Genomic DNA, 188858 nt, shown 5'->3' with positions numbered 1-188858 from the left:
CAAGCAGGAAGAGCGTGCCGAGCGTCGCGAGCTGGTCCGGTACATGCAGGCGCGTGATCAGCAACCCGTTGAAGAGCCCTGCCGCCACGCCCAGCGCGAGGCACGCGAGCACGGCTTCCCAGCCGCTGCCGTGCCAGACCACGAGCACATAGCTCGCGGCCATCTGCGCCGAGGCGGCGACGCTGCCCACGGAAAGATCGAAGCCGCCCGCGGCGAGCGTGATCGTCACGCCGATGCCGAGCAGCGCCACGATCGAGACGGCCTGCAAGATGCTGAACAGGTTCGCGACGTTCAGAAACGCAGGCTCGCGTACCGTGAAGATGACGCCGAGCGCGACGAGCACGAGCAGCAGGCCGCCGCGTTCGAGCGCGACGAAAAGGCTGTGCCGGCGCCGCCGGGTCGTGTCGCGCGCTAAAGACTCGTCCGATGCTGCCGTGGGTGTGATGGATCTCATGAGTGGGCTGATAAGAGGGGTTCCGCTACGGCTGCGCGTTCGACTGTGCCGCGGTCGAACATGACGATGCGGTCGGCGACTTCATACGCCTCTTCGAGGTCGCTGACGAAAACGAGCGTCGCGCGCGAAGCGGCGCGCTCGCGCAAAGCGGCGGCGATATCGGCCCGTGCGCCCGCATCGACGCCCTGGAACGGCTCGTCGAGCAGCAGCAGCCGGGCCGGCTCGGCGTGCCAGCGCGCCAGCAGCACCTTTTGCTGGTTGCCGCCCGAAAGTCGCGCGACGCGATCGCCGGGACCCGAGCAGCGAATGCCGAATGTCTGGATGGCGTCTTGCGCCTGCGCGGCTTCGCGATTGCGAGGCAGGCCGACGCCGCGCTGCCAGCGGGACAGAAACGGAAAACTGATCGTGCCGGCGATCGATGCGAACGCAACGGTGTCGGGAAAGAGTGACGTGCGCCACCGGTCTTCGCCGGCGAGGAATACGCCCGCGCGGATCGCGTCGGTTGGCGAGCGCGGGGCCCAGGCGCTGCCGTAAAGGCGCATCTCGCCCGTAGCCGCGCGCAACGCGCCAAATATCACCTGGGCAAGCCTCGACTTCCCCGCACCGACCGGGCCGACGATCGCGACGATCTCGCCTTGCTGCACGGCGAGATCGAACGCATCGCCATGCGCCGTGAGGCGCAGGCCGTGCAGCCGCAATGCAGGGTCCGCGCCCGCCTGGCCGGTGCGCGGCACTGCTCGCGCCTGCGGCAGGGCGCGGCCGATCATCGCTTCCAGCGCCGCGTCAAAATCGATGGGCGCGTTCTGTTCGTCCACAATGCGGCCGTCACGGAGCACCGCCACGCGCGAAGCCAGTCTTCGCAGGTCGCCGAGCCGATGCGAGACGAGCAGCACCGCCACGCCCTCCGCGCGCAAGTCATCCACTAGCGCATGGAGCCGTGCGGCCTCGCTTGTGGAAAGGCTGGCCGTGGGCTCGTCGAGAATCAGCAGCCGCGGGCGCGAAGCCAGCGCACGCGCGATCACCACGCGCTGCTGGCCGGCGAGAGAAAGCGAACCGAGCGGTGCCGTGAGATCGGCTTCGAGCCCCACGCGCGCGGCCAGCGCGGCTGCACGGGTGTAGCGGGAGGCACGCGGCGTCCACCAGCGCGCTCCGCCGCCGCAAAGTTCGTCGAGCAGAAGATTGTCGGCAATGGACAGCGCAGGCACCACCGCGTCGGCAATGCTCTGATGCACGGTCGCCACGCCCAGACGCTTCGCCGCCTGGGGCGAACCCGGCGCATAGGCGTCTTCGCCGAGCGTGAGCGTGCCTTCGTCCTGCGCATTCACGCCGCTCAGGATCTTGACGAAGGTCGATTTCCCGGCGCCGTTCGCGCCCATCAGCGCAACGACCTCGCCGGCGCGGATGGAAAAGTTCAGCCGCGACAACGCGAGCGTCGCGCCAAAACGCTTCGTGATCGAGTGGGCAATCAGAATCGGAGCGGACATCGATGGGTTAGCCGGTTGGAGATCGCTAGCGGACACTGCTGCCCATCGTAGCGAGGCGGGGGAGAGAGCCCAACGAAGCGATGCTCATATTCATGCGTCCGCATTTGATAAAGCGCCGTACAGAAAGCGCCCTGACAGCAACAGGGCGTATCCGCTGCCGCAACAGCCGATTCGACGACATTGCGAATAACGCGCCGGAGCAAATCGGGCAAGCCTATATCGATTCATCAATCCGTTATTGGAGCCGCTGCGCGCGGGTTTCTATACTTTTCTTCTTCGCTGCGCGGTGCGCATTCTCTCCACCCCCAACCGAGAAAGAACGCATGAATGTCCCCCGATCCCATGACGCGCTCTCGCAAGGCGCCGACTACGAAACCCTTGCCGCCCGCTTCCGCCCGATCTTCACGGAGATCGCCCGCGGAGCCGCCGAACGCGAGCGCTCGCGCACGCTGCCGCATGACGCGATTGCCGCGCTCAAGCAAGCGGGCTTCGGCGCCGTGCGCATTCCGGTGCGTAACGGTGGCGCGGGCGCTTCGATCGCGCAGTTGGCGCAACTGCTCATCGAGCTTGCCGCTGCGGACTCGAACCTGCCGCAGGCGCTGCGCGGCCACTTCGCCTTCGTCGAGGACTGGCTGAACGTGCCTGCCGGCGCGGACCAGCGCGCATGGTTCGATCGCTTCGTGAGCGGCCAGCTTGTCGGCAATGCGTGGACCGAGGCTGGCGACGTCGCGCTCGGCCAGATCGACACAAAGGTCGCGCGCCGCGACGGCGGCTTCGTGCTCAACGGTTCGAAGTACTACAGCACCGGCAGCCTCTACGCGGACTGGATCGATGTGTTCGCGCAGCGCGAAGAAGACGGCAGCGACGTGATCGTGGCCGTGGCGACCGACCAGCCCGGCGTGCTTCGCGAAGACGACTGGGACGGCTTCGGCCAGACGACCACGGGTAGCGGCACCACGCTGTTCCGCGACGCCGCGGTCGAGGGACGCAACATCATCGACTTCAACCGCCGCTTCAAATATCAGACCGCGTTCTATCAGCTCTTTCACGTCGCCACGCTCGCAGGAATTGCCGAGGCGGCGAGGCGCGACGCCGCCACCCTCGTGCGCAACCGCAAGCGTATCTACAGCCACGGCAACGCGCCGCGTGTGAGTGACGACGCGCAGATCCAGCAGGTGATCGGCGAGATCGCCTCGTGGGCCTATGGTGCAAAAGCCGTTGCGCTGCAGACTGGAGAAGCCGCGCAGCGCGCCTACGAGGCGCGCTTCGAAGGTGACGACGAGGCCGAGCGCGCGGCAAACGTGGAAGCCGAAATCGCTTCGGCGCAGGCCCAGATCGTCGCCTCCGAATTCGCGCTGCGCGCGGCGACGCATCTGTTCGATGCACTCGGCGCGTCTGCCATCCGCGCCGGCCACGCGCTCGACCGCCATTGGCGCAATGCACGCGCGGTGTCGTCGCACAATCCACTCGTCTACAAGGCGAAGACCGTGGGCGACTGGACCATCAACGGCACCGAGCCACCCTTTCTCTGGCAAATCGGCAACGGACCGGAACGCGGGAGCAAGTGAACATCATGAGCAAAACCATCCACCTGAACGCCTTTGAGATGAACTGCGTGGGCCACCAGTCGCCAGGCCTCTGGACTCACCCGCGCGATCGCTCGTGGCAGTACAAGGATCTCGTTTACTGGACCGACCTCGCGAAGATACTCGAGCGCGGTGTGTTCGACGCGATCTTCATCGCAGATGTAATCGGCTACTACGACGTCTACAAAGGAAGTAACTATCACGCGCTTCATCAGGCGGCGCAGATTCCGGTCAACGACCCCCTGCAACTCGCCGCGCCCATCGCGATGGTGACGTCGCATTTAGGCATTGGCATCACGGCGTCCACGAGCTTCGAGCACCCCTACACGTTCGCGCGCCGTCTCTCCACGGCCGACCATCACACGCAGGGGCGCCTCGCGTGGAACATCGTGACGTCGTATCTCGAGAGCGGCGCGAAGAACATCGGGCAAGGCGGCCTGCGCGACCATAACAACCGCTACGAAGTCGCGACGGAATACGTCGAGGTGCTCTACAAGCTGTTCGAAGGAAGCTGGGAAGACGGCGCCGTGGTGCGCGACCGGGACCGGCGCGTGTTCACGCACCCCGAGAAAGTGCACGAAATCGGCCACAATGGAAAGTACTTCGAAGTGCCAGGTTATCACCTTTGCGAGCCTTCTCCGCAGCGCACGCCTGTGTTGTTTCAGGCGGGCGCATCGGGCCCCGGCAAGACGTTCGCCGCGCAGCACGCCGAATGTGTGTTCGTCGCGGCGCTCACAAAAAACCTGCTGCGCGACTACGTGGCGGACGTGCGCCGTCAGGCGGCGCTCGCCGGGCGTGATGCGAACAAGCTGCTGATCTACAACCTCGTCACCGTGATCGTCGACGAGACCGATGCCAAGGCGCAGGCGCGCTTCGAGGAGTATCAGCGCCACGTCTCCTACGACGGTTCGCTCGTCTTCATGTCCGGCTGGACCGGCATCGACTTCGGGCAGTACCTGCCCACCGACACGGTCAAGCGCGTGCAAACGAATGCGATCCACTCGGCTGTCGAACATCTCTCGGGTGGTGACACGACCTGGACCATCGAAGCGCTGGCGAAGTGGGGCGGCGTCGGCGGAATGGGGCCGGTATTCGTCGGCTCCCCCACGACGATTGCCGACATCCTCCAGGAGTGGGTGGAAGAGACCGGCGTGGACGGATTCAATCTGGCATACGCGCTCGCGCATGAGACCTTCGAGCATGTCGTCGAATATCTCGTGCCCGAACTGCAGCGGCGCGGCGTGTACCCGCGCGACTATGCGCCGGGCACCTTGCGCGAAAAGCTCTTCGGCGGCGGTGCACGATTGCCCGACGAGCATCCGGCGGCGCGCTATCGCGACATCGAGCGAGTGAAGCGCGAATCGGCCCTGGGGAGGGGCGAAGTGGTTCCCGCCCCGGCTGCGTAAATAAACATAAGCAACCCAAAACAAATGCGTTAGCCGGAAAGAGGCGCGATTCTATACTCGTCGCAACGAGGGCCCGCGCACGCGCACGGGCTGCTCTTTCCTTGCGCCCATCCACAGGACATACCCATGACGACCTCGAATCAACGCACCGCCGACCACGCGATCGATCGACAGTTCCTCGACCGCTGGTCGCCGAGGGCCTTCACGGACGACACGCTGCCACAAGCCACGCTGCTCACGTTTCTCGAAGCGGCGCGCTGGGCGCCCTCTTCGTACAATTCCCAGCCCTGGCGTTTCGTCTATGCCCGCAGAGGTACGGCGCACTGGTCGAACTTCCTCGGCTTTCTGAACGAATTCAACCGTGGTTGGGCCCAACATGCCGCCGCCATCGTGATCGTCCTGTCAAAGAAAACTTTCGTGCGGCCGGGCGCAAAGGATCCCGTTGCTTCGCTCACGCATTCGTTCGACAGCGGTGCCGCGTGGGCACAACTTGGACTTCAGGCCAGCCTGTCCGGCTGGAAGGCGCACGGACTGGCAGGAATCGAGCGCGAGCGGATTCGCTCTGAACTCGCGATACCGGACGACTATGCCATCGAAGCGGCCCTCGCGATCGGCCGCGCGGGCGACCCCGCACAGTTGAATGAGGCGCTGCGCGCCCGCGAACTACCGAACGGACGCCTGCCGTTGGCCGCGATTTCCGCGGAAGGCGCGTTCGCGTTCACCGAATGACCCCCGATCGGCGCGCTCTGGCGCGCTGATCTCAGCTTTCCCGCGCGGCGCATCCGTCGCTGCGACATATCCGTCGTTATATTCCACCAGAGCATATGCATAGCGAATGTGTCTGGTTTGCAGGCAGACACGCCGACAGTAGAATCCGTCGACTCACTGATGCCGCCAACGAAACTCTCATTACGAATATTTCAATCATGAAAGCCATCCGCTCCGCTCTTTTCGCCACTCTGCTGTCGGTCGTCGCCGCGGCGCCGGCCCTCGCTGGCGACGAACTTGCGCAGGTCAAGTCGTCCGGTGTGTTGCGTGTCGGCACCGAAGGCACTTACGCGCCGTTCACCTACCATGACGAAACCGGCAAGCTGACCGGCTTCGACGTCGATATCGCCACGGCCATCGCACAACGGCTTGGTGTGAAGCCGCAGTTCGTCGAAGGCAAATGGGACGGCCTGATCGCGGGCCTCGACGTCAACCGCTACGACGCCGTGATCAACGAAGTTTCGATCACCGACGCACGCAAGGCCAAGTACGATTTTTCGAAGCCGTATATCTCGACGCACGCCGTGCTGATCGTGCGCTCGGACAACACGACCATCCATTCCTTCGACGACCTGAAGGGCAAGAAGTCGGCCAACACGCTGACCAGCAACTTCGGCAAGCTCGCCGCGTCGCACGGTGCTGACGTCGTGCCGGTTCAAGGCTTCAACGAATCGATCGATCTGCTGACGTCGGGCCGCGTGGACGCCACCGTCAACGACGCGCTTTCGTTCCTCGACTTCCAGAAGCACAAGCCGGACGCGAAGCTCAAGATTGCCGCCATCGACGCGTCTTCCGCTGACGACCAGTCGGGCGTGCTGCTGCGCAAGGGCAACCCGGACCTGGTCGCGGCCGTCGACAAGGCGCTCGCCGATATCAAGGCCGACGGCACCTACGCGAAGATCTCGCAGAAGTATTTCGGCAAAGACGTTTCGCAATAAGGCGGACTGAACGATGCCGGCATGGCTGCATTTGATGGCGCAATCGTTGTGGCCATTGCTCTACGCGGGACTGGTCTTTTCCGTCCCGCTCACACTGGCTTCGTTTGCGATCGGCATGGCGCTCGCGTTCTGCGCGGCGCTCATTCGCCTCTTCGGGCAACGCTGGGCCGTCGCGGCCGTGCGTTTCTATATCTGGCTCTTTCGCGGCTCGCCACTGCTCGTGCAGCTATTCGTCATCTTCTACGGGCTGCCCAACGTGGGCATCGTGCTCGATCCGTTGACGGCAGCCATCATCGGCTTTTCACTCAATGTGGGCGCTTATAACGCGGAAGTCATTCGTGGCGTGATCGAATCGATTCCGCGCGGTCAGTGGGAAGCCGCCTATTCGATGAACATGACGCGCGCGCAGGCGCTGCGCCGCGCCATCCTGCCGCAAGCGATTCGCGTGGCGTTGCCCGCGCTCTCGAACTCGTTCATCTCGCTCGTGAAGGACACGTCCCTCGCGGCCGTGCTGACCGTGCCGGAAATCTTCCAGGCTGCACAACGCATCGCGGCCGTGACCTACGAACCCCTCATTCTCTATACCGAGGCCGCACTGATCTATCTCGTGTTCAGCTCCGTGCTCTCGCAGGCTCAAGGGCGTCTCGAAGCGCGCTATGGCCGCCATGCCCTGTTCCAGGCGGGGCGCTGATGATCCACATCGAGAAACTCCACAAGTCATTCGGGGACCACGAGGTGCTCGCGGCCATCGACCTCACGCTCAAGGCCGGCAGCGTCACGGCGCTGATCGGACCGTCCGGCAGCGGCAAGAGCACGCTGCTACGCTGCATCAATCTACTCGAAGTGCCTGACTCCGGCACGCTGAGCGTGGGCGATGCCCGCCTCGAATTCAGCCGCGGCCGGCTGCTCTCCCACGCCGAAATCGCCTCGGTGCGCCGGCATACCGGCATGGTGTTCCAGAACTTCCAGTTGTTCCCGCACCTGAGCGTGATCGAGAACGTGATGGAAGGCCTCGTCACGGTCCTCAAATGGGAGAGCGAGCGAGCCCGTGAGCGCGCCGCCGCGCTGCTTGCGAAAGTGGGAATTGCCCAGAAGGCGGACGCATGGCCCTCCACGCTTTCGGGTGGCCAGCAGCAACGCGTGGCGATAGCGCGCGCACTCGCGCCCTCGCCCCAGGTGCTGCTCTGCGACGAGCCGACTTCGGCGCTCGATCCCGAGCTTTCCGCCGAAGTGGTCGACGTGCTGAGGCAGCTTGCGCTGGAAGGCACGACCATGCTGATGGCGACGCATGATTTACGGCTCGCGGCTTCTGTCGCGCACGACGCCGTTTTCCTCAAGGATGGCGCGATCGTCGAGGCCGGTCCGTCGCATGCACTCTTCGCACACCCGCGCGATGCGCGCACGGTGCGCTTCGTCTCCACGCTCACGCAGGCGCTGCCCTCGTTCTAGGCAAATGCAGGCGGCGTCGCCCGACGCCGCCTGTTCGTACCGCCTCAGTGCACCTTGGGAAAACCGTGCCGCTCGGCGAGCAGCGCGAGAATGCGCTTCGTGTCGGTCACGAAGTGACGGCCGTTCAGCGTTTCCACGCCCTCAGGAACGGGATGCTCGTCGCCCAGCACGAGTACGGGCAACCCCTGATGCGCCTCGTCGAGCACGTCGATCACGGCTGCCCGCGGGCGCGCGAACGGCAGGCGTTGCACATCGAGCCGCGCGACGCGTTCGGGCTCGGACGCGAGCAGTCCTTCTATCGGCGCGCCGTCCGGACAGATGAAACGCTCGCCAGGACGCGCGGGATCGGTGAAGCCAGGTTCCAGCAACAGCAGCAGGTCTCGAGTCATGGCGGAAGACGCTCCGTGATTGAATTAAGGACACACGGGGATTGTCGTGCGCGACCGCTGCCGCCGCCACGAATGAATCGATCCAACAATATTCGCGCCGATGCTAAGCCACGTTTTCCATGACCTCAAAAGAACCGGTTCTCCGGCCTCGGCAGGCCAAGGTGCTCGCGCAGCGTATTGCCCTCGTACTCGCGACGGAAAATACCGCGCCGCTGCAACTCGGGCACGACCTTCTCCACGAAGTCGTCGAGGCCTGCGGGAAGATACGGGAACATCACGTTAAAGCCGTCGCTGCCCGCTTCCACCAGCCATTGCTCCATCTCGTCCGCGATCGAATGGGGCGTGCCCACCATTTGCAGGCCGGAGTATCCGCCCACACGCTGCGCGAGCTGGCGAATCGTCAAGCCCTCGTCGCGCGCCCAGTCCACTACGCGCTGCCGCGCCGAACGGCTTGCGTTGCTCTCCGGAATCTCGGGCAACGGGCCGTCGGGATCGAAACCGGAGACGTCGTGACCGAGCGCGATCGATAGCGAGGCAATGCCGCTGTCGTAGTGCACGAAGCTGTCCAGGCGCTCGCGCTTCTCGCGCGCCTCTTCCAGCGAATCGCCAACCACGACGAACGCGCCGGGCAGGATCTTCAGATGATCGGGATCGCGGCCAACCTTTTCCATCCGCGCTTTCACATCGGCATAAAAGCGTTTGCCGGCTTCGAGATTCGGCTGCGCGGTGAAGACCGCCTCGGCCGTTTCGGCCGCGAGCTGCCGCCCGGCCTCCGACGATCCGGCCTGCACCACCACCGGCCAGCCCTGCGGCGGCCGCGCGATATTGAGCGGCCCACGTACGGAATAGTAGTCACCCTTGTGCGCGAGCACATGGAGCTTCGACGGATCGAAATATTCGCCGCTCTCCAGGTCGCGCACGAAAGCGTCGTCGGCCCAACTGTCCCAGAGGCCCGTCACGACGTCGTAGAACTCGCGTGCGCGGCGATAACGTTCGTCGTGCTCCACGTGTTCCTCGAGGCCGAAATTGAGCGCCGCGTCCGGATTCGAGGTCGTCACGAGGTTCCAGCCCGCGCGGCCGCCGCTCAAATGGTCCAGCGAGGCGAAGCGGCGCGCGACATGGTACGGCGTGTCGAACGTCGTCGAAGCCGTCGCGACGAGGCCGATCTTCTCCGTCACGGCGGCAAGCGCCGAGAGCAAGGTGAACGGTTCGAACGAGGTGGCGGTGTGGCTGCGCTTGAGCGCGTTGACCGGCATGTTCAAGACGGCCAGGTGATCGGCCATGAAGAACGCGTCGAAACGCGCACGCTCGAGCGTCTGCGCAAAGCGCTTCAGATGAGCGAAGTTGAAATTCGCGTCGGGGTATGCACCGGGGTAACGCCACGCCCCCGTGTGCAGGCTGACGGGGCGCATGAATGCGCCGAGATGCAACTGTCGATTTCGGTTCATCGCTTCGGCCACCGGAAAACGAAATTCACAACATACTCCGGATCGGCAAAATCCGCTGAGGGCGCCAGCGCAGATAAGCATCTGACAATATCTTGGTTGTGCCGATGTTGAAACAGATTAAGGTGAGAGGCGGATCGCCGCGCAAGCGCGGCAGTTTCAACGTGGACATTTAAATGGGCAACGGCACGATGTCGAACGACAACTACGAGAATCACAATGAACACACGGCAAAAAGCGCGCGCCGCAAGCTATTGAAGCTCGCTGCGGGGACCGCGACGGCCGCCGCGCTGCGTGGCGCAACGGGGCTCGCGAGCGCCGCCGCGTTGGCGCTTCAAAGTGGCGCGGCACGCGCGGGCGACGGCAAGGTCCTGCGCATCGGTTTCCAGAAGTACGGCAACTTCGTGGTGCTGAAGGCCCAGCGCACGCTGGAGAAGCGGCTCGCGCCGCTGGGCTTCACCGTGCAATGGCTCGAGTTTCCCGGCGGCCCGCAGTTGCTGGAAGGGCTTGCCGCCGGCGCGGTGGATGTCGGCACCGTGGGTGAAACGCCGCCCATCTTTGCGCAGGCCGGCGGTGTGGATTTCGTCTACATTGCAAGCGAGCCGCCCGCGCCGCAGGGTGAGGCCATCGTCGTGCACGAAGATTCGCCGATCCGCACGCCCGCCGACCTGCGCGGCAGGCGCGTTGCGTTCAACAAAGGCTCGAACGTGCACTATCTGCTCGTCAAGGCGCTGCAGAAAGCCAACCTCAAGTACGAAGACATCCAACCCGTCTATCTCGCTCCCGCCGATGCGCGCGCCGCATTCACAAGCGGCAGCGTAGACGCGTGGGTGATCTGGGACCCCTATCTCGCGGCGATCGAACGCCAGGCGAAAGTGCGTTCGATCGCGAACGGTGAAAACCTCGTTCGCAATACGCAGTACTACATAGCAAGTCGCAACTTCGCGACCGCGCATGCGGCTGTCCTGCATGCGGTCGTGGAGGAAATCGGCGCCGTGGACACCTGGGCGCGCGACAACGTTCCGACCGTTGCGGCTCAACTGTCACCGCTTGTCGGCCTCGACGCGCCGACGCTCGAACTCGCCCTCAAGCGCGCGAGCTACGGCGTGCAGCCCATCGACGCGGCCACGCTCGCCTACCAGCAGCAAATCGCCGATACGTTCTCCGAACTCAAGCTGATCCCGAAGAAGCTCGTGGTCGTCGATGCGCGCTGGCAATCCGCCTGAGCGCGCTAACGCCCGGTTGCCGAAACATGCCAGCCGCGCCTGGCGTCACGCCAGGGCGGCCTTCCCGCTCAGCCCAGCAAGCCCGGCCTAGAAGCCGAGATCGGCGCCGCCAGGGCCACCCACTGGCGACTGCGCCGCCGGGGCTTTAGGCGCCTCATGCACCGTGGCATCGGTCGTGAGCAGCAGCCCCGCCACCGAAGCCGCGTTTTGCAGCGCCGTGCGCGTGACCTTGGTCGGATCGAGCACGCCCTTTTCGACGAGATCGCCATATTCGCCGGTCGCCGCGTCGTAACCGAAGTTGCCCGTGCCTTCCGCGACCTTCGCCGCCACCACGCTCGCTTCTTCGCCCGCGTTGCTCACGATCTGGCGCAGCGGCTCTTCTAGCGCGCGCAGCACGATCTTCACGCCCGCCGTCTGGTCGGCGTTCTTACCCTTCAGGTCGAGGATCGCCTGACGCACGCGGATCAGCGCCACGCCGCCACCCGGCACGATGCCCTCTTCCACGGCCGCGCGCGTGGCATGCAGCGCATCGTCCACCCGGTCCTTCTTTTCCTTCACCTCGATCTCGGTGGCGCCGCCCACCTTGATGACGGCCACGCCACCCGCGAGCTTCGCCACGCGCTCCTGCAGCTTTTCGCGGTCGTAGTCGGAGGTCGCTTCCTCGATCTGCACGCGAATCTGCTTCACGCGCGCCTCGATGGCGCCCGCTTCGCCCGCGCCGTCAATCACCGTGGTGTTTTCCTTGCCCACCTCGATGCGCTTGGCCTGGCCCAGCTCCTGGAGCGTGGCCTTCTCGAGCGTGAGGCCCGTTTCCTCGGCGACCACCTGGCCGCCCGTGAGGATCGCGATGTCTTCGAGCAGCGCCTTGCGGCGGTCGCCGAAACCCGGCGCCTTCACGGCCACCGTCTTCAGCACGCCGCGAATGTTGTTGACGACGAGCGTGGCGAGCGCCTCGCCCTCGATATCCTCGGCGATCAGCAGCAGGGGGCGCCCTGCCTTCGCCACCTGTTCGAGCAGCGGCAGCAGGTCGCGAATGTTCGAGATCTTCTTGTCGTGCAGGAGGATGAACGGATTGTCGAGTTCGGCGACCTGCTTGTCCGGGTTATTGATGAAGTACGGCGAGAGATAGCCGCGATCGAACTGCAGGCCCTCCACGACGTCGAGTTCGTCGGCGAGCGACTTGCCGTCTTCCACGGTGATCACGCCTTCCTTGCCCACGCGATCGATCGCCTCGGCAATGCGCTGGCCGATCGACTCCTCGCCGTTGGCCGAAATCGTCGCGACCTGCGCAATCTCCTTGCTCGTCGTGGTGGGCTTGCTGATCTTCTTCAGTTCTTCAACGGCGGCCACCACGGCCTTGTCGATGCCGCGCTTCAGGTCGAGGGGGTTGAGCCCCGCCGCCACGTACTTCTGCCCCTCGCGCACGATCGCCTGCGCAAGCACGGTGGCGGTCGTGGTGCCGTCGCCCGCTGCGTCGCTCGTTTTCGAGGCGACTTCCTTCACGACCTGCGCGCCGATGTTCTGGAGCTTGTCGGCCAGTTCGATCTCCCTGGCGACCGAAACGCCGTCCTTGGTCACGACGGGCGCGCCGAAGCTGCGTTCGAGCACGACGTTTCGGCCCTTCGGGCCGAGCGTGACCTTGACGGCGTCGGCGAGCAGGTTCACGCCTTCGATGAGTTTGGTGCGGGCGATATCGCCGAATACGATGTCTTTGGCTGCCATGATGACGTGCTCTCTCAGGTTCTCGCTTATTGATTGACGACTGCGACGATGTCTTCTTCGCGCAGCACGAGGAGTTCGTTGCCGTCGACCTTCACGGTCTGGCCCGCGTATTTGCCGAACAGCACGCGGTCGCCCACGTTCAGGTCCGGCGCAATGCGGCGGCCGTCGTTGTCGCGGCGGCCCGGCCCCACGGCCAGCACTTCGCCCTGGTCGGGCTTTTCGGCAGCGCTATCGGGAATGACGATGCCCGACGCGGTGCGGGTTTCCTGGTCGAGTCGTTTGACGATCACGCGATCGTGCAGTGGGCGCAGGCTCATAGGTGGCTTCCTTGCGGTTATCTCTCGGTTATTCGCGGTGAAACTGGCACTCGCCTCGTGCGAGTGCTGATGGAAAACCGAGTATAAAAAGCCGACGCGCGCCGCTCCAATAACGGATTGGCAGATCGATATCTCACGAACGGGCTTATCGATATCGCGCGGAAGTGGAAAACGGAACGGGAGAGAGGAAAAGAGGAAGCGGAGCGGCGTCAGGCAACGCCGCTCCGGGGTCGTGTTACTGCCGCGGCGCCAGACCGCGAACGACCGACACGAGCGCATCGACTTCCTCGCACGTGTTGTAGAACGCGAGCGAGGGCCGCACAGTGGCTTCCAGACCGAAACGGCGCAGTATGGGCTGGGCGCAATGATGCCCCGCGCGCACCGCAATGCCTTCGCGGCCCAGCGCCTGCCCCACCTCTTCGGTGCTGTAGCCCTTCAGCACGAACGACAGCACGCTCGCCTTGTCGCGGGCCGTGCCCACGAGGCGCACGCCCGGCACCGGGGCGAGCACGCTCGTTGCGTAGGCAAGCAGATCATGCTCGTAACGCGCAATGGTCTCGATGCCAACGCGGCTCACATAGTCCAGCGCGGCGCCCAGCCCCACCGCATCGGCGATATTGCCGGTGCCCGCCTCGAAGCGCGACGGCGGCGGCTGGAACACCGTCCGCTCGAACGTCACGTCCTGGATCATGTTGCCGCCGCCCTGCCATGGCGGCATGTTTTCCAGCACCTCGCGCTTGCCGTACATCACGCCGATACCGGTCGGCCCATAGATCTTGTGGCCCGAGAACACGAAGAAGTCCGCATCGAGCGCCTGCACGTCCACGCGCATGTGCGAAATCGACTGCGCGCCGTCGACCAGCGCCTTCGCGCCCGCACGATGCGCAAGCTCCACGATCTCGTCCACCGGCACGACCGTGCCCAGCGCGTTCGACACCTGCGTGACCGAGACGATCTTCGTGCGGTCGTTGAGCAGCTTGCGGTACTCGTCCAGCAGCACCTGGCCTGAATCGTCGACCGGAATGACGCGCAGCCTGGCGCCCTTGAGCGCGGCGAGCTGCTGCCACGGCACGATGTTCGCGTGGTGCTCGAGATGCGAGACGATGATCTCGTCGCCCTCGCCCACGTTCTGCACGCCCCAGGTCTTCGCGATCAGGTTGATCGCCTCGGTCGTGCCGCGCACGAACACGATCTCTTCGGGCGACGATGCATTGATGAAGCGCTGCACCGTCTTGCGCGCATGCTCGTACGCGTCGGTCGCTCTTGCCGCGAGCGTGTGCGCCGCGCGGTGAATGTTCGAGTTCTCGTGCGCGTAGAAGTACGCGAGGCGATCGATCACGGCCTGCGGCTTGTGCGTCGTCGCGGCGTTGTCGAACCACACCAACGGCTTGCCGTTCACGCGCTCCTGGAGGATCGGGAAGTCGCGGCGCACCGCATTGACATCGAAAGGCGGATGCGCGCCGCGCAACGGCACGCCCGGGCTCCCGCCTGGCGCTGCCGCACGTTCGTCGAGAAAGTATCGCGCGGGGCCGCCGTTTGCATCGTAGTCCGGATCATTGAGCGTCAGCAAGCCGCGCAGCGCATCGTCGCCCGGCAAGCCGAACGCTTCGGGAGAGGCGAGCCCGCGCACCGGCACCTCGATATCGCGCGCCGTATCGCGCCAGCCGTTGCCCGCCGTTTCCGTGAAGTAGAACGGCGAACGCTCGCTCGTCGTGGCTCGCACGGGCTCGGGCGGCTCGGACACGGCGTACGCTTGCGGCACGCCAAGCAGCGCACCGCCCGCGCGCGGCTCCAGCGCCGGCGCGACCGTCACCGCGTTGTCGGGCAGCCCGTTCGCCGCCGCCGCATGCGGCGCGAGCGCGGGTACGCGATTGCCGAGCGAAAGCACGTGCGTGGGCGCGGAAGGCGCGAGATTCAAGCCCGGCGCCTTGCCTTGCGGCGGCGCGAAGCCCGGCACGCCTGTGCCGATGCCGCCCGGACCCGCGAGCGGCGAGCCCGCCGGCGCCGGATTGCTGACCGAGGCGAGTATCGGCGCGGCCGCGGGCAAGGCGGACGGCACGCCGCCTACCGCACCGCTGCCGGCCGCGATGCCAGGCGCGCCTGCGCCGCCCGGCAACGTGCTGAAGAACTCGTTGGCGAGCCGCGCGAGCGTGGCGGGATCCGGCAGTCCGCCCGGCAACGGCGGATGCGCGATCTCCGTTGGCTTAGCGGTAGGTGTCAGGGTAGTCATGGTACTTGCCGATTTCCACGTCATCGAGCACAGCCAGCGCATCCGGCGAATGAACCGCCAGCGAGCAGTAAAGCGAGATCAGATACGACGCGATCGCCTGGTTGTTGATGCCCATGAAGCGCACCGACAGCCCCGGCCCCTGCTCTCCCGCCACGCCCGGTTGATACAGGCCCACCACGCCCTGACGCTTGTCGCCCACGCGCAGCAGCAGGATCTTGGTCTTGCCGTCGGCAACTGGCACCTTGTCCGAAGGAATCAGCGGAATGCCGCGCCACGTAAGGAACTGCGAACCGAACAGGCTGACCGTAGGCGGCGGCACGCCGCGCCGCGTGCATTCGCGGCCGAATGCGGCAATCGCGAGCGGATGGGTAAGGAAGAACGCGGGCTCTTTCCAGACCTTCGTGAGCAGTTCGTCGAGGTCGTCGGGCGTGGGCGCGCCGGTCAGCGGAAAAATGCGCTGGTCTTCCTCGACGTTCGCCAGAAGGCCGTAGTCGGGATTGTTGATGAGCTGGCTTTCCTGCAACTCCTTGATCGTTTCGATCGTGAGGCGCAGTTGCTCCTTGATCTGGTCGTGCGGGCTGCTGTACAGGTCGGAAATCCGCGTGTGTACGTCGAGCACCGTGCTCACCGCGTTGAGGAAGTATTCGCGCGGCTGCTCTTCGTAAGGCACGAATGTCGTGGGCAGCGTGCCTTCGTCCTCACGCGCCGTGCAGGCGGCACGCACTGCTTCGGGATCCTTAACGCGGTTCAGACGATAAATACCGGCTTCGACCGGCACCCATTGCAGCAGGTGCGTAAGCCAGCGCGGCGTGATCGTGGAAAGCTGCGGGACGGTTTTGGTGGCATTCGCCAGTTGCCGCGCGGCGTTATCGCCAAGCGCGGTCTGGCCGCTCTGAATCGAGGACATGAACGAGGGCTCCGGTTACTTATAACGAAAACTGCTTTGCTTATGACGACGGCCGATTATCAGGAGCCAAGGCAGCCGGATCAACCGGCTATAGGCGGCAGCGTGCGGGGAAGACTCAGGGAGACAAGGTGCTGCCGGGAAGCGAGATGGCGCTCGGTGCGCCCGCGGTCTCACCCGCAAGCAGCTCCGCGATACCCACGCCGAAAGCCAGTGCAAGCTTTTCGACGGTGACGATCGAGGCGATGGCCGTGCCCCGCTCGATTTCGCCGACGTAGGTGCGGTTAAGTCCCGCATGCTCGGCGAGCCGCTCCTGCGACCAGGCCTGCGCCTCGCGCAGGCGGCGCACCGTGGCGCCGAAGTCATGGACGATGGCGCTCATCATGCCGCGCCCGTTGCGATTGCATCCGGGGCGGCGGTGCCGGGGCGTTCATGCGCCGGCGCGCGCACTTCGTGCCGGGAAATCGCCTGGGTGATATGCGCCCCCGCCGGCACGCTTTCGGTCAGCCAGACATTGCCGCCAATCACCGCGCCGCGCCCGAGCGTGACACGCCCGAGTATCGTCGCGCCCGCGTAAATGACGACCTCGTCCTCGACAATGGGATGACGCGGCAGCCCTTTCTCGAGATTGCCAGCCGCGTCGCGGGGAAAGCGTTTTGCGCCGAGCGTCACGGCCTGGTACACGCGCACGCGCTCGCCAATGATCGCGGTTTCGCCGATCACGACGCCCGTGCCGTGATCGATGAAGAACGCACTGCCGATCTGCGCGCCCGGATGAATGTCGATGCCGGTGGCCGCATGCGCCAGCTCCGAGATGATGCGCGCGAGCAGGGGCAAACCGAGCCGGTAGAGTTCGTGCGCGAGCCGGTGGTGAATCATCGCCAGCACGCCCGGATAGCAGAGCAGCACCTCGTCGACGCTGCCCGCGGCCGGATCGCCGTTGAACGCCGCGAGCACGTCGCTGTCGAGCAATCCACGGATGACTGGCAGGCGCTGCGAGAACGCACGCACGGCGGCCAATGCGCGTGCATCGATTTCGCCGTGATCGGCCTCCGCGTGGCGCGCCTTGTAGCGCAGTTCGAGCCTCGCCTGCGCCAGCAGTGCGTGCAGCGCGGCGTCGAGCGCATGGCCGACGTAGAAGTTCTCGCTTTCCTGGCGCAGGTCGGGCGGCCCGAGCCGCATCGGGAACAGCACGCCCTTGAGCGTTTCGACGACCTCGGCCAGCGCTTCGCGCGCGGGCAGGTCGCGCCCGCCCGGCTCCAGGGCGCGGCGCTGCAATTCCCGCCATTGCTGACGCACGCCCTGCAGCGCGTCGACGATTTCCGACACATGAAATACGGTCACGCCAGTTCTCTCTTCGTTATTCGTGGTGGGCGTGAGAAACAGGCTTTAATCCTGCACCCACGGTAAATCGTGAAAACGCCAGCCATTACGGCGCCCGCGCCGCCCGGCGTCGTCCAGGTCGCCTTCAAAGCCTTCGGTGACGTTGAACACATGGGTGAAGCCCGCCTTGGCCGCCGCCTCGGCGGCCTGTGCCGACCGGTTGCCGCTGCGGCACAGCAGGACGATCGCCGCGCTCTTGCCCGTCCTGGCCTCGAGTTCGCGCACGAAGCGCGGATTGCGCGTGAAGCTCGTGCCGGTGGCCCACGCCACATGCAACGTATCGGGCACGTGGCCAACGAACTTGCGCTCTTCGGCCGTGCGCACGTCCACGAGCACCGCTTCGCCCGCCTGATGGAGCGCCCAGGCTTGCTGCGGCGTCACGCTGCCCGCGTATGGCAGGCCGGCCGCCCGCGCGGCGCCGCGCGCCGCTTCCAGATCCGCGTGCAGCGGCTTTTCATGCAGTTCCACTGTCATCAGTGCCTCCTTAATGTGGACGGCAGCGCCCCGACCCTCGGAGCGCTGCCGCCTATAGCCATCAGGATTCCACTATGCGAGTGTGCCGCCGCAGTTCCAACCAATAAAAACTGATATGCAAATGGGCACCGGTGTCAGATGCAATCGTGCGAATTCGATCGCATGCGCCCTCGTCAACGTGACGCCGGCCTGCCGCGCTGGTCGATCCACAGTCGCGCCCAGCGCGAGGCGTACGCAATGGCGTGATCGGCCTCGAAGAAGTAATCGAGTGCGTCGAAAGTAAACGACGAACCGGGCGGCGACGACCAGTTTTCGATGGTCAGGTTCGCCGCGTAGAGTCCGCTCGGCAATGCGTGTGCGGACGCTTCGACTTCGTAGCCCTTATATCGCATGAAGGCTCCCGTAATGACAAACGCGGACACAAGCGCCCGCGGCACTTCATCGTGGTGCAAGAAGCGCGCGACGGCAAAGAAGCCTTTGGCGTTAGCAAATCAGCACGGGCATCACTTCGTCATCACGATGCACTTTGCCTGCATGGGCGGGAATATTCACGCTGAAACGTCCGATGACAAACGACAGCATATGGTTTGCGCAATTCATTATTTCGCGGCTAGCCAGATTCGGCATTACGCTGACATTCGATGTCGTTTTCCCATACTTACGTTATTTAATTAGGTTTACATACGATTCGATTAACGGCGACGCGTGCGCACGTATGCAGACCGCTCTCAACTCAAGTGCCCCTCCACTTCGATCCATACGGAGACCGATTCATGGCCGCATTGCACGGTTCCAGCCTCACCCCGCCCGCCCCGAACGGGCAACGCCGCAAATGGCTGCGCGCCGCCGGCGCGACCGCGCTGAGCGCGCCGGTTCTGACGCTCGGCCGCAAGGCATGGTCGGCGCCGGCGCTCAAGCCGTTCACCTTCGCGTGGGCGCCGAACGGCTTTTGCCTCACGCCCGTCGCCGTCGCGCAGGAACAGGGGTTCTTCGAAAAGAACGGACTGAAGGTCAATCTCGTGAGCTACGCCGGCTCGAACGACCAGTTGCTGCAAACGCTTTCCACCGGCAAGGCCGACGCTGCCGTCGGCATGATCCACCGCTGGCTCAAACCGCTGGAGGCGGGATTCGACGTCAAGATCATCAGCAGCGTGCATGGAGGATGCGTGCGCCTGATCGGCTCGAGCGCGGCGGGCGTCACGTCGCTCGCGGCGCTCAAAGGCAAGACCGTGGGGGTGAGCGACCTCGCCTCTCCGGGCAAGAACTTCTTCGCCATCCTCCTGCTCAAGCACGGCATCGACCCGGACCGCGACGTGAGCTGGCGCCAGTATCCCGCGGACCTGCTCGATGTCGCCGTGCAAAAGGGCGAGATCCAGGCCATCGCCGACGGCGACCCGAATCTCTATCTGCTGGAACGGCAACGTCCGGGCGCATACACGCATCTCGCCAGCAATCTTTCCGACGAATACGCGCACAAGGTCTGCTGCGTGATCGCCGCACGGGGCTCGCTCCTGCGCAGCGATCGCCCGACCGCTGCAGCGCTTGCGCGTGCGCTGATCCAGGCCACCGACTTCTCGCGCGAGAACCCGCGGGAAGCGGCGAAATCGTTCGCGAAGTACACGCCGAAGTTCGCCGAGGATGACCTTGTCAAGCTCTATTCGTCGCTCACCTACGATCACCATCCGACCAACGTCGATCTCCAGCAGGAGATCGCTTACTTCGCCGAGGACTTCAAGCGCGCCGGCGTGCTCAAGCCCACCACCGACCCGCAGCGCTTCGCCGCGGCCGTCTACACCAACGTACTGGGGTGACGCGATGACGACGCTCGAACAGGCTGCGCTGGCCCGCGCCGGCGCCAGCGACGCACTGGAGACCAGTGACGGGGCAGGCCAACCTTTCGCGAATGTCGACCTGCGGGGCCGCCGTTCTTCGGGGCAGCCAACCGTGTGGTACACCGGCCTCGCGGTGGCGGCGGCATGGGCCGTGTTCGGCGGCGTCACGCGCCTGTGGCCGAACCGCATCACCGGTTTTTCCGACTGGGCCTATACCGCCGAACTGGGCGCGGCCGCCTGGGCGATTGCGGCATGGCTCGCGCTGCTCGCGCTCGTGCTGCCCGCTCTGGAACGCAGCAGCGAGCGGCTGCGGCCCGCGCTGCGCGGCTTGAGAAAAGCGGGACCGTGGCTGATCGCGTTGCCCGTTGCGTTCACGCTCTGGGAGATCCTCACGGCGAAGACCGCGATCCTGCCTACGCCGTTCTTCGCACCGCCGCAGGCGCTCGTCGAGGTCTATCGCGACGACTGGGCGCGCCTCACCGATTGCGTGGTCCATTCGATCGGCCTGCTCGCCATAGGCTTTCTCTACGGCGGCGTGGTCGGATTCCTCATCGGCGTATCGATCGGCTGGTCGCGCGCCGTGGGCTACTGGGTGCACCCCGTCATGCGCGTGCTCGGCCCCGTGCCCGCCACGGCGCTGCTGCCGCTCGCATTCTATATCTTCCCGTCGAGCCGTTCCGCCGCCATCTTCCTGATCGCGCTCGCCACCGCGTTCCCCGTGACCGTGCTCACGTGGTCGGGAGTTGCGAGCGTGAACAAGGCGTATTACGACGTGGCCCGCACGCTCGGGGCAAGCCAGCGGTTCCTCGTGCTGCGCGTCGCCATTCCGGCTGCGCTGCCGCAGGTCTTCGTCGGCCTCTTCATGGGCCTGAGCGCCTCGTTCACGGTGCTCGTGACCGCAGAGATGATGGGCGTGAAATCCGGCCTCGGCTGGTACCTCACATGGGCGCAGGGGTGGGCGTCGTACTCGAACATGTACGCTGCGCTGCTCGTGATGGCTGTCCTGTTCTCGAGCCTCATCACCCTGCTCTTCCTCGTGCGCGATCGCACGCTCGTCTGGCAGAAAGGAACCGTCAAATGGTAAATGCCGCCGTGTCCCACGCCACGCCCTCGATTGCGCCCGAGTCGGCCATCCGGGGCGCGCAGATCACTGTCGAGCAGGTGAGCCACCGCTTCGACACGCCCAAGGGCCCGCTCGCGGTGCTCGACGACGTGACGCTCTCGGTCGCGCCGGGCGAATTCGTCGCGCTGCTGGGCCCAAGCGGGTGTGGAAAGTCCACGCTGCTGCGTCTCGTCGCGGGGCTCGAACCGGCGACGCAGGGCAGGCTTCTGCAAGACGGCGCGCCGATCGAGCGGCCCGATCCCTCGCGCGTCGTGGTGTTCCAGGACCCGACGCTCTACCCATGGCGGCGCGTGCGCGCGAACGTCGCGCTCGGGCTGCAGGCGCGCGGCGTGATCAAGCAGGAGCGCAAGCGTGTCGATGTCGAACTCGAACGCGTTGGCCTCACCGAATTCGCGGATGCCTTTCCGCACCAGCTTTCGGGCGGCATGTCGCAGCGTGTGGCGCTGGCCCGCGCGCTCGTCAACGATCCACGCCTGCTCGTGCTCGACGAGCCGCTCGGCAAGCTCGACTCGCTCACGCGTCTGGCAATGCAGAGCGAACTCGTGGAGCTCTGGCAGCGCGACCGTTTCTCAGCGCTGCTCGTCACCCATGATGTGGAAGAGGCGCTCTTTCTCGCCCAGCGTGTAATTGTGTTCAGCCCGCGGCCCGCGCGCGTCGCGGCCGAGCTGCATGTCAATCTGCCCTATCCGCGCCATCGCGGCGACCCGGCCTTCGCCGCGCTGCGCCGCGACGCCTTGCGCCACCTCGGCCTCGACGCGAGCTGGTAAGCGGTGCGGCACGCTTCACCCGAGGCGCAGCGATGAGCGAGCTGCTCTCCGGCAACGCCTGGCTCAACCCGTTTCTCGGCGCGCTGCAGGCTGCGCAGGTCGCACTCGGCAGTGTTGCGCACGCGCTCGGCGTCGCAGGCGACAGCCACGGCCAGCCCGCGTGGCCGTGGCCGAAACGGCTCGCCGTCGAGGTTCTGCTGATCGACGCGGGCGTCGCGCGCCGGCTCGCACTCGCGCTCGCCGCCACCGGCGGCGCACTGCTGCTCGCGGTCGCCGGCCTGTTCTGGCGCGGGCGGCGCATCGCGCTGTTCGCCGTGGCCGCACTCGCCGCCTGGTTCGCGCCGTGGCCCGACACCTCGCTGTGGCTCGCCGACGCCGTGCCCACCAGCTTCCAGACCACACCCTTCTCGGTCGAGGCGATCGCGCGTGGCGCTGCACACTATGCGCACGAGTGCGCGGCCTGCCACGGCGACACGGGCCGCGGCGACGGCCCGCGCGCCGCCACGCTCGTGCGCTGGCCGCCGACCGTCGTGGGCCCGCTGCTCGGTCATCGTCTGGACGGGGAATTGTTCTGGCGCGTGCTGCATGGCATGCACGCACGCGACGGCGCGCAATCGATGCCCGGATTCGAAGCACGCCTGTCCGATGCGCAAACGTGGGCCATTCTCGATTACCTGAAGGTGCTGGCCGCGGGCGGCGGCGCGCAGGACGGCGAAGGCTGGCCGGTGCCTGTGGCGCTGCCTGCACTAGACGTGCGCTGCGGCGACGCGCCGGCCGTGCCGCTGGCCAGTTGGCGCGCAGGACAGCGCGTGAGGGCCGTGGCCGTCGATGGGCCCGCGCCGCCTCTCGAAGATCCGCGCTGGCAAACGCTGCTGCTGTTCCGCGACGGCGCGTTGCCCGCGCCATCCGAAGCCGCGCGTTGGGCAGCGAATGGCGACGCCTCGTGTGTGGCCGTCTCCCCGGATGCGTGGAATGTGTTCGCGGGCATAGCGGGCGTGAATGCGCAAGCCTTCGCGGGCGCGCAGCTGATCGCCGATCGCGACGGCTGGCTGCGCGCCGAGGCGAAACCGGGCGACCCCGCATGGGCCAACGCGGCGCTGCTCTGCACAGCCGCCGGCGCGGGCGCAGAACGCGCTGAACGCGGCGGGCGCGTGAGCCGCGGGCGGTCCGATCCGCTCACTTCGCTACTGTTACGCATTGACGCGGAGCCGGTGCGTTACGTGAAGGGTGGCTACGTGCATTGATCGCGGCGCGGACAAACATCCCTTTCGTCGCGCACCTTCCGCTGCATCGAACAAATCGGAAAGGTAACGCGTATGATTCGGCATCCATATTATCTGACTTCGATATGCAAATCTCGATTTGATATTGGCCACGGCTCGCATCCCAAACCATAATGGCAACGAGCGGATGACACCGCCCGCGCGCTCCCGCAGTCCTGAAGCGCGACCTCTCAACCGTATCTGGATCGCTGCGGCTGCGGCCACTTCCGCCACACGGTGACGTGACCCGCGCTCGCGCCCCATGCAGGAGGTAACGTCTTGGGTACCGTACTGGAACAGCAAGCGCCGCAATCTTCGCTCACCCCGCAAGCGGGGTCGCCACTGCTCACCGAATCACTGCTGGAGCGCATCGGTGCCCGCGCGGCGCAGTACGACCGCGAGAACGCGTTCTTCGCAGAGGATCTGGCTGACCTCCACGCATCAGGCTTCCTGCGTGCAAGCGTACCGCGCCAGTTCGGCGGCCTTGGTTTCACGCTGCCGGCGCTATTGCGCGAACAGATCAGGCTCGCCTCCCGGGCGCCCGCCACGGCGCTCGCTCTCAACATGCATCTCTACTGGGCAGGCGCCGCCTTGCATCTGTGGCGGCGCGGCGATCATTCGGCCGACTGGATTCTGCGCGAGATCGGCGCGGGCAAGGTATTCGCCGCAGGCCATGGCGAGCCGGGCAACGATGCAGGCCTCGCGGACTCGACAGTACGCGCGACGCCGCTACCCGGCGGCGCCTGGCGCTTCGACGGCCACAAGATCTTCACGTCGCTCGCGCCCGCATGGGACTGGCTCGGCGTGCATGGACGCGACGATAGCGATCCGGCCAATCCGCGCATCGTGCACGCCTTCATTCGCCGGGACGCGGCGGGCCATCGCACCGAGCCCACGTGGGATGCGCTCGGATTGCGTGCGACGAGTAGTCACGACACGTGGCTCGAAGGCGTCGTTGCGCAGCCCGAGCACGTCACCCGCGTGCTGCCCGCGGGGCCGCCCGACGATCCATTCGTCGACGGCATTCTCGGCGCGGTACTACCGGGCCTTGGCGCGGTGTATTACGGCATTGCGAAGCGCGCTTTCGACCTTGCGCTCGATGCCGCACGATCGCGGCGTTCTCTCGCGCTGGGCGGCCAGACGTATGCGTTCAAGCCGCTCACGCAGGCCCACGTCGCGCAAGCCGCGATCGAACTGGAGAGCATCGAGGCGCTGCTCGAGCGCACCGCACAGCGCTGGTGGGACGGCTACGCACCTGGCGAACTGTGGCTCGCGCAACTCCTTGCGGCCAAGCAGCACGCCGTCGATGGCGCGCTGCGTGTGGTCAATCTCGCGTTGCAGGTGAGCGGCGCGGGTTCGCTCTCGCGCCGGCAAGAACTCGAACGGCTTTTCCGCGACGTGCGCGCCGGCGCGTTCCATCCGCCCAACGCCGACGCAACGCACGAGTTGATCGGCCAGCTATGGCTGGGCGTCCTCGGTCAGACCGCATAGCGCACGCATCTCAGCGATTCTTCGAAGATTACCGGCTCGCACGCAAAACATAAGGAGTCCTTTTATGTCTACTGCCGCATCTACTATCGATATCTCATCGCGTCGGGCGGATTTCGTTGCCGGTCACGACATCGCAAACGAGCCCGTCTCCCGGCTTGGCCTGCCCGAAGAATCGGCGCTGCCGCCGCATGCTGCCGGGCTCTTCGAGCGATTTCGGCGCCAATACGGCTTCGTGCCAAACTGGCTGGCCGCGCTGGCCGTCAACCCCGACACGGCGTGGCGGCTCGTGGCGTTCTACGAACATCTGTTCGACCCGCATCGCAGCCGCCTGACGGCCGCCGAGCGAGAACTGATCGCGGTCGTCACTTCCGCAGCCAACACGTGCAGCTATTGTGTGTTCAACCACACCCAGTCGCTCGCGACTGCGCTCGGCGACACCGTGCGCGCACAGCGCATCGCGCAAGGATGGCATCACGTGCGGCTGGATCCGAAGGAGGCGGCGCTCGCCGGGATTGCGGAGCAGCTCACGCGCGAACCCGGCCTCGTCGACGACAGCGCTTTGCAGCGGCTCCACGACCTCGGCTTCACGCGTGAGGCCGTCGTCGAGATCCTCGAAATATCCGCTTTCTTCAATTACGCGAATCGTCTGACGATCGCGCTCAATGTCGTGCCTGACGATCAGTTTTTCTCGGGACGAGACCGCGAGACCTCATAAGATTCGCGCCGTCGACCCGACCGCATAGCCGCTGCCGCCCGCCGCAGGCGCTACCGCCGCTCACGCCGCGCGTGCAAGCTTTGCCGACTTGAAGCTTTGCGCAATGCTTTGCGCCAGCACCGCGATAGCGGATTCCATCTTGCCAATGGCGCGTGAGCGAACGATCCGCACCGTGATTTCGGGCTTGAAGTCGCTCACCTGCACGACGTCCAGCAAATCGGCGTGCGCGCTCGCCACGACGAGCGGATACGGCACGACGCCGAGGCCCACGCCGTCCGCGACGAGCCCGAGCTGCAACTCGGTGCCGAGCGTTTCGAAATTCAGTTTGAGTGCGTGGCCTTGCGCGGCGAGCGCATGCTGCAGGCCGGCGCGAAAGCCGCAACCGTCCGGATTGAGCACCCAGCCGTACGACTGACATTCGGCGAGCGCCCAGGCGCGGCGCTTCAGCAGCCCCTTTTGCGCGACCACGGCGAGCTTGAGCGAGCTGAGCGATTCCGCCACCAGCGTTTCGGACAACGCGCGGTTCGCGGGCAACAGCACGACGGCCGCGTCGAGTTCACCGTCCTCCACTTTTTGCAGCAGCGGTGCGCCCCATCCCGTGGACACGCGCGCCTGCAACCCGGGATGCGCGTGACGCAGCGATTGCAGCGCGTCGAGCATCGCGATGTCCGCAACGGTTTGCGCCACGCCCACACGCAGCACGCCCGCAAGCGGCGCCCCGTCGTTCACGAGCTGCCGCAGAGCGTCGATCTCTCGCACGATGGCGCGACACTGGTCGTACACGGCGCGGCCCATCGGCGTCGTGCGCATGGGCTTGGTGTTGCGATCGAGCAGCGCCACGCCCAATGCTTCCTCGAAATTCTGGATGCGGCGAGTCACGGCGGGCTGCGTCAGTTCGAGCCGTTCGGCCGCGTGGCTCAGCGACTCGCTGCGTACCACGGCGACGAAGGCTTCGATCTCGTCGAGTGTCATGATGGTCCCGGTGTATTGATCGCGTAGCTTAGCGTCGTTGCAGCGCTTCGTTCAAGCGGCGTCGCATTTGCGATCTGCATATTTCCTTAGAAGAACAATGCGTTTGCCTTATACGGGAGCGCTCCGTATCGTGCTCTCTTCGTCACACGCATTACCCAGGGAATCTTTCATGCGCCGCGCTTATGTCCGCTTTCTTGTCGCTATTGCTGCAACGTTGCCGCTGGCCGCATCCGCCGCCACGCTCAAGGTCGGCGACCAGCAGTTCCAGACGCGCGGCATACTCGAAGCGTCGGGCCAGCTAAAGGATGTGCCCTACGAGATCGAATGGTTCAATTTCCCCGCCGCGCAGCCGCTTGGCGAAGCGCTCAATGCGGGCGCGATCGACGTTGGCGGTCTGGGCGACGCCCCGCTCATCTTCGCGTACTCGGCAGGCGCGAAAATCCGCGCCGTATCGGCCGCACGCTCGACGCCTGTCGATCTTGCGATCGTCGTGCCCGACACCTCGCCCATCCGCGACGCCGCCGACCTCAAGGGCAAGCGGATCGCCACCACGCGCGGCTCGATCGGCCACTATCTCGCCGTCGCCACGCTCGAGCATGCGAACCTCAAGCTCACCGACGTGATCTTGTCGTACATGCAGCCCGTCGACGCCCAGGCCGCGCTCGCCACCGGCAGCGTGGACGCCTGGTCCACATGGGACCCTTACGTGGCGCTCACCGAAGCGCGCCAGCATACGCGCAGCATCGCGAACGGCGTGGGCGTTTCGTCGGGCTTGAGCTTCGAGGCCGCCACCGATACGGCGATCCGCGACAAGCACGCCGAACTCGCCGACTTCCTGCGTCGCGTGGCGGCCGGCCAGCGCTGGGCGCTCTCGCATCCTGACGAAGTCGCGGCGATCCAGTCGCGCGTGACGGGCCTGCCCGCCGACGTGCTCAAGACCGTCTATCAGCGCGCGCAACTGCATCCCGTGCCGATTGACAACAGCGTGATCGCCGAGCAGCAGCGCACCGCCGATCTCTACCTGCGCGCGGACGTCATCAAAACACGCCTCGACGTTGCGCCGAGCTTCGACAAACAGTTCTCGTCGACCGCTCCCTGAACGGGCGTCCATCGCCCGGACACTCACCGCAATTACGGAACCGACATGGCTGACGTCACCTCCTCTTCAAACCGCTATGGACTGCCTTCGCGCGCCGGCGGCTCGCGGCTTTCGACGGGCCGCTTTTACTACTGGCTCTCGTGGGCGATCCCCGCGCTGATCGTCGTAGTCTGGGAACTCGCGGCGCGCGTGGGCTGGATCGCGCCGCAAGTGCTACCGGCGCCGAGCAGCGTCGCCGCGACAGCGTGGGACCTTGCCCGCAGCGGCGACCTGTTCGTGCACCTCGGCGTCTCGCTGCTGCGTGCCGTCACCGGCTTCCTGATCGGCGGCACGATCGGCCTCGTGCTTGGCGTACTGGTGGGTTTTTCCCGGCTCGCGCAGGCGCTCATCGACCGGTCGATCCAGATGGTGCGCGCGATTCCCTTTCTCGCGATGCTGCCGCTCGTCATCGTGTGGTTCGGCGTGGGCGAAGTCGCGAAGATCTTTCTGGTCGCGCTCGCCGTGCTGTTTCCCGTCTACATCAACACGATGCTCGGCATTCGACAGATCGATCCCAAGCTGATGGAACTGGCCAAGGTGATCGGCTTGAACTGGCCTGCCGTGGTGCGCCGGATCATCCTGCCTGGCGCCATGCCTTCGATCCTCACCGGCGTGCGTTACGCGCTGGCGCACGCGTGGCTCGCCCTCGTGATCGCCGAAACGCTCGCGACGACCAAGGGCATCGGCTTTCTCGCCATGGACGCTCGCGAGTTCCTGCAAACCAACGTCATCCTGTTGACCATGATTATTTACGCGATCATCGGCGTTGCCGCGGACGCGCTGGTTCGCTCGCTCGAAGCGCGCTTCCTCTCCTGGCACGCTAACTACGTGAAGGAGGCGAAATAATGGGCTCCACCGTCGCGTTGTCCCTTCCTGCGAATGGCGCGCATCGCGCCGCAAACGAAGCCGCCGCGGCGCCGTCCGCAGTATCGGTGCGCGGCCTGCAACGACGCTATGGCGAGCGCGTCGTCATCGAGGCACTCGACCTCGATATCCGCAAAGGCGAATTCGTCGCGCTGCTTGGCGAAAGCGGCTGCGGCAAGACCACGCTGCTGCGTGCGCTCGCGGGCCTCGACAAACCGGATGCCGGGCAGATTCGCGCGCCAGAGCGGCCCTCCGTGGTGTTTCAGGAGCATCGTCTGCTGCCCTGGGCCACCTTGTGGGAGAACGTCGCGCTCGGCCACGAGTCGAGCGTCGGGCGCACCGGTGCCACCCGGGCACTGGCCGAAGTCGGCTTGTCAGGCCGCGAGGACGACTGGCCGCGCAATCTGTCCGGCGGTCAGGCGCAGCGCGTGGCGCTCGCGCGGGCGCTCGTGCGCGACCCCGCGCTGCTGTTGCTCGATGAACCGTTCGCCGCGCTCGACGCGCTCACGCGCATCAAGATGCACGGGCTCGTGAAGGAGCTGGTCGCGCGCCACGCGCCGGGCGTGCTGCTCGTGACCCACGACGTCGACGAGGCACTCGCGCTCGCGGACCGGATACTCGTCATGCGCGCCGGGCGCATCGCGGCTTCGTTTCACACCAAAGACCGCACGCCGCAGGCATTGCGGCTCACGCTGCTCGAGGGACTGGGCGTTCGGTCGCACTGATCCGCTCCGCTCTCTACAGAAGGAACCACCACGAATGAACGATGTTTCACTGACTCGCCGCCAGCTTCTGCTCGCGGCGGGAGGTTTGCTTGCCGGCGCCGCAGCTGCGCCTCTTCTTTCCGCGCAGGCGGCCGAGCTGCCCCGCAAGCTCACGCGCAACACCGACACGGTCCGCATTGGCTGGGGTTATGGCGCCCTGCCCGACATCGCCAGGCAGCGCGGCGTATTCGAGAAGACGCTCGCCGCGAAGAACATCAAGGTCGAATGGGTCGGTCCGTTCCCGAACCATGCGCCCTCGATTCAGGCCGTGGTCGGCGGTAGCGCGGACTTCGGCTTCTGGGGCTCCACCACGCCCGCGCTCGCCGCCATGCTGGCCGGCTCGCCCATCGTCTTCACCGGCTTCGACGTGTATTCGCCGCGGTCCACAGCCATCATCGTGAAGAAGTCGAGCGGCATCAACTCGGTTGCCGACCTCGCCGGGCGCAAGGTCGCGGTGAACCGCTCGGGGCTCGGCGAGTTCCTGCTCATCGCGGCGCTGGAGAAGCACCATATCGACCGCGACAAGGTCGAGTTCGTCTATCTGAATCCGCCCGATGCGGCGCCTGCATTTGCCCAAGGCAGAGTCGACGCATGGTCGATGTGGTCGCCCGCCGTGGATATCGCACGCTATTCGAATGACGCGAAGGACATTTTCAACGAGGGGCGCGATCTCGACTTCCTCATCGACTACAGCTCGCTCGTGACACGTCGCAAGTTCTCCGAAGAAAATTCGGAGCTGGTGCGCGCCGTGCTCGACGCGTATTACGTGGAAGGCGCCTGGCAGTCGGCGCATGCCGCCGAATCGGAACTGCTCGTACAGAGGGAAGCGAAGTATCCGGACCAGGTGCGCGACCATTTGACGAGCCTGAAGCGCGTGAACCAGTTTCACGAGCCCGACGACGCGGCCTTCATGGCGCAGTTCCAACGCGCCGCGGACTGGCTCGCGCAACGCAAGATCATCAACGCGCCCATCAAGGTCGCCGATTACAGCGTCAAGGTGTGACGCGCCATGAACGGGAATGCGCATGTCTGAAACCTCCACCCTCCAGCCCGGCGGGATTGCGTTCGTCTCGCCCTTGTCCGCCGCGCTCGGGTTCTCCGAAGCGATAAGCGGGATCGCCGCGACGGCGGCACAGCGCGAGCGGGAGCAGCGCCTGCCGCACGAAGAGATCGCCACGCTGAAGGCGCTCGGCTTCGGCGCGTTGCGCCTGCCCGTCGATGATGGCGGCCGCGGCCTGTCATTGAGCGAACTCTTCGCCGTGGCGCGTGACGTCGCCGCGGCCGATTCGAACATCGCCCACGCCTTGCGCAATCACTTCTGGCAAGTGGAAGCCGCGCTCAAGCAACGTACCCTGCCGTTCCATGCGCACGTGCTCGACCTCGTGCGCCAGCGCAAGACGATCGGGCTCAGTTTCGTCGAAAGCGACGCGACGGCGGCCGGCGCGCGACCGAGTCGCGTATTGAGCCGCCTGGAATGGGACGAGCGCAAACGGGTGTATCTGGGTTCGGGCGACAAGGTCTACGCGACAGGTAATCTGTACAACGATGCATTCATCGGTGTCGCTGTGGAAAGCCGCGCGAACACAACTGTGCAATATGTGCTCGAACGCGGCGAAGGCGTGAGCGACGAGGACGACTGGCAGGGTTTCGGGCAGCGCCTGACCGGCTCCGGCACCGCGCGATTCCGCAACGTCGTGGTAAAGGTCGAGCATGTCTATGCGCCCGACCCGCCGAAAGCGCCCGAAGCCGCGCCGTGGGGCTTCACCTTCCACCAGGTCTACCTGACCAACTGCATTGCCGGCATCGTTCGGCGCGTGGTGCTCGATGCGCTCGAGGTGCTGCGAGGGCGCAAGCGCAACTTCTACCACGGCGGGGCGGCGCATCCCGCTGACGAACCGGCACTACAGGCCCTGCTGGGCCGCATTCGCGCCTACGCAGCGAGCATCGAGGCGAGCGCCGACCGCGCCGTGCAGGCGCTGCAACGCGCGTTGGATAGCGAAGGCACGAACGAGGAATACGCCGCCACCCTCGCTGCGACGCTCGCGGCTTCGGAGGCCAAGGTCGTGATCGACGATCTCGCGCCGCAAGTCGCGAGCTGGCTCATCGACCTCGGCTCCGGCTCCGTGGTGTCGAGCGTGGGCGCGCTGGACAGGCACTGGCGCAACATCAAGGTCATCGCCTCGCACAATCCGCGCCTCTACAAGGAGCGCCTGCTCGGCCAGAACCTGCTGACTGGCCAGCTTCCGCCAACGGGCGCGTTCTTCTGATCGCGCCCGCCGCTACCCGCTTCACACTGCGAGTTCGCGGCGCACGCGCGGGACGATCTCCTGCGCGAAGCGCCGCATATCGTCTTCGAACGGCTGGAACTGGAGCATGAATAGCTCGACGCCCGCCCGGTGAAAGGCCGCGACGCGACGCGCGACCGTATCGTAGTCGCCGACGAGGCCGGCGGCCGTACCGCCATTGGAACCCACGCGCGCCGAGCGGGCGAAGGTCTTGAACATTTCGGCGTTCGGGTCGATGTTGGCCTTCTGGCGCTCGCGAAGCGGCTTGTCGAGTTCGGCCAGAGCGAAGAGATGCTCGAGATGGGCCTCGGCTTCCGCCTGCGTTTCACGTGCGATCACGAACGCGGAGAGGCCAAAACGCAACGCTTCGTGGCCGGCGGGCCGCGCGCGTGCCGACACGTCGGCGATCAGGGCCGCCACGTCGTCGAACGGCTGGCCGTTGATGAACCACGTATCGCCGTGCGCGGCAACAAGCGAGCGCGCCGGTTCAGACTCGCCACCCACATAGATGCGCGGACGCGCACGAAACGGATCGGCCGGAAGCAGCCGGTAATCGTCGATGTGGAAATGGCCGCCGTGATGGGTCACGCGCTCGCCGCGCAGCAACGCGTCAACCACCGAGATCCATTCGCGGCCATAGTGGTAGCGATCGTCGTGTTCCGGAAACGGGATGCCGGCGCGTTCGAGTTCAGGCCGGTTCCATGCGTTCACGAGGTTGATCGCAAAGCGGCCGCCGCTGATGTGCTCGATCTGCTGCGCCATTTTCGCGAGCACGACCGGATGGTGGAGAAACGGCTTGATCGCGGCGATGATCTCGATGCGCGAGGTAAGCGCCGCGAGCGCCGCCGAAGCGGTCCACGCCTCGAGCTGGTCGAGTGCGGGATCGTGCGGATTGACCGTATGCTGCGCCACGAGCACCGAGTCGTAGCCAAGCCGCTCGGCTTCGAGCACGAGCGCCTTGTTGCGGGCCCACGAGGCATCGTAGGGTTCAGCGGGGTCTTGCAGCGCCGCGCGGCTTCCGTGCACGAGCGCCCAGATGCCAAAACGTGGGAAAGAACGGGACATCGCGCGAGAACGTCAAAGGACGGAAATGATCGGGCATCCATACTAACGCCACGTGCGTCACGGCCAATCCAATATCTGCTGATATCAAAGCCGTGAAAACGCATTAAGGCGAATCACGCCGCTGATATTGCGCGTTCACCCGGCTAAAGCGCTCCCGCGCGAATCCTTAGCAGAATCGCTTCGTTGCCTTGTGCGCGAAGGTCATCCAGCATTTTCGATTCGTCAACTGAATCCGCTGGGTCCGCCATGTTCTCTCCCTCCCGCCGCCGCCTGCTCATTCATGGATCGATTCTCGGCGTCGCGGCGACCACGGGCCTCGCTGTTGCTGCACCGGCTTCCACGCTGCGTATCGGCTATCAGAAGTCGTCTACGCTGATCACCGTGCTCAAGGCGCAAGGCAAGCTCGAAGCCGCGCTCGCGCCGCTCGGTGTGAGCGTGAGCTGGAGCGAGTTCGCGAGCGGCCTGCCGCTCACCGAAGCGCTCAATGCGCAAGCCGTGGATTTCAGCGCCGATGTTGCCGACACCGTGCCGATCTTCGCGCAGGCCGCACATGCGCGCTTCGTCTACGTCGCCCAGGAAGCGCCCTCGCCCGGCGCGCAGGCCATCATCGTCAAGCGCGCGGGTGCGCTGCGCACGCTCGCCGACCTGCGCGACAAGGACATCGCCGTGACGAAGGCGGCCGGCAGCCACTATCTGCTACTGGCTGCACTCGCGCAGGCGAACGTGGCCGCCGAAGCAGTGCGCATCCACTACCTCACGCCTGCAGACGGGCGCGCCGCTTTCGAGAACGGCAGCGTCGACGCGTGGGTGACGTGGGACCCCTATGTGGCCTCGGTCGACCAGCAGCCCGACGTGCGCGTGCTCGCCGACGGCAAGGGGCTCGCCACCTACCAGCGCTACTACCTCGCCTCCACGCGTTTTGCGCAGGCGCGGCCGGACGTGATCGCCGTGGTCTATGCGCAGTTGCGCGACGCCGGTCAATGGGTGCGCAGCGCGCCGCAGGACGCCGCGCGGCTGCTCGCGCCGGTCTGGGGGCTCGATGCGCCCACCATCGAGCGCGCCAACGCACGCCGAAGCTATCTCGTGCGCGAGGTCAGCGCCCCGGTTTTCGGCGAGCAGCAGAAAATCGCCGACACGTTCTTCAACGCGCATCTTCTGCCTGCCCCGGTGGAAACGGCGCACGCCGAGCGCTGGGACTTCGCACAAAAGCGGGCGGTTGCGATCGGCGCGTAAGCCTCGCCGTCACCGCGATTGCGCCGGCTCGACGCGCTCTTCACGGTACACACTGTCCACATACAGCGACGGCTCGAAATCGGCGGCCACCACGGCGCTCATCCGCGCCTCATGCGCCTCGATATCGTCGAGAAACAGATCCTCGCTGATGCGCCGGATCACGGCGGGGATATCGCGCTTCATGCTCGGCACGTCGCCAACAGGCAGCCCGCGGCTCACGAACGCGGCCGGATTGAAGACGTGAACATTGCGCAGGAACGGCGCCGTGCCCGGCGCCTTCTCCAGGTATTCGAGCGCCGCGCCGAGGTAAGGATGCGCGCCGAGCGCCTCGTCCTGCTCGTGCGGCGCCGGCGTGTAATGATCGCGCCAGAGCAGCACGTGATCGGCCAGGTCGGCAAGCTCGGGCCGCGCGTGCAGATCGACGGCGTAACCTGTTCCGGCAATCACGAAATCGAATGCGAACGTTGCGTCGTTCACCCGCGCCGCTACACGCGTGCCCTCCACCGTCGCGCGTTGCCACACGGCGTCCAGATGCAGATGGAAGTTCGGGAAGCGCGTGGCGCGTGAGACGGCGTCGGCGGGCGGCGTCGATCCCGCGCGGCGAAAGCGCAGCGCCTGACGCCAGCGCAGCGCGTCGGGAAGCGCGGGATAGTTGTCGTAGGCGCCGGGATACGCACGGGCGCGCGTCACAGGAAGGCTTGGCAACAGCGCGCGACGCACGAAGAGATGCACATCGGCAGCGCCCGCTTCGAGCGCCGTCGCCGCCGCGTCGAACGCCGAAGCCGCGCCCCCCACCACTGCGACGGACTTGCCGCGTAATGCGGCGAAATCGATCGCATCGGACGTATGTGCGAGGTGCGTGCGCGGCAGCACGGCCAGCGGCGCGGCGACGTTGGGCTTGCCATTGCCCGCCACGCCGTTTGCGAGTATCACCTTACGCGCCGTTTCCACACGCCGCACGACGTCGTCGCCGTGACGAACGTCCAGATGTAGCCTGAAGTGCGCACCAATGGGTTCGATGCGTGTGAGCGTCGTGCCGTAACGAACCGCGATGCCGAGGAATTCCCGATACCACGCGAGATACTCGGCCCAATCTTCCCGGCCAATGCGCTCGAACGCCGCGTAAGCGGCCTCGCCGTGGCGCGCTTCGTACCACGCCTGGAAGCTCAGCGCGGGCAACCCTGCTTCCGGCCCCGCCAGTGTCTTGGGCGTGCGCAAGCGCTGCATGCGAGCGCGTGTGGTCCAGACACCCGCCTGCGGCGCGCCAGCCGCGCCGTCGATCACGCTGACCTTGCCGATCCCTGCGCGCCGCAAGCCGAACGCGAAGGCCGTGCCGCTCTGGCCACCGCCCACGATGACCACGTTGTGATCGATGCCGTCACGGTTGACGACCCAATCTTCCGGGTCGGGGCCGATGAGGCGCAGTGTGGTGTGCGCATGACGGTCGCGCAGTGTGGGATCGCTCATGGGAATGTCCTGCGAAGGGGCACGTGGGGCGCAACCGCGCGCCGGAAATCCGAGTATCGGTGAGCACTCGCGCGCCGGCAAAGAACGATTCGGACTTTCCTTTTTCGGCGCGCGGCATGTCGCTGCTTGTCATGTGCAAATGGAATGTTTATCAGCATTCAATATTTAAACCTCGCATGCTCGGGTGGTAGCCTCTTTTGATCGTTCGTCCATCCAGGGAGCCCGCATGAGCATCGAATTCATCGGCATGATCCAGCAGCGCAAGGTGTCGGAGACGCATCTCGCCGAAGGTCCGGCCATCGACGTCGACTACGTTCGCGACTTTGCGCAGGCGCACGAACACGCAGGCTTCGACCGCATTCTCGTGCCGCACAGCTCGGTCAGCCCCGACGCCACGCTGACGATCGCCTATGCGGCGAGCGTGACGTCGCGCGTGCATTTCATGCTGGCGCACCGTCCAGGCTTCGTTTCGCCAACGCTCGCCGCGCGCCAGCTCGCGACGCTCGATCACTTTTCCGGCGGCCGGCTCGCCGTGCACTTCATCTCGGGTGGCAGCGACGTCGATCAACGGCGCGACGGCGACTACCTGAGCCACGACGAGCGCTACGCGCGCACCGACGAGTACCTGCAGGTGCTCAAACGCGTCTGGACCGAAAGCAAGCCGTTTGACCACGAAGGCCGGTTCTATCGCTTCGAACAGGCGTGGTCGGAGGTCAAGCCGCGTCAGCAGCCGCACGTGCCGATCTACTTCGGCGGCGCTTCCGAAGCCGCGCTCGCGGTCGCCGGCAAGCACGCGGATGTGTACGCGCTGTGGGGCGAATCGAAGCAAGGCGTGGCCGACCTGATTGCTCGCGTGCGTGCCGAAGCCGCGAAACACGGACGCCAGGTGCGCTTCTCCGTTTCGTTCCGGCCGATCCTCGCCGACACCGAGAAGGCGGCGTGGGAGCGCGCCGAACACATCCTCGACGAGACGCGCCGCCTGCGCGCCGAACAGGGTCTCGACAAGGGTGGCCCGCTTCAGAGCGAAGGCGCGCGCCGCCTGCTCGGGGCAGCGGGCGAAGGCGTGCGCGCCGACGACCGGCTGTGGACCGCCGTCGCGAAGGAAATTGGCGGGCGCTCGAACTCGACGGCGCTCGTGGGCACGCCTGGCCAGGTGGCGCAGACGCTCGCTGAATATCACGCGCTGGGTGTGACGACGTTCCTGATTCGCGGCTTCGACCCGCTCGAGGACGCCATCGATTACGGCCGGGTGCTGATTCCGGCCACGCGCGAACTGGCCTCGCGCGTGCGCGCCGCCGCCTGAAACGGCTGGAGAGACCGCCATGAGCCACACCGACACCGCAGATATCGGCACCGCCGCGCCGCGCGTCGACTTCCGGCATGCGCCCATCCGCAAGTTCTGGTTCGACGACGAAGCAACGCCCGCGCGCACACTCGACGAAGAGCGCCGCCATCGGCAGGAACGGCTGGCCGGTGCGTTCCGCCTCTTTGCGCGCTACGGCTTCGACCAGGGGCTCGCGGGGCATATCACGGCGCGCGACCCCGAATGGCCCGATCACTTCTGGGTCAATCCGCTCGGGTTGCATTTCGCCCGCATCAAGGTGTCCGACCTGCTGCTCGTGAACCGGCATGGCGAGATCGTCGTGGGCGCGGGCCCCGTGAACCAGGCGGCATTTGCCATTCACGCGGCCATTCACGAAGCGCGACCGGATGTCGTGGCCGCGGCCCATACTCACTCGCTTTACGGTAAGGCCTGGTCGACGCTTGGCCGCACGCTCGATCCGCTCACCCAGGATGCTTGCGCCTTCTACGAAGACCATACGCTTTTCGACGACTTTCGCGGCGTGGTGCTCGACACAGATGAAGGCGCGCGCATTGCCAACGCGCTGGGCCAACGCAAGGCTGTGATTCTCAAGAATCACGGTATTCTCACAGCCGGCCCGACCGTCGAAGCCGCGGCATGGTGGTATATCGCGCTCGACAACGCCTGCCATACGCAATTGCTGGCGCAGGCCGCCGGCCAGCCACAACCCATTCCTCACGAGGTCGCCGCGCTCACGCACACGCAGGTGGGGCGCCCCGGCGGCGCAGCCTATGCGTTCGAGAGCCTCTATGCAGGGCTTGTCGAGCGCGAACCGGAGTTGCTCGACTGATGGGCATTCACAAGCTTCGCCGCTTCGTCGGCACGATTGCGGAACTCGTGGACCACGCGCCGCGCGAGTCCAAGTTGATCGATCACGGCCTCGATGCGTTGCGCGAACTCGTGCGCGACGACGACTGGTTGCCCGAAGCCTACGCCGCGCATTCGCCTGAGCGCTATCAGCAATACCTGCTCTATGCCGACGCGCGCCAGCGCTTTTCGGTGGTCAGCTTTGTCTGGGGACCGGGCCAGCAAACGCCCGTTCACGACCACACGGTGTGGGGCCTGATAGGCGTGCTGCGCGGAGCCGAATATGCGCAGACCTACGCGCACGACGCGGCGGGTGCGTTGCATCCGCTGGGCCGCGAGGTGTTGCTTCAGCGCGGCGAGGTGGAGGCCGTCTCGCCGACGCTCGGCGACATCCACCGCGTGCGCAATGCCTACGACGATCGCGTTTCGGTCAGCATTCACGTATACGGTGCAAACATCGGCGCGGTGCGCCGGTTTACCTATCCGGCCGACGCCCCGCCCAAGCCCTTCATCTCCGGCTACTCGAACGACGTCCTCCCGAACTTCTGGGATCTCAGCAAGGAACCCAACGCCTCATGAAGTCATTTCCCGTACGCACGTATCAGGACGTGCGCGACGCCCTGCTCGCCCGCCGCGAGATCGCTCTGCTCGACGTGCGCGAGGAAGATCCGCATGCGCAAAGTCATCCGCTTTTCGCCGCCAATCTGCCTCTCTCGAAGCTCGAACTCGACGCCTGGACGAAGCTGCCGCGCCGCAGCGTGCCGATCGTGTTGCTCGACAACGGCGAAGGCTTCGCACAGCGCGCGGCCACGAAGCTCGACGCGCTTGGCTACACCGATATCGCACTGCTGGATGGCGGACTCGCGGGGTGGATACGCACGGGCGGCGAAGTGTTCCGCGACGTGAACGTGCCAAGCAAGGCGTTCGGTGAATTCGTCGAAGCGGAGCGCCATACGCCTTCGCTGACGGCCGAGGCCGTGAATGCGCTGCTCTCGAGCGGCGAAGATGTCGTCGTGCTCGACGCCCGCCGCTTCGACGAATACCGCACGATGAACATTCCCGGCAGCATCAGCGTGCCGGGCGCGGAACTCGCGCTGCGCGCCCGCGCGCTGGCGCCCAATCCCGCTACGCGCGTCATCGTGAACTGCGCGGGGCGCACGCGCAGTATCATCGGCACGCAATCACTCGTGAATGCGGGGCTGCCGAACCCCGTGGCGGCACTGCGCAACGGCACGATCGGCTGGACGCTGGCTGGGCAGACGCTCGAGCACGGCAGCACACGCCAGTTCGAACCGCAGGCGGGACGCGACGCGGCCACGCTCGCGCAATCGCGCGCGGCGGCCGCCGCGCTCGCCAGCCGCGCGGGCGTGCAGCGCACGACGCTCGCGAAAGCCGAACAGTGGGCCGCCGACACGTCGCGCACGACGTATCGCTTCGACGTGCGCACGCCTGCCGAGTATGAACACGCGCATGCGCCAGGGTTTCAGGGTGCGCCGGGCGGGCAGCTCGTCCAGGAAACCGAAATGTTCGCGCCGGTGCGTGGCGCACGCGTGGTCCTGTTCGACGACGACGGCGTGCGCGCCAACATGACCGCCTCCTGGCTCGCACAGATGAACGTCGACGTGTATGTAATCGACGCAGCCCGCACCGAGGATCTCACCGAAGCGGGCGTATGGCGCGCGCCGAAGCCCGCTGCCGCCAGCGTCCCGACGATCACGCCCGAAGCGCTCGCCACGCGTCTTGCCGCGAGCGATCATGGCACCGTCGTGCTCGATTTCACGTCGAGCGCCAATCACGTGAAGGCACATATTCCCGGTGCGTGGTGGGCGCTGCGGTCGCATCTCGCACCAGGCTTCGATGATTTGCGCGCGCTGCCCGATGCGCGCCGTTACGTCGCCGTGTGCATGACCAACGCCCTCGCACCGTTCGCCGCGTCCGAGATAGCCTCGCTCACGGGCAAGCCCGTCGAAGTGCTGGAAGGCGGCACGGCGGCATGGATACACGCCGGTCTGCCAGTGCAAAGCGGCGACGCGCATCTGGCCTCGCCGCGTATCGACCGCTACCGGCGCCCTTACGAAGGCACCGATAACGCCCGCGAAGCGATGAATGCGTACCTCGAATGGGAATACGGGCTCGTGGCGCAGCTAGGGCGCGACGGCACGCATGGATTCTTCGTGATCTGAAGGCGGCGGCGCGACAGGGGGCGCGCCGCGCTTGTCAATCCACATTCGAGCCCAGCGAAAGGCATACGCTCGCGACAGGCCTTCGAGAACATCGCAAGCAAACGCGTCCGTGCCGGACAACAGATCGTGTTCGCCGTCACCATTGCCGGACGCAGTGTCCCGTGCGAGACGGACGCCTGAGAACATCCAACGCTGGACATCCTTCATCTGTTCTCTCAGTCGCCGGTCCATCCCGCGTACAGGTCTGACTGGCCGCGAGGCGAAGCAGATTCGGCGTTTCAGTTGGGAATCGGCGGCGCTCGTCCTTCGCCATGCGACGCAGGCCGAGCGCGAGTGCGAGCGTGGCGGAGCTCAAGGCGGCGATTACGCTGGCGCCCAAATACACGGCGAAGCCCAGTCCGTGAACCGTCGCGACGCGTCCCAGAATCGGCGCGAGTACGCCGACGGCCAGATAACCAAGGAGATACAGCGCCGACAGGGTGCCACCTCGTCGTTCGACGGGTGTTGCGCCGTTGATGACTTCCAGTGCGCTCAAGAACAGCAGGCTATAGCCGGCACCGGTTATGGCGGTCGCAGACAGGAAAAATGTCATTGTGTGAAGGGCGGTTGCCACCGCCAGCAACCCCATGCCTGCGCCGGACGCCGCGGCACCAGCAATCATTGCCGCCCGGGTCGACAGAGATTTGCCCAGCAAACTCACGATGCCAGACGTGATGGCAAAGACCGCGAGGATCGAACCGTCGACGAGCGTGTTCGGGGATCGGACCAGGTCGTGTGCAATCTGTCCGCCGAGCGACAGGATCATGACACCGTGGGTATAGGCGGTGATCATGGCAACCGCAGCGACCATGAAGGCCTTGCGGGCGCTCTGAGGCACGGACGGCAAACTGGGCGTCCAGCCGCGTGCGGCGCCGCGCTCTGCCGGCAGGGGCAGGAACCACGTGACCGAGAACAAGGCTGCGATCAGCAAAGCCAGCAGCCAGAAAACCAGGTGCAAGGGCCACGGCGCGTATTGCGTCAGAGCGCCGCCGATGATGAGCGCCGCTGCGAAGCCTGCGGCCTGGGCGGCCGTGGCAACCACGGAGGCACGGCGTGGCGCACCGCTCTCGTTGGATTCGACCATCGCCGCTGTCGACGGTCCGGCGGTCAGGCCGACGCCGACGCCCATGAATGCCCGGGCCAGGAAAAGCCATGAGATATCGTGCGCGAGCGCGAGGATCAGTGCGCCGAGGAAAGAGGCACTCAGGCCGAGTAGCATCGTCGCCCGCCGGCCGATCTGGTCGGACAGGCCGCCGAACAGGATGAGCACGCTGACGACCACGATCGGGTAGATCGCGAAGATTTCGGCCGTGGTCGTCGGGGTGAGATGCCATTCGCTTGCATAGAGCCGGTACGTCATGGCGGGTGCCGCGCTGGTCCAGAGGGTATGAGCGACCACGCCAGCCGAGACCCAGAAACTGGCCCGGTGGCCAAGTGCGGCATGCGTGTATCGACGGGTGCTTCCGCTGTGAATCGCGGGGGCAGTCGGGCAGGCTGTATGGGTCATGGCCGTCTCCCCCGGTATCAGAGCTTGGAGCCGCCGTCGACACGCAGCGTGTCACCCGTCACCCAGCGTGCCGCATCGGATGCGAGGAACAGGGCTGTGCCTGCGATGTCGTCGGGTTGCGCCACGCGCTTGAGGGCCTGCATGCCGAGGGTGAATTCCCGCCCGGCATCGGTTCTGGCGAAGTTCGACATGTCAGTTTCAACAACGCCCGGCGCGATGGCGTTCACGCGAATGCCGCGCTCGCCGAGCGCTGCGGCGAAATGCTTGACCAGAGTGTCGATTGCTCCCTTACTCGCGGCGTAGGCTGACAGATTGCCAACCGAAGCGCGGGCTGCAAGTGAGGACAGCAGGACTACGCTACTGCCCTCGCCCAGCACGGGCAGCAGTTGCTGGACGAGGAAGTATGGGGCGCGCACATTGACGGCGAATAACCGGTCGAAATCCTCTACCGTCGTCTCCGCGATGGATGACGCCTTCGAGATGCCGGCATTCGCAACGAGAATGTCGAGACGCTCGCCAATCAGCCCGCGTACCTGACGGGCCAGTTCGTGAGGGCCGTTCGCCGCGCTCAGGTCTGCCGCGACCTTTTCGGCAGAACCACCCGACGCACGGATCGCCTCGACGACGGAATTTGCAGCCTTCTCGTCGCTGCCGAAGTGCACGATCACGCGCGCGCCTGCTGCTGCCAGAGCCAGAGCGGTTGCGCGGCCGATGCCGCGCGAAGCGCCCGTGACGAGGGCGGTCTTGCCATGAAGATTAGTACTCACGATTAACTCCTGTTGAATTCGGGATCAAATGTGGGTGTAACTGGCGACTCAGGAAAGGAATCTGGAAACGTCTTCCACGAAACGCTCGGGGTATTGATAGAGCGAGCCGTGATTGGCGTCCGGATAGATGACCAGTTGGGCATTCGGGATGTGCTGGCGCAGAATCAGCGAATTGACCGTGTAGATGATGACGTCGTCGTCACCATTGACGACCAGGGTCGGCTGGCTGAGTGCCGACAGGTAGGCATACGGGTTGTCCTGCGCCGCGCCCCATTTCGCGAGTGCCGCGAGCTGGGCCGGTGCCACGGCTTCGTTGGCCGCCGGATCACGGTTCTCCGTGCGAAGGCGGAAGCGTTCGAGGAACGCACGCCCGGCCGCCTGGCTGGTTCCGGTCTGCGAGAAATGGACGCGCAGCCAGAGATGGTCCGGTTCGGCATAGCTCGCGCCGAAGATTTCCTGCGCTTCGGGCGTCAGCGAGGCCATGCCTTCTCCGCTGCGCGGGCCCGTGCCGACGAGGATCAGGCGGCGAACCAGCGTGGGCTCCGCAATGGCGAGCGTCTGCGCAATCAGGCCACCCATCGAGAATCCCAGTACATCGACCTGTTCGAGACCGAGCGCACGGATGAATGCGGCAGCGTGGGCCGCCATTTCCTCGATCGATTCGGGAACGCTGCCCGAACTGCTCGAAATACCGGCGTTGTTGAACAGGATGACCTCACGTCCGGCGGCGAGGCCGTCGGTCACGGCGGGGTCCCAGTGATCCATGGTGCCGGTGAAGTGGATATTCATCACTAGCGGCACGCCGATGGGATTCCCAAAGCGACGATAGGCGAACCGGATGCCGTCTGCTTCGACGTACTGCGTCGGTGCGGTCTGATGTGTATGGTGGGTCATGATTGCGATCCTTTCAGGTGTAAGTTCAGCAGTTGTTTTTCCGGTATGTCTGAAATGCATGGGGTGCTGCGTTTGCAATCCAGTCACCCGCCTGGAAATCTCGTAGGGCGGTGCCTGTTGATAGGTAATGTATGCTCGGGCCGGTAAGAGGAAAAAGACTTTGTAGGCAAGCGGTCATGCCATACGGGCATGGGGTACGCATGCCGGCGCTCGCCTGCGCGGATCAGGTCGGAAAACGTTCGCCGAACATCGGCAGGCCGCTGACCGACTGCGTCGCACTAGCCTCGTCCTGGAGCACGTCCCAGTGTTCGGCCAGCCTGCCATTCTCGAAACGCACGATATCGGCGGCAATCCACGCGGTCGGCCTGCCATTCCCGGAAAAACGGCCATGCGCAATCACGTAATCCCCTTCCGCCACCACGAGTTGGTTCTCGTAACGCAAGGTGTCGGGCAGGCTACGGATCAGGTCGAACAGTCCTTTACGTCCCGGTGCGATGTGCGCGCTGTGCTGGATATAGGAATCCGACCAGAAACGCTCGGCGGCAGCGTAGTCGCGCTGGTTAAAGAGCGTATCGAAGGCTTCGAGGAGCAGTGCCTTGTTCTGTGCGGCGGTGGTTGTGGTCATGTTGTTCTCCAGTCAGAAATCAGAGCACTTCAAATACGCTGTACACGGGGCCGTAGGCCAGTCGTTACTGCCGTCGAGCACGGTACCGGTGAGCCGGTCGCCCTGGAATGTGCCGGACTCAACGATGCCGACGCGGCGCAAGGCGGCCGGTGTCTGACCGACCGCTACGATTGGCTTGACGCCAAGACGGACCACGAACAGTGGCCGCGTCCGGACTTCCTTCATGACCGGGGGTAGATCGTCAAATTGGGGCGTATGGTTTGCGGACATGGTGTTGTCATCTCATCCGACGGATTCAGGCGGTCCTGCCGCCGTTGACGCGCAGGACTTCGCCGGTCATATAGCTGGCCTTGCCCGAACCGACGAAAACGATGGCCTCGGCGATTTCCTCGGGCGTTCCGGCGCGTTTGAGCGGGACGCTCGACAGCATGGCGGCCTTGCGCTCGGCGGATCCGGTCAGCCGGGTGAGCATCTCCGTCTCGATGGGGCCGGGCGCGACAGCATTCACGCGCACGCCCGACGTGGCCGCTTCCAGTGCCGCAGACTTCGTGAGACCTTCGACGGCATGCTTGCTGGCCGTGTAAATGGACATGCCAGCAGCGCCGCGCAAGCCCATCGTCGACGACACGTTGACGATGCTGCCGCGCTGTTGGGCCGTCATCACACGCAGCTCGTGCTTCATCGCGAGCAGTGTGCCGAGCACATTGGCGTCGAAGACGGCGGCGTAGCGCTCGGGCGTCTGCTCGATGACAGGGCCCGACTCCCCTTCGACGCCGGCAGCGTTGACGGCGATGTCGAGTTGACCAAAGCGTGCGACGGTGCGTTTGACTAGCGCTTCGACCTGCTCTTCATGGCGAACGTCTGCCTGAATGAATTCGGCTTCGATACCGGTTGCGCGCAGTTCTTCGGCGAGCTTCTCTCCGACTTCAGCCCTTCGTCCGGCAAGCACGACGCGGGCTTTGTCGCGTGCGAAGGCGAAGGCCGTGGCGCGGCCAATACCGGACAGTGCGCCAGTGATCAGTACAACGGGTGCGTTATTCATGCTGCTTCTCCGGCCGGGTAGCGTTCTGCGCAGGAAACGGAATCAATCGGAAATCGCGTCGGCGGGCAGAGCCTCGTTCGCGTCGACACGGTCGGGGTAGAAAGCCAGATGCTCGCGGATTGATGCAACGGCTGCGTGCGGTTGCTCGTAGGTCCAGACAGCATTGTGATCGGATGGTCGGGGCCCGGGATCTTGACGGGTTTGTCGTTCGGATGTGCGGTAGACATGATCAACTCCTTGTCGGAACAGCGGAGGGCCGCGGGCCGCATAGACGCAGCCCGCCGGATTGTGATCAGGAGGTCGCGGGCTCGTCGATCCTGCGAGGATGGCCGCCGCTCAGCGCGAGCGTCAGCATCGAGACCACGGCGAGTCCCACGCCGAAGTACATTGCATTGAAGAGACCGAACCCGTCGACGATCCGGCCACCTATGAATGAGCCCAGTGCAATCGAGATCTGGAAGTTGGCGACGAAGAGCGCCATGCCGCCCTCACGTACTTCGCGAGTCGCCTGGGCCATCCACATTTGTAACGCGACCGGCAGGGCGCCATACGCGATTCCCCATACGGCGAGCGCGACCAGCACCCCAGGCCGACTGGTGCCGAGTGCGGGAAGCATGGCGAGCGGCAATGCGATAAACAGGATGCTCGCGATGAGCGTGGCCCTGACGCTCCGTTGCGCGGATGAACCACCGATGAAATTACCGAGCAGCCCGAAGAACGTGTAGCCGAGCAGCAGCAACGAGATGACCTTGCCGCCAAATCCCGACACCGTTGCGAGGAACGGAGTGATATACGTATAGGTCGCAAACTGTCCGCATAGGGCGAGCGTCATCGCGATCAGCCCGATGCGTGCCGGTCGCGTACCGAAGATGCCGAGCAGATCGCGCGTGCTAACCCGATGCTCTACGTGTAGCGACGGCAACGAAACCCACTGGGCCAGCAGCGCGGCAACGGACAGCGCGAGCGCTGCGCCAAATGCGGTACGCCAACCAGCCTGGTCCCCGATCAGTGCCCCGGCCGGGCCGCCGATCAGCATGCCGAGCGAGACGCCCGCGAAAATCAGCGATGTGGCCCGACCGACATGCTTCTCCGGCACGAGTCGGGCGCCGAGCCCTACGCTGATCGCCCAGAATCCGCCGATTCCGAATCCGAACAGCGCGCGGGCCATGACGAGAATCGTAAAGTTCGGCGCCAGCATGGCCGTCAGATTCGAGATTACGAGCAGCAGGCCCAGGCCGAGTAGCACGCGCCGACGGTCGAAACGTCCGACCGCTACCGTAAGAAATGGCGCGGCAATGGCGGCCAGCAGCCCGGGCGCCGTGGCCATGATGCCGGCGGTTCCTTCTGTGACGCCCAGTCCCTGGCTGATATAGCGCAGTAGCCCGACGGGAAGGAATTCCGTGGTGCAGAACACGGTCGCGCTGAGTGCGACCGAAAGAACCGCGAGCCAGTTTCGCGTGCGCGGGGGCTGTATTGAGGTAGTTTGCGACATTGATATATCCCGGTGCGTGAATCGAATTGGATTGCCGAAATGGCGGCGTCGCGGTCGACTCGCTCAGAGCTTCGAGCCGCCGTCGACATTGAGCGTCGCGCCGGTTGTCCATCTGGCCTGGTCGGAGGCGAGAAAGGTGATCGCAGCGGCGATATCATCGGGTTCGGCGAGCCGTTTGATGGCCTGAAGGCTGAGTGTCATGTCGCGGCCTTCGTCGGAGCGGGTGAAGTTCGACATATCGGTTTGCACCACGCCGGGTGCGACTGCGTTCACACGGATGCCGCGCGGTCCGAGGACATCCGCGAATTGGCGCACAAGAGTGTCCACGGCGCCTTTCGTGGCCGAGTAGGCCAATAGTTCGCCGACGGCCGCATGGGCCGCGAGCGACGAAAGCAGCGTGACGCTGCTGCCCTTGCACATGATCGGCAGCAATTGCTGAACGAGAAAATACGGAGCGCGGACGTTGACTGCGAACAGTTCGTCGAAATCTTCGACGCCTGTTTCCTCGAGCTTGGCTGCCTTCGCGATGCCAGCGTTGGAAACGAGGATGTCGAGCCGTTCACCGACGATTGCCCGGACATGGCGCGCGAGCCTGTGCGGCCCGTCGGAGTCGGCCAGATCGGCCTGGATGGCATGGGCACGAGTGCCCGTCGCAGTGATTTCGGCGACGACGGCCTCGGCCTCACGCGCACCGCGGCCATAGTGAACGATGATCTGAGCGCCTGCCTGCGCGAGCGCAAGCGCAGCGGCGCGCCCGATGCCGCGGGAAGCGCCGGTGACGAGCGCGGTCTTTCCTGTCAGGGTGTTCATGATCGTCCTTCCAGCAGATAACTGACATTGAGTCGAGGGAGGGTTTCGTCCGGCTGATGTGATCGAACGATAGCCGCCACTTGTCCGCGCGAAAAAGACTTTGTAAGCTGATCCCCATACCTGTCAGGCATGACTAAAAGGAACGCGTGTATGGAACTGCGTCATCTTCGTTATTTCGTCGCTGTGGCCGAAGAGGGCAGCCTGACCGTCGCGGCGGAACGTCGGCTGTACACGTCCCAGCCGTCTCTGAGCCGGCAGATCAGAGACCTTGAATACGAAGTAGGTGCGCAACTGTTCGTGCGTAGCGCGCGTGGCATTGAACTGACCGACGCCGGCAAGGCATTTCTGGACCACACTCGCCTCGCCCTTGCACAAGTCGATGCGGCATGCGAGGCAGCGCGGCGGGCGGCGCGACCGTCCAAGCCGACGTTTGCTGTTGGCTTCCTGAGCGGACAGGAAGTGACCTGGCTCGCGCAAGCGACTCGCGTGCTCGCGAGCGATCTGCAGAGCATCGAAATGACGGTATCGAGCGAGCACTCCCCTGAACTCGCAGAGGGATTGTCGACGGGACGGCTGGACGTCGCCTTCATGCGTGCCGAAGCCAACCGACCCGACCTCGATTACGTGACAGTCGCACGCGAGCCTTTCGTCGTGCTGATGCCAAGCGACCATCGCCTTGCGGCCTTCGATGAGATCGACGTGCACGAACTGGCGGGTGAATTGTTCATAGGTGGTTCAGACGTAGCCGGTCCCATGCGCGGCGCGATCGAAAACTATCTGGCGACAAACGACGTCGCCATCGAGCCCGCGCATCGCGTGCATAACCTGACGATGGCGATGTCGCTAATCGCCTCGACGAGAGGCGTCGCACTACTGCCCTCCTATGCCGAGAAACTGCTGCCCTGGTCGGTAACAAGCCGACCACTCAAGGGCGAACCGCCGAGAATCGATCTTGTGGTGGGCTATAACCGGAATAACCGCTCAGCGATTCTGTCGACGTTTCTGTCGCGCATCGACCAGATAAAGCAATAAGTTGCACGACGCGGTGTGGCCTGTGCGGGGTGCAGTCCCGCACGCGTTGAAAGTGCTGAAACGCACTGAAAGAAGCTGATCCTTACCGGTGTTCGCCGCCCCGGGCGGCAGACAAAATTCTGACGACACTCGTGAGGCCGGGTTCCAGCCTCACGCTTACGAGCACGGTGGCAACAAGTAGATCAAGGTTCATGTCAGACGAAACTGAGTCCAATATGCCCCATCGTTCCATCTCCGCCCGAATGGACGTGTGCATGCTGCATCACGGTGAATTCGCTTTCGGAGCAACGGTCGTCGCGCCACGCCGCCGCGAGGTCGTGCATCGTGGAACCAGGGTCGACATCGGCGAGCGGGCGTTCGACCTGCTCCTTCTTCTGGCGGAATCGTGTGGCTCCGTTCTGAGCAAGGCGGAGATCATCGCGAGCGTGTGGCAAGACCGCGTCGTCGAAAGCAATACCGTTGAAGCTCAGATTTCCGCACTTCGCCGCGCTCTCGGAGACGATCGGGCCGCAATACGTACGGTGACGGGGCGCGGATACCAGTTCATCGCAGAAGTGCTCCCGCAAGTCACGAATTCGGCCAGCCCCCCTGCTGCACCAACGGACAAGCCGGCTTTTTCGGGCCAGCCGCTACCTGCAGAGGTCAGCCCTCTCATCGGCCAGGAAATTGCCGTACGCGAGATTTGCCATGGCCTGCAAACGCATCGTCTGGTCACGCTCGTGGGTACCGGCGGTGTGGGAAAGACGCGGTTGGCGCTCGAAGCCGCGCGCCAGTCGGCATCACATTTTGCGGATGGCGTGTCCGTGGCCGAGCTCGCGGCCACCACATCGACGGACCATATTCCGACAACCATCGCCGTCGTGCTCGGATTTCCTGGAGAGCGAAGGCGGAGGTACTGGTCGCAATCCGGGGCGACGAAGCGATACCGGCGGCCGAATCGATATTGACCGATGCTCTTCAGATGGCCCAAAAACACGGATTCCTCGCGTGGCAGTCGCGTTGCTCATTGAGCCTTGCCCGGCTCCGACACATGAAAGGCGACGCGAAAGCCGCGCTCAATGCCATCTTTCCCGTGACGCAGGAGTCCGCGGGTGCGGGGGACATTGGCGCGGCAGGTCCGACGCTTACCGGCCGTGAGGCGAATCGCAGCCGGCCGCGCAGATACTGAGCACACGGCATCGGTCACGGCAGGCTATTTTGCGGGACGTCATGCCTTCGACGACGGACGTGCGTTGACTTTGTCGTACCACGCTTGCAATGCGTCGAAGCCCGCGGGAATGCTCAGCTTCATGCCGCCCGCCGCGAAGTCGATCGCTACCAGCGTAGTAATGTCAGCCGCGGAGAATGCGTCGCCCGCGACGAACGGCACTGTCTTGAGACGGTCATTGAAATCAGCAAAGAAGTGCGCGACGCGCAGCTTGCTGCGCTCGACAATTTCGGGGATCTGCTCGTACGCATGCGGGCCCGACAGCGCTCGACCTTTCAGCCCGGCTACGGCGTTCCTGACGCCCTCCATCACGGCCGAGAATCCGTCCAGCTCGGCACGTCGTTCCCACATCGTGACGAGCGCCTTCGTAGTTGGCGTCGTGCCCAGCAATGCGGGCCTGTCGGGGTGGGCCTCCTCGATGTAGCGCCAGATTGCAGGGACTTCGCCGATCGCTGTGCCGTCTCGCAGCACGAGCGTGGGGACCTGGCGGCGAGGGTTGATCGCAACGTAGGCATCGGAGAATTGCTCTTTGGCGCCGAGGTCCACCGCCTTGGCAGGAAATTCGATGCCCTTCTCGGCAAGGAAGATGCGAACACGGCGAGAGTTCGGGGAGGCCTTCGATTCGAAAAAGGTGAGATCGGTGTTCATTGTTGGTTCCATCCAGAAGTGTCGCTTATATTCGGCTTCGCCGATTCAGCAGGAAGACGAATCCGCGTTGAAAGCTCAACCCGCTGTCTTGCCGCCGTCGACGGTGAGGATCTGCCCTGTGACAAACGCAGCACCGTCATTGGCCAGGTAGAGCACCGCCGCCGCGATATCGTCAGGCCTACCGATTCGTGCGAGCGGAACCGTTGCCGCGAGCGAGGCCTTGTTCTCCGGCGTGCCGGTGAAACGGTCCAACATGCCTGTGTCAGTGGGGCCGGGCGCTACGGCGTTGACGCGAACTCGCGCCGAAGCGGCTTCGAGCGCAGCCGATTTCGTGATCCCTTCCACAGCATGCTTGCTGCCCGCATACACCGAAGCGAAGGCCGCACCCTCATGACCATAAGTCGAGGATATGTTGATGATGCTGCCAGCTTGCTGTGCGGTCATCACGCGCAGTTCGTGCTTGAGACTCAGCAACGTGCCGAGCACGTTGGTGTCGAAGGTATCAGCGTAGCTCTCGGCAGTCTGATCGACCACAGGTCCCGGTTTGCCTTCCGTGCCAGCATTGTTGACTGCAACGTCGAGCCGGCCGAAGCGAGCAACGGTTTCGTCGACGAGGTGACGGACGTCTTCGTCGCGGCGTACGTCAGCCTGCACGAAGAAAGCTTGTGCGCCTGCTTCGCGCAATTCGGCCTCGAGCGCCGAGCCTTCCGCGGCGCGGCGGCCCGACACGACGAGGCGTGCGCCCACGCGGGCGAATGCAAAAGCGGTTGCGCGGCCGATGCCCGTGAGGGCGCCGGTGATCAGGACGACGGGTTGGTTCATTTTGCGGCTCCAGTTAGGTAAGTTCATGTCAAACGCAACGCAGAGAGAGCTTCGATTCCAGGGGAGGGCGCAATATCTATTGCTTGATATGCAGCTCCCGTCACTGGACGCGAGTTACGCGACGGCGACGATGACGATGACGTCGTCCGGCGCGTGTGAAATGCTCTAACTCGTGCATGCAGAGTAGCGTTTCAGATCGCAACGGAAAAAGACTTTCCAGGCTCACCCGCATGCCTGCGAAGCATGGCTCCGCAGCCGGGGATAGGGGGAAAGCATGACTACCGATCTACGCTGGCGCGTTGCGGTCCCGAAGCAGCGAACCTCATTGCTGGTGGAGCAGCAAATAGCCGCGGCGCATCCGTCACTGGAAATGGCACACCGTTTGCCGCCAACCGCACGCGCTCGATGGCGGTTGGGCACTCCAAAGCGACCGTGTGACTTTGAGTACGAAGTTATGTGCATTGGCGTCGCGCCACTGTCAGCAATTGTCAGAACCACCACGCCAAGGCGTCATTCTCGCGCCGAAGGTTGCACGGTTGCGCACACAACAAATACCGCGGCCATCCAGATAGCTTTCCGGATCAAACGCCGAGCATCGCGCGATGTAGCGGCTCTTTTAGGATCTTCTCGGATGCCATTGAAACCGGTTGCGCACAGGCTGTAGTCGGCCCACAAGCGGCCGTTGCAGTTCCGCAAAGGTGATTCTGTGTGAGACCGTACATTTTCAATGCCCGGTTACCGACAGGATGTACCTCCATCGATGCGACCGTACTTAGTTGGTTGGGCGAGATTCGCCAGCCGACCCTCATCGGGGAACCGCAGAGGACTCTGCGCACAATGAAAATTCATCGGGTTTGCTGGAGCGTGCTTACCCTGATGTTTAACCTGGCTATGGTGGCATTTGAGTTGTCAAACACCTCCAGCGACACTTGTCGCTCACGAAACGGACGGGAAAAAACCTTGCTGGTAGACAGTCTTCGCCGCTTCAATAGAGACGCGCGGCGAACACCATCACGCCTCGCCCCTGCGACTGCGGGCTGGCGGCAACCTCCACGGCGATAGCGAACTGCGAGTTGCGGCTGCTCCCCGAACACAAGATGAAGGCGATCGTTCACGCGTGCCAGCAGATTCGTGAGGGGGTCGCGCACGACCAGTTCGTCGTCGACGTAATCCAGTGCGGGGCCGGCACGTCGACCAACATGAACGCGAACGAGGTGATCGCCAATCTCGCGCTCGAACATCTGGGCCACGCACGCGGGGACTACAAGGTACTGCACCCAAACGAAGATGTGAACCTGGGACAAAGCACCAACGACGTTTATCCGACTGCGCTGAAAGTCGCCACGTATATGGGTATCGCGCAACTGGTCGATGCGATGGCTGTCCTGCGCGCGTCGTTCGAACGAAAGGCAGTGGAGTTTCACGACGATCTGAAGATGGGGCGAACCCAGTTGCAGGACGCGGTCCCCATGACCCTTGGACAGGAGTTCAGCACCTTTGCAGTCATGCTCGAGGAAGACCAGGAACGTCTGCGCGAAGCGTCGAAACTGATCTGCGAAATCAACCTGGGCGCCACGGCGATCGGCACGGGCATCAACACGTCGCCCGACTACGCGCCGCTCGTCTGCCGCCATTTGGCCAGCGTCACCGGCATCCCTGTGACGACGTCGCCCAATCTCGTGGAGGCGACCCAGGACGTCGGCTCGTTCGTGCAGCTGTCGGGCGTGCTCAAGCGCGTGGCGGTCAAGCTCTCGAAGACCTGCAATGACCTTCGCCTGCTTTCGAGCGGCCCGCGCGCGGGCCTTGGTGAAATCAATCTGCCGCCGGTGCAGGCGGGCTCCAGCATCATGCCGGGCAAGGTCAACCCGGTCATTCCGGAGGTCGTGAACCAGATCGCTTTCGAAGTCATCGGCAACGACGTGACGGTGAGCTTTGCTGCGGAGGCCGGTCAATTGCAGTTGAATGCGTTCGAGCCGGTCATTGCGCACAGCCTGTTCAAGAGCGTGGCGCACCTGCGTGCGGGATGCCTCACCCTGGCGTCGAGGTGTGTCGACGGAATCACGGCCAATCGCGAGCGGCTTCGTTCGCTCGTTGAAAATTCCATCGGCATCGTGACTGCCCTGAATCCGTACATCGGCTATACGAATGCGACGCAGGTAGCCCAGGAAGCGCTCGTATCGGGAAGGAGCGTCGCCGAGATTGTCATCGAGAGAGGGTTGCTCACGCGGACCCAACTCGAAGACATTCTCAAGCCCACGATGCTGACGCAGCCGAGGCACCACCTGCCGCTCGAGTAGCGACCCGCCAGCCACCGTATTGCTAATTGCGGCCTTGCGTACGGTAGAGTTCGTTGGCGCGCGTCAGATGGGCGCGCATCGCCGCCTCGGCGGCGTCGCCGTCACGGGCGGCGATCGCATCGACGATGCGTTGATGCTCGGTGAGCGTCAGTTCCTCGACGCCTGGCGCACGCACGAGCGGCTGGTAGTATTCACCCGCCCAGCGGAACAGCGACTCCACGATCGACGGAAAAATCGGGTTGCCGCTGATCTTCGCAATTTCGCGGTGGAACGCCATGTCCCTCTCGATGAATTCCGCGAGATTGACCATGGACGCGCGATGCTGCGCCACGCTCAACTGAAGCCGTGCGACGTCCTCTTCCGTGGCGCGCTCGGCTGCCATGCGGGCCGTGCCGGTTTCAAGAAAGAGCCGCGCATGCTTGAGGTGCTCGAGCATGTCGGGCTGGGTGCGCAACAGATGCAGCGCCCCACCGGCAATCTGGGCAATCAGGCGATCAGCGGTCGGCACGACCACGCGGGCGCGCTCGCCATGCACGATCTCGACGATGCCGGAACGCTCCAGCGCCTGCAGCGCTTCGCGCACCGCCGGCCGCCCGACGCCGTATATCTCCATCAGTTCGCGCTCGGACGGCAACTGCGCGCCGGGCGCGATCTCGCCCGCACGAATGCGTTCCATGAGCCGGTCGACGACTTCCTGGTATAGCTTGCGACGTGGAATGATCTCGCCCATTGCAGTGGTACTGTAAACGTCTGGTGTAATGACAATACCATACCGCGCCGCCGGCCACCACGTCACCGCCGGATCACTTCGCCTGCCCTTCGCGCACGGCGGCAAAGAAGTCGGCCTGGCCGATCTGTCCGCCCTTGAGCACGATTTCGAGGCCATCGCGCGCGGCAGTGCTCGACCACGCCCGGCACAGCGGCGCACCGGGCGCCACGCCCGCCGCCACGCTGAGCGCGTCAATGCCCAGCGCGCTGGCGACCTCGCCCGAACTGTCACCGCCCGCAACGACCACACGTGAGACACCCGTGCAATCGAGCATGCGCCGCATCACCTCCGCGAGCGCGCGGCCTACCTCGCGGGCGGCGTCCTGGCGCGTGCGTCCGCAGCGCCGCGCAATCTCGTCGAAGCCGCGCACGGCCGGGTCGTCCGGGCCTTCCGCACTGTGGACCACGGCACTGCTTCCATTGATGATGGCTTGCGTCGCGGCACCTGCGGCCCGCTCGATCTCAGCGGGTCCTGCCTGCGGATCGAGGGCACGCGCGAGGTCGAGCCGATCCACGTGAAAACCGTGCTGGCGTGCCCAACCAATCTGCGCCGCGGTAACAGGCGAACAACTGCCGCTCACCACGCCAATCGCCTCGACCCGACTCGCCGCGGGCAACGACGGCGCAGCAGGCAGCCAGCCTCGCGAGCGCCAGTACGCGGCCAGCGCGTACTGGAGGCCCGACGAAGAGGCCGTGAACACCCCTTCGCCGCGCGCTTCCCAAACGAGGCGGCCCGCCTCTGCCAACGTTTCGTCGTCGAGCACATCGATCAGCACGACGGGGGGATCGTCCGCGCATAGCATGCCCACGCGCGCGGCGCCCTCCCCGGCGCGCAACTGAAGCATGTCGACGAGTTCGATGCGGCGCGCCGTCTGCCGCGCGAGATGGCGGCGCAGATCGGCTTCGTCCATCGGCGTCACGGGGTGGCGCGACATCGTCGGATGACGGTCGAGGCGATAGCCGACGCCGTCGACGGCTGCGAAGAGATTGCCGAACACCTGATAGCGTTTCAGGCGCGGCGCGCCGATCACCATCGGCGACCAGTTTCCCGGCATGGACTGCGTGCCGATGTCGATCGCGGCGCCGAGCGACCCCACCTCCGGCGACGAATCGAACGTGGAGCACACCTTGTATTGCAGCACCGGTGCGCCGAGCGCGGCGAGGCTCGCGAAGGCTTGCGGCAGCGTTTCGCGCATCCACGCGGCGCTGCGCCCGCGCGACGATCCCGCGATCCCCACGCAGCGCGCGTCGGGAAAGCGCGCGAGCGCCTCGGGCGTTGGCGTGTCGAGAAAAAGGATGGTGGGGATGCCCGCGGCCGTCATGGCCTCCATCGCATCGGTCGACCCCGTGAAGTCGTCGCCGTAATAGGCGAGCAGCAGGCCCTCGGGCAGGGACGCTTTGTTTGTTTCAGCCATCCCGCTGCTCACTTCCAGAAGCCGAGCGCCGCACGCAATGACGGATGCCTTTGCGCATGCTGCTCCAGCGGTACGCCTTCGATGGCGGCGCACCAGGCTTCGCGCAACGCATCGACGCCGGCCGCCACGCCCTGCGGGTGTCCGAAGATGCCGCCGCCCGCCGTGTGGATGAGATCCGCGCAGCCGAGTGCGGCGTAGGTATCGGCGGCCTGCAGGCCGGTCTGCCCCGAGCTGAAAACAGGCATGGCCGGCATGGGGGCGCTCGCCATCGCCGGCGCAAGTACGGCGCGCGCCGCGGCGATCACGCTGTCGTCGGGTTCGCTGAACTTGTTGCGCAGGCCGTTCACATGCATGTGGTCCGCGCCGGCGAGACGCCAGATCACCTGCCACGGCGCGTAGTCCCAACCGAGCGCCGGACTGCGCGAGAGGTAGCCCCACCCCGCCCGATGCGCGTGGATGGGCAACTGCGAATGCCGCCGCAATTCATGCAACCCGACGATACCCACCGAATTGAGCACGGCCATCACGCACGTTCCGCCATGCGCGAGCACGAGATCGTGGCGCCGGCGCATCTGGTCGAGATCGCCCGTGAGATTGAACGCCACCATCGCCTTCTTGCCGGTGCGCTCGGCGTGGTCGTTGACGACGCGCATCACCGCCTTCACGCGCTCGTCGAAGGGACAATGGGAGCCGTCGGCCTGTAGTTCGTCGTCCTTGATAAAGTCGATGCCGCCCTGCACGAGATCGCGCACCTGCTGCGCGGTTTGCGCGGGTGAGAGCCCCACGCTCGGCTTGATGATCGTGCCGATCAGCGGACCGTGCGCCACGCCCGTGAGGCGGCGCGTGCCCTCGATGCCAAATGCCGGCCCTGGATAGGCCGCCGCGAACGACTCCGGCAGTCGCAGCCCGGTGAGCCTCAGGCCCGACACCTGGCGCAGCTCGAACAGGTTGCCCGCAACGGTCGACATCAGATTCGGCAGCGACGCACCGAAATTCCCGATCGGCCAGGAGAGTTCGAGCGTGCAACGTGTGTACGTGTCCGAGCGCATGCCGCCGGGCAGGCTCGGCGCGTCCACGGTTTCGAGCACGTCGAGGCGCTCGACCCGCGCGCCCGAGCGCGCCTTCAGCTCGGGGGTTTCGTTTGGCAGTGCGACGAAAGTGCCGCTCGACTGCTCTCCGGCGATGACGTCGGCGGCACGCCGCGGATCATCGCCGGTTTCCAGCCAGTAAGTCGCGTGAATACGTTCGGTCACGGTGCGATTCCTGTTTCGGTTCAGGTGATGCGGCGAATGCTCTCGGCAATCTCGGCGCGATCGAACACGCCTTTCCAGTCGTCGCGCATGAGGCGCGGCTTGCCGAATTCGATCGCCTTGTTGCAGGCGTCGGAGAACGCGCCGGGGATCTCGTTGAAGATCACCGCGCTCAGGATGTTCATGTGGCCGAGCAGGAAGTCGCGCGCGGCTTCCTTGGGCACACCGCGCTGGATAGTCTCGTCCATCGCTTCGCGCATCACGTACAGCAGCGTCGCGCAGACCGTTTCGGAGAGACCCGGCTCGAGCATGGCCATCTGGTCCACGCTCAGGCGATACGAGCGCAGAATCGGCGCGTAGATCGTTTTCGCCACATCCTCGCCGAGATCGAACGCCGAGTCCGGGCCCTGCATCAGCGCGCTCGTGATCGACTGCTTTGCGTGTGCGCCACCGAAATGATCGTGCAGTGACTTTTCATCGACATCGTAGTTAAAGATGATCGGATGGCACGGATGCGCAACGAAGTACGTGAGATCGGGCCGCTCCGGCAGATGGCCCGCAAACGGCGCGGCGGCGTCGAGCGTCATCACCATCGTGCCGGCCTTCAGCATGGGCGAGATCTCGTGGCTCAGCTTGCCGATCAGCGTATCGGGTACGGCAAGGATGACGACCTGCGCGCCATCGAGCGCCGCTTCGACCGACACGCAGTCGATGCTCAGCTCGTCCTTGAGGCGCTTGCGACCCGCCTCGCCGACTTCCACGTGCGCGACGCGGTAGTCCGACTTCTGCAGGTTGCCCGAGAGGCGAAAGCCCATCTTTCCGCCCGCGCCAAAGAGCGCAATTTTCTCTTTCATGCTCATCCTCCTTGCCAGGTCTGTGAGTCCAGGTTCGATCAATTCGCGGCGAGCGCGCGCTCGCGCTCACGCGATGTGCGCGGTTCGCGGGCAAAGGCCAGCGCGAGCACAGCGCTCAGCAGCATCCATGCACCGACGACGAACATCGGCGCGTGCCAGGAGCCGGTTGCATCGTGCATGGCGCCCGTCACGTAAGGTGCGACGAAGCCCGCCACATTGCCGACCGTGTTGATGAGCGCGATGCCAGCCGCGGCGCCCGCGCCCGAGAGCGAGCGGGCCGGCAGCGTCCAGAAGCACGGCAGCGCGGCGAACACGGCGCAAGCCGTCACCGTGATGACGGCAATACTGGCGGCCGGCGACTTCATGTAGAGCGCAAGCGGAATGCTCAGCGCGCCGAGCAGTGCGGGAATCCCGACATGCCAGCCGCGCACGCCGCGGCGTGTAGCGTCGCGGCTCCAGACGAAGAGCGCAATGGCGGCGGGCAGATACGGAATGGCCGTAATGAGTCCCTTCTGGAACACGTTGAAGTGCGTGCCGAACTGCCCTTCGAATCCGCCGATGATGGTCGGCAGGAAAAACGCGAGCGCGTAAAGGCCATAGACGAGGCCAAAGTACATCAGCGAAAACATCCACACGCGTGGGCTCAGCAGGGCCGCTCCCGCATGCGCGCCGTGACGCACGGCACCCGCTTCTTTCGTGCGCGTCTCCGCTTCGAGTTCCGCGGTGAGCCACGCCTGTTCGTCGCGTGTGAGCCAGCGCGCCTGTGAGGGGCGGTCGCTCAGATAGAACCACGCGATCACACCCACCACGATGGCCGGCAAGGCCACGCCGATGAACATCACGCGCCACCCCGCCAGGCCAAACAGGCCATGGGCCCCGATGAGCAGCGCGGCGAACGGCGCGCCGATCACGATGGTGAGCGGCTGGGCGAGATAGAACAGCGCGAGGATATGGCTGCGATGACGCTGCGGCACCCAGTTGCCGAGGAAAAGGATCGCGCCGGGGAAAAAGCCCGCCTCCGCCACGCCTAGCAGGAAACGCAGCACATAGAGCGAAGTCGCGCTGTCGACCCACGCCAGCAGGAGCGCGACCACGCCCCACGTCACCATGATGCGCGCGAGCCAGCGGCGCGCTCCGTAGCGATGCAGCGCCAGGTTGCTCGGCACTTCGAGAAAGATGTAGCCGATGAAGAACACGCCCGCGGCGAATCCGAACTGCGCCGCGTCGAGACCGAGGTCGTGCGCCATGCCGTTCGGGCCGGCAAACGAGATCGCGGTGCGGTCGAGAAAGTTGATGAAGAACATCAAGGCGACGAACGGCACGAGGCGCAGCGAGACCCTGCGGATCGTCGGACGTTCGAAAGCGGATTCGGCTTTTCCTGAAACGGCTTGCATGCGTTTGCTCCCGCGAGATGATCCGCAACAGATCATATGTGCTGGTATGATGAGTAGACCATCATGACGGAACGACAACACCTGGTATTTCCACCGACATGCCTGCACGCCGCAGCGCTCATGCGCCGCGGACGCTACGTCAACACCGCGCGCGAAGAGGCAAACACGCAGGCAAACGGAAGCAGCGCTACCGGAACACCGGGCGACAGCGTCCACGGCGAGGTCGCGCCGGGTCGTCCGATCAAGGTGCGCTCGTCGAGGCTCGTCGCGTGCAGCGACGTGCGGATTGCCTCGTCGAATTCGAGCTGAACCTCGCGTGGCTCGCTCGTCAGATTGGCGAGCACGAGTTCGATCGCGCCGTCGGCGTGACGTACCGCAACGCACGCGATACGGACAGCATCGCCGCTTCGCGTGACCCGCAAACGCGCCGCTCCCGCCACGCGAGCCAATGCCTTCGCGACATCGAAAACCGGATAGCGTGCGGGCGTGTTGCCTTCCACAGCGGCAAGCCCGCGCGGCCCTGTCAAGGCGCCCAGCGTGATCGTTTCGATCCCCGCGCCTTCGAGCGCCGCCGCGTACCCTGCGAGCCAGGCCGCGCCGAATAACGCGCGCTGGCGTGGATCGTTGGCGGCCATCGCGACGCGTTCGCCTGCGGGATTCGGCATCACGCGCGAACCGTATGGGTTCTGTCGCATGCCGATCGAGACCGGCCCGATCGCGTAGGGCTGCCCGCCGATCAGCGCGCGGCACGAGCGCGTAATGTGGGGAATGGCTTCGAGCGTCTGCATGACGCTGCGGTCGTCGGCGGCGTGCACGATGGGGCACGTCGCGTGGATAACCCAGTCGACCATGTCGAGCGGCGGCCGCTTGCGGTTCAACTCCGTGAAGTAGCTCAGCATGCCGCCGCCAAGGCGCAGCCTGGGGAACGCACGGCGCGCCGCGCGATAGACCTCGTCGAGCGCGGGACACGGTGGGCTCACGCTGCCCGGCGGGTTCGACTGCCGATGCACTGCCGGGCTCACGACGATGCCCGTCAACGCGAGGCCCGCCTGGTCGATCTGGGCGGCCAGGCACGAGAGCTCCACAGGCGGCGCCTCGACACCGGGCAAGGCAAACTCCAGCACGGCGGGCGCGCCGCTTTCGCGCTGCAACCGCGCAAAGCGCTCGAGTTCGCGCACGCCATCGCCCGCAAGCGGGTCGAAGCTCAGCGTCAATTGCTGCGGTCCAAGCTCCGCAAGCAACGCGAGATTCGCGAGCGCCGCTGCGGCATCGCTTGAGGCGATCGCCACGCCGATCGCGGGCATGGTTTCGTACTGCCCGGGATTGCCAGACGCGATTTCGATCTTGTCGGCACGCGCCTCTCGTGTAGCTTCTGCTTTCCCCTCCGCCTGACGCGTACCACCCACGCTCAGCGTCACCGTTTGCGTGAGCGGCGCGCCCTTTTCCAGCGTATAAGGCCAGGGCAGTTCAAGCGGGCGTGAGTAGGTCTTGAACGAAGCATCGGACCAGTTGCGCTGGTCTTCCATCTCGAACACGTCGCCCGTGAAGGTGCAACGCACCGTCAAGCCGTTCGGCAGATCGTGCTCGATTGCCGCGATGTCCTTGAAGGGCTGCCACGGATCGATCAGCGCCGGGAAGGCCGCGCTTTCACGACGGCCATCGCCGTGCTCCACGCGCGCGGGTGCGCCGGCTACGCCGTCGATGGGATGGAGCACGCAAAACCCGCAACGCGCCGCGAGAAAGTCAGAATACACAGTGATGTCGCTGCGAAACGAGAGCGCGCCATCGCCAGATCCATCGATGGCAAGTGCAAAGCTGAGCGCGTCTCCGTCCGGATTCGCGCAGCGCGCGTCATACGCGACGTGAAAACCGCCCGCCGTCTCTTCGACGGCGATGCGTTCGACGTCGGGGCGGCATGTGCCCCAGTCCTTGTCCCGCACGAGAAACGACACGGCGCGTATGACTTCGGTGCCTTGATAGCGAATGTCGTGCAATGCGCCATCGATCAGCCACGCCGACCACGGTCCCGCTTCGAGGCGGCGCGCCGGTGTCACCGGCTGCTGCGTGCCGTAGTAGACCGCGTTGTTCTTACCCGCGCTCATGATGCAGCCTCTCCCGGCACGATGCTGCGCCCCGCGCGCGCCGAAAGATACGTGGCCTCCACAAGTTCCAGCGTGCGCAGATTGTCGCGACCGCTCGTGGCCGGCTCGGCGCCGCGCTGCAGGCAATCCACCCAGTGCGACTGGATGCTGAACACGCTGCCCTGGATCGCCACCCAGGGCTCGCTCGTCCACGAGAGCGCACGCGGTGCGACGCTGCGCAGTTCCGTCCCTGTACGCGTATGGATCTGCAACTGGTAGTCGGCGAAGAGCCGCAGTGTGCCCTCCGCGCCGTCGACTTCGATGAGCGTCTGCGGAAAGAGTTCGCGCGGCAACTGCGTCGCGTAGCTGCAATCCACCACGCTGCTCACGCCGTTTTCATGCGCGAGCAGGATCGTCGCGACGTCTTCGCCGCGAATCGACGGGTTCACGCGCGCGGTCGTGGCGCTCACACGCGCCACGTCGCCGAACAGGAAGCGCGCGACATCGAGAGTGTGGATGCCGAGATCTTCGACGATGAAGCGCTCGCCCTGCGCCAGATAGGGCTGACCGCTAAACACATCGTATGCAGAACGAAACGACACTCGACCCCAGAACGACGGTCCGATCGCTCCCTCGCGCAGCGCCCTTCCCACGGCCTGGATCGCACTCTGCCAGCGAAAGTTTTCGTGCACCATCAGCGGCACGCCGGCCTCGTGGCACGTTTGAACCATCGCGCGCGCATCGGTGAGCGTGGAGGCGAACGGCTTCTGGCAGATCGTGGCCACGCCGGCCGCCGCCGCCAGCTCCACGAGTGCGCGGTGACTCGGCACGGTGGTCGCGATATCGACGAAGTCGAGCCGCTCTTCGCGCAGCATCGTGGCCGCATCCGTGTAACGCCGTTCGATGCCAAAGCTGTCGCCGACCTCGTCGAGGCGCGCACGGTTCGCGTCGCACAGCACCACGATCCGCGCGCCGTCGATGTCCTGCCACGCATGCAAATGATTGAGCGAGAAGAACCCGCAGCCGATCAACGCGCCCTTCAATTGCGCCGCTGTTGCACTCATCGGTCACGCCCCCGTTGCAGCCTGCTTTTGCAGCGCAAAGCGCTGCTGCGCGCGCCGCTGGATCTGGTCGACGACCACCGCCGCCACGATGACGACACCCTTGATCACCGTTTGCCAGAAGGAACTCACGCCCATCATCACGAGCCCGTCCGAAAGCATGCCGATCACGAACGCACCGACGATGGTGCCGCCGATCTTGCCGCGTCCGCCCGACATCGACGTGCCACCCAGCACGGCCGCTGCGATCGCGTTGAGTTCGAATGTCTCGCCGCTCATGGGGTGCGAAGCGACGAGTTCCGATGAAATGATCAACCCGACGATCGCCGCGCAGAAACCCGAAAACATATACACGAACATCTTCACGCGATTCACGCGCACACCCGAGAGCTGGGCGGCGCGCTCGTTGGCGCCGACCGCATAGATCTGCCGGCCGAGCGGCGTGCGCGCGGCGATGTACGCGGCGATCACGCCCACCACGACCAGCAGCCATACTGTAAGCGGGATGCCGAGTATCGTCGCGCTGCCGAGCACAGGAAAGCCGCTGGTACCATAGGCGGGATTGCCCGTCAGGTTCGGGAAGGTCTCGCCGCCCGAGGACAGCAACGCGGCCCCTCGCGCGATATAGAGCGTGCCGAGCGTCGCGATGAACGGCGCGACGTTCAGCCGGGTGATGAGCAGGCCGTTGATCGCGCCTACCAGTACGCCCACGAGCAACGCCACGACGATCACGGCGGGCACGCTCAGAAAAAGCGTGTACTCGCTGCCGACGGGAATGCCCTTGAGGATGAGCCCGCCTGCCACCATGCCCGTCAGGCCCACGACTGAGCCCACCGAAAGGTCGATGCCGCCCGCCACGATCACGAACGTCATGCCGATCGCGAGGAAGGCATTGAGCGCGACGTGCCGCGACATGATGAGCAGGTTCCCGATGCTCAGAAAGTTGTGGGCGGCGAACGAAAAGAAGACCACGACCGCGAACAATGCGATGAACGTACGCAGCTTCAGCAGCAGGAGCAGCGGCGCCTCGCTGAAGCTCGCTCCGGGTGCCGTGCTCTTGATGGCCAGCGACATGAATACTCTCCAGATGAATGCAGGCTAAACGTTCGAACCGTGACAACCATTGAACGCGCGTACTCAGGCCGCCTGCTCGTGCGCTGCCGCATGGGCGGCGTGCGCCGTCCTGTGCCCGACTGCGGAAGCGGCGACGAGCGCGTCCTGCGTAGCGTCGGCGGCATCGAATTCAGCGGTGACACGGCCGTTCGACATCACGAGAATGCGATCGGACAAGGCCATCACCTCTTCCAGATCGGACGTGACGAACAGCACGCCCAGTCCCCGGCCGGCCAGGTCGCGCATGACCCTGAAAATGTCCGCTTTCGCGCCGACGTCGATGCCGCGGCTGGGCTCGTCCATCAACAGGACTTTTGGCGTGGTCATCAGTGCACGCGCGATCACCACCTTCTGCTGATTGCCGCCGGAGAGCGAGCTGACCGGCAGCCGCCAGTCGGCGACCTTGATCGCGAGATCGCGAATGTAATCGAGCACCGCGCGCTGCTCGCGCCGCGGATCGATGTGGAAACCTCGCGCATGTGCCGCGAGACTCGAGAGCGTCATGTTCTCGCCAATCGACATGATGGGCAGCAGCGCGTCGGCCTTGCGATCCTCGGGAATGAGCGCAAGGCCCTGTGCGACGCGCCCCGCGATCGGCTTGCCGTCGAGCGCCTTGCCGTCCAGCACGACGCAGCCGGTTGCGTGAGGGTGCACGCCCAGAATGCATTCGAACAGCTCGGAGCGCCCCGCCCCCATCAGTCCGTAGATGCCGACGATCTCGCCCGCGTGCAGCGACAGCGAGACGTGATCCACTAGCAGGCCACTGCCCTTGCGCGGCAGCGTGACGTCCCGCAGCGTCAGCACCTCGGCGCCGCGCGCGTGGCCGACGGGACGCGAAAAGTCCCTGGTTTCGCGGCCCACCATCTGCCGCACGATCCATGGCACGTCGATCTGCGCCATCGGTTGATGGCCCGTGATGAGGCCGTCGCGCAGCACCGTGATGTAGTCGCCGATCCGGACCAGTTCTTCGAGCCGGTGCGAGATGTAGACGATCGACACGCCTTGCGCCTTGAGCTCCGCAATCACGCGAAACAGCACGGCCACTTCCGCCGCGCTGAGCGCCGAGGTGGGTTCGTCGAGGATCAGCACGCGCGCGTCGTGGGCGAGCGCCTTCGCGATCTCCACGAGCTGCTGCTGCCCGATGCGCAGATCCTCGACCAGCGTGTCGGGGCTGAGGTCGAGTTCGAGCCGCGCGAGCAACTCGCGTACTTTCGCGCGCTGCGCGTCGGCGTCGATATCGATACCGCCGCGCGTGATTTCGTGCGCGATGAAGATGTTTTCGGCGATCGTGAGATTCGGAAAGAGGTTGAGTTCCTGAAAGACGATGCCGATGCCGTGGCGCAGTGCCTCTGCGCTGCTAGCCGGTGCGACAGGCTTGCCGTCCAGTATGAGCTTCCCGCTGGTCGGCTGCTCCGCGCCCGCGATGATCTTCATGAGCGTGGATTTTCCCGCGCCGTTCTCGCCCACGAGCACGTTGACTGCGCCGCGGCGCACCGAGAAGTTCACGCCCTTCAGGGCAACCGTGCCGGGATAGACCTTGGTGACGTCCTCGACCTGGAGGATCACGTCCGCATTGTTCGCATCGGTCATGACTTGCCCCCGACCGTGACCGCGAGCGGCACGATCTCCGGCTGGTCGCTCGACGAATCGTACGAGAACGCACCCGTCACCGTAATCGGCTTGCCTTTGAGGTCGCTGCGCGGCAGCGGCTTCATGACGTGATTCGCCGCGTACGCGTTGAGCGCCGTGCCAAACTGCGCATACTCGATCTGGTTGCGGAAATTGCTGAACGAAATGAAATCGAGCGAATCGCGCAGCGTGGTGCCGAGCACCGTCGGGCCGATGTCGACGATCACGCTCGCCTGTCCGCTGCCGTCGACGTCAACGCCCACGGTGCCCTGGCTCGACTGCGTGTCCACGTCCACGATGGTGCCGTGCAGCGTGGTCGGAAAATTCCACGGCGCGCCATCGTCCTTGCCGCGATAGCCGTACTTGTGGCCGGCGGCGTCGGGGTCCGCCTTGATCGCATCGCGCAGCGTCCGATAGTCCACCGCGCGCTTTTCGATGTCGGGCACGATCTTCGTACTCCACATCGACGCCACCATGGCGTTCGGGTCGTAGCCCGCCGACGCGTAGTTGTCGTGCGATCCGCCCGAGCCCTGCAGGTCGCTGTTCTTCACCAGCTTGCAGCCGTGCAGCGCGCCGCCCAACACGGCGGCCACCACGGCAATGACCGCGTACCGAAGCACTCCCATGCATAACCCCATGTGGTTACGGATGTCCTTGCGGAGCGCGCCGCGCTCCGCTCGTACGATGCTCGTGCTGCCGATGCGCGCCTTAACGCAAGGCGAACATGTCGAGCTTGCTGGCGTTCGTCTTCGTGATGAGCGAGCAGTTGATGAGCTGCTTTTCGGGCTTGCCCGTCGCACCGGTCTTCAGATACTTGTCGGCCTGATCGACGGCGTCCGTGGCCGCCTCGGCCGCCGGCTGCAGCACCGTTGCGCGGATGTCGCCGCGCTTGATCGCGTCGCGCACGTCGTTGCTGCCGTCGAAGCCCACGACGATGATGTCGTTGCGCTTCGCAGCTTTCAGCGCGGCTGTCGCGCCCATCGCCATGGTGTCGTTGCCGGCTATCACGCCCTTGATGTCGGGGTGGCTCTGCAGGATCGATTCCATCACCGTATAGGCTTCAGTCTGACTCCAGTTCGCCGACTGGCGCTCGACCATCTTCATGTTCGAAAACTGGTCGATCACATCGTGATAGCCCTTCGAGCGGATGCCGGCATTGATATCCGCCTCGCGGCCGACGAGCTCCACGTAGTTGCCTTTCTCGCCCATCGCCTTGACGAAGGCGCGCGCGCCGAGTTGCGCACCCTGGTAGTTGTTCGAAACGATCTGCGAGACCGCGATGCCGGTCGCGTTGATTTCACGATCGATCAGGAACGCCGGAATTTTCGCGTCCTTCGCCTTCTGGACCGCGGCGATGGACGCCTCCGAGCCGGCGTTATCGAGAATGATCGCCTTGGCCCCGCGGGCGATGGCGGTGTCGATGAGCTGCGATTGCTTGTTGGCGTCGTCGTCGTGGACCAGCACGATGGTGTCGTAGCCGAGCGCCTTGGCGCGCGCGTTCGCCGTGTCGGCTTCCGCCTTGAAGAAGGGATTGTCGTGAGAGGGGGTGATGATGGCGATGAGATTGGCCGCTTGCGCGGCGCCCGCCGTGCCGAGAAGCGCAAATGACATCAACGTCGACGCAAGCCAACGCCTGGGTGCCTTCATGATGCTGTCTCCTGTCTGGTTAAACGCCTTTGTCTGACTACAACCAGCTGACGGTCGCGACTTCCTTTGCCATACTCATCACTTATGCCGTCATGATGTCATCATACCAGTAGGCACGGGTTCCGCTATGTTTTTAGATCCAGGGTTTTCTCTCATCCGCAGAGAGAGGGCGCGGGAGATGGCCGGCGCGTTTCGCCCGGTGGATGAGAAGACTCGGTGCCAGTTCGAAAACCTGGCGCGGTGTGGCAGAATCGGCCCAGATCTCCTGCCCGAGTTAAAAGTTTTATGGTTCCCGGACCGGCTCGGCGCGCAGCCCGCTTGCACGCTCACCGCGCGCCTTCTACGCTTTTTACTCCTCTTCCCGCTTCCGGCCTGCAATGAAGTCCCATCGGCATACCATCTTCACGGCGCTGCTCGCGGCCGCCCTGTTCGGCATCACCACACCGCTCGCCAAGGCGCTGCTCGGCAGCGTGTCGCCGTTCATGCTCGCGGGTCTCTTCTATCTCGGCAGCGGCTCGGGACTCGCGGTCGTGCTGCTGTTGCGCCGCGTTTCGGCGCGCCGCGGCGAGACAGCCGCCGCGCAAGCGCCCGCGCCCGACCCGCTGCGCCTGGCCGAATTGCCATGGCTTATCGGTGCGATCGCCGCGGGCGGCGTGGCGGCGCCCGCCCTGCTCATGCTCGGCCTGAACACCACGCCCGCCGCCACCAGCGCGCTGCTGCTGAACCTCGAGGGCGTGCTGACGGCGCTCATCGCCTGGGTCTGCTTTCGGGAAAACTTCGACGCGCAGATCGCGCTGGGCATGCTGGCGATCGTGGCGGGCGGCGTGCTGCTCTCGTGGCCCGGCGCGCATGCCGGCGCCGTGTCCGGCATCGCGCCCGGCGCGCTGCTCGTCGCGCTCGCGTGCCTGTGCTGGGCCATCGACAACAACCTCACGCGCAAGGTCTCGACCAACGACGCGATGGTCGTGGCCTGCACCAAGGGGCTCGTGGCCGGGCCGGTGAATATCGGCATTGCGCTCGCGGCGGGCGCGCACTGGCCCGCCTGGCAGGCGGTGAGCGGCGCCATGGCCGTGGGTTTCGCGGGCTATGGCGTGAGCCTGGTGCTGTTCGTCGTCTCGCTGCGCCATCTCGGCACGGCGCGCACCGGCGCCTATTTCTCCGTGGCGCCCCTCTTCGGCGTGGCGCTATCACTGCTGCTGTGGCCGGAGCGCCCGGCACTCGCCTTCTGGCTCGCGCTCGCGCTGATGGCGTTCGGCGTGTGGCTGCACGTGCGCGAACGTCACGACCACACACACACGCACGAGCCGCACGAACACCCCCACGCGCACCGGCACGACGAACACCATCAGCACGAGCACGATTTCGCGTGGGGCGGCTCGGAGCCGCACACGCATGCGCACCGTCACGCGCCGATCACGCATAGCCACGCGCACTACCCCGACGTGCACCATCGCCACGCGCATTGAGGCGTCACGAGCCGCAGCCGCTGCCGTCGCAAACGAGGTCAGGATTTCCCAGGACCGCCGCGCGTGACGCGCGCACGATGCACGCGTCATTCATCACGAAGGAGACAAGTGCGATGGCTACCGTCTACCGGGACATTCCCGTTGAAGCCTCGGCGCAGGACGTCTGGGCCGCGCTGCGCGATCCCGCCGACGTCGGCCGTGTGTTCGCCGGCGTGCTGACCGATGCGCGCATGGAAAGCGACGTGCGATGGGTGACGTTCGCCGACGGCACTGTGATCGAGGAACGCGTGATCGCCGTCGACGACGCCCGCATGCGCCTCGCCTACACCGTGGCCGGCGGACGCTTCGAGCATCATCACGCGACGCTTCAGGTGATGCCGGATTCACCCGCTTCGCCCCAACGTTGCCGCGTAGTCTGGATCAGCGACTTCAAGCCCGACGAGCGAATCCAGTTGGTCGAGCCGCTCACGGATGCGGGCTGCGCAGCGCTCAAGCGTAATCTCGCCCGACGATAAGGGTGGCGGCCGGGCAGTAGCAGCCTGAACACCAGGCACACGCGCTCCGGCTTCTGCGCCGCGCGCCCTGGGAACCGGTGTCGTTCATGTCAATGGCCGGATTCTTTTGCAGTTGCGCGGGCCAAATTCGATTGCGGCGACCGGGCTTGACAGTTAGTTGCGCAATACTGCCACAGCCAGGCCGACAAAAGGCACGAGCCAGGCGTCGTGCTCCCGCGAGACACACTGTGCGACGGCGCCCATACCGGCACGCCAATTGCGATCACAATAGTGCCAGATGACTTGACACCGGGAGCCGCAATGCGGGTAGGTAAATTAACGTTGGCCGTGCGCTGCATCGCTGTCTGCGCGTGCCTTGCTGGAACACCCGCGGCGCACGCCGCCGGCACCTTCGACGGCGACTGGAACGTGACGCTCACGTGCCCCAAGGGCGCCGGCGATACGCCGGGCTATCGATATCAATTCCCCGTCGAAATCCAGCAAAACATCCTGCACGGAGAACACGGCGAACGGGACGCCAGTGGCTGGCTCACGCTGGACGGCAAGATCGAACCCGACGGTTCTGCCACGCTCGTCGCCCAGGGCCTGACCGCCACATCGCCGCACGCCAGCACTCGGGCGCCTTATTCGTATGAAGTCAGCGCGCAGTTCGACGCGACTTCAGGCAGCGGCTCGCGCACGACCGCACGCAAATGCGACTTTGTGTTCGTAAAGGAATGACGGGCGAGGATGGCTGGCGGCGCCGTGCAAACCGGCGCCAGAAAAGAAAAAGCCCGCTGAGAGAGCGGGCCGAATCCATATCAGGAGACATGGAGGAGACGGGTTAAGTATAGGGTTTTCCCCTAAACCGTGCAACTGTTTTTTTCACGACTTGCCGCCGCCTGCCTCGGCCTCAATCTGCGCGCTTTTCCCGCTGGACCGCGCCGAAATGGAACGCGAGAAAAAGCCCCATGACGAGCCCGCCCGCCAGCAGCACCACGACGTCCTCGCGCGTTGCAGGCTGCTGAAGACGTCCAGTGCCCAGCGCGATTGCGATCGCGATATTCACGAAGCCCCAAACCACATTCACGATGGGCGACGAGTCGCCCCGCCCTCGTGGACGGGCGAAGGGCGTGGGAAAAGGCAGCCCCTGCAGGCCGGAAGCCAGATGCGGGATCGCGTTGCAAAAGAACGCGCCAGCGAAAAAGAGCCATACGTACGGCATGTCGTAACCTCGAACGTTCAAACGGGAAAGGTAAGCGCGATGGCGGCGGCAGCGGCGCGCGCCGCGCCGCGCTGCGCCGAAATGCGAGGATTTCCTCGCAAATCATGGTAGAGAGTAACCTCGCGTAAGTCAATCGATCATCAAGCGATCGGCGCGCGCCTGTGCGTTGTTACGCCTGCAGCGAAAGGCGTCCCGCATGTTAATATGCGAGGAATCCCTCTCATATCCTCGCATTTGAAGATTACGTCATGACCTCCACCACGCCAGTTGCGGAAACCGCGCGCCCCACCGAGCCCAAACGCGAGCGGGGCCGCCAGCGCGTGGCCGCGATCATGGACGCCGCCGTCGCCGTGTTCACGGAGAAGGGTTACGACGCCGCCACCATGACCGAAATTGCGGCGCGCTCGTCGACGGCGATCGGCTCGCTGTATCGCTTCTTTCCGACCAAGGAGGCGCTGGCCGAAGCGCTGTTGCTGCGTTACGCCCAGCAGGCAAAGAACGGACTCGCCGAACTGGGGCAACAGGTCCCGGAGATGACGCTCGAGGCCGTCGCCGATGCGCTCGTCGATTTCGTGCTGCTGTTGCAATCGCAACGCAGCTTCGCCGTTGCACTCGTCGACGCCCGCAGCGGCAGCGACGACCACCGCAAGCGCTTTCGCGAAGCGACGCGCGGCGGCGTTGCCGACATCCTGAGGTGCGCGATCGCGCATCTGAAGCCGGCCAGGGCAAACGTCATGGCGATCGTGCTGATTCACATGCTCAAGGGCGTCGCCAGCATCGCCAACGAAGAGCCATCGGCGCGCGCCGTACTGATGGCCGAACTGCGCGATCTCGTGCGCCTGTATCTCGTTGCGGCTGCGGAGCGCGCCGAAGGCAAATAGCCCGCCGCCGGGGCACGCGGCTTCCGACGCGCATGATCTTTGTGCGCTACCATCGCTGCATGTCCGAACCACCGCTACCCGCACACGCGACTGCCGTGCCGCTCACCGACACGGCGCAGCCCCCGGGCCCCTACGCCACCGCATTGGCGGGTGTCATCGCGGTGCTCGCGTGGGGCGCGCTCGCCGCGCAAACCGACATGACGATCCAGCGCATGGTGCTGCGCGGCTTCGACACGTTCGAGGCCATCGGCAGGCTTTCGGCGTACCTCACCAATCTCACGGTATTGCTCGTCGCGCTCACCTTCACCTGCATCGCACTACGCGTGCGCACGTGGCCGGCACGCCTGCTCCGCGCTCCGGGCGCCGTGAGCGCGGTCACGGTGTATATCGTCTTCGTTGGCATTGCTTATAATCTTCTGCTGCGGCATCTCTGGACGCCGCACGGTTATCGCGCGCTGCTCAACGAGAGCCTGCATAGCCTGATCCCGCTGCTATGCGCGGCGTATTGGCTGCTGTTCGTGCCGCGCCTCACCCTCACCGCTCGCGACCGCCTCGCCTGGCTCGTTTATCCGCTGGGCTATCTTGCCGTCACCTTCTGGCGCGGCAGCGAGACCGACTTTTACCCCTATCCGTTCATCGACGTCGCTCAGCTCGGCTATGCTCACGTGCTCGTCAACAGCGCCTTGCTGCTCGCCGCCTTCATGGTGCTGATGGCGGTCTTCGTGACGATCAACGCGCGCAGGCGCCCTGCCATCGTGGCAAACGAAGGCCTCGCCGCAACCGACCTGCAGCGACCTGACTAACTCCCGGCTTCCCGATCGATCCCATGCCCGTCTATATCGCCCTGCTACGCGCCGTGAATGTCGGCGGAACCGGCAAGCTGCCCATGCCCGAGCTTCGCGGCATGTGCGAAGCGCTCGGGTTCACGCACGTGCGCACCTATATCGCGAGCGGCAACGTGGTGTTCGAGAGCCGGCTGGCCGAAGCGTCGGTGAAAAAGAAGCTCGAGCAGAGCCTCGAGGCTTATGCGGGCAAACCCGTTGGCGTGGTGGTGCGAACGGCTGCCGAATTGGCCGCCGTGTTGCAGGGCAACCCGTTTCCCACTGCTGCACCCGATCGCACCGTCGCGATCTTTCTCGACACGCCGCCGCCCGCCAACGCGTTCGACAACGTGAGCGGCCAGCAGGCGGAAGAATTCCGCATGGGCGAGCGCGAGATCTACGTGTTTTACAAGGACGGGATCGGGCGCTCGAAGCTCAGGATCGCTGCGGCGAAGGCCGGAACAGCGCGCAACATGAATACCGTGGCGAAGCTGCTGGAACTGGCGCAGGCGTGAGCTGCCCTTGACTTGCGCTGCGCATCGCAGCACCTGGCTGCCACCGATCGCCTCGGCGTACGTCACCCCCTGCCAGTCGCGGCCGCCAAAGCCCCCTGCCGAGCCTCCCCGCTCGCCTGCGCCGGAGCGCCTTCGCTCGTATCGTGCAAGCGGTCCGGAATGAACAGCGCCATCACGCCGCTCAGGAAAAACACCGCGCCAACCACAAGAAAACCCATGCCGATCGAAAACTGCGTCGCGATATAGCCGATCACCACCGGCGCCGCGCCCGAACAAAAGCGTCCCACGTTATACGAACCGCCCACCGCCGTGCCGCGAATGCGCGTCTCGAAACTCTCCGACATGAACGTGCCGATCGTGCCGAGCGGCACGCCGTAGAGAAAGCCGAATACGAGCATCAGCCACGCAATGTTTTCGCGGGTATGGAACAGCACGATCACGGGCAGAAAGACGGCCGCACCGATACAGCCCAGCACATACACGCCGCGCCGGCTCCAGCGGTCGCCCAGCCAGCCCGCCACGATCTTGCCGATGAACGCCACGATCCACGTCGCGGTCATGTACCCCGTCATCGAGCTGAATTTGATGTGCAATTCGCTTTCCAGATACGTCGGCAACCAGTTGTTCAAGCCGTAGAACCCGGAAAGCGCAAACACCGAAGCGAGCGACCAGCAGATGAACATCCGGCGCGCCTCGCGGTCCGCGAAAATCAATGCGTAGCGGTTGTCGTGCCAGCGGCGGCCGCTCGGGCGGGCCGCGGCCTCGCTCATGCGCCAGCTCGGCGGCTCGGCCACGAAGAAGTGAATCGCCACCGCGAGCAGCACGGGCGCCGCCGCCACATAGAACAACGTGCGCCAGCCGTAATGCGGCAGGATCCACGTGCTGAGCGCGATCACCGTGATATAGCCTGCGGAAATCGCCGTTTGGAGCACGCCGAGTATCAGCGAGCGCCGCGCCATGGGCACGTATTCGGCCACGAGCGTGCTCACCAGCACCATGCAGCCAATGCCCATCGAGCTGAAGAAGCGCACGACCGCGAATTCCAGGAAGCTGTGCGTGAAACCGAGCAGCCCCGCGCCCACAGAGAACAGCACCATCGCCCAGACCACCACGCGCACGCGCCCGAGCGAGTCGCTCGCCCAGCCGCCCAGAATCCCGCCGATCGCCATGCCGAGCAGCGTCAGGCTGCCGAGCGCGCCCGCCTCGACATTGGTCAAGCCGAATTCGCTCTTGATGCGCGAGAGTGTGAGGCCGTACATCATGACGTCCGCGCCGTCGACCAGCAGCGCGAGATAGCCGAGCGCGAAGACGAGCAGCCAGCGATGGGCGGTTCCGGTGGATGTCGTTGTGTTCATCGACAAGGGTCCCGCGATCAGTCGCTCGAATGGGCTGCGCAAGACATGCCGTGCGCGACGAGCGCAGGCGCGAGAAACGCGCCGAGCAGCAGGCCCGTTTCCTCGTGTTGCGCGGTGTACCAGCCCTCCACGTGCGTCAGGTTCATCGTCCCGACACAACGGCCGTTATACGCAACCGGGATGTTCAGAATCGAGCCGAGGCCCATTGCCGTCATGACCGCGTGATCGTCGAAGGCTTCGCGCAGCCCCTCTGGCGTCGTGGCGCGAAACGGTTCGAGATCCGAAAGAATGCGCTGCGCCCAGGGCGTGCCGCTTTTCCGCTTGCGCCCGCCCGGCGGGTAGACGTCGGGCATGTTCGTAAACATGCGCTCCACCTCCTGGTTCCCGGCGTCGTAGGCCATGATCGTGAAGAGGCGAAAACCGATGGCTTCGGCGGCGACGGCGCACACTTCGCGGAAAATCGCGTCCGGTTGCCCGGGCTGGCGCATGACGTGCGAAAGGCGCGCGAGTGCGGCGAGTTCGCGTTGCAGCGCGTAGGGTTCGTTCGCGAGGGAAAGGGGCGTTTGCATGGGACGTACGAGAGTGAGAATGGCGCGTGCTCAGCCGCGCAGCCCGTCGCGCGCGAGCGGCTTGCGTGCATCGAAGTCCGCCTGCGCACCGCTCGCCTCGATGTCTTCGAGCGAGCGATTACGGGTTTCGATACCGAGGAAAAACACGACGCAAGCGCCCGCCAGCAGCACGGCGGTCGTCATGGCGAACACGCCGATAAAGCCGAATGCCGGATACACGAGACCGACCAGAATGGGCGCGCTCACCGAGCCGATACGACCGAACGAAGACGAAGATCCCGTACCGGTCGTGCGTACCGCCGTCGGGAAGACCTCCGGCGTATAGGCATAGACTCCCGCAAACGCGCCATTCATGAAGAACGAGAGGCACATGCCCGCCACCGTGATCTGCACGCCGGTGTGCGAGAAAGCCAGCGCAATCGCGGCGAGCCCGCCGAGCGTCATGTAAGAGGCAACGACGCCCTTGCGGCCGATCCGCTCATTGAGCCATGCCGCCGAGAAATAGCCTGGAATCTGCGCACCGTAGATGGCAATCGAATAGCCGAAGCTTTTGGTGAGCGTCAGACCTTCCTTGACGAGCAGGCTCGGAATCCACGAGAAAAACGAGTAGTACGCGAACGCCACGGAGAACCACATCAGCCAGCTCACCGCCGTCGTGCCCACGAGCCGGCGCGAAAACAGCGTCAGCACGTTCTGCAGCGCACTGCCGCTGCCCTGCGCGGCGGCGGGAATCGCGCCCACCGAGCCCAGCGGCGCCAGCGAAATGCCCTCCTGCTCGAAGCGCGACTCGATCGCCCGCACGATGCTGTCGGCTTCGGCGGAGCGTCCGCGGCTTTCGAGCCAGCGCGGCGACTCGGGCAACGTTCTGCGCCACCAGAGCAGCATCACGACCGGCAGCGAGGTCAGCACGGCGAGATAGCGCCAGCCGTCCGCGAAATTGCGCACGACGGTATAGCCAAGAATCGACGAACTCAGATAGCCGAACGACATGAAGCCGACGAGCGCGCCGCAGAACATGCCGCGATAGCGCCGCGGCACGAATTCCGCGAGGAACGGTGCGATGACGACCGTCTCCGCGCCCGAACCGAAGCCCGCGAGCATGCGCAGCGCGAAAAACGTGTGCCAGTCGTGCGCCGTGGCGCTCGCCATGGACGCCGCGCAATAGATTGCCAGCGCGCTCATCATGATGCGGCGACGGCCAATCACGTCGGCCAGCACGCCCGAGAGAAACGCGCCGAAAAAATAGCCGATATACGTGCTGCTGGCGACGAGTCCCGTTTCGGCGCTCGTCAAATGCCATAGCTTGCTCACCACCGGCAGCAAAAACGCGAGCGACGAAGAGTCCAACCCGTCGAACATGTAGCCGAGCCCGCCGATCAACAGCAGTTTGCGATGGAAGCCCGCGAGCGGCAGTCGTTCGAGTCGGGCGGCGACGGTGGACATGGTGGGTCGGTTCCGGTTGAGCGTGGCGCGTGGTCAGCGGCCGATCGCGTAGGCCTGCATCTGGCGCGGCGTGGCCGCGCCGCGCATGAGCCCGTTGCGCATGCCCACCGCGCACACGCGCCCGAGCCCCCATGGCTCGGCCACCGTGAGATCGTGGCCGCGCGCGCGCAATTCGGCGAGCGTGGCTTCGGGAAAGCGCGACTCCGCCGACATCTTGCCGAGCTGCATCGAGCGCGGATAAAACGAGCCGGGGAAATGCGCGGTCTGGAACGAGGGCGCGTCCACGGCGGCCTGCAGGTTCATGCCCGCATGCACGTGCCGCAGGAACAGCTGCATCGACCATTGATCCTGCTGGTCCCCGCCCGGTGTGCCGAACGCCGCATAGGGCTTGCCCTCGCGCGTGACGAGCGTGGGCGAGAGTGTCGTGCGTGGACGCCGGCCCGGCCCGAGCGACGAAGGCAGGCCCTCTTCCATCCAGAACATCTGCGCGCGCGTGGTGACGTTGAAGCCGAGGCCGGGCACCGCGGGCGACGCCTGCAGCCAGCCGCCCGATGGCGTGGCCGAGACCATGTTGCCCCAGCGATCGACCACGTCGAGATGAACGGTATCGCCGCGCAATTCGGGCAGCGGCGCGAACGTCGGCTCGCCCTGCCCGAAGCCGCCCGGCTGCTGGCGCCCAGCGTTGGCGAGGATGCGCGCCGCGCGCGCTTCGCTGTCGAGAAGCGCCCCGGGGCGGAATTCGAACGAGGCCTTGCGCGGATCGACGAGACGGCGGCGCGCGTCGTTGTACGCGTCGCTCAGCAGCGTTTGCATCGGCACGTCGGCAAAGCGCGGATCGCCATAGAACACGTCGCGATCGGCGAACGCGAGCTTCGACGTTTCGATGACCGTGTGCACGAAGTCCGGACCGAACGGATCCATCGCGTCCAGATCGAAGCCCTTGAGGAGCGCAAGCTGTTGCAGGAACATCGGCCCCTGGCCCCACGGTCCTGTCTTGTGCACGCGCAGGCCCGCGTAGTCGTACGAGAGCGCTTCCTCGTAGGTGGGCTCCCAGCGTGCGAGATCGTCCGCATCGAGCAGGCCGCGATTGCGGCGACCCGAGGTGTCGAGCACGTCGGTGGAGCGGAAATACTGGTCGATCGCGTCGGCCACGAAGCCGCGGTAGAACACCGAGCGCGCGAGTTCGCACTGCTCCGCGCGGTCGCTCTTCGCGCTCGCCTCCCGCAGGATGCGGCGGTACGTGGCGGCAATGGCGGGATTGGCGAACAGCGCGTTCGGCGCGGGGGCGTCGCCGTTGCGCAGCCATTGCTCGGCGGAGGTCGTCCATTCGCTGAGGAAGAAGTCCTTGATCGCGAGAATCGACGCGCACATGCGCGGCAGCACCGGATAGCCGTTCTCCGCGTAGCCGATCGCGTAGCTCAGCACGTCTTCGAGCGGCAGTTGCCCGTAGTCGCGCAGCATCGTCATCCACGCGCCGAACGCGCCGGGCACCACGGCAGGCAGCAGGCCGGTGCCCGGCACGACTTCGAGTCCAAGCGCACGCATGCGTTCGATCGTCATGGCCGCCGGCGTCACTCCCTGGCCGCACAGCACGCGCACGCGGTCTTCCCGCGCGCTGTAGAACACGACGGGCAACTCGCCGCCGGGGCCGTTGAGATGCGGCTCGACGATCTGCAGCACGAAGCCGGCCGCCGCCGCCGCATCGAAAGCGTTGCCGCCCTTCTCGAGCACCGCCATCGCCGACGCGCTGGCGAGCCAATGCGTGGACGCCACCATCCCGAAGGTCCCGATCAGCTCCGGACGCGTTGTAAACGACATCTTCCACTCCCTGTACGAAAGGTTCGGCTCGCAAGTCGAACCTTTCTCGATTGGTTCCAAAACCTTTCACGATCAGCATACGAAGGAAGATTTTTGGCCGCACCCGGTGTTAACCCTGTAGCATCCATGGAATACCGTGAAGTTCGGCGATTTTGGCGAGTGCACGGTTGCGCGCCGCAGCACGGCTGATAGAATCAAACCAAATTAAATTGGTTCACCCACATCATGGAAAGGTCCGCGCTCGACAGCCTGCTTGCCTACATCGCACAACACCGCCTGAAAGACGGCGACGCGTTGCCTCCCGAACGCAAGCTCGCCGAGGACCTCGGCGTGAGCCGCCGCGAACTGCGCGCGGCGCTCGCCTCGCTGGAGGCATCCGGCCGGATCTGGCGCGGCGTGGGGCGCGGCACGTATCTGGGCGCGCGGCCGCTGAAGTTCGCGCCCACGCTGCGCGGCCTGCGCTCGCGTACGAGCCCGGCCGATATCGCGGAGATGCGCCTCATGTTCGAGCCGGCGTTAGCCGGGCTTGCCGCCGCCAAGGCCACACCCGAGGATCTGGCCGAACTGGAGAAGTGCGCGAAACGGAACGCGACAGCGAAAAACGATGAGGAGTGGCAACTATGGGACCAGCGCTTTCACCTGCTGATCGCACAGGCGTCGCGCAATCCCGCGATCATTGCCCTCATGGAAGTGATCAACGGCATGCGGGTCAAGCCGACCCAGCGTGAAAGGACCACGGATCAGGCCACGCGCCATCATTTCGCACAGCAGCACCAGTCCATCGTCGACGCAATTCTCGCCCGGGACGGCGAAACCGCCGCGCGTTGCATGCGCGAGCATCTGCTGAAGGTCCAGGGGTACGGCTCGCCGCATTGACGGAAGAAGCTACAGCGTTCCGCGCGCTTACTTCACGGTGGAAGCCGCCGCCTTGCACGTGACGGCATCCTGTTCGCCCGTGCCGCCGCTGCAGCCGATCGCGCCAATCACCTTGCCATCCTCGACCAGCGGAAAGCCGCCGGGCGAAGCCACGAGGTCCGGCACGAGCGTGGCAACGTACGCGTGACCGCTCTCGAACTGGTCATAGAAGACGCGGGTCTCGCGGCGAAAGCGCGCGGACGTGCGCGCCTTGTTCTGTGAAACCTCGACAGAGGCGTATTGCGCGCCATCCATGCGCTCGAAGGCAATGAGATCGCCATGCGGATCGACCACGGCGATGTTCATTTTCCAGTCGTGCCTGCGCGCCTCGGCTTCCGCAAGCGCAAGCAGATGCTTCGCTGCATCAAGCCCGATAGGCGAACCGTAAGGAATGTCGTAAGGCATACGCTCAGGCACAGCAGCCGCTGGCGGCGCGGAAGCTGACGTTTGAGCCTGCACGGAGGTTACAAAGACGAGACAGGCCGCGCCTGCGATCTGAACAGAGTGATGCATTGCCCACTCTCCTTCATCGGCGGGCCCAAGGCGTTACGCGCGTGCAGCCCTTGCCAGTCAACATACTCGCGAGATACGCCATGTGCAAGGCCGATGAATCAGCCCACCTTACCATCGACACGCGGCGCCATGAGCCAGCCTGCGTAGCGATAACAATAGGCTGCGAGCGCAACGACCCAGCACGCGCCCGACGCTTCGATCCAGAACGTGAGCCATTGCGGCGCGAGCCAGGGTCCCACCACACGAATCAGCGCGGCGATCACGAGCAGCGCATAGCAGGCGATATCGAAGCCGCCCGCCACCAGCTTGCGGCCCGTGTGTCCGCGCGCCGTGCGTGTGATCATCGCCATGATCGCGCAGCCGATAGCGCCCACCGTGAACGCGTGAATGGCGAGCGTATGCGCGACCAAACCCATTGCTGCGAGCGCGAGCAGCACAAAGCCGACAGGTATCCACGCATAGGCGATGTGCAGGATGGTCAGGATCGGCCGGTTGCCGACACGCCACGAACGCCAGCCCCAGATTCGGGCACCTTGTGCGCACGCCGCCGCGAGTGCGGCGACCGCAACGAGCACGCCGGAGCCGAGCGCGGCGTCGAGCACGAACGCCAGCGCACTGAGCGGCATCACCGCGCGCTCGACCACATTCCAGCGCTGCGCCGCGTAACCGGGCACGGCGTTGGCCGTGAACGACGGGATGATGCGTCCGCCGATGATCGTGATGAACAGCGCCAGCATGCCCACGGCGAGATACGCGCTGTGCAGCGCCCAGTCCGCGCGGCCGGCCAGCATCGAAAGATGAAATGCTACGTTGAGCGCGGCGAGCATGCCGAGCGCGACCGGCAAGAAGATGTTGTGGCTGTTTTTTGCGCCGATGAGCACGCGCAGCAGCACCAGCGCGCAGGCGGGGAGAAAGAGGCTGTCGACCACGGCGGCGACGCCAGACGGTGCGTAGGCAACGGTGATGCGCCCCGCGAGCCACAGCAGCCACAGCGCCGCCAGCGACTTGCCCTGCGCCGGCGTGACCGACGTCCACGCGCGCACGGCAGTCAGCAGAAAACCCGCCACGATCGCCGCGCCGAAGCCGAAAATCATCTCGTGCGCGTGCCAGAACATGCCCGGCAGGTACGAACTGAGACCCGGCAACGGATGGCCGGCATACGCGGCCATCCAGGCCAGCAGCGCCGCGCCGCCAAAGAGCGCGCCGCCAAGGTAGAACGGCCGGAAGCCGAGTGCCCACAGCGCAAAACCGCCGCGGGCCGCGGGGGTGGGTTCTTCGATTCGAAAGACGGTCATGATCGCTCTCGCCAATACATTCATTTTCAATGCATCTTATATGGACTGGCTGAGAAATGCCGCTGGGAAGCTGCAAACGCGATGTAATGCCGCAGGTCTGGCTGGCCTCGCGAGGAACCGCGCCAAGCGCGTTCACGCGCGCTTGTACGTTAGCAAAGGTTGTAGCGTGCGATGACCGGCGCAAACCTGGCTACGTGTCTGCGGGGGATGCGGACAGCGATCGCCGCGGAGGTCGGTTGATCCTATGTCGAATCCATGCACAAACTGGCGAGGCCAGCGGTACTCCGGGCAACGCGCGAGCACACGACGGTTGCTCTCTCGTTCATGCTGCCAGGCGTCAGCAGACGCCCGCGGTCAATGCCTTGCGAGCGCAAAAACAACGAGCAGAATGGCGATGAGCGCGGCAAGCCATTTCATCAGAATGACCAGATTTCCCACTTTCTCATCAAGCGCGCGAATCATCGACGTTTCCTGAATGCCGTCGCGCCCGGCTCGCGCATCATCGTCACGTGGACGAACTCCGTCAGCATCGCGAAGCCTGATTCTGGCCTGCTCGAATGCCATATGCGTCACATATCCGGTCGCGACTTCGGGCAAACCAGTTGCATTGACACTGCCTGATCTGAGAAACACGCAAACATCACCATGTGCATCGGCGAGTTTCGGTGAACCCGTATAGAGATTCTTCAGGGACAGCGCGAGTTTGACGTTCGTGAGTCGCGCAGCGTCGATCCCCTCGATGAGGCCCTGCATGCTGCCCGCCGGTACGTGGAACGATGCCCACCACTGTCCAGGCTCCTGCATCTCGTGATCCACGGCGTTGTAGCCAAGTCTGGCTGTACCGAGGGGGGTATCCGAAAACGTGATGCCCAATGTGTCCTGCCACTCGCGAAGACCACGATGATCCCCGTCGTTGAGCTCTCGCACCGAGAACGTGACGTTGACGGCGTGTTGCCTGGTCCACGGTTCTCCGCTTACGCACAGACAACCGTCATCCGGATGCGCGGTTCCCTGTATGTATGTCGCGAGAGTCGATTGCCGCTCTTCCCCGGTGTGTTCCGCCTGTCGCACGATCCTGAGGTCCTGGAGTGTCAGCCAGATCGACCTGGCAGCTTCGTACCGCATACGCACACCGCCGTCCGTCGTACTTTCCACCGTCGGGTAAGCACACTCAGGAATACTGCCCCTGACGTCCGGCGCATTCTCGTCGCACATTGCTGGTCCTGCGTAGACATGGTCTTGCCGTTCGTCCTCTGGTGACCTTGATGAGCGCTGGCATGAGGTGGCCGAGAAGGTTGGCGTACGGGGACAGCAGCGGCAGGAACAGCACGGCCAGGACTACATTGAACAGCGTGTGAAAGTCTGCGACCACGCGCCCGTTGTCGGCGTCCATCGAGACCATGAACCGCCCTATCGGCCCGAGTGCACCGAGCACCAGCGTGGCCCCGATCAGCAGGATGAGCAGGTTGCCCACGGGGAGCCGCCTTGATGCAGCATCATCAGGAACAGCCGATTCGAGCACCGGTTTGATCGCAGCGCCCAGGTTCGCACCCAGCACCAGTGCGAATGCGGTGTCAGGCGGCACGACGTTTCTGGCACAGAGGGAAGCGACCAGCAACACCGCAGCAACGTTTGAATCCGCGGCCCAGCTCAGGCTTGCAGCGAGCAGCACATCCACCAGCGGTACGGTCGATGCGGCACCCAGCAGAACACGCAGGCTGGGCGCGTCTTCATAGTCCGTCATCAGATCGAGCAGCTCGTGCAGCGCGAACAGCATCAGGCCCAGTCCGATGAACGCCCGCCCCAGATCATGCGCCCGCGTGTTCGATGTCCTGCGAAACATCAGCACACCGACCAGTATCAATGCTGGTGATACGGCCGCCACGTCGAACGACAGCACCTGGACGATCAGCGTTGCGCCGACGTTCGTCCCCAGCATGACGGCCAGCGCTGGAACGAGATTGACGCGCCCCTCCGCGGCAAGCCCGGTTGTCATTGAGCCGGTTGCCGATCCGCTTTGCAATACGGCCGCCGAACCCATACCTGCAATGAATGCGCGCCCCCGGTCGTGGAGCGAACGCGCAAGAAGCGACTGGAGCCCTGCACCAAATGCCCGCTGCATGCCTGTCTGGGCCATCTGCGTGCCCAGCAGGAGAAGCGCGATGGAACCGGCCAGATCGATCAGCGTGAATGTCGTCGGCATGCCATTGCTCCTATTGTGCCGCCGTTTTGCCGGTTTTCCTGACACGCGCCGGCGTGGCGCCGCGCTCCATGTTCATGTGCGCCGTGGGCGCCCGCGATGGACACTCTGCATTGTCGTGAAGAATTCTGGTGGCATTGGTGCGCAAGCGCACATCAAGATGGACAGACACCCGGGGCCGTCAGCAAGCGGCCGCCGTCCGAAAGCGAGGATGCCCCCCTACGATCCCAAGTCAAGCGAATGCCCCGCATCACGCATGCGATTGCCGGGGCTTCGCGCTGCTGCTGTGCGCTTCTCAATCATCCAGGGCCTCGCGCTCAAGCCGGTCGCGCGAAATATGGCGGACATCCTTGCCCTTGACGACATAAATGACGAGCTCTGCCAGGTTCTTCGCATGGTCACCGATCCGTTCGATGGCCGACGCAATGGACACGTAGTCGAGCGCAGAAGAGATGATGCGGGGATTCTCCGCCATGTATCCTGGCAGCTTGCGAACAAATGCACGGTACTGCTCATCGATCGCCTCATCTTCATGCATGATGCGGGCTGCCTCAACCGCGTCGAGCCGCGCGAATGCAGCGAGCGCGTTATGGAAGATCGTTCCCGCCATCTGACCGGATGACCGGATTTCCGCAATATTCATGTTCCTGCCCGCAGTGTCATTCGCGATCCGGCTCGCCCGCTTTGCGATCTTGCGTGCCTCATCGCCTGCGCGCTCGAGATTGCTGATCCCTTTGGAGAAGGCCAACAGTCGACGCAGGTCGGACGCGATGGGCTGGCGCCGCGCGATGACGTTGCTGCACTCGGCATCGATCTCGACTTCCATCGCGTTGAGTCGATGCTCCTCATTGACCACCTTCTCGACCAGATCCATGTCGAAGCGGCTGAGCGCCTCCATCGCATCGGTCAATTGGGACTCAACCAGCCCACCCATCTCGAAAAATCTCGACGACAGGTGTTCCAGGTCAGCATCGAACTGGCTGGAAATGTGCTTGTCTGGCATAGAAAACTCCTCCCTTACCAATTTGACGATAAACTGTTTGTACGGTTTGTCAAACCTGAAAAAACCATGAAAACACAGGCTACCAGGGACAGAAGCGGCAAGCGGCCACATGCTTCGCCAGGCGAAGGCACCGGTGCAGCAACAGACAGCGGCAAGACTGCGAAGACTCCACAGACGGCGCCGAAGCCACAGAGCCGAAAGACCGTGCTTGCTGAGGACGCTCCCCAACGCGTTGCCCGACACCGCAAGGAGCATGTCAAACAGGAAAAGGTCGTGCGCGACACCTTCACGATGCCCAGGGAGGATTACGAACGGCTCACGATACTCAAGCAGCGGTGCCTCGATGCGGGCATGGCCGTGAAAAAGAGCGAGCTCGTTCGCGCAGGGCTGCTTCTGCTGGCATCTGGGCCGACGAAACGCCTCCTTACAGCCGTCAAGGCGGTGGAACCCGTCAAGACGGGCCGGCCACCGAAATCGAAGTAAACCGTGCGCGTGGCCTGTGAGTGAGCCCCCGGACAGGTTGCCGGAGAACAGCAGGAACGGTAACGATTTGCGCGTCAGATGTAACCGCGCGGCCACGCGCAACAGTGTTCATCCAAGTGCTCGCGTTTGATGCTGCAGCGCCTTCACCGACGCTGTTGCCGGTTATCCCATCCCTCTGCCATATGAGCTTTCTCAGACGATAATCGTCCGATTACCCCTTGGAGCCCGTACGGGCACCTTTGTGCTGACGCAGGATCCTCCAGAGTTTCTGGGTCCGGCTCTCGCACACCTCACGCAGCGCCTTGAGACTCCGGCATCCTGTGTATTGCCCTTTCACAAGGCCGCCCCTCTCTGCACGCTGCCAGTTACAGAGCCTCAACAAGCCGCTTATCACTCTTCGCACAATATTCATGGCAAGCAGCACGCGCCGCCGTTGCTGCCGCATGAACCTGACGCGACGCGTCGGTGCGCCGCGACATCGACACTACGATTGACGGCGGCGAGGGCCGCAGCGGCAGCTCCACCACCTCTCCGCTCTCGATCAGCGCGTCGACGAACAGCCGTGGAATCGCGGCCACGCCAAAGCCGTCGCGCACGAGCTGCACGATCACCGAAATCGAAGGCGATCCCGTGATGCGCGTCTGCGCGACCGGCACGCCGTTGGCGCGCGCGAGCGTCGTGACGATGTCTTCGAGTGCGCGATGCGGGGCGGTGCCGCGGCCAAACGTGAGGATGGGATGCTCGAGCACACGCTTGGCGAGCCCGCTGCGACCAGTCGGCACGAGGCCCGCGCGCGCGACCCAATGCACCGGGTAGTTCGCGAGCGCATCGCATACCACGCTTGCCTCGTCACTGCCCTCCACGCGAATGATCAGATCGAGTTCGCCCGCCATCAAGCGGCGCTGCAGCACCACGCTCACGTCCACGTTCAGGTCGATGTCGAGCAGCGGATAGTCGGCAGAGAGCCGCGTCATGTACTGCGGCAGCCAGCTATGCACCACCGTCTCGATCACGCCAAGGCGCAGTTTGCCGCGCACTGCGCTGTCGCTCGCCGCGGCGGCCTGCAGTTCGCGCGTCGCGTCGACCACCGCCTTCGCGTAGCCGAGGAGGTACTCACCGTTTGGCGTCAGACGGAAATCGCGGCTCTCGCGGTCGACGAGCACCGTGCCCAGCTCGTCTTCCAGCGCCTTCACGCGCTGGGAAATCGCGGCTGGCGTGGCGTGAAGCTCGGCCGCAGTCGTGCGGAAGCTGCGCAGCCTGGCGAGCGTGACGAAAGTGTCGAGAAAGCGCGTATTCATTGGCCGAGGAAGCAAAAGACGACGCGGCCGGGACAATACAAAACCTTCACAGAATCAGGGAAAACCCGGCGCACTGTTAAGAAATTCTATTCGTCGAACTCAAGAAAAACTAGTTGGCGTCAAAATTTTGTCTTTTCTATTCTTCGCCCTATCCACTGACGACGAGTTCGTTTCACCGCTTTCGAGACCCTGACATGACGCCCTACGAGTTTCGCCACGCCGTGCGCAACGGCACGTTTCGCGGGCCCACCGCCGGCCATTGCGGCGACTTCGCACAAGCCAATCTCGCGATCCTGCCTGAAGCGCATGCGCACGACTTCCTGCGCTTCTGCCATGCGAACCCGAGGGCGTGCCCGCTGCTGGGCGTCGGCGAGCCGGGCGACTACCGCATCGACGCGCTCGGACACGATCTCGACATCCGCACCGACGTGCCCGCCTACAACATCTACCGCGACGGGCGGCTTGCCGAGCGCGTCGAGTCGCTGAAGGACTTCTGGCGCCAGGACTTCGTCGTGTTCGCGATTGGCTGCTCGTTCTCGTTCGAAGCGATGCTCGCCCGCGAGGGCATTCCGCTGCGCCACGTCGAAGAGGGCCGCAACGTGTCCATGTACCGCACGAACATCCCGAACCGCCGCGCGGGCGTGTTCGGCGGAGAACTTGTCGTGTCGATGCGGCCCATGCGCGGCGCCGACGCGATCCGCGCCGTGCAGGTCACGAGCCGCTATCCCGGCGTGCACGGCGCGCCCGTGCATATCGGCACGCCCGCTGAGCTCGGCATCGAAGATCTCGCGAACCCCGATTTCGGCGATCCCGTGACGATCCGCGACGGCGAGCTACCTGTGTTCTGGGCCTGCGGCGTGACCCCGCAGACCGCGCTCATGGCCGCGCACCTGCCGCTCGCCATCGCGCATGCGCCTGGCCACATGCTGATGACGGACATCACGAACACGTCGCTCGCCGTGTGCTGACCGTCATCGTCAGTTAGCGGCGCCGCCGGCTGCGGCGGCACCGCTTCCCCCCTTTCGCGGCACCACGCCGTGAACCGAGGATCCGCGCCGCCCGGAGGGAAGCGTGCGTCCTCGATGCAACCCTGCCCGCCTCGTGCGGCGGTTTCCTCAAGCCCTTTTCGACAAGGAGCGATAGATGGACAGCAAGACCGTGGCGGCGCCGGCCGCCGACATCGAGCAGCCCGGCGGCACCGGCATGTTCGCGTGGTACACGGACACGGGTCCACGCGAGCGTCATGCATTCTGGAGCTGCAAGGTCGGCTACATGCTCGACGGAATGGACACGCAGATGCTGTCGTTCGTGATCCCGACGCTCGTAGCGACGTGGGGCATCAGTCTCGCGGACGCGGGCTTCATCGGCACGCTCACGCTCCTCACGTCGGCCGCGGGCGGCTGGCTCGCCGGCATTCTGTCCGACCGCATCGGCCGCGTGCGCACGCTGCAGATCACCGTGCTCTGGTTCGCGTTGTTCACGGGCCTGTGCGGACTCGCGCAAAGCTACGGGCAATTGCTCGCGGCGCGTGCGCTGATGGGCTTCGGCTTCGGTGGCGAATGGACGGCCGGCGCCGTGCTGATCGGCGAGGTGATCCGCGCACGCGACCGCGGCAAGGCCGTGGGCCTGGTGCAGGCCGGCTGGGCAATCGGCTGGGGTGCCGCTGCGCTTTTGTATGCGTGGATGTTCTCGGTGCTGCCGGCCACCCTCGCCTGGCGCGCGCTCTTCATCGTCGGGCTCGTGCCCGCGCTCCTCGTGCTAGCCATTCGCCGCTATGTCAAGGAACCCGAAGTTTATCGGCAAACCCAAGCCGCGCAGAAGGACAACGGCGACACGCCACGCCTCGTCGAAATCTTCTCGCCGAAGCTGCTGTCGACGACGCTGCGCGCCGCGCTACTGACGACGGGTGCACAGGGCGGCTACTACGCGATCACGACGTGGCTGCCGACATTCCTCAAGACCGAGCGTCATCTCACAGTGATGGGCACGGGCGGCTACCTCGCGACAATCATCATAGGCTCGTACGTCGGCTATCTCTCGAGCGCGTATCTGACCGATCGCCTTGGCCGCAAGCCGAACTTCATCCTGTTCGCGGTGGGCTCAATGGCGATTGCGTTCGCGTACACCTCGATGAATCTGACCAATAGCGCGATGCTGTGGCTCGGCTTTCCGCTCGGCTTCTTCGCGTCGGGCATCTTTGCGGGCATGGGCGCATTTCTCACGGAGCTGTTCCCCACCCGCGTGCGCGGCTCGGGCCAGGGCTTCTGCTACAACTTTGGCCGCGCGATCGGCGCGCTGTTTCCCTTCCTGATCGGCGCGCTCGCCAAACAATATGGGCTCGGCACGAGCATCGGCCTCTTTGCGGTCGCCGCCTACGGCGTGCTGATCGTCGCGGCGCTCACGCTGCCCGAGACCCGCGGCCGCGAGCTCGAGTCCACCTGAGGGCTTGACCTCGCAACCGCACGGATCGCGCCACCTGCTTCGACGCGCGATCCCGCTCTCGACCATCCCCGCTGTTGTCCTTCTTTGCCTTCTCATCTGATTCGACCATCATGTCCGAACCTCACTCGCATGCCGCCCCCGCAACGCCGCGCTGGCAATTCTGGATCGACCGTGGCGGCACCTTCACCGACATCGTCGCTCGCCGCCCCGACGGCACGCTCACCACGCACAAGCTGCTTTCCGAGAACCCGGAGCAGTACCGCGACGCCGCCGTCGCCGGCATCCGCCACCTGCTCGGCCTCGCACCTGGAGAGCCGGTCACGCCGGCCCTGGTCGAGATGGTGAAGATGGGCACCACGGTCGCCACGAATGCGCTACTCGAACGTAAGGGCGCGCCCACCGCGCTCATTACGACACGCGGCTTTCGCGACGTGCTGCGCATCGCTTACCAGAACCGTCCTCGCCTCTTCGATCTCGACATCGTGCTTCCGGAGGCGCTCTACGAGCAGGTCGTCGAAGTCGACGAGCGCGTGAGCGCCCATGGCGAAGTGGTCGAGGCCATCGATCTCGAACGCGCGCATGCCGCACTCGAAGCGGTCTACGCGAGTGGCATCCGCTCGCTCGCGATCGTGCTGATCCACGGCTACCGCTATACCGATCACGAGCGCGCACTCGCCGCACTCGCGCGACACATCGGTTTCAACCAGGTCTCCGCGTCGCATGAAGTGTCGCCGTTGATGAAGATGGTATCGCGCGGCGACACCACGGTCGTCGATGCCTACCTCTCGCCGATCCTGCGCCGCTACGTCGAGCAGGTCGCGGCCGAGATGCCCGGCGTGAACCTGCAGTTCATGCAGAGCAGCGGCGGCATGACGCGCGCCGATTCGTTCCAGGGCAAGGACGCCATTCTCTCCGGTCCTGCGGGCGGCATCGTCGGCATGGTGCGCGCCGCGCAGGCGGCGGGCTTCGATCACGTGATCGGCTTCGACATGGGCGGCACGTCGACCGACGTATCGCACTACAACGGCGAGTTCGAGCGCGTGTTCGAGACGCAGGTGGCCGGCGTGCGCATGCGCGCGCCGATGATGAGCATCCATACGGTCGCGGCCGGCGGCGGCTCGGTGCTGAGCTTCGACGGCAGCCGGCTGCGCGTCGGCCCCGAATCGGCCGGTGCCAACCCGGGCCCGGCGTCGTACCGTCGCGGTGGCCCGCTTGCCGTCACCGACTGCAACGTGATGCTCGGCAAGATCCAGCCCGACTACTTCCCGCGCGTGTTCGGCCCGCATGCGGACGCGCCCCTCGATCGCGACACCGTGGCCGCGCGCTTCGCGGCGCTGGCCGACGAGATCCATACGAAGACGGGCCGTCGGCAAACGCCCGAGGATCTCGCCGAAGGCTTTCTCGAGATCGCGATCGGCAGTATGGCGAACGCCATCAAGAAGATCTCCGTGCAGCGTGGCCACGACGTCTCGCGTTACGTGCTCACGACCTTCGGCGGCGCAGGCGGCCAGCATGCTTGCGGCGTCGCCGACGCGCTCGGCATGACGCGCGTATTCGCGCATCCTCTCGCTGGCGTGCTCTCCGCCTACGGCATGGGCCTCGCCGACCAGACCGCGATGCGGGAGCGCGCCATCGAAGAGGAACTCGATCCGGCCTCGCTCGCCAGCCTGAACGACGCGCTCGACGCGCTCGCCGACCAGGCAGTCGGCGTACTGCGCGAACACGGCGTGCCGGCTGCGCGCATCGACACCGTGCGCCGCGTGCACTTGCGCTATCGCGGCACCGACTCGGCGATCGCAGTCCCGGCCAGTAGCCTCGACGCCATGCGGCAGGCGTTCGAGCAGGCCTATCGCCAGCGCTACGCCTTCCTGATGGAAAGCACGCCGCTTGTCATCGAGCTTGCGTCGGTCGAGGCGATCGGCCGCTCGGATGCGCCTGTCGATGTCGCGCCGCTCGCGAGCCGTACGAACGGCGGCCCGCGCATCGATGCGCAGGTGCGCTTCTACTCGGGCGGCCAGTGGCACGATGCGCCGCTCTATGCGCGCGATGCGCTGCTCGCTGGCGACACGCTGGACGGCCCTGCGATCGTCGCGGAGAAGAACGGCACGACCGTGATCGAGCCCGGCTGGCGCGGTGAGCTGACCGACGCGGGCAACCTCGTGCTGACGCGCGTGGTTCCGCTGCCCACGCGCCGCTCGCTGGGCACCGAGGCCGACCCGGTACGGCTCGAGATTTTCAACAACCTCTTTATGTCGATCGCCGAACAGATGGGGATGCGGTTGCAGAACACGGCGTACTCCGTAAACATCAAGGAGCGGCTCGACTTCTCGTGCGCAATCTTCGACGCAGGCGGCAACCTGATCGCGAACGCACCGCACATGCCTGTCCACCTCGGGTCGATGGGCGAGAGCATTCGCACCGTGATCGAGCGCAATCGCGGCCGGATGCGCGACGGCGACGTGTTCATGCTCAACGATCCGTATCACGGCGGCACGCATCTTCCGGACGTGACGGTCATCACACCCGTGTTCGCCAACGCATCTGCCGAGCCGCTCTTTTACGTGGGCTCGCGCGGCCACCATGCGGACATTGGCGGCATCACGCCGGGATCGATGCCGCCCGACTCGTCGCATATCGACGAAGAAGGCGTGCTGATCGACAACTGGCAGCTCGTTTCGGGCGGCGTGCTGCGCGAGCGCGAGACGCGCGCGCTGCTCGGGTCGGGGCGCTATCCCGCGCGCAACGTCGAGCAGAACATGGCGGACCTGCGCGCCCAGGTGGCCGCGAACCAGAAGGGCGTGGACGAATTGCGCCGCATGGTCGCGCAGTTCGGTGAGAGCGTCGTGCTCTCCTACATGGGTCACGTGCAGGACAACGCCGAGGAAGCCGTGCGGCGCGTGATAGGCGCGCTCGCGGACGGGCACTATCGCTACGCGCTCGACAACGGCGCAGCGATCGAAGTGGCAATCCGCGTTGATGCCGCTGCGCGGCGTGCCGAGATCGACTTCAGCGGCACGTCGGCGCAGCTGCCGAACAACTTCAATGCACCGAAGGCCGTGTGCATGGCGGCGGTGCTGTATGTGTTCCGCACGCTCGTTGGCGACGACATTCCCCTCAATGCCGGATGCCTGAAGCCGCTCACGGTGATCGTGCCGGAAGGATCGATGCTCAATCCGGTGTATCCGGCTGCAGTGGTATCGGGGAACGTGGAGACGTCGTCGGCAATCACGAACGCGCTCTACGGCGCGCTGGGCCGCGTCGCGTCGAGCCAGGGGACGATGAACAACTTCACCTTCGGCAATACACTTTACCAGTACTACGAGACAATTGCGGGAGGCAGCGGCGCCGGACCGGGATACGCGGGCGTGGACGCGGTACAGACGCACATGACGAACTCCCGGCTCACCGACCCCGAAGTGCTCGAATGGCGCTATCCGGTGCGGCTCGAATCGCATCGCATCCGCGGCGAGTCGGGCGGCGACGGGCGCTGGCGCGGCGGCAACGGCGCGATCCGGCGAATCCGCTTCCTTGAGCCGATGACCGCGTCGATTCTCTCGAACAACCGTGTGTATGCGCCGTTCGGCGCAGCAGGAGGACGCGCGGGCGCGCTGGGGCGCAACTATGTCGAGCGGGCCGACGGGTCGATCGTGCCGATCGCGCACGTGGGCGGCGCGCAAATGGCGGCGGGTGATGTGTTCGTCATCGAAACGCCCGGCGGAGGCGGGTATGGGTCCGTTTAGAGCTTTCCTCACGCACAACCGAAATCGCGTCCCGCTCTAGTACCTATGCCACCGCTGGCCGGCCGAGCGCGATACCGTGCTGGACTGATAACCCGCATTTTCAGTCCAGTGTCTAAAACCGCAGGAAACCTGTCACCGCGGAAACGCGCCCGCCTTCGATGGCGTTGTGTAGTGCTCCGTGACCGTGACGTCGTGAAGTCTTCGAAGCGCAATGGCGATGAGCCGCACGCAATCGAGTCTCCCTTGTGGAGCGCATTCGCGCCGACCGCATCCGGCAGTAGTCGGCCATGAACGGACACTGGGCGTCGGTTCCGCGCGGACATTCGAACGGCGGCACCGGCCCAAGTAACGGACACTTGCTACCGCTTCCCAAAAAATTACCTGATGATCAGCACAACCATCCCATGCGGTTATTGCGCCAGGCGCGCGGCGTCATGCCGAAACGCCCGACGAACCAGTTCGTGAACGTCCCCTGATTCGCATATCCCACAAGGCCCGACACTCGTCCGATCGGAAAGCACGAGTTGCTCATGAAGCGCACGGTGAGTTCGTACAGGACGGCTAACTCTCACTAGTCTTCCGTGGTGAGCGGGCGAAGCGGCAGCGAACATACGCACGCGAAGAGTCGTCGGCCAAGATCTGAGGTAGACACTCGCTCGGCAACACAATGCCGGGTTCGCAAATCGGCGCCACGAAATATCCGTAGAGCGTTACGACGTTCATTGTTGCATCGCCGCGCATTCGGACTGGTCGGGAACGATACGCCTGACGAGGCAAAAGCCGATTATGCGAAATTCAATGGGTCTGCCTCCGTAGCATGACTCGAGCAAAACAGTCCCCGGAACTCCCGAGGCGATTCAATCGCAAATTTGCACGTCGCCAAGCATGCGTTTTATGAATGCTCGCCAACGAAAAATGTCGTGCAGGCTCCCTGCACCGTACCGAATCCTGCTCGGCTATCCTCATTCCCGGTTCGTATCTCAAACTTAAGAAGGAGACAACAATGTTCGACCTTTCAGGAAAGGTGGCGGTCATTACGGGTGGAGCGAGCGGCATTGGGCTCGGCATCGCTCGCGGCATGGTTGCGGCTGGTGCGCGTGTTGTGCTGATTGGTCGCGATCGATGGAAGGGCCGTGCTGCAATTGAATCGCTGTCAGGCGGTAGTGCAAACGGCCATTTCATTCAAGCCGACATCACGAATCAGGGTGAGTGCACTAAGGCAATCGAGCAGGCCGAGCAGCATTTCGGTTGTCTAAATATCCTTGTAAACAACGCTGGCATGAATATCCGCAAGCAAGGGCACGAGCTAGGCTCCGAGGAATGGCACCAGATTGTCGATACGAACCTGAGCGGCGCGCATTTCTGCGCTCAGGCTATTCATGGTGCGTTCACGCGCGCAGGTGGCGGCAAGATTATCAATATCGGCTCGATGCTCTCCCTGTTCGGCACGACCTACGGTTCGGCCTATGCGGCCAGCAAGGGCGGAATCGTGCAGCTCGGCAAAGCATGGGCTGTTGAATGGGCACCTCATAACATTCAAGTCAACACGTTGCTGCCTGGCTGGATCGAAAGCGATCTGACCGCCGAGGCGAAACGGCTTTTCCCTGACCTCGAAGCGGGCATCTTGAGCCGCACGCCTCAGGGGCGCTGGGGCAAGCCCGAGGACCTTGCTGGCATTGCAGTGGCGCTCTGTTCAAGCGAATGCGACTTCGTGACTGGCGCGGTCATTCCGGTAGACGGCGGATATTCGGTTCAAGGTTAGCCGATTCTTTTTGACGCTGCCATATCAAATACAAAGGAGACACCCAGCATGTCCAGCGCTTATGCCGGGCCCGGAAAATATATCCAGCGCGCGGGTGAGATCTCGCGCCTTTCACAGCACGTTGCACCATTGAGCCGCAACGTGCTCGTTCTGATCGATCCGTTTCTGTTCGAACGCTTCAGCAGTTCACTACAGCGCGATCTCGAAGGTCAAGCTGTCGGTACATCTGGAGAAGCTCGGCGGCGAGAAATCGCGCGCGTGGCCGCAATCGCCAGAGGCAAGGAAAGCCAGATTCTCGTAGGCGTCGGCGGGGGAAAGACAGCAGACACCGTCAAGATTGTGGCATTCGAAGCCAACGCGCGGACCGTCATCGTTCCGACGATTGCGTCAACGGACGCACCGTGTAGCGCTGTCGCCGTCCGCTATACGTCTGAGGGCGTATACGAGGGGTCCACGCGGCTGCCTCGTAATCCCGATCCGGTCGTAGTGGACACCAGCATTGTGGCGAGTGCGCCAGTACGCTTTCTCGTCGCAGGAATCGGCGATGCGCTATCGACGTGGTTCGAGGCACGTATGAACCTGGAGTCGCGAACGAACAACTACGTCGCGGGAGGGTTCCCTCCGACAGCTGCTGGTATTGCCATTGCGCGAGCCTGCCACGATGTGCTGATGCGAGACGGTCTGAAGGCAAAGCAGGCGGTCGAAGCCGTCTCTGTACCACGGCAGTCGAAAACGTCATCGAAGCTAATACGCTGCTCAGCAGTATCGGCTTCGAGAACTGCGGATGCTCCGCAGCACACGGCATGCATGGTGGACTGACTGCCCTAAGCGAAACCCACGGCATGCTGCACGGCGAGAACGTCGCGTTCTGGACGCTATGCCTGCTCATGCTAGAAAATCGCCCGATCCAGGAAATCGAGGAGATGATCCGGTTCTGCGAACAGGTCGGGCTTCCTACGACACTCGCCGAACTAGGGCTGACCGGCGACCTGCGGTACTACGCGAACCGGATCGCCGAGGCATCGCTCGCTGAAGGAGAATCTACCCACGCGTGTCCCGTCGATGTTTCCGTGGCCCTCGTGAGTGATTCGATACTCGCGGTCGACGCGACGACGACGCGGATGCGGGCGGCGAGACACTAGCGCCTGTTCACATTCTCACCTGCTGGCCAAAGGCGCACACCAGCTGCGCCTCCTCCGGCCTGCGCTTGCCGCAGTGGCTCAGCGCCTTATTTTCGTGCGCCCCCCGCGCCGCTGGCGGCAAATAGCGCTCGCATGGTACGGAGTCGCTGTGGAAAACATCAGAGTGCGGACACCCCGTTCCACAGCGCCGCTACATCCGAGTCTTTGCAACTCAATCCGGCTATCAAAGCCTAAGGCGCCCCACCACTTACCCACGAGCACTGATTTTTAGCGTATTGGCAGCTGCCGAACTCATCTCTTCGTTGGCCACGAATACGATAAGTGCATCTCCATCATTGAGCTTTCCAATCTGTGCGCGCAGTCGCTCGTCGACGCGCTCAATGGAATCAAGAACCACGATTCTGATTTCACCACGCGTCTGGATGTCGTCAAGGTCACTCAGTCTGGTGACACCATCCCCATAGCGAATATCGACGAGAACCTCTCCGCATGGGAAGCTGCATATGCGAGTTTGGCTGTTGGCTCCGGGGTTGGAAACAAGCTTCTGGGGCATGGTAGGTATCTCAAGTTCTGGCGTATCGCCTTTCATAATCGACGACGGGAGAAAACGCTCGCGACGGTTTGGCCCAACTCAGCCGGAGCCCAGATTTACGTGCACCTTGGTGATTTTTACGCAGGTATCCGCGTGAGCTTTGCGTGCCGGTCACCGACGGATGATCCACAGAAATTTATATGAGGTGCGGAGCGAAAGCGCAAACAGGCGGTGCGCAACAATGCAGCCACCGCCCATGTGATACCGAGCTACAACCCGCGAAAAGGTGTAAGCGTGGGGCGTTTCATCCTCATGAGTTCTGTCACCTCAACTCGGTCATCCACCGACAGGATTGGGATTGTCATCCATTTCCCGTCATGATAAGTCCGGGATTCGTCGTACTGTTTGACCAGCGGCGGACTCCAGAAGTAACGCCTTTCTTCAAACTTCTCTCTTTCGGCCCGGCCTAAGACGACCAATACGGACAACAGCCTGTATGCCGGAAACAGACTGCAAAACGCCCTGTTCTCCTTGTAGCGCAGTGCCCAACCACGCTTCTTGCCGCCATATATCCAATCCGGCGTGAAAACATTGGGGTAAAACTCGTCGATCCAGCTTCGCAGCTCGCCCCAATGTTCGAACGCCTCCGGACCCAACCAGTCGCGGAGAGTACGCTCATCCGGATGCGAGGATTTGTCAGAAATTCTGTCGCCTAACTCAGCGCTTCGTGCGGTTCTGCTTTCCATTCTTCATCTCCTCAGCTTGTCCGGATATTTAACTTTCCATCAACTCACCGCCGTGCGTCGCCGTGCGAAGTCCGGAGCGACCCCAGCAAGAGCGTCAACGATGCAGCCAGCAGGACGAGGTCTTTAAGCAGGAACTGGCCGGGCAACGCCGAAATCGCAGGAAAGCCACCTGCAGTCGCTTCGGCGACGCCAAGGGTGCTCAACATGAAGGTAAGCGTAATCAGATAGGTAGCGGCCGACATCGCAGCGCCCAACGCAGAGAAAAAGGGCTGAATCGATCCAATAATTAGAGCGACCGCCGTCGACAGCTCTAGCAAACCAATCACATCACTTGCCCCTTGAACACCGAACGCGGAATTCAACCAGCCCATGATAGGGCTATTCACGATAAACGGCGATATTCCGGTCGCTTCATAGTGGGTGAACTTCATTGCACCGAACCACAGAAAGATTACGACAAGCGCCCACCTGAGCAACGAGAGGCCCGCTCGAGATCCAGCGCTCCGTTCTGCGATTTGAAAGCGAAACTGATTTGTACGAATGCTCATTTAGATTTCCCGATTCAGTATGTTGAAGGGTTTTTTACCGATTCACAGCTCTACTTTTCCGATAGCGACTACGGGACTAACTTCGACCGAAATAGTCCCGGAAACGTTAGACACACTGGAGATCCGACCCGACGCCACCCCTTATTTCCATCCAGCTCGCAACGCCTCGCTGGTCTCCAGGTAAAGGCTGGACAAGTGAGCTTCACTTGAACACCTTCCGGTACTGTATAAAGCCAGAGCGCTCTCCCACGGCGTCGTAGAGGAGCCTGCCTGGATAGTTCGTTTCGTGAGTCAACCAGTGCACCCGAGGAGCTTTTCGAAGTTTCGCAGCCGCGTACACATGTTCGATCAGTGCGCGACCAATGCCACGCCCACGTGCGTCAGGTGAAACAAACAGGTCCTGCAGATAGCAGTAGTCGGCAGATGTCCAGGTCGACCTTTGATAGACCGTGTGCGCGAAGCCGCAAGGTTGACCGCATGTCATGGCGAGCACCGCGTGCATCGGTTCGTTGGGGTCGACGAAGCGCTCCCAGGTGTTGCGCGTCACAGCATGCGGGATATCAACCTTGTAAAACCGCTGATAGCCTTCCCAAAGTGGCAGCCACATATCGAAATCGCTATTTTCGATGGCTTTGATCTCAACTGATTGCATAGAGTTCTCCCGAAGTCCTATGGCAGTAAAGCGATGAAGCGCAACCGTGACCAAACCACAGCATCAAGCAATACGATCATTCACAATTAACTTCAGTCTCATGGGCAATTTCTTTCCTCCGGTCGCGAAGGCGTGATTCGATCGAACCGCAGGTTGACATTTAAAGTCTATTCCCCGGTTAAGCGCATACCGTACTTCCGACGGTACGTACTCTGTATCTCATCTTGACTTCGAGGAGGCTCGGCAAAGATGTGCGCAGGGGAGAGCAATGAAGACATCGAAGTAACATCAATCCTGACGACGTGTTCGACTGGATATTCAGGCCCGTTGCTTATACGAACCCAGTCCGCGATCGTTGAGTATTCGTCACCGTCAGGCGGCAAAATGAACGCCTTTCCTCTGAACCGGTAACCACGCCTCAGGAACACGTCGACTACGTTGATCTCGACGGCGGCGTTGGCATTCAAATTCCTCAACGTCCCGGGCGACGCGATATCGGCGAAGTAGAGCTTGCCATTCCTGACCGTTAAGGAGGCCTTTGGCGAAAGATTCGGCGTCCCATCCTCATTGACCGTCGCGACGAACGACAGTATTGCCCCTTTTATGATCGCTTCGGCGTCTGCGGTGATGTCAATCATGGATTCACTCGTCTGAAAGGACTTCCTGCGCATTAAGAAAAACTCTCCAGTGGCTCGCAGGATTCGTGTTTGTCGGAAAAATTCCCGCTATCTGAGCGGCGTGGTCAGCGCTTTGTCGTCCGTGTCGACGACAAACACGGCAAGCAATTTCGCGGGCTGCGTTTTGCTCGCGTTTCGGCTGATTGAATGTATAGCGCCGGGCGGTTCTGACCAGCTCTCACCCGCTCGATAGATGCGGGTTGGGCCGTCATTCACCTTGGACTCGACAGCGCCCTCGATCACGTACGCGTAAATGAATGCCGATTTCGCGTGGGTGTGAGGAACAGATGCCGCGCCGGGCGCGTACGTAACTTCCAGTACAATCAGCGATTTGCCGGGGACGTTGGGAATCGCTGCGTCGAAATTCTTCGTGACGGTTTGTCCGTCACCGTCGTGAGCTTCCGCGGAGTCGGCGGCCATCGCAGCTAGTGCAACGAAGCTGGCAATGATGATGTTCCGTATCTTCATGGTCTTTTCCTTCTGCGTGTCAGCGAGGCTATGCGGCTAACTGCCCGGCCTGATTCAGGCTGATGGCATCTCGAGGCCGCGCTGCACAGCAGGGCGTGCGAGACCGCGATCGAACCAACGCTGGACATGAGTGAAGCGATCGAAGCCGACAAGGTCGCGCGCCTCGTAAAAGCCAATCAAGTTACGAACCCACCCGAGCAGAGAAATGTCGGCAATACTGAAGTCATCGCCCATCACCCAGTTGCGTCCGGCAAGCCGAGTGTCGAGCACGCCGAGCAAACGCGCGGCTTCCGACGCATAGCGGTCGCGCGGGCGCTTGTCTTCGTAGGCTTTCCCGGCGAATTTGTTGAAAAAGCCGACCTGTCCAAACATGGGACCGACACCACCCATCTGCCACATCAGCCACTGGATCGTCTCAAAGCGAAGCGCTGGGTCCGTGGACAAGAGCTGCCCCGTCTTGTCGGCAAGATAGAGCAGGATCGCACCTGATTCGAACAATGCGATCGGGCGGTTCCCGGGACCGTCTGGATCGAAGATCGCCGGAATCTTGCCGTTCGGGTTGAGAGAAACGAAAGCAGGTTCCTGGTTTTCGTTCGCCAGGATGTCGATACGATGGGCCTCGTACGCCAGGCCCGTCTCCTCCAGCATGATGCTGACCTTCACGCCGTTGGGAGTCGGCAGTGAAAAGAGCTGGAGCCGGTCGGGGTGTTGCGCTGGCCAGCGCGTGAAGACTGGATGCTGAAGGGTCATCTTTTTCCTTGATCGGGGACGGCCAGCCATTTAACGAAACTGGCTGACCGTCCCCGCGAATGGTGCCCCCAAGAACGTCGCTCTCGGGGTTACCAACGTCATGGGCGTCGCAGTCTCGAGCTCAGATCGAACCGGCCGGCGTGACAGCGGGGAAATCCATGTCCGGATCGAACACGTTATTGAAGAAATTCGTCAGGGAATACATGGCCACCAGTGCGACGATTTCCATCACGTTTGCATCCGTGTAGCCCGCTTCGCGAACTGCGTTCAGGTCGGCGTCGCCCACCTTCCCACGGGTTTCGATGACCTTGCGCGCGAACTGGACAGCCGCATCGCGCTTCGGATCGGCGGCGTGGCCTTTGCGCGCGAGGATGATTTCTTCCGCCGGCAGTTTCGCCAGATGCTCAGCGGTGAAACTGTGGACCGTCAGGCAGTAGTTGCAACCGTTCACTTCGGAGACTGCCAGGCCGATGCTGTCGCGCGTCTTCACATCGAGCGCCTTGCTCAGGGAGCCGAGCAGGTAGGCCCAGGCGTTGAACGCGATCGGGCTTTGCGCGAACGCAGCCATCATGTTCGGCGTGAAGCCGATGTTCTTGGCGAAGCCATCGAGCGTTGCCTTCGATTCGGCGGGTACTTGTTCCGGCGTAAGAATGGTGGTACGGGTCATGATAGGATCTCTGATTAATTCGTACTACTTATTAAGAACGGTTCATTTTTGAACCCTTCTCTCGGATTGCTTCGTGCCCGGGCGCGGGTCGAAGCCGTTCAGGACTTCAGTTGAGCGTCATCTTGCCTACGACTACCCTTTTCGCGGCTGGCTGGTCCTTGTACGTAGTGAACACTCCAGCAACCCGCTTAGACGAGGTCGAGAACTTCGTCCACGGGACGGCGCGGCTTTTGCGCCCAGTTGCCTTGACGCTCGGCTCCGACAGCGAGCAGAAGCGCGGGCACTTCGTCATCGGCCAAGCCGAATTCGCGATGAACCGCCTCAGCGTCGAAGCCGATCATCGGCGTGGACCCCATACCCAGCGAGCGGGCAGCGTAGATCATTGCCGACGCGCCGAACGTTGCCGTGCGTACGGCTTCGTCGCGACGACGCTGCGGATATGCCATATATAGTTCGCGTGCCGGGGTCTCCCATTCCGACACCATCGTCGCCGGCATCACGCCTGCTTCGACCAGCGGAGCCAGGCGATCCGGAATCACGCTGGTGTCGACCAGCTGTCCGCAGATGATGAAGGTGACTGCCGCGTCAGCGACAGCCGGCTGGCTCCAGGCAAGCGGAAAGAGCTTGGCCTTCGCTGCGGGCGTGCGCACCGCAATGAAGCGCCAGTTCTGCAGATGAAAGGACGTCGGTGCGCTGGTGGAGATCCGCACCAGCTCGCGGATCTGGTCGTCGCTCAACTTCGCCGACGGGTCGTAATACTTCGTGGCGCTACGGCTGACGATACAGTCGATGACTGCGTTGGTCATGGTCGTCCCGCTGTTCAGGGTGGTTTCGCTGTTCATGATGATTCCTTTGGGTGGAGGGACCTGCTGGGTACAGAAGCGCCTCTTACGAGATCGCGCGGCAAAAAATCACTTTCGTGTGCAGATTGCGGATCACCGTCGCCGCTTTCACCGTGACGTCGCAGTCTCTACTGCGTGTTTGCCGTCAAGTGGTGAGGTGTCTCAACTGTAAGGCCCCACGAGGGCTATTTCGAGAGCGAAAATGCTCAATAAAGTGTCCAAAAGGATCAAACTCCACAAGGGCTCATCGGTTCGCTCGATCTTGCGACGCCGTAGCCTTCATCGCGCCGGCGCGATTGAAGTCCCTTGTCCAGATTGCATCGAAGGACGCACGGACGAAGAGCGGCCGCTCCGCGTCAACCTCGCCGGATCGTGTCCGATGCTGGTTAGAACCGGGAGCGACAAATTACGGGGTCTATCGCCCCTGACGTGCGAGACGACGCCATTCACCTGGTGTCATGCCCATCCTCTCTGTGAACAAACGCCGGAATGAAGATACAGATTGGTAGCCAACTGATTCGGCTACGGCCTCTGTGGTCATCGTCGGCTTCTTCAACTCGTTCGCAGCGTGGCTCATGCGGATGTCGGTTAGCAAATCAACCGCTGAGCATCCGAGCGTTTCCTGGAAATGCCGCATGAACGTGGCGCGGGACATATTGCACAAGGCGGCCAGCTCGGGCAGGTTCCAGCCGCGAGCGGGATCGGAGAACATCGCCGAAATCGCGGGGGCCAACCGTGGGTGGCCAGCCAGCGCCAACAAGCCTGTTGGGGCCTGCTCGGATTTACTTGCCTCGCGCAGCACGATGGTGAACAGCGCCGAACTGAGCGAATTAAGGACGGCGTAGCCGCCCACTTTTTCTCCCGTAGACTCATCACGCATGAGCCTCACAAAATTGGCGAGAGGATTCGAGAGGGACTCGACACCCGACTCATCGTCGGTACTAGTAGTCCGCACCACCAGATTTGTCGGAAGGTAATTGCGAATCAGTCGGTCATGCGGCGGTTCAATAAAAAAACGACCGCATAACATATCGAGATGCTCGCCAACGCCGTCATTCTCGCTAAAGGTCCACCCAGCGAGACCCTGACGCTCGCGAGTAGGTCCGGGCTGAATTCCACTCCCGTCGTGCAGGATGTGCGCCGAGCCGTGGGGTAACAAGACAATATCTCCAGCGACCAGTTCCTTTGCCATCCCCGTCTCGGGATCCTCGATGACTGCCTTGCCCCTGAGCACGACGTGGTACGGGATTTCTTGGGTTGCCGCTTGATCCCACTCGACCCGCCACGGTGCTCCATAGGCGCAGCGGACTTCAGGCCGGCCAGTGACGGTGATCAATTGCAGCAGGTGACTTAACCAGTCGACGTGAGACATAGAATTCCGTAAGGCCTCGGCATGGGGAAATCAGGTGACGGCAAAACTCACAATTTCAGCGCCCGAAAATCTCGACGAGAAGGGATGCTCATTCCTCGCCAACTGCAGGACCGAATCTATCGGCCAGCGCTCATCCCGCCGTCGACATGCAGTACCTCGCCCGTGACGAACGACGCTGAATCAAGAAAGACAATCGCGTCCGCGATATCGCCCACCTCGCCCATGAATCCGAGTGGAACCAACGCGGCGAGATCGTCATGGGCTTCTGGCTTGTGCTTAGTCGACCTGATCAAACCCGGAGCTACCGCGTTCACCCGAATTCCCTTGCTTGCATACTCAATGGCGAGCGACTTCGTTGCGGCGTTGAGACCGCCCTTTGTCAATGCCGCTAGTGACGAAGAAACTCCGCTGTACGCGATGTCGGCGACGCTCGCAGTGACGCTCACTACGTGGCCGCGAGAATGCTTCTGCATCTCCGCAATCGCCAGTTGCGTGATGTGAAAGAATCCCGCCATGTTCACATTCATCACCGCTGCGTAATCCGCCGCGCTATGTTCTGTGAAAGGCTTGCCGATATATATGCCGGCGTTGTTCACAAGCGTGTCGATCCGTCCAAATCGCGCGACCCCTTCGGCGATGACTTGCTGCGCCACAGCAGGATCACCAATGTCGCCAGCTATCGTCAGAACGTCTTTGTCGACAGAGGGTTGTATCGAGCGGGACGTCGCGACGACCGCGTAATCGAGCTTGCGGAACGCCTGAACGATGGCGGCGCCAATTCCCTGCGATGCTCCGGTTACCACCACGACCTTTCGCAATGCGCTCATGATCCAGTGCCCCCTAACATGATGGTTCTTCAGAAAAACAACCTACTGCGGAAGCCAGAATCACCGTATGGCGGTTGACTGGTTTATGCGTTCGACTCACACGAGGGCGAAATATCGGGTCGCCACGGTGTATGGCCTTACCGGACAGCGCACAGACCGCTTCCGCTGGTGCCGATCCAATAGTCCAGATCTGGCTCTCGTAACGTCCCATGCAGGGATCACTCCAGCGGACACTAATCGTCGTCGACGACAGTTTCTCCACAACGGAGACTTGCGAAGGCGTCGGCAGATTTGGCATGAGATATCCGCACGCTCAAACGTGGCTGCACGCGAGAGTGGTCAAAAGCGGCTCAATCGTGGCTATCAGAGAAGCCCGAAGTTGCGCGGATTGATCCTCATCGAGAAATGCAGTTGCCTGCAGCGGCAAATAGTGGATGGTGGTGAAGCCAATGCAAGCCAGTACGGCAGAAAGATAAGGTGTGAGGAAATCCGGCTGGTTGGCGCGTTCGCCAGTAAACACGCCGCCGGAGGCAATGCCGACGAATACCGGACGGTCCCGAAGCATTCCAACCTTGCCAGCGGGCGTCGACTGCATCGTGCGTCCGACTCGGATAAGCTGATCGATCCACGCTTTCAGGACGGACGGAACCGTCAGGTTATTCATCGGAGTACCGATGACGATCACATCGGAATCCTCGACCTCCTGAATGAGTTCCTCCGCGAAAAGTACAGCGCCAGCGGTCCTTCCTGCAGCAGCCAACGTCGCAGGCGTCGAGAGTATGTCGGCGTAGGCGGCTCCGAGATGAGGTATCGGCTCCAGCCCAAGGTCCCGGCGGCGAACCTCCACGCCCGGCAAGAGCGTTTGAATCTTTTCGACGATTCCCGCCGAGAGTTTTCGGCTATGCGATCCCAGTCTAGGGCTGCAGTCGATGTGCAGAATATTCATACAATTTTCTCCAGCAGATTTTGCAGCAGCTTTGGTCGCGCGGTTGCTTGACCAGCAGACGAAATCGGGCGCGTGAAACATCGGGCACCGAGATCGAAGTGCGTCTTAAATGCCTGGTTAACGAAGGCTTTGTGCAGGCTGTTTCCATTTGTGCAACACTCTGCGCCCTTGCGGCTCCAGCACGGCATGAAAATGCCCCGCATTTGCAGCTCGCTCGCAGCTTCGACCGAATACGGAGAGAAAATCGGGTGCATGCTGCAAGAGCCACATTCCGTATTGACTTCGCGTTTGTAGCACTGTTGGTAGGGCAGATTCTGTACTATTCACGGTGCATAAAACAGTACCAAGATTGTGATTTTCGTGTGTACCAAGACTATGGCTTCAGACTTGCAGATACAGCTCGACCGGACAGCAAAACGGCCCCTCACAGAGCAGATTTTTGAGAGCATCAGCAGAGCAATAGAGTCTGGGCTGCTCGAATCCGGTACACGGCTGCCATCATGGAAAGACCTTGCGTCGCAGCTCGGGGTCGCGCGCGGGACCGTTAAGGCTGCCTATGAGCTTTTGAATGATTCACAGATGATAGAAACGTTTGGAGCTGGGGGAACGCGGGTCGCTCCGCGGCTTCGCGTCGCCACTGCTCAACGAAAGGCGGCGCGGCTCAGTTCGTTTATGAAATCATATGAGGAGATGAAGGCCGGGCCAGCGATTTTCCAACTCGGTATTCCCGCGTTTGAAGGACTGCCGGAAAAGCTTTTTTCGCGGGCTCGCTCCTCCAATCTGCTAAAAACAGCGGGCCTGTCGTCGCTGCTCTATCCTGATCCGAGAGGCGAATTCGACCTTCGCAGAGAGATCGCAGGCAATCTCTCCATCGCGCGAAACTTCCACTGTCATCCGGAGCAGGTTTTCGTGACGTCCGGATACAGCGCTGGCTTAGGCTTGACACTTCGGGTGCCAGGTTTGGAAGGCCAGAAGGTCTGGATGGAGGAGCCCGGGTTCATGCTCACCCGTAAGGGGCTGGAACTGGCTCGCTTGAATATCGTGCCGATCCCGGTGGACGCAGACGGTATCAACGTCGACTACGGCATCAAGACAGCGCCGGACGCCGCGTTAGCGGTCTTAACTCCTGGTCAGCAAGCGCCTCTAGGCTCGACCTTGTCGTTGAGACGGCGCCTTCAACTGCTTGACTGGGCGGCTTCAAACGATGCGTGGGTCATTGAAGATGACTACCTTGGAGAACTACAGTTGGAAGGCAGGCCGGCGCCCGCCATGGCATCTCTTGGCGAAGGCAAGCACGTCATCCACATCGGCTCCTTCAGCAAGACTGTTAGCCCTGCTCTGCGGCTTGGCTTCATTGTTGTCCCGTCCGACCTCGTCAATGCATTCGCGGAGGTGGCCGCGACACTCGCTCCCGCGCCGTCACCGGTCATTCAAGTCGCCACTGCGGAGTTTATGCGGGAGGGCCACTACATCCGACGTGTGCGCCGGCTCAAGCGTCTTTATTCCTCGCAGCGCGATGCTCTGACAGCGGAGTTGTGTAGCCGAGACGCGCAATGGGTAAATGCGGGCCTCGCCGTGCTTCTTCGCCTCCCAGAGGGCGCCCCCGATGTGCGAATCGTCCGCGAGGCAATGACTGCGGGCATCGCGCCATCACCCTTGTCCGCGTGGTTCGCAAATCCATCGTGGACGGTGCCAGGCCTTTTGCTCGGGGTTGCGACCGCGCCCGAACAACACCTTGCCAAATCGTGCCAACGATTGTTCGAGATCATTGAAGGGTACTGCTGACCAAATGGGTCACCCGGCGTTGCCTGATTAGCATAAGTGCAGTTTCGTCGAAAAGCGCAGCTATACGGCTGCTAACTGTTAGCAACGGGGAGGCGCTTTTCCGGCAAGATCGCCGTAGCCATGCCACCGTGGGTGGCCATTCTCGAACGTACTTCAGGCGCTAACTGATCTTACCCACGAACCGCGGACACCTTGAGTTGCTACGGTCTATCGTTTTGCACGAGGCGACAGACCGATCGATATGCTCGCCGAGCGCGAATCCAGACCTTAACCAATCCCGGAGCCTCAGGGCCCGGTTGTACGGCTTCTTCACGGGGTTTTCGCTCAGATGGGGAGTCGTCGGCAATTCGCGTCAGCACGGCCATGCACCGCGATCGCCACCAAGTACCCAAGTCAATCGCGGAAATGATGAAGAGCTGGGACGTCGACGATGGGACGGTGGGCATGCTGACCCATGCGGCGCTGCTGCTAATGGCACGCTAAGGCCGGCCGCAGCAACGAGTTTAGGAAAAGCGCGCCGGACAGGCGCGTTCTTTTGACCGCTTCCGCTCGATTCCACGAGGCGACCGCTTCAGCGTTCCGCAGCCACGGCGGAGTCGGGGGGCCGGCGGAAGCTGATGGCAAGCCGGTTGTAGGCATTCATCAGGCTGATGGCCATCGTAAGGTCCGCTAGCTCCTTCTCGCTGAACGTCGTCGCGGCAAGCTGGAAGTCCTCGTCGGGTACATGGGTGTCGGCCACGCGGGTGACCGACTCCGCCCACGCCAGAGCGGCGCGCTCGCGATCGCTGAACAACGCACCCGCTTCATGCCAGGCTTGCACAAGCGCCAGTTTCGCGGGCGTGACGCCCTTCTTGATCAGGTCGCGGGTATGCATGTCGAGGCAAAAGGCGCACCCGTTGATCTGGCTGACGCGCAGATAGACCAGTTCGACGAGGACGTCTTCCAGGCCCGACTGCCTGACATAGCCATATACCCCCCCAAATGCCTTCACGCCGCCCGGCGATGCCTTGGCGTAGTCCAATCTCATTTTCAAGCTCCTTACTGGTCGTTGGTTGTCAGTGCTGTGTCGTTCGAATCGACGACAAATACGGCCAGCAGTTTTGCCGGCTTGGTCTTGCTCGCATTGCGGCTGACCGGGTGGCGCGAGCCGGGCTCCTCGAAGAACGCCTCCCCGGCCTTGTAGACGCGTTCCGGCTCGTCGTTCACCTTGCTGGCGACGCTGCCTGAGACCACGTACGCATAGATGAACGCCGACTTCGCGTGGGTGTGAGGCAACGAAGCGCCCCCGGGCGGGTAAGTGACTTCCACGGCGATCACCGATTTGCCCGGAATGTTTGGAATTGCGTGCGAGAAGTTCGGCTTGACGATATCGCCAGCGCCATGGTCAGCGGCGCCATGCGCCGCGGCAACCCCGGACATGGCCAGGCTGCCAGCGGCAACAACAGAAAGTAAGGTTCGTGAAATTATCATGATCAGCTCCTTGGTGGCTAGAATCATGCATCGGCTATGGTCCACGAAAAAGAACCAAGAACGCGAAAACTTGATGCACCACCCACCATGACAAATATTCTGAATCTGAAGCTCGACCGCGGTTCCAAGACAGCACTTGCGGAACAGATACGCCTGGCGATTACTGGCGTCATCGAGAGTGGTGTACTGGCCCCGGGCGCCAGGCTGCCGTCGTGGGTGGATCTTGCCGCGCAGCTTGGTGTGGCGCGCGGCACCGTCAAGACCGCCTATGAGCGGCTGACCGATGCGCAGTTGATTGTCTCGTCGCGCGCGGGCGGGACCAGGGTCTCCGAGCACATACCCACCGTGAGCCCCATCGCGGAACGGGCGCGATCGATAGAGACGGATTTGCAGTCGGCGCTATACCAGCACTTCCTGCCCGGCCCTGCAGTGTTCCAGATGGGCGTGCCGGCATCGGACTGTTTTCCAAACACGTTGTTTGCACGTCTGCGCGCCCGGGCGGCACGCGATGAAGTTGAAGCGCCCGCATCCTACCCGGACCCGCGCGGCGAACATGAATTCCGCCGGGAAATCGCCGCGCATTTGGCCTTGTCACGCGGCATTGAGTGCCAGCCCTCGCAGATCTACATCACGGCAGGATTCTCGGGGGCGCTCGGTATCGCGCTACTCGTGCTTCAGGCCCAAGGCCGCAAGGCATGGGTCGAGAATCCCGGATATTTGCTGAGTCGCAAGGCCCTGGAAATTGGCCAGATCACGACGGTTCCGATTCCCGTCGACGAAGAAGGCATTGACGTCGGCTTCGGCGAAACGCATGCACCGGATGCCGCGTTGGCGCTGGTCACCGCGGGGCAACAGGCGCCGTTGGGTCCGACCTTGTCGCTCGCGCGCCGGCGGCAACTACTGGAGTGGGCGGCCCGGGCGCAGGCATGGATTATCGAAGACGACTATCTGGGCGAGCTGCAGCTGAAACGCCGCGCGGCGCCAGCGCTGGCGTCGCAGGATCGAGCGGGGCGTGTCATTCACATCGGGACGTTCAGCAAGACCATCAGCCCGACGCTGCGACTGGGATTTGTGGTGGTGCCCCCCGCCCTGGTACCCCGCTTCGATGAAGCGGCAGCGTGCCTGTCTTCCGCACCGGGGCCGGCAGTACAGATGGCAATGGCCGAGTTCATGCGTGACGGGCATTATATGCGGCACTTGCGTCGCATGAAACGCATCTACGCGGGCCGCGGCCAGGCACTGATGACCGCGCTCGAGTCCAGGGGATTTGACGCCTATCCGGCTGGTCTGGCAGTGGTGGTTCGGCTCGCCGATGGCGCCGACGACAAGCGGATCGCACGGGAGTCCTATGCCTACGGGATCGCGCCCGCGCCGCTATCGATCTGGTACTGCTCCGAGTCCACGCAGCGCTCGGGGCTGCTGCTTGGCGTTGCGCCGGCGATCGAACAACAGATTCCAGCGGCCTGCGATCGCTTGCATCAGCTGATCCGCAAGTTGAGCTGATGCGAAAGCGCCGGCAGGTCGTTGGCCAGCTGGTACGCCATTTCTTCCGATCTTTGGTACTTTTTTAACGACCAGTGAACGGACACGATGCCGTTCACTGGCTGGCGCGTCACGTTGCACTGAGCCATATCGTTAAGTCACCGCTGCACTGCGTCGCCACGCAGTCTTAGGAGGAATCGTGAAGATTTTCGTTGCAGGCGCACCGGCGCCGTTGGACTGCCGCTGGTGCGGGTGCTCTGCGCGCAGGGTCGTGAGGTAACGGGGATGACTCGCGCCGGCGCGGATGCCGACAGGCTTCGCGAGCTTGGCGCCCGCGTGACCCTGGCGGACGCCTTTCATGCGGAGTCCGTGAAGGATGCCATCGCGACGGCGTCGCCCGATGTGGTCATCGACCAACTCACGTGGCTTCCGGCGAATCCTGCCGACATCGTCAAGTCCATGCCCAACGATACGCGCCTGCATCGCGAAGGCGGCGCCAATCTGCTGTCCGCTGCCAAGGCGCTGGGCGTCAAACGCTATGTCTTGCAATCACGTGGCTTCTACCTCGAAGCCCCGCAGGGCTCGCTGGCCGACGAGACAGCCGCGCTCCGCTACGACGCGCCTGGCGAGATTGGTGATAGTGCGCAGGTCATTGGTGCCTACGAAAATCGCGTCACGGGCTCGATCGCGCTGGAAGGCGTGGTCCCGCGCTACGGCTTCTTCTACGGTCCCGGTACCTGGTACAGGCCCGACGGCGTCATTGCGGAGCAGGCGCGAAAAGGCGAGATGGCGATCATCGGCGACGGCAACGCCGTCTGGTCGCTCGTCCACCTCGACGATGCCGTGGCGGCAACAGTAGCGTCACTGATGGCCGAAGCCGGCGTATACAACGTGGTCGATGACGATCCGCTTCCGGTCGCCACGTGGATGCCTGCATTCGCTCGCTGGGTCGATGCGCCCGCCCCCGCCCGCGTAAGCGTCGCAGTTGCCCGCGAGGCCGCTGGCGAAGAAGCGGTGTACTACCACACCCAGCTGAGTGGTGCCTCGAATCGCGCAGCGAAGGAGAAACTCGGTTTCGCGCCGCGGCCGTTGCTCTGGAAGGATGCCTGTGAACCGATGCTCCACCCCGAACTGTCCAAATCGTTGGAGGCGGTCCGCTGGCATATGGACAAGGACATCCCCTGGAAACCTTCGACGCCAGCCTGCTCACTGACGACCAGGCGAAGACCATCCGCATGAATGCCATCACCGAATGGTCGGCCCCCCCGCCACGGAGATGTTCCTACTCGACAACCGCAATTTCGGCGTTCATGAGCATCTGGCTTCGAGGAACAGAAGCACTCGCTGGTGCTGATGGAGTACCTGCGCTGTTTCCGCCCGGACCTGGTGCCGACCGAGGAAGAACTGCACGCCGTGCGCTTCGAGTTCGACCCGGCCCCGCCGCTGGAAACGCTGATGCTGCATTTCTGCGACGAGATCCGCCTGAACCACTGGTATCGCCGTGGGGCCGAATGGCACTCGGAACCGGTGATCAAGCACAACTACCACACGCTGTCGCAGAGCGAAGCACGCCACTGCGGCGCCTACCGGCGCTACATGAAGAAGTACACGGGCCAGTTCGGCGACACGGCGCGCGCCGCATTCGCCAAGATCGGCGTGCTGATGGCCTCGGCCCGCCGCACGGAAAAGCCGCTGCGCCCGACCAACCTGCACGTGAACAAGGCATTGTTCCCGAACGACACCGTGCAGTCCCGCCTGCCCGATCCGGACTGGCTCGAGCACTGGCTCGACGAGCAGATCCGCTTCGACGAGATCTGGGAAAAGAAGGAACAACATGTCGCTGCTGTTCGAGCGCACGTTCGACACCGTGCAGGACCTGAACCGCTACCGCAAGGTGCTAAGGATAAGCAACCAGGATTGCGAACTGAGGCAGCGAACCGGTTGGAATGTGAAGACCGTGTTAACGCACTCAGGGATCGAGCGGCTGCTCTGCGGCAGCTTCGGCCATCGGGCCTTGATAAAGCCGACGGCTCAGAAGGGTCGATATGACCCATTCGCTCTCACCCGAAGGCAACATGCGTTTCGCAGGCAGTACATCGGGCCGGCCGCCTGCCCCCTCCGCTGTAGCGCTCAGGATATCGTCGGCGCCTAGAAATGTTCTCCTGCCGAATCCTGACAAAACAGGAGGAGTATCTCTGCCCGGCGCCGCTGGGGGCAGGCAAACAATTGGCGCAATACCGCGCGGTCCGCGACACCCTGTTTTCCGAGGAAGTTCGATCAGCCGCCGGGCAAGTCGCGCAGACGCCGGGGACACACGCACGGGCGACGTATTCGCCGCAGAAATGCTTGCGGCGACCACGTCATACGGGAATCGACGCGTGGCTCTTACTGCTGGTCATCTGTCGGCACAAAGACCATGCCGTGCGGACTGCCCAGATTGGTGACCAGCGGCAGAAGTGCCCCGCTACGCAAATCAAGTTGACCAACGTAAGCCGGTACCGCCGGCGTGCTACTCGTAGCGGCCACACCAGTTGATGCGGAGAACGCCGCGTCGCGCTGCCAGACATTGGCGCTTATCTTGTACACCACGTTAGCCTTCGTATCGGACACCAGCAGGTAGCCGCGTCGCGCCGTGGCGAATACCGTGTCGTCAACCTGCACGTTGCCAAGAAGTGGCAGAAATTGCACGCGCGGTTCACCGCCCGATGCGTTCAAGAGGACTAGCTGGCCATCTCCCTGATCGTCGAGCAGTACATCGCCCGCAGGCGTTAGCGTCATTGAATCCGGATCGGTCAGGTTGAGGGTCGACACCGTACCAAATGGAATGTTGCTGGCGTCAAGCGAGCCTCTCAGTACCGGCGTGACGTCGATCGTGTAACTGTTTGCGTCGAGGTGCACAACGCGGACTATCGCGGGTCCCATGTTCTTGCCGCTAGCATTAAGGGTGGGATTGGACGCACTGAAATACGCCTGGCCGTCCTTGAACACGATGTCGTCATAGCCGCCTCCGTGCAGCGTCCTGGCGAAGGAATACGGCTTGGATGCCTGGCCTGTCGCCGGATTGATAATGACGAGGTTCGGATTCGCATCCTCGTTCTGCATCGCCCAGATCTCGCGCGTGTACGGATTGACCTTCAGGCCATCATTGTGTCCCGTGACTTGATACGTCTTCAAGACACTGCCGTCCTGTGCGTATTCGACAATCAAGCTCATCGCACCATTCGAGCCATCCGGTGCACCGTTGTTTGCGTAGCCGACCCAAACGTGGCCATCAAGCACTGCCAGTGAGTCCGGTGCGCTCATGAGGCCGCCGGAGCCAGTTGCGAACACAGCCAGGCTAAAACCCGGCGTGACCACCGGCTTCGCCGAGGTCTGCGCGGACGCACCGGACGCAAAAGACAGCACGACGAGTGCAAGCGTGCTGCAATGAATAATGCGGCGGGCGGCAGCAAAAGGTCGAATGTAGTGCATGTTCTGCTCCTGAGAGACGTTCATCTTCGGATTGGTTGGGGACGGCAGACCGCCCCCAGGACGTGCGGCTGTAATGCCTTGTAACCACGCAGGAGACATGGAAGCAGGCGATCGTGACCAAGAGGTGTCACAAAGGAGCTAAAAAAATAGAAAAAAAATCCGTTACCGATCCGTAAGTCTCACTCTCCAATTAATGCAAGGTCCATTACGATTTCCGCATACGTACGCCGTCGATCGCTCGAAGCGACCTTTGTGCCTGGCTCGCAGAATTCATTGCGACCGGCCAGCAACAATAAATTTCGGCATGACGGTCGCGAGCCTATGCGCCCGTTCTTGAGGTTCCCTCGGTTTTTCGCCTTCCAGAGGCCCGTGGTTATGCAGCCGCATCCTTGGTCTGCTGAGCTTTGAGCCAGTCTTTCAGGAACTGATCCGGCGATACGAAGTCGAGCGACGAATGACGACGTCTGCGGTTATAAAACACTCGATGTATTCGAACAAGTCCGCCATCGCTTCCTGATGGGTACGGTATCGCGTAGCATGCACCCGTTCGTTCTTCAGACTGTTGAAGAAGTTCTCCGTCGGCGCATTGTCCCAACAATTGCCCTTGCGGCTCATCGAGCAACGCATGCCGTATTGCACCAGCTTGCGCTGGAAGGCATCGCTTGCGTATTGGCTACCCCTGTCCGAATGATGCAGCGCGCCGGGCTCGGGCCGGCGTCGGAACCACGCCATCGTCAGCGCGTCCGTCACGATGTCAGCCGTCATGCGCGGCTTGATCGACCGGCCGACGACCTCCCGGTTGAACAGGTCCAGCACGATCGCAAGATACAGCCAGCCTTCATCGGTCCAGATGTACGTGATGTCCGACGTAAAGACCTGATTCGGCGCCGTCGGCGTGAAGTTGCGCGCCAGCAGATTCTCAGCGACCGGCATCTTATGCTTCGAGTCCGTCGTGACGCGGTAGCGGCGCTTGTGACGGGCCCGGATGCCATTGCCGCGCATGAGCCGCTCAACCCGCTCCTTGCTGGCCGGAAAGCCGCGTGCGCGAATCTCCTCGGTCATCCGCGGGGAGCCATAGGCGCCTTTGACCTCGGCATGGATAGACCGGATCAGGGCGAGCAACTGTGCATCTGTGAGGCGCTTGCGCCCGGGCGTGCCGTCGCGCTTCCACGCCCGATAGCCATTCAGGCTGACCGACAGGACCCCGCACAGCGCCGACAGCGGATAGTGACGGCGATGCGAATCAATCCAGGCGTACTTCACAGGAGGTCCTTCGCGAAGAACGCCGCCGCTTTTTTTGCGATTTCAAGTTCCATCTGCAGGCGCTTGTTCTCGGCCCGCAAGCGTGACAGTTCCATCTGCTCCAGCGTGACAACCTTTGTCCCCGGGCCGTTGAGCGTGCCTGCCTCATCGGCCTTGACCCAGTTGCGCAATGACTGGTGTGAAATCCCCAGCTCTCGAGCGACGTCCCGCGCGCTTTGCCCGTCTTTCACTCGCTGCACCGCGAGCGCCCTGAACTCCGCGGTGTATGCCTGCTTCGGTATTTTGAACATCGATTCTTTCCTTCCTTCGGGTCGAGTTTACACACGACCTGCTGGAAGGCGAAATTTCGAGGGAAGCTCAGAGCGCCGGCACCCCATCCCTCTTCCCGTTTGACCGTTAGAACACACACTTTCGATAGGCACGTGCCTTGGCAGATGTATTGTCGACGCCCGGCTGAGCGCCATGATCTTCTCCGATGCGCTTCGTTATTCCTCGGCGAGTCCCGCTTCGCCGCGTTCAGGCCTTCAACACCCCGAAGATCTCACTCAGCATCGCCTTTGCATCACCGAACAACATGCGGTTGTTGTCCTTGTAGAAGAGCGGGTTGTCGACGCCCGCATAGCCCGAGGCCATGCTGCGTTTCATCACGATCGAGGTCTTCGCCTTCCAGACCTCCAGCACCGGCATGCCTGCGATCGGGCTCGCCGGGTCCTCCTGCGCCGCCGGATTCACGATATCGTTCGCGCCGATCACCATCGAAACATCCGCCTCGGGGAAATCCGTGTTGATCTCGTCCATCTCGAGCACGATGTCGTAGGGCACCTTCGCTTCGGCCAGCAGCACGTTCATGTGCCCCGGCATGCGGCCCGCCACCGGGTGGATTGCAAACCGCACGTCGACGCCCTTTTCGCGCAGCAGCTTCGTGAGTTCGAAGACCGTGTGCTGGGCCTGCGCCACCGCCATGCCATAGCCCGGCACGATGATCACGCGCTTCGCGTCGCGCAGCAGTTCGGCGGTTTCGGCGGCGCTCACTGCCACCGCTTCGCCGGCCGGCTGCGCGCTCGCGCCGCTCGCTGTTGCGGGCACGCCCGCGCCACTGCCAAATCCGCCCGCGATCACGCTGATGAAGTTGCGGTTCATCGCGCGGCACATGATGTACGAGAGGATCGCACCCGACGAGCCCACCAGCGCGCCGATCACGATCAGCAGGTCGTTGCCGAGCATGAAGCCGGTGGCCGCCGCTGCCCAGCCCGAATAGCTGTTGAGCATCGACACCACCACGGGCATGTCGGCGCCACCGATCGCCATCACCATGTGCACGCCGAACAGCAGCGAGATCACCGTCATCACGACTAGCGGCATCATGCCGTCCTGAATCGTCTCTGCATGCAGGAACGCGCGACCGTAGTAGATCACGATCAGCAGCGCGGCCAGGTTCAGCCAGTGCCGTGCGGGCAGCAGCAGCGGTTTGCCGCCGATCTTGCCCGACAGCTTGCCGAACGCAATGACCGAGCCTGCGAAAGTCACCGCTCCGATCAGGATGCCTACGTAAATCTCGACTTCGTGGATGGCCTTCTCTGCGCCAGTGAATTGCACCGACGTATCGATGTAGCTGGCAAAGCCTACCAGGCAGGCCGCGAGACCAACCAGGCTGTGCATCAGCGCGACGAGTTCGGGCATCTGCGTCATCTGCACCTTCTTCGCGGCGAACAGGCCGACCGCGCCGCCGACGACCAGCGCAGCGACGACATACGGAATGCCTTCGGCCGACACGCGCGGACCGAGCACGGTTGCCAGCACGGCGATGAGCATGCCGATCATGCCAAGCAGGTTGCCGCGGCGCGCGGTCTCGGGATTGGCGAGCCCGCCAAGGCTCAGGATGAAGAGAATCGCCGCGCCGATATAGGAGACGGTAGTGAGGTTCGAAGTCATTGTTGTCGTCCCCTTATTTGCGGAACATCGCCAGCATGCGGCGCGTCACCGCGAAGCCGCCGAACATGTTGACGGCCGTAAGTGCCAACGCGCCCACGGCCAGGCCAAGAATCAGCCCGGATGGCCGGTCACCCGCAGCGGACTCGCCTAGCGGCGGCGCAACCTGCACCAGCGCGCCGATGGCGATGATCGACGAGATCGCATTGGTCACGCTCATCAGCGGCGTGTGCAGCGACGGCGTGACGTTCCAGATCACCATGTAGCCGACGAAGCAGGCCAGCACGAACACCGTGAAGTGCGAGAGGAACGTGGCTGGCGCAAACAGCCCCACCATCAGAAAGGCCAGCGCACCAATGCCAAACGCGATGGCCAGCGACTTCGCTGACATCGGTTCGCTGCTGCCGTGGCCCTTCTTCGGCGCGGCCGCCGCCGCAGCAGCCGCGGGCTGGGGTTTGGGTGCGACGGCCGGCTGCTTGATCGGTGGCGGCGGCCAGGTAATGTTGCCCTCCTTGATGACCGTGAGGCCGCGGATGGCGTCGTCATCGAAATCGACGTTGATCGTGCCGTCCCTGGTCTTGCACAGTTCCTCGACCACGCGCAGCAGGTTGTTGCCATACAACGTGGATGATTGCCTCGCCAGACGCGAGGCGAGATCCGTGTAACCGACGATGGTCACGCCGTGACGCACCACCGCCTCGCCGGGCACAGTGAGTTCACAGTTGCCGCCCTGCTCGGCCGCCATGTCCACGATCACGCTGCCCGGCCTCATCGACTGCACCATTTCAGCCGTGATGAGCTTCGGAGCCGGCTTACCTGGAATGAGCGCCGTGGTGATGATGATGTCCGCGTCCCTCGCCTGCTGCGCGTACATCGCGCGCTGTGCCTGCTGGAAGCCCTCGCTCATGACCTTCGCATAGCCGCCACCGCCCGAGCCTTCCTCCTCGTAGTCGACCTTGACGAATTCGCCCCCCAGCGACTTCACCTGGTCGGCCACCTCGGCGCGCGTGTCGTTGGCGCGCACGATCGCGCCGAGACTGGCCGCGGTGCCGATCGCAGCCAGGCCGGCCACGCCCGCGCCAGCAATGAAGACCTTGGCCGGCGGGACCTTGCCGGCGGCGGTGACCTGGCCGTTCAGGAAGCGGCCGAACGCATGGGCTGCCTCGATCACCGCGCGGTAGCCGCTGATGCCGGCCATCGAGGTGAGCGCGTCCATCTTCTGCGCGCGTGACAGCGTGCGCGGCAGCGAATCGATCGCCAGCACGGTGGCGCGCTTCGCGGCGAGTTGCTGCATCAGTTCGGGATTCTGGGCCGGCCACACAAAGCCGATCAGCGTGGCGCCCTCGCGCATCAGCGCCACTTCCTCGCTGCTCGGCGGACGTACCTTGAAAACGACGTCACTGCGGGCCCAGAGTTCGACAGCCGTTGCCACGACCTCTGCACCCGCAGCACGGTAATCACCATCGCCAAAGTTCGCACCTGCGCCGGCGCCGCTTTGCACGGCTACCGCGACCCCCAGCTTGATCAGTTTCTCGACCACCTCGGGCACGGTCGCGACGCGCCGCTCTCCGGTGGCTGTCTCCAGAGGAATGCCAATCAGTAATGTCATATTGTCAATCGATGGTAGTGGCCGTCGCAACGAAATCGGGCCTGCGCTTCAGCCTTTATCGCAGTAAGGAGCGCGGCACGAACAATTTCGATATATAAAGTACTACTTATATTTAGAGGTCTCCGATCGCACCACGAATGCAAGCGTTTCAGCGCACGGGCTACCGCCTACTTCAACGTCTTCACTGAGCTTTCAGTCACTCACTTTCAGAGCCGTCGAAAACTCTACTGTTTTGCATCCGATTCCACAGGCACAACTGCCTGGCGCGTCCGTTTGGCAGTTGACGCAGCATCGAGATTGCTTTCAGCAGTCTCCACGGCTTGCCTGGCGGTTTTCACAGCAGTTTCATACGCCGAATTGGCTGTCTCGGTTGCGCTCGTGATGAATGTCTTCCAGGCCGCCAGTACGGACTCACTTCCCGCCGGCGCATTCTTCGTGAGATCGTCGATGAAAGACTGCGCATCGCTCTGGAACTGCTTGCCCTGTGCTTCTGCGAGCGCAGCAAAATCGGCTTGGGTGCTAGAGACGATTTCGAAGACGTGGTGCCAGTATGACTGCACTCTTTCAACGGCAGGCTGCGCCAGAATCGAGTGTTGTGAAAACGTTTCCTGAGGCTCTATGGCAGAAAGTGCCTTGACGGCGAATTCCTGATTTTCAGCGAGGGTCGATTTGACCGCCTGCACATTCAGTTCGGCCAGCTTTTCAATGCCTTCAAATGCCTTGTTCAGGAAAACAAACGATGTTTCGACGCCGGCTTTCTGCGCGGCGACAAGTTGCTCCGTCGTCAGAGTGCTCATCCAGGGCTCCATGAAAGGTGGTAGTGTCCGACTGTCCACACGAGACGCTCACGGACAATAAGACACAGAACACAGTCGGTGGTGCGATGCAGCAATCCCCATTCTAAGGTCGAGTTGAAGTCTGTCAATCGTTTGTTCGTGGCAGCCGCTTCATGTATCGCAAGCGAATCGGCAAACACATTGTCAGCTTTGGTGTTCAGGCGCTTACCAGGTATAAACCCGCACAAGAAATGCGCTATCGTCGCAAAGGCGAAAATTCGTATAACAACTGTTTGCAATGCAGCAAATGGCGCGTCGCGATCCGTCTTTCCGCACGCCCCGGAGGAAACCGCATGGCTATCCGTGCCGCGGCGCAGGAGGCGATGTGTGCGCCCGTGTTGCCGAGTCGCCACGGGGGGAATCGCGGTCGAGTTCTTCAAACAATCAGGATGACGTATGACGAATGTGACCACTCAAGGTCACATTGCTTCGTTCGCTCCCGCGCTTTCCTCCGCGCCGCCACGCCAGAAAGAAACCGGTTCCGATTCCATCCCTTTCAGTGCAAGCTGGCGTACGTCAGTTTCCGCAGCGTAGCGGCCGGCCAGTCGACGTGGTTGACCATTGCGTCTCAATCTGGTCCCAAACAGATCGTCTCCGGCTTGCAGGGCCATTTACGCGTCGGGTTCGTCGAGAACGCGGTATTGAGCGGCATTGTCTCGCATGCCTTGCGCGAATTCGAACAGGCGGTCCCGCACGTGACACTCGAACTTCAGCCAATGAACACGCCGGAGCAACTCGAATCGATTGTCGCGGGACGGCTCCACGGTGGTTTTTACTACCATGCGTAACCTTCTGCAATCCCTCCTGCTCGGCATCGTGCGCATCGTCGTGGGCGCGCACGGGCGCTACGCCACAACGCCGCCCAATGCGCAGCAGACGATCTACTTCGCCAACCACGCGAGCCACGTCGACACGCTAGCCATTCTGGCGGCACTACCGTCAGACCTCAGGGAGAACGTGAGGCCCGCGGCCGCCAGGGACTATTGGGACGCGACGCCCGCCCGCCGCTTCATCGCCACGCACGTCCTGCGCGTGGTGTTCGTCGAGCGCAAGCACGAGAGCGGCAGCGATTCGCTCGAACTCGTGAAGGACGCGCTCGCAGCCGGCTTCTCGATCATCCTCTTCCCCGAAGGGACGCGCAGTCTGACCGGCGAGATCGGCCCATTCAAAACAGGCCTCTACTGGCTCTCCGCGCAGTTCCCTGACGTCGCACTCGTGCCCGTGCATCTGTCCAACCTCGCGCGCGCGATGCCTAAAGGCAAGCTGCTACCCGTCCCAATCGCCTGTCAGGTTTCGTTTGGCAACGAGATCGTCCGCGCGGACGCGGACAACAGCGATGACAAGGACGCATTCCTCGAGCGAGCGCGCGACGCTGTGGTCAACCTGCAAAACTCCGCAGAAGGAACGCCATGCCACACGTCTTCTGGATGACGCTCATTGGCGTGCTCGGCCTGCTCTGTATCTCAACGGCGACAGGCGCGGTCCTGCGCGCACGCATGGGCGCGGGCAACCCACTCGTTCGCAACCTGAACGAGCGCACCGCCACCTGGCGGCTGATGATTGCCGTGGTAACGGTCGCACTTTCGCTCGGCACGGGCGCGACGCTCGTGCTCTTTTTCTTGTGCTCGTTCCTCGCGTTGCGCGAATTTATGACCCTCACGCCGACCAAGCCGGCTGACTACTGGCCGCTCGTGCTGACCTACTATGTTGTACTGCCCGCGCAGTACGTGATCCTCGCGTTCAATTGGTGGGCGCTCGCCGCAATCTTTATCCCCGTATACGTATTCGGCGGACTGGCCTCGGCCGCCGCATTCTCTCAGGACACCGAAGATTTTCTCGAGCGCAATGCCACAATCAATTGGGCCGTGATGGTGTGTATCTACTCTCTCAGCCACGCGCCCGCCTTGCTTTTGCTCAAATTCCCGGGCCACTTCAGCAATAATGGGCCCCTTCTGTTTTTCCTTCTTCTCGTGGTCCAGTCGAGCGACGTCTTCCAGTACGTCTGCGGCAGGCTCTGGGGAAAACACAAACTCGCACCGCTTGTGAGCGCCTCCAGAACATGGGAGGGACTCCTCGGAGGCGGCGCGCTTGCGATCGGTCTTGGCACCTTGCTACACGGCCTTACGCCCTTCAATGTGTGGCAGGCAGCGGGGATGTCTGCCGTGACGGTCGTGGCGGGCTTTTTCGGCGGCTTTGTGCTTTCGGCAGTGAAACGCTCACTGGGAGCGAAAGACTGGGGGCATCTCGTCGCTGGTCACGGCGGGATGCTTGACCGCGTCGACTCAATCTGTTTCGCAGCGCCGATCTTTTTCCATCTCACGCGTTTTTTCTTCGCTCAGTCCTGACGCAGCGTGATCGTTGAGTATCATCGATGCTCCTTTGCGGTATCTAGCCGGTCGCGCACGATCGTAACGGAGCACGGTGCATACGCGATTACTTGCCTCGCGATGGAACCCAGCAGCCAGCGATCAAAGGCAGTATGTCCGCGATGTCCTACAACTACGTGGTCAATGTTATGTCGCTCGGCATACAGCACGAGTTCCTTGGCCGGATGCCCAACAACCATCTCATATTGGACAGTGACTCCGGACAACCCAAGCTTTCCCTTGAGCCCGGTGATCAGGTCCTGACAATGGCGTTTTTCGATCTCGAGCAACTCAGGCCGCTCATAGGCCAGCTTACCCCAGTCGGGTGGACGAGCAACCGCAAGAATGTGCAGCCGCGCCCCTTCCTTTTCCGCGAGATTTTTTGCGAAGCGGACTGCCCCCTCTGCGGAAACCGAGCCATCGTAACCCGCGAGAATGTCGTGCATGATTGCCTCCATATGTGCCAGACCACCTGTACACATCCGTCATCCCTTCGGTCGAAACGTCATGACAAAGCGCGTCGGCGTGCTGCCGTTGACATCCGCTGGCATAGGGAACGAATTCTCGACTGCGGTCACCACGGCGCGATCCCACCGCGGATTCCCGCTCGGACGTTGGACCGTGACACTGAGCAGCGCGCCGCTGGGCGTGCACGTGACAGCGATTACCGCAGACGGATCGCCCTCGATATCGAACGGCGCGAGAACGTTGGCGCGCACCCGACGTGCCACCTTCTCGGCGTACCCCGCTGACACGGCCCGCCCGCTATCCATCAAAGGCCTGCCGGCGATGTCCTGCAGCGCGGCGAGACGTGCTGCCCGCTCTTGCTCCATCGGACGATTTCTTTGCTGCGCAACGGCCACTTGAAGTTGACCCGCAAAAACGGACACCTATGCTTTTGATCTGGAGGTGTCGAAATGGGCAGGCATCGTACCCCATACCCTGTGGAATTCCGGGCCCACATGGTCGAGCTGGTTAAGTCCGGCAGAACGCCTGAGGAACTGGCGCGCGAGTTCGAGCCGACCGAACAGACGATCAACAACTGGGTCGCGCAGGCCGATCGCGATGCGGGTGTGCGTCACGACGGGCTGACCACGGCCGAGCGGCAGGAACTCACACGGTTGCGTCGTGAGAACCGGCAACTGAAGATGGAGCGGGACATTCTCTCGCAGGCCGCGGCCTGGTTCGCGAGGGAGACGGGAGCCGTTGCGCCGAAGGGCGGTACGGATTCATGAGAGCGAACCGGGCCAGGTGGCCCATTGCCACAATGGCACGGCTACTCAGGGTCTCCACGAGTGGCTACTACGCATGGCTGGCGCGTGAGCCGTCGAAACGCTCGTGCAGCGATGCTCAACTGCTCGAGCGTATCCGCACGCTCCATTCGAGTTCGCGCGGCACGTATGGTGCGCCACGTATCCATGCGCAGCTCGCACGTGAAGGCGTGCACGTTGGACGCAAGCGGATCGCACGCCTGATGCGCATGGCCGGCCTGCATGGTGCGAGCCGGCGGCGCTGGCCACACACCACGCGGCAACGCGCGGGGGCACGGCGCGCTCCGGATCTGGTGCGTCGGCACTTCTGTGCGGAGGCGACAAACATGCTGTGGGTAGCGGACGCCACCTACATCCCGACTGGCGAGGGGTTTCTGTATCTGGCCGTAGTTCTCGACGTGTTCAGTCGCCGAATTGTGGGCTGGGCGATGTCAAGCCATCTGTACACCGAACTGATGCTGCGCGCACTCGATATGGCGTTGCTGCAGCGACGCCACGAGGGCGTAATTCTACATTCGGACCAGGGATGTCAATACACCTCCATTGCCTTCGGACGGCGCTGCCGCGAAGCCGGCGTGCAACCGTCGATGGGGACGGCCGGAGACGCGTACGACAACGCCATGTGCGAATCGTTCTTCGGCACGCTTGAAGCGGAGCTGCTCTCGCGAGAGCACTTTGCGACCCATGAACAGGCGAGGCAGTGCATCTTCTGGTTCCTCGAGGGTTGGTACAACGTACGCCGCCTGCACAGCAGCATTGGCTATCGTTCGCCGCTTGAATTCGAAAACCTCAACGTTAAAAGGCAGACCGTATCGCCTTGCGGGTTGCCCACCGGCGGGCAGCGTCATGGTCGTGAGAGGCGACCCGCCGCCCGCCCGTGGACAACCCGCGACTCAACACTCAACGGAGGTTAGATCGCATCAAATCGCTGGCTGCAAATCCATCCGTCGAACCGGGTCAGCCTCAACTCCCCTCGGCAGAGACGCCCGCGCTACCACGCCGGCGCGTACGGTCCTCGAGTCGAGTCTATGCAGTCGCTGTGGCTTGACCGCGTCGCTGCGGTGCCGCGCAAACGGCGTCTGGTCGTTCGCGGTAACGAGCGGGGCAGGCGCTGCCAACGCCCCGGATGGCCACTCCCGGTTGGGCGTGCGCGGGACCTGGACCGCCGGCGGCAAAGGCGCAATGAACCCTGTGAAGACAGAGTCCGAGCCGGTCGATGCATTCTGCGGGCCACGCGTGCCGACGAATACCAGTGACAACAGCACGACGTGCAGGGTCACCGCCAATGCAAACGCGCGCCCCTTGCCGCGCTCGCGCGGCGGTCGAAGCTGCAGGCTGGATCTGGTGCTCATGGCGGATCAACGCCGGCCCGCCTCCCCTCTCAGGAGGCTTGGCGATCCGGTGCCCAGGTTGCTGCCTCTTCCAGTGTAGTCCGGTTACAGCCGCAAATCCCGGCCGGTGATCGCGTGTACCGGCGCAGCGGGCAGTCCGCGCGGGCGAGCCACTTGTGATTCAAAGTTAAAGATACTTTGAATATTGACCCCTCTTTATCCGGTCTTATTCTCGATAAATAACGAACAAACACCCCATTGTTCTGGGGCGAGCTGGCTGACGCCTGCAAGGGTTGCCGAAGCTCCGCGAAGAAACGCTCCTGCGAAGCACGGCCGATCATCGTGCTCGAGTGGGCCGCCGATCAGGATCCGACCTTCCGCCGCGTGTTTTGTCGCGAGTTCCTGCCCGAACTGAAACGGATGGGGCGCACCGTGATTGCGATCTCGCACGACGACCGATTCTTCGACACCGCGGATCGCATCGTGCGCGCGAGCGACGGGCGAATCGTCGCTACCTCTACAGAAACCCCATTTCCTTTTGCATCGAAGAATCGTGCAAGGAATCAAGAGTATCGTGCTAACACGTCTCCGACGCGCGTGCCATTCTAGGTAGCTAGCCATCACAGGAGGGCAATATGCTGAACGCGCGCAAGCTTGGACGTGAAGGACTCGTCGTTTCGGAGATCGGGCTGGGGTGCATGGGGATGTCCTATGCGTACGGCACACCCGATGACGCCGAGTCGATCGCCACCATCCATCGGGCGATCGAACTGGGTTGCACGTTCCTCGATACCGCAGAGATCTATGGTCCTTTCGCCAACGAGGAACTGCTCGGACGCGCGCTGAAAGGGCGTCGTCACGCGGTGACGATCGCGACGAAATTCGGCTTCAAGATCGACAACGGGGTACGCGGCCTCGACAGCCGCCCCGAGCACATCAAGGCGGTGATCGACGCGTCGCTGGCCCGGTTGCAGACCGATCACATCGATCTGCTCTACCAGCATCGCGTGGATCCCGCCGTGCCGATCGAGGATGTGGCGGGCGCGGTCAAGGACGCGATCGCCGCGGGCAAGGTGCGCTATTTCGGCTTGTCGGAAGCGAGCGTCGATACCATCCGGCGCGCCCATGCCGTGCAACCCGTCTCGGCCATGCAAAGCGAGTATTCGCTATTTGAGCGCGGCGTCGAAGACAAGGTGCTGCCGGCCCTGCGCGAGCTGGGTATCGGCTTTGTGCCCTACAGTCCGCTTGGCCGGGGCTTCCTGACCGGCAATGCCAGGCGGGCGGAGGACCTTCCCGCCGACGACTGGCGAGCGGCCAACGATCCGCGCATACAGGGCAGCAACTTCGATACGAACGTCAAGCTCGCGGATTTCATCAAGGCCCTTGCCGACGAGAAGTCCGTGACACCGGGCCAGCTCGCGCTCGCGTGGCTGCTCGTGCAAGGTGACGATCTGGTGGCGATCCCCGGCACCAAGCGGCGCAAGTACCTCGAAGAGAACGTGAACGCAGCGTCAGTTCGTCTGACGCCTGAGGAACTGGATCGCATCCGGAGTTTCCTTGCCGGACACCAGACCGCAGGCACACGTTACCTGCCGCCCATGCTGTCACATCTCGACCGCTAGCGGACGCCAATCACCATCGCGTTCTGCCCGCCCAGCGGTTCGACTCTGATCTCCCGAAAGCCCGCCTCGGCCATCCATTCGCGGCACTGCCTGGCGGTATAGTCGAAACCGCCGGGCGTCTCGATCAGCATGTTCAGACTCATCAGCAAGCCGAACGCATTGTGCCTGCGCTCGTCGTCGATCATCGCGTCATAGACGATCAGACATCCACCAGCGGGCAACGCCCGATAACTCCTCGCGAGCAATTCGCGCTTCTGTTCGAGATTCCAGTCGTGAAGAATGTGTCCCATCACGAGGACGTCGGCTGAAGGCAACGCGTCCTTGAAGAAGTCGCCCGGATGAAAGTGAATTCGATCCTGTAGCGCGTTCGCCGCGATGTAGTCGTCGAACACCGGAGCGACCGCGGGCAGATCGAACCCAATTCCTGAAAGATGCTCGTGCGTACGCGTAATCTCCGCCACGAGGGCACCCTGCGCGGTGCCGACGTCGACGACCGAGCGATAGTTCTGCCAGGGAAATTTTTGCGCAATCTCCTTTGCCAGATCCAGGCTGACACCCGTCATTGCGCCCAGAAACTCACGGAGCACGCGTTCGTCACGATAGATTGCCTCGAACGCATTGCCGCCCTGCTTTGCTTCGTTCTGCGGCAGACCCGTGCGCAACGCTTCGGTCAGCGAGCCCCAGAACGGGTATAGGCGGTTGTTAGCCATGAGCAGCAATCCGGCGATACTGCCCGGTTTTGCTCTGTCCAGAAATGCACCGGCGTCAGCGGTATTCCGGTACATGCCGTCGTCTCGATCCAGGACCCCTAGCGCGACCAGCGCGTCGAGAAAATCCTGTGCCGATCTCGGATGCAACTGCATTTGCTCCATCAGTTGTGGTGCTGTGCGCGGCCCTCTGCCCAGAACGGTGAACAGGTCGAGTTCGACTGCGGATAGCAGCGTCTTCGAGGCCCAGAAACCCATGGCCAGCTGCAGCAGCTTTTGCGGAGAAGCGGCAGTTGCATTCCCGGTTTCAGACGTCAAGGTGCCCGATTGCGTTTCCATTGTCTTGCCTCCGTTCTCAGATGACCAAGGGTCTCGATGGCTTTGCTTCGCTGCGCGAATCTTCTTTGCGTCAACAGAACACCTTGCGGGCGAACACTATTCCGCGCCTGCCTCAACTTCCAGGCATGCGCATTCGGTCCTGGTAGACGCGTCCGGTAGACATCCGCCTTTCGGTAATGGCTTGCGCACGTTCGGTCACCGTTGCCAGGATGTGCGCCGGCGCCGTTTCCGGAGAACCGGACTGGAACGGAGGCTGCGGGTCATAGGCCATATACAGTTGCAGTTCCTGGGCGACCGTCTCTCCGCGCAGCAGCGAGACCACGATCAAGGAGCCATCGATTCCCGACGTCACGCCACCCGCGCTGATCAGTTGGCCGTCGATTACAACACGCTCGCGACTCGGAATCGCGCCGTAGAGCGGGAGGACGTCCAATGCCGTCCAGTGCGTCGTAGCACGCTTGCCATGCAGCAGGCCAGCCGCACCGCAGAGCAGCGCGCCGGTACAGACCGAAAAGACGTAGCGCGCGCCTGCTGCCTGGCTGCGAATGAACGACAGAACGGTTTCGTCGTGCATCAAGGCCTCCTGGCCGTGTCCGCCCGGAACCAGGAGGACGTCGAGCTGCGGCGCCTCTTCAAACGTGGTGTCGGCGAGCAACTGCATGCCAGCCAGATCGCGAACCGGGTTCTTGTCCTTCCAGAGCGTCATGAACGACGAATTCGGCACTCGCGCCAGCGCCTCGAAAGGTCCGGTGAAATCGCACTGGTCCATGTTCGGGAAGATGATCCCGCCAAGTTTCAGGTGAACGTCCAGGGGAATCGTCATATCCGTCTCCGTTTGGAATGCAGAACACCAGGCGTGACCCGCGAGGAGGGGACAAGCGCCTGCCGCCCCCCTCTCTGGCGCATCAACGCCTGGTCCTTAACCCTGCCACGCGTATTGCTGGAACATCTCCTCGAGCGGCGGGTTGGCGACGCTGCCGGTATAGTTCGTCATCGTCGACGCAGCTGCCGTTGGTGACGGCATTCGTCAGCAACAGGGTCTGAACCTGTGCCTCCGTGAAGCTGCCGCCGTGAGCCTGCTGAAACACGGCGGTCAGGCCATTGATGAGCTTTGGCGAACCGGCAATTGCACCGGCAATGTTGGGGACCATGCCGAATGCTTCGGCAAGACCTCGAAATGCCGGTTTCGAGCCTTCCGGTGCCGATTCGAATGTATATACGGGGAAGTTAGCCATGGTGTTTGCTCGGGAGGTGGACACGTGCATCGGGGGGCGATCACACGACAAGCAAAGAGTAGTGATGTGCCGCAGCCTCGCCAATTACATGGCGTGTAATAGAAGATAGTCGTTCAGGCATCCAGCGAAAGCAACCGCGCCTGCACGCAAAAACGGAGAGTCGAACAATGCACCATCTCGGCGTTGCGGTCATTGTGTTTGCCTGCGTGTTCGCCAGCGCCCTGCTCGGCCTGTATCTGCACACCAGGCTGCCGGAACGCCATCTCGGCGACGAATCGGTCAGCGTCATTAAGCTGACGATTGGATTGATCGCCACCATGGCCGCATTGGTGCTCGGGCTGCTGATCTCGTCGGCGAAAAGCTCGTTCGATGCCGCGAACGCCGCGGTCGTACGCGACGCCACCGACATCATTCTGCTCGATCGCACACTGGCCCAGTATGGTCCGGAGACGCAGGAGATCCGGGCCTTGCTGAAGCAGGGTCTCGCCGCCGGCATCCAGAAGATCAGTTCGGGCGATCCGGGGCAACTGGCGAGCATGCGCAGCCCGGAGGAACTGAAACGCGGGGAAAATATTCAACGCAAACTCGCGGAACTGTCGCCGACCAGCGAAACGCAACGCCGGCTACAGTCGCGCGCCATTCAGATCGCCGGCGACGTGCTGGCGATGCGCGAGCTTGCGCTGCTGCAGGCGGCAGGCTCGACCCCGATGCCGCTACTGCTGACGCTCGTGTTGTGGCTGTGCATCATCTTCGGCTCGTTTGGGCTGTTCACATCACCCAACGCGACTGTCGTCATCACGTTCTTTCTGGGCGCGATATCCACCTCCATCGCCATCTTTCTGATCCTGGAAATGAACACGCCGCTCGGCGGAATCGTCGCCGTCTCCCTCGCGCCGGTGCTTGAGGCGCTCTCCATACTCGGACAGTAGTCGTCGCGCTAGCGCATAGAAGTTTTGCCGCTGCGATCGACATCGCGCGTTAGTTCGTTCGTTCAGGCCTTCCGGTTACAGCCGGAAGCGCTTTTTTTTGCGCTCGCAAGCTCCCCCTCTCCCTTCGAATATCTTCACGCAAAAAAAATCGACCGGTGTAACCGGCCTCCAGCGTCGCGCGAATTAGCTGGTGTATCCGCGACGGATACCTCAAATCTCAATCACTGGAGAACGTCCATGTCCGCAAAGACCGCTGTTAGTTCCGCCCTGCTTGCAGGTGCCGTTGCCAGCCTGCTGGCTTCAGTCGCGCATGCCGCACCGCTCACGAAGGAAGAGATGAGCGCCGCCGTCGCCGCTCACAAGGAGAAGTGCTTCGGCGTCGCGCTGAAGGGGCAAAACGACTGCGCCGCCGGTCCCGGCACGACCTGTCAGGGAACCTCGACGGTCGACTTCCAGGGCAACTCGTGGAAGTTCGTTCAGGGCGGCACCTGCTCGAGCATCGTCGTACCCGGCGGTGGCCACGGCTCGCTCACGCCGATCAAGTCCTGATCGCTACGACCACGCAAGAGAGGGGACGGTCATGAACACTTCCATGCAATCAGCGGCGAGGTCCGGCCGTCCCCTTCGCACGGCGCCTGACGCGGCTGCGCTCGTAGGCACGAGCTTCAAGCATGAGCATCTCACGGCGATTCTCGAAGACGGACTGCAGGACGGCTTCTTCGAGGTGCACGCCGAGAATTATATGGGCGCAGGCGGGCCGCCGCACCGCGCATTGAACGCGATCCGCGAGCGCTATCCGGTCTCGCTGCACGGTGTGTGCATGTCGATCGGCGGACCGGACCGGCTCGACGCCGGCCATCTCGCGCGCTTTGGCGAGCTGGTCGCGCGCTACGAACCCGCAGTCGTTTCCGAACACCTCGCGTGGTCTTCGCATGGCGGCACGTTCTTCAACGATCTGCTGCCCCTGCCTTACACGCAGGCGACACTCGACAAGGTCTGCGAACACATCGATCAGATGCAGGCAGCCATTGGACGTCCGATGCTGCTCGAGAATCCGTCGACGTACGTGGCGTTCGCCGCGTCGACGATGAGCGAAACGGAATTCATCCATGCGGTCGCGCAGCGCACGGGCTGCGGGCTGCTGCTCGACGTCAACAACGTTTTCGTTTCGGCGACCAATCACGGTTATGCGGCACGCGCGTATCTCGCGGATTTTCCTCTCGATTACGTCGGCGAGATTCACCTGGCCGGCTACAGCGAGCAGCACGACGACGAGTATGCGCCACTGCTCATCGACAGCCACGACCGCGCCATCGCCGATCCGGTCTGGGCGCTCTACCGCGACGTGATCGCGCGCACCGGGCCTATACCGACACTGATCGAATGGGACAGCCAGTTGCCTGCGTGGCCCGAACTGCGCGCACAAGCCTTGGCGGCCCGGCGGATCGTCTCCGAACTTTTTCTCGACAATGCATCGGAGTCCGATATATCAATCCTGGAGCGCACCGGCCATGAAGCCTGAACAATCCACGAACGACTACGCGACGGCCTTCGCGCCGGGACTGACGAACCCCGACCTCGCCGCACCGAACGGTGTCGTGGCGGCGCATGGCAAGGGCGTCGTCAAGCGCTACAACGTCTATCGCAACAACGTCACGGTCAGCCTCATCGATGCGCTGGCCGCGATCTATCCCGCCGTGCAGCGCATCACAGGCGTCGAGTTCTTCCGTGCGATGGCGCGCTTTCACGTGCGCGCCACGCCGCCGGCTTCGCCGCTCCTGTTCGAGTACGGGCGCGACTTTCCGTCGTTCATCGAAAGCTGGGAGTACGCACGTGACATGCCGTGGCTTGCGGATACGGCACGCATCGAGCGCGCGTGGCTCGACGCCTATCACGCCGGGGACGCCGCACCGCTTGCGGCCGACGCGTTCGCGGGCATCGACGCGGATTCGCTCGCGCAGCTGCGCTTTGTCCCGCATCCGGCCGCGCGCATCGTGCGCTCGCGCTACCCGGCCGTCGCGATCTTCGCGATGAACCGGGCGCCCGGCCCCGTCACAGCGCTGCATGCGAGCGATGCGGAAGACGCGCTCGTCACGCGGCCCGACTACGACGTGATTGTCTCGCGCCTGCCTGCGGGCGGCGCTGCGTTTCTGCTCGCTCTCATCGAGGGCATGCCGCTCGGCGCCGCCGCGCAGGCAGCCTTCGAGGAGAGCGACGCCTTCGACCTGCCGGCCAGCCTGGCCGCGATGATTTCGGCCGGCGTGTTCGCCGCCGTTCAACCAGGAGCGTAACCATGATGCAAACTCGACAGGACTCCAGACCGTCTTTCGCGGGCAACGTCGCGCACGCGATCGGCTGCGCCCGGCGCTTCATCGAACGGCTCGCCCAACCGTCGTTCGTGCAGCTCGTGCTGCGCATTGCTCTGGCCGTGCCTTTCTGGAAATCGGGCATTCTCAAGTGGCACGGTTTCCTGCAGCTCAACGACACGGCCATCGATCTCTTCACCGACGAATTCAAGCTCCATCTGCCCGGCGGTCCGTATCCGTTTCCGGCGCCGGCCCTCTTCGCGTTCCTCTCCGCGTGCGGCGAAGTCGGTTTCCCGGTGCTGCTCGTGCTCGGGTTCGGCACGCGCTTCGCGGCCGCGGGATTGCTGCTGATGACCTGCATCATCGAGCTGACGGTGCCGGACGGCTGGCCGATCCACATCACATGGGCCGCCATGGCGCTCGGCATCGCCGCCTGGGGCCCCGGCGTGATATCGATCGACTACCTGCTCGGAGACCGCGCGTACCGGTCATGAAAACGCGAGAGCTGGTCACCCGGCTCGCGAGCGACGTGTCGCCCATCGAGCGCTACGCCGTTCCGAGGCTGCTCACGCGCGCGCTGCTGCACGGCCTCGCCGCCAGCGCGGCCCTGCTGGTTGCGCTGTACGGCGTGCGCAGCGACATGCCCGAGCTGATCCTCACGACGATGTTCTGGGTGCGCCTCGCATTCCCGCTCGCGATCATCGCCGCGGCCGTGGCGCTCGCCGAGCGGCTGGGCCGCCCCGGCGCGCGCCTCAGGCTCGCCGGGCTCGCGGCGGCGCTGCCGGTGGCCTCCATGCTGCTCGCCGCCGGCAGCGTTCTGCTGGCGACGCCGCCGGGCTACCGGCTCGAGTTGATGCTCGGTACGACGTGGCGCACGGCGACGGCGAACGTCGTGCTGCTCTCGCTGCCCTCGCTCGCCACGATATTGCGCGCGATGAAGCAGCTCGCGCCGACGCGCCTCGCCCTGGCCGGCGCGGGCGCGGGTCTGCTGGCCGGCGCGCAGGGATTGCTCGTCTACTCGCTGTATTGCTCGGAGATGGCGGTCCCGTTCTGGGGTGTCTGGTACGTGCTCGCCATCGTCATCACGACCGCAGTCGGCTCGGCCGTGGCGCCGCATTGTCTGCGCTGGTGAGATTCGCTTCGACGCGGCATGCGCCGTGATGGTTCGCTCGAAAGGGTGCCGTATGTTCTGGAACGCCTTCAAACCCCTGGTCCGCTTCGCGCCCACAATACGCGCGCTTTGCATGCCGTGGCTGCTGCTTGCCACTCGCGTCTGGTTCGGGCAGGTCGTGCTCGTGCATCAGATCATGGCCATGGCGCAAGGCAATCAGGGCGGCTCAACCGGCGCCGGATTACATGCGCCGTCCAGCGTGGAGGCAGCACTGCACGGTATCGTGCCGCTCCTGCTCACCGCTGGCCTGCTGACCCGGCCCATCGCGCTCGTGCTGCTCGTTGGCGGCTACGGATCGATCGCCCTCGGTCCGGGCGGCACAACGTTTGTCTTGCTCGCCTGGCTGGTCGTGCTGGGTCCGGGAAGCTTCTCCCTCGACGCGATGTTGGCGCGAGGCCTGGCGTGGGCGCCACTGGGCCCGACCCGACAGGTCAGGAATTGCTATGCGCTGATCGAACGGTATGTGTCACCTGTGCTCCTGCTCGTCTCGCGCGCGGGCATCGCGGCATCGCTCAGTCTCGCTTCCGCATTGACGGCTTCCCTGTTCGGGCGGGCTACCCATCAAGATCTCGCGGCACTGTTCGCGTACCCCTCATGGCTCGCTGCGCTGCTCGCATTGAGCATCGCCTTCGGCTGCATGACGCGGCCCGCGATGCTCATCTATGCCGCCATGATTCCGCTCGCTGGCATCGCCATGTCCATGGACGACCGGCTGGCCATGCTGCTCCTGCTGCTGATGTTCGTCGCCACGGGGCCCGGCGTCATCTCGGTGGATCATTGGCTCGCCCGCTGGGTGCTCGACCGCCTCGAGAAAGAAGAAGGCACGCTCAATCAACGTCCCCATGTCGTGGTGGTCGGCGGTGGCTTTGGCGGGATCGAGACCGTTCGCGGCCTGCGCAATTCGCGCTGCCGCATCACTCTCATCGACCAGCGGAATCATCATCTGTTTCAGCCGCTGCTCTATCAGATCGCGACAGCAGCGTTGTCGCCCGGCGAAATCGCGACGCCGATCCGAAGCCTCTTTCGTGGGCAGCGAAACGTCCAGGTCCGTTTGGGCAGCGTCACAGGTATCGACACCACCACCCGCGAAGTGCTGATCGGCGCAGCCAGCCTGAAATTCGACTATCTCGTCCTCGCAACCGGCGCGCGTCACAGTTACTTCGGCAACGATCACTGGGCGCCGTACGCGCCCGGGCTCAAGAGCATCGAGGACGCGACCTCGATCAGGAGCCGTCTGCTGCGCGCATTTGAAGAGGCGGAAACGGCCGCCGACGAAGCAGCCCGTGCCGCGTGGCTGACGTTCATCATCGTCGGCGGAGGACCGACGGGTATCGAGCTGGCCGGCGCCATCGCGGAACTGGCGCACCACGGGATGGATCAGGAATATCGCACCATCGATCCCTCGACCTCGCGCGTCATTCTGGTTCATGCCGGCCCCCGCGTTCTGCCGACGTTCCCGCCTTCCCTGTCTGCCGCCGCGGAACGTTCCCTTCACAAGCTGGGCGTCACGATCTACCTCGATACCCGGGTGCTGGGTATCGATCAGGAGGGCGCCGACCTCGGCAAGGATCGCATTGCATCCCGAACCATCCTGTGGGCTGCCGGAGTGGCAGCGTCTCCGGTCGCCAGATGGCTGAACCAGCCAGAAGACGCGTCCGGACGAATCAAGGTGAACGACGATCTCTCTGTTGCGGCAGCTGAAGGCATCTATGCGATTGGCGATGCCGCTGCGAGTCTGGGCTGGAACGGCGCGGCAGTACCGGGGTTGGCACCTGCCGCCAAGCAGCAGGGAAGATATGCCGCGCGCGTGATCGACGCACAGCTTGCGGGTCGCCGTCCTCCGCCGCCGTTTCGATACCGGCACTTCGGCAGCCTGGCAACGATCGGGCGTCAGGCCGCGGTGGCGGAAATCGGCCCCATCCGCATGTGGGGCGCGCCGGCGTGGTGGTTCTGGGGCGCCGCACACATCGCGTTCCTCACCGGCGGGCCGAACAGGATGAAGGTCATGCTGGATTGGCTCTGGGCCTACGTCACCTACCGACGCAGCACGCGGCTCATCACCGATCCGGCTTCCGACAGGCGACCGGGTTGATCTTCGTAGTACGCGCGCCCAAAGCCCCGTCGGCAACCCGCACACGACTGCTTACACGCTATCCGGGGCCATCTGCTCCTCACGCGCGTACTGCGTGGGCGGCCGGCCGACGTGCCGCGTAAAGGCAACGCTGAACGTGCTGGCCGAGCTGTAGCCGACACGTTGCGCAATCTCGGCGATGCGGCCGTGATTGCGGCGCAACAGATCCTTCGCGAGCGCCATGCGCCAGGTCAGCAGGTATTCCATCGGTGCGACGCCGACCGCGCGGCTGAAGCGCTCGAAAAACGTCGAACGCGAGAGCGCGGCCTCCTTCGCGAGCGCGGCAACCGTCCATGGCTTCGTCGGATGTTCGTGCATCTCCCGCATCGCAGCCGCGAGGCGGCTGTCGGAGAGCCCGCGCACGAGGCCCGGTGGCGCATACGTTCCCGCCGTGGATCGCAGTGCTTCGATGAGCAGCACTTCCAGCAGGCGCGAGAGCACGACTTCACGCGCAGGCCGCTGCTCTCTCGATTCCTCGCGCACGAGTTTGACGAGTGTGGCCAGCCGCTCCTGGCCGCGGACGTGCACGAGTTGCGGCAGCAGCGAAACCAGCAGGGACGAATCCGGCGACCCGAAGCTGCAATGGCCCGCCACCATGCGCGAGTCGACGGGGTGGTCCGCAGCGCCGATCCTGAATTCGTTGTTGCCCAGCGCGACGGGCGTCACGGGCTCGACGTCCGGCGGCGGGGGCTCGAGGCTGCTCACCTCGATGCCATAGGACGCGGGAATCAGGACGAAGTCACCGGCCACGAGTTCGAGCGGCGCATGATCGTCGATCGTGATGCGGCACCCGCCATCGAGGATGACGCAATAGAAAGGCTCGCCCGCACCCGAACGACTGATGCGCCAGGGGCCGGCGCCGAGGACGAGTTTGGAGTAGCGCGCACTCGGCTGCAGCAGCGTCACGACTTCAGCCAACGGATCGATCATGGCCGGACTCCTGCAAACGAAATTCGGATCTTTGATTGTAGCAAGTACGGTCTGCGCGATCTATCGTATGGACACACGCAAACCCAAAGGAGATTCCATGCAAACCGTGCTGATCACCGGCTGCTCTTCCGGATTCGGGCTCGAGATCGCCCGCTACTTCCTGGCCCGTGACTGGCGGGTCGTCGCCACGATGCGCACGCCGCGCGACGACGTGCTGCCGCCTTCGGAGCACCTGCGCGTGCTGGCGCTCGACGTCACGAAGCCGGAGAGCATCCGCGAGGCCGTCATGGCCGCGGGCCCGATCGACGTCCTCGTCAACAATGCGGGCTATGGCGCGGCTTCCCCGGCTGAACTGGTTCCGATCGAGGCCGTGCGCGAGGTCTTCGAGACCAACACGTTCGGCACGATCGCGGTGACGCAAGCCGTGCTGCCCCAGTTCCGCGAGCGCAAGGCGGGTGTCGTCGTGAATGTTACGTCGAGTGTGACGTTGAAGGCGCTGCCGCTGATCGGCGCGTACCGCGCGAGCAAGGCGGCGGTGAACGCGTTCACCGAGTCGATGGCGCTGGAACTCGAACCGTTCGGCGTGCGGGTGCGCCTCGTGCTGCCGGGCCGCTCACTGGAGACACGCTTTGGCGATAACGCGCGTGCCCACATCCACGGCTTCGACAACGAAGCCTACGCCGGTCTCGTCAAACAAGTCCTCGCGCATCTGGAGGACACGGCGTCCCCCCTCACCCGGGCGCAGGACGTCGCCGAGGCCGTATGGCGCGCGGCGACCGACCCTTCGACGCCGATGCGCATTCCCGCCGGCGCCGATGCCGAAGCATGGGCAGCCGAGGTGAGCTAATCAACATCAGGAGATTTGCATGCAGGACAATGTCATCGCCCTCGTCACCGGAGCCAATCAGGGAATCGGTCTTCAGATCGCGAAGGATCTCGCGTCACACGGCCTCACGGTGCTCGTCGGGTCGCGCAATCTCGAACGCGGTGAAGCCGCGGCCAGGGAAGTTGGGCCGAACGCGCGTGCGCTCCAGCTCGACGTGACGGATCACGCTTCGATCGCTGCCGCCGCGCAGCGCATTCGGGACGAGCATGGCCGCCTCGACGTGCTCGTCAACAACGCCGCGATTTCAAGCACGAACCGGAAGCCCGGCCAGTCCGTCGAGGACTTCGCGAAAACTACCCGCCCGAGCAATGTCTCTATCGATGAAATGCGCGCGGTGTGGGACACCAACGTGTTCGGCGTGCTGGCCGTCTATCAGGCGATGCTGCCGCTCCTGCGCAAATCGACGGCCGCTTGCATCCTCAACGTGTCGAGTGGCGTTGGGTCGCTCACGACGAACTCGGACCCTGCGTTCCAATGGCGCTCGATCTTCGGCCCAATCTACCCCGCGTCCAAGACGGCGCTCAACGCGTTGACCGTTGCGATGGCGATCGAGCTGGAGCCGGAGGGCATCAGGGTCAACGCCGTCTCGCCGGGCTACACCCGCACGAACCTGAACGGCTATACGGGCACGGAGACCGTCGAGGAAGGTGCACGAGAAGCGGTACGCGTCATTCTGCTGGGACCGAATGGCCCGTCGGGGACATTCACTCGCTGGGAAAATCAGACGATTCCGTGGTGAGCGAGGGGCCGTCGAAGGCGAACGGTTGTCTCCACACTCGTTACGCGGAATTCGCCGCTTGTGCGAGTTCCAAGCGAATCTTGCGGTTGGTGCGTTCGACGCCCGATTCGCGGTGCGCTCGCAGCGGCCCGTCAAACGCCTCGAACAGGTTGTTGCCGCAGACGTCTTCAAGGGCCGGTGCGACACGAATGACGGGCCGCGTCGCCGTCCAGGGCGAATCCGGCGTAAAGGTCCAGCGCCTTTCGCCCCGCTCGATCGCGACGCGCCCTGATACCGGCCGTTCGTCGTCCCCCACGACCGTAATCGCACGCCGGAGCAACGCCCAGTCCAGCGGCCTGGGAAACACGATCTCCAGCGGTTGACAACTCTGTACTGCAGGCGGCAGCACCGTCCAATGCACGACCGCAATGGGCTCGCGAACCGCCTGCCCGACAACGAAAGGCTTGTAGAAATTCTGCCGTAGCGGACAACCGGACGAGTCGAGCATCGCCGAGCCGACGGCCAGCGCGTAGCGTTGCCCCATCGTCAGCGGCGGACCCAGTTCCCGATTGGGGCCTACCCAGCGTTTCAGCCTGCCGGGATCCAGCAGAACCGTCAGGCATCGCATGCTCCTGTCCCATAGCTCCACCACAGGCCGATAGAGCACGTCGTGCGCAGGCCGTCCATCGGGGCCGATGAGACGGATCTGCGCCTCGGCACCGCCACGCCGCATCGGGCTCGAAAAGCAAACGTAGAAGCGAAGCAGGTTTTCCGGCAGCACATCGGCGGATGGAAAGACACCCGTCACCGAAGCCGGGTCGGCGCCGATCGGGTTCGGTAGCGAGAATTCGAGCGTCAGCACGTCCGCGTCATCAAGCCGGCCGAGCGGCCGCGGATCGAAGCTTGCCCGATAGCGACGGCCCGGTTCGAACGGAAAACGCGGAATGAATCGCACCCCGGCCTCCAGAAGCTGATAGCGGCCGGCCACATCGGGAAGTTCGTCGCCGCCCCGCATGGCTGCATCGATGACGCTCACGCGCAGCACGGATTGCAGCAGGCGGGCCGTCCCCTGGCGTTCGACGAGAAACGCAACGAGATCTGCATCGAGGTTGTGCACGCCGACGCAAGCCGCCCCGCCCGGCTGTGTCTCGTGCTCGACCCGCAGTGTTGGCTGGACTGTCATCGGCATCCTCACTCAGTCTCGTTGCGCGATCTGCCCACCGGCTACGCGTGGTCGATCTCGTTGCGATGTTCGCGGTAGTGGAACGGATCGGGACCATCCGGCCAGTTCATTTCCGCCATTCCCAATCTGCGGTCGAAGAAGTACGGAACCATCAGCGTACCGATGTCCAGTCGCCAGGACGTCTTCGGATGCCGCCAGATGACGACCGCCCACCGTGGATCGAGAATCGCGATATGTTCCGCCCGAATCGGCAGATCGCGCTGCGTGCGCCCGAGGCCGCCCGGCCCAAAATCGATGGGGCCACCGGTCGGCTCGGGTTTCGCAGTCGTCAACGCCGCAGCTTCGATACGCGACGCGCTGCGTACATCGATGGTCACCAGCAAGTAGTCCTTATGGTCGGTCGGATCTGTATAAGTCAGCATATCCAGCGGATTCGACCCATAGCCCAGCTCGCCGATCGTGTCCCCACGCACATGCGCGCCGTCCTTCAAGTCTTCCAGAGGGAAGCGCACGAGCGGCGTGCAACCGTACACCGCAAACAGGTACGGTTTTCCATCCATCTCCCGGATCAGTTGGCGCACGATCGGGGCGCGCGTTTCGAACTCTCCGTGCGTCGGGTGCCAGATTTCGACGGTGCTCGTCGACAGCCGGGAACGGAACGGGTATGGGATGCGATACAGCGTCGACGCAAAGCGCTGATTCGAGATGCCCGTCACGAATACCTCGCCGTTGTAGTACTTGACGTCCGTGATCGCGTAGACCTGCTGGGGCTCGAACTCCAGCATCGCCTTCTGGTCCGGCTCGTTTGGAATGGCCATTTTCGAATGCGCAATCCCGTCGAGTTCGAGCAACTCGAGCTTGCCGTGATCGACCTTCACGATCGCAGCCATGGCGCCTGGTCCGCTGCCGCGTTCGACCGACATGAATATCTGCCGCGACGGCTGATGGACCGCCATATCGTTGATGACGATATTGCCGACCGTCGTGCCGAAGAGCGCAGCGAGCTTCTGATCCACGCCCAGGACCAGATCGCGGCCCTCGAAGTTATGAAAATTTCCCATCTCCACGTCGGCCTGAGAGGTCACGTCCGACTCCCTCAGCGCAAACGCATGAACGGCCGCACCCGTGATATCGCCGACGAAGAGGATATTGCCGGGCCCGAACTCGAGGGCTCCCGCGGACTGGAGCGGACCGCCCGGCCGCGGCGAGCCGCCCCCCTCCACTTCGGTCCTGGTCTTTTCACCCCCGGCCCGCGCCGGGCCGGACAAGGCAAGCATGAGTGCCGAGGCCGAGCCAGCCCGCAGAAACTCGCGCCGTGAACGGACATCGTCCGCCATACCGGATGTTGTCGTGTGGTCCATTGCGTTCCCTGGTTGTCGCGTCGACGTTCAGTGCTAGATGCTTGCGAATCCGCCGCCGGCAGCCGTGAATCCACCGCTGATTTCGAGCGCATCGATTGCGCCATGCAGCTCCAGCGGATTGACGCCTTCGCCATGGGTGATCAGGCCGCCGGCGATCGCGATCTTGCGCGCCGATCCTCCGGGCTTGATGCTGAGCGCCGTCGCCGCAAGCCGGACAACGACACCCTTGACCAGTGAGTCGCCCGTACCGCCCCACGTCTCGATGCCGCGGCGGACGGCGATCTCGCCGACGGGCTGGCTGATCTGGATGCCCACTGCGCCATCGGCATGCGTGAGGACGCGCTCGAATTGCGCAGACCGCACGGTGCCCGTGTAGACATTGAAGCCGCGCGATCCCTGGCCGAACGTCTCGATCAACGCGTCGACCTCGAGCCGCTCGAGGGAGCCGAAATTCACGAAGCCGATGCCGCTCGGCCCATAGGACGTGACTTTCCCGTCGACGATCCAGCGATCGACGGCGCCCCAGTTGTCGAGCACCATGTCATTCGGACCGTAGGTCGTCACCGGGCCGTGATTGTGCACATTCGCGACGCATGCGCCCGACACGACGAACACGCCACCGGTGATGCGATCCGGCGTGCCGGGCGCGATGCCGCCGTCGCTATGGACGGCGCCCGTCTCCAGCCGATGCGCGACGACACGGCCGCCCGTCTCTCCGGCGCCGCCAACGAAGATGCCGCTGCCGCGAACCGGCGCACCGGCGCGGCCCGCCGAAAGACCGGTGAGGTCCGCCGTGATGACCACGCCGCGGTCTTCGCGCTGATTCCAGAGCGTGAAGACACCAGGAACGACTTCGACGCCGTATCCCTTCGGGCGCTCTTCATAGCCACGGGCGTCCGCAGCCCGAATGTCGATATCGTGGGCTTCGACATGGCCGCCAGCCACGTTGTCGCGGGCCAGCAGCTGCACGACGCCCGCGATGCTCAGATCGTGCAGCACGAGCCGACCGAATCCGTCGACATGCGTGTCGTTGAAGATGGCGCGGCGATCGGGGTCAGTGGAAAGCCGCAAGCTCTCGACCCGATTGTCTGCCGAAAGCTCAAGCCCGTCGCTTCCGGGCGCGAAGCGCAGGGCGGCGTGTGCGTCGATGCCAGTCAAGGCCAGACCGGGCCGCAAGCGAAGGGCCGCCACCCCATCGATCTGCGCTGAGACGACGATATGCAGAACCTGGTCGTCGTCGACCGCCGTCTGCAATTCGGCGAGCGTGGAGACGTTGCGCGTTTCGGTGTTCACGATGGGTCGTTCCTCCATGAGCTGATGCACGGTGCGCACGGGCGAAAACCCGCTAACGGCAATGCGTTTTGCCACGACCTCGCCGGCCTGCGCTTCGACCGCTGCATAGAACAGCAGGGCCGCTCAGGCGACCGTTTCGCGGACTCGTGAACCGCAATGTGTTCTGGATGGTAGCCAACCGTTCGGCTGACCGCTAACGGGCATTCCGGAAATTGGATTTCCATTTCTGGAAAGCTCGCGCGAGCGGCCGCTGTGCGTATCGCCAGTTCATGGAGGACACCTTCGCGACCGGCTCCTTCACGTCGCCACGGACGCACCGCTGCCTTGCTGCCGCCCGCTTGCGGCAGTACTCTGCGTCAGACGATGGAGGCCGCAGATCGCCAGCAAGATGCGGGTCGGACGGAGCGTAACGGTAATGAAAGATCTGAATACGCTGCTGATTTTCGCGAAGGTCGTCGAGGCGAGCAGCTTCTCGGCAGGCGCGCGGCGGCTCAAGATGCCCATTTCCTCTGTGAGCCGCCGTATCGCCGAACTCGAAAATCAGCTGGGCGTTCGCTTGCTCGATCGATCCACGCATCACCTGAGGCTCACGGACTTCGGCGCCGAAGTATTCGAGCTCGCAAAACAGGCTACGGAGGTCAGCGAAGCCGTCGACAACGTCATCTCGAACCGTCTGCCCGAGGTGTCCGGCGCCGTGCGGCTCTGTGCGCCGCCGAATCTCTCCGACTCGCTGATCGTGCCGGTCGTCGAAGCCTTTCAGCAGTCTTACCCCAACGTGGGAGTCAAGGCATTCATTACCGAACGCATCGTCGACCAGATAGCCGAGGACGTCGATATCGCGTTCAAGGTCGGAACCATCACCGACCCGACGCTCGAAGCCCGCACGCTCTTGACCTATCGGCATCAGGTCGTGGCGAGTCCGAAGTACCTCGCCCGATGCCCGCCTCCGGAATCGCCGCGGGACCTTCCCGCGCACCGGCTTTTCGCATTCTCCTTCTGGAAGCCGGACTATTGCTGGAGCTTCGTTCACGTCAACGGCCGGGATACCGAAACGGTTTCCTTCCAGCCGGCAATCGCCATGAACGATTACACCGGGCTCATCGTGGCGCTGCTCGAAGGCTGCGGCATCGGGGAACTGCCGCCCATCGTCCAGCCGGACCTCGTGCGCAGCGGGCAGCTCGTCGAGGTGTTGCCGGACTGGCATCTGCCCGTGTTCGACCTGACCCTCGCCAACCTGCGCGACCGCTATCTGCCCCGGCAGGTTCGCATCTTCAGGGACTTCGCGTCGAAGATGGTGCCCGGGCTCTTTGGCACCTTACCTTCCTGAAAGGCGAACACAGGCGATGCCAACGAACCTGTTTCAACCATACTTAATCTGTAGGAGTTCGAATGTTTCGACTCCCTACTCCGGAAGATCCGGAAACAATACCGGTGCCATTTCGATCGCGAATTCCTTGAAGAGCCTGCACGGTTTTGAAATGTGCCGGTTGCCCAGGTAGACGAGTGAGAGGTCGTATGTCGGGAGGCGCCACTGCGGCATCACCTCCACCAGCTTGCCCTCGCGGACGAGATCGGGTCGAACTACAGGGGGCAGCTCACCAATGCCGGCACCCGCCAGCAACATGGAAGCGAGGCCGGAAAAATCGTTCATGGCGAATAACGGCTGGAACGTGAGCGTCTGCTTTTCGCCTCCATTCTCGTGCACGAAGCACCAGCTGCAATCCGGCTTCCAGTGTGAAAACGCAAGCAGGCGATGCTCGAGCAGATCCTGCGGCTTTCGGATCGCCCCGCAGCGCCTGAGGCAGGCGGGCGTCGCCACGATGCGGTGCCGGTAGACCAGAAGACGCCGCGCGACCAGCGACGAATCGCGCAGTGCACCCACCCGGAACACCAGGTCGACGCCGTCCGCGATATGTTCGACGTAGCGCTCGGTGACGAGTATCTGAAAACGCACGTTCGGATAGTGCTTCTGGAATTCCATGACGAGCGGCGTCAGCAAGGTATCCGATACGCTGGGCGGCGCCGAAAGGCGCAAGAGCCCGGACATGGCCGAGAGATGGTTGGAAGCGACGCTGTCGATGGCCTCACCCAGCTCGACGCCTCGCACGGCTTGCTCGTACACCTCCTTGCCGAGGTCGGTGAGCGTGAGATTACGCGTGGAGCGTTCGAGGAGGCGAACGCCCAGTGCCTGCTCGAACTCCGCGATGTGCCGGCTGACCGTGGAGACCGGCATGCCAAGCCGGCGTGCCGCTCCGGAAAGGCTGCCCGCTTCGACCACCCTTGCGAATATCACCAGCGAGTTGAGGTTCGCCATCGCTTTTCCATCATTGGAAAACCATTGTGCGCCAACCGTCGGCGGCGTCGCAAGGACGAGCGCGACCCCGGAGCACGAGCGCGCATGTGACATGTCATGGCACGCCGATCTTCCCGGAACTGGAAAACGATTTTCTGCTTTACCGTCTACCGGAATATCGCAGCTGCTCTATGGTTTTGCATGTACACCCACGAGCCGCAAAGGAGGCGTCGATGACGACGATGAAAGCAGCAGTGATCCACGAGCCGGGCGGCCCTGAGGTGCTCAAGCTCGAACAGCGTCCGGTACCGACGCCGCAGCGCGGCGAGGTGCTGATTCGCGTGAAGGCGTTCGGACTCAACCGGTCCGAAATGTTCACGCGCCAGGGATTTTCTCAGAGCGTGAAGTTTCCGCGCGTGCTGGGAATCGAGGCGGTCGGCACCGTGGAAGACGCACCGGGAATGGAGTTCGCCAAGGGCGATACGGTTGCCACCGCGATGGGAGGCCTGGGGCGTGAATTCGACGGCAGCTATGCGGAGTACACCTGCGTACCTGCCCGGCAGGTGCAAAAACTGGTCACCGGCTTGCCCTGGGAAACGCTCGGCGCAATGCCGGAAATGCTGCAAACCGCATGGGGCTCGCTGTTCAAGGCCCTCGCGCTGCAACAGCGGGACCGGCTGCTGGTTCGCGGCGGAACGACATCGGTTGGACTTGCCGCTGCGGCAATCGCCAAAGCGCACGGTGCGTTTGTGATAGCGACGACCCGCAATCCGCAGAATGGCGACGCGCTGCGTGCCAACGGCGCAGACCGGGTCGTCATCGACTCGGGCGCAATCGCGCAGGAGATCGGCGAAGTGTCGCCCGGCGGCGTGGATAAAGTGCTGGAACTCATCGGAACCACGACACTGAAGGACTCGTTGCGCTGCGCGAAACAAGGCGGCGTGGTGTGCATGACGGGCATCGTCGGCAACCAGTGGTCGTTCGATACCTTCAGCCCGATGGAAGTGATACCGAGCACGGTGAAACTCACTATTTACGACGGCGGCGTCAATGAATTCATGGCGACCCCGTACGACGAGCTGCTGGCGCAGGTGAAGACTGGAACACTTCGCATCCCCGTTGGGAAAGTGTTTCGACTCGACGATATCGTGGAAGCGCACCGATGCATGGAAGAGAACAAGGCCGGGGGGAAGATCGTCGTGCTGCCATGAGAGCGGCTTTCAGGCGATTCCACTGACCAATGGGAGCCACGACCTCGCGTTTTGCGGTGCGCACCAGCAACGGCTGACCAGAAGAAAGTTTCACTAAAGCCGACGCGCCCGATCTAGCCCAGACTGCAGTGCGCCGCAAGATTCCCCAATTTTGTTGTTGCGCCGTGCAGACACGTCGCACCGCTATTTTTGTCGGCTAGATTAGTGTCACACGCCTTGAGTAATCTGGCGATGCGCCTAAAGACGGAATAGCCCCCGTCAGGTGCACCCCTCGGCCGCGTCCCTGTATGCGGCCTTTTTTATGCACCGCAAACATTTGAGGCGCTTTGCAAAACGTCGTGGAAGGAACGCCGTGGCACACGACGTTGTTGCGGGAAGCATTGGGCGCGTGAAAAGGGGTACCATGAGAAAACAATCGAACGCCAGGCCTATCCGCGCCTGAGCGTGTAACGTCTCCATACCCAGGGGGCCCGCCATGATCCAGTATCACTCCACGCCCGATTCGCCGGTCGTCGAAATCACCGTCGAAGGCAAAATCACCGACCACGATCTGCGCGAAGCCATCGAGCGCATGCGTGCCGATCTCGAACTCAACGGTAAGACCCGTGTGCTCGAACGCATCGAGCATTTCAGCGGTATCGAGCCCAAGGCGCTGTGGACCGACATGACGCTCGGCGTCTCCGTCGCCCGCAAGGTCACGCGCGCCGCGGTGGTAGCCGACGCAGCCTGGATTCGCGCCTCGATGCATCTGGCGCGATTCTTTACCAAGGCCGAAATCAAGGCGTTCCACGTCAGCGAGCTGGAACAGGCTCGCGCCTGGATCAACGCCTGAACGTCGCCTGCGGCCGCACGCTTCGGAGGGTGGACGGCGAGAGCCGCCGCTCGCTCCCCGGAGCCGGATTGACTGCTTTCGCAGTCAGGAGGCGCTTTGCCTTCATGGCAGCAGGCAGCGCCGTCGCGAGCACGGCGTGAACACAATTTATTCCGGCAGATCGATCCCGCGCGATTGCTTCATATGCTGTTTCCATCGCGCCATCAGTGTTCTTCTCCACACATCGTGCGGCTCATCAAGAAACGTGGCGTCGACAATCCGATCCGTTCTGAAGTGACGAAAGTCCTGACGCAATTCGCACCACGCAACAAGTAGCCGGACCGCATCCGCGTAACCAATGAGCAGCGGCCAGATTGTGCGTTTGCTCGCGCGTCCGCGTTCGTCGCGGTAACGGATTCGAAGCTTGCGACCCACGCGAATCCACTCGCGAACCTGCGCGATGTTCAGCATATCGGCCGGCGACGATTGTGGCGGAGGCGTGCTGACTGTCGGCTCCGCGATGAATGGTCTCAACCGGTCCGGCACCGCCGCCGTGATCTTGGCGATCAGATCCCGAGCGGCTCTTGCCAGCACCGGATCGCTTCGTTGGGCGACCCATTGTGCGCCGAGCACGGCGGCTTCCAGTTCATCGGGCGTCAGCATGAGAGGCGGCATGTCGTAGTGAAGGTCGAGCACGTAACCAATGCCCGCCTCGCCAGAAATGGGCACGCGCTGTCCCATCAGATCGGCGATGTCACGATAAACAGTCCGCACGGAGATTTCCAGTTCTTCGGACAGAGCGCGCGCGGTCACTGGACGCTTTGCGCGGCGCAGAATCTGGATGATCTGGAAGAGTCGATCGGCTCGGCGCATGACGGAGTTTCGCTGCTGACAGAATGGTGGCAGCAGGCCTTTTGTAGGATGGTGGAAAGTCGTCTACCGCGTTGACGGCGACTTTATCGCCGGACCTCGAGCTTGCCAATGCGGGTCCGGATACTCGTTTGCCTAATAAAGGACAAGAAAAATGGATTTCGTCTCCGCCCGCGTTATCACCAATGACATCAAACGGCTGGTCCGATTCTACGAGGACATCGGGCTGAAGGCTATCTGGTACACGGAGGAATTCGCAGAACTGTCGACCGCGACCTGCACCCTCGCCATTGGCAGCACGCGCACCATGGACCTGTTCGGGTCAGGGGCCGCGATACCGGCAAGCAATCACTCGCTGATTCTCGAATTCCATGTGCGCGACGTGGATGAGGTTTACAGCCGGCTCGGCGGGTGGCTCGAAGACGTTGTACAGGCACCGACCACCCAGCCATGGGGCAATCGCTCGCTGCTTGTTCGGGATCCGGACGGCAATCTGGTCAACTTCTTTACGCCGGTCACCCCGGAGGCCATTCGCAAGTACATGAAGCAGTGAGTCGTTGCGGCGGATGGCGCCGCCTCATCCCAGCCGGCGAGACGAATGCTCAACGGCTGAGAATATTTATGTAAGCTTTGACTGCATCCTGTAGCACGCAAGGGCGTTGCGCATAGCTCGCGCCATCGACTCCGCGAACTATTTCACCGAAGTCATGAGTCTGGCGGACAAGCGGGGCTTGCTGTCGAGAGAGCATTTCTCGGTGAGCGGCACGCTGATTCAGGCGTGGGCCAGTCACAAGCGCCTCCGCCGCGAGGACGGCCCGGACGATGGTCCGCCAGCCGGCGGTGGCCGCAACGCCGACACTGACTGGAAAGGCGAACGATTAGTTAGGGGTTCTCCACCAACGAGCGCCAACTACAGCAGCGAAGTTGCCGACACCATCCCTCTGACGCGACAGGCGTCGCTTATCGTGGCTATGCGACAGACCATCTGCGCATAGCGAAGGGATTGAGCGGGCGAGTGCAGCACGGCGAGTTCGCCGGCTCGCCGTCCCGACTCTGCTACTAGCATTCCTGCGCTTGCTCAGGTAGCTGGCACGAACTCTCCTTCGGCGAAGAACCACGCCGACATCGTCCGTGCCAGTTCGAGCACGACCTCCGCGTCGGTCCGGCCGGAGGACGCGCGCACGTGGAACGAATGATCTGCGTCGTCCACCACATGCAGCGTGGCGCGTGGCCCCAGCGTCTCGACGACCGACCTCAGCAAGTGAAGCTCGGCCAGCTTGTCGCGCGTGCCCTGCAGGAAGAGTATCGGCACCGTGACGTCCGCCAGGTGCCGTGCCCGCTCCACGCCGGGCGCGCCCGCCGGGTGCAGCGGGAATGCGACGAAAGCGAGGCCACGCACGCCGTCGAGCGGGGAGATGGCTTGGGCCTGGGACGTCATGCGGCCGCCGAACGACCTGCCGCCCGCGAAGAGCGGCAGGGCTGGCAGCCGCCGGCGGGCCTCTGCAACTGCTGCCTGCACGGCAGCATGTGCCACGGCCGGCGAGTCCACCCGCTTGGAGCCCCGCTCCATGTACGGAAACTGGTAGCGCAATGTGGCGACATCGGCCGCCGCAAGCGCGTCGGCCAATGACGACATGCCGGCATGCTGCATGCCCGCCCCGGCACCGTGCGCGAAGACATACAGGGCTCGCGCGTCCTCCGGCACCCGGAGGAGCGCAGAGACCTTAGTGCCGTCGGGCAGTGCCAGGGAAAGCGATTCTGGGTCGTCCATCGTATTCAGATCGTGTCGTTGTGGCCATTGCGCCGATTCTGCATCAATGAGGCATCGGGGAGCGTTTGTGGCGGCGTCCGGCAACGCATTGCGCAGGCGGAATTTGCCGGCCGATCCATGGAGCGCGCGCCCATCGTGAACGGCGCCGCAGTGGCGCTATGTCGGTTGACGACCGCAAGCCCGACGGCGTTAGTGCACGCCTGCATCATTGTCAGCGCAATGTTACGACGCTGCAATCAGTGTCAAAGGAAGCTCTCGAAGGGCAGTTCATTTAGCTGGCTCTCTGGAAGAGCATGTCCGGCTGCAAAAAGTTCTGGGTTCGGCCCATCAACAGCCATCCGCGAATGCAGTGCGAATGACCGCAGTTCACGCCACAAGAGCCATACAATTGGGCGGACTACCGCTCGTACGTTGCAAGCCGGCTCGGTAGCAACGCCCCGGTGCGTTCGAGGCCCCCACAGTTGCTCAGGACATGAGGGCTTTCAGGCGTCGCCAGAAGTCCGCGAACGGGTGCTGTTCCCGCGTTTGCAGCGAAAGTATCGCGTCGTACTGGACACGTGCCTCGTCGACGTGCGGCAGGTTCGACAGGAGGAGGCCGAAGTTCATGATTGTGCTCCGTGCGTCTGGCTTGACGCGTTGTATGGAAAGCCAGTAGACACGGAAGACCGGGCGGATCATTGGCGCGGCGGCAGAGGTCTACTTGCTTTCCTAGCTTAAAAGCAAAGGCAGAGGTGAGCGGCATATGGGATAACTGTCAGGGTCCGACATTTCGACTCCTTATCGATGTTGAGGCGCACGACTGCACCGTGCGTGCTTGTTCACGCGCTCGGCCGCGAACGACTCGCACGAGCGCGAACGAACGTCGCCGCGAGTTGAAAGCTGCGATGCGTCCATACGGACCCGTCAGCAGCGTCCAGATGTCCCTCCGGTTTCAACTCTGTGTCAGAGTAAGCCATGCTACGTAAACGCAGTGAAAAAATGAGGGTATCGCGTAGAAAAATGCGATAGCGACTCAACTGATACCTGAATGTTGCCGCCGCGTTCTGGGCAGAATCGTACGACTGCACGCAGCTTGCTGCGCTTAGATCATTTTCATTCGCCTATTGCCGTTTATCCCGTCAGATGTCCGTCCGAATTTGTATCTGCAGCGGCCATTTGCTGACATTCGACGATCGGCAGACAAGGGCCGGCTTCTGCCGACCTCATCAGGCAGCAGTCGGCAAGAAGCGACATTCGGCATGTATTGTGTACTACCCAGGGAACTTCTCCCACTCGCCTGAGAGAAGACATCCACTTGCCGGCTATTCGCTGCGTAGCGCGTTACTTAGGCAGTATTTCCCATAGACGAGGCAGTGGGTCGCCCCGCCATTCTGCAGTCCGTTCGCAGAAAAAGCGTCCGCAGCGGGCTGCGCTACGTTTGTTGTGGTTATCGAGCAATTTCGATCGGCAGCCAGAAACGTCGTGACAAGGACCAGGGCAAAAACCACGGATATCTCGAGAATGTGCTTTTTCATCATCGACTCCTGATGCCGTAACCCGAATCCGCATCACGTCCGAAGACCTCGCGACGCGCCATTCCCCGGAACTGCTGCCCGATGGCCTGGTGGAGATGCGCCGCCCGCGAGCCAAATAACGGACTTGCCCGGATTTTCTGGCTATTTAAGAAACATCAGTTGCGCGACTTTCACGATCACGAGCGCAACCGCGATCAACAGATAGCCGCGCAGTACCCCCATCCAGATCCGCCTGGCGAGAGTAAGTCTGGGCGGTGGCAATTCGTCGAGCGGCGGCATGCGCCACCAACGGCGTGCGTCTTCCGGATACACCCGCGGCGCGACGCCGACGGCGTCCTTGGGTTCTCGATGCAGTCTTCGAATCCCAACCGTGACCAGATAGCCCACGACCGCCAACACAGTGCCGCCCGCGAGCACCTTTAGTATGGTTTCTCCACTCATATCGGGATACATCACAGATGTGGTCAGGATGACTGACAGCATCACCAGCACCCAGATCACCGCGCCCGTGAAAAGGTTCACCCTCTGAGAGTTAGCCCATGGACCGAGTACCTCCCGGTCATTGCACAGGAGTAGCAGGAACACAGTTGCGCTTGGCAGCAGCACGCCTGCGAGCGTCTGCACGGCCAGCGTCAGCAGACCAAGCGGGCTTCCAGGAATCAGGACCAGCCCCGCCGACCCAGCGACAATTCCGAAATACACGAGATAAAAGCCCTTTGCGGCAGACACGCTGCGATGCAGCGAATGGCGAATCCTGAAAACGTCGCCGATGGCGTAGGCCGTCGACAGCGACACGGACGCCGCGCCGATGATCGCGGCGTCGAACAGGGCCACGGCGAACAGGGCCGCCATCGTCCAGCCGGCGTACTTCTCCAGACCGGCGATAACGCCACCTGCATCCGTAAAATTGCCGAATTCAGGCTTACCAGCGAACAGTTCCGCGCAGAAGGCCATCATCGCGATCGCACCAATCATCACGAACACGATGCCGATCCACAGGTCAGCCCGTTCATACCGGATGAAGCGCGGCGTAATACGTTTGTCGACCACGTAGCTCTGCTGGAAAAACAACTGCCACGGAGCGACCGTCGTCCCGACGATGCCTATCACGAGAAGCATGACGTCGGAAAGCTTCGAATGAGCGGGCCACCCCGGAACAAGGAGGTCGCGCGTCATCTGGCCGACCGGCGGGTGGATCGACACCAGCACCGGCACCAGCAGCAGACTCAGTACGCACAGCACCATCGCGAAGCGTTCGAAGCGCCGGAAGTTTCCCGTGCTGACCGCCGCCATCGTCAGCGCCGCGGCAATGCAAACGCCGGCGAGCCTCGAAAAGCCGAAGAAGTCGAGCACGAACGTAATGCCGATGAACTCGGTAACGATCGTCAGTGCGTTCAGCAGAAAAAGATCAATGATGCTGAACGCGCCCCAGAAGCGGCCAAAGCGCTCGAAAATCAGGCGCGCGTGCCCCACTCCGCTCACGGCGCCCAGTCGCAGCACCATTTCCTGGTTCACGTAGAGTACCGGCACAAGCAGCAGGAGTGTCCATAACAGCGTGGTGCCGTAGTTCTGTCCCGCCTGGGTATAGGTGGCGAAAGCGCCCGCATCGTTGTCACCCACCATCACGATGAGGCCTGGGCCGAGAATGGCCAGAAGCGTGCGCAGACGCGCCCACCAATGGGTTCGGGGCGCTACGTCGTGGCGTGCGATGGTGCCCAACGCACCGGTTATATCGCCAAGATGCGCTTCGTCCAGGACCGCACTGCGCTCCAGCACGCCGCTGGCCGACGATGAGTTCTCCGTCCGGATTGACATGCTGTTTCTCCCCGATGTTCCGAGTTACCGAAACGCAAATGCCCGCCTCCGAAGAACGCGAGCGAGCGAATCGCGACGTGAGCGCATCGCCCGCTTCTGCCGAAGGCGAGTGCCTGTATTTACGCAACTAGCTGCGAAATAAGCGCCATCACCCGCTTCCAGAAAGTAGCGAGCCGGTGGGACTCCCGGAACTGGAGCGACAGCATCGCGTCGTACTGGACGCGCGCCTCGTCAATGTGCGGCAGGTTGGATAGAAGCAGGCCGAAAATCATGATGTTTCTCCGTGCGCCTGGCGTTGACGCATCAGTGCCGATAGCAGACGGACACGAAGAAGGTGCGCCTCATGGACGCCCTAACCGTCTGCTAACGCTATCTCCAGTGGGTTGAAGAGGCGGTGGCATATGGGACAACTGTCACTTGCTGGCATTGAGACTCCTCCTCGTTGACGGGCACGTCCGGCGCTTTGTGTCTATGACGTTCCCACGCGAACGAACGCATGCTGCGAGCGGAATGTTCACAGCATGATGCCAAGCGAAGCGCACGCAAGCGCGGCACCTGCATGGCGCTAGTCATCAAGGTGCACGGGAGGTATTACCAGGACGCGCACCGCCTGCCGGACGGCAGGACGGTGGCCAAAAACGGGCGCAGACGCCCTGCGGACTCAGGCAGGAAGACCGTTCGAAGATCGGCAACTACTGGTGTCCAAGGCATCAGCCCCTTCAATGAAGACTCTTATAGTCTAGGTTTATGTATACGGGTCGTCAACGTGATTCGGTCAGCACCACGAACCTGTATGAGGCACAAGACACTGCCGGAATCAGGCCTTCCACAACTCGATCCACGATGGTCGCAGATACCTATTTGTCTCTGCTTTTGCCACCGACGCCGACCTTGCCGCGCCCGACCTTGCGATGCGGTGCAGAGGGGCGCAGCCTCTTTCTGGCGCCAGTTGCGAACGAGACGTGCTCCGCAGGGTAGCGGGTCGTTCTGTGCGATGCGGCCTGACAAGCGGGACCGCCCGGAACGATGCGTTTGATAGCTGACATGACTCGAGCCTCTCGAATAGCAACCAGGGCCTTCCCCTGCGTATGATCCGATAACAGGGTAACGCACATACTATGGGGTCTGCCCAACAGCGCGACACATAGGCCGAATCAGGCCAGACGCAGCGAAACTTCTGTACCCCTCGATCGGAGCCGTCCGGATGGACTTTAACGTCGGCCTGTTTGAAGTCCTGTTGCTCGTTTCGGCATTGGTGGCAATGCTCGCGCGGCGCTTGCATATGCCGTACAGCGTCGGTCTGGTCATCGCTGGGGTCGCCCTATCGCTCCTGGCCTCTTCCCGATTTCCCGTTATCCCCCTCAACCAGGATTTCATCTACAACGTACTGCTGCCACCGCTCATTTTCGAGGCGGCGTTTCACATGCGCTGGGGGGAAATTCGCACGGATTTTGCCGTAGTCCAGACGTTAGCTATCGTCGGTGTGCTCGTATCGGCTGGCGTGACGGCAATGGGCATGCATTACCTGTTGCACTGGGAATGGATTTCCGGCGTGCTCTTCGGCATGTTGATCGCCGCCACGGATCCCGTCTCTGTCCTGGCGAGTTTCAGGGAGGCCGGCGTGTCGGGACGCTTCAGGCATCTGATGGAGGCAGAAAGTCTCTTCAATGACGGGACGGCAGCAGCAGGCTTTCGCGTTGTGCTGGCATTCGTGGGCGGCGCGCACGTTCACCCTGTCGACGTGTTGAGAATATCTGGCATCGTGCTTCTCGGATCGGTCCTTTGCGGCTTGCTGATCGGCAACGTGGTGCTGTCACTGCTACACCGCACCGCCGATCACCTCGTCGAGATTGCGTTTGCGATGATCGCGGCCTATGGGTCGTTTCTGCTCGCCGAAAACCTTCACCTGTCCGGCGTGCTGGCGACGCTGGTTGCCGGTCTCGTGATGGGGACGCGCAATGCGGTCAATCCGATGACGAAGCGAGGCCGGGAAGCCGTTGAGAACGTGCTTGACTACGCGGTATTTGCCGCGAATTCATTCATCTTTCTCTTCATTGGCATTCAGCAGGCTCAGCGCGAGTACGAAACGGTGTGGGCTTCGATCGGCATCGCAGTGGCAGTCGTGATGTTGGCCCGCGCTGTGGCTGTCTACCCGTGCTGCATGCTTTTCACGCGCACGTCACTGCGCATCGACGTACGGCATCAACATATCCTGTTCTGGGGCGGAATGCGCGGTGCTCTCGCCCTGGCTCTCGCGATGGGCTTGCCACCCGGCGTGCCGCGTCGCGAAGAAATCGTTACCGTTTCCTTTGCCGTAGTCGCCTTTTCGATCTTCGTTCAGGGCACGACGATGACCGTGCTACTGCGGCGATTGCGAGTCGTGTGACGCTACGCCCAGTGCGGTGCAGACTTCAGTGGAGCATCGTCACGGGTGTTGAAGTCAGTCGCCATAGCCTGGCGAGGACCGCCCATCTGTGGAAAAAGCCTAGGTGGCTTGCGTCAAGCACCACGATGTCCGCATGCCCCTTCTCTGCGCACTGTGCGATGGTCCGCTCCGCGGGACCGAACACGCGCTTCCATGTGTACGGGACGCCTGCGTCATCGAGAATCGCCCGCGTCTTCATGAGCGCATCGAGCGCCGCCTGCTTCTCCCGTCTGTGCAACGCCGCCGGTGAATGAAACGCTACGGCACGGCCATGCGCGACATCATCGAGTACCTCGACGATCTCGACCTCGGATACGCATCGCTCCGCAAACAGGAACGCTCCGTGACGCGCCGCTTCGGTTGCCCCTTTGGCACCGAGCACGGGAATAAGCAGTTTCAGCACAGCCAGCCTCACCAATAGGTCATTTCCAGCTTGATTGAAGCACGGACATCACCAGGACCACGTAAAAGTACGAGGACGGTGCGTAAAAATCTCATTAACATCGAAGCGCCTTCGGTGTCGCGGATGGCAACCGCGCTGCTCACCTGACACCAACCAGGCAATATCCAACGCCCGTCTCCGTCACGATGTGTTCGGGCCGTGCTGGGTTCCGCTCGAGTTTGTGGCGCAGGTTTCCCATGTAGATCCGCAGATAGTTCGCGTTTTGCGCATGGGCGGGTCCCCACACCTGCTCAAGCAATTGGCGATGGGTCAGCACGCAGCCTGCATGACGAACGAGCGTGACTAGCAGGCGATACTCGATGGGCGACAGATGAATCGTCTCACCATTGCGCTGGACCGACCTCGCTGCCAGATCGACCGTCACCGCGCCGAACGATACCCTGGCCGAATCCGGGGTCACGGAGCGATCCTGTCGGCGCAGGTGCGCCCGCATTCGCGCCAGCAATTCGCCGATACCGAATGGCGTAGTCATGTAGTCGTCGGCCCCTGCGTCGAGCGCCATCACCTTGTCCTTTTCCCGCGAGCGGGCCGAAAGCACGATGACCGGCACAGAGGACCAGCCGCGCAGTTGCCGGATCACGTCCAAACCCTCCATATCCGGCAACATCGGATCGATTATCACCAGATCGGGCCTGGCGGTGGCGGTGATGGCGAGCCCCTCCTGCCCGGTGCTCGCCTCGAATACGCGCATCACCTCGCTTTCAAGTGCAGCTCGCACATAGCGGCGAATCTGCCTGTCATCCTCGATCAGGACAACCGTAACGGCCGGATCGCTCATGACATTCATAGGCGATTCACGGTGCCGCCGGAGACGTCCGATGACCGGCTCCGGGATGATGCCCCCGTATCGGGAAGCTCCGGAACATCGGTTTCCACAGGCGGTGTCTCGTCCGCGGGCAGCATGATCCAGAAACAGGCGCCGAGCACTTTGCCGTTCATGTCAACGCGGTTTGACGCGCCGATCTTGCCCCCGTGTGCCTCGACGATCGCGCGGCAGATGGCGAGTCCCAAGCCAATACCCGGCAGTGCCGACTCCTTCTCACCCCGGGTGAACTTGTCGAACACCCGCGATTCCATCCCCGCGGACAGACCCGGCCCGCTATCACAGACTTCGACCCGCACGTACCTGTGCGCCTCATCCTGCAACATGGACGCATCAATCGTTAGCGGCGTCCCGGCGGGCGTATATTTGGCCGCGTTCTCGAGCAGGTTCGCGAAGAGCCGTTCGACGAGTACCGCGTCGAGTTGCACGAGCGGGAGATCCGGGGGCACGCGTGCCTGAACCTTGCGGTCCCCCAGCATGCGCCGGCAGCCGGCCAGCGCGGAGCCGATCACCTCCTCGATCGACGACCACTGCCGGTTCAGCCGCATGCTGCCTTCCTGAAGACGCGCCATGTCGAGCAGATTGATGACGAGTCCATTCATCCTCAGTGCCTCCTCGCGGATCGCCCCCGACAGATCCTGTGCCTTGGGCCCACCCGACACGGCAACGCCCTGCTCGGCAAGCACCGATGCAAACCCCACGATAGCCGTGAGCGGCGTGCGCAGGTCATGGGAAATCGCGGACAACAACGAGTTGCGCAGTCGTTCCGATTCCATGCTGACCAGTGCGTCCTGTGCGATCTCAACGTAGTGCACCCGTTCGAGCGCGAGCGCGATCTGCGCGACGAAGCTCTCGAGCATGCGCTGCTGTTCGGGCACGGCAAACTCTGCCATCCGTTCGGACAGCAACGCGATTACACCGCGAGTGCGCATCGGCGCCTTGAGTGGCAGATACAGCGCCGTCGCGGCAGGAAGGGTCTCGGTACCGTGACCGGCCTGTTTTTGCTGGTCGTAGACCCATTGGGCGATATCGCGATCGAGATCGACGTCGCTGAGCGCCGTGGCCGGATCGGGATTCTCTACCTTGGGCCGCACCTTCTCCGTGCTATCTGGCAGCAGGATCGCCGTGCGTGCCTGGAACACTTCGCTCACGTGACGCATCGCGATCTCGATGATCTGGTCAGTCATCAGCGCGCCACCCAGTTCGCGCGTCATCGCGAACATCGCCCCCGTGCGGCGCTCGCGCAGCGTGGCGAGATGCGCCTGACGCTTGAGGCTCGCCGTCAGGTGACTGATTACCAGCGACGTCATGAGCATCACGGCGAAGGTGAGCAGATATTGTGTGTCGGAGACCGTGAAAGACATGCGCGGCGGCACGAAAAAAAAATCGAACGCAGCCACCCCGAGAAACGAGAACAGCACGCCTGGCCCGCGCCCAAGCCGCGCGGCCGTAAAGACAGCACCGAGCAGATAGAGCATCACGAGATTGGCCTGCGCGATCCGGTCGAGCAGCATGCCGGCAATGGCCGTAATGGCCGCACAGATCGCGAGTGCGTAGGCATAGGAGACCGGTGTGGAGCGGCGAGCCCCCATATCGGGCCCGGCAAACCCACTCATGGCATCGTGGCGCTCGGCGGCTTCGCGCACCGCGCCGGAGTTGACTACCGTAACGTCGATATCGCGCGCCGACCAGACCATCTGCTGTGCGACCGACGGGCTGAGGCGCGCACGCCATCCCCTCACCGATGACGCGCCCACCACCAGCTTCGAAACATTGCGCATGCGAGCGTAAGCCAGCACCGTCGGCGAGATCTCGTCGCCCTGCAGCGTGACGGTTTCCGCGCCCAGCTCAGACGCCAGCTTGAGCGCGTCGAGCGTGCGCTTGCGAATGGCATCAGGCAGCCGCGCAAGCTTCGGCGTCTCAACGTAGACGGCTAACCAGTCCGCTTTCTGGTTCGACGCAAGGCGCGCCGCCGCGCGCACGAGATTGCTGCTCTCCTGGCCCGCACCGACGCACACGATAATGCGTTCGCGTGCCTGCCAGATCCTCTCGATCGACTGATCGGCGCGGTACTCGCGCATCTGCGCATCGACACGGTCAGCCGTGCGACGCAACGCGAGTTCGCGCAGCGCGATCAGATTGCCCTTGCGAAAGAAATTGCGGACCGCACGCTCCGCTTGCTGCGGCATGTAAACCTTGCCATCGCGCAGCCGGTCAAGCAGTTCCTCAGGCGGCAGATCGACCAGCGTCACCTCGTCGGCAAGATCGAACACACGGTCGGGTACCGTCTCCCACACGCGAATACCCGTGATCTGCCCGACTACGTCGTTCAGGCTCTCGAGATGCTGGACGTTGACCGTCGTGAACACGTCGATACCGGCATCCAGCAGTTCCTGCACGTCCTGCCAGCGCTTCAGATGCCGACTGCCCTGGACGTTCGAATGCGCGAGTTCGTCGACGAGGATCAGCTGCGGCTTGCGCGCGAGCGCGGCGTCGAGATCGAATTCGGCCAGTAGGCGGCCGCGATATTCGATGCGCGCCGGTGCGATGACTTCCAGGCCTTCGATGAGTGCGAGCGTCTCCTTGCGCCCATGCGTTTCGACGATCCCCACAACGACGTCGGCACCTTCGTCGTTGAGGCGCCGCGCGGCCTGCAGCATCGCAAACGTCTTGCCGACGCCGGCCGATGCGCCAAAAAATATCTTGAGCCGTCCTCGCTGGCTTCTCTCTTCATCACGCTGCAGCCGGTCCAGCAGTTCGTCGGGATCGGGCCGGTTCATCGCACATCTCCTTGCGAGTCATCCCATTGTCTTGCTGTCGCGGCACGTGTGTTGGTCAGGTTCCGCCGCGCGGGCAAAAACTCAATGCATAGGCTTGATCCCGTCGAGCGCGAGATTCAAACGCAGTACATTCACGCGTGGCTCACCGAATACGCTGAGTTGCCGTCCGGATGTGTTCTGCGCGATCAGTCCGTTGACCTGGTCGAGTGTAAGGCCACGGGCTTTTGCCACGCGCTCAGCCTGATACGCAGCCGCAGCCGGTGTGATATCGGGGTCCAGCCCGCTGCCTGACGAAGTCACGAGATCCACCGGAGGGGGTGTCGTGTTCGACGGGTCGGCATCGTGCAGCGCCGCGATGCGCGCTTTCACTTCGTCGGTCAGTGCGGGATTCGTCGGTCCGAGATTCGAGGCGCCGGAATTCTGTGCGTTATAAGGGTTCGGTGTCGTGGCCGAGACGCGGCCCCAGAAATAGTACGGCGCGTCGAACTGCTGGCCGATCAGCGCAGAGCCGACCGGCTTGCCGTCCTTCTCTATCAGACTGCCGTTGGCTTGATGCGAAAACACGGCCTGGGAAATCGCAGTCACCGCGAGCGGATAGATTCCGCCCGTGATCACCGTCAGCAAGACAAACAGCACGAGCACGGGGCGCAAGGAATTGTTCATGGTTCAAACCCATCCAAAAGCGGTGAGCACGACGTCGATCAGCTTGATGAACGGAAATGGCAACAGGATTCCACCAAGACCATAGATCAGCAGATTCCTGCGCAAGACGGCAGCGGCGCCGAGCGCACGATACCGGACCCCCTTGAGCGCGAGCGGGATGAGCGCGACGATGATGAGTGCGTTGAAAATGACCGCCGAAAGGATGGCTGACGACGGGGACGTCAGGTGCATGACGTCCAGCACGCGCAGATTCGGATAAGTTGAAGCGAACGCCGCCGGAATGATCGCGAAGTATTTCGCGACATCATTCGCGATCGAGAACGTCGTGAGCGAGCCACGTGTCATCAGCATCTGCTTGCCGATCTCGACGATCTCGATCAGCTTCGTCGGGTTCGAATCGAGGTCGACCATGTTGCCTGCTTCCTTCGCCGCCTGCGTGCCGCTGTTCATCGCCACCGCGACGTCGGCCTGTGCAAGCGCGGGCGCATCGTTGGTACCGTCTCCCGTCATCGCTACGAGTCGCCCGGCCGTCTGATGTTCGCGGATCATCTTGAGCTTGGCTTCCGGTGTCGCTTCAGCAAGGAAGTCGTCGACACCGGCTTCAGCAGCAATGGCTGCGGCCGTGAGCCGGTTGTCGCCCGTGATCATGACCGTCCGGATGCCCATTTTGCGCAATTCGGCGAAGCGCTCCTTGATACCACCCTTGACGATGTCCTTCAGCTCTATTACGCCGAGCACGCGCGCCGTGCCACCAGTGCTGCCGTGGCCGCCCGGCTTCTCGGCAACCACCAGCGGTGTACTCCCGCGTCTCGCAACATCGGTAACCGCGTTATTCACCTCGCCAGGATAGCGGCCGCCGGTGGCCTCGACATACAGTTTGACCGCCTCGGATGCACCCTTGCGAATCTCGCGCTCCGGCAAGTCGACTCCGCTCATCCGCGTCTGCGCCGTAAAACCGAGGAACGTGGCGTGCAACGTCGCCATGTCGCGCTCCCGGATATTGAAGCGCTGCTTCGCAAGCACGACGATACTGCGGCCTTCGGGCGTTTCGTCGGCGAGCGACGCCAGTTGGGCCGCGTCGGCGAGGTCCTGCTCCGAAACACCGGGAGCCGGAATAAACGTCGATGCCTGCCGGTTGCCCAGCGTGATGGTGCCGGTCTTGTCGAGCAGCAGAACATCGACGTCACCCGCCGCCTCAACGGCACGCCCCGACGTCGCGATCACGTTTGCCTGCATCATGCGGCTCATGCCTGCCACGCCAATGGCGGAAAGCAGCCCGCCGATGGTGGTCGGGATCAGGCAGACGAGCAGGGCCACGAGTGCCGTAATGGTCACGACGTGACCCGCTTGTGCGGCCGCAACGGAGAAAACGGAGAACGGCAGTAACGTCGCCGTGGCAAACAGCAGTATGAGTGTCAGCGCCACCAGCAGGATCGTCAGAGCAATCTCGTTTGGCGTCTTTTGACGCTTCGCCCCTTCGACCATTGCAATCATCCGGTCGAGGAATGCTTCTCCGGGATTGACCGAGACACGCACGACGATCCAGTCGGATAGCACGCGCGTCCCGCCCGTCACCGAAGAAAAGTCTCCACCGGATTCGCGAATCACCGGCGCTGACTCGCCCGTAATGGCCGACTCATCAACAGACGCGACGCCCTCGATGACGTCGCCGTCGGCAGGGATCGTGTCCCCTGTCTCCACCAGCACGACGTCGCCTTTCCTCAGATCGGTGGAGGCCATCACTGTGACGGGCGATTTCGGATGCGGGTCGTTGAGCTTTTTCGCCATCACGTTGTGTTTCGCGCTGCGCAGCGATGCTGCCTGTGCCTTGGAACGGCCTTCGGCGAGCGCTTCCGCAAAGTTGGCGAAGAGCACGGTAAACCACAGCCACAGCGCAATGGCGAGGATGAAGCCCGCCGGCGCCTCGGCTTGCCCCGCGAGCGCGGCAAACCAGAGTATCGTCGTCAGGATGCTGCCCACGTACACGCAAAACATAACAGGGTTACGCAACTGTGTACGCGGCTTGAGCTTTCTGAACGACTCGGCGATTGCGGGCCTCACGAGCACCGGGTCGAACATCGACCGTGCAGCCGTGCGTGCCTGGCCAAGATTGTCAGGGCGATGGGCGGGCGGTTGAGCGGGCGTAGTCATGCTTTCCTCGTACTCAGTGAGCCGCAATCATCGACAGATGCTCGGCAACGGGACCAAGCGCAAGGGCAGGCACGAACGTCAGCGCGCCGATCAGGAGTACGGCCCCGAGCAGCAGGACAACGAACAGCGGACCATGCGTGGGCAAGGTTCCCTCCGTTACCGCTATGCGCTTCTTTTCTGCGAGCGAGCCCGCGACGGCGAGCACCGCGACCGCCGGCACGAACCGACCAAACCACATGGCAATGGCCAGTAGAACGTTATAGAACGGCGTGTTGACCGAAAGCCCCGCGAACGCGCTGCCGTTGTTGTTCGTGGCCGAAGTGAATGCGTAAAGAATTTCGGAGAAGCCATGCGGGCCGGGATTCGCAATACCCGCGGTGCCGAGCGGAGACAGAACGCCAATGGACGTGCCGACCAGCACGATCATCGGCATGATGAGGACCGCAATCGATACCATCTTCATCTCGTACGATTCGATCTTCTTGCCGATGTATTCAGGCGTACGCCCGATCATCAACCCGGCGATGAACACGGCGAGAAGCGCAAAAACCAGCATCCCATAGAGCCCTGAGCCTACGCCGCCATACACGACCTCGCCCAGTTGCATCATCAGGATCGGCACGAAGCCACCCATCGGCGTTAGAGAATCGTGCGCGTTGTTGACCGCGCCGCACGATGCAGACGTGGTCGCGACCGTGAAGATGCCGGAGTCAGCAATGCCAAACCGCACTTCCTTACCTTCCATGTTGCCGCCAGTCTGCAGCGCCGACCTGGTCTGGTCGACGCGCAGCGAGGTGAACATCGGATTTCCGGCCTGCTCAGACGCGATCTCACCCCAGCATCCAATCGCGAACGCGATGGTCATGGCCGCGAGCACCGCATAACCTTGCCGGTTATCACCGACCATCCTGCCGAAAACGACGCACAGCGCGGCGCCAATGCACAGCATGGCGATCACCTGGACGAAATTGGCCAGGGGCGTCGGGTTCTCGTACGGATGCGCGGAATTGGCGTTGAAAAATCCGCCGCCATTGGTGCCGAGCATCTTGATCGCTTCCTGCGAAGCCAGCGGGCCCATCGCAATGGTCTGCTTGTCCGCCTTCATGTCCTGCATCACGGGGTTGCCCTTTGCATCCTTGATCGGGTTGCCCTGTGCGTCGGTCTTCGGCACCTGGTAGGTCGTGACCTGCAGCGTGGGCACGTCCACGTACGCCCTGAAGTTCTGGATCGCGCCCTGACTCACGAGCACTAACGCGATGACAAACGCGATTGGCATGAGTATGTACAGCGTGGAGCGCGTCAGGTCGACCCAGAAATTGCCGATCGTCTTTGTCGTGTGGCGCGCAAACCCCCGTATGAGCGCGACGGCCACGGCAATGCCGGTCGCTGCGGAAAGGAAGTTCTGGACAGCGAGCGCCGTCATCTGCGTGAGATAGCTCACTGTTGTTTCCGGCGTATAGTTCTGCCAGTTCGTGTTGGTGATAAAGCTCACTGCCGTATTGAATGCGGCGTCGGGTGTCATGGGGCCGAAGCTCTGCGGGTTCGCCGGCAGCCATTGCTGCAGGCGCAGAAAGCCATATACCGCCAACGCGCCGAGCGCATTGAACAGCAGCACCGCGAACGCGTACTGTTTCCACGACATCTCGGCATCGGGATCCACTCCAGCAAGCTGATACAGAGAATGCTCGACTGGCCGCCCGATCTTGCGCACGACGACCGACGTGCCGTCGAGCACCGAGGTCATGTAGTGGCCAAGCGGAATGGCGACAGCAGTCAGCACTACGATGAAAAGCACGACGTGAAGCACGTTGTAGGTATTCATTCGAGTTCCTCTGCGCGCAGGAGCGCGTACACGAGGTACACGAGCAGGAGTAGCGTCGCGGCGGCGGCGAGCCAGATCATCCATGTGGTCATGGCCGACCTCCCGGTGCACGTCCGTATAGCTTCTCGCAACCAATGACAAGCGCGACACTGAGTCCGAGGAAGACCACAATGCCGGCAATATAGATGAGGTCCATTTCTGCCCCCTTGGTGGATCGGAAATGACGACGTAAAGTCAGAGCCTCGTAATGGTCATGACAAGACTAGGCAGCCGCGAATAAAAAAGGTGTAAATATCGAATACATGGAAGACTGCGACCATCGACACATCTGTGGCCGCAGGGTCGCCCACTTGTATTGCGTAAGCTGTTTAATTCATTAGTTCCGGGGCTCGACAGGCGGAGATAGCCTGCAAAATCTTTCGTATGTGACCTACGCTACGAGCGACAGCTTCACGAAACTGATGCAAAATCCGCGCACTGATGGCTGCGCTTTGCCGTGATTCAAACCACACGACCATAGCCAACATGTCGAACCCGACTAACGTCAGCGTCGATCCAGCTGAGCCGTACGGGAAGAACGAAACTCCTCCCCATGCGCCGCCTTCCGAGCCTGGCGCCGCCGCAATGGCGTCGCTGGCGCTCGCCGCGCTCGGCATCGTCTTCGGCGATCTCGGAACAAGTCCCCTGTATGCATTGCAGGAGGCTTTCAATGGCGCGCGTGGCGTGGCCGCGACGCCGGAAAACGTGGTGGGAATCGTCTCGCTCTTCCTGTGGTCCCTCATCCTGATGGTGAGCGTCAAGTACGTTCTCGTTCTGATGCAGGCCGATAACCATGGCGAAGGCGGTTTGCTGGCACTCCTGGCGCTGCTGGTGGGCAATCGTACCGGACGCGAAACCCGAAAGGCTGCGCTACGCTGGGTGTTCCTCGCGATGTTCGGCACGGCCATGCTGTATGGTGACGGCGTCATCACGCCCGCGATATCCGTGTTGAGCGCGATCGAGGGCATCGAAGTTGCCACACCGGCGTTCTCGCATTTCGTCGTGCCGATCACGGTGGTGATCCTCGTGGCGCTCTTCGCTGTCCAACCTCTGGGATCCGGCAGGGTCGGTGTTGCATTTGGGCCGATACTGGCGATCTGGTTCGTCGTGATTTTCGTCCTGGGGGTCGCGTCAATTGCCGGGGCGCCTGCCATCCTCGCCGCGTTCAACCCGGTCAACGGCGTCACGTTCTTCCTTCACAACGGCTTCAGGGGCTTTCTCGCGCTTGGAGCCGTCGTGCTGTGCCTGACCGGCGGCGAGGCACTGTATGCCGACATGGGGCACTTTGGCGCACGGCCCATCCGTCTGGCGTGGTATGGACTTGCCCTGCCCGCGCTGACCGCCAGCTATCTTGGGCAGGGTGCGCTTCTATTGCGCGCGCCTGCCGCCGCATCGCGCCCGTTCTATACGACAGTCCCCACATGGGGGCTCTACCCCATGGTGGTACTGGCGACACTCGCGACCATCGTCGCGTCGCAGGCCCTGATTTCCGCGGTGTTCTCACTTACGCGACAGGCGGCGCAACTCGGTCTGTCGCCGCGCGTGACCGTTAGGCACACTTCGTCGAGCACGGCCGGACAGATCTACCTGCCGGGTTTGAACTGGCTTCTCATGGCCGCAACGATTGGCGTGGTGTTGCTCTTCCAGTCGTCGGACCGGCTTGCGGCTGCCTTTGGCATCGCGGTATCAACGACCATGGCGATTACCACCATGCTCTTCGCCGCGTTTGCACACGTGCGATGGAAGTGGCCTGTGTGGCGCGTCGTACTCGTCGCCGGTGTTTTCATGGTGGTGGATGTTTCATTCGTCGCAGCCAACGCGTTGAAGTTTGCGGATGGTGGCTGGCTGCCACTAGCGATCGGTGGCCTCACCTTCCTTGTATCGACGTCATGGCTGTTGGGGTTGCGGGCAATGCGCCGTTCGCGGGGGGATTCAGGCTTGCCGCTCGACGCCTTTCTCTCAAGCCTCGCAAAAGACGCGTGCTACAGGGTGAATGGCACGGCAGTGTTTCTGATGGCGGTCGGCGACTCGGTGCCCACAACCCTGCTCCATCATCTGAAGCACAATCAGGTTCTCCACCAGCGCGTGGTTCTGCTAACCCTGCTGACGGGCGAAATCCCGCGCGTACCGCCGGATGAACGGTTTGACGTGCAGTGCTTCGATCAGGGCTTCGTTCGGATTGTGGGGCGATATGGCTATCTTGAGTCGCCAAACGTACCGGTACTGCTCCAGCAAACCTTGCAGAAAGCCGGGCGAGAGAAATATGACGCCATGACCACCTCGTTTTACCTCGGACACGAGTCGCTAACCGTAAGTACGGGCTTGAATCTCGGCCGGCGTTTGCTGTTGAGTCTGTTTGTTCTGCTTCGCAAAAACGAACTGGATGCAACCACGCACCTCGGGGTGCCGCCTAACCGGGTAGTGGAGATGGGCGCCAGGCTCGACATCGATTGAAAAATGCGCGGCGGAGACGAGCAGCCGCGCGAGCTCCCGTCAGTCTCACCAGGAAAGGATGATCAGCGGCGCGAGGGACGCGATGTATGCAGCGAGGCCAACAACTGCCCAGCCCGAAGCGACCGCGATACAGGCAACGAGCGCTCCGGCGATAACGATCGCGCGCATGCAACGCAGACGCGCGCGCCGGCGATCAATTCCTGGTCCAGAATCGCCCGAATTATGAAGATTGGTCCCGCGTGAAAAGCGCAATGGAGTAGACATACGATCTTCCTGTTGCAGTATTGCGATCCTCCTGCCCGATAGCTTACCGGATACAATCTAAAATTAGCGTTAAAGGGAATCGGCCATTCGTAAACGTACTGCTTCCGACGACGCAGTTCCGCCAGTTTCACCGGATCGACCTGACGAGGCATCGTGGTTGCGATCATGGGCGCGAACACCTGCCCTTGCCGTCTAGTGGCCAACTGCTGCGCTTAAGTGCTCGACGATGGGTCCCAGCGCAAGTGCCGGTAGATACGTGAGTGAGGCAATCATGACCACGGACCCAATAAGCAGCCCGACAAAGAGCGCACTGTGCGTCGCCAGCGTGCCCGGACCTGCTTCTCGCCGAAGTTTGCCCGCGAGCGATCCGGCAATCGCCAGCACGGGTACGATCACAGCAAAGCGGCCAAACCACATCGCAATCGCGAGCATCCAGTTGTAGTACGGCGTATTCGCCGACAGGCCGGCGAACGCGCTGCCGTTATTGTTCGCCGCGGACGAGAACGCGTAGAGAATTTCGCTGAACCCATGCGGGCCGGGGTTCGCAATCCCAGCGATCCCAGCCGGCACCAGCACGGAAACCGCGGTTCCGACCAGCACCAGAATGGGTGTCGAAAGAATCACCACTGCGACCATCTTCATCTCGAACGCGTCGATCTTCTTGCCCAGGTATTCAGGCGCCCGGCCAATCATCAGCCCGGCAACGAACACAGCCAGCATTGCATAGATGACCATGCTGAAAAGTCCAGAGCCTGGGCCACCGAACACGACTTCACCCGTCTGCATCAGCACCATCGGTACGAGTCCGCCGGCTGGCGTGAACGAATCGTGCATCGCGTTGACGGCGCCATCGCCGCCGCTCGTCGTCACCGTCGCATAGAGGGCAGACGTCACTACGCCGAAGCGCGTTTCCTTGCCTTCCATGTTGCCGCCCGACAGATTGACCGACATGTTCGCCATGCCGGTTTGTGGCGCTGCGATGTGAGTGACATGCTGCTCGGCTTGCGCCGTGATCGCGGCTGCCACGACGAACATGACAGCCATGGCCGCGAGCAGCGCCCAGCCTTGCCGACGGTCGCCGACGGCCACGCCGAACGTATAGCATAGCGCGGCCGGAATCAGCAGAATGGCCAGCATTTGCAGGAAGTTGGCCAACGGTGTTGGGTTTTCATAGGGGTGCGCAGAATTTGCGTTGAAGAAACCGCCACCATCGCCGCTCAACAGTTTGATCGACTCCTGTGAGGCGACCGGCCCCATGGGTAGCAACTGCTGCTGCGAAGTCATGCTTTGCTGCACCACGTTTCCTGTGGCGTCGTGCACCGGTTGACCCTGCGCATCCAGTTTTGGCTGCTGCCATGTGATCGCCTGCAAGGTGTGCACCTCGCGGTACGTGTCGAAGTTCTGGATCACGCCTTGCGCCATGAACGCGATTGCGAACAGCACGGAGAGTGGCAGCAGGACGTAGAGAGTCGAGCGCGTCAGATCCACCCAGAGGTTGCCGACCGACTGCGCGCCGTGCCTCGCGAGTCCCCGCATGAGGGCGAACATCACCGCCATGCCGCTTGCTGCCGAGAGAAAACTTTGCACGGTAATGCCGAGCATCTGGCTCAAATAGCTCAGGGTCGTTTCGCCGGCGTAACCCTGCCAGCTCGTGTTTGTGACGAAACTCACGGCCGTATTGAGGGCCGAATCCGGACTCACGGCAGGGAGCGCCTGGGGATTGAGCGGCAGCCATTGCTGCAACCTTTGCAGCGCATACAGGAAGAGCAGGCCGACGGCGTTCACCAGAAGCAGCGCAACTGCGTAGGTCTTCCAGGTCATCTCCGAGTCTGGATCGACACCGGCGACGCGATAGATCAGCCGCTCGACAGGCCGTCCGATCACCGACAGCCATGGAGCCCTGCCTTCGGCTGCTCGCGCCACGTAAAGCCCGAGCGGCTTCACGAGTGCGATCAGTACGACCAGAAATAGAATGATCTGAAAGCCGGCACTCGCAATCATCTTGCCTCCCGCAGCTGCCGTAGTCCGCCAAGCGGGTGTTTCATCTTTATTTCAGCTCGCGAAATATCAATTCGACGGAAAGACTGCGGCGAACCGTATAAAGATCTTGTCAATACGGCATCAGGAAGGCGAGTTGGGTTGCGCGCTACGTCAGAACGTCCACGCGAGATCCGGGATCAGTTCGATTCGGGAGATCAGGAGCCAGTGCCTGTGGGTCAGGTGCCGGCAATTAGATGATTGGGCTGCACTGCGAGCCCATGGGCCGAACGGCTGTGCAACTTACGAAAACAGGGTGAACGGCAAGCGGTTGCTATCGACGGCTCGCGGTTGTCGTTTTTTTTCACGCAGCGAAGCGAACAAAACGCGCACTCGGCAGCGCGATTTGATGCGTCCACGCGGCCAGTGTCCGCGCAACGACAGGCGCCTTGCTCAGTATCGCGCTTTCATAGACCTTTCCGGCGAATCGTATCGCATCGACAATGCGGAACCCCTGCCCGCGATAGAACGAGACCAGATGCGCTGCTGGATACGGCGTGTCGAGTGCCAGCTCTGCATAGCCGCGCGTCGCGGCCCAGTGTTCGGCGAACGCCAGCAGGGATTTTCCGATGCCGCGATTCTGCCATGAAGGCTCGATCGCCAGTTGACGGACCGTGGCCACGTCACGGCGATGGTAGTGCTCGCAGGCTGATTCGCTGTCGCGCGCGTAGAGCGTCATCGTGCCGATGATCTCCCCTTCGCTAACTACCACGAAGCAGTCGCCAGCTTGTGCTCGCCGCATCGTGACACTCACGTCCTGGTCCACGCAGGTGCAGTTCAACCCCGACATACCGAGTCGCGCAAACGCACGATGCAGCATCGTCGTGAGCTGCTCGTACGAATCGCGCGAGGGATCAAAGCGCCTCAGTACCACGCTGCCGATGCCCCGCTTGCTGCGTGCGCGGGATGCGTGTCTAGCGGTTGTTGAATGTCGCCTCGACATGAGCACTCTCCAGGATTCACCTCTCAACAAAAGTCTAGAGTTAACGTTTGTGCCCCACAAGAAAAAATGTCGTAAAGAGTGGCGTTTGCTCCCTGCGCAAGACTCTTCACCGAAGCGAACAATCACGCCGGCGAGCCAAACTTGCGACGCAGATCCAGATTCATCTGCAACACGTTCACCATTGGCTCACCCACGAGACCGGCGAGCGGTGCGTGGGCCGAATCGTGAAGCATGGCATTGATCTCGGCGCGAACCATTGCAGGATCACGCTTCGTATCCTTCGCCCACGCCGCCGCCACGCGGTCGAGCTGGAACATCGCGTTCGCGAGCGTGATGTCCGGGTCGAGACCGGAAGCCGACGCGGTCACGAGGTCCCCCGGCACGTTCTGCAGCACGGCGTCCGGATGGTCCTGCCGCCACATATCGAAGAAGATCGACTGGACGTCGCTGCCTGCGTTCACGGGCTCGATCGCACTCACGTCCTTCCCGTTGGCGTCCTTGTGCGTGACGGCGGACGGGAACTTACCCGGATTCGCCGCCGAAAACGCCGTGAAGAACGGCACCGCGAGATCGGCGGCCTTCGGCTGCGGCGTGCCCGGGTTTGCGGCTATCCATTGCTTCACGTCGGCGGGATGCTGCTTCGCCCACGCATCCACGTAAGCACCGTGCGTGGGATCGGCATTGACCCATGCCTGCGCGAGGCTGTTATGCGTGTTGGCCCATTGCGCGACGATGTGCGGCTGGCCGCCGAAGCGGTCCGCCTGGAACCACGCCTCCACATCGGGCGCGACGAGCTGGCCCGCCTTCGGCCCCGCCGCATACGTTGCGATCGGCCCGATGGCGCGCGCCACGCGGTCACGCAGCGCGTAGTTCGCCGCACCGAGCCCCGACGATCCGGACGACGACGCGTCATATGAAACCGCCGATGGCCGTGGCTGGAAGTATTCGTCCTTCGTGAACGGCTGAGCGATCAGCAGCGAACCCACCGCCTTGCCGTCCGGCCCCTTGACCACACTGCCGTTGGCCTGGAACGGAAACGCGGTCTGTCCGATGACCCACAGCACGCCCGGATAGATGCCGCATACGAGCACGACGGCAAAACCCAGCAGCCAGAGGCTCTTCGAAATGTGGCGCAGCATGACTTTCCCCTTTTTCCCGTATCCATCAGGAAACCAGCCCCAGCACGGTCATCACGACGTCGATCAGCTTGATGCCCGCGAACGGCACAATCACCCCGCCTAAACCCCAAATCAACAGATTGCGGCGCAACAGCGCATCTGCGCCCAGCGCGCGGTAGCGCACGCCGCGCAACGCTACCGGAATCAGCAGCGGAATGATCAGGGCGTTGAAGATCACCGCCGAAAGGATTGCCGACGTCGGCGAATGCAGATGCATCACGTCCATCGCACCGAGCCACGGCAGCGTGCCGGCGAACAGCGCCGGCACGATCGCGAAATACTTGGCCACGTCGTTCGCGATCGAGAACGTGGTCAAAGCACCGCGCGTCATGAGCAACTGCTTGCCGATCTCGACGACCTCGATGAGCTTGGTCGGGTCGCTATCGAGGTCGACCATGTTGCCGGCCTCTTTCGCGGCCTGCGTGCCGGAGTTCATCGCCAGGCCCACGTCGGCCTGGGCGAGCGCGGGCGCGTCGTTGGTGCCGTCGCCCATCATCGCGACCAGCTTGCCCTCCGCCTGCTCGGTGCGCAGGTAGGTGAGCTTCGCCTCGGGCGTGGCCTGCGCGATGAACTGATCGACGCCCGCGAGACGCGCGATCGTCGCCGCGGTCAACGCGTTGTCGCCGGTGACCATCACCGTGTAGAGGCCCATTGCGCGCAGGCGCTGGATCCGCTCGCGGATGCCGGGCTTCAGGATGTCTTCGAGCAGCACGACGCCCGCGATCTCGTTGCCGTTGGCGACCGCAATCGGCGTGGCGCCCTGTGCGCCGGCCTGCTTGAGGATCGCATCGAGTCCGTACGGCACCTCGCCGCCGCGCTCGCGCACCCATGCGATCACAGCGTCGGGCGCGCCCTTGCGGATCGAGCGGCCGTCCGCGAGATCGACCCCGCTCATGCGCGTTTGCGCCGAGAAGGGAATCACACGCGTGCTTTCCGAGGTCGCGCTGTGACCTGCATAGGGCGCAAGAGGCGAGCCCCCCACGGCTGCGATGCTCTTGCCTTCCGGCGTGAGGTCGCCGAACGACGCGAGCGCGGCAAGCCGCTTGAGCTCGCTTTCATCCGCAGTGCCAATCGGCATGAACGCCGTAGCCCGGCGATTGCCGATGGTGATCGTGCCGGTCTTGTCGAGCACCACGGTGTCGATATCGCCCGCCACTTCCACGGCCTTGCCGCTCTTCGCGATGATGTTCGCGCGCAGCGCCCGGTCCATGCCCGCTATGCCGATGGCCGCGAGCAGCGCGCCGATGGTGGTCGGAATGAGGCAGACGAGCAACGCCACGAGCGTCGGCACGTCGGTGCCCAGGCTGTGCAGCGGCTCGCTCAAGCCCAGGTAGCTCGTCATGTACTGCTCGGCGTTGTACGCCATCGGCCACAGCGGCACGACCACGATCAGGAAGATCAGCGTGAACGCGGAGAGCACGAGCGTGAGCGCGATTTCGTTCGGCGTGCGCTGGCGCACCGCGCCTTCCACGAGCCCGATCATGCGGTCGAGAAACGTCTCGCCGGGGTTGGCCGAGATACGCACCGTGATCTCGTCGGAAAGCACCGTGGTGCCGCCCGTGACACCCGAGCGGTCGCCACCCGCGTCGCGGATCACAGGCGCGGACTCGCCAGTGATTGCCGATTCGTCGACGGAAGCGGCACCTTCGATCACTTCGCCGTCGCCCGGAATCACGTCGCCCGCGCGCACCATCACCACGTCGCCGCGCCGCAACTGCATGGAGGCAACGGTTTCGAAGCCGCCGTCTGCACGCAGCCGCATCGCGGACGTGTCGCGCCGAGCGCGCCGCAATGTGTCGGCCTGGGCCTTGCCGCGTTCCTCCGCGATGGCGGTCGCGAAGTTGGCAAACACCACCGTGAGAAACAGCCAGACATCGAGCGCGATGAAATACGTGAGCGGAGCCGCGCTATGGGCGATGCCGAACGCGATCTCGAGAATGAACACGAAGGTCAGCACCGCACCGATCTCGACGACGAACATCACCGGATTCTTCCACTGAATATCCGGTCGCAGCGCGATGATCGACTGCTTGAGCGCGAGGCGCACCAGTTCGCGGTCGAACAGCTGGTCGCGCCGCCTGTGCGGCGGCTGCGGGCCGCGCGAGACAAGCATCGTTTTGGGTACGGCAGGCGTCGAGTTCATGATTTGCATTCCTCGATAATTCGACGGAGGCATTCCAGCAAGTTCACCGCTGCGTCATCCGCCGAATGGAATTGGCCCGAGGTGGTTCGCAAGCGGACCAAGCGCCGCCACCGGCAGGAACAGCAATGCTCCGACGATCAGGATCGTACCCAGCAGCAGGAAGCCGAACGTCGCGGTGTTGTCGCGCATCGTGCCAAGCGTTGCGGGCGCCGTCTTCTTTCGGCCAAGGAATGCGGCCATGGCGATAGGCGCCACGATCGGCAAATAGCGCGAGAACAGCATGACGAGGCCGGTTGCCGTATCCCATTGCACCGCGGTGGGCGCGGGGTTCGGGTTCGCGTTCAGGCCGTAGGTGGTCGCGAGGCCGTCCATGGCGGATCCGTTGTTCGCCGATGACGAGGAGAACTGGTAGACGATTTCACTGAAACCGTGTGCCCCCGGATTCGCCTCGGCCTTCGTGCCCCAGTCGGTGGCGGAGAAAAGCCCCGTGGGCCCGAGAATCAGGATCGGGTGCACGAGCAGCGCGATCATCGCGAGTTTCATTTCACGCGCACCCACCTTGCGGCCCAGGTACTCCGGCGTGCGCCCCACCATCTGCCCGGCGAGGAATACGCCCACCACGAGGAACAGCAGCAGGTTGATCATGCCCACACCCTTGCCGCCAAATACGCAGTTCAGCCACATGCCGATGAGCGGCGAAAGGCCGGCAATCGGGTTCAAGCTATCGTGCTCGGCGTTGACGGCGCCGCACGTGACATCCGTGGTGATCGCAGCGAATGTCGCGCCCGCCGACGTGCCGAAACGCAACTCCTTGCCCTCCAGATTGCCGAGGTGTTGATCGACGGGCAACCCAGCCACGGGCGGAATCGTCACGCTATGCTGCGTGCCGGCCAGCGCATAGGTGCGCGCCACCGGATGCGCCGTGAACGCGGGATTGGGCTGCATGGCGTCCCAGTACACGGCCCAGCCTATCAGGCCGATCATCATCGTCAGCATCACGCTGTAAATCACGACCGCGTGACGCAAGCGCCCGAGCATGCGCCCGTACATGAGTACGAGCGAGAACGGGAAAATCATCATCGCGAGGGTGGTCACGATGTTCGAGAGCGCAGTGGGATTCTCATACGGCTGCGCGCTGTTCATGCCGTAGAAGCCGCCGCCGTTGGTACCGAGCATCTTGATCGGAATGACCGCAGCAACGGGGCCGACTATCAAGGTTTGCTGCTTCGCCTGGCCGTGATCGTCCGTGCCCATCGCGCCGGGTTCGAGCGTCGTGACCTGCACATCGCTCGCGTAGGTCATCGGCATGCCTTCGTGAATGAAGATCACGCCTACTACGAGCGCGACCGGCACGAACATGTAGACCACCACACGCCACATATCGACGAAGAAGTTGCCGAGCCGATGCTCGCCGCGCAGCGCGCGGATGATGGCCGTGAGCGCGCAGAGCCCCACCGCCGCCGAAAGAAACATGTTCGGCAGGATGAAGAAGATCTGGCTGAAGTTCGATAGATGCTGATCGCCCGAATAGTGCTGCAGGTTCGTGTTGGTCATGAACGAAATGACCGTGTTGAAGATCGTCGATGGCGCAAGCATGCCCCGCCCCAGCGGGTTGAGCGGCATGAGCGGCTGCAGCGAAAGGACAACGAAGCCGAACACGAACAGCGCCACATTGAAGACGAGCAGCGCAAGGGTGTATTGCTTCCAGTCCTGCGCGCCGCTGTCGAGACGAGACTCGAACCAGCGCAGCCAGCGCGGCGCGGGAAAATGCCCTTCCATCACCCATGCCATGTAACGGCTGAGCGGAATGGATATCGCGATCGCGAGGACGAGTATCAGTACCGGCAGGGTCCACATGGTCCCCCCTCTTTATGCCGCAAGGGCGTGAGATTCAAGTTGACGACTAGAACCACTCGGGGCGTATCAGCGCGAGGAACAGGTACACGAACGTCGCTGCCGAGATCGCGGCGGCAAGCCAAGCCATGACGGCCTCCTCAAATGCGCTCGCAGGCGTCGATGAACAGCACGCACAGCAAGAGACTGCCGAGCCCGAGCGCAAAGAGCACCGGCAACCAGACGACCAGATTCATGATGTGCCTCCACGTCGATGAATCTTGCGGCAAAGCACTCCCCCCGCGCATTCGCAGCGCGGTGAATGCACCCTTGCAGCAAGGGTGATTCAGGTATAGAACGGGGCGGATAAAAATTGCGTAAATCCCAGCGGGGATTTCGCATAAACGGGGTATATGACGCTGCGGGGTCGCGTGTTGTCTGGACCGGGTTCAGGCGCTTCGCTGCAATCGGGGCTACTTCGGCGTGCCGGGCTTGCGTTCGCCAGACTCAGCCGCCCTCTGCCGTCGCGTCCAGACCGGCGAGGCGGTATCCAACCTGCAGTTCGGTGATCAGGTGTTTTGGGCGTGCCGGGTCCCCTTCGAGCTTTTGCCGGATGCCCGCCATATACACGCGAAGATATTGCGGTCGATCGACATAGGTCGGACCCCACACCTCGAGCAGCAATTGCCGGTAAGTCAGCACCTTGCCGTAGCCGCGTATCAGCGCAGCGAGCAGCCGGAACTCGGTCGGCGTGAGATGGACCGACTCGCCTGCGCGGGTCACTTCGTAGGTCGCGAGATTCACGCGAATATCGCCGAACTGCACCGTTGCGTCACCCGTACCGGCGCCGCCCACGAAACTCGCCCGCCGCAACTGCGCTTTCACGCGCGCGACCAGTTCGGGCACGCCAAAGGGCTTGGTCAGGTAGTCATCGGCGCCGAGATTGAGCGCCTCCACTTTCTCGCTCTCGCGATCGCGCGCGGACAGCACCACCACCGGCGTACGCGACCAGCCGCGCAGATCGCGTATCAACGTTTTGCCATCCTCATCGGGCAACCCGAGGTCCACGATCACGAGGTCTGGCTGGCGCGTGCTGCACTCAACGCGCCCTTGCGCCGCGTCACCCGCTTCGAACACGCTCATGCCTTCGCGTTCGAGCGACATGCGCACGAATCGCCGGATATCGGACTCGTCTTCGACAATCAGCACACGTGGTTTGCTCATGCAGCGGGTTCCTCGAAAATATTGGGTGGCGCGCTTAGCGGCACGCTGATCGTGAAGCGCGCACCGTGCGGCGTGTACTTCACGGCATTGTCGATCAGATTGACGAGCACCCGCTCGAACGCGATGGCGTCGAGTTCTATGAGCGGAAGGTCGGCGGCGAGACTTGTCTGCGTGCGATGTCCATCGAGCGAGGTTCCGAGCCGCGCGAACGCGCTGCCGACGATCTCGTCGAGCGTGTGCCACTCCTTGTTCAGATGCGTGCCCTCTCCCTGCATGCGCGCGAGATCGAGCAGGTTGGTTACGAGCCGGTGCAGGCCGTCGGTCTGCAGCCGGATCGCCCGCGACACCACGCGCCGCTCCTCGTCCGGCAGCGCATCGGCGCGCTCGAGCTCCCGTGCGCGCGGTCCTCGAACCCGTGATGATCGCTGCAGTCGATCGCGCCAGCTCGCCCACACAGGCGCGCCGCGCGCGGGTCTGTTCGTTCGCGCGATTGAAGCTGCACCCTAGGTCGGCTTTCCAGTCGTGCATTCGCACGACTGGCCCCGGGTGGTGACATCCCGATCGCGTCGGCAGCCGCCGCGAACACGCTGACCCCGCTGGACAGATTTTCGATCTTCGATTTCTTGGCTCAAAGAGAGTGTTGAACGAAGCAGATCCGCCTGCTCCACACCGAGTCCAGCCCGAACGATTGATGACTGTATGTCATTTAACTAGTTCAACCAGTGTCATTTTGTTTTCTCTCGCACTTCTCCAGAATGCGCTTCATCGGGACGGATGAGATTCCGTCAGCGCGTCGCACGGTATTCAGGCTGCGACGCTTCCGGCCGATGGATATACAGAGGAACCACGAATGACCACACGACTCAATCGACGCAAGTTGCTGAAAAGCGCCTCTGGGCTGGTTGCCTCAGCAGCGCTCGGCTCATTTGCGACCCGGCATGCGGCCGCGGCTTCGTCACCCGCTTCACGAAGTCCGGCGATAGTCCGCCTCCCAGACTCCGAATCGATCGACCAACGCCTTCGGCACGCGGTTGCAGATGGCACAGTCGCCTCTGTCGTCGCGATGGGGGCAACGCGCCACGGAGTCGTGTATGAGGGCGCCTGCGGTCCGGCCAATGCCACCACCGGAGAAGTCATCGGCCCCGATGCGATCTTCTGGCTGCTCTCGATGACGAAGGCGATCACCGCGACCGCCTGCATGCAACTGCTCGAGCGGGGCAAGCTGAAACTGGATCAGCCTGCAGGCGAGATCCTGCCGCAACTCAAGTCGCCGCAGATTCTCGACGGATTCGATGCGTCGGGTCGGCCGAAACTGCGCCCGGCGCGCAATGCGATCACGGTGCGGCATCTCTTGACGCACACGTCGGGATACACGTACAGCATCTGGAGCGACCGGATCAGTCAGTACGAGAAGGTCACCGGTATGCCGGATATCGGCTATTCGCTAAACGGCGCCTTTTCCGCTCCGCTCGAATTCGAGCCTGGCGAGCGCTGGCAATACGGCATCAGCATGGACTGGGTCGGCAAGCTGGTTGAAGCCGTGACAGACCAGTCGCTCGAAGTGTATTTCAGCGAACACATATTCGAGCCGCTGGGGATGGGAAATACGGGCTTCCTGATCAGCAGTCAGCAAAAAAAACGTGTCACGACCATGCACAGGCGGCAGGCTGACGGCTCCCTGACACCCGAAGCGTTCGAAACCAACCAGCGCCCCGAATTCTTCATGGGTGGCGGCGGGCTGTTCAGCACGCCGCGCGACTACATGACGTTCCTGACGATGCTGCTCAATGAAGGTACCTACCACGGAGCGCGAATCCTGAACCCCGATACGGTCAAGACGATGTTCCGCAATCACATCGGCGACCTGGAGGTTCACGAAATGAAAACAGCACAGCCTTCCTGGTCGAACAGCTTCGATCAGTTTCCCGGCGCCGTGCACAAATGGGGACTGTCGTTCGACATCAATACCGAACCGGGTCCGCACGGTCGCAGTGCTGGCAGTGCTAGCTGGGCGGGTCTGCTGAACACGTATTTCTGGATCGATCCGGTCCGGCGCGTGGCCGGCTCCCTGTTCACCCAGATGCTGCCGTTCTATGACGCGCGTGTCGTAAATCTCTATGCCCAGTTCGAACAGGCGTTCTACGCCCGGCTGCCGCGCGCCTGAGCACACCGCCGCCCACTCAAACCAACAAGGAGCTTGAATCATGTATGCAATCACGGGAATCACCGGCAAGGTAGGCGGCGCACTGGCCCGGGAACTCTTTGTCTCGGGACAACCGGTGCGCGGCGTCGTGCGCGATACGGCGCGCGCCAATTCGTGGGCGCAAATCGGATGCCAGTTGGCGACGGCACAAATGGACGACGCTGCCGCGCTCGCGGCAGCGTTCGAGGGTACGGAAGGTGTGTTCATCCTCCCGCCCTCCGAGTTCGATCCGACGCCCGGCTTTACCGAGGCCTGTACCGTCATCGATGCCGTGTCCGAAGCGATTCGTAAAGCCCGCCCGAAAAGGGTGGTCTGTTTGTCGACCATCGGTGCACAGGCCAGCGAGAGCAATCTGCTGACGCAACGCACGTTGATGGAGCGCGCGCTCAGCGACTTGCCAATGCCCGTGGCCTTCCTGCGGCCCGGCTGGTTCATGGAAAACGCCGCCTGGGATGTTGCATCCGCACGCGCCGATGGCGTGATCCAAAGCTATCTGCAACCGCTCGACAAGCCGGTGCCGATGGTAGCGACGGTCGACGTGGGCCGCGTTGCAGCCAGGATGCTTCAGGAAACATGGAGCGGTGTGCGGGTCGTGGAACTTGAAGGCCCGACACGGATCAGCCCCGACGATCTCGCACACACCTTCGCACGCGTGCTGGGTCGCCCGGTGCGCGCTGAAGTCGTTGATCGCCTGAACTGGGAAGCCCTCTTCCGTTCGCAAGGCATGCAACACCCGTTGCCACGCATGCGCATGCTCGACGGTTTCAATGAAGGCTGGATCACGTTCGAAGGACAGCCAGAAGAGGTTGTCCGCGGTCGCACGGAACTGCAAAGCGTGCTCGAGACGCTCGTCGCCCGCGCCGCGCACTGACGAATCGCAAAACGGGTGGCGGGATCGCGCCACCTTGTCTGTTGACCAGGAGTATCGAATATGCAATACAGCACACTCGGCCGGTCCGGCCTGCGCATCTCGCGATTGAGTCTCGGCGCCATGACGTTTGGCGCGGGCTCAGGCATCTGGGGTGCCATAGCCGGCCTGGACCACGAACGGGCCACCCAGCTCGTAGAGCTGGCCGTCGAGCAAGGTGTCAACCTGATCGATACTGCCGATGCCTACTCGCAGGGACGCTCCGAAGAAGTCGTCGGCCAGGTACTCAACACACTGGGTCTTGACGAGAGCCGGATGCTTGTCGCGACCAAGGTGCGCTTGCGCACCGGGCCCGGTCAGAACGACGTCGGCCTTGGCCGCTCTCACATCATGCGCACGGTCGAAACCAGCCTGAAGCGCCTTGGCCGGAGTCACATCGACCTGCTTCAGTTGCATGACCGCGACGCGCTCGTCCCGATCGACGAGACGCTGCGCGCCATGGACGACCTCGTTACGCAGGGCAAGGTTCGGCACATTGGCGCGTGCAATTTTAGTGCAGCCGACCTCGAACGCGCTCATGCATTCAGCGGCCGCACAGACCGGGCGCACCTCGTCAGCAACCAGGTGCACTACGCGTTGACGAGTCGGGACATTGAGTACGAAATCATGCCGGTTGCCCAAAGCCTCGCGACTGGCCTGCTCGTATGGAGCCCACTGGCCGGTGGCTACCTGAGCGGTAAATACGCCAAAAATGGGCAGGGCAGCGGACGCAGAACGAATCTGGATTTCCCGCCAGTCGACCAGACAGCGGGCGCAGCAATCCTCGACGTTTTGCGTGAAATCGCCCTCGAACTCGACAGCACGCCCGCGCAGATTGCGCTCGCCTGGACACTGGCACGCAAGCAGATTGCGTCCGTCATCGTCGGGGCTCGAACGCTAGAGCAACTGGCAGCGAATCTCGATGCACGGACCTTGCCGCTCGATGCCGGGCAGTTCGATCGACTGGACCAGGTTTCCGAGCCTCGCCTGCCGTTTCCACACTGGATGCAGCGGTTCCACGATCGGGACCGTATTCTCTAACAAAAAGGAGTCCGTAGCATGTATGTAGTCACCGGCATCACTGGCCAGGTAGGTGGAGTGGTCGCCCAGACGCTGCTTTCAGCTGGGCATGAGGTCGGACCGGAGTGGGAGTCGCCCGATACGATCGCCCTGACACTCTCCCGCCAGCCAGGCCGGAACGTGCGCGCGCAGGCCGTGCCGCGCGAGCAATGGGAGTCGCTCTTCCGCGGCCAGGGGATGAACAATCCGGTGCCACGCATGCGCATGCTGGATGGCTTCAACGAAGGCTGGATCTGTTTCGAGGGGACCCCGCGTCGGGGCTCCACCACGCTCCACGAAGTCCTGTCTGGCCTGATCGAGCGGGCGGGCTGAGCCATGAGCACGCAGGAGCGGACAGCCGCTGGTCCCGCACCGGCGCTGGCGAACGGGCTGGTTTTCCGGCTGGCCGGGGCGTGTGGTGTCGTCGCAGCGGGAAGCTATCTGGCGCAGCCGCTCACCTCGCGCATTGCCGGTGATCTGCACCTGCCCGCGCATCATGCGGGGCTCATCGTGACGCTCACGCAGGTCGGGTACTGCGCAGGGTTGCTGCTAGTCTCGCCCCTTGCTGACCAGTTGGACAGTCAGCGCCTGTTGAGCCGCGTGCTTGCCGCTTCGGCGGCGAGCATGGTGCTGGCGGCGTTCGCACCCGGGGGCATCTGGCTTCTTGTGGCGGCGGCCGGGATTGGCGTCTGCTCTGTCTCCGTACAGCTCATCGTCGCCCAGGCCGCGCGGCTTAGCGATGCGTGCTCGCGCGGCCGCGTGGCCGGTGGCGTAACCAGTGGCCTGCTGTGGGGAATTCTCGCCGCGTGGCCGGTCGCGAATCTGCTGGGTAACGCACTGGGCTGGCGAGCGCTGTTTCTTCTGGAAGCCGCCACTGTCCTCGCCCTGGTTCCGTGGTTACGCAGCGTCCTTCCGGCCTATCAGCCGCAAACGCGCGGCAGCTACCTGCAGACCGTCGCCTCGCTGCCCCGGTACTGGCGGCAATATCGAGAGTTGCGCAGACGCACCTACGTGCAGGCACTGCTGTTCGGTGTCTTCAGCCTCACGTGGACGGCACTGCCGATCTGGCTTCGACAGCGCTACGATTTCCATACGACCGGTATCGCTTGCTTTGGCCTGGCGGGCGCGGCTGGGGCCCTCGTGGCGCCCCTGGCTGGCCGCCTCGCCGACCGCGGTCGAACGTCAGCCACATCCCTGGCTGCGATCGTTGCCGTAGCGGCTGCGGGCCTCGCGATGTGTTTCGATCCACCATGGTGGATGTTGCTGATGGCGGTGGTCACTATCAGTGGCGGAGTCCAGGGCAGCCACGTCGTTTCCCAGCGACGTGTGCTGGCGCTGGAGCCGCACGCGGCCAATCGGCTGAATAGCCTGTACGTCGGCGGATTCTTCCTTGGCGGCGCGCTCGGCTCGGCCTTTGCCGTGCCGCTGGTGCACGGCCATCCTCCATGGATTGGAATCGTGGGCGCGTTCGCGGCCGCCGTTGCCCTCCTCCCGGCCGCGTTGTTGCGGCATTTGTAATCACTTAATCGAGACCACCATGAATATCAAGGGTTGCACAGCACTTGTCACCGGGGCAAATCGAGGCCTCGGGAAGGCTATCGTCGAACAGTTGGCGCAGGGCGGCGCGGCAAGAGTCTACGCAGGCATGCGCAATCCCACGGCTGTAGCGCACGCTGCGATTTCGCCAGTGCGCCTCGATGTGACGGATACAGACTCAGTGGCGCGCGCAGTCGAAAAGTGCAGCGACGTCGATCTGGTCATCAACAATGCTGGCCTCCTGCTAGCCACGCCGATGCTTGCCCACGATTCGGAGGAGGCGCTGCGCCGTGAACTGGAGGTGAATACGTTCGGCCCGCTGCGTGTCGTCAGGGCATTTGCTCCCATCTTGGCACGCAACGGCGGCGGTGCAATCATCAACATGCTCTCGGTGGTGAGCTGGTATGTCTATCCGTTCAACGCCACCTATTGCGCCTCAAAGTTCGCTGCACTGGCGATGACCGATGCCATGCGCATCGAGTTGAAGGCGCAGGGAACGCATGTGATGGGCGTCTACGCTGGTTTTATCGACACCGATATGGCCGGTCACTTCACAGGCGAAAAAACCTCACCGATCCAGGTTGCCGAACGAATGCTGGCAGGTCTCGAGGCCGGACAGGAGCACGTTCTCGCCGACACCGCCGCTGAAGAGCTTGGGCGCGCGGTCAGGTTCGAGCCCAAGCGTCTTGCCGCCTGGGCCCAGTCGCTTTGGGACGATGGTCGCCGGTCGTAACGACACAAACGCCAACCGGCAGTTCCGACCGCTTCTTGACCATGTCAATGCCGAATTGCTGAAAACCCCATCTATCAAGCGGACGTAAGCCTGCTGGCTTCGCCATCCGACCGCTGCCTCTCGTGTCGAATGTTGATTGGCCTCCTTTGAACAACCTTAATGCCCGTCCGAGTCGGGAGCGCGCTTTCGCTCAAATCGAGACGTTATATGGCGAGCCATAGACTTGCGAACGGCAGCAATGTGCCCTGGATCTGCCGTACCCACGGTGTTGGCTGACCGTTGGCTATGGCCGCACTCGTCGGCAGACGCGCCCGCGCGAGTGATCGTTGTAGCCAGGTAGCTGCCATCAAAGCGTCACAGGGTCGAGTGACGGTTCAGGGTCGGTTTCGTGCCGTCGCCGGCGGAACGGCGGCGGCCACGAGCCAGCGCTCCCCCAGCAGGCAGGACCCGGCCCATTTTCAGCCACTAAGGCGCATTGAATAAGAGACGTTTGACTGTCTTTTCTTCATTCGCGAGCCGTCATGCGCCGCATCACTTGTCACTGTAGAAGTAGCCGGGTTGCGGTTCCGGCGCGCCGCTCAATCACTGATCTCCGCATGGACGGCACGCAGTGCGAGGTGATAACTCTTGATCCAGAAGCCGCGGAGCTGCCCCTTGACTACCGGCGAACACCGAATAGCGCCGGAATGATTCCTTCGCATGGATGTTAGACATTTGCAGCTCAATGACCGGACAGGTCAGGATCGCGAGCGCGTCGCAGATGCCGTCGCGTTAGTGCATCCACGCACCGGCACTGATCAGCACGGCGTGCTCGCCCTCTTCAACAGCTCGATGGATGCGCTCGCACATCGCCGCTTCGCTGTTCGTCTGAAATGATTCGACCTGCACACCCAGTTCCTCGCCCAGCGCCTGCAGCCTGGCATCGATGTCGGCGAGCGTAACCGTTCCGTATTGCGCGGGGTCGCGCTTGCCTAACATGTTGTGATTGATGCCATGAAGCATCAGGACGTTCTTCATCGGATTGTCCTTTGCGGATTCAGTCGAGCGGCACGGTGAGGCGGTCGATGACCTCGGCGGTCAACGGTCGCACGCCGCGCCACCATGCAAAGGCTTCGGCCGCCTGTTCGACCAGCATGCCCACGCCGTCGGCGACACCGCGTACGCCGGCGTTGCGCGCGAGCCGCAGGAACGGCGTAAGCCGCTTTCCGTATGCCAACTCGTAGGCGGTGCCCTCCGGGCTGAACACACCCGGAGGGACGGGTGGCAGGTCGCCTGTCAAGCTTGCCGAGGTCGCGTTCACCACAAGGTCGAAGCGGCCTCGCGTCGCGAGATCCCCATAGCCGCAGGCGCCTAAGCGCGTACCGCGCGAGCCGACCTGGGCGACCAGCGCCTCGCCTTTGGTCACATCGCGATTGGCGACGACCAGTTCGGTGGGACCCGCGGCGAGAAGCGGCAGCAGCGCGCCGCGCGCTGCACCGCCCGCGCCGAGCGTCAGCACGCGTTTGCCGGCAAGCGGGACGCCGAGATTGACTTCGATATCGCGCAACAAGCCTATGCCGTCGAAATTCTCGGCAATGATCCGGCCGTTCTCGAACTTGAGCGCATTGGCGGCACCTGCCAGCGTCGCGCGCTCGCTGCGCTCGTCGGCGAGCGCGAAGGCCTTGAGCTTGAACGGCGCGGTGACATTCATGCCCTTGCCGCCATCCGCAGCGAACTGGCGCACGACCTTCGCGAAGCCATCGTCAGAATCGAGCGGACCTTCGATTGCGACGTAGGACATCGCCTGGTGTGTCGCTTCGGCAAACAGGCCATGAATCAACGGAGATTTCGTGTGTCCGATCGGGTGGCCGATCACTGCATACAGGTCAGTCATGGTGGCTCACTTCGAGTAGAGAACGCCTTCGCATCGCATCGTGTCGATCTCGGCAGCGGAAAAACCCAGCGATTGCGCGACCTCCGTGTTGTGCTGCCCGAGATCCGGCGCGACGTCGCGAACGGTCGTGTCACAATCGGAAAAGCGGAAAGGCAGGTTGGGCAAACGCAGCGTTCCATAGCGCGGGTGATGCTGCTCGACCATCATGCCGCGCGCCTGGATCTGCGGATCGTCGAGCACCTCGTCGATGCGCTGCACCTTTGCGCAAGGCACATCGATGCCATCGAGCAGTTCGAGCACCTGCGCGACGGGCCGCGCGGCGACCCACGGCTGCACGACAGACAGAATCGCCTGCCGGTGCGCGTTGCGGCCGACGCTGTCGTAAAAGCGCATATCGCTGCCGAATCCGGCGGGCCCGCCGTGCGTTTCGATCAGCGCGGCGAGGCGCTTCCACGCGTCGTCCACCTGTGCGGCGATCACGAGGTCGCCGTCCGCGGCGCGAAACACGCCATAGAGTGTCGAGGTCGGCATGTCGTGCCCCGTCTGCTCCGGCAGTACGCCGCGAAGCGTGTAGCACTGCACCGCGTATTCGTGCATCGAGACGAGCGTGTCGTAGAGCGCCATGTCGATGTGCTGGCCGCGGCCGCTCTTCACGCGTCCGAGCAGTGCCGCGTTGATCGCCGCCACCGCGTGAATGCCCGTGTACATGTCGCCGAGCGAAATGCGCAGCAGTGGCGGCGGCTCGCCCGGCGTGCCCACCATCTGCATGATGCCGCTCTTCGCCTCCGCGATCAGGCCGAATCCGGCGCGATGCGCGTCGGGGCCCGTATGGCCGTATGCGGAAATCGAACAATAGACGAGGCCCGGATTGCGCGCGGATAACTCGACATAGCCCAGTCCGAGCTTGTCCAGCGCGCCGGGACGGTAGTTCTCGACGAACACATCCGCCGAATCGCACAAGCGGCGCATGAACTCCTTGCCGCGCGCATCTTTCATGTTGACGCTTACGCCGCGCTTGCCCATGTTCAGCTGCAGGAAATAGCCGCTTTGCTGGTCGTCCAGCACGGTCGCGTGCTGGCGTCCTGCGTCACCGCCGCCCGGACGCTCGACCTTGATGACTTCGGCGCCGAGCGCCGCGAGACAGCGGCCCACGTAGGGACCGGCGAGGAAGTGGCTATAGTCGACAACGCGAATGCCTTCGAGAGGACGGCCCTGCATCAGTACGCTCCCGGCCGACGCGGCACCATCAGACGATGTTCGCCGCGCTGAACCACCTGGTTATCCTGATTGATCAGTTCGGAGGGCAGCACGACGATCCCCCAGCCGGGGCGGCTGTTGCTCGGCCGCATGGCGCCGACGCGAAACTTCACGTGCAACACATCGTCGACCTTGACTGGCAGCAGGAAATCCCACGTCCACCCGAGCGACATACCGGGCAGAAAGCGATAGTCGCTCTGTGTCTTGAGGCCGTCGGCAATCGACAGCCCGAAAAGCCCATGCGCGACGAGGCAACCGAAGTGGCTCGCTTTGGCGTACGCCTCGTCCACATGCACGGGCGTATGGTCGCCCGTGAGTTCGGCGTAAGCGTGGATCCGTTCCTTCGTCACGGTGTAGCTCGGGCTCACGCACTCGTCGCCTTCGCGGGCGTCGTCCCAGAACTTCTCGATGATCGTCATGCTCACGCCTCCGTGCGCGGGTTGATGGTCAGCGCCCGCGCGACACAGGACGCGGGTCTGGCTTGAATCAGTTCGACGGCGAGGCCGTCGGGCAGACGCAGCCAGTTGCGCCCTTGCGGCATTTCGCTGACGCCATAGGCATGGGCCGCGGCCAAAGCGGCTTCGAGGTCTTCGCACATGACGCCCAGATGCGCGAGGCGCCCTTCGGGGCCATCGTGTTGCGGCGCATGAATGAACTGAAGACCGCCGAGCGTCCAATACTGGCGCGGCGCATCGACGGTGCCGTCGACTTCGCGCATGGTCATCCCAAGCACGTCTTCGAAGAAGCGGATGTGCCACCGGATGTCCTTCACCCAGATCGCGACATGCTCCAGGTATGCCTTCGAGCCGCTCATGCCGTCGTCTCCTTGCGCGCTTCATCGGCCATCGCCCGCTCAATGCCCTTGATGCAAGCTACCAGCGTCGCGTTGACGGGCGTCGGCACGCCGAGTCGTTGTCCCCAGCGCACCACCGAACCGTTGATGAAATCGATCTCGGTGACCGAGCCTTTTTCGAGGCTTTGCAGCATCGACGTCTTGAACGCCGGAGATAGACCTTCGGCCGCGAGTGCCCAGGCCTGCTCGGGGTCCGTCATCGAGAGCCTGATGCCGGCCGCCTGTGCTGTCGCGATTGCCTCGGATACGGCTGCGAGAGCCGTCGCTTTCAGCAGCGGCTCGTCATAGAGCTGGCCGTAAGTGAGGCGCGTAATGCCGGTAATCGCGCCCGTCGCGACGTTGACGAGCAGCTTGTCCCACATCGTGCCCACAATGTTGTCGCTGGCAGCGGTCATCAGCTCCGCGGCGTTGAACGCGTCGGCAATCGCCCGCACGCGAGGCGTGATCTGACCATCCAGTTCGCCGATGTAGGTCGCCTTGCCGGTGACGCCCGATTGAATATGCCCCGGTCCGCGCAACACGCCGCCGACATACGTCTTGCCTGCCAGCACGCGCTCGCGGCCCACGATATCGGCGAGCACGTCTTCATGCCCGAGGCCGTTCTGCAGCGACAGCACGAGCGTTTCGGGCCCGATCAGCGCGAGTGCGCCGCGCATCGCCGCGTCGGTGTGGAAGGACTTGACCAGCACGATCACCACGTCGGCCGCGCCGATTTCGCTCGCCTGGGTCGCGGCGCGCACCCCGATGCGCCGCGTGCCCTTGTCGTCGTCGACCTGCAGACCGTCGCGGCGCATCGTTTCGACATGGACGGGCGAACGGTCCAGCAGCCAGGTTTCGTGGCCGCCTTCCGTGAGCGCGGCCCCGATCGCGCAACCTAGTGCGCCGGCGCCGAGAATTGCAATCTTCACAGGGTTTCTCCTTGACGTGTAGACACACGATAGGAGTCGCCGCTCATATCGGCAATGCAATGACTACAATGTCGCCATTGCACCAGACAATAACGCCCGTCACGTCATGATGCCGCCCGATTTACCCGACCTGAAACTGCTGCAGCTCTTCGACCTGCTCTATGACGCGCGCAGCGTCACGCGCGTTGCCGAGCAACTGGGACAAAGCCAACCTACCATCAGCATCTGGCTCGGGCGGCTGCGCGAGTATCTGCAGGACCCGCTTTTCATCCGCACCCCCGGCGGCATGGCGCCGACGCCGCAGGCCGATGCGCTGATCGGCCCTTGCCGCGAGATTCTCGAATCGCTCAGGCGTTTCGCCGCGTGGGAGATCATGTTCGATCCTGCGACCGCGCAGCGGCGCTTTCGCATCTGCATGACGGATGCGAGCCATATCACGCTGCTGCCGAGACTGCTTGCGCACGTACGCGCCCAGGCGCCCGGTATCCGGCTCGAAGCGGCCGGAATCGACGGCAACACGGAACGGGCGCTGGAATCGGGTGAGGCCGATCTGGCTATTGGCTACGTCCCCTGGCTAAGCGGCGGCATCTACCAGCAGCAGCTTTATGGACAGGATTGGGTATGTCTGACGAACCGGCATCATCCGCACATTCGCGGGCGGCTCGGTTTGAAGCAGTATCGCTCGGAGGGACATGTCGCGATCGAATCGGGCACGGGCGCGCAATTGCTGGAACTGGCGCTGGCGCGCGAGCGGATCGAGCGTGACGTCGTGCTGCAGTTGCCGGGTTTCCTGGGGCTCGGAACGATCGTCCAGACGACGGACCTGGTCGCCACGCTGCCACGGCACATTGGAGAAACGCTCGCGCAGGCCAACGATCTCGCTGTACATGCGTGCCCGATCCCCGTGGATGGCTTCGCCGTTCGGCAACATTGGCATGCCCGGTATCATCACGAGGCCGGGAATCGCTGGTTGCGTGGTGTGGTCCATCAGCTATTCGGGGTATCGCCGTGAAACTGACACTTAGGCGCCGTGCGCCATTTCAGGGACAACGACCGTTGTACATCTGCAACCAGCCGTTGCCACAGTCCATGAGCGAGCGTCCGGGTTGGGTCGCCAAGTGCCCGCCGCCTGGCCCCCTCCGCGCAACACCTATCGACAGAACCTCAAAATCGCATCGGCAACGTCACGGGGCGCTTCGCGCTGCGGGAAGTGGCCTACGCCATCGAGCACCTTCCGCTCATACCGCCCAAGGAAAAAGGACTCCCGCCCGCTGGAACTATCGGGATGGTTGCAAGTGTCCGCCTCGCCGTGCAGGACCAACGTTGCGACCGACAGCCTCGGCGCGGGATTCAGACGCGCCTCATCTTCGGCATAGGCGGGGTCGCCTTCGACAAAGCCCCAACGGTGCCGGTAGCTATGAAGCACGACCTCTGCCCAATCGTCGCCCTCGAATGCCTGCGCCGCTTCGTCGAAGTCGGCCGGCGCGTACCAGCCGGCCGGCGCCCAGGTATCCCACATCTGGCGGGCGAATGCCTCACGTTCGTCCCGCACCACCCGTGCGCCTCGCGGCGTGGCCATGAACCAGTGGTACCAATAATTGCGCACCTGCTGCAGCGTCAGGATCTGGTTCGGATCATTGGTACCGTATCCCACCGATAGCATCACCAGATGAGAGGCAACGCCGTCTCTCAGGCCGCACGCATTGGCGGCCGCGCGGGCGCCCCAATCGTGGCCGACCAATACCGGCTGCTCAACGCCCAACACGTCGAGGAAATCGAGAAGATCGCGGCCCAGCGCGGACAACTGGCCGCTGCGTGGCGTGGCCGTATCGCGGAACCGGGTGGGCGCGAAGCCCCGCAGTGCCGGCGCGAGCACGCGGTAACCCGCATCGGCCAGAATGGGTGCGACGTGCTTCCAGCACTGGGGGCTGTCCGGCCAGCCGTGCACCAGCACCGCGATGCGCGTCCCCTGCGGGTTCCATTCGAGCCTGGCAATGTCGAGCCGCCCGGTGGCGGCGTGGTGGTAAGTGTTCATCGTGTTCCTCGTGCAAACAGGGAAGTCTCACGATAGCTCGACGTCTCGTGCCGATTGGTGAATAATCACTAATCATTGATGATTTTTCGTGTTGAATGATCTGATGGACATGCTGCCCACTGCCGACGGTGTTCCGCTCGATACCGTGTTGCTGCGCACCTTTTTCGAAGTCGTAGACAGCGGCAGCTTTGCCACGGCCGCCGAGCGTCTGGCGCTGACCCCTTCGGCCGTGAGCGGACATATCAAGCGCCTCGAACAGATCGCCGGGGTTGGCCTGCTGACACGCACGACTCGCCATCTGGAATTGACGCAGGCCGGCGACACCCTGTACGCCTACGGCCGAAACATCCTGGATCTGGAACGCGAGGTCCGCGCGAAACTACGCGGCACGCCGCTGCGCGGGCTGTTGCGAGTCGGTGCATCGGAAGATTTTGCGGGCGCATGGCTGCCCCAGGTGTTGCAGCGTTTTCGCCGCCAGCATCCCGAAGCGACAATCGACCTGAGAGTCGGCATCACGGCCGATCTGGTGCGTCAGCAGGAGCGCGGTCGTCTCGATCTCGTGTTCGGCAAGCAATGTAGCCGTGTCGGCAAAGGCGGCACGCTGCTGTGGGAAGAGCCGCTAGTCTGGGCCTACGCGGAAGATGCAGATCTGGATCTCGACCAGCCGCTGCCGCTGGCCGTTTTCCCCGATCCCTGCATCTATCGCGAGTCGGCGATCACCGCACTCAACAAGGCCGGTCGGGCGTGGCGCCTGGTGTTCGAGAGCAGCAGCATGGCGGGCTGCCTGTCGGCGGCGCGCTCGGGTTTCGCAGTGACGGTCATCGCCGATAGTCAGCGAGTCGAAGGCCTGCGTTTGTTGGGTCGCAAGGAAGGACTGCCCGCGTTGCCCGTTGTCCGCTTCTACGCGTTTCCCCGGACCGACTCGCCGGCCTGTGCGGCTTTGATCGATGCTGCACTCCGCGCTGGCCAGCAGGTCCGCTTCAGCCCACGCGCACTTTGACCATCATTGCCCACGGCATGCCCTACCCGGAGAACGTTCGCACTGCGCGCGAAGTGCAGGCCTTGATCCATCACGCGGGCGCTGAGCCCGCGACTATCGCGCTGATCGGCGGGCGCATTTACATCGGCCTGACGGACGAACTGGAACTGATCGGCCGCCCGGACCGGGTGCATAAGGTCAGCCGCCGTGACCTGCCGGCCATACTGGCGACGAACATCGCGATCGTAAAACACAATGCCGAGGTCGGAGCAAGGCTGGCGTTCGCGTTGGCACACGTAGCGCGCGGGACCAACGCGGCGCAGCCATCGCTGGTCGGTCCCGGTCAGCAACCGTCACGCCCGGGCCAGGGCAGCAAACACCGGCTGGCTCCTTACGCTCTCGCGCTCCAGCATGCTTGCGTACCAGGCTTGGAGCGCCTCGCACTCCGCAGGCACCGGTAGCTTCACAAGCGCCGCAAAGACCAAACCGCCGATGACGGTGATGTCGGCCATCGAGAAAGCCTCGCCGGCGACATAGGGTTGGCCTTTCAGAACGGCATCGAAGTAGCGCATCCCCCTCAGTGCCTTGTCGCGTTGACGGAACCCCCACTCCGGGTTTTGATACGTCTCGACGTCGGGGCCCAGTCCCGGCGTGCCGTGATGGAAATAGACGCTGACGGCGTCGAGCAACTCCAGCTCGGCACGCTTGCTCATCATGTGGATCACGCCCTTTTCGCGCGGCGTGCTGCCGGTGAGCGTGGGCGCGCCATCGAGCGCGTCGAGGTATTCGGTAATGGCGGTGCACTCGGCGATACAGGTTCCGTCATCGAGTTCGAGCACCGGCAGCGTCCCCGAATAGTTCTTGCCGGCGATGAACCCGGGCTGTTTGTGCTCCCCCTTGTAGAGGTCGACCATTACGAACTGGACGCGCGACTGCAGCCTCTTTTCAGCCAGTGCGATGCGCACGCGAGTCGGATACGGCCCTGTCGGGAAGTCGTGGATCTTCATCACGGGTAGCTGGGTTGCGTCGAAATTGACGGTATGCGAAGTCATTGCCTGGGCGCTCCATAGTCGGCTACATCGGATCAGGCGGCGTGAAGACACATCGCCCGCAAACCTACCTAACGTTTGTTAGGTTAACCATAGAATGTACAATACGCGGTGTCAACACCTATTTCCCGTTCACGGAGGCTGATGCAGTGAGCAACGACGCGAGCTCAAACTCGAGGGAGAGAATCCTGGCGGCCGCCACGAGGCTCGCGCAGGCGCACGGCTACGGCGGATTGAATTATCGCGATCTCGCGGACGAGGTTGGTATCAAGGCCGCGAGCATCTACCACCATTTCGACAGCAAGGCCGATCTCGGCGCAGCGGTAGCGAGGCGTTACTGGGAGGACACGGCGGCGGCTCTGGATGACATGCTGGCCAGATCGCAGGATCCGCTGCGCTGCCTTCGTCACTATCCAGACACCTTCCGCAAGGCGCTCGAGACCGGCAATCGCATATGCCTGTGCAGCTTCATGGCCGCCGAAACCGACGACCTGCCGGAAGTCGTGATGAAAGAAGTGCGGACCTTTGCCGACGTGAATGTGGCGTGGCTGAGCAAGGTTTTGTCCGCAGCGGAAGTGGTCGCTCCCCGGGAGAGCAAACCGCGGGCTCGCGCAATCTTCGCTGCGATCGCCGGCGCGCAGCTCATTGCGAGAAGCCGCTCCGATATCTCGCTCTATGACGCACTCATCGATAGCTATCGAAAAGCCGGCCTTCTGCCCACGTAGCCATGCAACGGCCCATGAGCGTGCACGAGGCGCGCGACCGGCCGCTTAGGGCCGGTCAGCGAGCACCGCACAAGGCTTCCGTCACCCCGGCATGGCAGACTGGCAGCTACGTGGATTGGTTCGCGTCGCCTTCCGCAGCGGCCCGATCCGCTGCGGCGGCCACCAGATCCTGCGCCTGTGTAAAGCCTGCGTTCGGCGCGGAACGCGACGGTTCCACCGTCGTCATTACCCACTAATACAACACTCGCCCGCCAGAAGTATTCCGTCGATCGGTGCCTCGAGAACCGCGCGCCGCCAGCTTCAGTCGAGCCCGCCCTGACACAGGTACTTGACGCTGAGGTAGTCGTCGAGGCCGTACTTCGAGCCTTCGCGCCCGTAGCCAGACTCCTTCACGCCGCCGAAAGGCGCCGCTTCGCTGGCCACGGCGCCTTCGTTGATGCCAACGATGCCGACTTCCAGTTTTCGCGCCACGCGATCGATCCGGCGCACGTCGTTCGTGTAGAAGTAAGCCGCGAGACCGAAAGGCGTATCGTTGGCAACCCTGATGACCTCATTCTCGTCCGTGAAGCGGAACAGTGGCGCGACAGGGCCGAACGTCTCCTCGCAGCACAGCACCATCGCGTCGGTCGCATCGGCAAGGACAGTGGGCGCGTAATAGTTCGGCCCCAGCTCGGCGAGCCGCTTGCCACCCGTGAGCGCGCGCGCGCCATTCGCCACGGCGTCGTCAACGTGCTTCGCGATCTTGTCGATCGCACGCTCGTTGATCATCGGACCGATCTGCGCCTGCGGGTCCGTTGCCGGTCCCACATGAAGCGCCGCGACGCGCCGCGCCAGCAGCTGCCCAAATCGTTCGTATACCGACTCATGTACGTAGATGCGGTTGGGACACACGCAGGTCTGCCCGCCGTTGCGGAACTTGGCCGCCATCAGGCCGTTGACGGCCGCATCGAGGTCGGCGTCCTCGAACACGATAAACGGCGCGTTGCCGCCCAGTTCCAGCGAGAGCTTCTTGAGCGTGCCCGCCGATTCGCGCGCCAGATGCTTGCCCACTGCCGTCGAGCCCGTGAAGGTGATCTTGCGCACGCGCTCGTCGGCGAGCCAGTCGGCCACAGCGGCAATGCCTTCGTCCCGCGCCGCCGAGATCATGTTGAGCACGCCGTCGGGCAAGCCTGCTTCCTGCGCGAGTGCGGCGAGCGCGAGCGCCGTGAGCGGCGTGTCCTCGGCGGGCTTTGCCACGACCGTGCAGCCGGCCGCGAGCGCCGGGGCGATCTTGCGCGCGATCA

At 63.4% G+C, this 188858-nt stretch carries 174 protein-coding genes and 11 pseudogenes; 76 read left to right on the top strand and 109 right to left on the bottom strand.

What is annotated here, in order from left to right; all coding sequences use genetic code 11:
- Nucleotides 1–454 (bottom strand): ABC transporter permease (locus tag AB4Y44_RS11395; RefSeq protein WP_368699570.1); only part of this gene is annotated, 454 nt, incomplete at its 3' end.
- Entirely contained in the window at nt 451–1938 is a 1488-nt protein-coding gene (locus AB4Y44_RS11390; RefSeq protein WP_368699569.1) for a sugar ABC transporter ATP-binding protein, read from the bottom strand. The genes AB4Y44_RS11390 and AB4Y44_RS11395, both read right to left, overlap by 4 nt.
- Nucleotides 1939–2261: 323 nt before the next feature.
- Between AB4Y44_RS11390 and AB4Y44_RS11385 the strand changes: the two genes are divergently transcribed.
- From AB4Y44_RS11385 to AB4Y44_RS11360, 6 genes are all read left to right on the top strand, one after another.
- Nucleotides 2262–3506, top strand: a complete 1245-nt coding sequence (locus AB4Y44_RS11385) for an acyl-CoA dehydrogenase family protein (protein WP_368699568.1) — start codon at nt 2262–2264, stop codon at nt 3504–3506.
- A gap of 5 nt (nt 3507–3511) precedes the next feature.
- On the top strand, nt 3512–4930 hold the full coding sequence (locus tag AB4Y44_RS11380; RefSeq protein WP_342922913.1) for an LLM class flavin-dependent oxidoreductase: 1419 nt from the start codon (nt 3512–3514) through the stop codon (nt 4928–4930).
- Between the two features lie 126 nt (nt 4931–5056).
- Nucleotides 5057–5659, top strand: a complete 603-nt coding sequence (locus tag AB4Y44_RS11375; protein ID WP_368699567.1) for a nitroreductase family protein — start codon at nt 5057–5059, stop codon at nt 5657–5659.
- Nucleotides 5660–5856: 197 nt separating this feature from the next.
- On the top strand, nt 5857–6636 hold the full coding sequence (locus AB4Y44_RS11370; protein WP_368699566.1) for an amino acid ABC transporter substrate-binding protein: 780 nt from the start codon (nt 5857–5859) through the stop codon (nt 6634–6636).
- 13 nt (nt 6637–6649) lie between these two features.
- Nucleotides 6650–7327: an amino acid ABC transporter permease gene (locus AB4Y44_RS11365; protein ID WP_342922916.1), complete on the top strand. Its 678-nt coding sequence runs from the start codon at nt 6650–6652 to the stop codon at nt 7325–7327.
- On the top strand, nt 7327–8085 hold the full coding sequence (locus tag AB4Y44_RS11360) for an amino acid ABC transporter ATP-binding protein (RefSeq protein WP_368699565.1): 759 nt from the start codon (nt 7327–7329) through the stop codon (nt 8083–8085). The genes AB4Y44_RS11365 and AB4Y44_RS11360 overlap by 1 nt, the downstream gene beginning before the upstream one ends.
- Before the next feature lie 44 nt (nt 8086–8129).
- Here AB4Y44_RS11360 and AB4Y44_RS11355 read toward each other — a convergent pair whose 3' ends face one another.
- Together AB4Y44_RS11355 and AB4Y44_RS11350 are read right to left on the bottom strand one after the other, a co-directional pair.
- Nucleotides 8130–8474: a DUF3088 domain-containing protein gene (locus tag AB4Y44_RS11355; RefSeq protein WP_342922918.1), complete on the bottom strand. Its 345-nt coding sequence runs from the start codon at nt 8472–8474 to the stop codon at nt 8130–8132.
- Nucleotides 8475–8599: 125 nt separating this feature from the next.
- Complete coding sequence (locus tag AB4Y44_RS11350; RefSeq protein ID WP_368699564.1) at nt 8600–9922, bottom strand: LLM class flavin-dependent oxidoreductase; 1323 nt, start codon at nt 9920–9922, stop codon at nt 8600–8602.
- A gap of 188 nt (nt 9923–10110) precedes the next feature.
- Here AB4Y44_RS11350 and AB4Y44_RS11345 point away from each other — a divergent pair, with 188 nt between their 5' ends.
- Nucleotides 10111–11145 (top strand): sulfonate ABC transporter substrate-binding protein, encoded by a 1035-nt coding sequence (locus AB4Y44_RS11345; protein ID WP_368699580.1) that lies wholly within the window; start codon nt 10111–10113, stop codon nt 11143–11145.
- Between the two features lie 87 nt (nt 11146–11232).
- On the opposite strand, the gene groL is transcribed toward AB4Y44_RS11345, so the two are convergent.
- From groL to AB4Y44_RS11305, 8 genes are all read right to left on the bottom strand, one after another.
- Nucleotides 11233–12867 (bottom strand): chaperonin GroEL, encoded by a 1635-nt coding sequence (groL, locus tag AB4Y44_RS11340; protein WP_342924051.1) that lies wholly within the window; start codon nt 12865–12867, stop codon nt 11233–11235.
- A 26-nt stretch (nt 12868–12893) separates the two neighbouring features.
- Nucleotides 12894–13184, bottom strand: a complete 291-nt coding sequence (groES, locus tag AB4Y44_RS11335; RefSeq protein ID WP_199124958.1) for a co-chaperone GroES — start codon at nt 13182–13184, stop codon at nt 12894–12896.
- Between the two features lie 235 nt (nt 13185–13419).
- Nucleotides 13420–15414, bottom strand: a complete 1995-nt coding sequence (locus AB4Y44_RS11330) for a family 2A encapsulin nanocompartment cargo protein cysteine desulfurase (protein ID WP_368699563.1) — start codon at nt 15412–15414, stop codon at nt 13420–13422.
- Nucleotides 15389–16321, bottom strand: a complete 933-nt coding sequence (locus AB4Y44_RS11325) for a family 2A encapsulin nanocompartment shell protein (RefSeq protein ID WP_133188073.1) — start codon at nt 16319–16321, stop codon at nt 15389–15391. Before AB4Y44_RS11325 ends, AB4Y44_RS11330 begins: the two co-directional genes overlap by 26 nt.
- A gap of 115 nt (nt 16322–16436) precedes the next feature.
- Complete coding sequence (locus tag AB4Y44_RS11320; RefSeq protein WP_342924055.1) at nt 16437–16700, bottom strand: helix-turn-helix transcriptional regulator; 264 nt, start codon at nt 16698–16700, stop codon at nt 16437–16439.
- Entirely contained in the window at nt 16700–17662 is a 963-nt protein-coding gene (gene epsC, locus AB4Y44_RS11315) for a serine O-acetyltransferase EpsC (protein ID WP_069266825.1), read from the bottom strand. The genes AB4Y44_RS11320 and epsC overlap by 1 nt, the downstream gene beginning before the upstream one ends.
- 45 nt (nt 17663–17707) lie before the next feature.
- Nucleotides 17708–18175: a rhodanese-like domain-containing protein gene (locus AB4Y44_RS11310; RefSeq protein ID WP_342924048.1), complete on the bottom strand. Its 468-nt coding sequence runs from the start codon at nt 18173–18175 to the stop codon at nt 17708–17710.
- 173 nt (nt 18176–18348) lie between these two features.
- Complete coding sequence (locus AB4Y44_RS11305; protein WP_342924047.1) at nt 18349–18567, bottom strand: hypothetical protein; 219 nt, start codon at nt 18565–18567, stop codon at nt 18349–18351.
- A gap of 381 nt (nt 18568–18948) precedes the next feature.
- Here AB4Y44_RS11305 and AB4Y44_RS11300 point away from each other — a divergent pair, with 381 nt between their 5' ends.
- The 6 genes from AB4Y44_RS11300 (at nt 18949) to AB4Y44_RS11275 (ending at nt 25365) form a co-directional block, all read left to right on the top strand.
- Complete coding sequence (locus AB4Y44_RS11300; protein ID WP_069266828.1) at nt 18949–19986, top strand: ABC transporter substrate-binding protein; 1038 nt, start codon at nt 18949–18951, stop codon at nt 19984–19986.
- A 4-nt stretch (nt 19987–19990) separates the two neighbouring features.
- The gene (locus AB4Y44_RS11295) at nt 19991–21091 is read left to right on the top strand and encodes an ABC transporter permease (protein ID WP_368699562.1); all 1101 of its coding nucleotides are present in this window, start codon (nt 19991–19993) and stop codon (nt 21089–21091) included.
- Entirely contained in the window at nt 21085–21897 is an 813-nt protein-coding gene (locus AB4Y44_RS11290; protein ID WP_368699561.1) for an ABC transporter ATP-binding protein, read from the top strand. The genes AB4Y44_RS11295 and AB4Y44_RS11290 overlap by 7 nt, the downstream gene beginning before the upstream one ends.
- Nucleotides 21898–21929: 32 nt before the next feature.
- The gene (locus AB4Y44_RS11285; RefSeq protein WP_368699560.1) at nt 21930–23141 is read left to right on the top strand and encodes a cytochrome c; all 1212 of its coding nucleotides are present in this window, start codon (nt 21930–21932) and stop codon (nt 23139–23141) included.
- A 297-nt stretch (nt 23142–23438) separates the two neighbouring features.
- On the top strand, nt 23439–24650 hold the full coding sequence (locus tag AB4Y44_RS11280) for an acyl-CoA dehydrogenase family protein (protein WP_342924043.1): 1212 nt from the start codon (nt 23439–23441) through the stop codon (nt 24648–24650).
- Nucleotides 24651–24714: 64 nt separating this feature from the next.
- Nucleotides 24715–25365, top strand: coding sequence for a peroxidase-related enzyme (locus tag AB4Y44_RS11275; protein ID WP_342924042.1), 651 nt, complete (start codon nt 24715–24717; stop codon nt 25363–25365).
- A gap of 60 nt (nt 25366–25425) precedes the next feature.
- On the opposite strand, the gene AB4Y44_RS11270 is transcribed toward AB4Y44_RS11275, so the two are convergent.
- A complete protein-coding gene (locus tag AB4Y44_RS11270; protein WP_342924041.1) occupies nt 25426–26337 on the bottom strand; it encodes a LysR family transcriptional regulator in 912 nt (303 codons plus the stop codon).
- A 169-nt stretch (nt 26338–26506) separates the two neighbouring features.
- Between AB4Y44_RS11270 and AB4Y44_RS11265 the strand changes: the two genes are divergently transcribed.
- The 5 genes from AB4Y44_RS11265 to AB4Y44_RS11245 are packed head-to-tail and all read left to right on the top strand — an operon-like array spanning nt 26507 to nt 31370.
- Complete coding sequence (locus AB4Y44_RS11265) at nt 26507–27436, top strand: ABC transporter substrate-binding protein (RefSeq protein WP_342924040.1); 930 nt, start codon at nt 26507–26509, stop codon at nt 27434–27436.
- Between the two features lie 45 nt (nt 27437–27481).
- Entirely contained in the window at nt 27482–28321 is an 840-nt protein-coding gene (locus tag AB4Y44_RS11260; RefSeq protein ID WP_368699559.1) for an ABC transporter permease subunit, read from the top strand.
- Complete coding sequence (locus AB4Y44_RS11255) at nt 28321–29064, top strand: ABC transporter ATP-binding protein (RefSeq protein ID WP_368699558.1); 744 nt, start codon at nt 28321–28323, stop codon at nt 29062–29064. The genes AB4Y44_RS11260 and AB4Y44_RS11255 overlap by 1 nt, the downstream gene beginning before the upstream one ends.
- A 34-nt stretch (nt 29065–29098) precedes the next feature.
- Complete coding sequence (locus tag AB4Y44_RS11250) at nt 29099–30106, top strand: NrtA/SsuA/CpmA family ABC transporter substrate-binding protein (protein WP_342924037.1); 1008 nt, start codon at nt 29099–29101, stop codon at nt 30104–30106.
- 22 nt (nt 30107–30128) lie between these two features.
- Nucleotides 30129–31370 (top strand): acyl-CoA dehydrogenase family protein, encoded by a 1242-nt coding sequence (locus AB4Y44_RS11245; protein WP_368699557.1) that lies wholly within the window; start codon nt 30129–30131, stop codon nt 31368–31370.
- A 21-nt stretch (nt 31371–31391) separates the two neighbouring features.
- On the opposite strand, the gene AB4Y44_RS11240 is transcribed toward AB4Y44_RS11245, so the two are convergent.
- Nucleotides 31392–32453, bottom strand: coding sequence for an LLM class flavin-dependent oxidoreductase (locus AB4Y44_RS11240; RefSeq protein WP_368699556.1), 1062 nt, complete (start codon nt 32451–32453; stop codon nt 31392–31394).
- Between the two features lie 246 nt (nt 32454–32699).
- On the opposite strand from AB4Y44_RS11240, the gene AB4Y44_RS11235 reads away from it, so the two are divergent.
- Complete coding sequence (locus tag AB4Y44_RS11235; RefSeq protein ID WP_368699555.1) at nt 32700–33686, top strand: aliphatic sulfonate ABC transporter substrate-binding protein; 987 nt, start codon at nt 32700–32702, stop codon at nt 33684–33686.
- A 9-nt stretch (nt 33687–33695) separates the two neighbouring features.
- Here AB4Y44_RS11235 and AB4Y44_RS11230 read toward each other — a convergent pair whose 3' ends face one another.
- Nucleotides 33696–35153, bottom strand: a complete 1458-nt coding sequence (locus tag AB4Y44_RS11230; protein WP_368699554.1) for an NAD(P)-binding domain-containing protein — start codon at nt 35151–35153, stop codon at nt 33696–33698.
- 226 nt (nt 35154–35379) lie between these two features.
- Here AB4Y44_RS11230 and AB4Y44_RS11225 point away from each other — a divergent pair, with 226 nt between their 5' ends.
- Genes AB4Y44_RS11225 through AB4Y44_RS11210 form a run of 4 tightly spaced genes read left to right on the top strand, consistent with a single transcriptional unit; the run spans nt 35380 to nt 39506 of the window.
- Nucleotides 35380–36456: an LLM class flavin-dependent oxidoreductase gene (locus AB4Y44_RS11225; RefSeq protein ID WP_368699553.1), complete on the top strand. Its 1077-nt coding sequence runs from the start codon at nt 35380–35382 to the stop codon at nt 36454–36456.
- Between the two features lie 19 nt (nt 36457–36475).
- Nucleotides 36476–37306: a class II aldolase/adducin family protein gene (locus AB4Y44_RS11220; RefSeq protein ID WP_368699552.1), complete on the top strand. Its 831-nt coding sequence runs from the start codon at nt 36476–36478 to the stop codon at nt 37304–37306.
- On the top strand, nt 37306–37902 hold the full coding sequence (locus AB4Y44_RS11215) for a cysteine dioxygenase (protein ID WP_368699551.1): 597 nt from the start codon (nt 37306–37308) through the stop codon (nt 37900–37902). Before AB4Y44_RS11220 ends, AB4Y44_RS11215 begins: the two co-directional genes overlap by 1 nt.
- A complete protein-coding gene (locus AB4Y44_RS11210) occupies nt 37899–39506 on the top strand; it encodes a rhodanese-related sulfurtransferase (protein ID WP_368699550.1) in 1608 nt (535 codons plus the stop codon). The genes AB4Y44_RS11215 and AB4Y44_RS11210 overlap by 4 nt, the downstream gene beginning before the upstream one ends.
- 136 nt (nt 39507–39642) lie before the next feature.
- Here AB4Y44_RS11210 and AB4Y44_RS11205 read toward each other — a convergent pair whose 3' ends face one another.
- From AB4Y44_RS11205 to AB4Y44_RS11165, 9 genes and pseudogenes are all read right to left on the bottom strand, one after another.
- Nucleotides 39643–41052 carry an MFS transporter gene (locus tag AB4Y44_RS11205; protein ID WP_368699549.1) on the bottom strand — a complete coding sequence of 470 codons (1410 nt, stop codon included), beginning with the start codon at nt 41050–41052 and terminating at the stop codon, nt 39643–39645.
- Nucleotides 41053–41069: 17 nt separating this feature from the next.
- Nucleotides 41070–41819, bottom strand: a complete 750-nt coding sequence (locus AB4Y44_RS11200) for an SDR family NAD(P)-dependent oxidoreductase (RefSeq protein ID WP_368699548.1) — start codon at nt 41817–41819, stop codon at nt 41070–41072.
- A gap of 48 nt (nt 41820–41867) precedes the next feature.
- The gene (locus AB4Y44_RS11195) at nt 41868–42713 is read right to left on the bottom strand and encodes an alpha/beta fold hydrolase (RefSeq protein ID WP_368699547.1); all 846 of its coding nucleotides are present in this window, start codon (nt 42711–42713) and stop codon (nt 41868–41870) included.
- A gap of 223 nt (nt 42714–42936) precedes the next feature.
- Nucleotides 42937–43338, bottom strand: a complete 402-nt coding sequence (locus AB4Y44_RS11190; RefSeq protein ID WP_342924025.1) for a nuclear transport factor 2 family protein — start codon at nt 43336–43338, stop codon at nt 42937–42939.
- Nucleotides 43339–43350: 12 nt separating this feature from the next.
- A complete protein-coding gene (locus AB4Y44_RS11185) occupies nt 43351–43563 on the bottom strand; it encodes a DUF3237 family protein (protein WP_368699579.1) in 213 nt (70 codons plus the stop codon).
- Nucleotides 43564–43633: 70 nt separating this feature from the next.
- On the bottom strand, nt 43634–44380 hold the full coding sequence (locus AB4Y44_RS11180) for an SDR family NAD(P)-dependent oxidoreductase (protein WP_368699546.1): 747 nt from the start codon (nt 44378–44380) through the stop codon (nt 43634–43636).
- 42 nt (nt 44381–44422) lie between these two features.
- Nucleotides 44423–44545, bottom strand: a pseudogene (locus tag AB4Y44_RS11175) (DUF427 domain-containing protein); the annotation flags it as partial.
- Between the two features lie 127 nt (nt 44546–44672).
- Nucleotides 44673–45872 (bottom strand): MFS transporter, encoded by a 1200-nt coding sequence (locus AB4Y44_RS11170; RefSeq protein ID WP_368699545.1) that lies wholly within the window; start codon nt 45870–45872, stop codon nt 44673–44675.
- 63 nt (nt 45873–45935) lie between these two features.
- Entirely contained in the window at nt 45936–46682 is a 747-nt protein-coding gene (locus AB4Y44_RS11165; RefSeq protein ID WP_342924022.1) for an SDR family oxidoreductase, read from the bottom strand.
- Nucleotides 46683–46832: 150 nt separating this feature from the next.
- On the opposite strand from AB4Y44_RS11165, the gene AB4Y44_RS11160 reads away from it, so the two are divergent.
- The gene (locus AB4Y44_RS11160; protein WP_342924021.1) at nt 46833–47714 is read left to right on the top strand and encodes a LysR family transcriptional regulator; all 882 of its coding nucleotides are present in this window, start codon (nt 46833–46835) and stop codon (nt 47712–47714) included.
- Nucleotides 47715–47968: 254 nt separating this feature from the next.
- Entirely contained in the window at nt 47969–48661 is a 693-nt protein-coding gene (locus tag AB4Y44_RS11155; RefSeq protein WP_368699544.1) for a winged helix-turn-helix domain-containing protein, read from the top strand.
- A gap of 260 nt (nt 48662–48921) precedes the next feature.
- Here AB4Y44_RS11155 and AB4Y44_RS11150 read toward each other — a convergent pair whose 3' ends face one another.
- Nucleotides 48922–49569, bottom strand: a complete 648-nt coding sequence (locus AB4Y44_RS11150; protein WP_342924019.1) for a glutathione S-transferase — start codon at nt 49567–49569, stop codon at nt 48922–48924.
- A gap of 75 nt (nt 49570–49644) precedes the next feature.
- On the bottom strand, nt 49645–50391 hold the full coding sequence (locus tag AB4Y44_RS11145; RefSeq protein WP_176122920.1) for an SDR family NAD(P)-dependent oxidoreductase: 747 nt from the start codon (nt 50389–50391) through the stop codon (nt 49645–49647).
- A gap of 1037 nt (nt 50392–51428) precedes the next feature.
- Between AB4Y44_RS11145 and AB4Y44_RS11140 the strand changes: the two are divergent.
- Nucleotides 51429–52688, top strand: a pseudogene (locus AB4Y44_RS11140) (aspartate ammonia-lyase); the annotation flags it as partial.
- 22 nt (nt 52689–52710) lie between these two features.
- Here AB4Y44_RS11140 and AB4Y44_RS11135 read toward each other — a convergent pair.
- The 11 genes from AB4Y44_RS11135 to AB4Y44_RS11085 all read right to left on the bottom strand — a co-directional run bounded on the left by AB4Y44_RS11135 (nt 52711) and on the right by AB4Y44_RS11085 (nt 65900).
- Nucleotides 52711–53418: a transcriptional regulator NanR gene (locus AB4Y44_RS11135; protein WP_069266474.1), complete on the bottom strand. Its 708-nt coding sequence runs from the start codon at nt 53416–53418 to the stop codon at nt 52711–52713.
- Nucleotides 53419–53491: 73 nt separating this feature from the next.
- A complete protein-coding gene (oiaK, locus tag AB4Y44_RS11130) occupies nt 53492–54871 on the bottom strand; it encodes a 3-oxo-isoapionate kinase OiaK (protein WP_368699543.1) in 1380 nt (459 codons plus the stop codon).
- Nucleotides 54872–54879: 8 nt separating this feature from the next.
- On the bottom strand, nt 54880–56124 hold the full coding sequence (locus tag AB4Y44_RS11125; protein ID WP_368699542.1) for a ribulose-bisphosphate carboxylase large subunit family protein: 1245 nt from the start codon (nt 56122–56124) through the stop codon (nt 54880–54882).
- Nucleotides 56125–56144: 20 nt separating this feature from the next.
- Nucleotides 56145–56975 carry a phosphogluconate dehydrogenase C-terminal domain-containing protein gene (locus tag AB4Y44_RS11120; protein ID WP_368699541.1) on the bottom strand — a complete coding sequence of 277 codons (831 nt, stop codon included), beginning with the start codon at nt 56973–56975 and terminating at the stop codon, nt 56145–56147.
- Between the two features lie 38 nt (nt 56976–57013).
- Nucleotides 57014–58369 carry an MFS transporter gene (locus tag AB4Y44_RS11115; protein ID WP_368699540.1) on the bottom strand — a complete coding sequence of 452 codons (1356 nt, stop codon included), beginning with the start codon at nt 58367–58369 and terminating at the stop codon, nt 57014–57016.
- A gap of 134 nt (nt 58370–58503) precedes the next feature.
- Complete coding sequence (locus AB4Y44_RS11110) at nt 58504–60471, bottom strand: hypothetical protein (RefSeq protein ID WP_368699539.1); 1968 nt, start codon at nt 60469–60471, stop codon at nt 58504–58506.
- Nucleotides 60468–61514 carry a Gfo/Idh/MocA family protein gene (locus AB4Y44_RS11105; protein WP_368699538.1) on the bottom strand — a complete coding sequence of 349 codons (1047 nt, stop codon included), beginning with the start codon at nt 61512–61514 and terminating at the stop codon, nt 60468–60470. The genes AB4Y44_RS11110 and AB4Y44_RS11105 overlap by 4 nt, the downstream gene beginning before the upstream one ends.
- A gap of 3 nt (nt 61515–61517) precedes the next feature.
- A complete protein-coding gene (locus AB4Y44_RS11100) occupies nt 61518–62585 on the bottom strand; it encodes an ABC transporter permease (RefSeq protein WP_368699537.1) in 1068 nt (355 codons plus the stop codon).
- 63 nt (nt 62586–62648) lie between these two features.
- Entirely contained in the window at nt 62649–64214 is a 1566-nt protein-coding gene (locus AB4Y44_RS11095) for a sugar ABC transporter ATP-binding protein (RefSeq protein ID WP_368699536.1), read from the bottom strand.
- A complete protein-coding gene (locus tag AB4Y44_RS11090; RefSeq protein WP_368699535.1) occupies nt 64211–64879 on the bottom strand; it encodes a DUF2291 family protein in 669 nt (222 codons plus the stop codon). Before AB4Y44_RS11090 ends, AB4Y44_RS11095 begins: the two co-directional genes overlap by 4 nt.
- Before the next feature lie 82 nt (nt 64880–64961).
- Nucleotides 64962–65900, bottom strand: a complete 939-nt coding sequence (locus tag AB4Y44_RS11085) for a D-ribose ABC transporter substrate-binding protein (protein WP_368699534.1) — start codon at nt 65898–65900, stop codon at nt 64962–64964.
- 377 nt (nt 65901–66277) lie between these two features.
- On the opposite strand from AB4Y44_RS11085, the gene AB4Y44_RS11080 reads away from it, so the two are divergent.
- The 3 genes from AB4Y44_RS11080 to AB4Y44_RS11070 all read left to right on the top strand — a co-directional run bounded on the left by AB4Y44_RS11080 (nt 66278) and on the right by AB4Y44_RS11070 (nt 68601).
- Entirely contained in the window at nt 66278–67366 is a 1089-nt protein-coding gene (locus AB4Y44_RS11080) for a DMT family transporter (protein WP_368699533.1), read from the top strand.
- 113 nt (nt 67367–67479) lie between these two features.
- Entirely contained in the window at nt 67480–67881 is a 402-nt protein-coding gene (locus AB4Y44_RS11075; protein WP_368699532.1) for an SRPBCC family protein, read from the top strand.
- 207 nt (nt 67882–68088) lie between these two features.
- Nucleotides 68089–68601, top strand: coding sequence for a hypothetical protein (locus tag AB4Y44_RS11070; protein ID WP_368699531.1), 513 nt, complete (start codon nt 68089–68091; stop codon nt 68599–68601).
- 172 nt (nt 68602–68773) lie between these two features.
- On the opposite strand, the gene AB4Y44_RS11065 is transcribed toward AB4Y44_RS11070, so the two are convergent.
- The gene (locus AB4Y44_RS11065) at nt 68774–69085 is read right to left on the bottom strand and encodes a hypothetical protein (protein ID WP_368699530.1); all 312 of its coding nucleotides are present in this window, start codon (nt 69083–69085) and stop codon (nt 68774–68776) included.
- Between the two features lie 248 nt (nt 69086–69333).
- Between AB4Y44_RS11065 and AB4Y44_RS11060 the strand changes: the two genes are divergently transcribed.
- Genes AB4Y44_RS11060 through AB4Y44_RS11050 form a run of 3 tightly spaced genes read left to right on the top strand, consistent with a single transcriptional unit; the run spans nt 69334 to nt 71302 of the window.
- Nucleotides 69334–69966, top strand: coding sequence for a TetR/AcrR family transcriptional regulator (locus AB4Y44_RS11060; RefSeq protein WP_368699529.1), 633 nt, complete (start codon nt 69334–69336; stop codon nt 69964–69966).
- Nucleotides 69967–70025: 59 nt separating this feature from the next.
- Entirely contained in the window at nt 70026–70769 is a 744-nt protein-coding gene (locus tag AB4Y44_RS11055) for a Pr6Pr family membrane protein (RefSeq protein ID WP_368699528.1), read from the top strand.
- Nucleotides 70770–70792: 23 nt separating this feature from the next.
- Complete coding sequence (locus AB4Y44_RS11050) at nt 70793–71302, top strand: DUF1697 domain-containing protein (protein WP_368699527.1); 510 nt, start codon at nt 70793–70795, stop codon at nt 71300–71302.
- A 62-nt stretch (nt 71303–71364) separates the two neighbouring features.
- On the opposite strand, the gene AB4Y44_RS11045 is transcribed toward AB4Y44_RS11050, so the two are convergent.
- From AB4Y44_RS11045 to AB4Y44_RS11030, 4 genes are read right to left on the bottom strand one after another with little or no spacing between them, the layout of a single operon-like run.
- Entirely contained in the window at nt 71365–72657 is a 1293-nt protein-coding gene (locus AB4Y44_RS11045; protein WP_368699526.1) for an MFS transporter, read from the bottom strand.
- Between the two features lie 17 nt (nt 72658–72674).
- Nucleotides 72675–73226: a GAF domain-containing protein gene (locus tag AB4Y44_RS11040; RefSeq protein WP_368699525.1), complete on the bottom strand. Its 552-nt coding sequence runs from the start codon at nt 73224–73226 to the stop codon at nt 72675–72677.
- Between the two features lie 30 nt (nt 73227–73256).
- Nucleotides 73257–74669 (bottom strand): MFS transporter, encoded by a 1413-nt coding sequence (locus AB4Y44_RS11035; protein WP_368699524.1) that lies wholly within the window; start codon nt 74667–74669, stop codon nt 73257–73259.
- Nucleotides 74670–74702: 33 nt separating this feature from the next.
- Nucleotides 74703–76487, bottom strand: a complete 1785-nt coding sequence (locus AB4Y44_RS11030) for a gamma-glutamyltransferase family protein (protein ID WP_368699523.1) — start codon at nt 76485–76487, stop codon at nt 74703–74705.
- 225 nt (nt 76488–76712) lie between these two features.
- On the opposite strand from AB4Y44_RS11030, the gene AB4Y44_RS11025 reads away from it, so the two are divergent.
- Nucleotides 76713–77363, top strand: coding sequence for a FadR/GntR family transcriptional regulator (locus tag AB4Y44_RS11025; protein WP_368699522.1), 651 nt, complete (start codon nt 76713–76715; stop codon nt 77361–77363).
- 27 nt (nt 77364–77390) lie between these two features.
- On the opposite strand, the gene AB4Y44_RS11020 is transcribed toward AB4Y44_RS11025, so the two are convergent.
- From AB4Y44_RS11020 to phoU, 5 genes are all read right to left on the bottom strand, one after another.
- The gene (locus AB4Y44_RS11020; protein WP_368699521.1) at nt 77391–77915 is read right to left on the bottom strand and encodes a heme-binding protein; all 525 of its coding nucleotides are present in this window, start codon (nt 77913–77915) and stop codon (nt 77391–77393) included.
- Nucleotides 77916–78013: 98 nt separating this feature from the next.
- Nucleotides 78014–79210, bottom strand: a complete 1197-nt coding sequence (locus AB4Y44_RS11015; RefSeq protein ID WP_368699520.1) for an NnrS family protein — start codon at nt 79208–79210, stop codon at nt 78014–78016.
- 354 nt (nt 79211–79564) lie between these two features.
- On the bottom strand, nt 79565–80425 hold the full coding sequence (locus AB4Y44_RS11010) for a hypothetical protein (RefSeq protein WP_368699519.1): 861 nt from the start codon (nt 80423–80425) through the stop codon (nt 79565–79567).
- A complete protein-coding gene (locus tag AB4Y44_RS11005) occupies nt 80382–81413 on the bottom strand; it encodes a Na/Pi cotransporter family protein (RefSeq protein WP_368699518.1) in 1032 nt (343 codons plus the stop codon). The genes AB4Y44_RS11010 and AB4Y44_RS11005 overlap by 44 nt, the downstream gene beginning before the upstream one ends.
- 292 nt (nt 81414–81705) lie before the next feature.
- A complete protein-coding gene (gene phoU / locus AB4Y44_RS11000; RefSeq protein WP_368699517.1) occupies nt 81706–82413 on the bottom strand; it encodes a phosphate signaling complex protein PhoU in 708 nt (235 codons plus the stop codon).
- 66 nt (nt 82414–82479) lie between these two features.
- On the opposite strand from phoU, the gene AB4Y44_RS10995 reads away from it, so the two are divergent.
- A complete protein-coding gene (locus AB4Y44_RS10995; protein ID WP_368699516.1) occupies nt 82480–82896 on the top strand; it encodes a hypothetical protein in 417 nt (138 codons plus the stop codon).
- Between the two features lie 365 nt (nt 82897–83261).
- Here the strand turns inward: AB4Y44_RS10995 and AB4Y44_RS10990 are convergent, their stop codons facing one another.
- Entirely contained in the window at nt 83262–84194 is a 933-nt protein-coding gene (locus AB4Y44_RS10990) for a LysR family transcriptional regulator (protein WP_368699515.1), read from the bottom strand.
- 194 nt (nt 84195–84388) lie between these two features.
- Between AB4Y44_RS10990 and AB4Y44_RS10985 the strand changes: the two genes are divergently transcribed.
- From AB4Y44_RS10985 to AB4Y44_RS10960, 6 genes are all read left to right on the top strand, one after another.
- Nucleotides 84389–85162, top strand: coding sequence for a putative hydro-lyase (locus tag AB4Y44_RS10985; RefSeq protein WP_342923983.1), 774 nt, complete (start codon nt 84389–84391; stop codon nt 85160–85162).
- 175 nt (nt 85163–85337) lie between these two features.
- Nucleotides 85338–86636, top strand: a complete 1299-nt coding sequence (locus AB4Y44_RS10980) for an MFS transporter (protein WP_368699514.1) — start codon at nt 85338–85340, stop codon at nt 86634–86636.
- A 110-nt stretch (nt 86637–86746) separates the two neighbouring features.
- Entirely contained in the window at nt 86747–90376 is a 3630-nt protein-coding gene (locus AB4Y44_RS10975; protein ID WP_368699513.1) for a hydantoinase B/oxoprolinase family protein, read from the top strand.
- Between the two features lie 898 nt (nt 90377–91274).
- Nucleotides 91275–92138 (top strand): SDR family NAD(P)-dependent oxidoreductase, encoded by an 864-nt coding sequence (locus AB4Y44_RS10970; protein ID WP_368699512.1) that lies wholly within the window; start codon nt 91275–91277, stop codon nt 92136–92138.
- A 48-nt stretch (nt 92139–92186) separates the two neighbouring features.
- Nucleotides 92187–92957 carry an iron-containing alcohol dehydrogenase gene (locus AB4Y44_RS10965; RefSeq protein ID WP_368699511.1) on the top strand — a complete coding sequence of 257 codons (771 nt, stop codon included), beginning with the start codon at nt 92187–92189 and terminating at the stop codon, nt 92955–92957.
- Entirely contained in the window at nt 92876–93280 is a 405-nt protein-coding gene (locus AB4Y44_RS10960; protein WP_368699578.1) for an iron-containing alcohol dehydrogenase, read from the top strand. The genes AB4Y44_RS10965 and AB4Y44_RS10960 overlap by 82 nt, the downstream gene beginning before the upstream one ends.
- 247 nt (nt 93281–93527) lie before the next feature.
- Here AB4Y44_RS10960 and AB4Y44_RS10955 read toward each other — a convergent pair whose 3' ends face one another.
- The 14 genes from AB4Y44_RS10955 to AB4Y44_RS10890 form a co-directional block, all read right to left on the bottom strand.
- Nucleotides 93528–93833: a hypothetical protein gene (locus tag AB4Y44_RS10955; protein ID WP_342923977.1), complete on the bottom strand. Its 306-nt coding sequence runs from the start codon at nt 93831–93833 to the stop codon at nt 93528–93530.
- Between the two features lie 248 nt (nt 93834–94081).
- A complete protein-coding gene (locus AB4Y44_RS10950) occupies nt 94082–94558 on the bottom strand; it encodes a DUF3788 domain-containing protein (RefSeq protein WP_342923976.1) in 477 nt (158 codons plus the stop codon).
- A gap of 44 nt (nt 94559–94602) precedes the next feature.
- Nucleotides 94603–95106, bottom strand: a complete 504-nt coding sequence (locus AB4Y44_RS10945) for a YkgB family protein (protein ID WP_368699510.1) — start codon at nt 95104–95106, stop codon at nt 94603–94605.
- 202 nt (nt 95107–95308) lie between these two features.
- Nucleotides 95309–95758 (bottom strand): GNAT family N-acetyltransferase, encoded by a 450-nt coding sequence (locus AB4Y44_RS10940; RefSeq protein WP_342923974.1) that lies wholly within the window; start codon nt 95756–95758, stop codon nt 95309–95311.
- Nucleotides 95759–95925: 167 nt separating this feature from the next.
- Nucleotides 95926–96396, bottom strand: coding sequence for a pyridoxamine 5'-phosphate oxidase family protein (locus AB4Y44_RS10935; protein WP_368699509.1), 471 nt, complete (start codon nt 96394–96396; stop codon nt 95926–95928).
- Between the two features lie 87 nt (nt 96397–96483).
- Complete coding sequence (locus tag AB4Y44_RS10930) at nt 96484–96903, bottom strand: cupin domain-containing protein (RefSeq protein ID WP_342923973.1); 420 nt, start codon at nt 96901–96903, stop codon at nt 96484–96486.
- Nucleotides 96904–96957: 54 nt separating this feature from the next.
- A complete protein-coding gene (locus AB4Y44_RS10925; protein ID WP_368691651.1) occupies nt 96958–97653 on the bottom strand; it encodes a glutathione S-transferase C-terminal domain-containing protein in 696 nt (231 codons plus the stop codon).
- Between the two features lie 121 nt (nt 97654–97774).
- The gene (locus tag AB4Y44_RS10920) at nt 97775–98320 is read right to left on the bottom strand and encodes a carboxymuconolactone decarboxylase family protein (protein ID WP_266233118.1); all 546 of its coding nucleotides are present in this window, start codon (nt 98318–98320) and stop codon (nt 97775–97777) included.
- Between the two features lie 188 nt (nt 98321–98508).
- Complete coding sequence (locus tag AB4Y44_RS10915) at nt 98509–99126, bottom strand: nitroreductase family protein (protein ID WP_342924053.1); 618 nt, start codon at nt 99124–99126, stop codon at nt 98509–98511.
- 451 nt (nt 99127–99577) lie between these two features.
- The gene (locus AB4Y44_RS10910) at nt 99578–100534 is read right to left on the bottom strand and encodes an AraC family transcriptional regulator (RefSeq protein WP_342923971.1); all 957 of its coding nucleotides are present in this window, start codon (nt 100532–100534) and stop codon (nt 99578–99580) included.
- Nucleotides 100535–100650: 116 nt separating this feature from the next.
- Nucleotides 100651–101361 (bottom strand): SDR family NAD(P)-dependent oxidoreductase, encoded by a 711-nt coding sequence (locus tag AB4Y44_RS10905; RefSeq protein ID WP_368699508.1) that lies wholly within the window; start codon nt 101359–101361, stop codon nt 100651–100653.
- Between the two features lie 13 nt (nt 101362–101374).
- Nucleotides 101375–101659, bottom strand: coding sequence for a DUF3331 domain-containing protein (locus tag AB4Y44_RS10900; protein ID WP_342923969.1), 285 nt, complete (start codon nt 101657–101659; stop codon nt 101375–101377).
- 15 nt (nt 101660–101674) lie between these two features.
- The gene (locus AB4Y44_RS10895; protein ID WP_342923968.1) at nt 101675–102307 is read right to left on the bottom strand and encodes an NAD(P)H-dependent oxidoreductase; all 633 of its coding nucleotides are present in this window, start codon (nt 102305–102307) and stop codon (nt 101675–101677) included.
- On the bottom strand, nt 102304–102561 hold the full coding sequence (locus tag AB4Y44_RS10890; protein WP_368699507.1) for a hypothetical protein: 258 nt from the start codon (nt 102559–102561) through the stop codon (nt 102304–102306). Before AB4Y44_RS10890 ends, AB4Y44_RS10895 begins: the two co-directional genes overlap by 4 nt.
- Nucleotides 102562–102694: 133 nt before the next feature.
- On the opposite strand from AB4Y44_RS10890, the gene AB4Y44_RS10885 reads away from it, so the two are divergent.
- Complete coding sequence (locus tag AB4Y44_RS10885; protein WP_368699506.1) at nt 102695–104092, top strand: PLP-dependent aminotransferase family protein; 1398 nt, start codon at nt 102695–102697, stop codon at nt 104090–104092.
- A gap of 571 nt (nt 104093–104663) precedes the next feature.
- On the opposite strand, the gene AB4Y44_RS10880 is transcribed toward AB4Y44_RS10885, so the two are convergent.
- Both AB4Y44_RS10880 and AB4Y44_RS10875 read right to left on the bottom strand, forming a co-directional pair.
- Complete coding sequence (locus AB4Y44_RS10880) at nt 104664–105125, bottom strand: carboxymuconolactone decarboxylase family protein (RefSeq protein WP_218108684.1); 462 nt, start codon at nt 105123–105125, stop codon at nt 104664–104666.
- Between the two features lie 5 nt (nt 105126–105130).
- A complete protein-coding gene (locus AB4Y44_RS10875) occupies nt 105131–105589 on the bottom strand; it encodes a cupin domain-containing protein (RefSeq protein ID WP_368699505.1) in 459 nt (152 codons plus the stop codon).
- A gap of 60 nt (nt 105590–105649) precedes the next feature.
- Between AB4Y44_RS10875 and AB4Y44_RS10870 the strand changes: the two genes are divergently transcribed.
- The 3 genes and pseudogenes from AB4Y44_RS10870 to AB4Y44_RS10860 all read left to right on the top strand — a co-directional run.
- Nucleotides 105650–107065 (top strand): PLP-dependent aminotransferase family protein, encoded by a 1416-nt coding sequence (locus AB4Y44_RS10870; protein WP_368699504.1) that lies wholly within the window; start codon nt 105650–105652, stop codon nt 107063–107065.
- 126 nt (nt 107066–107191) lie between these two features.
- Nucleotides 107192–107923: pseudogene (locus AB4Y44_RS10865) on the top strand (NAD-dependent epimerase/dehydratase family protein); the annotation flags it as partial.
- 237 nt (nt 107924–108160) lie between these two features.
- Nucleotides 108161–108938 (top strand): annotated as a pseudogene (locus tag AB4Y44_RS10860) (ferritin-like domain-containing protein); the annotation flags it as partial.
- 491 nt (nt 108939–109429) lie between these two features.
- Here the strand turns inward: AB4Y44_RS10860 and AB4Y44_RS10855 are convergent.
- The 5 genes and pseudogenes from AB4Y44_RS10855 to phaP form a co-directional block, all read right to left on the bottom strand.
- Entirely contained in the window at nt 109430–110515 is a 1086-nt protein-coding gene (locus tag AB4Y44_RS10855) for a hypothetical protein (RefSeq protein WP_368699503.1), read from the bottom strand.
- 373 nt (nt 110516–110888) lie between these two features.
- Nucleotides 110889–112068: pseudogene (locus tag AB4Y44_RS10850) on the bottom strand (IS3 family transposase).
- A gap of 226 nt (nt 112069–112294) precedes the next feature.
- A complete protein-coding gene (gene pntB, locus AB4Y44_RS10845; protein ID WP_368699502.1) occupies nt 112295–113710 on the bottom strand; it encodes a Re/Si-specific NAD(P)(+) transhydrogenase subunit beta in 1416 nt (471 codons plus the stop codon).
- A gap of 13 nt (nt 113711–113723) precedes the next feature.
- Nucleotides 113724–115316 carry a Re/Si-specific NAD(P)(+) transhydrogenase subunit alpha gene (locus AB4Y44_RS10840; protein ID WP_342924361.1) on the bottom strand — a complete coding sequence of 531 codons (1593 nt, stop codon included), beginning with the start codon at nt 115314–115316 and terminating at the stop codon, nt 113724–113726.
- Between the two features lie 224 nt (nt 115317–115540).
- Nucleotides 115541–116113 carry a TIGR01841 family phasin gene (gene phaP, locus AB4Y44_RS10835; RefSeq protein WP_342924360.1) on the bottom strand — a complete coding sequence of 191 codons (573 nt, stop codon included), beginning with the start codon at nt 116111–116113 and terminating at the stop codon, nt 115541–115543.
- Nucleotides 116114–116265: 152 nt separating this feature from the next.
- On the opposite strand from phaP, the gene AB4Y44_RS10830 reads away from it, so the two are divergent.
- From AB4Y44_RS10830 to AB4Y44_RS10820, 3 genes are read left to right on the top strand one after another with little or no spacing between them, the layout of a single operon-like run.
- Nucleotides 116266–116940, top strand: coding sequence for a LysR substrate-binding domain-containing protein (locus AB4Y44_RS10830; protein WP_342924359.1), 675 nt, complete (start codon nt 116266–116268; stop codon nt 116938–116940).
- Nucleotides 116933–117583 carry a lysophospholipid acyltransferase family protein gene (locus AB4Y44_RS10825; RefSeq protein WP_342924358.1) on the top strand — a complete coding sequence of 217 codons (651 nt, stop codon included), beginning with the start codon at nt 116933–116935 and terminating at the stop codon, nt 117581–117583. The genes AB4Y44_RS10830 and AB4Y44_RS10825 overlap by 8 nt, the downstream gene beginning before the upstream one ends.
- Complete coding sequence (locus AB4Y44_RS10820) at nt 117562–118497, top strand: phosphatidate cytidylyltransferase (RefSeq protein ID WP_368699501.1); 936 nt, start codon at nt 117562–117564, stop codon at nt 118495–118497. The genes AB4Y44_RS10825 and AB4Y44_RS10820 overlap by 22 nt, the downstream gene beginning before the upstream one ends.
- Nucleotides 118498–118517: 20 nt before the next feature.
- On the opposite strand, the gene AB4Y44_RS10815 is transcribed toward AB4Y44_RS10820, so the two are convergent.
- On the bottom strand, nt 118518–118964 hold the full coding sequence (locus tag AB4Y44_RS10815) for a universal stress protein (RefSeq protein ID WP_368699500.1): 447 nt from the start codon (nt 118962–118964) through the stop codon (nt 118518–118520).
- Nucleotides 118965–119003: 39 nt separating this feature from the next.
- Nucleotides 119004–119351: an energy transducer TonB gene (locus AB4Y44_RS10810; RefSeq protein ID WP_368699499.1), complete on the bottom strand. Its 348-nt coding sequence runs from the start codon at nt 119349–119351 to the stop codon at nt 119004–119006.
- 84 nt (nt 119352–119435) lie between these two features.
- Between AB4Y44_RS10810 and AB4Y44_RS10805 the strand changes: the two are divergent.
- The 3 genes and pseudogenes from AB4Y44_RS10805 to AB4Y44_RS10795 all read left to right on the top strand — a co-directional run.
- A pseudogene (locus AB4Y44_RS10805) lies at nt 119436–120574 on the top strand (IS3 family transposase); the annotation flags it as partial.
- 804 nt (nt 120575–121378) lie between these two features.
- A complete protein-coding gene (locus AB4Y44_RS10800; protein ID WP_368699498.1) occupies nt 121379–121729 on the top strand; it encodes a hypothetical protein in 351 nt (116 codons plus the stop codon).
- A gap of 26 nt (nt 121730–121755) precedes the next feature.
- A complete protein-coding gene (locus AB4Y44_RS10795; protein WP_368699497.1) occupies nt 121756–122742 on the top strand; it encodes an aldo/keto reductase in 987 nt (328 codons plus the stop codon).
- On the opposite strand, the gene AB4Y44_RS10790 is transcribed toward AB4Y44_RS10795, so the two are convergent.
- From AB4Y44_RS10790 to AB4Y44_RS10780, 3 genes are all read right to left on the bottom strand, one after another.
- Nucleotides 122739–123788, bottom strand: coding sequence for a methyltransferase (locus AB4Y44_RS10790; protein ID WP_368699496.1), 1050 nt, complete (start codon nt 123786–123788; stop codon nt 122739–122741). The genes AB4Y44_RS10795 and AB4Y44_RS10790 overlap by 4 nt on opposite strands.
- A 112-nt stretch (nt 123789–123900) precedes the next feature.
- Entirely contained in the window at nt 123901–124611 is a 711-nt protein-coding gene (locus tag AB4Y44_RS10785) for a DJ-1/PfpI family protein (protein ID WP_368699495.1), read from the bottom strand.
- A gap of 82 nt (nt 124612–124693) precedes the next feature.
- A complete protein-coding gene (locus tag AB4Y44_RS10780; protein ID WP_368699494.1) occupies nt 124694–125023 on the bottom strand; it encodes a hypothetical protein in 330 nt (109 codons plus the stop codon).
- 167 nt (nt 125024–125190) lie between these two features.
- Between AB4Y44_RS10780 and AB4Y44_RS10775 the strand changes: the two genes are divergently transcribed.
- The 7 genes from AB4Y44_RS10775 to AB4Y44_RS10745 all read left to right on the top strand — a co-directional run bounded on the left by AB4Y44_RS10775 (nt 125191) and on the right by AB4Y44_RS10745 (nt 131521).
- Nucleotides 125191–125952 (top strand): hypothetical protein, encoded by a 762-nt coding sequence (locus AB4Y44_RS10775; protein WP_368699493.1) that lies wholly within the window; start codon nt 125191–125193, stop codon nt 125950–125952.
- A gap of 237 nt (nt 125953–126189) precedes the next feature.
- Nucleotides 126190–126501 carry a DUF2282 domain-containing protein gene (locus AB4Y44_RS10770; RefSeq protein ID WP_342924349.1) on the top strand — a complete coding sequence of 104 codons (312 nt, stop codon included), beginning with the start codon at nt 126190–126192 and terminating at the stop codon, nt 126499–126501.
- A gap of 43 nt (nt 126502–126544) precedes the next feature.
- The gene (locus tag AB4Y44_RS10765; RefSeq protein ID WP_368699577.1) at nt 126545–127474 is read left to right on the top strand and encodes a DUF692 domain-containing protein; all 930 of its coding nucleotides are present in this window, start codon (nt 126545–126547) and stop codon (nt 127472–127474) included.
- Nucleotides 127464–128243 (top strand): DNA-binding domain-containing protein, encoded by a 780-nt coding sequence (locus AB4Y44_RS10760; protein ID WP_342924348.1) that lies wholly within the window; start codon nt 127464–127466, stop codon nt 128241–128243. Before AB4Y44_RS10765 ends, AB4Y44_RS10760 begins: the two co-directional genes overlap by 11 nt.
- A 5-nt stretch (nt 128244–128248) precedes the next feature.
- Nucleotides 128249–128752, top strand: a complete 504-nt coding sequence (locus AB4Y44_RS10755; protein ID WP_083245397.1) for a DoxX family protein — start codon at nt 128249–128251, stop codon at nt 128750–128752.
- On the top strand, nt 128749–129390 hold the full coding sequence (locus AB4Y44_RS10750) for a DUF1109 domain-containing protein (protein ID WP_368699492.1): 642 nt from the start codon (nt 128749–128751) through the stop codon (nt 129388–129390). The genes AB4Y44_RS10755 and AB4Y44_RS10750 overlap by 4 nt, the downstream gene beginning before the upstream one ends.
- 52 nt (nt 129391–129442) lie before the next feature.
- Nucleotides 129443–131521: an FAD-dependent oxidoreductase gene (locus tag AB4Y44_RS10745; RefSeq protein WP_368699491.1), complete on the top strand. Its 2079-nt coding sequence runs from the start codon at nt 129443–129445 to the stop codon at nt 131519–131521.
- 51 nt (nt 131522–131572) lie between these two features.
- On the opposite strand, the gene AB4Y44_RS10740 is transcribed toward AB4Y44_RS10745, so the two are convergent.
- Nucleotides 131573–132490 (bottom strand): cupin domain-containing protein, encoded by a 918-nt coding sequence (locus AB4Y44_RS10740; protein WP_368699490.1) that lies wholly within the window; start codon nt 132488–132490, stop codon nt 131573–131575.
- Between the two features lie 97 nt (nt 132491–132587).
- On the opposite strand from AB4Y44_RS10740, the gene AB4Y44_RS10735 reads away from it, so the two are divergent.
- Both AB4Y44_RS10735 and AB4Y44_RS10730 read left to right on the top strand, forming a co-directional pair.
- On the top strand, nt 132588–133337 hold the full coding sequence (locus AB4Y44_RS10735; protein ID WP_342924344.1) for an SDR family oxidoreductase: 750 nt from the start codon (nt 132588–132590) through the stop codon (nt 133335–133337).
- A 19-nt stretch (nt 133338–133356) separates the two neighbouring features.
- Nucleotides 133357–134115 (top strand): SDR family oxidoreductase, encoded by a 759-nt coding sequence (locus AB4Y44_RS10730; protein ID WP_368699489.1) that lies wholly within the window; start codon nt 133357–133359, stop codon nt 134113–134115.
- 40 nt (nt 134116–134155) lie between these two features.
- Here the strand turns inward: AB4Y44_RS10730 and AB4Y44_RS10725 are convergent, their stop codons facing one another.
- Genes AB4Y44_RS10725 through AB4Y44_RS10715 form a run of 3 tightly spaced genes read right to left on the bottom strand, consistent with a single transcriptional unit; the run spans nt 134156 to nt 138006 of the window.
- A complete protein-coding gene (locus AB4Y44_RS10725) occupies nt 134156–135283 on the bottom strand; it encodes a hypothetical protein (RefSeq protein WP_368699488.1) in 1128 nt (375 codons plus the stop codon).
- Nucleotides 135284–135318: 35 nt separating this feature from the next.
- Nucleotides 135319–136638, bottom strand: a complete 1320-nt coding sequence (locus AB4Y44_RS10720; protein ID WP_368699487.1) for a hypothetical protein — start codon at nt 136636–136638, stop codon at nt 135319–135321.
- 33 nt (nt 136639–136671) lie between these two features.
- Complete coding sequence (locus tag AB4Y44_RS10715) at nt 136672–138006, bottom strand: hypothetical protein (protein ID WP_342924340.1); 1335 nt, start codon at nt 138004–138006, stop codon at nt 136672–136674.
- 340 nt (nt 138007–138346) lie between these two features.
- Between AB4Y44_RS10715 and AB4Y44_RS10710 the strand changes: the two genes are divergently transcribed.
- Nucleotides 138347–139258 (top strand): LysR family transcriptional regulator, encoded by a 912-nt coding sequence (locus tag AB4Y44_RS10710; RefSeq protein WP_368699486.1) that lies wholly within the window; start codon nt 138347–138349, stop codon nt 139256–139258.
- 75 nt (nt 139259–139333) lie between these two features.
- On the opposite strand, the gene AB4Y44_RS10705 is transcribed toward AB4Y44_RS10710, so the two are convergent.
- The gene (locus AB4Y44_RS10705; RefSeq protein ID WP_368699485.1) at nt 139334–140245 is read right to left on the bottom strand and encodes a LysR family transcriptional regulator; all 912 of its coding nucleotides are present in this window, start codon (nt 140243–140245) and stop codon (nt 139334–139336) included.
- Nucleotides 140246–140457: 212 nt separating this feature from the next.
- Here AB4Y44_RS10705 and AB4Y44_RS10700 point away from each other — a divergent pair, with 212 nt between their 5' ends.
- Together AB4Y44_RS10700 and AB4Y44_RS10695 are read left to right on the top strand one after the other, a co-directional pair.
- Complete coding sequence (locus tag AB4Y44_RS10700; protein ID WP_368699484.1) at nt 140458–141435, top strand: zinc-binding alcohol dehydrogenase family protein; 978 nt, start codon at nt 140458–140460, stop codon at nt 141433–141435.
- A gap of 475 nt (nt 141436–141910) precedes the next feature.
- A complete protein-coding gene (locus AB4Y44_RS10695) occupies nt 141911–142267 on the top strand; it encodes an STAS/SEC14 domain-containing protein (protein ID WP_342924336.1) in 357 nt (118 codons plus the stop codon).
- A 147-nt stretch (nt 142268–142414) separates the two neighbouring features.
- On the opposite strand, the gene AB4Y44_RS10690 is transcribed toward AB4Y44_RS10695, so the two are convergent.
- A complete protein-coding gene (locus tag AB4Y44_RS10690) occupies nt 142415–143119 on the bottom strand; it encodes a helix-turn-helix transcriptional regulator (RefSeq protein ID WP_368699483.1) in 705 nt (234 codons plus the stop codon).
- Between the two features lie 151 nt (nt 143120–143270).
- Between AB4Y44_RS10690 and AB4Y44_RS10685 the strand changes: the two genes are divergently transcribed.
- Together AB4Y44_RS10685 and AB4Y44_RS10680 are read left to right on the top strand one after the other, a co-directional pair.
- Nucleotides 143271–143669 (top strand): VOC family protein, encoded by a 399-nt coding sequence (locus AB4Y44_RS10685; RefSeq protein ID WP_368699482.1) that lies wholly within the window; start codon nt 143271–143273, stop codon nt 143667–143669.
- A 139-nt stretch (nt 143670–143808) separates the two neighbouring features.
- Nucleotides 143809–143991: pseudogene (locus tag AB4Y44_RS10680) on the top strand (IS5/IS1182 family transposase); the annotation flags it as partial.
- A gap of 203 nt (nt 143992–144194) precedes the next feature.
- Here AB4Y44_RS10680 and AB4Y44_RS10675 read toward each other — a convergent pair.
- The 4 genes from AB4Y44_RS10675 to AB4Y44_RS10660 all read right to left on the bottom strand — a co-directional run bounded on the left by AB4Y44_RS10675 (nt 144195) and on the right by AB4Y44_RS10660 (nt 148488).
- The gene (locus AB4Y44_RS10675) at nt 144195–144887 is read right to left on the bottom strand and encodes an alpha/beta family hydrolase (RefSeq protein WP_368699481.1); all 693 of its coding nucleotides are present in this window, start codon (nt 144885–144887) and stop codon (nt 144195–144197) included.
- Nucleotides 144888–145352: 465 nt separating this feature from the next.
- A complete protein-coding gene (locus AB4Y44_RS10670) occupies nt 145353–145493 on the bottom strand; it encodes a hypothetical protein (RefSeq protein WP_368699480.1) in 141 nt (46 codons plus the stop codon).
- A 1049-nt stretch (nt 145494–146542) separates the two neighbouring features.
- Nucleotides 146543–148216, bottom strand: coding sequence for an NRAMP family divalent metal transporter (locus AB4Y44_RS10665; protein ID WP_368699479.1), 1674 nt, complete (start codon nt 148214–148216; stop codon nt 146543–146545).
- A 119-nt stretch (nt 148217–148335) separates the two neighbouring features.
- The gene (locus AB4Y44_RS10660; protein WP_368699478.1) at nt 148336–148488 is read right to left on the bottom strand and encodes a hypothetical protein; all 153 of its coding nucleotides are present in this window, start codon (nt 148486–148488) and stop codon (nt 148336–148338) included.
- A gap of 932 nt (nt 148489–149420) precedes the next feature.
- On the opposite strand from AB4Y44_RS10660, the gene AB4Y44_RS10655 reads away from it, so the two are divergent.
- Nucleotides 149421–150602 (top strand): cation:proton antiporter, encoded by a 1182-nt coding sequence (locus AB4Y44_RS10655; protein WP_368699477.1) that lies wholly within the window; start codon nt 149421–149423, stop codon nt 150600–150602.
- Nucleotides 150603–150627: 25 nt separating this feature from the next.
- Here the strand turns inward: AB4Y44_RS10655 and AB4Y44_RS10650 are convergent, their stop codons facing one another.
- From AB4Y44_RS10650 to AB4Y44_RS10620, 7 genes are all read right to left on the bottom strand, one after another.
- A complete protein-coding gene (locus tag AB4Y44_RS10650; RefSeq protein ID WP_368699576.1) occupies nt 150628–151044 on the bottom strand; it encodes a universal stress protein in 417 nt (138 codons plus the stop codon).
- A 139-nt stretch (nt 151045–151183) separates the two neighbouring features.
- On the bottom strand, nt 151184–151882 hold the full coding sequence (locus tag AB4Y44_RS10645) for a response regulator (protein WP_368699575.1): 699 nt from the start codon (nt 151880–151882) through the stop codon (nt 151184–151186).
- 5 nt (nt 151883–151887) lie between these two features.
- Nucleotides 151888–154707 (bottom strand): DUF4118 domain-containing protein, encoded by a 2820-nt coding sequence (locus AB4Y44_RS10640; protein WP_368699476.1) that lies wholly within the window; start codon nt 154705–154707, stop codon nt 151888–151890.
- Between the two features lie 81 nt (nt 154708–154788).
- On the bottom strand, nt 154789–155370 hold the full coding sequence (kdpC, locus tag AB4Y44_RS10635) for a potassium-transporting ATPase subunit KdpC (RefSeq protein WP_368699475.1): 582 nt from the start codon (nt 155368–155370) through the stop codon (nt 154789–154791).
- A gap of 3 nt (nt 155371–155373) precedes the next feature.
- Entirely contained in the window at nt 155374–157521 is a 2148-nt protein-coding gene (gene kdpB / locus AB4Y44_RS10630) for a potassium-transporting ATPase subunit KdpB (protein ID WP_368699474.1), read from the bottom strand.
- A 13-nt stretch (nt 157522–157534) separates the two neighbouring features.
- Complete coding sequence (kdpA, locus tag AB4Y44_RS10625) at nt 157535–159343, bottom strand: potassium-transporting ATPase subunit KdpA (protein WP_368699473.1); 1809 nt, start codon at nt 159341–159343, stop codon at nt 157535–157537.
- Complete coding sequence (locus tag AB4Y44_RS10620) at nt 159340–159435, bottom strand: potassium-transporting ATPase subunit F (protein ID WP_069268979.1); 96 nt, start codon at nt 159433–159435, stop codon at nt 159340–159342. The genes kdpA (AB4Y44_RS10625) and AB4Y44_RS10620 overlap by 4 nt, the downstream gene beginning before the upstream one ends.
- A gap of 433 nt (nt 159436–159868) precedes the next feature.
- On the opposite strand from AB4Y44_RS10620, the gene AB4Y44_RS10615 reads away from it, so the two are divergent.
- Nucleotides 159869–161836 (top strand): potassium transporter Kup, encoded by a 1968-nt coding sequence (locus tag AB4Y44_RS10615; RefSeq protein ID WP_368699472.1) that lies wholly within the window; start codon nt 159869–159871, stop codon nt 161834–161836.
- Nucleotides 161837–162292: 456 nt separating this feature from the next.
- On the opposite strand, the gene kdpA (AB4Y44_RS10610) is transcribed toward AB4Y44_RS10615, so the two are convergent.
- The 9 genes and pseudogenes from kdpA (AB4Y44_RS10610) to AB4Y44_RS10570 form a co-directional block, all read right to left on the bottom strand.
- A complete protein-coding gene (gene kdpA / locus AB4Y44_RS10610) occupies nt 162293–164101 on the bottom strand; it encodes a potassium-transporting ATPase subunit KdpA (RefSeq protein WP_368699471.1) in 1809 nt (602 codons plus the stop codon).
- A gap of 340 nt (nt 164102–164441) precedes the next feature.
- Nucleotides 164442–165080: a GNAT family N-acetyltransferase gene (locus AB4Y44_RS10605; RefSeq protein ID WP_368699574.1), complete on the bottom strand. Its 639-nt coding sequence runs from the start codon at nt 165078–165080 to the stop codon at nt 164442–164444.
- A 122-nt stretch (nt 165081–165202) separates the two neighbouring features.
- Nucleotides 165203–166219, bottom strand: a complete 1017-nt coding sequence (locus AB4Y44_RS10600) for a potassium-transporting ATPase subunit C (RefSeq protein ID WP_368699470.1) — start codon at nt 166217–166219, stop codon at nt 165203–165205.
- Between the two features lie 25 nt (nt 166220–166244).
- Nucleotides 166245–168371 (bottom strand): potassium-transporting ATPase subunit KdpB, encoded by a 2127-nt coding sequence (kdpB, locus tag AB4Y44_RS10595; protein WP_368699573.1) that lies wholly within the window; start codon nt 168369–168371, stop codon nt 166245–166247.
- A gap of 84 nt (nt 168372–168455) precedes the next feature.
- Nucleotides 168456–170258, bottom strand: a complete 1803-nt coding sequence (gene kdpA / locus AB4Y44_RS10590; RefSeq protein ID WP_368699469.1) for a potassium-transporting ATPase subunit KdpA — start codon at nt 170256–170258, stop codon at nt 168456–168458.
- Between the two features lie 46 nt (nt 170259–170304).
- Nucleotides 170305–170385, bottom strand: a complete 81-nt coding sequence (gene kdpF / locus AB4Y44_RS10585) for a K(+)-transporting ATPase subunit F (protein ID WP_368699572.1) — start codon at nt 170383–170385, stop codon at nt 170305–170307.
- 356 nt (nt 170386–170741) lie between these two features.
- Entirely contained in the window at nt 170742–171458 is a 717-nt protein-coding gene (locus AB4Y44_RS10580) for a response regulator (protein WP_368699468.1), read from the bottom strand.
- Nucleotides 171455–171808: a hypothetical protein gene (locus tag AB4Y44_RS10575; RefSeq protein WP_368699467.1), complete on the bottom strand. Its 354-nt coding sequence runs from the start codon at nt 171806–171808 to the stop codon at nt 171455–171457. Before AB4Y44_RS10575 ends, AB4Y44_RS10580 begins: the two co-directional genes overlap by 4 nt.
- A 134-nt stretch (nt 171809–171942) precedes the next feature.
- Nucleotides 171943–172071, bottom strand: a pseudogene (locus tag AB4Y44_RS10570) (LysR family transcriptional regulator); the annotation flags it as partial.
- 237 nt (nt 172072–172308) lie between these two features.
- Between AB4Y44_RS10570 and AB4Y44_RS10565 the strand changes: the two are divergent.
- From AB4Y44_RS10565 to AB4Y44_RS10540, 6 genes and pseudogenes are all read left to right on the top strand, one after another.
- On the top strand, nt 172309–173622 hold the full coding sequence (locus AB4Y44_RS10565) for a serine hydrolase domain-containing protein (protein WP_368699466.1): 1314 nt from the start codon (nt 172309–172311) through the stop codon (nt 173620–173622).
- A gap of 40 nt (nt 173623–173662) precedes the next feature.
- The gene (locus AB4Y44_RS10560; RefSeq protein WP_368699465.1) at nt 173663–174532 is read left to right on the top strand and encodes an NmrA family NAD(P)-binding protein; all 870 of its coding nucleotides are present in this window, start codon (nt 173663–173665) and stop codon (nt 174530–174532) included.
- Between the two features lie 60 nt (nt 174533–174592).
- Complete coding sequence (locus AB4Y44_RS10555; RefSeq protein ID WP_368699464.1) at nt 174593–175609, top strand: aldo/keto reductase; 1017 nt, start codon at nt 174593–174595, stop codon at nt 175607–175609.
- Nucleotides 175610–175720: 111 nt separating this feature from the next.
- Nucleotides 175721–175960, top strand: a pseudogene (locus AB4Y44_RS10550) (NmrA family transcriptional regulator); the annotation flags it as partial.
- A gap of 3 nt (nt 175961–175963) precedes the next feature.
- Nucleotides 175964–177145: an MFS transporter gene (locus AB4Y44_RS10545; RefSeq protein WP_368699463.1), complete on the top strand. Its 1182-nt coding sequence runs from the start codon at nt 175964–175966 to the stop codon at nt 177143–177145.
- A gap of 19 nt (nt 177146–177164) precedes the next feature.
- A complete protein-coding gene (locus AB4Y44_RS10540; protein ID WP_368699462.1) occupies nt 177165–177896 on the top strand; it encodes an SDR family oxidoreductase in 732 nt (243 codons plus the stop codon).
- A 578-nt stretch (nt 177897–178474) separates the two neighbouring features.
- Here the strand turns inward: AB4Y44_RS10540 and AB4Y44_RS10535 are convergent.
- From AB4Y44_RS10535 to AB4Y44_RS10510, 6 genes and pseudogenes are all read right to left on the bottom strand, one after another.
- Nucleotides 178475–178913 (bottom strand): annotated as a pseudogene (locus AB4Y44_RS10535) (type II 3-dehydroquinate dehydratase).
- Nucleotides 178914–178932: 19 nt separating this feature from the next.
- Nucleotides 178933–179769, bottom strand: a complete 837-nt coding sequence (gene aroE / locus AB4Y44_RS10530) for a shikimate dehydrogenase (protein ID WP_342924331.1) — start codon at nt 179767–179769, stop codon at nt 178933–178935.
- 6 nt (nt 179770–179775) lie between these two features.
- The gene (locus AB4Y44_RS10525) at nt 179776–180987 is read right to left on the bottom strand and encodes a CaiB/BaiF CoA transferase family protein (protein ID WP_368699461.1); all 1212 of its coding nucleotides are present in this window, start codon (nt 180985–180987) and stop codon (nt 179776–179778) included.
- Entirely contained in the window at nt 180987–181445 is a 459-nt protein-coding gene (locus tag AB4Y44_RS10520; protein WP_342924329.1) for a MaoC family dehydratase, read from the bottom strand. Before AB4Y44_RS10520 ends, AB4Y44_RS10525 begins: the two co-directional genes overlap by 1 nt.
- Before the next feature lie 2 nt (nt 181446–181447).
- Nucleotides 181448–181840, bottom strand: a complete 393-nt coding sequence (locus AB4Y44_RS10515; RefSeq protein WP_368699460.1) for a VOC family protein — start codon at nt 181838–181840, stop codon at nt 181448–181450.
- Nucleotides 181837–182787, bottom strand: coding sequence for a ketopantoate reductase family protein (locus AB4Y44_RS10510; protein ID WP_368699459.1), 951 nt, complete (start codon nt 182785–182787; stop codon nt 181837–181839). The genes AB4Y44_RS10515 and AB4Y44_RS10510 overlap by 4 nt, the downstream gene beginning before the upstream one ends.
- A gap of 106 nt (nt 182788–182893) precedes the next feature.
- Between AB4Y44_RS10510 and AB4Y44_RS10505 the strand changes: the two genes are divergently transcribed.
- Nucleotides 182894–183799: a LysR family transcriptional regulator gene (locus AB4Y44_RS10505; RefSeq protein WP_368699458.1), complete on the top strand. Its 906-nt coding sequence runs from the start codon at nt 182894–182896 to the stop codon at nt 183797–183799.
- A 138-nt stretch (nt 183800–183937) separates the two neighbouring features.
- Here AB4Y44_RS10505 and AB4Y44_RS10500 read toward each other — a convergent pair whose 3' ends face one another.
- On the bottom strand, nt 183938–184822 hold the full coding sequence (locus AB4Y44_RS10500) for an alpha/beta fold hydrolase (protein ID WP_368699457.1): 885 nt from the start codon (nt 184820–184822) through the stop codon (nt 183938–183940).
- A gap of 103 nt (nt 184823–184925) precedes the next feature.
- On the opposite strand from AB4Y44_RS10500, the gene AB4Y44_RS10495 reads away from it, so the two are divergent.
- Together AB4Y44_RS10495 and AB4Y44_RS10490 are read left to right on the top strand one after the other, a co-directional pair.
- Nucleotides 184926–185822 (top strand): LysR substrate-binding domain-containing protein, encoded by an 897-nt coding sequence (locus AB4Y44_RS10495; protein ID WP_368699571.1) that lies wholly within the window; start codon nt 184926–184928, stop codon nt 185820–185822.
- Nucleotides 185822–186031 (top strand): annotated as a pseudogene (locus AB4Y44_RS10490) (pseudouridine-5'-phosphate glycosidase); the annotation flags it as partial. The gene AB4Y44_RS10495 and the pseudogene AB4Y44_RS10490, both read left to right, overlap by 1 nt.
- Before the next feature lie 123 nt (nt 186032–186154).
- Here the strand turns inward: AB4Y44_RS10490 and AB4Y44_RS10485 are convergent.
- The gene (locus AB4Y44_RS10485) at nt 186155–186853 is read right to left on the bottom strand and encodes a glutathione S-transferase (protein ID WP_342924324.1); all 699 of its coding nucleotides are present in this window, start codon (nt 186851–186853) and stop codon (nt 186155–186157) included.
- A gap of 146 nt (nt 186854–186999) precedes the next feature.
- On the opposite strand from AB4Y44_RS10485, the gene AB4Y44_RS10480 reads away from it, so the two are divergent.
- The gene (locus AB4Y44_RS10480; RefSeq protein WP_342924323.1) at nt 187000–187575 is read left to right on the top strand and encodes a TetR/AcrR family transcriptional regulator; all 576 of its coding nucleotides are present in this window, start codon (nt 187000–187002) and stop codon (nt 187573–187575) included.
- Nucleotides 187576–187875: 300 nt separating this feature from the next.
- Here the strand turns inward: AB4Y44_RS10480 and AB4Y44_RS10475 are convergent.
- The coding region (locus AB4Y44_RS10475) for an aldehyde dehydrogenase family protein (RefSeq protein WP_368699456.1) at nt 187876–188858 on the bottom strand (983 nt) is incomplete at its 5' end.

The organism is Paraburkholderia sp. BR10937, assembly GCF_040965695.1.
GTDB lineage: Bacteria > Pseudomonadota > Gammaproteobacteria > Burkholderiales > Burkholderiaceae > Paraburkholderia.
Note: the sequence above shows the minus strand (reverse complement) of the source record. Positions and strands in the feature narration are given on the sequence as shown.

Excerpts from the sequence above, each read along its gene's own strand:
- AB4Y44_RS11390 (WP_368699569.1), bottom strand. The coding sequence starts at position 1,938 with ATGTCCGCTCCGATTCTGATTGCCCACTCGATCACGAAGCGTTTTGGC.
- AB4Y44_RS11385 (WP_368699568.1), top strand. The coding sequence starts at position 2,262 with ATGAATGTCCCCCGATCCCATGACGCGCTCTCGCAAGGCGCCGACTAC.
- AB4Y44_RS11380 (WP_342922913.1), top strand. The coding sequence starts at position 3,512 with ATGAGCAAAACCATCCACCTGAACGCCTTTGAGATGAACTGCGTGGGC.
- AB4Y44_RS11375 (WP_368699567.1), top strand. The coding sequence starts at position 5,057 with ATGACGACCTCGAATCAACGCACCGCCGACCACGCGATCGATCGACAG.
- AB4Y44_RS11370 (WP_368699566.1), top strand. The coding sequence starts at position 5,857 with ATGAAAGCCATCCGCTCCGCTCTTTTCGCCACTCTGCTGTCGGTCGTC.
- AB4Y44_RS11365 (WP_342922916.1), top strand. The coding sequence starts at position 6,650 with ATGCCGGCATGGCTGCATTTGATGGCGCAATCGTTGTGGCCATTGCTC.
- AB4Y44_RS11360 (WP_368699565.1), top strand. The coding sequence starts at position 7,327 with ATGATCCACATCGAGAAACTCCACAAGTCATTCGGGGACCACGAGGTG.
- AB4Y44_RS11355 (WP_342922918.1), bottom strand. The coding sequence starts at position 8,474 with ATGACTCGAGACCTGCTGCTGTTGCTGGAACCTGGCTTCACCGATCCC.
- AB4Y44_RS11350 (WP_368699564.1), bottom strand. The coding sequence starts at position 9,922 with ATGAACCGAAATCGACAGTTGCATCTCGGCGCATTCATGCGCCCCGTC.
- AB4Y44_RS11345 (WP_368699580.1), top strand. The coding sequence starts at position 10,111 with ATGTCGAACGACAACTACGAGAATCACAATGAACACACGGCAAAAAGC.
- groL (WP_342924051.1), bottom strand. The coding sequence starts at position 12,867 with ATGGCAGCCAAAGACATCGTATTCGGCGATATCGCCCGCACCAAACTC.
- groES (WP_199124958.1), bottom strand. The coding sequence starts at position 13,184 with ATGAGCCTGCGCCCACTGCACGATCGCGTGATCGTCAAACGACTCGAC.
- AB4Y44_RS11330 (WP_368699563.1), bottom strand. The coding sequence starts at position 15,414 with ATGACTACCCTGACACCTACCGCTAAGCCAACGGAGATCGCGCATCCG.
- AB4Y44_RS11325 (WP_133188073.1), bottom strand. The coding sequence starts at position 16,321 with ATGTCCTCGATTCAGAGCGGCCAGACCGCGCTTGGCGATAACGCCGCG.
- AB4Y44_RS11320 (WP_342924055.1), bottom strand. The coding sequence starts at position 16,700 with ATGAGCGCCATCGTCCATGACTTCGGCGCCACGGTGCGCCGCCTGCGC.
- AB4Y44_RS11310 (WP_342924048.1), bottom strand. The coding sequence starts at position 18,175 with ATGACAGTGGAACTGCATGAAAAGCCGCTGCACGCGGATCTGGAAGCG.
- AB4Y44_RS11305 (WP_342924047.1), bottom strand. The coding sequence starts at position 18,567 with ATGCGATATAAGGGCTACGAAGTCGAAGCGTCCGCACACGCATTGCCG.
- AB4Y44_RS11300 (WP_069266828.1), top strand. The coding sequence starts at position 18,949 with ATGGCCGCATTGCACGGTTCCAGCCTCACCCCGCCCGCCCCGAACGGG.
- AB4Y44_RS11295 (WP_368699562.1), top strand. The coding sequence starts at position 19,991 with ATGACGACGCTCGAACAGGCTGCGCTGGCCCGCGCCGGCGCCAGCGAC.
- AB4Y44_RS11290 (WP_368699561.1), top strand. The coding sequence starts at position 21,085 with ATGGTAAATGCCGCCGTGTCCCACGCCACGCCCTCGATTGCGCCCGAG.
- AB4Y44_RS11285 (WP_368699560.1), top strand. The coding sequence starts at position 21,930 with ATGAGCGAGCTGCTCTCCGGCAACGCCTGGCTCAACCCGTTTCTCGGC.
- AB4Y44_RS11275 (WP_342924042.1), top strand. The coding sequence starts at position 24,715 with ATGTCTACTGCCGCATCTACTATCGATATCTCATCGCGTCGGGCGGAT.
- AB4Y44_RS11270 (WP_342924041.1), bottom strand. The coding sequence starts at position 26,337 with ATGACACTCGACGAGATCGAAGCCTTCGTCGCCGTGGTACGCAGCGAG.
- AB4Y44_RS11265 (WP_342924040.1), top strand. The coding sequence starts at position 26,507 with ATGCGCCGCGCTTATGTCCGCTTTCTTGTCGCTATTGCTGCAACGTTG.
- AB4Y44_RS11260 (WP_368699559.1), top strand. The coding sequence starts at position 27,482 with ATGGCTGACGTCACCTCCTCTTCAAACCGCTATGGACTGCCTTCGCGC.
- AB4Y44_RS11255 (WP_368699558.1), top strand. The coding sequence starts at position 28,321 with ATGGGCTCCACCGTCGCGTTGTCCCTTCCTGCGAATGGCGCGCATCGC.
- AB4Y44_RS11250 (WP_342924037.1), top strand. The coding sequence starts at position 29,099 with ATGAACGATGTTTCACTGACTCGCCGCCAGCTTCTGCTCGCGGCGGGA.
- AB4Y44_RS11245 (WP_368699557.1), top strand. The coding sequence starts at position 30,129 with ATGTCTGAAACCTCCACCCTCCAGCCCGGCGGGATTGCGTTCGTCTCG.
- AB4Y44_RS11240 (WP_368699556.1), bottom strand. The coding sequence starts at position 32,453 with ATGTCCCGTTCTTTCCCACGTTTTGGCATCTGGGCGCTCGTGCACGGA.
- AB4Y44_RS11235 (WP_368699555.1), top strand. The coding sequence starts at position 32,700 with ATGTTCTCTCCCTCCCGCCGCCGCCTGCTCATTCATGGATCGATTCTC.
- AB4Y44_RS11230 (WP_368699554.1), bottom strand. The coding sequence starts at position 35,153 with ATGAGCGATCCCACACTGCGCGACCGTCATGCGCACACCACACTGCGC.
- AB4Y44_RS11225 (WP_368699553.1), top strand. The coding sequence starts at position 35,380 with ATGAGCATCGAATTCATCGGCATGATCCAGCAGCGCAAGGTGTCGGAG.
- AB4Y44_RS11220 (WP_368699552.1), top strand. The coding sequence starts at position 36,476 with ATGAGCCACACCGACACCGCAGATATCGGCACCGCCGCGCCGCGCGTC.
- AB4Y44_RS11215 (WP_368699551.1), top strand. The coding sequence starts at position 37,306 with ATGGGCATTCACAAGCTTCGCCGCTTCGTCGGCACGATTGCGGAACTC.
- AB4Y44_RS11210 (WP_368699550.1), top strand. The coding sequence starts at position 37,899 with ATGAAGTCATTTCCCGTACGCACGTATCAGGACGTGCGCGACGCCCTG.
- AB4Y44_RS11205 (WP_368699549.1), bottom strand. The coding sequence starts at position 41,052 with ATGACCCATACAGCCTGCCCGACTGCCCCCGCGATTCACAGCGGAAGC.
- AB4Y44_RS11195 (WP_368699547.1), bottom strand. The coding sequence starts at position 42,713 with ATGACCCACCATACACATCAGACCGCACCGACGCAGTACGTCGAAGCA.
- AB4Y44_RS11190 (WP_342924025.1), bottom strand. The coding sequence starts at position 43,338 with ATGACCACAACCACCGCCGCACAGAACAAGGCACTGCTCCTCGAAGCC.
- AB4Y44_RS11185 (WP_368699579.1), bottom strand. The coding sequence starts at position 43,563 with ATGAAGGAAGTCCGGACGCGGCCACTGTTCGTGGTCCGTCTTGGCGTC.
- AB4Y44_RS11180 (WP_368699546.1), bottom strand. The coding sequence starts at position 44,380 with ATGAATAACGCACCCGTTGTACTGATCACTGGCGCACTGTCCGGTATT.
- AB4Y44_RS11170 (WP_368699545.1), bottom strand. The coding sequence starts at position 45,872 with ATGTCGCAAACTACCTCAATACAGCCCCCGCGCACGCGAAACTGGCTC.
- AB4Y44_RS11165 (WP_342924022.1), bottom strand. The coding sequence starts at position 46,682 with ATGAACACCCTGACAGGAAAGACCGCGCTCGTCACCGGCGCTTCCCGC.
- AB4Y44_RS11160 (WP_342924021.1), top strand. The coding sequence starts at position 46,833 with ATGGAACTGCGTCATCTTCGTTATTTCGTCGCTGTGGCCGAAGAGGGC.
- AB4Y44_RS11155 (WP_368699544.1), top strand. The coding sequence starts at position 47,969 with ATGCTGCATCACGGTGAATTCGCTTTCGGAGCAACGGTCGTCGCGCCA.
- AB4Y44_RS11150 (WP_342924019.1), bottom strand. The coding sequence starts at position 49,569 with ATGAACACCGATCTCACCTTTTTCGAATCGAAGGCCTCCCCGAACTCT.
- AB4Y44_RS11145 (WP_176122920.1), bottom strand. The coding sequence starts at position 50,391 with ATGAACCAACCCGTCGTCCTGATCACCGGCGCCCTCACGGGCATCGGC.
- AB4Y44_RS11135 (WP_069266474.1), bottom strand. The coding sequence starts at position 53,418 with ATGGGCGAGATCATTCCACGTCGCAAGCTATACCAGGAAGTCGTCGAC.
- oiaK (WP_368699543.1), bottom strand. The coding sequence starts at position 54,871 with ATGGCTGAAACAAACAAAGCGTCCCTGCCCGAGGGCCTGCTGCTCGCC.
- AB4Y44_RS11120 (WP_368699541.1), bottom strand. The coding sequence starts at position 56,975 with ATGAAAGAGAAAATTGCGCTCTTTGGCGCGGGCGGAAAGATGGGCTTT.
- AB4Y44_RS11115 (WP_368699540.1), bottom strand. The coding sequence starts at position 58,369 with ATGCAAGCCGTTTCAGGAAAAGCCGAATCCGCTTTCGAACGTCCGACG.
- AB4Y44_RS11110 (WP_368699539.1), bottom strand. The coding sequence starts at position 60,471 with ATGAGCGCGGGTAAGAACAACGCGGTCTACTACGGCACGCAGCAGCCG.
- AB4Y44_RS11105 (WP_368699538.1), bottom strand. The coding sequence starts at position 61,514 with ATGAGTGCAACAGCGGCGCAATTGAAGGGCGCGTTGATCGGCTGCGGG.
- AB4Y44_RS11100 (WP_368699537.1), bottom strand. The coding sequence starts at position 62,585 with ATGTCGCTGGCCATCAAGAGCACGGCACCCGGAGCGAGCTTCAGCGAG.
- AB4Y44_RS11095 (WP_368699536.1), bottom strand. The coding sequence starts at position 64,214 with ATGACCGATGCGAACAATGCGGACGTGATCCTCCAGGTCGAGGACGTC.
- AB4Y44_RS11090 (WP_368699535.1), bottom strand. The coding sequence starts at position 64,879 with ATGGGAGTGCTTCGGTACGCGGTCATTGCCGTGGTGGCCGCCGTGTTG.
- AB4Y44_RS11085 (WP_368699534.1), bottom strand. The coding sequence starts at position 65,900 with ATGAAGGCACCCAGGCGTTGGCTTGCGTCGACGTTGATGTCATTTGCG.
- AB4Y44_RS11080 (WP_368699533.1), top strand. The coding sequence starts at position 66,278 with ATGAAGTCCCATCGGCATACCATCTTCACGGCGCTGCTCGCGGCCGCC.
- AB4Y44_RS11075 (WP_368699532.1), top strand. The coding sequence starts at position 67,480 with ATGGCTACCGTCTACCGGGACATTCCCGTTGAAGCCTCGGCGCAGGAC.
- AB4Y44_RS11065 (WP_368699530.1), bottom strand. The coding sequence starts at position 69,085 with ATGCCGTACGTATGGCTCTTTTTCGCTGGCGCGTTCTTTTGCAACGCG.
- AB4Y44_RS11060 (WP_368699529.1), top strand. The coding sequence starts at position 69,334 with ATGACCTCCACCACGCCAGTTGCGGAAACCGCGCGCCCCACCGAGCCC.
- AB4Y44_RS11055 (WP_368699528.1), top strand. The coding sequence starts at position 70,026 with ATGTCCGAACCACCGCTACCCGCACACGCGACTGCCGTGCCGCTCACC.
- AB4Y44_RS11050 (WP_368699527.1), top strand. The coding sequence starts at position 70,793 with ATGCCCGTCTATATCGCCCTGCTACGCGCCGTGAATGTCGGCGGAACC.
- AB4Y44_RS11045 (WP_368699526.1), bottom strand. The coding sequence starts at position 72,657 with ATGAACACAACGACATCCACCGGAACCGCCCATCGCTGGCTGCTCGTC.
- AB4Y44_RS11040 (WP_368699525.1), bottom strand. The coding sequence starts at position 73,226 with ATGCAAACGCCCCTTTCCCTCGCGAACGAACCCTACGCGCTGCAACGC.
- AB4Y44_RS11035 (WP_368699524.1), bottom strand. The coding sequence starts at position 74,669 with ATGTCCACCGTCGCCGCCCGACTCGAACGACTGCCGCTCGCGGGCTTC.
- AB4Y44_RS11030 (WP_368699523.1), bottom strand. The coding sequence starts at position 76,487 with ATGTCGTTTACAACGCGTCCGGAGCTGATCGGGACCTTCGGGATGGTG.
- AB4Y44_RS11025 (WP_368699522.1), top strand. The coding sequence starts at position 76,713 with ATGGAAAGGTCCGCGCTCGACAGCCTGCTTGCCTACATCGCACAACAC.
- AB4Y44_RS11020 (WP_368699521.1), bottom strand. The coding sequence starts at position 77,915 with ATGCATCACTCTGTTCAGATCGCAGGCGCGGCCTGTCTCGTCTTTGTA.
- AB4Y44_RS11015 (WP_368699520.1), bottom strand. The coding sequence starts at position 79,210 with ATGACCGTCTTTCGAATCGAAGAACCCACCCCCGCGGCCCGCGGCGGT.
- AB4Y44_RS11010 (WP_368699519.1), bottom strand. The coding sequence starts at position 80,425 with ATGTGCGACGAGAATGCGCCGGACGTCAGGGGCAGTATTCCTGAGTGT.
- AB4Y44_RS11005 (WP_368699518.1), bottom strand. The coding sequence starts at position 81,413 with ATGCCGACGACATTCACGCTGATCGATCTGGCCGGTTCCATCGCGCTT.
- phoU (WP_368699517.1), bottom strand. The coding sequence starts at position 82,413 with ATGCCAGACAAGCACATTTCCAGCCAGTTCGATGCTGACCTGGAACAC.
- AB4Y44_RS10995 (WP_368699516.1), top strand. The coding sequence starts at position 82,480 with ATGAAAACACAGGCTACCAGGGACAGAAGCGGCAAGCGGCCACATGCT.
- AB4Y44_RS10990 (WP_368699515.1), bottom strand. The coding sequence starts at position 84,194 with ATGAATACGCGCTTTCTCGACACTTTCGTCACGCTCGCCAGGCTGCGC.
- AB4Y44_RS10985 (WP_342923983.1), top strand. The coding sequence starts at position 84,389 with ATGACGCCCTACGAGTTTCGCCACGCCGTGCGCAACGGCACGTTTCGC.
- AB4Y44_RS10980 (WP_368699514.1), top strand. The coding sequence starts at position 85,338 with ATGGACAGCAAGACCGTGGCGGCGCCGGCCGCCGACATCGAGCAGCCC.
- AB4Y44_RS10975 (WP_368699513.1), top strand. The coding sequence starts at position 86,747 with ATGTCCGAACCTCACTCGCATGCCGCCCCCGCAACGCCGCGCTGGCAA.
- AB4Y44_RS10970 (WP_368699512.1), top strand. The coding sequence starts at position 91,275 with ATGCTCGCCAACGAAAAATGTCGTGCAGGCTCCCTGCACCGTACCGAA.
- AB4Y44_RS10965 (WP_368699511.1), top strand. The coding sequence starts at position 92,187 with ATGTCCAGCGCTTATGCCGGGCCCGGAAAATATATCCAGCGCGCGGGT.
- AB4Y44_RS10955 (WP_342923977.1), bottom strand. The coding sequence starts at position 93,833 with ATGCCCCAGAAGCTTGTTTCCAACCCCGGAGCCAACAGCCAAACTCGC.
- AB4Y44_RS10950 (WP_342923976.1), bottom strand. The coding sequence starts at position 94,558 with ATGGAAAGCAGAACCGCACGAAGCGCTGAGTTAGGCGACAGAATTTCT.
- AB4Y44_RS10945 (WP_368699510.1), bottom strand. The coding sequence starts at position 95,106 with ATGAGCATTCGTACAAATCAGTTTCGCTTTCAAATCGCAGAACGGAGC.
- AB4Y44_RS10940 (WP_342923974.1), bottom strand. The coding sequence starts at position 95,758 with ATGCAATCAGTTGAGATCAAAGCCATCGAAAATAGCGATTTCGATATG.
- AB4Y44_RS10935 (WP_368699509.1), bottom strand. The coding sequence starts at position 96,396 with ATGATTGACATCACCGCAGACGCCGAAGCGATCATAAAAGGGGCAATA.
- AB4Y44_RS10930 (WP_342923973.1), bottom strand. The coding sequence starts at position 96,903 with ATGAAGATACGGAACATCATCATTGCCAGCTTCGTTGCACTAGCTGCG.
- AB4Y44_RS10925 (WP_368691651.1), bottom strand. The coding sequence starts at position 97,653 with ATGACCCTTCAGCATCCAGTCTTCACGCGCTGGCCAGCGCAACACCCC.
- AB4Y44_RS10920 (WP_266233118.1), bottom strand. The coding sequence starts at position 98,320 with ATGACCCGTACCACCATTCTTACGCCGGAACAAGTACCCGCCGAATCG.
- AB4Y44_RS10915 (WP_342924053.1), bottom strand. The coding sequence starts at position 99,126 with ATGACCAACGCAGTCATCGACTGTATCGTCAGCCGTAGCGCCACGAAG.
- AB4Y44_RS10910 (WP_342923971.1), bottom strand. The coding sequence starts at position 100,534 with ATGTCTCACGTCGACTGGTTAAGTCACCTGCTGCAATTGATCACCGTC.
- AB4Y44_RS10905 (WP_368699508.1), bottom strand. The coding sequence starts at position 101,361 with ATGAGCGCATTGCGAAAGGTCGTGGTGGTAACCGGAGCATCGCAGGGA.
- AB4Y44_RS10900 (WP_342923969.1), bottom strand. The coding sequence starts at position 101,659 with ATGCCAAATCTGCCGACGCCTTCGCAAGTCTCCGTTGTGGAGAAACTG.
- AB4Y44_RS10895 (WP_342923968.1), bottom strand. The coding sequence starts at position 102,307 with ATGAATATTCTGCACATCGACTGCAGCCCTAGACTGGGATCGCATAGC.
- AB4Y44_RS10890 (WP_368699507.1), bottom strand. The coding sequence starts at position 102,561 with ATGCACCCGATTTTCTCTCCGTATTCGGTCGAAGCTGCGAGCGAGCTG.
- AB4Y44_RS10875 (WP_368699505.1), bottom strand. The coding sequence starts at position 105,589 with ATGATTCTAGCCACCAAGGAGCTGATCATGATAATTTCACGAACCTTA.
- AB4Y44_RS10870 (WP_368699504.1), top strand. The coding sequence starts at position 105,650 with ATGACAAATATTCTGAATCTGAAGCTCGACCGCGGTTCCAAGACAGCA.
- AB4Y44_RS10855 (WP_368699503.1), bottom strand. The coding sequence starts at position 110,515 with ATGCACTACATTCGACCTTTTGCTGCCGCCCGCCGCATTATTCATTGC.
- pntB (WP_368699502.1), bottom strand. The coding sequence starts at position 113,710 with ATGACTTCGAACCTCACTACCGTCTCCTATATCGGCGCGGCGATTCTC.
- AB4Y44_RS10840 (WP_342924361.1), bottom strand. The coding sequence starts at position 115,316 with ATGACATTACTGATTGGCATTCCTCTGGAGACAGCCACCGGAGAGCGG.
- phaP (WP_342924360.1), bottom strand. The coding sequence starts at position 116,113 with ATGAGCACTCTGACGACGGAGCAACTTGTCGCCGCGCAGAAAGCCGGC.
- AB4Y44_RS10830 (WP_342924359.1), top strand. The coding sequence starts at position 116,266 with ATGTATCGCAAGCGAATCGGCAAACACATTGTCAGCTTTGGTGTTCAG.
- AB4Y44_RS10825 (WP_342924358.1), top strand. The coding sequence starts at position 116,933 with ATGCGTAACCTTCTGCAATCCCTCCTGCTCGGCATCGTGCGCATCGTC.
- AB4Y44_RS10820 (WP_368699501.1), top strand. The coding sequence starts at position 117,562 with ATGCCACACGTCTTCTGGATGACGCTCATTGGCGTGCTCGGCCTGCTC.
- AB4Y44_RS10815 (WP_368699500.1), bottom strand. The coding sequence starts at position 118,964 with ATGCACGACATTCTCGCGGGTTACGATGGCTCGGTTTCCGCAGAGGGG.
- AB4Y44_RS10810 (WP_368699499.1), bottom strand. The coding sequence starts at position 119,351 with ATGGAGCAAGAGCGGGCAGCACGTCTCGCCGCGCTGCAGGACATCGCC.
- AB4Y44_RS10795 (WP_368699497.1), top strand. The coding sequence starts at position 121,756 with ATGCTGAACGCGCGCAAGCTTGGACGTGAAGGACTCGTCGTTTCGGAG.
- AB4Y44_RS10790 (WP_368699496.1), bottom strand. The coding sequence starts at position 123,788 with ATGGAAACGCAATCGGGCACCTTGACGTCTGAAACCGGGAATGCAACT.
- AB4Y44_RS10785 (WP_368699495.1), bottom strand. The coding sequence starts at position 124,611 with ATGACGATTCCCCTGGACGTTCACCTGAAACTTGGCGGGATCATCTTC.
- AB4Y44_RS10780 (WP_368699494.1), bottom strand. The coding sequence starts at position 125,023 with ATGGCTAACTTCCCCGTATATACATTCGAATCGGCACCGGAAGGCTCG.
- AB4Y44_RS10775 (WP_368699493.1), top strand. The coding sequence starts at position 125,191 with ATGCACCATCTCGGCGTTGCGGTCATTGTGTTTGCCTGCGTGTTCGCC.
- AB4Y44_RS10770 (WP_342924349.1), top strand. The coding sequence starts at position 126,190 with ATGTCCGCAAAGACCGCTGTTAGTTCCGCCCTGCTTGCAGGTGCCGTT.
- AB4Y44_RS10765 (WP_368699577.1), top strand. The coding sequence starts at position 126,545 with ATGCAATCAGCGGCGAGGTCCGGCCGTCCCCTTCGCACGGCGCCTGAC.
- AB4Y44_RS10760 (WP_342924348.1), top strand. The coding sequence starts at position 127,464 with ATGAAGCCTGAACAATCCACGAACGACTACGCGACGGCCTTCGCGCCG.
- AB4Y44_RS10755 (WP_083245397.1), top strand. The coding sequence starts at position 128,249 with ATGCAAACTCGACAGGACTCCAGACCGTCTTTCGCGGGCAACGTCGCG.
- AB4Y44_RS10750 (WP_368699492.1), top strand. The coding sequence starts at position 128,749 with ATGAAAACGCGAGAGCTGGTCACCCGGCTCGCGAGCGACGTGTCGCCC.
- AB4Y44_RS10745 (WP_368699491.1), top strand. The coding sequence starts at position 129,443 with ATGTTCTGGAACGCCTTCAAACCCCTGGTCCGCTTCGCGCCCACAATA.
- AB4Y44_RS10740 (WP_368699490.1), bottom strand. The coding sequence starts at position 132,490 with ATGATCGATCCGTTGGCTGAAGTCGTGACGCTGCTGCAGCCGAGTGCG.
- AB4Y44_RS10735 (WP_342924344.1), top strand. The coding sequence starts at position 132,588 with ATGCAAACCGTGCTGATCACCGGCTGCTCTTCCGGATTCGGGCTCGAG.
- AB4Y44_RS10730 (WP_368699489.1), top strand. The coding sequence starts at position 133,357 with ATGCAGGACAATGTCATCGCCCTCGTCACCGGAGCCAATCAGGGAATC.
- AB4Y44_RS10725 (WP_368699488.1), bottom strand. The coding sequence starts at position 135,283 with ATGCCGATGACAGTCCAGCCAACACTGCGGGTCGAGCACGAGACACAG.
- AB4Y44_RS10720 (WP_368699487.1), bottom strand. The coding sequence starts at position 136,638 with ATGGACCACACGACAACATCCGGTATGGCGGACGATGTCCGTTCACGG.
- AB4Y44_RS10710 (WP_368699486.1), top strand. The coding sequence starts at position 138,347 with ATGAAAGATCTGAATACGCTGCTGATTTTCGCGAAGGTCGTCGAGGCG.
- AB4Y44_RS10705 (WP_368699485.1), bottom strand. The coding sequence starts at position 140,245 with ATGGCGAACCTCAACTCGCTGGTGATATTCGCAAGGGTGGTCGAAGCG.
- AB4Y44_RS10700 (WP_368699484.1), top strand. The coding sequence starts at position 140,458 with ATGACGACGATGAAAGCAGCAGTGATCCACGAGCCGGGCGGCCCTGAG.
- AB4Y44_RS10695 (WP_342924336.1), top strand. The coding sequence starts at position 141,911 with ATGATCCAGTATCACTCCACGCCCGATTCGCCGGTCGTCGAAATCACC.
- AB4Y44_RS10690 (WP_368699483.1), bottom strand. The coding sequence starts at position 143,119 with ATGCGCCGAGCCGATCGACTCTTCCAGATCATCCAGATTCTGCGCCGC.
- AB4Y44_RS10685 (WP_368699482.1), top strand. The coding sequence starts at position 143,271 with ATGGATTTCGTCTCCGCCCGCGTTATCACCAATGACATCAAACGGCTG.
- AB4Y44_RS10675 (WP_368699481.1), bottom strand. The coding sequence starts at position 144,887 with ATGGACGACCCAGAATCGCTTTCCCTGGCACTGCCCGACGGCACTAAG.
- AB4Y44_RS10670 (WP_368699480.1), bottom strand. The coding sequence starts at position 145,493 with ATGAACTTCGGCCTCCTCCTGTCGAACCTGCCGCACGTCGACGAGGCA.
- AB4Y44_RS10665 (WP_368699479.1), bottom strand. The coding sequence starts at position 148,216 with ATGTCAATCCGGACGGAGAACTCATCGTCGGCCAGCGGCGTGCTGGAG.
- AB4Y44_RS10660 (WP_368699478.1), bottom strand. The coding sequence starts at position 148,488 with ATGATTTTCGGCCTGCTTCTATCCAACCTGCCGCACATTGACGAGGCG.
- AB4Y44_RS10655 (WP_368699477.1), top strand. The coding sequence starts at position 149,421 with ATGGACTTTAACGTCGGCCTGTTTGAAGTCCTGTTGCTCGTTTCGGCA.
- AB4Y44_RS10645 (WP_368699575.1), bottom strand. The coding sequence starts at position 151,882 with ATGAGCGATCCGGCCGTTACGGTTGTCCTGATCGAGGATGACAGGCAG.
- AB4Y44_RS10640 (WP_368699476.1), bottom strand. The coding sequence starts at position 154,707 with ATGAACCGGCCCGATCCCGACGAACTGCTGGACCGGCTGCAGCGTGAT.
- kdpC (WP_368699475.1), bottom strand. The coding sequence starts at position 155,370 with ATGAACAATTCCTTGCGCCCCGTGCTCGTGCTGTTTGTCTTGCTGACG.
- kdpB (WP_368699474.1), bottom strand. The coding sequence starts at position 157,521 with ATGACTACGCCCGCTCAACCGCCCGCCCATCGCCCTGACAATCTTGGC.
- kdpA (WP_368699473.1), bottom strand. The coding sequence starts at position 159,343 with ATGAATACCTACAACGTGCTTCACGTCGTGCTTTTCATCGTAGTGCTG.
- AB4Y44_RS10620 (WP_069268979.1), bottom strand. The coding sequence starts at position 159,435 with ATGACCACATGGATGATCTGGCTCGCCGCCGCCGCGACGCTACTCCTG.
- AB4Y44_RS10615 (WP_368699472.1), top strand. The coding sequence starts at position 159,869 with ATGTCGAACCCGACTAACGTCAGCGTCGATCCAGCTGAGCCGTACGGG.
- kdpA (WP_368699471.1), bottom strand. The coding sequence starts at position 164,101 with ATGATTGCGAGTGCCGGCTTTCAGATCATTCTATTTCTGGTCGTACTG.
- AB4Y44_RS10605 (WP_368699574.1), bottom strand. The coding sequence starts at position 165,080 with ATGTCGAGGCGACATTCAACAACCGCTAGACACGCATCCCGCGCACGC.
- AB4Y44_RS10600 (WP_368699470.1), bottom strand. The coding sequence starts at position 166,219 with ATGCTGCGCCACATTTCGAAGAGCCTCTGGCTGCTGGGTTTTGCCGTC.
- kdpB (WP_368699573.1), bottom strand. The coding sequence starts at position 168,371 with ATGCTTGTCTCGCGCGGCCCGCAGCCGCCGCACAGGCGGCGCGACCAG.
- kdpA (WP_368699469.1), bottom strand. The coding sequence starts at position 170,258 with ATGTGGACCCTGCCGGTACTGATACTCGTCCTCGCGATCGCGATATCC.
- kdpF (WP_368699572.1), bottom strand. The coding sequence starts at position 170,385 with ATGGCTTGGCTTGCCGCCGCGATCTCGGCAGCGACGTTCGTGTACCTG.
- AB4Y44_RS10580 (WP_368699468.1), bottom strand. The coding sequence starts at position 171,458 with ATGAGCAAACCACGTGTGCTGATTGTCGAAGACGAGTCCGATATCCGG.
- AB4Y44_RS10565 (WP_368699466.1), top strand. The coding sequence starts at position 172,309 with ATGACCACACGACTCAATCGACGCAAGTTGCTGAAAAGCGCCTCTGGG.
- AB4Y44_RS10560 (WP_368699465.1), top strand. The coding sequence starts at position 173,663 with ATGTATGCAATCACGGGAATCACCGGCAAGGTAGGCGGCGCACTGGCC.
- AB4Y44_RS10555 (WP_368699464.1), top strand. The coding sequence starts at position 174,593 with ATGCAATACAGCACACTCGGCCGGTCCGGCCTGCGCATCTCGCGATTG.
- AB4Y44_RS10545 (WP_368699463.1), top strand. The coding sequence starts at position 175,964 with ATGAGCACGCAGGAGCGGACAGCCGCTGGTCCCGCACCGGCGCTGGCG.
- AB4Y44_RS10540 (WP_368699462.1), top strand. The coding sequence starts at position 177,165 with ATGAATATCAAGGGTTGCACAGCACTTGTCACCGGGGCAAATCGAGGC.
- aroE (WP_342924331.1), bottom strand. The coding sequence starts at position 179,769 with ATGACTGACCTGTATGCAGTGATCGGCCACCCGATCGGACACACGAAA.
- AB4Y44_RS10525 (WP_368699461.1), bottom strand. The coding sequence starts at position 180,987 with ATGCAGGGCCGTCCTCTCGAAGGCATTCGCGTTGTCGACTATAGCCAC.
- AB4Y44_RS10520 (WP_342924329.1), bottom strand. The coding sequence starts at position 181,445 with ATGACGATCATCGAGAAGTTCTGGGACGACGCCCGCGAAGGCGACGAG.
- AB4Y44_RS10515 (WP_368699460.1), bottom strand. The coding sequence starts at position 181,840 with ATGAGCGGCTCGAAGGCATACCTGGAGCATGTCGCGATCTGGGTGAAG.
- AB4Y44_RS10505 (WP_368699458.1), top strand. The coding sequence starts at position 182,894 with ATGATGCCGCCCGATTTACCCGACCTGAAACTGCTGCAGCTCTTCGAC.
- AB4Y44_RS10500 (WP_368699457.1), bottom strand. The coding sequence starts at position 184,822 with ATGAACACTTACCACCACGCCGCCACCGGGCGGCTCGACATTGCCAGG.
- AB4Y44_RS10495 (WP_368699571.1), top strand. The coding sequence starts at position 184,926 with ATGGACATGCTGCCCACTGCCGACGGTGTTCCGCTCGATACCGTGTTG.
- AB4Y44_RS10485 (WP_342924324.1), bottom strand. The coding sequence starts at position 186,853 with ATGACTTCGCATACCGTCAATTTCGACGCAACCCAGCTACCCGTGATG.